This is a genomic window from Nocardia sp. NBC_01377 (assembly GCF_045040005.1).
GTDB classification, from domain to species: Bacteria; Actinomycetota; Actinomycetes; order Mycobacteriales; family Mycobacteriaceae; genus Nocardia; species Nocardia noduli.
Genome location: NZ_CP109566.1, coordinates 5,010,796 through 5,241,481, shown reverse-complemented (window position 1 = coordinate 5,241,481; position 230,686 = coordinate 5,010,796). Strand labels below are relative to the sequence as shown.

At 68.0% G+C, this 230,686-nt stretch carries 215 protein-coding genes, 6 tRNA genes and 1 pseudogene (1 of these 222 cut by a window edge); 139 read left to right on the top strand and 83 right to left on the bottom strand.

Annotated elements, in window-relative coordinates; genetic code table 11:
• Together OG225_RS24070 and OG225_RS24065 are read left to right on the top strand one after the other, a co-directional pair.
• Positions 1–614, top strand: the end of a protein-coding gene (locus tag OG225_RS24070; RefSeq protein WP_405177376.1) for a proline--tRNA ligase. 1,135 nt of this gene lie to the left of the window's left edge; only the last 614 of its 1,749 coding nucleotides appear in the window; its start codon lies beyond the left edge, outside the window; the stop codon is at positions 612–614.
• Between the two features lie 216 nt (positions 615–830).
• Positions 831–2,582: an acyl-CoA dehydrogenase family protein gene (locus OG225_RS24065; protein ID WP_405177375.1), complete on the top strand. Its 1,752-nt coding sequence runs from the start codon at positions 831–833 to the stop codon at positions 2,580–2,582.
• Positions 2,583–2,651: 69 nt separating this feature from the next.
• On the opposite strand, the gene OG225_RS24060 is transcribed toward OG225_RS24065, so the two are convergent.
• The 3 genes from OG225_RS24060 to OG225_RS24050 all read right to left on the bottom strand — a co-directional run bounded on the left by OG225_RS24060 (position 2,652) and on the right by OG225_RS24050 (position 4,270).
• Positions 2,652–2,852 (bottom strand): hypothetical protein, encoded by a 201-nt coding sequence (locus OG225_RS24060; RefSeq protein WP_405177374.1) that lies wholly within the window; start codon positions 2,850–2,852, stop codon positions 2,652–2,654.
• A 324-nt stretch (positions 2,853–3,176) separates the two neighbouring features.
• The gene (locus OG225_RS24055) at positions 3,177–3,611 is read right to left on the bottom strand and encodes a ferritin-like domain-containing protein (RefSeq protein WP_405177373.1); all 435 of its coding nucleotides are present in this window, start codon (positions 3,609–3,611) and stop codon (positions 3,177–3,179) included.
• Positions 3,608–4,270, bottom strand: a complete 663-nt coding sequence (locus tag OG225_RS24050; RefSeq protein WP_405177372.1) for a hypothetical protein — start codon at positions 4,268–4,270, stop codon at positions 3,608–3,610. The genes OG225_RS24055 and OG225_RS24050 overlap by 4 nt, the downstream gene beginning before the upstream one ends.
• Positions 4,271–4,518: 248 nt before the next feature.
• On the opposite strand from OG225_RS24050, the gene rimP reads away from it, so the two are divergent.
• The 10 genes from rimP to OG225_RS24000 all read left to right on the top strand — a co-directional run bounded on the left by rimP (position 4,519) and on the right by OG225_RS24000 (position 15,038).
• A complete protein-coding gene (gene rimP, locus OG225_RS24045; protein WP_405177371.1) occupies positions 4,519–5,166 on the top strand; it encodes a ribosome maturation factor RimP in 648 nt (215 codons plus the stop codon).
• Entirely contained in the window at positions 5,163–6,191 is a 1,029-nt protein-coding gene (nusA, locus tag OG225_RS24040; RefSeq protein WP_405177370.1) for a transcription termination factor NusA, read from the top strand. Before rimP ends, nusA begins: the two co-directional genes overlap by 4 nt.
• 194 nt (positions 6,192–6,385) lie before the next feature.
• Complete coding sequence (locus OG225_RS24035; protein ID WP_232840028.1) at positions 6,386–6,703, top strand: YlxR family protein; 318 nt, start codon at positions 6,386–6,388, stop codon at positions 6,701–6,703.
• A 109-nt stretch (positions 6,704–6,812) separates the two neighbouring features.
• Positions 6,813–9,881, top strand: a complete 3,069-nt coding sequence (gene infB, locus OG225_RS24030) for a translation initiation factor IF-2 (RefSeq protein ID WP_405177369.1) — start codon at positions 6,813–6,815, stop codon at positions 9,879–9,881.
• A 141-nt stretch (positions 9,882–10,022) separates the two neighbouring features.
• Positions 10,023–10,313, top strand: a complete 291-nt coding sequence (locus OG225_RS24025; RefSeq protein ID WP_109527532.1) for a DUF503 domain-containing protein — start codon at positions 10,023–10,025, stop codon at positions 10,311–10,313.
• Positions 10,314–10,346: 33 nt separating this feature from the next.
• Positions 10,347–10,790, top strand: coding sequence for a 30S ribosome-binding factor RbfA (rbfA, locus tag OG225_RS24020; RefSeq protein ID WP_216916209.1), 444 nt, complete (start codon positions 10,347–10,349; stop codon positions 10,788–10,790).
• 30 nt (positions 10,791–10,820) lie between these two features.
• Positions 10,821–11,822, top strand: a complete 1,002-nt coding sequence (locus tag OG225_RS24015; protein ID WP_405177368.1) for a bifunctional oligoribonuclease/PAP phosphatase NrnA — start codon at positions 10,821–10,823, stop codon at positions 11,820–11,822.
• Positions 11,819–13,195 (top strand): MATE family efflux transporter, encoded by a 1,377-nt coding sequence (locus tag OG225_RS24010; protein WP_405177367.1) that lies wholly within the window; start codon positions 11,819–11,821, stop codon positions 13,193–13,195. The genes OG225_RS24015 and OG225_RS24010 overlap by 4 nt, the downstream gene beginning before the upstream one ends.
• 131 nt (positions 13,196–13,326) lie before the next feature.
• The gene (locus OG225_RS24005) at positions 13,327–14,328 is read left to right on the top strand and encodes a permease (RefSeq protein WP_405177366.1); all 1,002 of its coding nucleotides are present in this window, start codon (positions 13,327–13,329) and stop codon (positions 14,326–14,328) included.
• Positions 14,325–15,038, top strand: a complete 714-nt coding sequence (locus OG225_RS24000; RefSeq protein WP_405177365.1) for a TIGR03943 family putative permease subunit — start codon at positions 14,325–14,327, stop codon at positions 15,036–15,038. The genes OG225_RS24005 and OG225_RS24000 overlap by 4 nt, the downstream gene beginning before the upstream one ends.
• Here the strand turns inward: OG225_RS24000 and grpE are convergent.
• Positions 15,020–15,577, bottom strand: a complete 558-nt coding sequence (gene grpE / locus OG225_RS23995) for a nucleotide exchange factor GrpE (protein WP_405177364.1) — start codon at positions 15,575–15,577, stop codon at positions 15,020–15,022. The two genes, OG225_RS24000 and grpE, sit on opposite strands and share 19 nt — an antisense overlap.
• A gap of 104 nt (positions 15,578–15,681) precedes the next feature.
• Between grpE and OG225_RS23990 the strand changes: the two genes are divergently transcribed.
• The 6 genes from OG225_RS23990 to OG225_RS23965 all read left to right on the top strand — a co-directional run bounded on the left by OG225_RS23990 (position 15,682) and on the right by OG225_RS23965 (position 23,257).
• Positions 15,682–17,364 (top strand): Hsp70 family protein, encoded by a 1,683-nt coding sequence (locus tag OG225_RS23990; protein ID WP_405177363.1) that lies wholly within the window; start codon positions 15,682–15,684, stop codon positions 17,362–17,364.
• A complete protein-coding gene (locus OG225_RS23985) occupies positions 17,312–20,032 on the top strand; it encodes an Ig-like domain repeat protein (protein WP_405177362.1) in 2,721 nt (906 codons plus the stop codon). Before OG225_RS23990 ends, OG225_RS23985 begins: the two co-directional genes overlap by 53 nt.
• Before the next feature lie 99 nt (positions 20,033–20,131).
• Positions 20,132–21,088 (top strand): metallophosphoesterase family protein, encoded by a 957-nt coding sequence (locus OG225_RS23980; protein ID WP_405177361.1) that lies wholly within the window; start codon positions 20,132–20,134, stop codon positions 21,086–21,088.
• A gap of 23 nt (positions 21,089–21,111) precedes the next feature.
• Complete coding sequence (gene npt / locus OG225_RS23975; RefSeq protein ID WP_405177360.1) at positions 21,112–21,780, top strand: 4'-phosphopantetheinyl transferase Npt; 669 nt, start codon at positions 21,112–21,114, stop codon at positions 21,778–21,780.
• On the top strand, positions 21,780–22,700 hold the full coding sequence (truB, locus tag OG225_RS23970; protein ID WP_405177359.1) for a tRNA pseudouridine(55) synthase TruB: 921 nt from the start codon (positions 21,780–21,782) through the stop codon (positions 22,698–22,700). The genes npt and truB overlap by 1 nt, the downstream gene beginning before the upstream one ends.
• A gap of 134 nt (positions 22,701–22,834) precedes the next feature.
• The gene (locus OG225_RS23965; protein WP_405177358.1) at positions 22,835–23,257 is read left to right on the top strand and encodes an EF-hand domain-containing protein; all 423 of its coding nucleotides are present in this window, start codon (positions 22,835–22,837) and stop codon (positions 23,255–23,257) included.
• A 24-nt stretch (positions 23,258–23,281) separates the two neighbouring features.
• Here OG225_RS23965 and OG225_RS23960 read toward each other — a convergent pair whose 3' ends face one another.
• A complete protein-coding gene (locus OG225_RS23960) occupies positions 23,282–23,950 on the bottom strand; it encodes a metal-dependent transcriptional regulator (protein WP_405183354.1) in 669 nt (222 codons plus the stop codon).
• A 316-nt stretch (positions 23,951–24,266) separates the two neighbouring features.
• On the opposite strand from OG225_RS23960, the gene OG225_RS23955 reads away from it, so the two are divergent.
• From OG225_RS23955 to OG225_RS23935, 5 genes are all read left to right on the top strand, one after another.
• On the top strand, positions 24,267–25,220 hold the full coding sequence (locus OG225_RS23955) for a bifunctional riboflavin kinase/FAD synthetase (protein WP_405177357.1): 954 nt from the start codon (positions 24,267–24,269) through the stop codon (positions 25,218–25,220).
• A 143-nt stretch (positions 25,221–25,363) separates the two neighbouring features.
• On the top strand, positions 25,364–25,633 hold the full coding sequence (gene rpsO, locus OG225_RS23950) for a 30S ribosomal protein S15 (protein WP_216916250.1): 270 nt from the start codon (positions 25,364–25,366) through the stop codon (positions 25,631–25,633).
• A 583-nt stretch (positions 25,634–26,216) separates the two neighbouring features.
• Positions 26,217–28,532 (top strand): polyribonucleotide nucleotidyltransferase, encoded by a 2,316-nt coding sequence (locus OG225_RS23945; protein ID WP_405177356.1) that lies wholly within the window; start codon positions 26,217–26,219, stop codon positions 28,530–28,532.
• 74 nt (positions 28,533–28,606) lie between these two features.
• A complete protein-coding gene (locus OG225_RS23940; RefSeq protein WP_405183353.1) occupies positions 28,607–29,932 on the top strand; it encodes a M16 family metallopeptidase in 1,326 nt (441 codons plus the stop codon).
• Positions 29,933–30,164: 232 nt separating this feature from the next.
• Positions 30,165–31,643: a hypothetical protein gene (locus OG225_RS23935; RefSeq protein ID WP_405177355.1), complete on the top strand. Its 1,479-nt coding sequence runs from the start codon at positions 30,165–30,167 to the stop codon at positions 31,641–31,643.
• A gap of 21 nt (positions 31,644–31,664) precedes the next feature.
• Here OG225_RS23935 and OG225_RS23930 read toward each other — a convergent pair whose 3' ends face one another.
• Complete coding sequence (locus tag OG225_RS23930) at positions 31,665–32,033, bottom strand: ArsR/SmtB family transcription factor (protein ID WP_405177354.1); 369 nt, start codon at positions 32,031–32,033, stop codon at positions 31,665–31,667.
• 94 nt (positions 32,034–32,127) lie between these two features.
• Here OG225_RS23930 and OG225_RS23925 point away from each other — a divergent pair, with 94 nt between their 5' ends.
• Entirely contained in the window at positions 32,128–33,363 is a 1,236-nt protein-coding gene (locus OG225_RS23925; protein WP_405177353.1) for an MFS transporter, read from the top strand.
• Here the strand turns inward: OG225_RS23925 and OG225_RS23920 are convergent.
• Positions 33,339–33,746 (bottom strand): hypothetical protein, encoded by a 408-nt coding sequence (locus OG225_RS23920; RefSeq protein ID WP_216916265.1) that lies wholly within the window; start codon positions 33,744–33,746, stop codon positions 33,339–33,341. The two genes, OG225_RS23925 and OG225_RS23920, sit on opposite strands and share 25 nt — an antisense overlap.
• A gap of 192 nt (positions 33,747–33,938) precedes the next feature.
• Between OG225_RS23920 and OG225_RS23915 the strand changes: the two genes are divergently transcribed.
• A complete protein-coding gene (locus OG225_RS23915; protein WP_405177352.1) occupies positions 33,939–35,318 on the top strand; it encodes a pentapeptide repeat-containing protein in 1,380 nt (459 codons plus the stop codon).
• 51 nt (positions 35,319–35,369) lie between these two features.
• Here OG225_RS23915 and OG225_RS23910 read toward each other — a convergent pair whose 3' ends face one another.
• Entirely contained in the window at positions 35,370–35,762 is a 393-nt protein-coding gene (locus tag OG225_RS23910; RefSeq protein WP_405177351.1) for a VOC family protein, read from the bottom strand.
• Between the two features lie 202 nt (positions 35,763–35,964).
• On the opposite strand from OG225_RS23910, the gene OG225_RS23905 reads away from it, so the two are divergent.
• The 8 genes from OG225_RS23905 (at position 35,965) to OG225_RS23870 (ending at position 43,465) form a co-directional block, all read left to right on the top strand.
• The gene (locus OG225_RS23905; protein ID WP_405177350.1) at positions 35,965–37,068 is read left to right on the top strand and encodes an alcohol dehydrogenase catalytic domain-containing protein; all 1,104 of its coding nucleotides are present in this window, start codon (positions 35,965–35,967) and stop codon (positions 37,066–37,068) included.
• A 164-nt stretch (positions 37,069–37,232) separates the two neighbouring features.
• Positions 37,233–37,979, top strand: coding sequence for a 4-hydroxy-tetrahydrodipicolinate reductase (gene dapB, locus OG225_RS23900; RefSeq protein ID WP_405177349.1), 747 nt, complete (start codon positions 37,233–37,235; stop codon positions 37,977–37,979).
• 183 nt (positions 37,980–38,162) lie between these two features.
• Positions 38,163–38,597 (top strand): hypothetical protein, encoded by a 435-nt coding sequence (locus OG225_RS23895; protein WP_216916294.1) that lies wholly within the window; start codon positions 38,163–38,165, stop codon positions 38,595–38,597.
• Between the two features lie 3 nt (positions 38,598–38,600).
• Entirely contained in the window at positions 38,601–39,053 is a 453-nt protein-coding gene (locus OG225_RS23890) for a flavodoxin family protein (protein WP_405177348.1), read from the top strand.
• A gap of 153 nt (positions 39,054–39,206) precedes the next feature.
• The gene (locus OG225_RS23885) at positions 39,207–39,899 is read left to right on the top strand and encodes a response regulator (RefSeq protein ID WP_405183352.1); all 693 of its coding nucleotides are present in this window, start codon (positions 39,207–39,209) and stop codon (positions 39,897–39,899) included.
• A complete protein-coding gene (locus tag OG225_RS23880; RefSeq protein ID WP_405177347.1) occupies positions 39,896–41,185 on the top strand; it encodes an ATP-binding protein in 1,290 nt (429 codons plus the stop codon). Before OG225_RS23885 ends, OG225_RS23880 begins: the two co-directional genes overlap by 4 nt.
• The gene (locus tag OG225_RS23875) at positions 41,178–42,197 is read left to right on the top strand and encodes a hypothetical protein (RefSeq protein WP_405177346.1); all 1,020 of its coding nucleotides are present in this window, start codon (positions 41,178–41,180) and stop codon (positions 42,195–42,197) included. Before OG225_RS23880 ends, OG225_RS23875 begins: the two co-directional genes overlap by 8 nt.
• Before the next feature lie 68 nt (positions 42,198–42,265).
• Positions 42,266–43,465, top strand: a complete 1,200-nt coding sequence (locus tag OG225_RS23870) for a winged helix-turn-helix domain-containing protein (RefSeq protein WP_405177345.1) — start codon at positions 42,266–42,268, stop codon at positions 43,463–43,465.
• 18 nt (positions 43,466–43,483) lie between these two features.
• On the opposite strand, the gene OG225_RS23865 is transcribed toward OG225_RS23870, so the two are convergent.
• Entirely contained in the window at positions 43,484–43,927 is a 444-nt protein-coding gene (locus tag OG225_RS23865) for a toxin-antitoxin system HicB family antitoxin (RefSeq protein WP_405177344.1), read from the bottom strand.
• Between the two features lie 147 nt (positions 43,928–44,074).
• Here OG225_RS23865 and dapA point away from each other — a divergent pair, with 147 nt between their 5' ends.
• Together dapA and OG225_RS23855 are read left to right on the top strand one after the other, a co-directional pair.
• Positions 44,075–44,983 carry a 4-hydroxy-tetrahydrodipicolinate synthase gene (gene dapA, locus OG225_RS23860; protein ID WP_405177343.1) on the top strand — a complete coding sequence of 303 codons (909 nt, stop codon included), beginning with the start codon at positions 44,075–44,077 and terminating at the stop codon, positions 44,981–44,983.
• A 79-nt stretch (positions 44,984–45,062) separates the two neighbouring features.
• Positions 45,063–47,081: an RNase J family beta-CASP ribonuclease gene (locus OG225_RS23855; RefSeq protein WP_405177342.1), complete on the top strand. Its 2,019-nt coding sequence runs from the start codon at positions 45,063–45,065 to the stop codon at positions 47,079–47,081.
• A 58-nt stretch (positions 47,082–47,139) separates the two neighbouring features.
• Here OG225_RS23855 and OG225_RS23850 read toward each other — a convergent pair whose 3' ends face one another.
• Both OG225_RS23850 and OG225_RS23845 read right to left on the bottom strand, forming a co-directional pair.
• Positions 47,140–47,697: a hypothetical protein gene (locus tag OG225_RS23850; RefSeq protein WP_405177341.1), complete on the bottom strand. Its 558-nt coding sequence runs from the start codon at positions 47,695–47,697 to the stop codon at positions 47,140–47,142.
• Positions 47,698–47,756: 59 nt separating this feature from the next.
• Positions 47,757–48,125, bottom strand: coding sequence for a DUF4189 domain-containing protein (locus tag OG225_RS23845; RefSeq protein ID WP_405177340.1), 369 nt, complete (start codon positions 48,123–48,125; stop codon positions 47,757–47,759).
• Between the two features lie 152 nt (positions 48,126–48,277).
• On the opposite strand from OG225_RS23845, the gene OG225_RS23840 reads away from it, so the two are divergent.
• Both OG225_RS23840 and OG225_RS23835 read left to right on the top strand, forming a co-directional pair.
• Positions 48,278–48,901: a TIGR03085 family metal-binding protein gene (locus OG225_RS23840; RefSeq protein ID WP_405177339.1), complete on the top strand. Its 624-nt coding sequence runs from the start codon at positions 48,278–48,280 to the stop codon at positions 48,899–48,901.
• Positions 48,902–48,991: 90 nt separating this feature from the next.
• Positions 48,992–51,613 (top strand): DNA translocase FtsK, encoded by a 2,622-nt coding sequence (locus OG225_RS23835; protein ID WP_405177338.1) that lies wholly within the window; start codon positions 48,992–48,994, stop codon positions 51,611–51,613.
• Positions 51,614–51,699: 86 nt separating this feature from the next.
• On the opposite strand, the gene OG225_RS23830 is transcribed toward OG225_RS23835, so the two are convergent.
• Positions 51,700–51,773: transfer RNA gene (locus tag OG225_RS23830), tRNA-Gln, on the bottom strand.
• A 66-nt stretch (positions 51,774–51,839) separates the two neighbouring features.
• A tRNA-OTHER gene (locus OG225_RS23825) sits at positions 51,840–51,913 on the bottom strand.
• 478 nt (positions 51,914–52,391) lie between these two features.
• On the opposite strand from OG225_RS23825, the gene OG225_RS23820 reads away from it, so the two are divergent.
• Entirely contained in the window at positions 52,392–53,384 is a 993-nt protein-coding gene (locus tag OG225_RS23820; RefSeq protein ID WP_405177337.1) for a TerC family protein, read from the top strand.
• A gap of 61 nt (positions 53,385–53,445) precedes the next feature.
• Here the strand turns inward: OG225_RS23820 and OG225_RS23815 are convergent, their stop codons facing one another.
• Together OG225_RS23815 and OG225_RS23810 are read right to left on the bottom strand one after the other, a co-directional pair.
• On the bottom strand, positions 53,446–53,730 hold the full coding sequence (locus OG225_RS23815; protein WP_405177336.1) for a YciI family protein: 285 nt from the start codon (positions 53,728–53,730) through the stop codon (positions 53,446–53,448).
• A gap of 18 nt (positions 53,731–53,748) precedes the next feature.
• The gene (locus OG225_RS23810) at positions 53,749–54,315 is read right to left on the bottom strand and encodes an amino-acid N-acetyltransferase (protein WP_405177335.1); all 567 of its coding nucleotides are present in this window, start codon (positions 54,313–54,315) and stop codon (positions 53,749–53,751) included.
• Between the two features lie 203 nt (positions 54,316–54,518).
• Between OG225_RS23810 and pgsA the strand changes: the two genes are divergently transcribed.
• From pgsA to recX, 12 genes are all read left to right on the top strand, one after another.
• On the top strand, positions 54,519–55,175 hold the full coding sequence (gene pgsA, locus OG225_RS23805; RefSeq protein ID WP_405177334.1) for a CDP-diacylglycerol--glycerol-3-phosphate 3-phosphatidyltransferase: 657 nt from the start codon (positions 54,519–54,521) through the stop codon (positions 55,173–55,175).
• Positions 55,172–55,660 carry a CinA family protein gene (locus OG225_RS23800; RefSeq protein WP_405177333.1) on the top strand — a complete coding sequence of 163 codons (489 nt, stop codon included), beginning with the start codon at positions 55,172–55,174 and terminating at the stop codon, positions 55,658–55,660. The genes pgsA and OG225_RS23800 overlap by 4 nt, the downstream gene beginning before the upstream one ends.
• A 150-nt stretch (positions 55,661–55,810) precedes the next feature.
• Positions 55,811–56,326, top strand: coding sequence for a helix-turn-helix domain-containing protein (locus OG225_RS23795; protein WP_405177332.1), 516 nt, complete (start codon positions 55,811–55,813; stop codon positions 56,324–56,326).
• 184 nt (positions 56,327–56,510) lie between these two features.
• The gene (locus OG225_RS23790; RefSeq protein WP_405177331.1) at positions 56,511–57,338 is read left to right on the top strand and encodes a PspA/IM30 family protein; all 828 of its coding nucleotides are present in this window, start codon (positions 56,511–56,513) and stop codon (positions 57,336–57,338) included.
• A gap of 166 nt (positions 57,339–57,504) precedes the next feature.
• Complete coding sequence (locus OG225_RS23785; protein WP_405177330.1) at positions 57,505–58,377, top strand: hypothetical protein; 873 nt, start codon at positions 57,505–57,507, stop codon at positions 58,375–58,377.
• 936 nt (positions 58,378–59,313) lie between these two features.
• The gene (locus OG225_RS23780) at positions 59,314–59,487 is read left to right on the top strand and encodes a hypothetical protein (RefSeq protein ID WP_405177329.1); all 174 of its coding nucleotides are present in this window, start codon (positions 59,314–59,316) and stop codon (positions 59,485–59,487) included.
• 204 nt (positions 59,488–59,691) lie between these two features.
• On the top strand, positions 59,692–60,402 hold the full coding sequence (locus OG225_RS23775) for a PIG-L deacetylase family protein (protein WP_405177328.1): 711 nt from the start codon (positions 59,692–59,694) through the stop codon (positions 60,400–60,402).
• A gap of 78 nt (positions 60,403–60,480) precedes the next feature.
• Positions 60,481–61,644, top strand: coding sequence for a glycosyltransferase (locus tag OG225_RS23770; RefSeq protein WP_405177327.1), 1,164 nt, complete (start codon positions 60,481–60,483; stop codon positions 61,642–61,644).
• Between the two features lie 165 nt (positions 61,645–61,809).
• Positions 61,810–62,001 (top strand): DUF3046 domain-containing protein, encoded by a 192-nt coding sequence (locus OG225_RS23765; RefSeq protein ID WP_109527568.1) that lies wholly within the window; start codon positions 61,810–61,812, stop codon positions 61,999–62,001.
• 60 nt (positions 62,002–62,061) lie between these two features.
• A complete protein-coding gene (locus OG225_RS23760; protein WP_405177326.1) occupies positions 62,062–63,330 on the top strand; it encodes a phosphotransferase in 1,269 nt (422 codons plus the stop codon).
• 161 nt (positions 63,331–63,491) lie between these two features.
• The gene (gene recA, locus OG225_RS23755; RefSeq protein ID WP_216907282.1) at positions 63,492–64,535 is read left to right on the top strand and encodes a recombinase RecA; all 1,044 of its coding nucleotides are present in this window, start codon (positions 63,492–63,494) and stop codon (positions 64,533–64,535) included.
• Positions 64,536–64,911: 376 nt separating this feature from the next.
• Positions 64,912–65,442, top strand: coding sequence for a recombination regulator RecX (gene recX / locus OG225_RS23750; protein WP_405183351.1), 531 nt, complete (start codon positions 64,912–64,914; stop codon positions 65,440–65,442).
• 12 nt (positions 65,443–65,454) lie between these two features.
• Here the strand turns inward: recX and OG225_RS23745 are convergent, their stop codons facing one another.
• Complete coding sequence (locus OG225_RS23745) at positions 65,455–66,216, bottom strand: hypothetical protein (RefSeq protein ID WP_405177325.1); 762 nt, start codon at positions 66,214–66,216, stop codon at positions 65,455–65,457.
• A 496-nt stretch (positions 66,217–66,712) separates the two neighbouring features.
• Here OG225_RS23745 and OG225_RS23740 point away from each other — a divergent pair, with 496 nt between their 5' ends.
• The 5 genes from OG225_RS23740 to OG225_RS23720 are packed head-to-tail and all read left to right on the top strand — an operon-like array spanning position 66,713 to position 72,606.
• Complete coding sequence (locus OG225_RS23740) at positions 66,713–67,723, top strand: TauD/TfdA family dioxygenase (protein ID WP_405177324.1); 1,011 nt, start codon at positions 66,713–66,715, stop codon at positions 67,721–67,723.
• Complete coding sequence (locus OG225_RS23735) at positions 67,720–68,697, top strand: ornithine cyclodeaminase family protein (RefSeq protein WP_405177323.1); 978 nt, start codon at positions 67,720–67,722, stop codon at positions 68,695–68,697. Before OG225_RS23740 ends, OG225_RS23735 begins: the two co-directional genes overlap by 4 nt.
• On the top strand, positions 68,688–70,049 hold the full coding sequence (locus OG225_RS23730) for a Y4yA family PLP-dependent enzyme (RefSeq protein WP_405177322.1): 1,362 nt from the start codon (positions 68,688–68,690) through the stop codon (positions 70,047–70,049). Before OG225_RS23735 ends, OG225_RS23730 begins: the two co-directional genes overlap by 10 nt.
• A 2-nt stretch (positions 70,050–70,051) precedes the next feature.
• The gene (locus OG225_RS23725) at positions 70,052–71,182 is read left to right on the top strand and encodes a PLP-dependent cysteine synthase family protein (RefSeq protein ID WP_405177321.1); all 1,131 of its coding nucleotides are present in this window, start codon (positions 70,052–70,054) and stop codon (positions 71,180–71,182) included.
• Positions 71,179–72,606 carry an MATE family efflux transporter gene (locus OG225_RS23720; protein WP_405177320.1) on the top strand — a complete coding sequence of 476 codons (1,428 nt, stop codon included), beginning with the start codon at positions 71,179–71,181 and terminating at the stop codon, positions 72,604–72,606. Before OG225_RS23725 ends, OG225_RS23720 begins: the two co-directional genes overlap by 4 nt.
• On the opposite strand, the gene OG225_RS23715 is transcribed toward OG225_RS23720, so the two are convergent.
• The 6 genes from OG225_RS23715 to OG225_RS23690 form a co-directional block, all read right to left on the bottom strand.
• The gene (locus tag OG225_RS23715) at positions 72,588–73,025 is read right to left on the bottom strand and encodes a DUF1801 domain-containing protein (protein ID WP_405177319.1); all 438 of its coding nucleotides are present in this window, start codon (positions 73,023–73,025) and stop codon (positions 72,588–72,590) included. The genes OG225_RS23720 and OG225_RS23715 overlap by 19 nt on opposite strands.
• 10 nt (positions 73,026–73,035) lie before the next feature.
• A complete protein-coding gene (locus OG225_RS23710; RefSeq protein ID WP_405177318.1) occupies positions 73,036–73,935 on the bottom strand; it encodes an amino acid ABC transporter permease in 900 nt (299 codons plus the stop codon).
• Positions 73,932–74,603: an amino acid ABC transporter permease gene (locus OG225_RS23705; protein ID WP_405177317.1), complete on the bottom strand. Its 672-nt coding sequence runs from the start codon at positions 74,601–74,603 to the stop codon at positions 73,932–73,934. Before OG225_RS23705 ends, OG225_RS23710 begins: the two co-directional genes overlap by 4 nt.
• A gap of 85 nt (positions 74,604–74,688) precedes the next feature.
• The gene (locus tag OG225_RS23700) at positions 74,689–75,522 is read right to left on the bottom strand and encodes a glutamate ABC transporter substrate-binding protein (RefSeq protein WP_405177316.1); all 834 of its coding nucleotides are present in this window, start codon (positions 75,520–75,522) and stop codon (positions 74,689–74,691) included.
• A 48-nt stretch (positions 75,523–75,570) separates the two neighbouring features.
• Positions 75,571–76,299, bottom strand: coding sequence for a glutamate ABC transporter ATP-binding protein GluA (gene gluA / locus OG225_RS23695; protein WP_109527742.1), 729 nt, complete (start codon positions 76,297–76,299; stop codon positions 75,571–75,573).
• A gap of 908 nt (positions 76,300–77,207) precedes the next feature.
• Positions 77,208–77,528 carry a hypothetical protein gene (locus tag OG225_RS23690; RefSeq protein WP_405177315.1) on the bottom strand — a complete coding sequence of 107 codons (321 nt, stop codon included), beginning with the start codon at positions 77,526–77,528 and terminating at the stop codon, positions 77,208–77,210.
• A 94-nt stretch (positions 77,529–77,622) separates the two neighbouring features.
• Between OG225_RS23690 and OG225_RS23685 the strand changes: the two genes are divergently transcribed.
• From OG225_RS23685 to OG225_RS23665, 5 genes are all read left to right on the top strand, one after another.
• Positions 77,623–78,423, top strand: a complete 801-nt coding sequence (locus OG225_RS23685; protein WP_405177314.1) for a Scr1 family TA system antitoxin-like transcriptional regulator — start codon at positions 77,623–77,625, stop codon at positions 78,421–78,423.
• The gene (locus OG225_RS23680; RefSeq protein ID WP_405177313.1) at positions 78,416–78,616 is read left to right on the top strand and encodes a DUF397 domain-containing protein; all 201 of its coding nucleotides are present in this window, start codon (positions 78,416–78,418) and stop codon (positions 78,614–78,616) included. Before OG225_RS23685 ends, OG225_RS23680 begins: the two co-directional genes overlap by 8 nt.
• A gap of 707 nt (positions 78,617–79,323) precedes the next feature.
• On the top strand, positions 79,324–79,446 hold the full coding sequence (locus tag OG225_RS23675) for a hypothetical protein (RefSeq protein WP_405177312.1): 123 nt from the start codon (positions 79,324–79,326) through the stop codon (positions 79,444–79,446).
• Between the two features lie 86 nt (positions 79,447–79,532).
• Complete coding sequence (gene miaB / locus OG225_RS23670; RefSeq protein WP_405177311.1) at positions 79,533–81,140, top strand: tRNA (N6-isopentenyl adenosine(37)-C2)-methylthiotransferase MiaB; 1,608 nt, start codon at positions 79,533–79,535, stop codon at positions 81,138–81,140.
• 312 nt (positions 81,141–81,452) lie between these two features.
• On the top strand, positions 81,453–82,031 hold the full coding sequence (locus OG225_RS23665; RefSeq protein ID WP_216907262.1) for a hypothetical protein: 579 nt from the start codon (positions 81,453–81,455) through the stop codon (positions 82,029–82,031).
• Positions 82,032–82,070: 39 nt separating this feature from the next.
• On the opposite strand, the gene OG225_RS23660 is transcribed toward OG225_RS23665, so the two are convergent.
• Positions 82,071–83,447 (bottom strand): DUF349 domain-containing protein, encoded by a 1,377-nt coding sequence (locus OG225_RS23660; RefSeq protein WP_405177310.1) that lies wholly within the window; start codon positions 83,445–83,447, stop codon positions 82,071–82,073.
• A 265-nt stretch (positions 83,448–83,712) separates the two neighbouring features.
• Between OG225_RS23660 and OG225_RS23655 the strand changes: the two genes are divergently transcribed.
• The 5 genes from OG225_RS23655 to hflX all read left to right on the top strand — a co-directional run bounded on the left by OG225_RS23655 (position 83,713) and on the right by hflX (position 89,043).
• The gene (locus tag OG225_RS23655) at positions 83,713–84,483 is read left to right on the top strand and encodes a hypothetical protein (protein WP_405177309.1); all 771 of its coding nucleotides are present in this window, start codon (positions 83,713–83,715) and stop codon (positions 84,481–84,483) included.
• 37 nt (positions 84,484–84,520) lie between these two features.
• Positions 84,521–85,462, top strand: a complete 942-nt coding sequence (miaA, locus tag OG225_RS23650) for a tRNA (adenosine(37)-N6)-dimethylallyltransferase MiaA (RefSeq protein ID WP_405177308.1) — start codon at positions 84,521–84,523, stop codon at positions 85,460–85,462.
• A 175-nt stretch (positions 85,463–85,637) separates the two neighbouring features.
• The gene (locus OG225_RS23645; protein ID WP_405183350.1) at positions 85,638–86,441 is read left to right on the top strand and encodes a TrmH family RNA methyltransferase; all 804 of its coding nucleotides are present in this window, start codon (positions 85,638–85,640) and stop codon (positions 86,439–86,441) included.
• An 87-nt stretch (positions 86,442–86,528) separates the two neighbouring features.
• On the top strand, positions 86,529–87,410 hold the full coding sequence (dapF, locus tag OG225_RS23640; RefSeq protein ID WP_405183349.1) for a diaminopimelate epimerase: 882 nt from the start codon (positions 86,529–86,531) through the stop codon (positions 87,408–87,410).
• 172 nt (positions 87,411–87,582) lie between these two features.
• A complete protein-coding gene (hflX, locus tag OG225_RS23635) occupies positions 87,583–89,043 on the top strand; it encodes a GTPase HflX (RefSeq protein ID WP_405183348.1) in 1,461 nt (486 codons plus the stop codon).
• Between the two features lie 124 nt (positions 89,044–89,167).
• Here hflX and OG225_RS23630 read toward each other — a convergent pair whose 3' ends face one another.
• Together OG225_RS23630 and OG225_RS23625 are read right to left on the bottom strand one after the other, a co-directional pair.
• Positions 89,168–90,526, bottom strand: coding sequence for an ABC transporter substrate-binding protein (locus tag OG225_RS23630; protein WP_405177307.1), 1,359 nt, complete (start codon positions 90,524–90,526; stop codon positions 89,168–89,170).
• Between the two features lie 182 nt (positions 90,527–90,708).
• Positions 90,709–91,728 (bottom strand): LacI family DNA-binding transcriptional regulator, encoded by a 1,020-nt coding sequence (locus OG225_RS23625; RefSeq protein WP_405177306.1) that lies wholly within the window; start codon positions 91,726–91,728, stop codon positions 90,709–90,711.
• A gap of 223 nt (positions 91,729–91,951) precedes the next feature.
• Between OG225_RS23625 and OG225_RS23620 the strand changes: the two genes are divergently transcribed.
• Entirely contained in the window at positions 91,952–92,812 is an 861-nt protein-coding gene (locus tag OG225_RS23620) for a lysophospholipid acyltransferase family protein (protein ID WP_405177305.1), read from the top strand.
• 16 nt (positions 92,813–92,828) lie between these two features.
• Here the strand turns inward: OG225_RS23620 and OG225_RS23615 are convergent, their stop codons facing one another.
• A complete protein-coding gene (locus OG225_RS23615; protein WP_405177304.1) occupies positions 92,829–94,031 on the bottom strand; it encodes a fatty acid desaturase family protein in 1,203 nt (400 codons plus the stop codon).
• 664 nt (positions 94,032–94,695) lie between these two features.
• The gene (locus tag OG225_RS23610; RefSeq protein WP_405177303.1) at positions 94,696–95,427 is read right to left on the bottom strand and encodes a TetR/AcrR family transcriptional regulator C-terminal domain-containing protein; all 732 of its coding nucleotides are present in this window, start codon (positions 95,425–95,427) and stop codon (positions 94,696–94,698) included.
• A gap of 182 nt (positions 95,428–95,609) precedes the next feature.
• Between OG225_RS23610 and OG225_RS23605 the strand changes: the two genes are divergently transcribed.
• The 5 genes from OG225_RS23605 (at position 95,610) to OG225_RS23585 (ending at position 99,906) form a co-directional block, all read left to right on the top strand.
• Entirely contained in the window at positions 95,610–95,903 is a 294-nt protein-coding gene (locus OG225_RS23605; RefSeq protein ID WP_405177302.1) for a DUF5994 family protein, read from the top strand.
• 6 nt (positions 95,904–95,909) lie between these two features.
• A complete protein-coding gene (locus tag OG225_RS23600; protein ID WP_405177301.1) occupies positions 95,910–96,041 on the top strand; it encodes a hypothetical protein in 132 nt (43 codons plus the stop codon).
• A 414-nt stretch (positions 96,042–96,455) separates the two neighbouring features.
• The gene (locus OG225_RS23595; protein WP_405177300.1) at positions 96,456–97,457 is read left to right on the top strand and encodes a glycosyltransferase; all 1,002 of its coding nucleotides are present in this window, start codon (positions 96,456–96,458) and stop codon (positions 97,455–97,457) included.
• An 85-nt stretch (positions 97,458–97,542) separates the two neighbouring features.
• Positions 97,543–98,601: an alpha/beta hydrolase gene (locus OG225_RS23590; protein WP_405177299.1), complete on the top strand. Its 1,059-nt coding sequence runs from the start codon at positions 97,543–97,545 to the stop codon at positions 98,599–98,601.
• 159 nt (positions 98,602–98,760) lie between these two features.
• The gene (locus OG225_RS23585; RefSeq protein ID WP_405177298.1) at positions 98,761–99,906 is read left to right on the top strand and encodes an acyl-CoA dehydrogenase family protein; all 1,146 of its coding nucleotides are present in this window, start codon (positions 98,761–98,763) and stop codon (positions 99,904–99,906) included.
• 62 nt (positions 99,907–99,968) lie between these two features.
• Here OG225_RS23585 and OG225_RS23580 read toward each other — a convergent pair whose 3' ends face one another.
• From OG225_RS23580 to lexA, 3 genes are all read right to left on the bottom strand, one after another.
• A complete protein-coding gene (locus tag OG225_RS23580) occupies positions 99,969–100,598 on the bottom strand; it encodes a histone deacetylase (protein WP_405177297.1) in 630 nt (209 codons plus the stop codon).
• A 137-nt stretch (positions 100,599–100,735) separates the two neighbouring features.
• Complete coding sequence (locus OG225_RS23575; RefSeq protein WP_405177296.1) at positions 100,736–101,914, bottom strand: lipase family protein; 1,179 nt, start codon at positions 101,912–101,914, stop codon at positions 100,736–100,738.
• A gap of 292 nt (positions 101,915–102,206) precedes the next feature.
• Positions 102,207–102,938, bottom strand: coding sequence for a transcriptional repressor LexA (gene lexA / locus OG225_RS23570; protein ID WP_254189289.1), 732 nt, complete (start codon positions 102,936–102,938; stop codon positions 102,207–102,209).
• Between the two features lie 202 nt (positions 102,939–103,140).
• On the opposite strand from lexA, the gene OG225_RS23565 reads away from it, so the two are divergent.
• The 4 genes from OG225_RS23565 to nrdR all read left to right on the top strand — a co-directional run bounded on the left by OG225_RS23565 (position 103,141) and on the right by nrdR (position 105,655).
• Entirely contained in the window at positions 103,141–103,602 is a 462-nt protein-coding gene (locus tag OG225_RS23565) for a hypothetical protein (protein ID WP_405177295.1), read from the top strand.
• Positions 103,603–103,739: 137 nt separating this feature from the next.
• On the top strand, positions 103,740–104,837 hold the full coding sequence (locus tag OG225_RS23560) for a hypothetical protein (protein WP_405177294.1): 1,098 nt from the start codon (positions 103,740–103,742) through the stop codon (positions 104,835–104,837).
• Positions 104,830–104,994 carry a hypothetical protein gene (locus OG225_RS23555; RefSeq protein ID WP_405177293.1) on the top strand — a complete coding sequence of 55 codons (165 nt, stop codon included), beginning with the start codon at positions 104,830–104,832 and terminating at the stop codon, positions 104,992–104,994. The genes OG225_RS23560 and OG225_RS23555 overlap by 8 nt, the downstream gene beginning before the upstream one ends.
• Before the next feature lie 190 nt (positions 104,995–105,184).
• Entirely contained in the window at positions 105,185–105,655 is a 471-nt protein-coding gene (nrdR, locus tag OG225_RS23550) for a transcriptional regulator NrdR (RefSeq protein WP_109527593.1), read from the top strand.
• A gap of 40 nt (positions 105,656–105,695) precedes the next feature.
• Here the strand turns inward: nrdR and hrpA are convergent, their stop codons facing one another.
• Complete coding sequence (gene hrpA, locus OG225_RS23545; protein WP_405177292.1) at positions 105,696–109,814, bottom strand: ATP-dependent RNA helicase HrpA; 4,119 nt, start codon at positions 109,812–109,814, stop codon at positions 105,696–105,698.
• Positions 109,815–109,997: 183 nt separating this feature from the next.
• On the opposite strand from hrpA, the gene OG225_RS23540 reads away from it, so the two are divergent.
• Both OG225_RS23540 and OG225_RS23535 read left to right on the top strand, forming a co-directional pair.
• A complete protein-coding gene (locus tag OG225_RS23540; protein WP_405177291.1) occupies positions 109,998–110,633 on the top strand; it encodes a Pr6Pr family membrane protein in 636 nt (211 codons plus the stop codon).
• Positions 110,634–110,712: 79 nt separating this feature from the next.
• Positions 110,713–111,936 carry an aspartate aminotransferase family protein gene (locus tag OG225_RS23535; RefSeq protein ID WP_405183347.1) on the top strand — a complete coding sequence of 408 codons (1,224 nt, stop codon included), beginning with the start codon at positions 110,713–110,715 and terminating at the stop codon, positions 111,934–111,936.
• 6 nt (positions 111,937–111,942) lie between these two features.
• On the opposite strand, the gene OG225_RS23530 is transcribed toward OG225_RS23535, so the two are convergent.
• Positions 111,943–112,422: a GNAT family N-acetyltransferase gene (locus OG225_RS23530; protein ID WP_405177290.1), complete on the bottom strand. Its 480-nt coding sequence runs from the start codon at positions 112,420–112,422 to the stop codon at positions 111,943–111,945.
• A gap of 78 nt (positions 112,423–112,500) precedes the next feature.
• Here OG225_RS23530 and OG225_RS23525 point away from each other — a divergent pair, with 78 nt between their 5' ends.
• Positions 112,501–114,162 (top strand): acyl-CoA synthetase, encoded by a 1,662-nt coding sequence (locus OG225_RS23525; RefSeq protein WP_405177289.1) that lies wholly within the window; start codon positions 112,501–112,503, stop codon positions 114,160–114,162.
• 182 nt (positions 114,163–114,344) lie between these two features.
• Here OG225_RS23525 and OG225_RS23520 read toward each other — a convergent pair whose 3' ends face one another.
• Entirely contained in the window at positions 114,345–115,193 is an 849-nt protein-coding gene (locus OG225_RS23520) for an IS5 family transposase (RefSeq protein WP_331758169.1), read from the bottom strand.
• Between the two features lie 250 nt (positions 115,194–115,443).
• Here OG225_RS23520 and OG225_RS23515 point away from each other — a divergent pair, with 250 nt between their 5' ends.
• From OG225_RS23515 to OG225_RS23485, 7 genes are all read left to right on the top strand, one after another.
• Positions 115,444–115,698: a hypothetical protein gene (locus OG225_RS23515; protein ID WP_405177288.1), complete on the top strand. Its 255-nt coding sequence runs from the start codon at positions 115,444–115,446 to the stop codon at positions 115,696–115,698.
• Entirely contained in the window at positions 115,695–116,864 is a 1,170-nt protein-coding gene (locus OG225_RS23510; RefSeq protein WP_405177287.1) for an NF041680 family putative transposase, read from the top strand. The genes OG225_RS23515 and OG225_RS23510 overlap by 4 nt, the downstream gene beginning before the upstream one ends.
• Positions 116,830–117,831: an AAA family ATPase gene (locus OG225_RS23505; protein WP_405177286.1), complete on the top strand. Its 1,002-nt coding sequence runs from the start codon at positions 116,830–116,832 to the stop codon at positions 117,829–117,831. Before OG225_RS23510 ends, OG225_RS23505 begins: the two co-directional genes overlap by 35 nt.
• Before the next feature lie 9 nt (positions 117,832–117,840).
• The gene (locus OG225_RS23500; RefSeq protein WP_405177285.1) at positions 117,841–119,445 is read left to right on the top strand and encodes a DUF2201 family putative metallopeptidase; all 1,605 of its coding nucleotides are present in this window, start codon (positions 117,841–117,843) and stop codon (positions 119,443–119,445) included.
• Positions 119,446–119,454: 9 nt separating this feature from the next.
• Positions 119,455–119,637: a hypothetical protein gene (locus tag OG225_RS23495; RefSeq protein WP_405177284.1), complete on the top strand. Its 183-nt coding sequence runs from the start codon at positions 119,455–119,457 to the stop codon at positions 119,635–119,637.
• A 141-nt stretch (positions 119,638–119,778) separates the two neighbouring features.
• Positions 119,779–119,919 carry a hypothetical protein gene (locus OG225_RS23490; RefSeq protein ID WP_405177283.1) on the top strand — a complete coding sequence of 47 codons (141 nt, stop codon included), beginning with the start codon at positions 119,779–119,781 and terminating at the stop codon, positions 119,917–119,919.
• Between the two features lie 275 nt (positions 119,920–120,194).
• Entirely contained in the window at positions 120,195–120,872 is a 678-nt protein-coding gene (locus tag OG225_RS23485) for a DUF5134 domain-containing protein (RefSeq protein WP_405177282.1), read from the top strand.
• 41 nt (positions 120,873–120,913) lie between these two features.
• Here the strand turns inward: OG225_RS23485 and OG225_RS23480 are convergent, their stop codons facing one another.
• The 3 genes from OG225_RS23480 to OG225_RS23470 form a co-directional block, all read right to left on the bottom strand.
• Positions 120,914–121,588, bottom strand: coding sequence for a PhzF family phenazine biosynthesis protein (locus OG225_RS23480; RefSeq protein WP_405183346.1), 675 nt, complete (start codon positions 121,586–121,588; stop codon positions 120,914–120,916).
• Between the two features lie 319 nt (positions 121,589–121,907).
• Positions 121,908–122,447 (bottom strand): carboxymuconolactone decarboxylase family protein, encoded by a 540-nt coding sequence (locus tag OG225_RS23475; protein WP_405177281.1) that lies wholly within the window; start codon positions 122,445–122,447, stop codon positions 121,908–121,910.
• A gap of 96 nt (positions 122,448–122,543) precedes the next feature.
• Positions 122,544–123,131 carry a peroxiredoxin gene (locus tag OG225_RS23470; RefSeq protein ID WP_109527601.1) on the bottom strand — a complete coding sequence of 196 codons (588 nt, stop codon included), beginning with the start codon at positions 123,129–123,131 and terminating at the stop codon, positions 122,544–122,546.
• Between the two features lie 116 nt (positions 123,132–123,247).
• Here OG225_RS23470 and OG225_RS23465 point away from each other — a divergent pair, with 116 nt between their 5' ends.
• The 6 genes from OG225_RS23465 to OG225_RS23440 all read left to right on the top strand — a co-directional run bounded on the left by OG225_RS23465 (position 123,248) and on the right by OG225_RS23440 (position 128,504).
• On the top strand, positions 123,248–124,156 hold the full coding sequence (locus OG225_RS23465) for a hydrogen peroxide-inducible genes activator (RefSeq protein ID WP_405177280.1): 909 nt from the start codon (positions 123,248–123,250) through the stop codon (positions 124,154–124,156).
• Between the two features lie 152 nt (positions 124,157–124,308).
• The gene (locus OG225_RS23460) at positions 124,309–125,742 is read left to right on the top strand and encodes an FAD-binding oxidoreductase (RefSeq protein ID WP_405177279.1); all 1,434 of its coding nucleotides are present in this window, start codon (positions 124,309–124,311) and stop codon (positions 125,740–125,742) included.
• Positions 125,743–125,854: 112 nt separating this feature from the next.
• Positions 125,855–126,841: a gamma-glutamylcyclotransferase family protein gene (locus OG225_RS23455; protein WP_405177278.1), complete on the top strand. Its 987-nt coding sequence runs from the start codon at positions 125,855–125,857 to the stop codon at positions 126,839–126,841.
• A gap of 51 nt (positions 126,842–126,892) precedes the next feature.
• On the top strand, positions 126,893–127,483 hold the full coding sequence (locus OG225_RS23450; RefSeq protein WP_405177277.1) for a TetR family transcriptional regulator C-terminal domain-containing protein: 591 nt from the start codon (positions 126,893–126,895) through the stop codon (positions 127,481–127,483).
• Positions 127,484–127,563: 80 nt separating this feature from the next.
• Positions 127,564–128,301 carry an SDR family NAD(P)-dependent oxidoreductase gene (locus OG225_RS23445; RefSeq protein WP_405177276.1) on the top strand — a complete coding sequence of 246 codons (738 nt, stop codon included), beginning with the start codon at positions 127,564–127,566 and terminating at the stop codon, positions 128,299–128,301.
• Complete coding sequence (locus OG225_RS23440) at positions 128,301–128,504, top strand: 4-oxalocrotonate tautomerase family protein (protein ID WP_216907202.1); 204 nt, start codon at positions 128,301–128,303, stop codon at positions 128,502–128,504. Before OG225_RS23445 ends, OG225_RS23440 begins: the two co-directional genes overlap by 1 nt.
• 67 nt (positions 128,505–128,571) lie before the next feature.
• On the opposite strand, the gene speD is transcribed toward OG225_RS23440, so the two are convergent.
• The 4 genes from speD to OG225_RS23420 all read right to left on the bottom strand — a co-directional run bounded on the left by speD (position 128,572) and on the right by OG225_RS23420 (position 134,560).
• Positions 128,572–129,780, bottom strand: coding sequence for an adenosylmethionine decarboxylase (speD, locus tag OG225_RS23435; protein ID WP_405177275.1), 1,209 nt, complete (start codon positions 129,778–129,780; stop codon positions 128,572–128,574).
• A gap of 7 nt (positions 129,781–129,787) precedes the next feature.
• Positions 129,788–130,888, bottom strand: coding sequence for a type III PLP-dependent enzyme (locus tag OG225_RS23430; protein ID WP_405177274.1), 1,101 nt, complete (start codon positions 130,886–130,888; stop codon positions 129,788–129,790).
• A 167-nt stretch (positions 130,889–131,055) separates the two neighbouring features.
• The gene (locus tag OG225_RS23425) at positions 131,056–133,530 is read right to left on the bottom strand and encodes a DEAD/DEAH box helicase (RefSeq protein WP_405183345.1); all 2,475 of its coding nucleotides are present in this window, start codon (positions 133,528–133,530) and stop codon (positions 131,056–131,058) included.
• 88 nt (positions 133,531–133,618) lie between these two features.
• Positions 133,619–134,560 (bottom strand): proteasome assembly chaperone family protein, encoded by a 942-nt coding sequence (locus OG225_RS23420; protein ID WP_405177273.1) that lies wholly within the window; start codon positions 134,558–134,560, stop codon positions 133,619–133,621.
• Positions 134,561–134,842: 282 nt separating this feature from the next.
• Here OG225_RS23420 and OG225_RS23415 point away from each other — a divergent pair, with 282 nt between their 5' ends.
• A complete protein-coding gene (locus OG225_RS23415) occupies positions 134,843–135,553 on the top strand; it encodes a sensor domain-containing protein (protein WP_405177272.1) in 711 nt (236 codons plus the stop codon).
• 94 nt (positions 135,554–135,647) lie between these two features.
• The gene (locus OG225_RS23410) at positions 135,648–137,096 is read left to right on the top strand and encodes a DUF4192 domain-containing protein (protein WP_405177271.1); all 1,449 of its coding nucleotides are present in this window, start codon (positions 135,648–135,650) and stop codon (positions 137,094–137,096) included.
• A 62-nt stretch (positions 137,097–137,158) separates the two neighbouring features.
• Here OG225_RS23410 and OG225_RS23405 read toward each other — a convergent pair whose 3' ends face one another.
• On the bottom strand, positions 137,159–139,741 hold the full coding sequence (locus OG225_RS23405; protein WP_405177270.1) for a cytochrome P450: 2,583 nt from the start codon (positions 139,739–139,741) through the stop codon (positions 137,159–137,161).
• 128 nt (positions 139,742–139,869) lie between these two features.
• Here OG225_RS23405 and OG225_RS23400 point away from each other — a divergent pair, with 128 nt between their 5' ends.
• On the top strand, positions 139,870–141,147 hold the full coding sequence (locus OG225_RS23400) for a glycosyltransferase (RefSeq protein ID WP_405177269.1): 1,278 nt from the start codon (positions 139,870–139,872) through the stop codon (positions 141,145–141,147).
• Entirely contained in the window at positions 141,144–141,905 is a 762-nt protein-coding gene (locus OG225_RS23395; RefSeq protein ID WP_405177268.1) for an ABC transporter permease, read from the top strand. Before OG225_RS23400 ends, OG225_RS23395 begins: the two co-directional genes overlap by 4 nt.
• A gap of 1 nt (position 141,906) precedes the next feature.
• Here OG225_RS23395 and galE read toward each other — a convergent pair whose 3' ends face one another.
• Complete coding sequence (galE, locus tag OG225_RS23390) at positions 141,907–142,887, bottom strand: UDP-glucose 4-epimerase GalE (protein WP_405177267.1); 981 nt, start codon at positions 142,885–142,887, stop codon at positions 141,907–141,909.
• 3 nt (positions 142,888–142,890) lie between these two features.
• The gene (locus OG225_RS23385; protein WP_216907184.1) at positions 142,891–143,577 is read right to left on the bottom strand and encodes a metal-dependent transcriptional regulator; all 687 of its coding nucleotides are present in this window, start codon (positions 143,575–143,577) and stop codon (positions 142,891–142,893) included.
• 230 nt (positions 143,578–143,807) lie between these two features.
• Between OG225_RS23385 and OG225_RS23380 the strand changes: the two genes are divergently transcribed.
• The 3 genes from OG225_RS23380 (at position 143,808) to OG225_RS23370 (ending at position 148,173) form a co-directional block, all read left to right on the top strand.
• Positions 143,808–145,097 carry an acetoin utilization protein AcuC gene (locus OG225_RS23380; protein WP_405177266.1) on the top strand — a complete coding sequence of 430 codons (1,290 nt, stop codon included), beginning with the start codon at positions 143,808–143,810 and terminating at the stop codon, positions 145,095–145,097.
• Complete coding sequence (locus tag OG225_RS23375) at positions 145,090–147,777, top strand: GNAT family N-acetyltransferase (protein ID WP_405177265.1); 2,688 nt, start codon at positions 145,090–145,092, stop codon at positions 147,775–147,777. Before OG225_RS23380 ends, OG225_RS23375 begins: the two co-directional genes overlap by 8 nt.
• Positions 147,778–147,867: 90 nt before the next feature.
• Positions 147,868–148,173, top strand: coding sequence for a DUF4333 domain-containing protein (locus OG225_RS23370; RefSeq protein WP_216907178.1), 306 nt, complete (start codon positions 147,868–147,870; stop codon positions 148,171–148,173).
• 168 nt (positions 148,174–148,341) lie between these two features.
• Here OG225_RS23370 and OG225_RS23365 read toward each other — a convergent pair whose 3' ends face one another.
• The 4 genes from OG225_RS23365 to OG225_RS23350 form a co-directional block, all read right to left on the bottom strand.
• Positions 148,342–149,310: a sigma-70 family RNA polymerase sigma factor gene (locus tag OG225_RS23365; protein ID WP_405177264.1), complete on the bottom strand. Its 969-nt coding sequence runs from the start codon at positions 149,308–149,310 to the stop codon at positions 148,342–148,344.
• A gap of 179 nt (positions 149,311–149,489) precedes the next feature.
• Positions 149,490–151,007 (bottom strand): methyltransferase, encoded by a 1,518-nt coding sequence (locus OG225_RS23360; RefSeq protein ID WP_405177263.1) that lies wholly within the window; start codon positions 151,005–151,007, stop codon positions 149,490–149,492.
• Between the two features lie 92 nt (positions 151,008–151,099).
• Positions 151,100–151,843 (bottom strand): VOC family protein, encoded by a 744-nt coding sequence (locus OG225_RS23355; protein ID WP_405177262.1) that lies wholly within the window; start codon positions 151,841–151,843, stop codon positions 151,100–151,102.
• 86 nt (positions 151,844–151,929) lie between these two features.
• Positions 151,930–152,913, bottom strand: coding sequence for a GlxA family transcriptional regulator (locus OG225_RS23350; RefSeq protein ID WP_405177261.1), 984 nt, complete (start codon positions 152,911–152,913; stop codon positions 151,930–151,932).
• Between the two features lie 126 nt (positions 152,914–153,039).
• Between OG225_RS23350 and OG225_RS23345 the strand changes: the two genes are divergently transcribed.
• Positions 153,040–154,329: an MFS transporter gene (locus OG225_RS23345; protein ID WP_405183344.1), complete on the top strand. Its 1,290-nt coding sequence runs from the start codon at positions 153,040–153,042 to the stop codon at positions 154,327–154,329.
• 6 nt (positions 154,330–154,335) lie between these two features.
• Here the strand turns inward: OG225_RS23345 and OG225_RS23340 are convergent, their stop codons facing one another.
• On the bottom strand, positions 154,336–154,791 hold the full coding sequence (locus OG225_RS23340) for a DUF3099 domain-containing protein (protein ID WP_216907166.1): 456 nt from the start codon (positions 154,789–154,791) through the stop codon (positions 154,336–154,338).
• 120 nt (positions 154,792–154,911) lie between these two features.
• Here OG225_RS23340 and OG225_RS23335 point away from each other — a divergent pair, with 120 nt between their 5' ends.
• The gene (locus OG225_RS23335; protein WP_198654443.1) at positions 154,912–155,148 is read left to right on the top strand and encodes a DUF3039 domain-containing protein; all 237 of its coding nucleotides are present in this window, start codon (positions 154,912–154,914) and stop codon (positions 155,146–155,148) included.
• Between the two features lie 19 nt (positions 155,149–155,167).
• Here the strand turns inward: OG225_RS23335 and OG225_RS23330 are convergent, their stop codons facing one another.
• On the bottom strand, positions 155,168–156,406 hold the full coding sequence (locus OG225_RS23330; RefSeq protein ID WP_405177260.1) for a YihY/virulence factor BrkB family protein: 1,239 nt from the start codon (positions 156,404–156,406) through the stop codon (positions 155,168–155,170).
• 229 nt (positions 156,407–156,635) lie between these two features.
• Here OG225_RS23330 and OG225_RS23325 point away from each other — a divergent pair, with 229 nt between their 5' ends.
• A complete protein-coding gene (locus tag OG225_RS23325) occupies positions 156,636–158,339 on the top strand; it encodes a DEAD/DEAH box helicase (RefSeq protein ID WP_405177259.1) in 1,704 nt (567 codons plus the stop codon).
• Between the two features lie 10 nt (positions 158,340–158,349).
• Here the strand turns inward: OG225_RS23325 and OG225_RS23320 are convergent, their stop codons facing one another.
• Positions 158,350–158,946: a TetR/AcrR family transcriptional regulator gene (locus OG225_RS23320; RefSeq protein ID WP_405177258.1), complete on the bottom strand. Its 597-nt coding sequence runs from the start codon at positions 158,944–158,946 to the stop codon at positions 158,350–158,352.
• A 104-nt stretch (positions 158,947–159,050) separates the two neighbouring features.
• Here OG225_RS23320 and OG225_RS23315 point away from each other — a divergent pair.
• Together OG225_RS23315 and OG225_RS23310 are read left to right on the top strand one after the other, a co-directional pair.
• Positions 159,051–159,167, top strand: a pseudogene (locus OG225_RS23315) (SDR family NAD(P)-dependent oxidoreductase); the annotation flags it as partial.
• Positions 159,168–159,282: 115 nt separating this feature from the next.
• Positions 159,283–159,801 carry an SDR family NAD(P)-dependent oxidoreductase gene (locus OG225_RS23310; protein WP_405177257.1) on the top strand — a complete coding sequence of 173 codons (519 nt, stop codon included), beginning with the start codon at positions 159,283–159,285 and terminating at the stop codon, positions 159,799–159,801.
• A gap of 57 nt (positions 159,802–159,858) precedes the next feature.
• Here OG225_RS23310 and OG225_RS23305 read toward each other — a convergent pair whose 3' ends face one another.
• A complete protein-coding gene (locus tag OG225_RS23305; RefSeq protein ID WP_405177256.1) occupies positions 159,859–160,755 on the bottom strand; it encodes an AraC family transcriptional regulator in 897 nt (298 codons plus the stop codon).
• Positions 160,756–160,810: 55 nt separating this feature from the next.
• Here OG225_RS23305 and OG225_RS23300 point away from each other — a divergent pair, with 55 nt between their 5' ends.
• Positions 160,811–161,380: a class I SAM-dependent methyltransferase gene (locus OG225_RS23300; RefSeq protein ID WP_405177255.1), complete on the top strand. Its 570-nt coding sequence runs from the start codon at positions 160,811–160,813 to the stop codon at positions 161,378–161,380.
• A 7-nt stretch (positions 161,381–161,387) separates the two neighbouring features.
• Here OG225_RS23300 and OG225_RS23295 read toward each other — a convergent pair whose 3' ends face one another.
• On the bottom strand, positions 161,388–161,939 hold the full coding sequence (locus tag OG225_RS23295) for a hypothetical protein (protein ID WP_405177254.1): 552 nt from the start codon (positions 161,937–161,939) through the stop codon (positions 161,388–161,390).
• Positions 161,939–163,750: a DEAD/DEAH box helicase gene (locus tag OG225_RS23290; protein ID WP_405177253.1), complete on the bottom strand. Its 1,812-nt coding sequence runs from the start codon at positions 163,748–163,750 to the stop codon at positions 161,939–161,941. Before OG225_RS23290 ends, OG225_RS23295 begins: the two co-directional genes overlap by 1 nt.
• Positions 163,751–163,901: 151 nt before the next feature.
• On the opposite strand from OG225_RS23290, the gene OG225_RS23285 reads away from it, so the two are divergent.
• Positions 163,902–164,639: a TetR/AcrR family transcriptional regulator C-terminal domain-containing protein gene (locus OG225_RS23285; RefSeq protein ID WP_405183343.1), complete on the top strand. Its 738-nt coding sequence runs from the start codon at positions 163,902–163,904 to the stop codon at positions 164,637–164,639.
• Between the two features lie 113 nt (positions 164,640–164,752).
• Here the strand turns inward: OG225_RS23285 and OG225_RS23280 are convergent, their stop codons facing one another.
• Complete coding sequence (locus OG225_RS23280) at positions 164,753–164,947, bottom strand: hypothetical protein (protein ID WP_109527629.1); 195 nt, start codon at positions 164,945–164,947, stop codon at positions 164,753–164,755.
• Positions 164,948–165,224: 277 nt separating this feature from the next.
• Here OG225_RS23280 and OG225_RS23275 point away from each other — a divergent pair, with 277 nt between their 5' ends.
• From OG225_RS23275 to OG225_RS23265, 3 genes are all read left to right on the top strand, one after another.
• Positions 165,225–165,593, top strand: coding sequence for a DUF952 domain-containing protein (locus OG225_RS23275; protein ID WP_405177252.1), 369 nt, complete (start codon positions 165,225–165,227; stop codon positions 165,591–165,593).
• 134 nt (positions 165,594–165,727) lie between these two features.
• Positions 165,728–166,210: a cation:proton antiporter regulatory subunit gene (locus tag OG225_RS23270; protein ID WP_109527760.1), complete on the top strand. Its 483-nt coding sequence runs from the start codon at positions 165,728–165,730 to the stop codon at positions 166,208–166,210.
• Between the two features lie 3 nt (positions 166,211–166,213).
• Entirely contained in the window at positions 166,214–167,392 is a 1,179-nt protein-coding gene (locus OG225_RS23265; RefSeq protein WP_405177251.1) for a cation:proton antiporter, read from the top strand.
• A gap of 11 nt (positions 167,393–167,403) precedes the next feature.
• Here the strand turns inward: OG225_RS23265 and OG225_RS23260 are convergent, their stop codons facing one another.
• Complete coding sequence (locus tag OG225_RS23260) at positions 167,404–168,297, bottom strand: rhomboid-like protein (protein ID WP_405177250.1); 894 nt, start codon at positions 168,295–168,297, stop codon at positions 167,404–167,406.
• Positions 168,298–168,352: 55 nt separating this feature from the next.
• On the opposite strand from OG225_RS23260, the gene eat reads away from it, so the two are divergent.
• From eat to eutC, 3 genes are read left to right on the top strand one after another with little or no spacing between them, the layout of a single operon-like run.
• Positions 168,353–169,777 carry an ethanolamine permease gene (gene eat, locus OG225_RS23255; protein WP_405177249.1) on the top strand — a complete coding sequence of 475 codons (1,425 nt, stop codon included), beginning with the start codon at positions 168,353–168,355 and terminating at the stop codon, positions 169,775–169,777.
• Positions 169,778–169,802: 25 nt separating this feature from the next.
• On the top strand, positions 169,803–171,221 hold the full coding sequence (locus OG225_RS23250; protein ID WP_405177248.1) for an ethanolamine ammonia-lyase subunit EutB: 1,419 nt from the start codon (positions 169,803–169,805) through the stop codon (positions 171,219–171,221).
• Positions 171,221–172,042, top strand: a complete 822-nt coding sequence (gene eutC / locus OG225_RS23245) for an ethanolamine ammonia-lyase subunit EutC (protein ID WP_405177247.1) — start codon at positions 171,221–171,223, stop codon at positions 172,040–172,042. Before OG225_RS23250 ends, eutC begins: the two co-directional genes overlap by 1 nt.
• A 22-nt stretch (positions 172,043–172,064) precedes the next feature.
• On the opposite strand, the gene OG225_RS23240 is transcribed toward eutC, so the two are convergent.
• The 4 genes from OG225_RS23240 to ppgK all read right to left on the bottom strand — a co-directional run bounded on the left by OG225_RS23240 (position 172,065) and on the right by ppgK (position 176,051).
• Positions 172,065–172,985, bottom strand: a complete 921-nt coding sequence (locus tag OG225_RS23240) for an MHYT domain-containing protein (protein ID WP_405177246.1) — start codon at positions 172,983–172,985, stop codon at positions 172,065–172,067.
• A 163-nt stretch (positions 172,986–173,148) separates the two neighbouring features.
• Complete coding sequence (locus tag OG225_RS23235) at positions 173,149–173,493, bottom strand: hypothetical protein (RefSeq protein WP_405177245.1); 345 nt, start codon at positions 173,491–173,493, stop codon at positions 173,149–173,151.
• Positions 173,494–173,647: 154 nt separating this feature from the next.
• Positions 173,648–175,006, bottom strand: a complete 1,359-nt coding sequence (locus tag OG225_RS23230) for an RNA polymerase sigma factor (protein ID WP_216907134.1) — start codon at positions 175,004–175,006, stop codon at positions 173,648–173,650.
• A 286-nt stretch (positions 175,007–175,292) separates the two neighbouring features.
• Positions 175,293–176,051: a polyphosphate--glucose phosphotransferase gene (gene ppgK / locus OG225_RS23225; RefSeq protein ID WP_216907132.1), complete on the bottom strand. Its 759-nt coding sequence runs from the start codon at positions 176,049–176,051 to the stop codon at positions 175,293–175,295.
• 203 nt (positions 176,052–176,254) lie between these two features.
• Between ppgK and OG225_RS23220 the strand changes: the two genes are divergently transcribed.
• Complete coding sequence (locus tag OG225_RS23220) at positions 176,255–177,169, top strand: inositol monophosphatase family protein (RefSeq protein ID WP_405177244.1); 915 nt, start codon at positions 176,255–176,257, stop codon at positions 177,167–177,169.
• Positions 177,170–177,236: 67 nt separating this feature from the next.
• Here the strand turns inward: OG225_RS23220 and cei are convergent, their stop codons facing one another.
• Complete coding sequence (gene cei / locus OG225_RS23215; protein WP_216907128.1) at positions 177,237–177,908, bottom strand: envelope integrity protein Cei; 672 nt, start codon at positions 177,906–177,908, stop codon at positions 177,237–177,239.
• A 378-nt stretch (positions 177,909–178,286) separates the two neighbouring features.
• Here cei and OG225_RS23210 point away from each other — a divergent pair, with 378 nt between their 5' ends.
• Positions 178,287–178,589, top strand: coding sequence for a DUF4193 domain-containing protein (locus OG225_RS23210; protein ID WP_109527639.1), 303 nt, complete (start codon positions 178,287–178,289; stop codon positions 178,587–178,589).
• A 67-nt stretch (positions 178,590–178,656) separates the two neighbouring features.
• On the opposite strand, the gene OG225_RS23205 is transcribed toward OG225_RS23210, so the two are convergent.
• Positions 178,657–179,142 carry a DUF3093 domain-containing protein gene (locus OG225_RS23205; RefSeq protein ID WP_216907326.1) on the bottom strand — a complete coding sequence of 162 codons (486 nt, stop codon included), beginning with the start codon at positions 179,140–179,142 and terminating at the stop codon, positions 178,657–178,659.
• Between the two features lie 130 nt (positions 179,143–179,272).
• Between OG225_RS23205 and dut the strand changes: the two genes are divergently transcribed.
• Together dut and OG225_RS23195 are read left to right on the top strand one after the other, a co-directional pair.
• Positions 179,273–179,698, top strand: a complete 426-nt coding sequence (gene dut / locus OG225_RS23200; RefSeq protein ID WP_405183342.1) for a dUTP diphosphatase — start codon at positions 179,273–179,275, stop codon at positions 179,696–179,698.
• Positions 179,699–179,703: 5 nt separating this feature from the next.
• Positions 179,704–180,564, top strand: coding sequence for a DUF3710 domain-containing protein (locus tag OG225_RS23195; protein ID WP_405177243.1), 861 nt, complete (start codon positions 179,704–179,706; stop codon positions 180,562–180,564).
• A gap of 53 nt (positions 180,565–180,617) precedes the next feature.
• Here OG225_RS23195 and OG225_RS23190 read toward each other — a convergent pair whose 3' ends face one another.
• A complete protein-coding gene (locus tag OG225_RS23190; protein ID WP_405183341.1) occupies positions 180,618–181,343 on the bottom strand; it encodes an alpha/beta fold hydrolase in 726 nt (241 codons plus the stop codon).
• Positions 181,344–181,511: 168 nt separating this feature from the next.
• Between OG225_RS23190 and OG225_RS23185 the strand changes: the two genes are divergently transcribed.
• From OG225_RS23185 to OG225_RS23175, 3 genes are all read left to right on the top strand, one after another.
• On the top strand, positions 181,512–181,889 hold the full coding sequence (locus OG225_RS23185) for an OB-fold nucleic acid binding domain-containing protein (protein WP_109527644.1): 378 nt from the start codon (positions 181,512–181,514) through the stop codon (positions 181,887–181,889).
• Positions 181,890–181,894: 5 nt separating this feature from the next.
• Complete coding sequence (locus OG225_RS23180) at positions 181,895–182,668, top strand: DUF3159 domain-containing protein (RefSeq protein ID WP_405177242.1); 774 nt, start codon at positions 181,895–181,897, stop codon at positions 182,666–182,668.
• Positions 182,669–182,868: 200 nt separating this feature from the next.
• Positions 182,869–183,501 carry a sigma-70 family RNA polymerase sigma factor gene (locus tag OG225_RS23175; protein ID WP_109527646.1) on the top strand — a complete coding sequence of 211 codons (633 nt, stop codon included), beginning with the start codon at positions 182,869–182,871 and terminating at the stop codon, positions 183,499–183,501.
• Positions 183,502–183,537: 36 nt separating this feature from the next.
• Here OG225_RS23175 and OG225_RS23170 read toward each other — a convergent pair whose 3' ends face one another.
• Together OG225_RS23170 and OG225_RS23165 are read right to left on the bottom strand one after the other, a co-directional pair.
• Positions 183,538–184,209 carry a TrkA family potassium uptake protein gene (locus OG225_RS23170; RefSeq protein WP_109527647.1) on the bottom strand — a complete coding sequence of 224 codons (672 nt, stop codon included), beginning with the start codon at positions 184,207–184,209 and terminating at the stop codon, positions 183,538–183,540.
• A 2-nt stretch (positions 184,210–184,211) separates the two neighbouring features.
• Positions 184,212–184,877: a potassium channel family protein gene (locus tag OG225_RS23165; protein ID WP_405177241.1), complete on the bottom strand. Its 666-nt coding sequence runs from the start codon at positions 184,875–184,877 to the stop codon at positions 184,212–184,214.
• A 177-nt stretch (positions 184,878–185,054) separates the two neighbouring features.
• Between OG225_RS23165 and OG225_RS23160 the strand changes: the two genes are divergently transcribed.
• Both OG225_RS23160 and OG225_RS23155 read left to right on the top strand, forming a co-directional pair.
• Positions 185,055–187,043, top strand: coding sequence for an APC family permease (locus OG225_RS23160; RefSeq protein ID WP_405177240.1), 1,989 nt, complete (start codon positions 185,055–185,057; stop codon positions 187,041–187,043).
• Positions 187,044–187,091: 48 nt separating this feature from the next.
• Complete coding sequence (locus tag OG225_RS23155) at positions 187,092–188,561, top strand: class I SAM-dependent RNA methyltransferase (protein WP_405177239.1); 1,470 nt, start codon at positions 187,092–187,094, stop codon at positions 188,559–188,561.
• 9 nt (positions 188,562–188,570) lie between these two features.
• On the opposite strand, the gene OG225_RS23150 is transcribed toward OG225_RS23155, so the two are convergent.
• Together OG225_RS23150 and OG225_RS23145 are read right to left on the bottom strand one after the other, a co-directional pair.
• On the bottom strand, positions 188,571–190,142 hold the full coding sequence (locus OG225_RS23150; protein ID WP_405177238.1) for a CocE/NonD family hydrolase: 1,572 nt from the start codon (positions 190,140–190,142) through the stop codon (positions 188,571–188,573).
• Between the two features lie 11 nt (positions 190,143–190,153).
• The gene (locus OG225_RS23145) at positions 190,154–191,785 is read right to left on the bottom strand and encodes a DUF3237 family protein (RefSeq protein WP_405177237.1); all 1,632 of its coding nucleotides are present in this window, start codon (positions 191,783–191,785) and stop codon (positions 190,154–190,156) included.
• An 84-nt stretch (positions 191,786–191,869) separates the two neighbouring features.
• Between OG225_RS23145 and OG225_RS23140 the strand changes: the two genes are divergently transcribed.
• Positions 191,870–192,340: a MarR family winged helix-turn-helix transcriptional regulator gene (locus tag OG225_RS23140; RefSeq protein ID WP_405177236.1), complete on the top strand. Its 471-nt coding sequence runs from the start codon at positions 191,870–191,872 to the stop codon at positions 192,338–192,340.
• Between the two features lie 34 nt (positions 192,341–192,374).
• Here the strand turns inward: OG225_RS23140 and OG225_RS23135 are convergent, their stop codons facing one another.
• The gene (locus OG225_RS23135; protein WP_405177235.1) at positions 192,375–193,046 is read right to left on the bottom strand and encodes an SIMPL domain-containing protein; all 672 of its coding nucleotides are present in this window, start codon (positions 193,044–193,046) and stop codon (positions 192,375–192,377) included.
• 17 nt (positions 193,047–193,063) lie between these two features.
• A complete protein-coding gene (gene glsA / locus OG225_RS23130) occupies positions 193,064–194,929 on the bottom strand; it encodes a glutaminase A (RefSeq protein WP_405177234.1) in 1,866 nt (621 codons plus the stop codon).
• A 191-nt stretch (positions 194,930–195,120) separates the two neighbouring features.
• Between glsA and dxs the strand changes: the two genes are divergently transcribed.
• The gene (gene dxs, locus OG225_RS23125) at positions 195,121–197,061 is read left to right on the top strand and encodes a 1-deoxy-D-xylulose-5-phosphate synthase (RefSeq protein ID WP_405177233.1); all 1,941 of its coding nucleotides are present in this window, start codon (positions 195,121–195,123) and stop codon (positions 197,059–197,061) included.
• Between the two features lie 18 nt (positions 197,062–197,079).
• Here the strand turns inward: dxs and OG225_RS23120 are convergent, their stop codons facing one another.
• Entirely contained in the window at positions 197,080–198,354 is a 1,275-nt protein-coding gene (locus OG225_RS23120; protein WP_405177232.1) for an HRDC domain-containing protein, read from the bottom strand.
• Between the two features lie 22 nt (positions 198,355–198,376).
• On the bottom strand, positions 198,377–199,015 hold the full coding sequence (locus OG225_RS23115; RefSeq protein WP_308165143.1) for a DUF3000 domain-containing protein: 639 nt from the start codon (positions 199,013–199,015) through the stop codon (positions 198,377–198,379).
• 171 nt (positions 199,016–199,186) lie between these two features.
• Between OG225_RS23115 and hemE the strand changes: the two genes are divergently transcribed.
• From hemE to hemQ, 5 genes are all read left to right on the top strand, one after another.
• Entirely contained in the window at positions 199,187–200,242 is a 1,056-nt protein-coding gene (gene hemE / locus OG225_RS23110; protein ID WP_216907107.1) for a uroporphyrinogen decarboxylase, read from the top strand.
• Between the two features lie 19 nt (positions 200,243–200,261).
• Positions 200,262–201,617, top strand: coding sequence for a protoporphyrinogen oxidase (locus OG225_RS23105; protein WP_405177231.1), 1,356 nt, complete (start codon positions 200,262–200,264; stop codon positions 201,615–201,617).
• Between the two features lie 423 nt (positions 201,618–202,040).
• Positions 202,041–202,514 (top strand): RrF2 family transcriptional regulator, encoded by a 474-nt coding sequence (locus tag OG225_RS23100; RefSeq protein WP_405177230.1) that lies wholly within the window; start codon positions 202,041–202,043, stop codon positions 202,512–202,514.
• Positions 202,511–203,746, top strand: coding sequence for a globin domain-containing protein (locus OG225_RS23095; protein ID WP_405177229.1), 1,236 nt, complete (start codon positions 202,511–202,513; stop codon positions 203,744–203,746). The genes OG225_RS23100 and OG225_RS23095 overlap by 4 nt, the downstream gene beginning before the upstream one ends.
• Positions 203,747–203,813: 67 nt before the next feature.
• Entirely contained in the window at positions 203,814–204,509 is a 696-nt protein-coding gene (gene hemQ, locus OG225_RS23090; protein WP_405177228.1) for a hydrogen peroxide-dependent heme synthase, read from the top strand.
• Positions 204,510–204,598: 89 nt separating this feature from the next.
• Here the strand turns inward: hemQ and msrB are convergent, their stop codons facing one another.
• The 4 genes from msrB to OG225_RS23070 all read right to left on the bottom strand — a co-directional run bounded on the left by msrB (position 204,599) and on the right by OG225_RS23070 (position 208,865).
• Positions 204,599–205,042 (bottom strand): peptide-methionine (R)-S-oxide reductase MsrB, encoded by a 444-nt coding sequence (gene msrB, locus OG225_RS23085; protein WP_216907101.1) that lies wholly within the window; start codon positions 205,040–205,042, stop codon positions 204,599–204,601.
• Positions 205,039–206,409, bottom strand: a complete 1,371-nt coding sequence (locus tag OG225_RS23080) for a glycosyltransferase family 87 protein (RefSeq protein ID WP_405177227.1) — start codon at positions 206,407–206,409, stop codon at positions 205,039–205,041. Before OG225_RS23080 ends, msrB begins: the two co-directional genes overlap by 4 nt.
• A gap of 60 nt (positions 206,410–206,469) precedes the next feature.
• A complete protein-coding gene (locus tag OG225_RS23075; RefSeq protein WP_405177226.1) occupies positions 206,470–208,023 on the bottom strand; it encodes an alpha/beta hydrolase in 1,554 nt (517 codons plus the stop codon).
• Between the two features lie 80 nt (positions 208,024–208,103).
• Positions 208,104–208,865 (bottom strand): pyrimidine reductase family protein, encoded by a 762-nt coding sequence (locus OG225_RS23070; RefSeq protein ID WP_405177225.1) that lies wholly within the window; start codon positions 208,863–208,865, stop codon positions 208,104–208,106.
• A 35-nt stretch (positions 208,866–208,900) separates the two neighbouring features.
• Here OG225_RS23070 and zapE point away from each other — a divergent pair, with 35 nt between their 5' ends.
• Both zapE and OG225_RS23060 read left to right on the top strand, forming a co-directional pair.
• A complete protein-coding gene (zapE, locus tag OG225_RS23065; protein WP_405177224.1) occupies positions 208,901–209,920 on the top strand; it encodes a cell division protein ZapE in 1,020 nt (339 codons plus the stop codon).
• Between the two features lie 58 nt (positions 209,921–209,978).
• Positions 209,979–210,779, top strand: coding sequence for a tyrosine-protein phosphatase (locus tag OG225_RS23060; protein ID WP_405177223.1), 801 nt, complete (start codon positions 209,979–209,981; stop codon positions 210,777–210,779).
• 27 nt (positions 210,780–210,806) lie between these two features.
• On the opposite strand, the gene OG225_RS23055 is transcribed toward OG225_RS23060, so the two are convergent.
• Both OG225_RS23055 and OG225_RS23050 read right to left on the bottom strand, forming a co-directional pair.
• The gene (locus OG225_RS23055) at positions 210,807–211,346 is read right to left on the bottom strand and encodes a GNAT family N-acetyltransferase (protein WP_405177222.1); all 540 of its coding nucleotides are present in this window, start codon (positions 211,344–211,346) and stop codon (positions 210,807–210,809) included.
• Positions 211,343–212,575 carry an MFS transporter gene (locus OG225_RS23050; protein WP_405177221.1) on the bottom strand — a complete coding sequence of 411 codons (1,233 nt, stop codon included), beginning with the start codon at positions 212,573–212,575 and terminating at the stop codon, positions 211,343–211,345. Before OG225_RS23050 ends, OG225_RS23055 begins: the two co-directional genes overlap by 4 nt.
• A 45-nt stretch (positions 212,576–212,620) precedes the next feature.
• Between OG225_RS23050 and OG225_RS23045 the strand changes: the two genes are divergently transcribed.
• Both OG225_RS23045 and OG225_RS23040 read left to right on the top strand, forming a co-directional pair.
• Complete coding sequence (locus tag OG225_RS23045) at positions 212,621–214,312, top strand: flavin-containing monooxygenase (RefSeq protein WP_405177220.1); 1,692 nt, start codon at positions 212,621–212,623, stop codon at positions 214,310–214,312.
• Between the two features lie 250 nt (positions 214,313–214,562).
• Positions 214,563–215,489 (top strand): LysR family transcriptional regulator, encoded by a 927-nt coding sequence (locus OG225_RS23040; RefSeq protein WP_405177219.1) that lies wholly within the window; start codon positions 214,563–214,565, stop codon positions 215,487–215,489.
• Between the two features lie 10 nt (positions 215,490–215,499).
• On the opposite strand, the gene OG225_RS23035 is transcribed toward OG225_RS23040, so the two are convergent.
• On the bottom strand, positions 215,500–216,624 hold the full coding sequence (locus OG225_RS23035; RefSeq protein ID WP_405177218.1) for a hypothetical protein: 1,125 nt from the start codon (positions 216,622–216,624) through the stop codon (positions 215,500–215,502).
• A gap of 552 nt (positions 216,625–217,176) precedes the next feature.
• Here OG225_RS23035 and OG225_RS23030 point away from each other — a divergent pair.
• Positions 217,177–218,088, top strand: coding sequence for a hypothetical protein (locus tag OG225_RS23030; protein ID WP_405177217.1), 912 nt, complete (start codon positions 217,177–217,179; stop codon positions 218,086–218,088).
• 53 nt (positions 218,089–218,141) lie between these two features.
• Here OG225_RS23030 and OG225_RS23025 read toward each other — a convergent pair whose 3' ends face one another.
• Both OG225_RS23025 and OG225_RS23020 read right to left on the bottom strand, forming a co-directional pair.
• A complete protein-coding gene (locus tag OG225_RS23025) occupies positions 218,142–219,341 on the bottom strand; it encodes a sigma factor-like helix-turn-helix DNA-binding protein (protein WP_405177216.1) in 1,200 nt (399 codons plus the stop codon).
• Between the two features lie 297 nt (positions 219,342–219,638).
• Positions 219,639–219,710 (bottom strand) — tRNA-Val (locus OG225_RS23020).
• A 332-nt stretch (positions 219,711–220,042) separates the two neighbouring features.
• Here OG225_RS23020 and OG225_RS23015 point away from each other — a divergent pair.
• The 4 genes from OG225_RS23015 to OG225_RS23000 all read left to right on the top strand — a co-directional run bounded on the left by OG225_RS23015 (position 220,043) and on the right by OG225_RS23000 (position 221,822).
• Positions 220,043–220,115: transfer RNA gene (locus tag OG225_RS23015), tRNA-Gly, on the top strand.
• Positions 220,116–220,162: 47 nt separating this feature from the next.
• Positions 220,163–220,233: transfer RNA gene (locus tag OG225_RS23010), tRNA-Cys, on the top strand.
• 1 nt (position 220,234) lies between these two features.
• Positions 220,235–220,309, top strand: a tRNA-Val gene (locus tag OG225_RS23005).
• A gap of 535 nt (positions 220,310–220,844) precedes the next feature.
• Positions 220,845–221,822, top strand: coding sequence for a WD40/YVTN/BNR-like repeat-containing protein (locus OG225_RS23000; RefSeq protein ID WP_405177215.1), 978 nt, complete (start codon positions 220,845–220,847; stop codon positions 221,820–221,822).
• A gap of 1,131 nt (positions 221,823–222,953) precedes the next feature.
• On the opposite strand, the gene OG225_RS22995 is transcribed toward OG225_RS23000, so the two are convergent.
• Positions 222,954–223,121: a hypothetical protein gene (locus OG225_RS22995; RefSeq protein WP_405177214.1), complete on the bottom strand. Its 168-nt coding sequence runs from the start codon at positions 223,119–223,121 to the stop codon at positions 222,954–222,956.
• A gap of 329 nt (positions 223,122–223,450) precedes the next feature.
• The gene (locus tag OG225_RS22990) at positions 223,451–223,888 is read right to left on the bottom strand and encodes an ATP-binding protein (RefSeq protein ID WP_405177213.1); all 438 of its coding nucleotides are present in this window, start codon (positions 223,886–223,888) and stop codon (positions 223,451–223,453) included.
• A gap of 513 nt (positions 223,889–224,401) precedes the next feature.
• Here OG225_RS22990 and OG225_RS22985 point away from each other — a divergent pair.
• Positions 224,402–224,752 (top strand): STAS domain-containing protein, encoded by a 351-nt coding sequence (locus tag OG225_RS22985; RefSeq protein WP_405177212.1) that lies wholly within the window; start codon positions 224,402–224,404, stop codon positions 224,750–224,752.
• Positions 224,753–224,771: 19 nt separating this feature from the next.
• Here OG225_RS22985 and OG225_RS22980 read toward each other — a convergent pair whose 3' ends face one another.
• The gene (locus OG225_RS22980; RefSeq protein WP_405183340.1) at positions 224,772–228,467 is read right to left on the bottom strand and encodes a SpoIIE family protein phosphatase; all 3,696 of its coding nucleotides are present in this window, start codon (positions 228,465–228,467) and stop codon (positions 224,772–224,774) included.
• Positions 228,468–228,671: 204 nt separating this feature from the next.
• Between OG225_RS22980 and OG225_RS22975 the strand changes: the two genes are divergently transcribed.
• Positions 228,672–228,971, top strand: coding sequence for an ANTAR domain-containing protein (locus tag OG225_RS22975; protein ID WP_405177211.1), 300 nt, complete (start codon positions 228,672–228,674; stop codon positions 228,969–228,971).
• Positions 228,972–229,020: 49 nt separating this feature from the next.
• On the opposite strand, the gene OG225_RS22970 is transcribed toward OG225_RS22975, so the two are convergent.
• Positions 229,021–229,461 carry a response regulator gene (locus tag OG225_RS22970; RefSeq protein WP_405177210.1) on the bottom strand — a complete coding sequence of 147 codons (441 nt, stop codon included), beginning with the start codon at positions 229,459–229,461 and terminating at the stop codon, positions 229,021–229,023.
• Positions 229,462–229,855: 394 nt separating this feature from the next.
• Here OG225_RS22970 and OG225_RS22965 point away from each other — a divergent pair, with 394 nt between their 5' ends.
• Positions 229,856–230,554: a hypothetical protein gene (locus OG225_RS22965; protein ID WP_405177209.1), complete on the top strand. Its 699-nt coding sequence runs from the start codon at positions 229,856–229,858 to the stop codon at positions 230,552–230,554.
• Positions 230,555–230,686 lie beyond the last annotated feature (132 nt).

Here is a 230,686-nt window from a genome sequence, read left to right as displayed (position 1 = left end):
CGGGTAAACATGCCGTCGGTCTGGTCGCCGGACGCGATTTCACCCCCGACGGCACCATCGAGGCCGCCGAGGTCCGCGACGGCGACCCGTCGCCGGACGGGCAAGGCACCCTCGTGTCCGCGCGCGGCATCGAGATCGGGCACATCTTCCAACTCGGCAACAAGTACACCGACGCCTTCGAGGTCGACGTACTCGGCGAGAACGGTAAGCCGGTACGTCTGACCATGGGTTCCTACGGCATCGGTGTCTCGCGCATGGTCGCGGTGATCGCCGAACAGCAGCACGACGACAAGGGCCTGCGCTGGCCGTCCGAGGTCGCCCCGTTCGACGTGCACGTCGTCATCGCCAACAAGGACGACGCGGCGCGCACGGGCGCGGAACAGGTCGTCGCGGGTCTGCACGCCCGCGGGCTCGACGTGCTCTTCGACGACCGAACGGCCTCGCCCGGTGTGAAATTCAAGGACGCCGAACTCCTCGGCATGCCGTGGATTCTCGTCATCGGCCGGGGCTGGGCCGAGGGCAAGGTCGAATTGCGCGACCGCTTCACCGGAGAGGTCACCGAGATCGCGGCCGATTCCGCCGTGGACGCGGTCGTCGCGAAGATTCGCGCCTGATCGTCGGCGGACCGTCGCGGCCCCCGGTCCACCACGACCGGGGGCCGCGTCGTGCCGTCCGGACCTGTGTGGTGACTTCGCACAGCGTCGGGCGTCCACGGTGGTGAGAAGGTGCGGCGATCGGCTTCTACCTACGGCTGCGTAAGGTGAAAGCGCAGGTCACGCATCCGGCAGACCGTGGGCGGGCACCTGTTACCCGCTGGTAAGTTGACCGGTATGACGAGTACCGACGACCTGCTGTTCAACCCGTCCACCTACGACCCCCAGCAGTTCGACGCCGAGACCACGCGACTGCTGAAGGCCACCATCGAGTGGTTCGAGTCGAAGGGCAAGGCGCGGTTGCTGGCCGATGACCAGGACGCGCTGTGGGTGTCGGAATTCCTGGATTTCGTCAGGAAGGAGAAGTTGTTCGCGACCTTCCTGACACCGGCCGCTTACGCCGACGGCGATCCGAATCGGCGCTGGGACGCCGCGCGCAACGCCGCGCTGTCGGAGATCTTCGGCTTCTACGGGCTCGCGTATTGGTACGCGGAGCAAGTGACCATCCTCGGACTCGGCCCGATCTGGCAGAGCGACAACGAAACCGCCAAGAAACGGGCGGCGGCGGATCTGGCCGAGGGGCAGGTGATGGCCTTCGGCCTGTCCGAGCAGACCCACGGCGCCGATATCTACAACACCGACCTGGTGCTCACCCCGACCGAACCGGGTAGCGACGACGCCGAGGCGGGAATCCTGTTCCGCGCCAACGGTGAGAAGTACTACATCGGCAACGGCAATGTGGCGAGCATGGTCTCGGTGTTCTCGCGCCGGGCCGATATCGACGGCGCGGACGGGTACGTCTGGTTCGCCGCCGACAGCAGGCACGAGGACTACGAACTCATCGGCAATGTCGTGCACGGCCAGATGTATGTCAGCAATTTCCGCCTCACCGACTACCCGGTGCGCGCCGAGGATGTGCTGCACACCGGCCCCGAGGCGTTCTCCGCGGCCCTGAACACGGTCAACGTCGGCAAGTTCAACCTCTGCCACGGTGGCATCGGCATGGTCGAGCACTCGTTCTACGAGGCCATCACCCACGCCAACAACCGCATCCTGTACGGCAATCCGGTCACCCGGTTCCCGCACGTGCGCGGTAATTTCGTCGACGCCTACAGCCGGATCGTCGCGATGAAACTGTTCAGCGATCGGGCCGTCGACTACTTCCGCGGTGCGAGTCTCGAAGACCGGCGCTACCTGCTGTTCAACCCGATGACCAAATCCAAGGTGACCTCCGAGGGCGAGGTCGTGATGACCCTGCTGCTGGATGTGCTCGCCGCCAAGGGCTTCGAGAAGAACACCTACTTCGCCGAGGTCGCCCGGCTGATCAACACGCTGCCCCGACTGGAGGGCACCGTGCACGTGAACGTCGGTCAGATCCTCAAGTTCATGCCCAACTACCTGTTCGATCCGGCGGACTATCCCGAGATCGGCACCAGGCGGGAAGCGGGCGACGAGGAATTCTTCTGGCGGCAGGGTCCGGCCCGAGGTGCGGGCAAGGTCCGGTTCGCCGACTGGACCCCGGTGTACGAGAAGCACGCCGACGTGCCGAACGTCGCCCGGTTCTACGAGCAGGCGCAGGCGCTGCGCACCCTGCTGCTCACGGCCGCGCCGGACGAGTTGCAGCGCGAGGATCTCGATTTCATGCTGACCATCGGCCACCTGTTCTCACTGGTCGTCTACGGTCAGCTGATTCTCGAGCAGGCCGCGATCATCGGACTGGATCGCGATGTGCTCGACCAGATCTTCGACTTCCAGGTCCGCGACTTCAACGGATGCGCCACCACGCTCTACGGGAAGCCGTCGGCGGGCGCGGCGCAGCGGGAATGGGCCGTCGGCGCCCTGCGCACCCCGGTCGCGAACCGGGAACGTTTCGACCGGGTGTGGGACCGGGTGGTCGCCAACGACGGCGCGTACGAGATGCGGCCCTGACGAATCCGCGGCGGCACGGCCGGTGAGCGAACCCGGCCCTACCGCCACGGCGCATCCGTCGCCCTCGCGTCAGACCAGGTACAGATCCACCACCAGATCGGTGGAATCGGGCGTCTCACAGGTGGACGCGCTCGGATTCGCCTCGGCGTCACCGGACTCCCGCTCGGCGTCGCCTCTGTCGGCCGCGGTCGATCCGGCCGTCAGGACGGCGGCGACGGCGGCCGCGACGATGACGAGAAGAACGCAGACGAGTCGTGCGGAACGGGTCATGAACCCTGTCCTCCGGCAATCCCTTTGGGTGGTTGCGGCACGATAACGAAGAACTATTCGGTGCGGCCCGCGCTCGGGATGGCCGCGTGATCCGGCGCATCGGCAGTCCGCGCTGGAGACTTGCGCGCCGGGGTGTCGGAAAGAGTAGTCCGGGAGGACCGGGGCCGACCGTGGGGGTCGGAACCGTCGTGCGGAACGCTCGAATTCGAGGCTCGGCGTCTGCCACCGAGCGGCGTCTCGGGGTCCGCGTGGTCGGATGCGGTCCGAGAAAGGCGACGGTCGCAGGATCGGCGCCGGTCGGACCGGCGCCTGGTATCTCATCGGTCAGGCGCGACCGGGGAAGGCGTCGGTCGGAGGGTTGGTACCGAGGATCGCCTGCCAGGTCGCCAGTCTCAGCGCGCTCTCGGTGAGAGCATCGATCCCGGTGCGCCGGACCGATTCGGTCGCGGCGTGCTCGACGACCGCGCGCCAGGCGACAGCGGTGTCGTTCTCCACGGTGACGGCGAGCCGGGCGGCGGGTATCGGGTCGTCCACCGGGAACGGCGTGGTGTACGCGGCGTCGGCGGCGGGCGCGGTGACACCCGCCGCTTCCAGCGCCTGCACGGTCGCGTCGCGGCGGGCGCGATGCGCGGCGGTGTTATCGGCTACCAGGCGGGTCCGCTCGGGCGAGGCGTACGCGGCGATCACCCCGTAGGCGTACACCGCCGCGTACTCGGCGGCGAGAGCGTCGAGGACGGCACGGCGTTCGGCGTCGGTCATGCCAGCAGGACTCCCGTCTGGGCCGCGCAGGCCGCGCTGATGGAGGCGAGCAGGCCCGCGCGGTATCCCGATTGGGTGCGAGCCAGGTCCGCGCTCGATCGCTGCGATCGGGTCAGTTGTTCACGCAACTGCTCGACGGTGGGTGGAACGGTGGGCGGTACGGCGCTGCCGGGGACGGCGGGAGCCGGACTCGCCCCCGCGGCGGGCGAATTCGGTTCGCGGGTGCGGTGCACGGGGGTGGTTCCGTCGCCGTAGACGCCGATGACCCGGTCGATCTCGGTGCGCAGGGCATCCGCGTGTTCGGTGCGCTGCGCAGAGATCGTGTTCAGCGCCGCCTGCCGTTGCGGCGCGAGCGCGATGGCGGCGCTCGCGGCGGCGGCGTCGGCCCTGGCCGCGGCTTCCTGCGCGGCAAGCGGATCGGGGAGATAGACCGGTTCGTCCGAACATCCCGTCGCCGCGCCGAGTGTCAGGACTCCCGCCGTCGCGCCGCCCGCGAGCCGCAACGCGGTGCGACGATCGACCGTCGCGCCGCTGCCCGCGCTCGGGCCGCCGAACATGTTCGCACCGAACATGTTCCGGCCCGCGCGGGCGTCGGGCCGATCGGCGGGCGAGCCGGGTACGCGCTCGTCGCGCGTCGAGGCGGGGTGGCGGATGGGCACGGCACCATCGTGCCAGATTCGCGGGGTGACTCCGACCGGGGCGCGGCCGGAGTTTCGGCCCGGCTCCGAAGCGGCATACCCGGCAAACTTGCCACAGGCCGCTGGTCCTTTACACTCTCGGGGCGCGTTACGCTAGACCTTCGGTAGACGAGATTTGCTGTCGGGGACCGTCCGCACTTCGTTACCGGTACACAGCGCTCGAAGAAATCCGAAGCTCGCGTCACAACTGAACCAGGAGCCGCCCCACCATGCCGATGCCGACCGACGAAAGGGTGAGCCAGCTGATAGCTGGACTCGTCGAGCGCCGAGGATTCGATCTCGAGGGCGTCGATCTCTCGACGGTGGGCAAGCACGCGGACGCGCAGGCTCGGGTGACGGTCGTCGTGGACAGCGACGCGGCCTCGGATCTGGACACCATCGCCACCCTGAGCCGCGATCTGTCGGAGCTGCTCGACGAGGCGGGCGATTTCGGCGAGATGCCCTATCTGCTCGAGGTCACCTCACCGGGGATCGACCGTCCGCTCACGGCGGACCGGCACTGGCGACGTGCGCGCGGCCGCAAAGTACGGATAACCTTGCGTCCCGGCGCGGAACCTCCGGATCCGGGGGGACACGCCCGGTTCGACGCGAGGGTCGGCGCGCTGGACGGCGATTCGGTGGCGCTCGTGTTGGGCGGTAGACATAAACCGCACCGGGTGACGGTGCCACTGGCCGATATCGCCGAAGCGGTCGTTCAAGTGGAATTCAATCCGCCCGGCGCGAGGGAACTCGAACTCGCGGGCGGCGTAGCGCCCGGCAGACCGACGCCGGGCCAGGATGCCGAAGACATCTCGGGAAGTACCGATGCAGTACCTGTAACAGCGTCTGATTCGCCGACCGAAGGGATCGTGGAATGAACATCGAAATCGAAGCCCTGCGCGCGATTGTCGCCGACAAGGGGATCTCGATCGAGACGGTGATCTCCGCGATCGAGTCGGCACTGCTCACCGCGTATCGCCACACCGAGGGCCACCAGCCCAACGCCTACATCGACATCAACCAGAAGACCGGCGTCGTCAGGGTGATGGCGCGCGAGGTGGACGCCGACGGCAACGTCGTCTCCGAATGGGACGACACCCCAGAGGGATTCGGCCGCATCGCGGCGACCACGGCACGCCAGGTGGTGCTCCAGCGGTTGCGGGACGCGGAGAACGAGAAATCCTTCGGCGAGTTCTCGACCCACGAGGGCGATATCGTCGGCGGTGTCATCCAGCGCGACGCCCGCGCCAACGCCCGCGGCACGGTGGTGGTGCGCATCGGCAGCGAGTTGCACGGCACGGAAGGGTTGATCCCGCCCGCCGAGCAGGTGCCGGGGGAGACCTACGAGCACGGCGACCGGATCAAGTGCTACGTCGTCGGCGTCACCCGTGGACCGCGCGGGCCGCAGATCACGCTGTCGCGCACACATCCGAATCTGGTTCGCCGATTGTTCGCCCTCGAGGTGCCCGAGATCGCCGACGGCTCGGTGGAGATCGTCGCGGTGGCCCGTGAGGCCGGACATCGCTCCAAGATCGCGGTGCGCTCGACGGTGTCGGGCGTCAACGCCAAGGGTGCCTGCATCGGCCCGATGGGGCAGCGCGTGCGCAATGTGATGAGCGAACTGGCGGGCGAGAAGATCGACATCATCGATTACGCCGAGGATCCAGCGGCCTTCGTCGGCAACGCCTTGTCGCCGTCGAAAGTGGTGTCCGTCACTATCGTCGACCCGGACGCCCGCGCGGCACGGGTGGTCGTCCCCGACTTCCAGCTCTCGCTCGCCATCGGCAAGGAGGGGCAGAACGCCCGCCTGGCCGCCCGGCTCACCGGCTGGCGGATCGATATCCGCAGCGACGCCGCCCCTGACATGGGCGGCAACGTGCGGACGGAGGCGCACCGAAGTTGACCGAGGGTGGCGCGCCACGGCGCGCGGCGGTCGATCCGGCGAGTCCCGCGCCGGATCGGGTGGATCGGGAATCGAACACCCGGGATGACATGTTGGTAACTTCCGCGGGGGCGGGGTTCGGTGTTCCGAGCGGGACAGCGGTACAGTGGTCTCAGGTTCAGCGCGAGCCTTCGGTTTCCGTACCGGACCGCACCATCGAGATCGACCCGGCGCCCCAGCGTCGATCGGCTCCGGTGCGTACGTGTATCGGATGCCGGGAGCGCGAGTTGGCCGTCGATCTGTTGCGGATCGTGGCGCAGGATCGGGATGCCGGTGACGGTTCCCGTATCGTCGCGATCGTTCCCGATTCGCGGCGCAGACTGCCCGGGAGGGGTGCCTGGTTGCACCCCCTTTCGTCTTGTCTGCGCGCAGCAGAGCGACGCCGAGCATTCGGCAGAGCACTACGAGTGTCCGGAAATCTGGATATCTCAGCCCTGGAGCATTACCTCGAGAACAGGCACGAGCACTCATGAGCACACCGTGAAGTACCAACGATGAACGTCCATCGGAGATAACCCGAGGTCGTGCGGGCCGCCGTCCCCTGAAACGGCGGAGCTGCTCGACCTCTCAGTGAGGAGAGCAGTGGCAGGCAAGGCCCGCGTGCACGAGTTGGCCAAAGAACTCGGTGTCACAAGTAAGGAACTACTCGCGAAGCTCAAGGAGCAGGGCGAGTTCGTGAAGTCGGCGTCCTCGACGGTGGAAGCGCCCGTCGCCCGTCGCCTCCGTGAGTCGCTGTCGGCGAAATCCGCCACGGCGTCCGATGCCAAGTCCGGGGCTCGTCCCGGACCCGCTTCGTCGGCCCGTCCGGGCCAGAAGCCGACCGGTCCCGGCCCGCGTCCCGGCCCGCGTCCCCCCGCACCGTCGCAGCCCGCCCCCGCGGCGGCCGCCCCGGCAACTCCGCAGGTCGCCTCGGCCCCTGCCGCCTCGGCTCCCGCTCCGGCGGCGAACCGTCCCGGCGAAGGCGCGCGTCCAGGACCCGCGGTCAGGCCGGGTCCCGCGACCCCGCCTCCCGTCGCTCCCACTCCCGCCCAGCAGGCGCCCGCAGCCAAGGCTGCGCCCGCACCCGCTCAGTCGGGTCCGCGTCCCGCTCCGGCGGAGCCGCGTCCCGCTCAGCAGCAGCGCCCCGGCGCTCCGGCACAGGGTGGCCAGGGCGGTCCCCGTCCCGGTGGTCCCAAGCCCGGCCCCAAGACCCCGCGGGTCGGCAACAATCCCTATTCGTCGGCGCCCACTCCCGAGCGTGAGCGTGCCCCACGTCCGGCCCCCGGTCAGGGTGGAGCTCGTCCGGCTCCCGGTCAGGGCGGTCCCCGTCCCGGCCCCGCGCAGGGCGGTCCCCGTCCCGGCCCCGCGCAGGGCGGTCAGCGTCCCGCGCCCGGTCAGGGTGGACCTCGTCCGGCCGCTGCCCAGGGTGGCGGTTCGCGTCCCGGCGGTCCGCGTCCGAGCCCCGGCTCGATGCCTCCGCGTCCGAATCCCGGTGCCATGCCGCAACGTTCGGCACGTCCCGCTCCCGGCGGCGCCGGTGCGGGTCGTCCCGGTGGCGGTCGTCCCGGCGGCGGTGCCGGTGGCGCCGGTCGTCCCGGTGGCGGCGGTGGCGGTGGCTATCGCGGCGGCGGTGCCGGTGGCGGTACCGGTGCTCCCGGTGCGGGCGCAGGCGCTCCCGCGGCGGGTGGTTTCCGTGGTCGTCCCGGCGGCGGTGGCGGCGGTGGTCGTCCGGGTGGTCCCGGTGGCCGCGGTGGCGCAGCAGGCGCGTTCGGTCGTCCCGGTGGCGCACCGCGTCGCGGACGCAAGTCGAAGCGGGCGAAGCGCGCCGAGTACGAGAGCATGCAAGCGCCCTCGATCGGTGGCGTGCGTCTGCCCCGCGGCAACGGCGAGATCATCCGTCTCGCCCGCGGCGCCTCGCTGTCGGATTTCGCGGAGAAGATCGACGCGAACCCGGCCGCATTGGTACAGGCCCTGTTCAACCTCGGCGAGATGGTCACCGCGACCCAGTCGGTGAACGACGAGACCCTCGAGTTGCTCGGCGGCGAGATGAACTACGTCGTCCACGTCGTCAGCCCCGAGGACGAGGACCGCGAGCTGCTCGAATCGTTCGACCTGACCTACGGCGAGGACGCGGGCGGCGAGGACGACCTCGAACAGCGTCCGCCGGTCGTGACCGTCATGGGTCACGTCGACCACGGTAAGACCCGACTGCTCGACACGATCCGTAAGGCCAACGTCCGTGAGGGCGAGGCCGGTGGCATCACCCAGCACATCGGCGCCTACCAGGTGCTGACCCATCTGGGCGAGAACGACCGACTCATCACCTTCATCGACACCCCGGGTCACGAGGCGTTCACCGCCATGCGTGCCCGTGGCGCGAAGGCCACCGATATCGCGATCCTCGTGGTCGCGGCCGACGACGGCGTCATGCCGCAGACGGTGGAGGCCATCAACCACGCGCAGGCGGCCGACGTGCCGATCGTGGTGGCGGTCAACAAGATCGACAAGGAAGGCGCGAACCCGGACAAGATCCGGCAGCAGCTGACCGAATACAACCTGGTGGCCGAGGAATACGGTGGCGACACCATGTTCGTCGACATCTCCGCCAAGCAGGGCACCAATATCGAGCAGCTGCTCGAAGCGGTGCTGCTGACCGCGGACGCCGCACTCGACCTGCGGGCCAACCCGGATATGGACGCCCAGGGTGTCGCCATCGAGGCGCACCTCGACCGCGGCCGTGGTCCGGTGGCGACCGTGCTCGTCCAGCGCGGCACGCTGCGCGTCGGCGACTCGATCGTGGCGGGCGACGCCTACGGCCGCGTGCGCCGCATGGTCGACGAGCACGGCGACGACGTCGTGGCGGCGCTGCCGTCGCGGCCGGTCCAGGTCATCGGCTTCACGTCGGTGCCCGGCGCGGGTGACAACCTGCTCGTGGTCGACGAGGACCGGATCGCTCGCCAGATCGCCGACCGGCGCAACGCGCGTAAGCGCAATGCCCTGGCCGCGCGTAGCCGCAAGCGGATCAGCCTGGAAGATCTGGATGCCGCCCTGAAGGAGACTTCGGAGCTCAACCTGATCCTCAAGGGCGACAACTCCGGCACCGTCGAGGCCCTCGAAGAGGCCCTCATGGGTATCCAGATCGACGACGAGGTACGGCTGCGGGTCATCGACCGCGGTGTCGGTGGCGTCACCGAGACCAACGTCAACCTGGCGTCGGCGTCGAACGCGATCATCATCGGGTTCAACGTCAGGGCCGAGGGCAAGGCGACCGAGCTGGCCAACCGCGAAGGCGTGGACATCCGGTACTACTCGGTGATCTACCAGGCCATCGATGAGATCGAGAAGGCCCTCAAGGGCATGCTCAAGCCGATCTACGAAGAGGTCGAGCTGGGTCGCGCCGAGATCCGGGCCATCTTCCGTTCATCGAAGATCGGCAATATCGCCGGTTGCATGGTCACCTCGGGCAGCGTCAAGCGCAACGCCAAGGCCCGTCTGCTGCGTGACAACGTGGTGGTCGCCGAGACGGTGACGATCTCGTCGCTCAAGCGGGAGAAGGACGACGCACCCGAGGTCCGCGAGGGCTTCGAATGCGGTATGACGTTGACCTACAACGACATCAAGGAAGGCGACATCATCGAGGCGTACGAGTTGCGCGAGAAGCCGCGCGACTGATCACCACGAGCATCGCCGCACCCGCTTCGTACGGAGCGGGTGCGGCGATGTGATGACGTTCGGCATACCGGGGGGCGTGCCGAGTTCGGCAGTGCCCGCCGGTGCGAGCTCCCCTCCACGATTCGACATGAAGAGGTGAGCGTGTACCTGGGTGCACTGGAGTTCGACATTCTGCTCGGCGACGTCCATTCGCTCAAGGAGAAGCGTTCGGTGATCCGGCCGGTCCTGGCCGAATTACAGCGCTTCGGTGTGAGCGCGGCCGAAGGCGGGGAACACGATCTACATCGCCGCGCGTTGCTCGGAGTCGCCATGGTCAGTCCGGAAACGGGCCATCTGACCGAGGTGCTCGACAAATGCGAACGCCACGTCGCGGCGCGTCCGGAGTTACAGTTGCTGGCAGTGCGCCGTCGGATCTTCGGACCCGAGGACTGAACTTTTCATAGTGAGAGTGAGGAGGAAACGGCCATGGTGGATCAAGCCAGGGCACGCCGACTCGCCAAGCGGATTTCCTCGATCGTGGCGACCGCGATCGAATACGAGATCAAGGATCCGCGGCTGCGTTTCGTGACGGTCACCGACGCCAAGGTCAGCGGTGACCTACGCGAGGCGACGGTGTACTACACGGTGATGGGGGAAACCCTCGACGTCGAACCCGATTACGCGGCCGCGGCCGCCGGTCTGGAGAAGGCCAAGGGCGTTCTGCGCTCCAAGGTCGGCGCGGGCACCGGGGTGAAGTTCACCCCGACGCTGGCGTTCATCCTGGACAAGGTGCCCGACGTCGCTCGTGAGATGGAGGAGCTGCTGGCGCGTGCCAGAGCTTCCGACGACGAGGTGGCGAAGGCCGCGGCCAACGCGACCCACGCCGGCGAGGCCGATCCGTACAAGGTCGAACGCGACGACGAGTCCTGAACAGTACGAGACCAAGAGACTGCGGCACGAATGACAACCAATGGTGATCAGGTCGATTTCGATGCCGCCGTCACGGCGCTCACGACCGCTCGATCGGTGACCGTCGTATGCCACGTGCAGCCCGATGCCGATACCGTCGGCAGCGGGCTGGCGTTGGCGCTGGTTCTGCATCGGCGCGGGGTGCCCGTCCGGGTGTCCTTCGCCGAACCCGCCGAATTACCGGTATCGATGCGGTCGCTGCCCGGCGTGCGACATCTCGTCGCGCCCGCCGATGTGCCGCGCGAGGTGGATGTCCTCGTCGCCGTGGATTGCGGTAGCGCGGGCAGGCTCGGAACTCTCGCCGATCGGCTGGACGGCGCGGCGACCACCATCGTGGTCGACCATCATCGTTCCAACACCGGATTCGGCTCGATCAACCTGGTCGACCCGGACGCGGAATCGACGACGAGTGTGCTGGCCCGGCTGTTCGAGGTGTGGGGCGAACCCGTCGATCGCGATATCGCGCACTGTCTCTACGCCGGACTCGTGACCGACACCGGCTCGTTCCGCTGGGTCAGGCCAGGTACGCACCAGTTGGCGGAGCGCCTGCTGAGCACCGGAATCGACGGCGCCGAGATCACCCGCACACTCATGGACACCCATCCGTTCGGTTGGCTCCCCATGCTTTCGCGGGTGCTCGGCACGGCGCGCCTCGAACCGAGGGCGCACGGCGGCATCGGTGTGGTCTACGCCCTGGTCCGCCGCGAGGACGTGGAGGGACTGCGCTCGGAGGAGATCGAAAGCGTCATCGATATCGTGCGCACCACCTCGGAGGCGGGGGTGGCGGCCGTATTCAAACAATCCCGCGTGGTCGACGACCGCTGGACGGTGTCGCTGCGTTCCCGCGACAGCGTTCCAGGCGCGGCGGATGGTGTCGATGTGTCCGCGGTCGCGACCTCGCTCGGCGGCGGCGGGCACCGATTCGCCGCGGGGTACACCACCCACGGCCGCGCCGAGGATGTCGTCGCCGCGCTGCTGACCGCGCTGGGATGACCGCGGTGCCGCATGAGGCCGGTGCGGAAGGCGTCGTGTCGGAGGACGCCGTGTCCGCGGGCCCGCGTCGAGTTCTCGGACTGGCGCTGCCGACGCTGGGCGTTCTGGTCGCCGAACCGATCTACCTGCTGTTCGATATGGCGGTCGTCGGACGGCTCGGCGCGCTCGCGTTGGCCGGGCTGGCGGTGGGCGGGTTGATCCTGGCGCAGGTCAGCTCACAGCTGACGTTCCTGTCCTACGGCACCACGGCCCGGTCCTCGCGTCGGCACGGAGCCGGTGACCGGCGCGGCGCGGTGGCCGAAGGCGTGCAGGCGACGTGGATCGCGCTGGCGGTCGGCGCGGCGATCGTGACGGTCGTGCAGGTCGCGGCGGTGCCGTTGACGAATGCCATCGCGGGCGGCGGTGAGATCGCGGGGGAGGCGCTCGGGTGGGCGCGGATCGCGCTGTTCGGTGTTCCGCTGATCCTGATCTCCATGGCGGGCAACGGCTGGATGCGCGGGGTGCAGCAGACCCGACGGCCGCTGGTCTACGTCGTCGCCGGACTCGCGGTGTCGGCGGTGCTGTGCCCGTTGCTCGTGCACGGCCTACTGGGCGCGCCGCATATGGGACTTCCCGGTTCGGCGGTCGCCAATGTGGTCGGCCAGTCGGTGACCGCCGCGATGTTCCTCTATGCCCTGGTGCGCCAAGAGGTTCCGCTGACGCCGCACTGGTCGGTGATCCGCGCCCAGTTGGTGCTCGGCCGGGATCTGATCGTCCGGAGTCTGGCCTTCCAGGCATGTTTCGTCTCCGCGGCCGCGGTGGCGGCCCGATTCGGCGCGGCATCGGTCGCGGCCCATCAACTGGTTCTGCAACTGTGGAATTTCCTCGCGATGACGCTGGATTCGTTGGCGATCGCCGCGCAGACCCTGGTCGGGGCCGCCCTCGGCGCGGGGAACGCGAAGGGCGCGCGCGGTCTCGCCCGCCGGATAACCCTGTGGTCGGAGCTGTTCTCGCTGGGGCTCGCGGCCTGTTTCGCGGCGGGTGTCAGCGTGATCCCGACACTGTTCACCGACGATCCCGCCGTCTTGGACCGCACCCATGTCGCGTGGTGGTTCTTCGTCGGCATCATTCCCGTCGCCGGAATCGTCTTCGCACTCGACGGGGTGCTGCTGGGGGCGGGCGACGCCGCGTTCCTACGCACCGCGACCCTCGGCTGCGCACTGGTCGGCTTCCTGCCCGCCATCTGGCTGTCCCTCGTCTTCGACTGGGGTATCGCCGGAATCTGGTCCGGGCTGGCCGTTTTCATGGTTCTCCGCATGTCGGCGGTGGTGTGGCGGGCGCTGTCGGGGCGGTGGGCGCGTGTGGGTTCGGAGGTGCCCGCCGGTATCGCCTAGCCGTCCGGCCGGAACGGACATTCCCGCGACGATCGGGCGGACATCGTGCGTTCGGGTAGTGGAATGTCCGCGTGGACCGAGCAACGGCCCCCCTTGTCGATAATGACATTCGTTGCTGGCACGATGGGGCGATGCTGGATCAGCGCTCGGGGTGGGGTCCGCGTAGCAGGGTGTCGTCGACGCATGTGCTTGTCGCGTTGGTCGTCGTCGGTCTGGTGACGCGGTCGTGGCTGAGTTCGCTGGTGGGAGCGACGGATCGACTACAGACCGCGGTCACCGTCTTCGCGGGCGTTTTCGTGCAGGCGGTGCCGTTTCTCGTATTCGGAGTCCTGGTCAGCGGGGCGATCGCGGCCTTGGTCTCGCCTGCGGTGTTGCGGAAGGTGTTGCCGCGCAACGAACCCGCCGCGATCGGGGTCGCGGGGCTGGCCGGGATGGCGCTGCCGGGATGCGAATGCGGTGCGGTGCCGGTCGCGCGCAGGCTGATCGAACAGGGCGCGCCGAGTTCGGTCGCGCTCGCCTTCCTGCTGTCCGCCCCCGCGGCCAATCCGGTCGTGTTGGTGTCGACGGCCGTCGCCTTTCCCGGTGAGCCGGGGATGGTCGCGGCGCGACTGGCCGGATCGCTGGCGACGGCGGTGGTGATGGGTCTGCTGTGGTCGCGCTTCGGGAGTCCGAGCTGGATGCTGCCGGGCGGGGGTGATCGTGCCCGCGTGGTCGGGCGTACCCGCTGGGAGACCTTCACCGAGGCGGCCCGTCACGATTTCCTCCAGGCCGGGGCGTTCCTCGTACTCGGCGCAGCGGCAGCGGCAGCCCTGCACGTGCTCGTCCCGCCGTCCTGGTACGAACGGCTTGCTGGGCAGGTGCTGCTGGCGATCCTGGTACTCGCCGTGCTGGCCGTCGTACTCGCGCTGTGCTCGGAGGCCGATGCCTTCGTCGCGGCGAGTATGTCCTCGTTACCGCTGCTACCGCGCGTGGTATTCCTCGTGGTCGGGCCCGCGGTGGATGTGAAACTGTTCGCCATGCAGGCGGGCAGTTTCGGGCGCGGGTTCGCGATCCGTTTCGCGCCGTCGACCTTCGCCGCGGCGGTGGTCTGCGGCACCGTGGCCGGTTACGTCTTTCTCGGGGGAGTGCGATGAGACGCGAGACCCAGAATCTGCTGTTGCTGCTGATCGGCGGTGTGGTGCTGCGGGTGACGTTCGACGGCACCTATCTGCGCTACGTGAAGCCGGGGTTGGCCCCGTTTCTACTGGTCAGCGGATTCGGCATCGTCGTACTCGCCGTCGTCGCCATCGTCTGCGACATCAGGGGTCGGCCTGCGGGGGAGCACGCGCACGGCACCGGTCGAGCCCTGTGGCTGCTGCTCGCGCCCGTGGCCGTGTTGCTGCTCGTGGTGCCGCCCGCCCTCGGCGCGGGCGCGGCGGGGACGACCGCTCCCGTGCGGGTGCGGATCGCGGAGGAACCCGAGACCTGGCCCTTCCCGCCGCTGCCACCGGGCGAGGCGCCCGCCCTGCCGCTGACCGGTCTCGTCGACCGCGCGCTCTTCGATTCCGCACGCTCCCTGGACGATCGGGAGGTGACGGTCAGCGGGTTCGTGCTCGCCGCCGACCACGGTGACGGTATCGACCTGGCGCGAGTGGTCATCACCTGCTGCGTCGCCGATGCCCGCTACATCCGCGTGCACCTGGCGGGAATCACCGAACCGCTCGCCGAGGACAGCTGGCTGGAGGTGCGCGGCGTGGTCGCCACCGAGAGCGTCCACGGTGATCCGGAGCCGACCCCGACCATGACCGTCGTCGATTACCGGCGGATCGAACGTCCCGAGAATTCCTACGAACGCGGGCGCTGAGCGGTGTCGGTCGAGGGCGACGATTCCGCCGGTTTCCGGTGCTGCCGGACGACCACCCGTGCCGGGCGGATCGAACGACCGGGAATACTGAGGCCCGGCTGGACGAGGGAGTCGACGGTGCGGTCCTCGTCGGGGCTATCGGTGCGGACGACGTCGGCCGCCTCCATGGAGAGCGAATCGAACGCCTCACCCGCACCGGGAGCGACGACGATACCGCCGCGTCCGACCAGCAGACGTTCGATCCGCCCGGCCACCGCGTCGAATGCCTCGCGCTCCCTGGCGGATTCGGCGGTACTCGCGCAGGCCACGGCATCCCCGAGCAGCGCGAACAGTTCGGTGACCAGGGGCAGATCGGCGCCGTGGCGCTCGCGCTGCGCTTTGGCCTTCGCGTCGTCGGCGAGACGTTCGATGGTGGCGGCCTGGCGCGCGACCACACGGGTGAGATCGTCGATGCGTTCGAGGATTTCGTCGTGCGCGGCGCCTTCGCGGCGCGGCGCGACGGGGACGGGTCCGGCGGCGAGCGCGTCGGGTTCGGTCATGTTCGCACCATAACGCGTGCTCGGATCCGTCGGTCCCGGCCTCGGCGCGATCGGCCGGTCGGTGACCGGGCCGGTGTCGGAAGTGGCTGCTACCATCGCGTGCCATGGGGGTCTACGGAATCGACCTGGGCACGACGAACTCGGCAATCGCGCAGATAGACGCCGACGGTCGGCCCGAAGTCATGATCGGAATGAACGGTGAGCCGACGATTCCGTCGGTGGTGCTCTTCGCCTCGGCGTTCGACCATCTGGTCGGCGAGGGCGCGCGGCGGCAGGCCCGCCTCGATCCGGAGCACGTCTGCGCGTTGGTGAAACGCCGGATGGGTGACGCGGAGTGGCGTTTCGCCGCCCACGGCACCACCTGGTCCGCGCCCGCGGTGTCGGCGCTCATCCTCAAGAGCCTGGCCGCCGATGTCGAATTCGGCGGTGGCGAACCGGTGGGCCGCGCGGTGATCACCGTGCCCGCGTATTTCGGTGACGAGGAACGGCGCGCGACGATCCAGGCGGGCACCTACGCCGGATTCGACGTGGCCGGTGTGCTTTCCGAGCCGATCGCCGCCGCGCTGTCCTACGGATTCGGCAGGCTCGACGGCAGCGTGGATGTCGGCAAGTCCGGCGCGCGCGAGACGGTACTCGTCTACGACCTCGGCGGCGGAACCTTCGACGCCACCGTCATCGAACTGGCCGACCGGCGGATCTCGGTCCTCGCGGTCGAAGGCGATCACCAGCTCGGCGGCGCCGACTGGGACGAGCGCGTCGCCCTGTATCTGTCGCAGCAGTTCTGCGCCGCCAATCCGGACGCCGAGGACCCGCTCGACGATTCGGCGGGTTCGCAGATGCTCGTGCTGGCCGCCGAACAGGCCAAACGAGAGCTGAGCGAGGCCGAGCGCACCGAGGTGGTGATCGCGCACGACGGCGCCCGCGCGGTCGTCCCGCTGACCCGCGCCGAAGTGGAATCGATGACGGCGTCGCTGATGCGGCGGACCGTCGACCTCACGCGCGACTGCCTCGCCGCGGCGGCCAAACGCGGCGTCGCCTCGGTGGATCGGCTGCTGCTCGTCGGCGGTTCCTCGCGCATGCCGATGGTGGAACGCGAACTGCGCAAGGAATTCGGCCTCGACGGCGAATTGCGCGATCCCGATCTGTCGGTGGCGCGCGGCGCGGCCCTCTACGGCGAGAAGCTGGAGATGGAGCGGCTGATCCTCGCCGATCTGATGACCCGCGGCCGTCTGCGGGACGGTTCGCCGTTGCGCGAAGCCGCGCCCGCCGATCTGGAACAGTCCGTCGCGCGGGTCGCCGCGTCCTTCGGGCAACCGGTCGGCCTGGTCCGGCGCATGGTCGAGATCCAGGTCGATACCGTGGTGTCGCGCGGCTTCGGTGTGCTCGCACTGAACTCGCAGTACGGACTCGCGGCGGCGTGGCTGGTCCACCGCAACCAGACACTGCCCGTGCGGGTGCGCCGTTCCTTCGGCACCGTGCGCGAGGACCAGGATCAGATCGAACTGACCATCGTCGAACAGCAGGGCCAAGCGGCGTCGATGCGGCCGGAGGATACGAAGGTCCTGATCGAAGGGCGTATTCGCGGAATCCCGCCGGGCTATCCCGCCGACAGCGAAGTGCGGGTCACCTTCGAGATGGGTTTCGACGGAGTCCTGCACGTCACGGCGCATCACGTCGACGCGGATATGCCGCTGACCCTGTCCGCCCAGACCGGCGCCACCCTGTCCCAGGCGGATGTCGCGCGGGAACTCGATCAGGTTCAGCGCACCCGCCGACGCACCGGGTAGCGACGTGATGGATGCCTTCAACCCCAACGACTACCGCAAACGGGTACTCGCCGCGGTCGAGCGCCGCGGCGGACCCGAGCAGTCGGATTCGTTCGAGCTCTACGACATTCCGCTCGACGACGCCGAGACACTCGGTGACGCCGAGGTCGCCGCGCGCGTCGCGGAGGTCTGGGGTTTCTGGCAGCGCCAGCGTGACCACCCGAAATACCGTGTGCTGGTCGGACTTCTGGTGGACGATCACGACCGCCGCAGCGAATTGCTGCTGAACGCGAGTTCCCGCCGCGCCGAGGCGATGCGGGTGCGGCAGGTCCGCGAGCAGCGCGACGCCGGACGCTACGAGATGCTCGACATCGCCGTCTCGCGGCTGGTCCAGCGACACGGCGGGGTGCCCGCGAGCAAGGTCGCGGGTCTCGAGGAGATCGGCGCGATGGGCGGGCTCGACGCGGCCGATGTCGCCGCGCGCCTGCGCAGGCACAAGATCCTGGCCGATCAGCCGCCGGTCGCGCCCGCGGCGAGTACGACACTGACCGAACAGCGGCGCAAGCAGATCCGGCAATTGCTCAGCGAATGGGATCGGCTGCTCGAAGGGCAACCGGCCCCCACTCTTTTCGCACTGCTCGGCCTCGATCCGACCGATGCCGCGCACACCGAGGAGATCCGCCTGCGCGCCGAGGCGTTGCGGGCGCGTTCACGGGAGTTGCCGCCGGGCCGGATCCGGGTCGTGCTCGACGAACTACTCGTGCACGTGCGGGATCTGCTCGAGGGCGGCGGCCCCGAGGTCAGGGAGTACGTCCGCTCGATCGTCGACGACGTCACCACCGAGTTGCGGCCGAAGGTCCGCGCCGCGGTGCTCATCGAGGATCAACTGGTCGGCGAGGACTACCAATTCCTGCTCGAAGAGGCGATGGAACTCGGACTCGATCGCGCCGAGGCGATCCGGGTGCTCACCGATCTCACCACCGCGCTCGGCGCGCGCATCGAGACCTCGCCCGCCGTCCCGCCGCGGCCCGAGACCCCGGCGTACTCGCCGCCACGGGAGACGCGGAACACGTCGGCTCGGGCACCGGGCAGACAGTGGGAGCAACCACTCAAAGCGGCGCGCGGGTCGCTGCGGCACGGGCGTCCCCAGGAGGCGGCCAGGCAGGTCGCCCAGGCACGTCAACTCGACAACGGCGCGGGCACGACGCCGATCCGGTCGGTCGCCGACGAGGTCGAACGGGTACTCGCCGAGGCCGGGGTGCGCTGGCGCAACGTCACCTCCGCGCTGGCGGCCAAACGCTACGTCGAAGCCGTCGAACATCTGGAATACCTGCGGCGCACGGCCTCCGATGTGCCCCCACCGACCGGTCGCACGGCGGGCCTGGAGGAATCGCTGGCCGAGGCGCGACGCGCTATCGCCGAAGCCGACCGGCTGGTCGCCGCCGCCGTGGCCGGGCCGCCCGCCGACCGCACCCGCGGACTGCTCGCCGCCCGCGATATCTGCGCGGACCACCGCGGCGTGGCCGAAGCGCTCGCCGCCACCGTCGTCGAACCCCCGGGCAATGTCCGGGTGTCCCGCGTGCGCAACGGCTCGGCGCAGGTCACCTGGTCAGCCTCGCCCGCGGGAAACGTCGACTACCGGGTGACCCGCCTACAACCCGACGGCTCGTGGCGCGTCGTCGGCCGGACCCGGGTCACCGAACTCGAAGACGGCGGAATCCCCTCCACCGGAACACTTCCGGTCTACGCGGTCGCCGCGGCGCTCGCCGGACAGTACTCGGAGATCGCTCGCTCCGACGCGCCACCTCCCGCGGCGCACGGATCCGCCGCCGCGCAGGCGGGAACCGGCGTCGGGGAGACACGGTCGAGTCCCACGCTCGGATCGAGCGAGGTATCCCCGGACCGAACGTCCACGGCGGTCGACGCTTCGGCTGCCCGCCGAACGTTGTCGGGGCATTCGTCCACCACTACGCCCGCGACCTCGCCGACAGACCCCGTGATTGCGTCGGGTGCTGCCGCGGCTTCGTCACCTGCTATCGGCGCTTCGCCGACCTCTCCCACGGCTTCGCAGGCTGGGGCTTCGTCGACGGCCCCCGGTATTTCGTCGTCCGCTCCTGCGGCTTCGTCGTCCGCCACTGCGGCCCCATCGGCCACCACCGCGCCGTCGTCACCCATGAGCGCGAGCGATCCGCCTGCCGCAGCCGCGGATTCGCCCACATCCGGAGCGGGGCATCCACCGGCGACCACGGGGCAATTCACCGCTGGGCGGCCCGGCACCGTCCCGGGGGATTCACCAACTGCCGCAGTGGATTCGGCAGCGTCGACCACCGATGTCGAGCACACCGCCGACCGGGGAACACCGCGCGACGAGTCGAATCCCAGCGGAATCCCCACGGTGAGCGGGTTGGCCGAGTACGGCGGTCTGCTGGTGTTCACCTGGCCGGTCGGCGTCACCGAGGTTTTCGTGGTGGCCCGCGCCGATGCGCCGGCCGCGACACCGGACGACCCGGGGGCGCGCGCCTGGAAGGTCACCAATATGCGGTACGAGATCGACGGCGGGGTGAAGATCCCGCCGGATCTGCCTCGGCCCTGCCATATCGCCGTCGCCTCGTGCCGCCGCGAGGCCGACGGGTCGCTCACGATCGCCGCCGGATTCGCCGCGACCGCCCGACTCCACTGGGCCGGCTGAGCGCGGACGGTCCGGTCCAGCGCGTGGAGCGTGGACCCGGACCTCGTGCGACGAGTGCTGGACAGGCTCACTGCGCGGCGATGTGACAAGGTAGGTGTGGTGATACCCAAGTTGATGGCGGTGAGCGACGTGCACGTCGGCCACCAAGGGAATCGGCCGGTCGTGGAGCAGATCCGGGCGGATTCGCCCGAGGATTGGCTGATCGTCGCGGGTGACGTGGGCGAGAAGGCCGAGGATATCCGCTGGGCGCTCGAACTGCTGCGCAGCCGGTTCGCGAAGGTCATCTGGGTGCCCGGCAACCACGAACTGTGGACGACGCCGAAGGATCCGGTGCAGTTGCACGGGGCCGCCCGCTACGACTACCTCGTCGCGATGTGCCGGGATCTGGATGTGGTGACCCCGGAGGACCCGTTCCCGGTGTGGTCGGGCGCGGGCGCGGAGGAATTCGGCTCGCCGGTGACCCTGGTGCCGATGTTCCTGCTCTACGACTACTCGTTCCTGCCCGAAGGCGCCCTCACCAAGGCCCAGGGTTTGGCGATCGCCCGCGAACGCAATGTGGTCGCGACCGATGAATTCCTGCTGTCGCCCGATCCGTATCTGACCCGCGATGCCTGGTGCCACGCCCGGGTCCAGGCGACCCAGCGCAAACTCGACGCCTTGCCCGCGGACACCCCGATCATCATGATCAATCACTTCCCGATGGTCCGCCAGCCCACCGACGTCCTGTGGTACCCGGAATTCGCGCTGTGGTGCGGCACCACGCTGACCGCGGACTGGCATACCAGCTACAACGTGGTCTGCTCGGTCTACGGCCACCTGCACATTCCGCGCACCTCCTACTACGACGGTGTCCGCTTCGAAGAGGTCTCCCTCGGCTATCCGCGCGAATGGCAACGTCGCGGACTGCCCGATCAGCTCCTGCGTCAGATCCTGCCCACCCCGGACTACCCGCCGGGTTCGCTGAACGCGTGGGGCGGCCATTTCAAGGTCACCCCGGAGATGGAGGCCGCGGCCTCGCAGATGCGCGAACGCGCCCAGCGCCGCCGCGGCGTCTGAGCTCTGCATTATGCTCGGGAGCGATGATCGAGAACATTCTGCCCAACGGGGTCGCCTCGGCCGAACTGTTGGCGTACCCGGAGGATCTGAAACCGCATCCTGCGGAAGAACATCTCATCGCCAAGTCGGTGGACAAACGCCGCCGGGATTTCATCGGCGCCAGGTATTGCGCGCGACAGGCGCTCGAGCAGTTGGGCGAGCCCGCCGTGGCGATCGGCAAAGGGGAGCGGGGGATGCCGCTGTTTCCGCGCGGCATCGTGGGCAGCCTGACCCACTGCGACGGATACCGGGCGGCGGCGCTGGCGCACAAACTGCGCTTCCGTTCCGTCGGCATCGACGCCGAGCCGCACGGGGCACTGCCCGAGGGCGTCCTGGATTCGGTGAGCCTGCCGCAGGAACGGGAATGGCTGGGAGCCACCTCCACCGGGCTGCACCTGGATCGGCTGCTGTTCTGCGCGAAGGAAGCCACCTACAAGGCGTGGTTCCCGCTGACGTTGCGCTGGCTCGGTTTCGAGGACGCGCACATCACCTTCACCGTCGACGACCTGTCCGACGACGGGGGCTCGGGCACCTTCCACAGCGCGTTGCTGATTCCGGGCCAGACCACCGACGGCGGGGTGCCGCTCACCTCGTTCGACGGGCGCTGGGTGATCGGCGACGGGCTGATCCTGACCGCGATCGTGCACGGCTGATGGCGCAGACCGCGCGCGACATCCTCGGCGGCCTGCTGATCGTCGACAAGGACGGCGGCTGGACCAGCCACGATGTCGTCGCGAAATCTCGAAGACTGTTGCACACCAAGAAGGTCGGGCACGCGGGCACACTCGATCCGATGGCCACCGGCGTGCTCGTCCTCGGCGTCGAGCGCGCGACCAAACTGCTCGGCCTGCTCACCCTGACGGCCAAGGCCTACACCGCCACCGTCCGTCTCGGGCAGGCCACCACCACCGACGACGCCGAGGGCGAGATCCTCGCCACCACCCCCGCCACGCACCTCGACGACACCGAGATCGCCGCGCGCACCGCCGAACTCACCGGTGACATCGAGCAGGTGCCCGCCACCGTCAGCGCGATCAAGGTCGACGGCGAACGCGCCTACGCGCGCCACCGCGCGGGCGAGGACGTGCGACTGGCCGCCCGCCCGGTCACCGTCTCCCGCTTCGACATCCTGGCCCGCCGCGACACCGGGGATTTCATCGACCTCGAAGTCGAGGTCGAATGCTCCTCCGGCACCTATGTGCGCGCGCTCGCCCGCGATCTCGGCGCCGCGCTCGGCGTGGGCGGTCACCTGACCGCATTGCGGCGCACCCGCGTCGGACCCTTCACCCTCGAACACGCCCGCACCCTGGACGAGCTGGCCGTGGCCGCCGAATCCGGCGCTCCGCTACTGAGTCTCGGCATCGATGACGCCGTCCGCACCGCCTTCCCGCATCGTTCGATCTCCGCCGCCGAGGCCGAATCCCTGCGTGACGGACGCTGGCTGGAACCCCTCGGCGTCAAGGGCGTGCACGCGGCACTCACCGAGGACGGCACCGCCATCGCGCTGCTCGAGGAGAAGGGTAAACGCGCGTCCTCGGTCATGGTCATCCGCCCCAGAGGGCTCATCGACTGACGACGTGGCTCTCGTTGCCGCATCGCGCGTTTCCGCGTTCGCGCGGCGCGTCCGCACCCGGTCGGATTCCGTACAGTGGTGCGTGGTCGGCCGCACGCACCGGGATATCGCGGCGACTGTGGGAGGCAGTGGCAATGAGCGAACATCCCGTCGACACGTTCGACCTGTGGGACCGCGACAACGACGGTCTGGTCTCCGTCGACGACATCGTCGCCGGTATCAGGACACTCGGCCGCGAGGTCGACGTCGACGCGGTCGAGCGCATGGTCGCCGCCGCCGACACCAACGGCGACTACCTGGTCTCCCGAGCGGAATTCGACGCCGCCGTCCTCGGTGGCCGCATCGAGGTGACCGACGCCGACGCCGCGTTCGAGGTATTCGACGTCAACGGCGACGGCAGGATCTCCGTCGACGAACTCGAATCCATGATCCGCCACGTCGGCGCGGGACTCATCGACGAACCGGCGCACGCGCTGCTCGCCGCCGCCGACCACGACGGTGACGGCTATCTCTCCCCGTCGGAATTCCGCGCGCTGCTCGACTTCCTCTCGCGCTGAACGGATTCCGGCGCGTCGACGCGCTCAGTCGGTCAGCCAGATGGCCTCGGCGGCGGGCCTGCCGAGATCGGTCGTGACTTCGGTGTTGCCGATGCGAATCGCGATGGTGCCCGCGAAATCTCGGCGTTCCACCACCGTGATGGCGGTGTCCAGGGCGATACCGACCGCGTCGAAATAGCGCAGCATGTCCGGATCGGAATCGGAGATGCGCGCGACCCGACCGGACTGGCCCGCCCGGAAATCGCTGAGCTGCTGGGCGGGCGGAGTCGGCACGGCGCCGTCGGCCGACGGAATCGGATCACCGTGCGGATCACGATCCGGATAGCCGAGTTTGGCGTCGATACGGGCCATCATCAGATCCGAGACCGCGTGTTCGAGCACCTCGGCCTCGTCGTGCACCTCGTCCCAGCGGTAACCGAGCTCGTTCACCAGGAAGGTCTCGAGCAGCCGGTGCCTGCGCACCATCGCGATCGCGGCATTGCGGCCCAGCTCGGTCAGCGTGATCGAGCCGTAGCGAGCGTGTTCGACCAAACCCTGATCCGCGAGTTTGCGCACGGCCTCCGACACCGTCGACGCCGAGACGCCGATCCGCTCGGCGAGCAACTTCGTCGACACCTTCTCCTGCGACCACTCCTGGGCGGTCCAGATCACCTTCAGATAGTCCTGGGCGACCGAGGTCAGCTCCTTGGCCACCGTCGCGGTGCCGCCGACGGGTTCCTCCCGCGCGGAGCTGTCCGTCAGCTCGCGGCGAGTGGCGATGTCTCGTTTACCGGGCACATATTCGAGCTTATGCACTGAACGGCGGTTTGACACACTACGACGCTCCCGCTCCCATCCTGAGCGAACCCCCGTTCACCAGCCGGAAACGGGAACGGGAACGTTCTGTGACATCCCGTACGCCCGAATGTCGTTCGCCCCGCGATCTCCGCAGGCTCTCACGCCCTGCGCGCACGGCACGGCGTGGGCTTCGGTCGGACCGCCCTCGGTGCTGTCTATTAGGCTGCGGACTGTGCAGAGATGGCGAAGTCTCGACGACGTGCCCGCGGACTGGGGCCGGTGTGTGCTCACGATCGGCGTATTCGACGGAGTGCATCGCGGCCACGCGCAGTTGATCAGCCGCGCGGTGAAGTCCGCGGCCGCGCGCGAGGTCCCCGTGGTGCTCATGACCTTCGATCCGCACCCCATGGAGGTGGTGCGCCCCGGTTCACATCCCGCGCAGCTGACCACACTCACCCGGCGGGCCGAACTGGCCCAGGAACTCGGCGTCGACGTGTTCTGCGTGATGCCGTTCACCCAGGACTTCATGAAACTGACCCCCGCCCGCTACGTCCACGACCTGCTGGTCGAACGACTGCACGTCACCGAAGTGGTGGTCGGCGACAACTTCACCTTCGGCAAGAAGGCCACGGGCACGGTCGAGACGATGCGTGAACTCGGCGAACGATTCGGCTTCGAGGTCGACGGTGTGAAACTGGTCGGCGAACACGCGGTGACGTTCTCCTCCACCTACATTCGCGCCTGCGTCGACGCGGGCGACATGTCCGCCGCCGCCGAAGCGCTCGGACGCCCGCACCGCGTCGAAGGCGTCGTCGTGCACGGCGACGGCCGCGGCAGACTGCTCGGCTTCCCTACCGCGAACGTGGCACCGCCCATGCACGCCGCCATCCCGGCCGACGGGGTCTACGCGGGATGGTTCACCGTCCTCGGGCCCGGACCGACCATCGGCACCGTCACGCCCGGCGAACGGGCGATGGCGGCCATCTCGGTCGGCACCAACCCCACCTTCTCCGGCCGGGCGCGCACCGTCGAGGCCTACGTCCTCGACGGCGAAGCCGACCTGTACGGCCAGCACGTCGCGGTGGATTTCGTGGAACACCTGCGCGGGATGCGCAAATTCGACTCGATGGAAGAACTCATCGAGGCGATGGGCCGCGACGTCCGGAACGCGCGCAAAGTCCTGTGACTGCCGCGCCACGGGCGACCCGATTCGGTCCCCCGATATCGCTCGGGTAGGCTGGCTCCTCGGGTTTGCTGCGGTCCGCGGTGGCGCCCTCCCGGAATTCCGGATATTCGAGCGCGGGACTGAAAAATAGGAGTGGATGCCGCATGGCGCTGACCACCGAGCAGAAATCGGCCATTCTCAAGGAATACGGCCTGCACGAGACGGACACCGGCTCTCCCGAGGCGCAGATCGCGATGCTGTCCAAGCGGATCTCGGACCTGACCGAGCACCTCAAGATCCACAAGCACGACCACCACACCCGCCACGGGCTGCTCGCGCTGATCGGCCGTCGCCGTCGGCTCTCGAAGTACCTGCAGGCCAAGGACATCGAGCGCTACCGCTCGCTGATCGAGCGCCTCGGGCTGAGGCGATAGGCGGCCGGGGCCGCGAACGGGGCGCTCGTAAGACTCGCGCCGTTCAGGGTCGCGTTTCGTAAGGATTTGCGCCGTTCGGAGGCGCTCGCAGGACTCGCGCCATTCGAGGGCGTTCGTAGGATTTGCGCCTGTGGGGAGGCGCTCGCTTCGGGGCGCGGGTTTGTTCTCGGGGGTTTTGCGGGGGTGGCGTCGAAATGATGATCAACACGCGATCGTCCGGGCGCTGGTAACACTGCCGACGGGGAGACGTACAATCTCCCCGTTGGCTTTTTCGTGTGTCGGGGTTGGATCGTCGTGGCGTTCGCGTGAACGCATGAGTGCCATGGCACGCCCCGGGCGCACGAACAACACAGCCGTACGCATCCGCCGCGTGGCGTCGGTCTTCGGTAGTGGCCCCTCGGTTGTCCCGACGGGCTTCGATCGATGACCGCCTCCGCGTCGCTAATTCCAAGGGGAATCGGCCGGGTGCGCGCGCCGCAGCCAGGTGGTTGCCGCGTGTCCGTATCCGGTACGGCTGACGACAGCCGGGTCGCATCCACGAGGGTGCGCTGTACCCGGCGAGACGAGAGGTTGAGAGCAGAGAATGACCGAAACAACTGAACGCAAGTCCACGGCCGTAGAGGTCGAGCCGGGTGTGTTCGAATCCGTCGCGCTGATCGACAACGGCAGCTACGGCACCCGCACCGTTCGTTTCGAGACCGGCCGTCTGGCCCGTCAGGCCGCTGGTTCGGTCGTCGCCTACCTGGACGACGAGACCATGCTGCTGTCCGCCACCACGGCGGGCAAACATCCCAAAGAGCAGTTCGACTTCTTCCCGCTGACCGTCGACGTCGAAGAGCGCATGTACGCCGCTGGCCGCATCCCGGGCTCGTTCTTCCGCCGCGAGGGCCGCCCCTCCACCGACGCGATCCTGACCTGCCGTCTGATCGACCGTCCGCTGCGCCCGTCCTTCGTCGACGGCCTGCGCAACGAGATCCAGGTCGTCGTCACGGTCATGAGCCTGGACCCCAACGACCTGTACGACGTGGTCGCGATCAACGCCGCGTCCGCCTCCACCCAGTTCGCGGGTCTGCCGTTCTCCGGTCCGGTCGGCGGCGTCCGCGTCGCGCTGATCCCCGACCAGAATGCGCACTCCGCAGGCTCCGCGCGCGGCGGCCAGTGGGTCGCGTTCCCGACCGTCGAGCAGCTCGACGGCGCGGTCTTCGACATGGTCGTCGCCGGTCGTGTAACCGAAACCGGTGATGTCGCGATCATGATGGTCGAGGCCGAGGCCACCGACAAGGTCATCGCGCTGATCGAGGACGGCGCGCAGGCGCCGACCGAGGCCGTCGTCGCCGAGGGACTCGAGGCGGCCAAGCCGTTCATCGCTCGGCTGTGCCGCGCGCAGGCCGACCTCGCCGAACTGGCCGCCAAGCCGACCGGTGAGTTCCCGCTGTTCCCGCCCTACGGCGCCGACGTGTTCGAAGCCGTGGAGGGCACCGCCAAGCGTGAGCTCAACGAAGCGCTGAGCATCGCCGACAAGCAGGCCCGCGAGGCGAAGACCGACGAGATCAAGCTCGACGTGCTCTCGCGTCTGGGCGACGATTTCGCCGGCCGCGAGAAGGAACTGGGCGCGGCGTTCCGCTCGGTCACCAAGAAGCTCGTGCGGCAGCGCATCCTCACCGACGGCTTCCGCATCGACGGCCGCGGACTGGCCGATATCCGCGCCCTGTCCGCCGAGGTCGCGGTGGTTCCACGGGCCCACGGTTCGGCGCTGTTCGAGCGTGGCGAGACCCAGATCCTCGGCGTCACCACCCTCGACATGGTGAAGATGGCGCAGCAGGTCGACTCGCTCGGCCCGGAGACCTCCAAGCGCTACATGCACCACTACAACTTCCCGCCGTACTCGACCGGTGAGACCGGCCGCGTCGGTTCGCCCAAGCGCCGCGAGATCGGCCACGGCGCGCTGGCCGAGCGTGCCCTGATGCCGGTGCTGCCGAGCCAGGAAGAATTCCCGTACGCCATCCGTCAGGTCTCGGAAGCGTTGAGCTCCAACGGTTCCACCTCGATGGGTTCGGTCTGCGCGTCGACCCTGTCGCTGCTGAACGCCGGTGTGCCGCTCAAGGCCCCGGTCGCCGGTATCGCGATGGGTCTGGTCTCCGACACCATCACCAACGAGAAGGGCGAGGACGAGGTCCGCTACGTGGCGCTGACCGACATACTCGGCGCCGAGGACGCCTTCGGTGACATGGACTTCAAGGTCGCGGGCACCCGTGACTTCGTCACCGCGTTGCAGCTCGACACCAAGCTGGACGGCATCCCCTCGCAGGTGCTGGCAGGCGCGCTGAGCCAGGCGCACGACGCGCGCACCACCATCCTGGACGTGATGGCCGAGGCCATCGCCACCCCGGACGAGATGAGCCCGTACGCGCCGCGCGTCACCGCGATCAAGATCCCGGTCGACAAGATCGGCGAGGTCATCGGCCCCAAGGGCAAGGTGATCAACCAGATCACCGAGGAGACCGGCGCCAACATCTCCATCGAGGACGACGGCACGGTCTTCGTCGGCGCGACCGACGGACTGAAGGCGCAGGCCGCGATCGACGCGATCAACGCCATCGCCAACCCGCAGCTGCCGAAGGTCGGCGAGCGTTTCCTGGGCACGGTCGTCAAGACCACCGCCTTCGGCGCGTTCGTCTCGCTGCTGCCGGGCCGCGACGGTCTGGTCCACATCTCCAAGCTCGGCAACGGCAAGCGCGTCGCCAAGGTCGAGGATGTGGTCAACGTCGGCGACAAGCTGCGCGTCGAGATCGCCGATATCGACAATCGCGGCAAGATCTCGCTGGTGCCGGTCGACGACAGCGCCGAAGAGCCCGCTTCCGCCGACACGGTTGATGCGGGCGTGGCGGGGACCGAGTAGTACTTGTCTCTGTGACGAAGAAGAAGACGGCAACCCCCCTGCTCCGCGACGAGCAGGGGGGTTCGTCACTCCAGTTGCACTCCGACGATTCCCTGCGCCCCGACGGCGCCGACACCGGCGTCCGTCGCACGGTGCTACCCGGTGGCCTGCGTGTGGTCACCGAACATGTGCCCGGTGTGCGTTCGGCCTCCATCGGGGTATGGGTCGGCGTCGGTTCGCGCGACGAGGGTCCCACCGTCGCGGGTGCCGCGCATTTCCTGGAACACCTGCTGTTCAAGGCGACCCCGACCCGATCGGCGCTCGATATAGCCGAAGCGATGGACGCGGTCGGCGGTGAACTCAACGCGTTCACCGCGAAGGAACAGACCTGCTACTACGCCCATGTCCTCGACGAGGATCTGCCGCTCGCGGTCGATCTGGTCTCCGACGTGGTGCTCAACGGACTGTGCCGCGCCTCCGATGTCGACGTGGAACGTCAGGTGGTGCTCGAGGAGATCGCCATGCGTGACGACGATCCGGAGGATCTGGTCGGCGACGCGTTCCTGTCGGCGCTGTTCGGCGATCATCCGATCGGGCGTCCGGTGATCGGCTCGGTCGAATCCATCGAATCGATGCACGCCGCGCAGTTGCGCTCCTTCCATCTGCGGCGCTACCGGCCGGACCGGATGGTCGTCGCGGTGGCGGGCAATGTCGAACACGACCACACCGTCGAACTGGTGCACCGGGCGTTCGAGAATCGGCTCGATCCGTCGGCCGAACCCGCGCGACGGCGTGAGGGCCGGTTCCGGCCGAACCGCGCACCGGAACTCGAGCGGAGCCATCGCGACAGCGAACAGGCGCACCTCGCCTTCGGCGTCCGGGCCTTCGGCAGGCACGAAGGGGAGCGGCGCTGGCCGTTGTCGGTACTGAACACCGTGGTCGGTGGCGGACTGAGTTCCCGTCTGTTCCAACGCATCCGGGAGGAGCGGGGGCTGGCGTACTCGGTGTATTCCAGCGTCGACACCTTCGCCGACACCGGGGCGTTCTCCGTCTACATCGGATGTCAGCCGGAGAACCTCGGCCAGGTCGCCTCGCTCGCTCGCGGTGTGCTGGAAGAGGTCGCCGCCGACGGCATCACCGATGCCGAATGCGCCCGTGCCAAGGGTTCGTTGCGCGGCGGATTGGTACTCGGCCTGGAGGATTCCGCCTCCAGGATGAACCGCATCGGCCGCAGTGAACTGAGCTACGGCAACCACCGCAGCGTCTCCGACACCCTGGCCCGTATCGACGCGGTGACGACCGACGAAGTGAGCGCGATCGCGAAAACCCTGCTCTCCCGGCCCTACGCGGCCTCGGTCGCCGGACCCTACCGGCGGACCCGCGAATTGCCCGCCTCGGTCAGGCGTCTGGTCGTCAGCTGATCCGCGACCGGACGCGGTGATCCGCGTCCGCGAACCCCGCTGGTCGACACCTCGACCGGCGGCGGGCCCGGGTTCGGCCTCGTCGGCGTCGATGACCACGTTGTGCGTTCGCCCGCTGCTGCGCGGACACGATGCCGGAGGCCGCACCGTTGCGTATCGCGGCGCGGTGCCCGCTTCCGCCCGGTGCGGTAGCGTTCCCGCAGGGGGTATGCAGCGAGATTCGACCGGGGGGATGACCATTCGGCAGACCGAGACCGTCGTGGCGCGGGCGCGGGCCGCCAGGGAGTTGGGGCGGCCCGAGCACGCGCGTGAATTGCTCGGAGCCGCGCTGGTGGAATCGCCGGACGATCCGATCCTGCTGGAGGAGATCGCCGATATCAGCTTCTCGCTGGATCGCTTCGAGGACGCGCTGCGCTACGCGGGTAGGGCGATCACGATGGCACCGCAGCGGTCGGGTCCGCACGTGACCGCCGCCCTGGCCTACGAGATCTTCGATCGCCACGACGACGCGCTACGGCATGCCAGGCTGGCCGCGCGACTCGAACTGGAGGATCCGAGCGCACTACTCGCGCTGGCCTTCGTGATCGTGACGGGGCCGTGGCGTCGGCGCACACGCGGCAAGTCCGAGGTGACGGCCGTGTTGGAGCGGGTGAGCGCACTCGCCCCCGACGACGCGGACACGCACGCGGCGGTCGCCGAGATCTACCAGCGTATGGCCCACGTGACCGCCACCCGCGAACACATCGACGCCGGACTGCGCGCCGATCCCACGCATGCCGATCTGCTGACCATGCGGGCCGAATTCGAACCGGGCAGGCGCGAGGCCGTCGCGACCCTGCGTGGGCTGCTCGCCACGCGCCCCGGGCACACCACCGCACGTCTGCGACTCGCCGCGATCACCTGGAAGGCCATGATGCGGTTGGCGTCGTGGCTGTGGTTCTTCACCGCCGCGGTGACCGTGGCGTCGCTGTGGATCGGGCCGGGTGGTCTGCGCTATGTGAGTGCACCCGCGTTCGCCGTCATCCCGATCGCCTGGTTCGGGGTCTTTCGCACACTGCGTAAACAGTTGCCACCCGGCTATCTGACGCGTCGACTGCGCCGGCCCGCGTCGGTTGCCGCGCTTCTGGTTCTCGTGTTCTCGGGTTCGCTCGCCGAAGTGGGCGTCGCCCTGCTGCGCCTGGATCGGACCGCCGCCGCCGTGCGCGGCGGTTACGTACTGCTCCTCGCGGCGGCATGCGGCGCGGGATTCGCGCACCTGCTGTTCTTCCTCACCTGGCTCGGTCGTCGCGGGGGTGATCGCGACGCCGCCGAAGCATCCGGCCACGCGGTCGTGAGTCTGGTCTTCGTGACGGGCGGCGCGATCGTCCTGCTCGGCGTGATCGCCGCCCTGCGGCACTGGTCGCGCCAGCCGACGGCGTTCTGGGTGCTGGTCGTCCTGGCGTGCGGTATCGCTCTCACGTTGCTGCTGGAGTCGGCGTTCGCCCTCTACCCGGATCTCCGTCCCGGCGCGCGGTGGATTCCGGTGCTCGTGGCCGCCGTCGCGGTGGCGGGAATGTGGTGGGGCGCGCATGAACTGGGGTCGGAGCCTTTCCGCAGTACGGAACGTCTGCCGCGGCCGACCGTTCCGCGATTCACCCCGAAGCCGCTGCCGACGATGCCCTCGTTCCGCGTCACCGTGCCGCCCGCGCCGCGGCCCACCGGTGACCGCTGACGCAGGTCGGGTCGGCTGCTGTCAGCGGCGAGGGGTGCCAGCGGGATAACCGTTCGACCCGGCATCGATCCGGTCGGCGTCGGCGCGGTTGGCCGCGTCCACGATGGGGGCGAGTACACCGGGGAGCGCTCGGTCGAGGTCTTCGGTGCGCAGCCGCTGGCAGGTCTGGCCGTCGATGAGCAGTCGTTCGATGACGCCCGCTTCGCGCAGGATCTTGAAATGGTGGGTCGCGGTCGATTTGTTGATGACCTCGTAGAGCGCGGCGCAGCGTACGGCGTCGCCCGCGTTGCTGAGTCGCCGCACCATCTCGAGCCGGACGGGATCCTGCAACGCGGCGAGAACGGTGGGGAGCGGCGCGACCGACGGAGCCTGTTCGTTAGCATCGCTCATGATCTACCTCACTCCGGGGTTTGATGAACTTCGAACCGGAGGTATGGTCGAATCCGGTTCGATCATCATCAAACCTACCTGATCGGAGTGGTCCATGACAGCGAGTGTTGCGGTCCCCGCGGACGAACAGACCACCCAGCGCTGGGCGTACACGCTGGTTCTCGTCGCGAGCGGCGTCGCCCTCGGCGTCTCGGGGGTACCCGCGCCGCTCTACAGCCTCTACGAGACGCAATGGCATCTCTCACCGCTGACCACGACCGTCGTGTTCGCCGTCTACGCGTTCGCCGCGCTCGCCGCGGTGCTGGTGTCGGGCAAGATCTCCGACGTCGTCGGACGCAAGCCGGTCCTGGTCGGCGCGTTCGGCACGATGATCGCCGGACTCGTCGTCTTCGTGTTCGCCGATTCGGTGCCGATGCTGATCCTGGCCAGGGCGCTGCACGGGTTGGCGGTCGGCGCGACCGTGGTCTCCGGGGCGGCGGCCCTGCTGGATCTGCGCCCGCACCGGGGCGCGCGATCCGGGCAGCTCAGCGGGGTCGCCTTCAATGTCGGTATGGCCGTGGCGATTCTGGGTTCCGCGCTGCTCGCGCAGTACGCCCCCTACCCCCTGCGCACGCCGTACGTGGTGATCACGGTGATCTGCCTGATCATCGGGGTCGGTGTGATCGCCCTGCGCGAACCACACGCGTCGCGCGTGGCGGGTCGGATCAGGATCGCGAGACCCGCTGTCCCACAGGAGATCCGCGCCGATTTCTGGTTCTCCGCGATCGGGGTCATGGCGGCCTGGTCGGTGCTCGGTGTGCTGCTGTCGCTGTATCCGTCGCTGGCCGCCCAGCAGACCGGGATCCACAATCTGGTCTTCGGCGGCGCTGTCGTGGCCTCCACCGCGATCGCGGGCGCGACGGTCCAGCTCATCGCGACGCGGGTGCCCGCTCGCTTCGCCGCCATCGCGGGCGACACCGGCATGGCCGCCGCGTTGCTGCTCACGATTCCCGCGCTGGCCACCCACAACGGGGTCGTGGTGCTGGCCGCGGGCGTCGTGCTCGGCGCGACGTTCGGCCTGGGATTCGGCGGATCCCTGCGTCACCTGTCGGAGGTGGTGCCGCACCACAAGCGCGGCGAGACCATGTCGGCCTACTACCTGCTCGCCTATACGGCGATGGCACTGCCGACCATCCTCGCCGGGTGGGCCGCGACCACCTGGGGGCTGGGGTCGGTGTTCCCGTGGTTCGTCGGCGTGGTCGCCGTCGCGTGCCTCGTCGCGGCCGGACTCGGGCTGCGGCGCGACAAGGGGGTCGTGCCCGCGGTTCAGTCCGCCACCGCGGTCTCCTGAAGTGCCCGCCAGCTGAAACCCCGAACCTCGTCGACGCTGAGGACCGCGGTGACCGAACGGTCGGTGTGAGCATCCGCGAGGCGATGGCGCTCGAGGAATCGGACGACGACCAGTTCCGCGGTGCCGACGAGAATCCGCGCCTGCGAGATCTCGATCACCAGGCCGGGCCGGGAGTTCCGCGCGGCCGGCAGGCCCTCCAGCAACTCGGCGCGATCGACGGTGGTTCCGTCGATCGTCACCATGGTGAACGCGACGTGCAGGGTGCGGGCGAACTCGTCGAAGATCTGGCGCGGCGCCTCGGACCCGAGCCAGGTGGCCAGCAGAGCGTGCGCCTTCTCGATCTCGGTCACCGGATCGAGCGGATCGGACCACGTATCGGGCATGGTTCGCACACTACCGCCGCACCGCCCGACTACTCGGCGCTCACACGACGAGGTGGCCGCGACAGCTACTCTCTGGCACATCGGGCGAACCCTCACGCGGCGTTTCCCGCCGACCGATTTCGATTGCGGCGCATACGGTCCGCGCGACCGGCGCGGTGGTCGGACAGTGACATTCCGGCTACCATTCGGCTCATGCGATGGGGGCGGTCTGCCGACCGGCTGCACCGGGCGGCGTTACTGCTCGCGGTGTCAGCGGTGGTCCTGGGTGGGTTGGGTTTCGCGGCCCTGACCTGGTGGTTGTTGTGGCTCGGGTTCGGCGCGCGTGCGGAGCCGCCGAATCAGGTGGATCTGACCAAGATCGCGCTGTCGGTGACGGCGGGCGTCGGCGGCGCGGTCGCGCTGGTCGTGGCATACCGCAGGCAGCGCGATCAGGAGCGGGGGAGGTTCGCCGAACTGTTCGGGGCGGCGGCGCGGCAACTCGGGGATCCCGATCCGGCGATACGACTGGCCGGGGTCTACGCCATGGCGGGGGTGGCCGACGAATTCTCGGCCCCCGGCAGGCGTCAGCAGTGCGTCGATGTGCTCTGCGGCTATCTGCGACTGCCCTACGATCCCGACAGCGGGGCGAATCACCTTGTCTCCCGGTCGGAGACGGTGGACGAGGCCGGGACGAAGGTCGAACGGACCTATCGGCACCGGCAGAACGATCGCGAGGTGCGCTCGGCCGTCGTCCGGGTGATCGCCCAGCATCTGCGCCGTTATTCCGAGGTGTCGTGGTCGGGGTGCGATATCGATCTCACCGGCGCGGTCTTCGAGAACGTGAATTTCGAGGCGGTCGAATTCGGTGGCCGTCGCACGACCTTCACCGGCGCGCAATTCCTCGGCGACAGCGATTTCCGTCGAGTGCGATTCACCGGCGCGCACCTCACCTTCCGCGACGCCGCGTTCGAGGGCGGGGAGGCGAAATTCGTCGACGCCGAATTCCATGCGGCGCGAACCACCTTCGACGGCGCGAAGTTCTCGACCGCCGCGACATCCTTCGCCGACGCCCGATTCCTCGGCGCGCGGACGACCTTCGACGGGACGGCCTTCTCGGGCGCTCACACCTCCTTCCAGGCCGCGCGCTTCGGCGGCGACCTGACCTCCTTCGAGCGCGCCACCTTCGACGGTGAACACCTCCGGTTCGACCGCGCCGAATTCACGGGTCGGCGCATCGTGTTCGCTGCCGCCCGGTTCTTCACCGCGACCACCGATTTCGGTCGGACACGGTTCGGTACGGCGGGCAGGATCCGGAATCGCGGAACCCACGAGATCGATTTCATCGCCGCCGAGTTGCACGGCGCCGTCTCCTTCGCGGACGCGGCCTTCGCCGGCCGCGCCGCCACTTTCGTCGGCGCCGACTTCTTCGGCGACATCTCCTTCCTCGGCACCCGTTTCTCCTCGGGCGAGACCGATTTCGACCGCCCGAAGGCATGGGTAGGGGTCCGTTTCGACTGGGACGACAATCCGTCGCGCAAACCGGTCACCGTCACGCCGAATCCCTGGCCGCCGACGCCCGCGCCGACGACCTGAATCCGCGGGCGGTCCGGGCCACGGATTCGGGCAGCCGGATCCGGTCGGCGACTACGCCGGGCCGCCGCCGTAGGGCACCGTGATGATCTCCAGGAAGTGACCGCTCGGGTCGAGGAAATACACGCCGCGACCGCCGTCGTTGTGGTTGATCTCGCCGACACCGCGCTGATGTGGATCGGCCCAATGGTCGAGCCGGTAGCGCTGGATCTTGGCGTACGCCGCGTCGAATTCGGCTTCGGATATCAGGAAGGCGTAGTGCTGGGGTGGGATCTCCGCATCCGCGGCGACATTCGCGAAATCGAAGGTCACGCCGTTCGCGGTGGGAACCGCGATGAACGGGCCCCATTCGCTCGCGATATCCAAACCCAGTATGTCCGACCAGAATTCCGCGGACACCCGGTGGTCGCGGCATCCGACAATCGTGTGGTTGAACTGTACCGACAAGGGATTTCTCCTCGTGTCGTGACGGCCCCGACCCTGGGCTCGGTACAAGGCGGCCGACAGGAGCACCGTCACGGCCGACGATGGTAGTCGGCCACCCCGGAGTTCGCCAGCTGTCGATGCCCGACAGCGGCTTCCGGCGGTACGCGAGGGTACTTCGGCGGTGTGTGTTCGCACGTCGCGGGCGCGCGGTAGCGTCGCAGGAATGAGGATTCACGGTGCTGTTCTGGAGCGGATCGCGGCGCCCGCGCCGTTCGCCGATTCGACGCCGATCACGGTGTGCGATCTGGAACTCGGCGATCCGGGACCGGGTGAGTTGTTGGTTCGTATCGAAGCGGCCGGGTTGTGCCATTCGGATCTGTCCGTGGTCGACGGGAACCGGGTGCGGCCGGTGCCGATGCTGCTCGGACACGAGGCGGCGGGCCGTGTCGAGGCCATCGGGCCGGGCGACAGCGATATCGCCGTGGGACAGCGGGTCGTGATGACCTTCCTGCCGCGCTGCGGCGAATGCGCGGGCTGCGCGAGCAACGGCCGCACGCCGTGCGGTCCAGGCAGTGTCGCCAACAATGCCGGTGAGCTGCTGAACGGCGGCAGTAGGCTGCGCCGCGACGGCACGGAGGTCCATCACCACCTCGGAGTCTCCGCGTTCGCGACGCACGCGGTGGTCGACCGCCGTTCGGTGGTTCCCGTCGACGACGACGTCCCGCCGGAGGTGGCCGCGGTTCTCGGCTGCGCGGTGCTCACCGGGGGCGGGGCGCTGCTGAATTCCGCACCGCCCGGTCCGGGCGACCGGGTCATGGTGGTCGGACTCGGCGGCGTCGGAATGGCCGCGGTCCTGGTCGGCGTCTCGCTCGGCGGTGAGCTGATCGCCGTCGACACGGTGCCGGAGAAACTCGCGCTGGCGAAGGAACTCGGCGCGACGGCCGCCTACACCCCGGCCGAACTGACCGAACACGGCGTGCAGGCGGAGATCGTCATCGAGGCGGCGGGCAATATCCGCGCCTTCGAGACCGCGGTCGCCGCCACAGCAGCGGGCGGCACGACCGTCACCGTCGGCCTGCCCGCGCCCGACGCGAAGGCGAGTATTTCGCCGTTGGCGCTGGTCGCCCAGGGGCGTTCGATCGTCGGCAGTTACCTGGGGTCCGCGGTGCCCGCGCGTGACATCCCCGAATATGTCCGCATGTGGCGCGAGGGCGGGCTGCCGGTCGAGCGGCTGGTGTCGTCGCATATCGGGCTCGGACAGATCAATCACGCGATGGACGAACTCGCGGCCGGGCACGCGTTGCGCCAGGTGATCGTCTTCGAGTGAAGGCCGCGCCTTGTTCGTCCCGTGCGAGGTAGGGCCGAGCATGGTCCGCCCCGTGCGAGGCACGGCCGAGCGCTGTTCCGCGTCGCGGATCACAGAAGGGCGGCGACCGTTCGCGGTGCGTACCCAATTAGGCTGAGGCAACGTCAGCGAAACGAGGAGGTGCGGTGACCATTCGGGTCGGAGTGCTGGGAGCACAGGGCAAAGTCGGTCAGGCGATCTGTGCGGCGGTGCGGGCGGCCGCGGATCTGGAACTGGTCGCCACCGTCGACAAGGACGATTCGCTCGAGGCGTTCACCGAATCCGGCACCCAGGTGGTCGTCGACTTCACCCACCCGGACGTCGTCATGGGGAATCTCGAATTCCTGGTCGAACACGGCATCCACGCGGTGGTCGGTACCACCGGATTCGACGCCGCCCGGCTGGATCGGGTGCGCGGCTGGCTGGCCGATCGCCCGGAGACCGGTGTGCTCATCGCGCCGAATTTCGCGATCGGCGCGGTGCTGTCCATGCGTTTCGCCGAACAGGCCGCCCGTTTCTTCGAATCGGTCGAGATCATCGAACTGCATCACCCGAACAAGGCCGACGCGCCGTCGGGGACCGCCTACCGCACCGCCGGACTCGTCGCCGAGGCGCGTAAACGCGCGGGCGTCGGGCTCAGTCCCGATGCGACGAGCACCGAACTCGAAGGCGCCCGTGGCGCGGACGCGGACGGCGTGCGCGTGCATTCGGTGCGCCTGGCCGGACTCGTCGCCCACCAGGAGGTGCTCTTCGGCACCCAGGGCGAGACGCTCACCATCCGCCACGATTCCATCGACCGCTCGTCCTTCGCCCCCGGCGTCCTGCTCGGTGTGCGCGAGATCGCGAAACGTCCCGGCCTGACCGTCGGCCTCGACCCGTTCCTGGACCTGTGATCGGATCGACCGGCACGTCGTCGGCGCCGATCGGATCACGCGACCGTGCGCTCATCGGTGTCGTCGACATCCGCCGAGCCCGCGCCGGGTGTGATCGTGGCTGATCAGCCGGAAGAGGAGACGCCGGTCCCCGCACCGGGCGAATCCGGACGCAAGGACGACGTCCGTGTCGTCGTCGGACTCATCACGGTGCTGGTCCTGATCCTGGGCTTCTACTTCCTGCTGCTCGGCCGCATCGCCGTGAGCCTGATCGGTTCCGGTGAGTTCGCCGCCGTCGCCATCGGCATCGGTGTGCTGATCCTGCCCCTGGTCGGGGTCTGGATCGTCTGGGCAACGGTGCGCGCGGCGCTCGACCATCAGCGATTGGCCCGCAAGGCCGTCGCCGAAGGTCTGGAGGTCGACGTCTCGCAGTTGCCGGTCCGCCCGTCCGGACGGATCGAACGGGCGGCGGCCGACGAACTGTTCGACCGGGTCAAACGCGAATGGGAAGCGGACCCCGACAACTGGCGCAGTTCCTACCGCCTGGCCCGCGCCTACGACTACGCCGGTGACCGCCGCCGCGCCCGCGACACCATGCGTCGCGCGGTCGCCCTGGAACGGCTCGAACGCGAGGGATAGGCGATGGCCCGGCTGCTGATCGTCCACCACACCCCGTCTCCGTTCACGCAGGAGATGTTCGAGTCGGTGATCTCCGGCGCGACCGACCCGGAGATCGAGGGCGTGCAGGTCGTGCGCCGAGCCGCGCTGGCGGTGACGCCGACCGACGTACTCGAGGCCGACGGTTACCTGCTCGGCACACCCGCCAACCTCGGGTACATGAGCGGTGCGCTCAAGCACGCCTTCGACGTCGTCTACTACCCGTGCCTCGACTCTACGCGGGGGCGCCCGTTCGGCCTCTACCTGCACGGCAACGAGGGCACCGAGGGCGCCGAGAAGGGCGTCACGTCCATCACGACCGGATTGGGATGGGTGCGGGCCGCCGACTACGTGGTGGTGTCGGGTAAGCCCACCAGGGCCGATCTCGAGGCGTGCTGGAATCTGGGCGCGACCATCGCCGCGCAGTTGATGGACTGAGTGACCGCGGGCCCGGAATGGTCCCGGGCCTCGGTGACCGGGGCGTACCCCCCGATTTCTGGTGTCTGACCGTGGACCGCGTCCGCCCGTCATACTGCGTGGTGACGTTGGAGCGGTGGGCGCCGGATGCGCTCGGGATGGAGTGTCGAGGTGATGTGGGCCGAAGGGGGCGAGAGCGCACCGCGACGGATCGGGCTTGTCGAAGACCACGAATCCGTCGCGATCGGACTGGCCGCGATGCTGTCGCCGGAACCGGATCTGGATCTGGTGTTGACAGCGGGGACGGTGCCGGAACTGCTCACCGTGGCCGAAAGTGATTCGGCCACGGTGGATCTGGATCTGGTGGTGCTGGATCTGCGGCTGGCCGACGGCTCGTCGCCGGAGGACAACGTGCGCGCGCTGCGCGAACGCGGCGTCGAAGTGCTGGTGTTCACCGGCGCCGACAACGCCTTCCTGGTGCGCGCCGCCGCCAGCGCCGGTGTGCTCGGTGTGGTGCGCAAATCCGAGGATGTCCCGACGGTGGTCGCGGCGGTGCGGCGTGCCGCGTCCGGCGAACAGGTGATCACCACCGACTGGGCCGCGGCCATCGACGGCGACCCGCAGTTGTCGAATGTCGGGCTGAGCCCGCGTCAGGAGGAAGTGCTGACGCTGTACGCCTCCGGTGAGAAGGCGTCGAGGGTGGCGCGGCTGACCGGGCTGTCCGAGCAGACCGTCAACGATTACCTGGGACGTATCAGGCAGAAGTACGCCGACGCGGGCAGGCCCGCGCCCACCAAGACCGACCTGTACAAGAGGGCCGTCGAGGACGGTTGGTTACCGGTTCCCGAGCGGCATCCGCGCGGATGACCGCGTTCGGCACACTGGACGACGTGCCGGCGGCGAGTGTGGCCTCGGTCGATCCGGTGCGCACGGCACGGTGGTGGCGGGGTTTCACCGCGCTGTCGGAACGCACGAAGAACGAGGCCGCCGCCGACCGCATCCTGCGCAGACTCGGCTCGATCTTCGGGCTGGCCGGGGTGATCGCCTGCCTGGTCGAGGTTCCCGAGATCATCGATCAGAGCCGGTTCGCGCCGATCGGATGGACCGTCGTGGTGGCGGTGCTGGCCTTCGGCCTGTTCCCGGTACTGGCCGTGGTCTCGATCGGGTTGGGCAGGGCGACGATCCAGGCCGTGGCGATGGGCGCGGCGATCAGTTACCTGCTCGCCCTTGCCCTCGCCCCCGCGGTGTACGAGCGGATGCCCGACCACACCACGTCGCTGTACCTGTACCGGGTGTTCGCGCTCGGTGTGCTGGCCGCGGCGCTGGCCTGGCGTCCGTCACCAGCGATCGGATATCTGGTCGTCGGTTCGATACTGGCGGCCCTGGCCAACGGAGCGGTTTTCCCGCAGGAGGACTTCTGGTCGCTCGCGGGCGATTTCGCCCGGGCGGCCGGACTGTGCGCGCTGTTCCTGTGGTGTGCGATCTACGCCAGGGCCGCCGCCGCGCGCGTCGACCGGGAGTCGGCGATCGCGAGCAGCCGGGCCGCCGCCGCCGCGGGGGCCGCGGCCAGGGACCGCGAGCGCGCGCGCTTCGCCGCCCTCATCCACGACGCGGTGCTCTCGACCCTGCTCGACGCCTCGCGTGCCGGGACCGAATCCCCGGTGCTGCGCGGACAGGCCGAACGCACGCTGACCCAACTGGAGGCGGCGCGCGGCAGCGATATCGAACCGGATCTGCTCAACGCGCAGTCCGCCGTGCATTTCCTGCGCGCCGCGGTGCACGAGGTCAACTCCGGCATCGAATTCACCGCCAGGCGCTGGGCGGGTTTCGACGATCTGCGACTGCCGGTGCACGCGGCGGGCACCATCGCCGCCGCACTGGCCGAGGCGGTGCGCAACAGCCTGCGTCACGCCACCGTGCCGGGCCGGGCGTTGCGACGCACCGTGACGGTGACGGTGAGCGCGGGCGGTATCCGCGTGGTGTTCCGCGACGACGGCGCGGGTTTCGACCTGGGCAAGGTGCCCGCCGATCGGCTCGGCGTCTCGGTCAGCATTCTGGGCCGGATGCGGCAACTGGCGGGTGGCGCGGGTTTCGTGGAATCGAGTCCGGGTGAGGGAACGACGGTGACCCTGGTCTGGGGTGGCGATGGCTGACACCGACACCGAGTTCGGGCTTCGCGATCTGCTCGGCCTGCGCGATCGGGCGGCGTGGCTGTTCCTGCTGGTGCTCGAGGTGACGATCGTGTTGTACATGGTCCGCAACTTCGAGACCGCGCCGTTGCCCGCCGTCGTGGTCGCGATCGGGCTGCTCACCTCGGCGGGGGCGCTCGTGCTGGTGATTCCGGTGGATCCGCTGCCGGTTCCCGCGACGGTGTTCGTCGCCGCGTCCGGTCCGATCGCGACGGTGCTGACCACGCTCGAGATCGAGACGGGGTGGGCGGAACCGGTGTGGACCGCCTTCGCCTCCTCCTATGTGCTCGCCGTGCTGGTGCTGCGCGGTCGCGTCGGCGCCGCCTGGATCGGTGTCGCCGGTATCGCGCTCGTGGTCGCGATGGTCGGACTCGTCGCCGGTCTGCGGGTCGGGGTGATCGCCGGATCGGTGGTCCCGGTGGCGACCGTGGCCGGGGTGTCGGTGTGCGCGGCGATCATGCGGCCGACACAACGTTCGCTGCGGCTGTTGCGCGAGGAGGCCACCCTGCGGGCCGCCGCGGAGGCGACCATGGCCGCGGAGAACGGTGAACGCGCCCGGCAACTCGCCCGACTGGACAAGGTGGCGCGGCCGATCCTGGAACGTATCGCCGACGGCGTCGAACTCACCGCGTCCGAACGTGAGCAGTGCCGCCTGCTGGAGGCCGAACTACGCGACGGCCTGCGTGCGCCGCAGCTGGTCACCGACGAATTGAGCAGCGCGGCGCGGGGGGCGCGCTCGCGCGGGGTCGAGGTGGTACTGCTCGACGACGGTGGTTTCGCCGGTGTTCCGCTGTGGGTGCGTCAGCGGGTGATCGACGCGGCGACGCGCGAACTCGACGCGGCGAACACCGGTTCGGTGACGGTACGGGTGCTGCCGATGGGGCGCCGGATTCTCGCGACCGTACTGGCGAATGCCTCCGACGCCGATCGACGGACCGAAATCGACGCCGCGGGTGAGGTATCGGTCACCACGTGATCGCCGGGTGATCGACCGATCCGGTTCTCGCCGCCGAACGTGTCGGACCCTCGTGGCATCCTTCCCGGATGCGGAAGATGACGGCGGCGGCGGCGCGCCGGACTGCGGTGGCGGCACAGGGCTTCGGCAGGCGCAGGCCCGCGGTCAACACGCGCAGGACGGTCCTGGATGTGCTGGCCAGAACCCAGGTGCTGCAACTGGATTCGGTCTCGGCCGTGGTGCGCGCGCACTACGCGCCGATCTTCGCCAGAATCGGTGCCTACGACCGCGCGCTGCTCGACGAGGCGGCCTGGTCGGATTCCGCGCGGCGGCCCAGGCAACTCGTGGAGTACTGGGCCCACGAGGCTGCGCTGCTTCCGGTCGAGGATTGGCCGCTGTTCCGGTGGCGCATGGCGCAGTACCGCAACGGTCGCTGGGGGTCGGCGCGCACCGTGGTCGAACGCAATCCCACCCTGGGCAAGGACATTCTGGACGTCATCGGCGACGTGGGGCCCTCGACGGCGAACGAGGTGGAACGTCATCTCGAGCTGGACAAACCGAAACGCAAGGGCTCGTGGTGGAATCTCAGCGATACCAAGCTGATCTGCGAACAGCTCTTCGCCTCGGGTGAGCTCTCGGTGCCCAAGCGGGTCGGCTTCGCCCGTCACTACGACCTGACAGAACGTGTCGTACCCCCGGAGATCGCGGCGCGCGAGATTCCCGAGCCGGACGCGGTCCGCGAACTCGTGCTGCGCGCGGCCACCGCGCACGGCATCGGCACCGAATCGGATCTGCGTGATTACTACCGTCTCCAGCGATCCCAGACCCTGCCCGCGATCGCCGAACTGGTGGCCGACGGCGAACTGGAACCGGTGGAAGTCGCGGGCTGGGACAAACCCGCCTACCTACGCGCCGGCGCCGCGACACCGCGTCGGATCGAGGGCGCCGCCCTGCTGTGCCCTTTCGATCCGCTCGTCTTCTGCCGTCCCCGCATCGAGCGGATCTTCGACTTCCACTACCGCATCGAGATCTACACCCCCGAACACAAGCGGGTGCACGGGTACTACGTCTTCCCGTTCCTGCTCGACGGCGAACTCGTCGGCCGGGTCGACCTGCGCGCCGAACGCGCCAAGGGCCGCCTGCTGGTGCCGGGCGCTTTCGCCGAACCCGGGCACGGCACCGCGGAAACCGCCGCGGCGTTGCGGAATTCGCTGCGTGAGATGGCGGGCTGGCTCGAACTCGACGACATCGTGTTCGGTGAGCGCGGCGATCTCGCGCCGCTGCTCTGATCGCGGGCGAACCGAGCCTCAGATATCGCGTTTGGGTCCGTAGCCGCGCATCTGGTCCTTGAGCGCTCCGGAGACCGCGGTGGACAGCCAGGAGTTCAGTGAGACCCCGCTCTGGGCGGCGGCCTCCTCGGCCTTGGCCTTGAGCTGCTCGACCATGCGGAGCGTGACGCGACTGATGTCGCCGGTCATCTCCTCGAAGGTCTGATGCTCCTCACCGCCCGGATTCTTGCGGACATCGACCGTCGCGTCCGTGCCGTTCACCGAGACGTGCACGGTGCGGTCGCCGAGCGCCGCGCTGACCTCGGTGGCCAGATCGGACAGTGCGGCCAGCAGGGCGAGCCGCGCCGAACTTTCCGTCGCCGCTGCCAGCGCCGCGGCCGTGGCCTGCGTTTTCTCGTCGCCGAGTGCCGCCGCGGCGATGAGATCCTCGCGGAGGCGGGCGGTGTATTTGGTCAGATCCATGACACCATTGTGGTGTCATGTCTGATGTCACGCAAGGTCGGAATTGATGTCATCGGGGCAAATGGGAGGCGAATCACGTCCGCCCGCCGACCCGTCGGCGGACTTGGATGTCGAGCGTGCCCATCAGAGCGGGTAACCTTTCTGACCATGACGAACGGTGAATCGACGCCAACGGAGCTGTGCGCGTCCGGCACGGTAGGTGTCGCGATGGTGACTCCCTTCAGTGCCGACGGCAAGCTCGATGTCGATGCCGGGGTGGCCTTGGCCGCTCGCCTGGTCGATCGCGGTGTCGATCTGCTCGCGATCTCCGGGACCACGGGCGAATCGCCGACGACCACCGAATCGGAGAAAGCCGACCTGTTGCGCGCCGTCGTCGACGCCGTCGGTGCGCGCGCCACCGTCATCGCGGGCGCGGGCACCTACGACACCGCGCATTCCATCGAACTCGCGCGCAACGCGCAGCGGGCGGGCGCGCACGGCCTGCTCGTGGTCACGCCGTACTACTCGCGGCCGACCCAGGCCGGTCTGATCGCGCATTTCACCGCGGTCGCCGACGCCACCGATCTGCCGGTCACGCTCTACGACATTCCACCGAGATCGATGGTGCCCATCGCACCGGACACCATTCGCGTCCTCGCCGAACATCCGCGCATCGTCGCGGTCAAGGACGCCAAGGGTGATCTGAACATGGGCGCCGACCTGATCGCGAGCACCGGCCTGGCCTTCTACTCCGGTGACGACTGCCTCAATCTGCCCTGGCTCTCGGTGGGCGCGGTCGGATTCATCAGCGTCATCGGACATCTGGTGCCCGAGCGGTTGCGTGAACTCCTCGACGCCTATCACACCGGCGATGTCGAGCGGGCCCGCCGCATCAACGCGAGCCTGATTCCGCTGAACGCGGCGATGGCCGGTCTGGGCGGTGTCGCCATGAGCAAGGGCGGCCTGCGTATGCTCGGCGTCGACGTGGGCGAGCCGCGCCTGCCGCAGCTGATGCCCAATGCCGAACAACTCGACATCCTCGCCGCCGACCTGCGTTTGGCGGGGGTGCTGGCGTGAGCGATTCGAGTAGTGACAGTCCGAGCAGTGACACTACGAGCGTGACCGATATCCGACCGAGCGCCGTGGAGGTCCGCGCATGAGTGAGCCCCTGGCCCGTCGTCCCCGTCGTACCGCGAGCCGTGCCGCGGGCGCGCCGCCGCCCGCCGCCCCTACCCCGGCCCCCGCGGCCGCTCCGGCTCCCGCCGAACAAGCGCAGGAGCCCGCCGCCGCGGTGACCGAGCCGTCGACCGAATCCGCTCCCGCCGAGAAGTCCGGGCGCAGGAGGCAGTCCGAATCGAAGGGCGCGAAGAAGTCCGGCCAGGACGGTGATCGCAACGCCCCCGCGCAGAGTGCGCCGCCCGCGCGTCGACCGGCCCGCGGCCGTCAGCAATCCGGTCGCGGACGGGCCGAACAACCGGCCCCACCGCCGGTCGCCGCGCAGGACCGGCTCGGCACCCCGCCGAAGCTGACCAAGAATGGGCTGCGCGTGTTCGCCCTCGGCGGTATCGGCGAGATCGGCCGCAATATGACGGTCTTCGAATACGGCGGCAAACTGCTCATCGTCGACTGCGGCGTGCTCTTCCCCGAGGACCAGCAGCCCGGTGTCGACCTGATCCTGCCCGACTTCCGGCCGATCGAGAACCGGATGGACGACATCGTCGCCATCGTGCTCACCCACGGCCACGAGGATCACATCGGAGCGGTGCCGTTCCTGCTGCGCATGCGTTCGGACATCCCGGTGCTCGGCGCCAAGTTCACCCTCGCCCTCGTCGCCGCGAAATGCCGTGAACATCGGCTGCATCCCAAGCTCACCGAGGTCGTGGAGGGTGAGACCACCATCCACGGGCCGTTCGAATGCGAGTACTTCGCGGTCAACCACTCGATCCCGGACGCGCTCGCCGTCGCCATCCGCACGCCCGCCGGTGTCGTGCTGCACACCGGCGACATCAAACTCGATCAGCTGCCGCTCGACGGCCGCCTGACCGACCTGGCCGGATTCTCCCGGCTCGGTGACGAGGGTGTCGACCTGTTCCTGGTCGACTCGACCAATGCCGAGGTCCCGGGTTTCGTCACCCCGGAGCGCGAGATCGGCGGTGTGCTCGACACCGTGATCGGCAAGGCCAAGCATCGCGTCATCGTCGCTTCCTTCGCCAGTCACGTGCACCGCATCCAGCAGGTCGTCGACGTGGCCCAGAAGTACGGGCGCCGAGTGTGTTTCATCGGCCGCTCGATGGTGCGCAATATGCAGATCGCGCAGGATCTCGGCTACCTGACGGTGCCCGACAACGTGGTGGTCGACCTCGATGTGGCCGCCACGCTGCCCGGCGACCGGCTGGTCCTGATCTCCACCGGTTCGCAGGGCGAACCGCTGTCGGCGCTGTCGCGGATGGCGCGCGGCGATCACCGTCAGATCCACATCCGCCCCGACGATCTGGTCGTGCTGGCCTCCTCGCTGATCCCCGGCAACGAGAATTCGGTATTCGCCGTCGTCAACGGTCTGGCCCGGCTCGGCGCGACGGTCATCACCCAGCAGAACGCGAAGGTGCACGTCTCCGGTCACGCGTCCGCCGGTGAACTGCTCTACCTCTACAACGCGGTGCGCCCGACCAATGCCATGCCCGTGCACGGCGAATGGCGTCATCTGCGCGCCAACGCCGCGCTCGCGATCGCGACCGGCGTGCCTGAGGAACGGGTCGTGCTCGCCGAGGACGGCGTCGTGGTCGACCTGGTCGACGGGATCGCCTCGATCGTCGGCCGGGTCCCGGTCGGTCACGTCTACGTCGACGGCCTTTCGGTCGGCGATGTCGGCGAATCGACATTGTCGGATCGCCTCGTGCTCGGCGAGGGCGGATTCATCTCGATCACCGTCGCGATCGACTCGACCACCGGGAAGGCGGTCAGCACACCGGAAGTCAGCGGACGCGGTTTCTCCGACGATCCGACGGCGCTGACCGCGGCGGCCGAACTCGTCGAGGCCGAACTGCTGCGCCTGGCGAGCGAGGGCGTCACCGAGACCCACCGCATCGCCCAGGGCGTGCGCCGGGTGGTCGGGCGCTGGGTCGCCGACACCTACCGCCGTCGTCCGATGATCGTGCCCACCGTCATCGGAGTCTGAGTACCCGAACCGCGAAAAGGCGCCGGAGCCACAGGCTTCCGGCGCCTTTTCGCGTGCACTACCTTGCTTGGCAGGCCGCCGAATCGAGTTTTGCCGCTCGCACGATATTGCAGGTGAACAGGTTCGACACCTTCCACTGATCGTCCTGCGCGACGAATTCGACGAAGGCGTCCCGCACCGGTTTACCGTCGATCGTGACGTCGGCGTCGGCTTTCAATTTCCCGTCGACGGGATTCTGCACGCCGGTGATCGTCACCTTCACATTGTTGCGTTTCGCGGCGTCGACGAGTTTGTCGACCAGTTGCGGATCCCGTTCGGCATCCTGCACCCACGCGGTCTTCTCCTCGGCGCCGACCGCCGGATCGAATGCCCGGTTGATACGAGTATTGAGTTCCTCGGCCGTCGGTTTCGCCAGATTCGGCGGCGTGGTCGAGGTCGGCGCCTCGCCCTCGATGAGCGCGTCCTGGCTCTTACCCGATTCGAAGTTGTTCGCGACCGAGGTGGTGGCGGGCGACGCGCCGGAGTCCCCGCCGTCGGAGGAGGAACACGCGGCGAGGCCGACGGCCGCGCCGATGGTGAGCACGGCCACGACGGCGCGCACAGAGCGAAGTTTCACGAAATTCCCCTGGTGTGAAAGTAATTCGCCGCACCCGGAACGGGCGGCGATCGGCGGTGTCAGCTCGAGTAGCCCTGTGTGCAGCGCCAGTTCACGACGTAGCCGCCGTAGACGCGCGAGAGAGCGGTATCGCGTGCCGCCGGGTAATTGCTGCTCGACGCACTGCTCCAGTGCGTCCTGGACCTGGCGAGTACCCCGCACCCGTTACGCCAGGAGATGCTCACCGAGCAGCCGGGACCGCAGGAGTTCACCGCGTTGATCTCGGCGGCGTTGTAGCTGCCGTAATTGTTGCTGATGCTGTATCGGCCGTTGCTGCCGACGGCGATCGCGCCGTAGAACCCGGCCTGGGCTTGCGCGGCGGGCGCGGCGGTCGCCAGCGCCACGCCGGCCGCCGCTACCGCGACAGCCGTCGTGAGAAAATTCTTCACGGAATCGAATGCCCCTTCTCATCGAATGTCCATTCCCCGATGGACCACGTGACAACGTACAGTTCCCGCGTCCGGCCTGACAACCGAGTGAATTCTCACCGTGAGCGTGTTCGGGGCTGCCTTTACCGTGGGCCATCCGATATGTTCGGCAGGTGAATATGGCACAGCGAGAACGTCGGGATCTGGTCGAGACGATGTCCGCGGTCGGCCCCGACGCGCCGACCCTGTGCGGCACGTGGACGGTGCGAGACCTGGCCGCGCACTTGATCGTTCGCGAGCGCCGCCCGGACGCCTCGCTCGGCATCATGCTGAAACCGTTCGCCGGACATCTCGAATCCGTGCAGAACAAGGCCGCCGCGAAACCGTTCGACGACCTGCTGGAACTCGTTCGCACCGGCCCGCCGCTGTGGTCGCCGCTGAAGCCGATCGACGCCGTGGCCAATCTCGGTGAGATGTTCGTCCACCACGAGGACGTGCGTCGGGCCGCGCCCGGCTGGGAGCCGCGTCGACTCGACGCGGACGACGAGACCACCCTGTGGAACATGGTCCGGCGGATGGGCCGCGCGGCCTACCGCAAATCGCCGGTCGCGGTGGTCCTGGAGACCCAGGACGGTCGGCAGGCGCAGGTGAAGAAGGTCCAGGGGCCCGTCGTGACGCTGGTCGGCGCGCCGTCGGAACTGGTGCTGCACGCCTTCGGTCGTGATCAGGTGCGCATCGAGACGCGCGGTGAGCCCGACGCGGTACGCGCGGTACTCGAGCTCGATCGGTCCATCTAGCCGCCGATAGGGCCCTCTTCCGGGGCTCGAGGCGCGTGATACCTGTGTTGCGGATGGTCGCAGCGGTGCGTTTGCGGCTAGCCTGAGTCCATGGCAGGTAAGCCCCGCAGCACCACGTCGTCCAGTGCGCGGGCGGGAGCGGCCCGGGGGAGGGCGGGCGCGGCTCGGCCACGCACGGCCGCACCGCGCCGCGGGACCGCACCGAACGGTCGTGCCACCCCGGCGCGACGCCCCGCCCCGAGGGCGGCGACCCGCGCGTCCGATCGCGCGTCGAACACCGCCCCGCTGGCCGTGGTCAGCCGTGCCATCGGCAGCGGCTGGACCATGATCGCGCGCGGGGTCGGCGCGGCGACGCGAACGTTGAGCAAGGCCGGGGAGATCGAACACGGTCACCGGCGCGACGGGATCGCGCTCGCGTTGATCGCGCTCAGCGCCGTCATCGCGGCCGCGGTCTGGCTGTCGGCGGGCGGTCCGGTCGGACACTGGGTCGACGAGGGCATCCGTGCCGTCTCCGGGTCCGCCTCGGCCGCACTGCCGTTCGTCGCCTGCGGTATCGCCGTGATCCTGATGCGTACCGAGCCGCGCCCGGAGATCAGGCCGCGCCTGGTACTTGGCGGGTTGCTCGTCGGTCTGCCGCTGCTGGGCATCTGGCATCTCGCGGCGGACGCCCCCGGTGACGCGCACGGTCGTTCGCGCGCCGCCGGTTTCGTCGGTTTCGTGGTCGGCGGCCCGCTGGCGGGTGGACTCACCGCGTGGCTGGCCGTGCCGATTCTGTTGCTGGCCGTCGTCTTCGGCGTGCTGCTTCTCACCGGCACCACCGTCCGCGAGGTGCCGCAGCGGTTGCGCGAGTATTTCGGCACCGCGAGCGGTGGCGACGAATACGGCGAATACCAGGGTGAACAACTCGAATTCGATCCGGCGAACTACGACGCCGAAGGATTCCCGGTCGGCCGCGGCCGTACACGCAAGCGCGGCCGGACCCCCACCGAGAACTATCCGGCCGACGAGTTCGGTGATCCGAACGCGGTCACCGAGGCGCTCGGCGAACCGCCGTTGCGCGACGCCAAGACCATCGCCACCGCGGCCGAATTCGGCGCCGAGATCGATGCCACGCCACCGAAGCCGACGCCGAGGAAGCGGGCCGCGCCGAAGGTCGCCGACCAGACCCCGCCCCCGCCGAAAGAACCCGAATTCGTCGCCGATCGGGTCACCGAGGGCGATTACACGCTGCCGCCGGTTTCGCTGCTCACCGACGGCGATCCGCCGAAGAAGCGCAGTGCCGCCAACGAATCGATGATCGAGGCGATCACCGAGGTGTTGGTGCAGTTCAAGATCGACGCGGCGGTCACCGGATTCGTGCGCGGCCCGACCGTCACCAGGTACGAGGTGGAACTCGGTCCGGGCGTGAAGGTCGAGAAGATCACCGCGCTGGCCCGCAATATCGCCTACGCCGTCGCCACCGAGAACGTCCGGCTGCTCGCGCCGATCCCCGGCAAATCCGCCGTCGGCATCGAGGTCCCGAATTCCGATCGCGAGCTGGTGCGCCTGGCCGACGTCCTCAAGGCGCCGTCCACCCGCAACGATCACCATCCGTTGGTGATCGGGCTCGGCAAGAACATCGAAGGCGAATTCGTCTCGGCCAATCTCGCCAAGATGCCGCATCTGCTCGTCGCGGGCTCCACCGGTTCCGGTAAGTCCAGCTTCGTGAACTCGATGTTGGTATCGCTGTTGCAGCGGGCCACCCCGGAAGAGGTCAGGATGATCCTGATCGATCCCAAGATGGTGGAACTGACCCCCTACGAGGGGATTCCGCACCTGATCACGCCGATCATCACCCAGCCGAAGAAAGCCGCGGCCGCGTTGACCTGGCTGGTCGAGGAGATGGAACAGCGCTATCAGGACATGCAGGCCAACAAGGTTCGCCATATCGATGACTTCAACAAGAAGGTGAAGTCGGGGGCGATCACCGCGCCGCTGGGCAGCGAACGGGTGTACCGCCCCTACCCGTACATCCTCGCCATCGTCGACGAACTCGCCGACCTCATGATGACGGCCCCGCGCGACGTCGAGGAAGCCATCGTCCGCATCACCCAGAAGGCCCGCGCCGCGGGTATCCACCTGGTCCTCGCCACCCAGCGCCCGTCGGTCGACGTGGTGACCGGCCTGATCAAGACCAACGTCCCGTCGCGCCTGGCCTTCGCCACCTCGTCGCTGACCGACTCCCGCGTCATCCTGGATCAACCGGGCGCGGAGAAGCTGATCGGCATGGGCGACGCGCTGTTCCTGCCGATGGGCGCGGGTAAACCGACCCGCCTCCAGGGCGCGTTCATCAGCGACGAGGAGATCCACGGCGTCGTCGAATTCAGCAAGAACCAGGCCGAACCCGAATATCAGGAGGGCGTGACCGCGGCGAAGGCGGGTGAGAAGAAAGACGTCGATCCCGATATCGGCGACGATCTCGATGTCTTCCTCCAGGCCGTGGAACTGGTCGTCACCTCGCAATTCGGGTCGACGTCGATGCTGCAACGGAAACTACGCGTCGGATTCGCCAAGGCGGGCCGTCTGATGGATCTGATGGAGACCAGGGGGGTCGTCGGGCCGAGCGAGGGGTCGAAGGCTCGCGATGTGCTCATCAAACCCGACGAGCTCGACGGTCTGCTGTGGAGTATTCGCGGCGGCGACGCACCGGACGCCGACGGCGAGGAGGAGTAGCTCGTCGTGGAGTCGAACCACGCGACCGGGCCTTATGAGAGCCCGGCGGCGAACCTGCGTGAGCCGTGCGCGTCATCGGTGACGCGTGGCTGGAGTGCCAGGATTCGAACCTGAACCGACTGAACCAAAATCAGCCGTGCTGCCCTTACACCACACTCCAGTGGTGCGCCCGGGGCGCTCTCTCCATCGAGCTACGGGCGCTCGCCCCGCGTTCGGCGCGGGATCGTTCCCTCGGCGAGATTCGAACTCGCATCTACCGGTTCCTAGGGCCGGTGCCTCTGCCAGTTGGGCCACGAGGGATTGTCTGTGTGTGCTCGACGAGCCACATCCGCGTGCCAGGGCGCCCCGTACACAGAAAAGGGGTCACTCCCGGCGCTTGCCGCGAAGTGACCCCTGTCTCAGGTCTGCTCGATATCGAGACCTCAGAGGCCGCTCCCGGAGCGTGCGAAGCACATGGCCGATAGCGCGGCACGGCTGCGCCGGACACCACGCGGCGACGACTGTCGCTCTCGCACGGTTTGCCCGATCATGTGCCTGGTCCCTTCGGTTTCCGCCTGTGCGGCGGTCGATTTCGTCGGGTTCGACGCTAACACCCGAAATCGGTACGCGAAACCCATTTTCACGTGGTGTCGCGACGTTTCTGCCGAGGCCGGCGCCGGGACACCGCGGCGGCGACGATCCGCCGCGTGTGAAATCATGGTCAGCAACTCGACCGCAACGTTGCCGGAACGGACAAATCGGGCATGATGGCAGTCATGAACTTCGATCGGACCACCGCATGCAGGTAACCGCACTGATCTGGGTGATCACTATCGTGGTGATCCTCGGCCTGTTCGTCTTCGATTTCTTCGCCCATGTGCGCACCCCGCACGACCCGACCTTCAGGGAATCGGGATTCTGGTCGGCCGTCTATATCGGCATCGCGCTGCTGTTCGGCGGATTCGTCGCCTGGAAATGGGGCAGCACCTACGCGGGGGAGTACTACGCGGGTTTCGTCACCGAGAAAGCACTCTCGGTGGACAACCTGTTCGTCTTCCTCATCATCATGACCACCTTCGCGGTGCCGAGGATCTACCAGCAGAAAGTGCTGCTGATCGGCATCGTGCTCGCGCTGGTCATGCGCGGCGCCTTCATCGCCGTCGGCGCGGCCGCCATCAACGCCTTCAGCTGGGTCTTCTATCTGTTCGGGGCCTTCCTCATCTTCACCGCGGTCAAATTGCTCAAGGACAGCGGTCACGAGGTCGAGGTCGAAGAGAAACGCGACAGCAGAATCGTCGCGTTGGCGAAGAGGATTCTGCCCACCACCGACGAATACGACGGCGACAAACTCGTCACCCGTATCGACGGCAAGCGGGCGGTCACACCGCTGCTGCTGGCGCTGCTCGCGATCGGATTCGCGGATCTGCTGTTCGCGCTCGATTCCATTCCGGCGATCTACGGCCTGACCGAACAGCCGTATCTGGTGTTCACGGCGAACGCCTTCGCGCTGATGGGTCTGCGTCAGCTGTACTTCCTGATCGGCGGATTGCTCGACCGGTTGGTGTACCTGTCCTACGGCCTCTCCGCGATCCTCGCGTTCATCGGCGCCAAACTGGTGCTGCACGCGCTGCACGAGAACACGCTGCCGTTCATCAACGGCGGTGAACACATCTCGGTACCGGAGATCTCGACCCCGGTCTCGCTCGGGGTGATCCTCGGCATCCTCGTCGTCGCCACCGTCGCGAGCCTGATCAAAACGCGCGGTGGTGTGAGCGCACCCCCGCAGGCCTGACCTCCGGGAAACGAACAGCCCCTCGATCGTCGCGATCGAGGGGCTGTGTTCGTCTGTCGGATCAGGAGGCGAACGCGCCCATCACCGGGAGCCACTCGACCGTGCGCACCGCGTCGACGAGGCCCGCACGGGCGAACGGATCCTGGGTCAGCAGATCCTTCAGCGCGGCCTCGTCCTCGGCCCGGAAGATCAGCAGCGCGCCCGAGCCGTCCGGGTACGGGCCGCTGCTGAGCAACGTGCCCGCGTCCACCAGGCCGAACAGCCAGCCACGATGGTCGCCGCGATGGATGTCCCGGTTCGCGAGGGTGGCCTCGGAATATGTGTAGTGAACGGCGAAGATCGGCACGGGTGATCGCTTCCTGTCTCAGAGGTTCAGCAGCATTCGAGTATTGCCGAGGGTGTTCGGCTTCACATAACTGAGGTCGAGGAATTCCGCGACGCCGGTGTCGTAGGACCGGCACATCTCGGCGTAGACCTCGGCGGTGACCGGGGTGCCGTCGATTTCGGCGAAGCCGTGCCTGCTGAAGAAATCCACCTCGAAGGTCAGCACGAACAGCCTGCTCAGCTCCAATTCCCTGGCCACGGTGATCAGGCGTTCCACGATGAGTCTGCCCACACCGTGGCCCTTCACATCGGGGTGCACCGCGACCGTGCGGACCTCACCGAGATCGGCCCACAGCACGTGCAGCGCGCCACAGCCGACGATCCGGCCCGCCAGTTCGGCGATCCAGAACTCCTGCACCGCCTCGTACAGTGTGACCAGGCTCTTCTCCAACAGGATCCGGCCCGCGTAGACGTCGACGAGGCGCTTGATATCGGGGATGTCGGAGGTTCGCGCGCGTCGCACTACCGGGATGACAGGCTGCGCGGCGGGTGTCGCGCCCGGATATGCGTCGCTGGTCGAACCACCCTGTGGTCCCCGAGAGGTCATGGGGTGCACAGTAGTCGGCCCGGTTACCGATAGTCTGATCGTGTGCCGCACATCCTGTCGTTCCGCTCACCGCATCGCGCCGGGCATGACGACCGGGCGCGAAACGGCGCGGGACACGTGGTCGAAGGGGGGCTTGTCGGCGCGAGAGCGGGGGCGCCCGTGTGCGTCGCCGTGCCGGAGCCGAGCTTCGGCGAGGCGAGGGCATGAGCGTGCAGCCGGAAGAAATCGACCGTCAGCGGTACGCGGTCCCGGTGCGTCCGGCACTCGCGCCGGGGCAGGCCGAACCGGCGGCGGTCCCGCTGATGAATATCGCGAACATCCTCACGATGGCGCGGATCGCGATCGTTCCGCTGTTCGTACTGGCCCTGTTCGCCGGCGACGGCCACGAGACCGGCTGGCGGATCACCGCGGCGGCGCTGTTCGGTATCGCCGCCATCACCGATCGTTTCGACGGGCAACTCGCGCGCAAATACGGTCTGGTCACCGATTTCGGCAAACTCGCCGACCCCATCGCCGACAAGGCGCTGATCGGGTCGGCGCTGATCGGGCTCTCGGCGCTCGGTGACGTCCCCTGGTGGATCACCCTGGTGATCTGCGGGCGCGAGATCGGTATCACCCTGCTGCGATTGGCCGTGGTTCGCCGCGGTGTCATCCCGGCCGGGCGCGGGGGCAAATTGAAGACACTGGTGCAATCGCTCGCGATCGCGATGGTGCTGCTGCCGCTGTCGGGCGCCGCCGCCACCGCGGGAACCGTCCTGATGTACGCGGCGCTGGTCCTGACCGTCGTGACGGGCCTGGACTACATCGGGCAGGCCGCGCGCGTGTGGTTCGCGGGCGCGTCGCACTCGCGCGGGCGATGACCGATCCGCTCACCGCCGCGGCGCCCGCCGCCGAACTGGTGCGCGCGCTCATCGACGCCGACGAGACCGTCGCCACCGCCGAATCGTTGACCGCGGGCCTGGTGGCGGCGACCATCGCCGGGGTTCCCGGCGCGAGTGCGGTGCTGCGGGGCGGGCTCGTGGTCTACGCCACCGATCTCAAACACAGCCTCGGCGGCGTCGACGCGGATCAGTTGGCGGCCGAGGGTCCGGTGTCGGCGGGCACGGCGCGACAGTTGGCGGCCGGGGCGCGTACCGCGTGCGAATCGGACTGGGGGATCGGTCTGACCGGCGTCGCCGGACCGGATTCACAGGACGGTCATCCGGTCGGCACCGTCTTCCTCGGGCTGTCCGGTCCGCGGAATGCCGAGGTGATTCGGTTGCGCCTGTCCGGTGACAGGTGGACGATCAGACTCACCGCGACACAGATCGCGGTACGGGAACTGCTCCGGTGCGTCCGGGGTTGACTCGTCGTCGCCGAGTTCATCGTGACGGGAACCAACCGACCCTCGTCCGACGTTGTGCCAGAAAGAACGGTGCGCGCCGCGCGTTGGCCCGGTGACTGCCCCAGTGGTGATCGCCCGAAGCGGTGATCGCCCGAGGTAAAGGAGAACGAGATGACGCTGCTGCGAGAGGCAATCGGGGACAGTCTGCGGCGTGCGCGTCTCGCCCAGCATCGAACCCTGCGCGAGGTGTCCACCTCGGCGCGGGTCAGCCTCGGCTACCTGTCCGAGGTCGAGCGCGGCCGCAAGGAGGCGTCGAGCGAACTGCTCGCCGCGATCTGCTCGGCCCTGGACGTGCCGCTGTCGCGCGTGCTCTGGGATGTGAGCACGATCATGGCCGGAGCCGACGGTCTGCCCGCCGACGAGGCCGCCGCGGTGCCGGTGGACGCCGAGCAGTCGGTCGGCGCGGGGGCCGCGCAGGGACCCGCCGTCGAACCGGCTCCCGCCGCCGAGCCTGAACCCGCGCTCGCCCCCGCGAGCGCGAGCATGTCGGTCGATTCGGGTCTCCCCGCCGAATCCGCGCCGGTGGAGCCGGGGCGTTCCTCGGGGCCGTCGCGTATCGCGGAGAAGACCAGGATCGTTATCCCGGCGCCGAAGTCGGACATGCTGGTCCTGGTGAAGAGCAACTGACGCCCGATCGACGTGCCAACGCTGCGGTCCGATGCGAAAAACGGATAGATTCTCCAGTAGGCGTCCGTCGGGTCGGTTCGTCCGCTCGACGGGCCACATGGTGGAGGATAGGCACAACTGGTGCGTGACGGTCGCGCACCGGAGCCGCTAGAAGCGGTGCATCAGATGGAGGCGGGATCAATCGATGGCTAATCCGTTCGTCAAGGCCTGGAAGTACCTGATGGCCCTCTTCGACTCGAAGATCGAGGAGCACGCGGATCCGAAGGTGCAGATTCAGCAGGCTATCGAGGAAGCTCAGCGCCAGCATCAGGCCCTTTCGCAGCAGGCCGCGTCGGTCATCGGCAACCAGCGTCAGCTGGAGATGAAGCTGAACCGGCAGCTCGACGAGGTCGAGAAACTCAACGCCAACACGCGCCAGGCGGTCCTGCTCGCCGATCAGGCGTCCACGGCGGGAGATACCGAGAAGGCGATCCAGTACACCAACGCGGCCGAGGCGTTCGCCGCGCAGCTGGTCACCGCCGAACAGTCGGTCGAGGACCTGAAGGTGCTGCACGACCAGTCGCTGCAAGCCGCCGCTCAGGCCAAGAAGGCGGTCGAGCAGAACGCGATGCTGTTGCAGCAGAAGGTCGCCGAGCGCACCAAACTGCTGAGCCAGCTCGAGCAGGCCAAGATGCAGGAGCAGGTCTCGGCCTCGTTGCAGCAGATGGATTCCACGCTCTCGGCTCCTGGCACCACCCCGAGCCTGGACGCGGTCCGCGAGAAGATCGAGCGCAGGTACGCGAACGCGCTCGGCTCGGCCGAGCTGGCCCAGAATTCGGTGCAGGGCCGCATGATGGAAGTCCAGCAGGCCAGCGTCCAGATGGCGGGCCATAGCAAACTGGAGCAGATCCGCGCCTCCATGCGCGGTGATTCGCTGCCCGCCGGCGACGGCCAATCCGCCATCAATCCCGCGCAGCCGCAGGCGAACCCGGCGCAGCCGCAGATGAACAAGGGCCAGACCGCTCAGCAGTAGGCGGCAGGTACGGCGGTAGAGGACGGTTCGGCATGCGACCTGACACGAGTCGGCAGCCCGGACCGTCGACGCCCTCGTCGGATCGCCCGCCCGATCCGATGGGGTCTCCCCACCGCGGCACCGGAAAATCGGTCATGATGGAACCGGGTGTCAGCGAGGTGCAGGGATGAGTCGCAGAAAATCACAGCACATGCCCGTGGTGGCGTACCCGGGCGTCAACTCCGTGTCGTCGTCCGGATTACCGGACACGTTGCGTGGTATGGGTGAACACGCGCTGGTCGCGGTGCGCCGCTGGGCCGATCCGCGGGAACGCGAATTGCGCAAGCGCCGCCGGGCCCGCCGCCGCAGTTTCCAGCTGGGCACCGTATCCGGTCTGACCACCGCGGGAGCCGTTGGCCTCGTGGTCATTTCGGCGCCCGCCTGGGCGGTGGTGTTCTTGAGCGGCGGCGCCGTCGCGCTGGTCACCGGCACCGCGCTGAGCGCTCGGCGCTATCTGCGCTTGCGGGGGACACCGCTGCCGCATCCGGTGTTCGTGCCGCGCAAACAGCCGCCCCCGCGTTCCGCGGCGCGGGCCCCGATCGCCCGCTTGGTCGGCGCGGAGCGCGCGCTGCACGGTTTGATCGCGCATCTGGGCGCGTCGAATCGACTGCCCCGTGAAGAACTCGTCGACATGGTCGAGACCGCGAATTCCGGCGCGGCCGCCCTGCACGCGCTCGGCGTCGATATCGCCCAGATGGAGAGCGCCCTCGGCGTGGTCGGCCGGAACAATCCGCAGGCGGCCGAGGCGTTGACGGCGAACGTCCGCTTCGCGCTGACGCGGCTGGAATCGGGCATCGTCGAATACGAGCAGGTCGTCACGGCCGCGGGTGCGATTCTCGCGGTACCCGAGAGCACCGTTGTCGCCTACAGATTCGACGGCATCGTCGCGGATCTGCGGCACGCGGCCGATCGCCTGGACGGCTGGGCGCAGGCATTGGCCGAGGTCGCCGATCGGCCTGTCATCGCGACCGCCGAACCGCCGCGAGGGTACTCGGGATAGTCGTCCGGCGTACTACGGGCATACGAGCCGAATTCTTCGCGGGGGCTCACGAAACTATTTCGCGGAATGCCGTGCGGGAGAAATCCGAATTGTTCTCGGAAAAGTGCAGGCCATCGTTCGTATGGCGTCAGGGCTGACCGGAATTACGGCTGCCAGAATTCGTGGACGAATGGCGCCGGATATCCGAGGTCATCGATCGCTCGCGAAGAGGTAGGTCCCTCTCTGGGCGAGGAGTCGGTCGGAACTATCGAATGGTGTATCGGAATTGTGCCGCGAGCGTACTTCCGCCCCCGGCGGTACATATGCACCGCCGGGGGCGCGTTCGCGGCGGTTCGACCGGTCGACTGGCGCGGCGCTGCGGGAACCGTGACAGATATTTCGGTGAACCGGTGGAGACGGGGCCGCCGGTATCTCTACCGGCGCAGGGTAATAGGTGGGCGTATATCAACGGAAGTGTTGCCGCGGCGCGAATTCGTACCCACGCGTCGATCGAGGTATTACTCGACCGCGATTCGTGGTACCGCCCGGCACACTCCGTTCCGGTGTGATGCGGATATGTCAAAAGGGGTTCCTGAAGTAGTCGATAAAGCGATTGATTCACACCCTGCGGCCGTGGATCTCGGCCGTTGGGGAACATTCTGACAGTCGCCGAGTTTTGTAGCAACGGTTTCCGGGAATTCGCTCGCTTCGATCTTGGAACCGACCGGATGGTAGCTGCGCCCGCCCTGGTGAACGCCCCGCTACCGTTCGGTAACCCCGATTCGGGGCCGTAAAGCCCCTTTGACGCTCGCTCGGGCGGGGAACCTGCGAGTAGGGGTGAACCCTGATTTGCACCCGGATATCGGTGGTGAGCTGGTGATTTACGTACCCGACGCTGCCAGCATGGAGGTGACGGACCACCGAACGGCGGATCGTCGGAGACTTCAGGAGGCTGAAATGCTGTGGAAGATAATCGGTGTCGTCGCGGTCGTCTGGATCGTGCTCACCCTCGTCGGTGCGCTGATCAAGGGACTGTTCCCGATCCTGGTGATCAGCGTCGTGGTGTTCGGCCTGTACCTGCTGTACAAGGCGATCTCGGGGTCGGACAACTCGAGCGTCTCGAAGCTGTAGTGCGCGAATACACTGCGGGATAGGCGCTTTCCGGCCGGGTGCGGGCCACCGGCTAACGGCTCCGTCCAGGTTGCTGCCCGCCGTCGGATCGGCTCCGGCGAGTTCGCTGGGCGGAGAAGGCCGCCGCGAGTGGCGGTCTCGCCGCGTCGGTCCGGTCCGTTGATTACGCCGGAAGTCCATTCGTCACTGCTTGAATGGGGAACCGTGGACCAAGTACCCGAGGACTGGCAGCGCGGGCTCGTGATCGTCGCGCATCCCGACGATATCGAATACGGAGCCGCGGCCGCGGTCGCCCGCTGGACGGGCATGGGAAAAGATATTCGCTACGTACTCGTGACGAGCGGTGAGGCCGGAATGGCCGGAGTGCCGCCCGCCGAGGCGGGTCCCCTGCGCGAGGCCGAGGAGATCGCCGCGGCCGAGGTGGTCGGCGTGCGCGAGGTCGAATTCCTCGGCTACCCCGACGGACGCGTACAGGAGACGTTGGCTCTGCGCCGTGATCTCGCCGCCGCGATCCGTCGCCATCGCCCGGAGATGGTGGTGCTGTTCCACTTCGGTGACATCTGGGCTCCCGGATACGTCAACAGCGCCGATCACCGCGCCGTCGGCCGGGCCGGACTGGACGCGATCTCCGACGCGGGCAACGAATGGATATTCCCGGAGTTGTCCGATCCGACGCCGTGGTCGGCCCGGTACGCCGCGGTGGTCGGCCCGAACGCCACCCACGCGGTCGACGTCACCTCGACGATCGACCTGGCGGCGGCCTCGCTGGCCGCGCATCGCAGGTACCTGGAGATCCTGAGCGAGGAACCCGTCGAATCCCAGGTGGGCGCGATCATCGAGATGGCGACGAGCCCGAAGGAGGGATTCCCCGCGGCGCGTGCGGTCGGTTTCGAGCTGTACCACTTCGGCGGCTGAGTTGCCCTCCGAGTTCGCGCTCCGATGCCCGGAGGGCGGGTGCCGTCACCGCCGGGACCGGTGTGGCAGGCTGGGCGAATGCGTGTTGCCGTAGTCGCCGGGCCTGACCCCGGGCATGCGTTTCCGGCGTTGGCGCTGTGCGAGCGGTTCCTGGCTGCCGGGGACGATCCGGTGCTGTTCACCGGACCGCGATGGTTCGACACCGCCAAGAACGCGGGGATCGCGGTACGCAGACTCAAAGGTCTGGCTCCGCGCGCGACCGATGACGACGCCGATGCCGGGCAGCGCATCCACGAACGCGCCGCGCATATCTCGACCGAGATCTTGCCCGATCTGAGCGCGATGCTGCCCGAGTTGGTGGTGTCGGACGTGCTGACCGCGGGCGGTGGCCTCGCCGCCGAACGGCTCGGGGTGCCGTGGGTGGAACTGTCCCCGCATCCGCTCTATCTGCCGTCGAAGGCGCTGCCGCCCATCGGCAGCGGGCTCGCCGTCGGCGAGGGAATGCGCGGACGGATGCGCGACGGTGTGCTGCGCACCATGACCGCCCGCGCGATCCGCAACGGGCAACGCCAGCGCGAGGAGGCCAGGCGGACGGTGGGTCTGCCCGCTACCGACCCCGGTCCCGCCGCACGGCTCATCGCCACCATTTCCGCCATCGAGCTGCCACGTCCGGACTGGCCCGACAACGCCCACCTGATCGGCCCGCTGTTCTGGGAGCCCACCGAGGAGATCCTCGCGCTGCCGCCCGGTGACGGTCCGGTCGTCATGGTCGCCCCGTCCACCGCGCACACCGGCGTCGCGGGAATGGTCGAGACGGTGCTGGAGGCCCTCGACGGCACCGGCGTCCGTCTCGCGATCTCCATGCTCGACACGCCACCGGCCGATCTGCCCTCGTGGGCCACCGCGGGCCTGGGTCGTCAGGACGAACTGTTGATCCACGCCGCCCTCACCATCGGTGGCGGCGGCCACGGACTCCTCACGAAATCCCTGATCGCCGGGGTTCCGATCATCACCGTCCCCGGTGGCGGGGACCAGTGGGAATTGGCCAACAGGGCGGTCCGCCAGGGCAGTTCGATCCTGATCAGGCCGTTGACCGCCGACGCGGTGCGGGCGGCCGTGCTCGCGATACTCGACGACCCGCGATACACGGCGGCGGCCCAGCGAGCGGCACAGAGCGCGGGCGAGGTCTCCGACCCGATCGCCCTCTGCCACGGCGTCGTCACCACGGCCGACCACCGCTGACCGGGTTCCCGCGCGTGGCCGGTAGTTCCTGTCGCGACCGCCGGAGGACGAACCGGATCTCTGTCGGCGGCGGATACCCCGCGGCCGCCGAGTTCGAGTGCCACGGTGGTCCAGCGACGCGGTGCGGGTCGGAGGCCGAAGGCGGACGCGAGTATCTTGAAAACGGTGCGGTTGACCGAATTCCAGGAACTGTTGCATACCGAGTTCGGGGTGGCGCGCGGCGACGCCCTGCTCAACGACCATTCGATTCTGTCTCTCGGGCGTACCGGGGCGGACGCGATCGAGGCCGGTGTCGACCCGCGTGAGGTCTGGCGGGCGCTGTGCGCCGAATTCGATGTGCCGCGGGTGCGGTGGTGACGAGACGGAGCGCGGAGGCAGGAGCCGACGAGCGATGACGAGAATCCCCGGGCGAACGCGATGACGGCGGACCCGCGCGCGTACGCCTTCGATGAACGACAGCGGATGATCCCCGCCGATCCCCAGGCGCTGGCGGCGCGGGTGGCGGCCGCCGTGCCCGGTGATTTCGCGGACTACCGGCGCACCGGTATCGAGTTGATGCTGCTCGGTCGGTACGAGGAGGCGCTCGACCATCTCGATCGGGCGCTGGAGACCGTCGACACCGAGACCCGCGCCATCACGGTGTGGATCAACCTCGCCGATGTCTATCGGTACCGGGGCGACGCCGTCACCGCGATCGCGCTGTACTGCCGCGCGGTGGACGCGGCGCGGGATCGCGCGCCCGAGGTGCTCTCGACCGCGGTGCAGCATCTGGGCAAGGCCCTGGCCGAACAGGGCGACACCGAGGCCGCGCGGGCGCTGCTGCGAGAGGCGCTGGGCCTGCGGGTCGCCGAGGGCGATCCGGAATCGATCGAATCGGCCAGGATCGCGTGGGAAACCGTCGAGAACGCGCGGATACCGCTGCCGCCGATGATCGCGGCACTGTTCGGTGCGAACCCGGAGTTCTCCGACGACCACGAGGGAATGAGCGGCGGGGTGGTGCGCGTGAACGGCACCTTCTGGATGAAGCGCGGTCCACGCGCCGTCGCGGAGTACGCCCGTCTGAACTGGTTGCGCGACAGTGGAATTCGGGTACCGGATATCGCCGCGTTCGAATCGGACGTTCTCGTTCTCGCCGACGCGGGAGTGCCGAGCCTGGCGGCGGGCTCGGCGCGTCGAGTCGATGACATGGCGGAGCTGTCCGAAGAGGGAGGAGCCGTGTCGCGGCGGGCCGAATCGGTCGGCGCGACCCTCGGCACGCTGTTGCGTGACCTGCACGCCCTCCCGACGGAGGGGTGCCCGTTCGACGGCGGGCTGGACGCGACGCTCGCGTCCGCGCGCCGCAATGTGCTCGAGGGACTGGTCGATTCCGGCGATTTCGATGACGACCACGCGGGGAGCACGCCGGAGGATCTGCTGCGCCGACTGGTCGCCGAACGCCCCGACGAGTCGGATCTCGTTGTCACGCACGGTGATTTCACCCCGGCCAATGTGCTGGAGGGCGGAATCCTGATCGATGTGGACCGTCTCGGCGTCGCGGACCGGTACCGCGACCTGGCATTGGCCGAACGCGACCTGCGCGAGGATTTCGGCGCCGCGGCGGTGGACGCGTTCTTCGCCGCCTACGGACTCGCCGACCCTGACCGGCGGCGATCGGACTACTACCGCCTGGTGGACGAATTGTTCTGATCCCTCCTGCCCCGCCGTGACGCCGCGACATGATCTCGGCCGCGTCACTTGACTCGAACATCTGTTCGTTTAAGCTGGGCGCCGGAACTTGTCGGTGCCGCCCTCTAATGTGGGCGCCAACCAAAGAACGAGACTTCACCCGGCGAAAAGGGGATCAGGACATGGCACCACAGGCGTACGACCGCGACAAGGCGCTCGAACTGGCGCTGGCCCAGGTCGAGAAGAGTTTCGGCAAGGGCGCGGTCATGCGGCTGGGCGAGGAAGCCCACCAGCCGATCTCGGTGATCCCGACCGGTTCCATCGCCCTCGACGTCGCCCTCGGCATCGGCGGCCTGCCCCGTGGCCGCATCGTCGAGATCTACGGTCCGGAATCCTCGGGTAAGACCACCGTCGCCCTGCACGCCGTCGCCAATGCCCAGACCGCGGGCGGTGTCGCCGCCTTCATCGACGCCGAGCACGCGCTCGATCCCGACTACGCGCGCAAACTCGGTGTCGATACCGACGCGCTGCTCGTCTCCCAGCCCGATACCGGTGAGCAGGCCCTCGAGATCGCGGACATGCTGATCCGTTCCGGCGCCATCGACATCATCGTCATCGACTCCGTCGCCGCCCTGGTGCCGCGCGCCGAGATCGAGGGCGAGATGGGCGACAGTCACGTCGGCCTGCAGGCCCGCCTGATGAGCCAGGCCCTGCGCAAGATGACCAGCGCCATCAACAATTCCGGCACCACCGCCATCTTCATCAACCAGTTGCGCGAGAAGATCGGCGTCATGTTCGGCTCGCCGGAGACCACGACCGGTGGTAAGGCGCTGAAGTTCTACGCCTCGGTGCGCCTGGACGTGCGCCGTATCGAAACCCTCAAGGACGGCACCGACGCGGTCGGCAACCGTACCCGCGTCAAGGTCGTGAAGAACAAGGTGTCGCCGCCGTTCAAGCAGGCCGAATTCGACATCCTCTACGGCCACGGCATCTCCAAGGAGGGCTCGCTCATCGATATGGGCGTCGAGCACGGCTTCATCCGCAAGTCCGGCTCCTGGTACACCTACGAGGGCGACCAGCTGGGCCAAGGCAAGGAGAACGCCCGCAAATTCCTGCTCGAGAACATCGATATCCGCGACGAGGTCGAGAAGAAGATCAAGGAGAAGCTGGGTATCGGCGCCGTGGTGACGGCGGAGGCCGGCGCCGAGGTCCCCGCGGAATTCTGATCCGGGGCCGACCATGAGCACAGCGTCCTCGGAGACCGGTCCGGGTGCGGGGCGGTCGAACGGACCTGGCTCACGCCCGGCGGCGACCGATCCCATCTCGGAGATGCGCAGGCGTCTGGCCGAACTCGGTGTCGCCGAGGAGACGATCCCTTCCCGTACGGGCGGGTGGGAACAACGACCAGTCCGGTCGGCCGAAGGTGGTTCGGGCGATCAGGACTTCGCGGGCGCCCGGTCGAGCGAACCCGATCCGCAGCGGGGACGCTCGACCGGGGCCACCGCTCGCGCGGGTCGCTCACGGGGTCGCCGAGCGCGATTCACGACAGAGGACTCCCGGACGGCCGCCGAGGGAGGAACCGGCGGCCGACGGGGGGATCCGGTGGCGGCCGGATCCGAGCGCGGTGCCGAGCGCACCCCGCAGGGCGGGACGGTCGAGCAGGCGAAGGACGCGTGTCTTCGCCTGCTCGCTGTCCGTGCTCGCAGCCGCGCCGAACTCGCACGGCGTCTGGCGGAGAAGGGCTACACCGAAGAGATCGCCGATCTGGCACTGGCACGTCTCGCCGAGGTGGGGCTGATCGACGACGCGGCCTTCGCCGAACAATGGGTGCAGTCCCGCCACACGTTCTCAGGTAAGGGCAGGCAGGCCCTCGCCCAGGAACTGCGCCGCAAGGGCGTCGCGCGGTCCGATGCCGAACCTGCCCTCGAGGCGATCTCCTCCGACGACGAGACGGCCCGTGCCACCGAGTTGGTCCGGCGCAAACTCCGCACCATGCCCCGGGATCTCGACGCCGACAAGACGGTGCGCCGCCTGGTCGGCATGCTGGCCCGCCGCGGGTACAGCAGCGCCACCGCCTTCACCGTCGTGAAAGCCGAACTCGCCGGGATCGAATCGGCCGACGAGTTCGACTGATCGACAGCGGGCTCAGGGGTGGGCCGATGCTTGACGGAGTACTTCCAGTCCCTGATGCAGACGCTCGAACAGCAACCGGTGGTCCATGCGCGGCTCGTTGTCGGGCTCGTGGACGAAGACCTCGGGCGCCAGGAGTTCGCGCAGTCTGTCCTGCACGCCTTCTCCATACCCCTGCCGGAAGGTGTCCATGTCGAAATGGTGCTCGGCCCGCACGGTGGCGATGACGCAGTGGTCGTCCTCGATGACCAGCCCGGCCTCGATCGCCTTCGCCTCGAGGGTGTGGTCGTTGTAGTAGCAGTAGACGATCTCGGCCGAGATCGTGTCGCTCACATACATCTCGCCGTCGGTGTAGACGGCGCGGGCCCGCAGGCCGTCTCCGATCATCACCGACGAGTCCGGGCCCGAATCCGTGAACACGTTCCGCACCGTCACCGATCCGGTGACGAGGAACGGGGCCACCACCCGCAGGTCGCCCGCGACGACCAGATCCCCGTGGTGGAAGAACGGCTTCCCGACGCGGGTGTCCTTGTCGAGTTCGAGCCGGGAACCGGGCGCGGTCAGTGTGCGCCTGCACAATTCCATGACGATCCATCGATCGTCCGGGGGCACGGTCCTGTGCACCAGTGCGGCGAATTCCGGCCAGGAACCGGTCTCGGCCCCCACCAGATTCGCCAGCCATCGGGGGTCGAGATCCTCCGCGCGCAGCGCTGTCGCCGCCGCCCGCAACGCGTCGAGATCCGGCGCTTCCTGCGCGGCCTTCGCCATGTCCGTCATGCCCGACACCATAGAGCAGTGCGACGACGATTCCGCACGGTACGGCAGTATCCGCCCCCGCTGCCGGGGCGCTCGAAATGGGTTGTGGCTGTATCGAACTCTCGGGCCGCGCGAATCCCGTACGCGCGGCCCGAGGGAATTGTGAGGGGGCCGATGGAGGGGGCGGCGCCGCTTGCTTTACTGATCGGGATCGCGGCGCGGCGCCCCTATCGATCGCTGTCCGGCTCTCGCGCATCCTGTGAACGACCGCGCGTGCTACGCACGCGTCCATATCATGGATGAACATCGTTGGGAGAGAGGCGATTCGGATGATCATGAGAGATCGAACTCCAGTTAGGGATGCCTTGCCTAACCATCCGGCCCTCGGATAGTCTCGTGACCGTTCTCGATGTGCAGGTGGAGTCCTATGTCACGACCCGCCACCGGTTTTCCGCGCACAGCCGAAAGACCACACGGACCGCGGCCTGCGGCGCGCCTCGCGAAGGGAGATTTCAGGATGTCGTCTGCGGTGGACAGCACTGTGCGTCCGCTCGAGATCCGGACGCTCGGCCCGAGATCGCGGACCCTTCTGCACGAGCTCGGGACGACGCTGGCCGCGGCATACGGATCGCTGTCCAATCCTCGCTGTAGGCAAGCGATCTCGGCGTTCGCCGCGAATATGGACGGCGAGTTGCGCGAGAAGATCCGCCCACCGGCGACCGACAGCGGCATCTGCGTGGTCCGCGGCCTGTTCGTCGACGAGCGCTCGCTGGGCCGCACCCCGCCCATCTGGTCGGCCGTCGACGAGGCCGCGAGCTTGCCGACGGACCTACAGATGCTGTTGCTCGGCAGTATGATCGGCCGTCCCTTCGGCTGGCGCGGTCAGCAGGAAGGGCGGCTGGTGAACAATGTCATGCCCGCGCGCGGCTACGAGAACGTGCAGACCGGGGCGAGCAGTTCGCTGCTGCTGAGTCCGCACACCGAGGACGCCTTCCATCCGCATCGCTCGCATGTATTCCTGCTCAGCTGTATTCGCAATGTGGACGCGGTGGCGACGACCATCTCCTCGGTGCGCGATGTCGAACTCTCAACCGCCGATCGCGCGACACTCCTGCGCCCGACCATTCCGATCATGCCCGATCTCACCTACGGGGATATGGAACGGTGGGGCCCCGCCGGACCGATTCCGACACTGTGGGAACGGTCGGACGGGCTGTGTCTGCGCTACGACCCGGACTTCACGCCGTGGACCGAGGCCGACCCGGAATATCAAGCGGCATACCGGCGATTGAGCCAGGAACTCGAGCGTGTCGGCAGGCGTGTCGTGCTCGAACCCGGTGATGTCGCCATCGTCGACAACGACGTGGTTGTGCACGGACGAGTTCCGTTCACGGCGCGTTTCGACGGCACCGATCGGTGGCTGAAGCGGGTGAATATCGCCATGCCGGATAGGCCCCGTCCGGTCACGGAACTCGACGAGAACGGATACGGTCAGCAGGTCGAATATCTCTGTTTGGAGTCGAAATGACTGACATGCCGCTGCGCGTGCTCTCGCGTAATGATCTGGTAGATATCGCCATAACCCCCGCCGAAGTGATCGCCTCCGTGCGCGATGTTTATGTGACCCTCGCACAAGGGCACTCGCGCAATCCGGCCAAGATCGCGCTACCGGTTCCGGATCGGGATTCGATCTCGTATTCGATGCTCGGCTACGACGGTTCGAGGAAGGTCGTCGCCTTCAAGACCTCGTACAAACAGGAGAAGGGGCGTGGTGAGAAGAACTACTACACGACCATCACGCTCTACGACGACGAGACCGGCGCTCCCATCGCGCTGATGGACTGCGCCAGGATCGGCGCGTTGCGCACACCGGCGGCCACCGCGCTGCTCGCCGAGGCGAGCGCCGCGCCGACCGCGCGGTCGGCGCTGCTGATCGGAACCGGCACCCAGGGACGCCAGGCGCTGCCGTATCTGCTGTCGGTATTGCCCGATCTGGACCACCTGATGCTGTACGGAACCCACGAGGCCGGGATCGCCGCGGTACTGGAGGTATTCGCCGGGCATCACCCGGACCGCACGATCGAGATCGTCACCGATCCGTACGGCGCGGCCGGCGAGGCCGATATCGTGCTGGCCGCCTCGGGTCCGGCCACCGAGGTCAAGATTCGGACGAATTCGCTCAAACCCGGCGCGGTGCTGGTCGACGTGGGATACGGCGTCGCCGATTCGGCCCTGCTCGACTCCGACTACGCCATCGCCACCAGCGCGAGCCAGTTGGCCGTCACCGGAAAGTATCTGGCGGATTCGGACGGATCACTGCGACCGGTGGACGCCGAACTGCCGTACATACTTGCGGGCACCGGGTTCGGCCGTAAAACACCCGAGGATCGGGTATTCGCCTACAACAGCGGTCTCGTCGTCACCGATATCGCCGTGGGACACGCATTGGCCACCCGCGCCATCGAAGCGGGCCGTGGACAGGAGCTACGACTGTGGAAGTGACACAGGCCGCCCACCCGCTACCGGCGCGTGAGCCGGAGTGGGTGCGGCGCGTCTACGCCGACCCCACCGCACTCGGCGATATCGCCGAAGCGGTGGGCGGCGGCCCTTTTCATGTGCTGCATCCCGACCAGTTCACCGCGAACCTGGCGGGATTCGTCGACGCCATGGTCACCGCGGGCGTGGACGGCAAGGTCTACTTCGGCAAGAAGGCCAACAAGGCCGCGTGCTGGCCGCGTGCCTGCGCGGGTGCCAACGCCGGGGTGGATGTCGCGAGCGCGCCGGAATTGGTGCACGCCTTGGCGAATGGGGTTCGCGGCGAGGATCTGGTGGTGACCGGGCCCGCGAAGACCGATGATCTGCTGTGGCTGGCGGCCCGCCATCGCGGTCTGATCGCGGTCGATGCGCTCGACGAACTGGAGCGGCTCGTCGCGATCGCCGACGCGGCCGACCCCGTCCGCATTCTGCTGCGCGTGCTCCCGGCCTCGAATCCCCACAGCCGCTTCGGATTCGACGACGCCGAGCTGGCGCTCGCGCTGGATCGGTGCGTGGAACATCGCGCCCGAATCACGATGGAGGGATTCTCCTTCCATCTCACCGGCTACGCCGTCGCGCCGCGCGCCTGGCAGGCGTCGGACGTGATCGACCGGTGCCTGGCGGCACGGGCGCGGGGCCTGGCGGCCACGTCGGTCTCGATCGGCGGCGGATTCGCGGTGGATTACGTCGACGAGACCGCGTGGCAGGAATTCCTGCGCGACTACCGCGACGATTGGTTCCATACCGGGAAGAAGTTCAGCGGGTTCTATCCGTATCACGCCGATCCCGCGGGCGGCGAGATGCTTTCGGCGATTCTGGCCAGTTCGGTGGCATCGCAGCACGCCGATCTCGCGGCCAAGTTCGTGCAGACCGAGACGCGATTACTGATCGAGCCCGGCCGCGCGATGCTCGACGGCTGCGGTTTCACGGTATTTCCCGTTCTCGGATACAAACAACGCGAGGAATACGGTTTCATCACCGCGTCGGGGCTGAGTCTGAGCCTGTCCGAACAATGGTTCGCCAGCGAATACCTGCCGGACCCGTTCCTGTGGCCGCAGCGCGGTACAGGTGTGCCGACCAGTGCCTGTGTCGGCGGATCCAGTTGTCTGGAAACCGATATGTTGTCCTGGCGCAAGATTCGGTTCGATCGCGTTCCGCACCGGGGCGATCTGCTGATCTATCCGAATACCGCCGGATACCAGATGGATTCGAACGAATCGGAATTCCATCAGCTGGAATTGCCGCCGAAGATCGTCGTGACGACCACGTCGGACCGCATCGGCTGGCGATGGGAATCCGCGCGGCGCGGAGGAATGTGATCATGACCGTTGACGACGTGGCGCGTACGACCGACGACAGCACCGATCGCGGTGATCGGGCCGTCGGCACGCGGTCGGAGAACATCGTCGGCAGCGTCTCCGACCTGGTCGGGCGCACGCCGCTGATCGAACTGTGCCGGACGGGGTCGGGCTCGCGCCTGTTGCTCAAACTCGAGCAGTTCAACCCGACGGGTTCGGCGAAGATCCGCATGGCCAGGCAGATGGTGCTCGACGCCGAACGCGACGGCCGGTTACCACCCGGCGGACACATCATCGAATCCACCTCGGGAAATACCGGCCTGGGGCTCGCGGTGATGGCGGCCGAGCGCGGCTACCGTTTCACCGCCGTGGTGGACAACCACGCCGCCAAGGACAAATTGCGCGCGATGGCGGCCATGGGCACCCGCCTGGTGTACGTGGCCGATACCAGCGACGACGGTCCGAGCGCGACCGCGCGCGAAGAACACGCCGCCGAACTCGCCGAGGCCGAGGACGGCGCCTACTTCTTCGACCAGCACAACAACCCGAGCAACGCGCGGGGGTACCACGCGCTCGCCCACGAACTGCGCACCGATCTGAACTCCGACGTCGACTATCTGGTCAGCTCGGTGGGGACGGGCGGTTCGCTGTTCGGTACCGCGCGCGAACTACGTCGTCTCGGGTCGTCGGTGACGGTGATCGGTGTCGAACCCGTGGGTTCCATCGTCTTCGGCGGTCCCGGCGGACCGTACTGGCAATCGGGAACGGGCACGCCGCCCGGTGGGGAGATCGGCAGCACGATCGACTACGAACTCCTCGACGAGGGGGTTAAGGTATCCGATGTCCACGCGTTTGCTACGGCACGTGTGGTGGCGCGGCGCAACGGACTCATGCTCGGCGGTTCGGTCGGTGGCGCGGTCTATATTGCGATGCGACTGCTCCGCGAAATACCTTCCGGTAGCACGGTGGTCACGATCGCGTGCGACGGAGGCGAGAAGTATCTCGATACGATCTTCAACGACGAGTGGATGCGTGACAAGGATTTGCTGAGTCCGGCCGCAGAGGGAGAGGTTCGACAATTGCTGGATGAATACGCCCGCGAGGTCTCGTCGGCCTCGGATCCGCGGCAACCGGGTAGGCCGACGCAGGCATGACCATCGCCCTCGGTGTGCGTGAGAGTCGGCCGCTGATCGCCCTCGCCGCGCCCATTGCCGGTATCCAACTCGCCCAGGTCGCCCTGACCACCACCGACCTGGCGATGATGGGTCTGCTCGGGGTCCAGGCCATCGCCGCGGGCGGGCTCGCACTGACCCTCTACAACCAGATCCGCACCATGTGCGTTGGCGTCGTCACCGCCGTCGGCAATCTCGTCGCCGCCGCGGTGGGGCGTTCGGAGGCGCGCGCGGGTACCGATCACCTCGACCAGCGCGCCCATACCGAGATCCGCCAGATCGTGCGCGCGGCCTTCCTGGTCGCCACCGTCGTCGGTCTGCTCGCGGGCGGTGTTCTCACCGCGTTGAGCTACGCCCTCGTATGGTTCGGCCAGGACCAGGTCATCCTCGAACTGGCCCGCCCGATGATGATCGCGCTCGCGTTCGGTCTCGTGCCCATGCTGTGGCTCAACGTGCTGCGCCAATTCGCCGTCGGCATGCGGAGACCGGGTTCGCTGCTGTGGGTCACCATCGCCTCGATCGGTATCAACGCCGCCCTCAACGGCGCGTTCATCTACGGTTGGCTCGGCCTGCCGGTCCTCGGGCTCACCGGCATCGGTGCGGCCACGTCGTTCGTCAATCTGCTGACCTTCGGCGCGTTCTTCCTCATCGTCCGCCGCGACCAACATCTCGCGCCCCTGCTGTCGATCCAGGCCTGGCATGCCGATATGGGCACGGTCCGCGAAATTCTGCGCCTCGGGATCCCGATCAGTCTCACCTACGGCTCCGAGGCCGGGATCTTCTCCGTCGCGGTCCTCATCATGGGCAGTTTCGGTGCGGCCGCGCTGGCCGCCCACAATGTCGTCATCCAACTGACCTATATCGTCTTCCAGGTCACCATCGGACTGTCCCACGGTTCATCGATCCTGGTCAGCCGGGTGGTCAGCAAGGGAGATCTCGACGAGGCCAAGCGCATCTCGCGCACCGCCCTCACCCTCGGCGGGATCGTCATGGGCGTGGTAGGCGCGGTGTACCTGGTGGCGCCGGAACTGGTCCTGCGACCGTTCCTGGACAGCGACGAGGCCGCCGAGGTGATGCCGCTGGCGCGGGCGCTGCTGCTGGTCGCGGTCGTCCAGCAGTTCATGGACTGCGCGCAGAACATCGGCGTCGGACTGTTGCGCGGTCTCGGTAACACCAAGAGCGGGTTCCGCATCACGCTCATCGGCTACTGGGCCGTGGGGCTGCCGGTCCTGCTGGTCTTCGCCTACGGATTCGGGCTCCGCGGGCCGGGGGTATGGCTCGGCCTGTGCGCGGGCCTCGCGGTTACCGCGGTGCTGCTGCTGCGGCGGTTCGACCACGACCTGCGCGCGTTACGGCCGGAACCGGAGCGACGGGGAACCGTCACCGCTCAGCCGGGCTCGCCGTAGAGTTTCTCGCCCGCCAGAAAACGTCGCTCCAGATCGCCGAGGATTTCGCGGACCGTATCCAGATCCAGATCCGACAGACGCTTGAACCGGATACACGATTTGCCGCACGAGACCTTCCCCAACCGGTCCGCGTACACCTCGGCGATGTAGCGCCCGTCCTGGAGCGCCGAAATATACAGCGATACATAGTTCTTCCGAGCCGCCAGCGATACCACCGGCCAGTCGGAGGGCTTCTTCATACTCTTGCTCTGATAGGGGATCAGGCCGTAACCGAGCATGCTCGCGCCCATGGATCCGATCAGCACCGGCTCGAAGGCGGGCGCGCTCGCCCGGATGATCGCGTCGAGCTCGCGCAATTCCTCGGCCTTCGGCCCGGCCGCCGCCAGGAATTCCTCCAAGGCGGCCGCGTCGATGCTCATCGGTCGACGCTCATCGTTTGGTCACGATGTCCACGCCGGGGGCGGCGTCGGTGAGCACCGAATCGGCGGCGAGCACGGCGCCGCCCCTGATCCGCCGCCTGGCACGCAACCGTTGCTCCAGCTTCGTCGCGGTGAAGGACAGCGAACTGTTGAGGATGATCATGATGACCGCGACGACGATCAGCGCCGGGATGATGTTCTGCTCCGACGCGCCGAGTTGCTTGCCCTCGCGGACGATCTCGCCGTAGGTGATCTGATAGCCGAGCGCCGTATCCTTCAGCGCGACAACCATTTGCGAGATCAGCGCGGGCAGCATCGCGGTGACCGCCTGCGGCAGCAGGATCAGACGCATCAGCTGGTTCTTGCGCAGGCCGAGTGCGACGGCGGCCTCGCTCTGTCCCTTGGGCAGCGAGCGGATGCCCGCACGGACGATCTCGGCGATGACCGACCCGTTGTAGATGGTCAGCGCGACGACCACCGCGGCCAGCGCCAGATCGTCGGATTTGAAGACTTTGTACTCGGAGAAGATGGCGAACAGGAAGATCATCAGGATCAGCACCGGGATGGCCCGGGAGAATTCGACGATCGCCCCGGCCACGATGCGCACCCACCGATGTTCGGAGAGCCGCAGGATGCCGAAGATCATGCCCAGTACCAGCGCGAAGACGATGGAGAGCACCGCGGCGACGATGGTGCCCTTCAGGCCGGGCAGCAGGTAGGTCTCCCAGACGTCGGAGTCCAGGAAGGGCTTCCACTTCTCGGCGGCGAACTGTCCCTGCTCGTCGAACGCCCGGTACAGCACGAATCCGACCGCGATGATCACCGCGGCCACCAGCGCCGAGATGATGTTGTTGCGCAGCCGCGCGCGGGGCCCCGGCGCGTCGAAAAGTACGGATGCGCCTGAGCTCATCGGGCCACCTCGAATCGCTTGGCGAGCCAGCCGAACAACAGGCCGGCGGGGAGGGTCAGACAGACGAAGCCGAGGGCGAAGATGGCGCCGATCGCGATGATGGCGGCCTCGTTCTCGTTCATCTCGGCCATGAGGTAGGCCGCCTCGGCGACGCCGATGGCCGAGGCGATCGTCGAATTCTTGGTGAGCGCGATGAACACGCTGCCCAACGGGGCGATCACCGATCGGAAGGCCTGCGGCAGCACCACGTAGCGCAGATTCTGAGCGAAGCTGAAACCGAGCGAGCGGCCCGCCTCGGACTGGCCGAGCGCCACGGTGTTGATACCCGAGCGCAGCGATTCGCAGACGAACGCGCCGGTGTAGACGCTGAGCCCGACGATGGCCCAGCGGTAGTTGTTGTCGGTGATCGAATCGCCCGCGAGCTCCCAGCCCAGCGTGAGGTAGAGACCGAGCGAGCAGAACAGGATGATCAGCGTCAGCGGGGTGTTGCGGAAGACGGTGACGTAGGCGGTGCCGAGCGCGCGAGCGACCGGAACCGGGGATACGCGCATCGCGGCGACCAGGGTTCCCAGGATCAGTGCGCCGACGGCGGAGAAGACGGTCAGCTGGATGGTCACCCAGAAGGCTTCCAGAATCCTGGTGTCGTATTCCGAGATCAGGTCGAACACGGTGGGCGTATCCCTCCGATCGGTATGGGGTCGGCAGTTCGGCGAAACGGGTGGCCGGCGCGATCGCCGACCACCCGCGCCGGGATCAGTAGCGGTTCACCGTGGGCGGCTGCGGCGCCGGGTAGCCCGAACTGCCGACCGTCGTGGCGAAGGCCTTGGACCAGGAACCGTCGGCGATCATGGCCTCGATGGCGTCGTTGATCTGGCCGCGGATCTCGGTATCGCCCTTCTTGACGCCGATGCCGTAGTTCTCCGTGGTGAACGGTTTGCCGACGACCTTGAGCTGGCCGGGGGACTGGGCGGCGAAACCGGCGAGGATGATGTCGTCGGTGGTCACGGCGTCGACCGAGCCGTTGCGCAGCGCCTCGACACACAGCGAGTAGGTGTCGAACTCCTGCAACTGGACGTCTTTGGCGTACTTGTCCTTGACGTTCTGCGCGGGTGTCGAACCCTTCACCGAGCACAGCTTCTTGTTGCCGGTCAGCGATTCGGCGCCGGTGATATCGGTGTTGTCGGCCTTCACCAGCAGCGACTGGCCCGCCACGAAATACGGACCGGCGAAATCGACCTTCTCCTTGCGCTTGTCGGTGATCGAGTAGGTGGCGACGACGAAGTCCACCTGACCGTTCTCGATCAACGTCTCACGCTGGGCCGACGGTGATTCCTTGAATTCGATGTTCTCGGGTTTCACGCCGAGCTTCCCGGCGACGTACTTGGCGACCTCGACGTCGAAACCGCTGAACGAGCCGTCCTTGTTGCGCAGGCCGAGGCCGGGCTGATCGAATTTGATGCCGACGGTCAGCTTGCCGTCCTTGGCGTTTTCGAGGCCGGATTTGTCGTCGCCGCCGCCACAGGCGGAGACGGCGAGCGCCAGGGCGAGCGCCCCGACACCGAAGCGCAGTGCACGGTTGATCCTCATCGAGTTCCTAACTCCTCTTATGGTTTTCGTTGCCGTGTTCCAGTGCGGTCAGTGGCTCAGGATCTTGCCGAGGAAATCCTTGGCACGGTCGGATTTCGGTGCGGTGAAGAAGGATTCGGGCTCGGTGTCCTCGACGATCGATCCGTCGGCCATGAACAGCACGCGATTGCCCGCCCGGCGGGCGAAACCCATCTCGTGGGTGACCACGAGCATGGTCATCCCCTCTTTGGCCAGCGAGACCATGACGTCGAGCACCTCGTTGACCATCTCCGGGTCCAGGGCCGAGGTCGGTTCGTCGAAGAGCATCACCTTCGGGCTCATCGCCAGCGCGCGGGCGATCGCCACGCGCTGCTGCTGGCCGCCCGAGAGTTGCGCGGGATACTTGTCGGCCTGGTTCGCGATACCGACCCGCTCGAGCAGTTCCATCGCGCGTGCGCGGGCGGCGTCCTTCTTGACCTTGCGGACCTTGATCGGCGCGAGCATCACGTTCTCGACGATGGTCTTGTGCGCGAAGAGATTGAAGGACTGGAACACCATGCCGACGTCGGCGCGCAACGCCGCCAGCGCCTTTCCCTCGGCGGGCAGCGGTACCCCGTCGATGGCGATATCGCCGGAATCGATCGGCTCCAGCCGATTGATGGTGCGGCACAGCGTCGACTTACCCGAGCCGGACGGGCCGAGCACGATGACGACCTGACCCCTGGGCACCTCGAGATTGATGTCGCGCAGGACGTGGAGTTCGCCGAAATGCTTGTCCACCTTGCTCATCGCGATCATGGGCGGTCCGGCGGCGGGGGCCTGCGCGGGGGCGTCCTTGCTCAGCGACTGCGGCACGTCCGCGGCGGCTTCGTTCCCGGTCGTGGCGTCCCCGGCGGAATCGGGCGCGGCATCGGCGTCGGTCATGGTCCTTGACCTTAGGCGGAAAAACGAGTTTTGCCCTGCTTTCTGTGACACGCCGCACCGCCACGCCGAGTAGTCATGCCGCCGTAACCTCCGTGTTCCTGTCGCGAACGATCTCTTGCACGCCCCCGAGCCTGCGCCGATGCATGTGAACGGCCGCGGCGCGTCCGCATCCTGGACGGGTGGATCCGGATCGGAAACGCCGCGCTGCACTCCCGCCGGCTCCCAGTCCGAAGAAGACGCTCGCAGTTACGAGGGTCCGCACCTTCGGTTGCAAGATGAACGTGCACGATCCGAACCTTTGTCCAGCTTGTAGGTCCATGTAGTTCGTTCCGCGATCATGGCAGACGTATGGAGATCGGAGAAATTTGCCAGAAGATGGGTAAAGACAATCTCAGACAATGCACCATATTCAACTATAGAAGATTGCTTCTAATGATCGACATACAGCATGATTGTGTGACAAGAGCGACTTCAAAGGACAATCGAAGACGATAGGTTCAACTACCGAAATTTTCGTGGACTGCTTGATGTGATCTCATGGGATTGCGTGGAGTGGCGAGAAGATTCATCATCCGCCTTCGTGATATGCAAAGATTGTCGTGATGTCGGTTGCGGATTCGTTAACGACTCGGGTTTGTCTACCATGGAATACCGGCACCGCGTGCGAGACTACTGGCGGAATATCTAGATGCGTTTCACCAATAGGCACAGGCCAGCGTGAACATAATCAGGCCAACGGCCAACGCAATCAAAACGATGTCGGAAGACACTGCCGCACCTATCTATTCGTAGTCATGCGCATCGGGATTGGACAGGTACGCCAGCGCGGCCAGTTGCGGTAGACATGGTTGCCAAGTCGAGTGCTTATGGAAGCTCAGAATCAGCTTTGCCGACTGATCGGTGAGTTGATCAGGATCATGTGAGCAATCAAGCCAGTGCTCATCTATCGCGACCATCGGCACCCCGGACTGTTGCGAATCGTTGGCTGCCCACTTGGTGAGCGCATCAACTGTGCGCACTAACAGCTCAAGCGGTGGACGCTCTACCTTGCTGTTCGGGTACGCATGTGAACCCGGAATACGTTGCGGTAGAGCGTGCATCATTGTTCCCCTCAGTGAGTTTCCCCTGTTGAGGTTCAATGCTGCGCGTCTAGGTCGAACCGAACCACGGCGCACAAGAGGCACCTACGATGCGTTTATGCGCAGACAGCGACTGATCGATGCTCGCAAGGCCACCGGCAAGACTCAGGAACAGATTGCCGTGGAGGTCGAGGTAGATCGGACGACGCTAGGCCGATGGGAACGTAACGAAGGAACCCCGCATCCGGCTCAGCGTGCCAAATATGCTGAATCGCTTGGGATTACGATGGACGAACTATCGGCGATGCTCAGCAGTGTCCCGACTGTCGAGGGCGAAGTACCGGAGTGGCTATCGACGTATCTCGGTATGGAGCAATCGGCTACGTCCATCCGTACGCACGAACCGCGAGCGGTATATGGACTGCTTCAAGTTCCGGCCTATGTCGAAGCGCTCGTGAGCAAGGTCGGTATCTCAGGAGTCTCGGATACCTACATCCAGCAAGCCGTCGATCAGCGATTGCACCGACAGAAGCGAGTTCGATCCGGTGAGCTTGAACTTGATGTGATCATGCCGGAATCGGCGTTGAGACTGAGGGTTGGCACTCCGGGCGTCATGGCTGAGCAATTGAGGACTCTGGCTGAGCTGTCAGAGCTGGGCAACGTCACCGTTCGTATCACCACCTATGACGCAGGCCAGTACGAAGCGAGGCGATTGCATGCGTTCTCGATCATGGCTCATCCTTGGGGATCGCCACGGGTTCACATCGAGTCCTACGGCGGCGGTCGGTTCATAACCGACGCTGAGGAAGTGGGATACTTCTCCAGTGCGTACGGCCACGGCGCGAAGGTAGCTCTGAGCCCGGTGGAGTCGCGCAAGTTCGTTCTAGAGCTGGCGAAGGAGTGGGAGATCCATGGATAACCTCGATGCGCTCGAATGGCGAGTGTCGAGCTTTACCGACAACGGGACATGTGTCGAGGTTGCCGGAACCGCTGACACCATCTATGTCCGCAACTCCAACGCTCGGGCAGCTGGAACCGTTGCGTTCACTCGTGGGGAGTGGAGTGCGTTCCTCAAGGGTGCTCAGGCCGGAGAGTTCAACGACTTGACCTGAAGTCTTCCGGTATCAACGACGCCCCCGGTTGAACTTCAACCTGGGGCGTTGATTTACCTCAACTAGTTTTACTTGTCAAATCTGATGATCTTGGTCTGCATCGGCAACTGACCGGCGAACCTCTGTGATGATTTGGCGAAAATGCAGTACGGGTATGTAATGGCGACGCTAAGCGACTAGATGCCCATTTGGGAAGGTTCGCTGAAGGTGGTAAACCACCGCTTGGTGGGCCATATGGCACGGTTTACGTGCGTTTTCCCAGGAGAAGCAGCGCGTGTGTCATAGATCACATTAATAATTTCAGCTAAGTAGAACGTATGTTTGACCAGCGGATTTGTGATCTTTGGCAGTGGCTGACAAATCCCAAACGTGTGATTACTACCTGTAGTGGTTGGACATGGTTGGGGATACCAGGGGTAGTGTCATCGGCAAGTCAGAAATGGTCTTGAAACACCAAACCCCGCCGATGCGGGGCACCTGGCGGGGTCGGGTTGGATTGCACACTTGTCTAGGGCATGCAGTTCCGACACTACCTCAAGGTTCGTTCCGTAGCATGTCGGGGCGTTCTGCTAGGTGTCTGACACCTAATAGGAGGGAAGTCGCATGACTTCGTCTCGGATGCGTGTGCGGCGCACTACCCGCACTATTCGCCCTATCCGGATCGTTCGTCGTATCCGGATCACTGTCTACCCGGTGCGGTGATCGGGATGGCTACGGCTCAGCCTCCGCAGGTGCCCGCGCCGGGCGGCGGAAAGCAGGAACGCGACCGTCGCGATGATGGTGGCTGGCGGCGCAAGCGCAGCGACGCGGGCAAGCCCCGTAAAAAGTAGTTCCTTCTAGTACCAGAGCCCCGACCTTTATTGGTCGGGGCTCTGGTCGCTTCATGATCATGTAGCTACCCTTCTGAACAGGCAAAATGCAGACCCTGTGGCTGCGCCTGGAAGCCGATGAGCTACGATGCGGCGTGTCATTGTTGGCGGATGAAACTACATCACAGCAGGTCAGGTCATACGAGGTCCGCACCTTCGGTTGCCAGATGAACGTGCACGATTCCGAACGCTTGTCCGGGCTGCTGGAGGATGCGGGATATGTGAAGGCCGCGCCCGGCGCGACGGCCGACCTCGTCGTCTTCAACACCTGTGCGGTGCGCGAGAACGCCGACAACAAGCTGTACGGCACCCTCGGCCATCTCGCGCCGATCAAGGCCGGACGCCCCGGGATGCAGATCGCCGTCGGCGGCTGCCTGGCGCAGAAGGACCGCGACGTGGTCGTGCGCAAGGCGCCCTGGGTGGACGTGGTGTTCGGCACCCACAACATCGGTTCGCTGCCTGTGCTGCTGGAGCGGGCCCGCCACAACGCCGAGGCGCAGGTCGAGATTCTCGAATCGCTGGAAGCCTTCCCGTCCACGCTGCCCGCCAAACGCGAGTCGGCCTACGCGGGGTGGGTCTCGATCTCGGTGGGCTGCAACAACACCTGCACCTTCTGCATCGTGCCCGCGCTGCGCGGCAAGGAGGTCGACCGGCGTCCCGGCGATGTGCTCGCCGAGGTACGGGCACTGGTCGAGCAGGGCGTCCTCGAGGTGACGCTGCTCGGTCAGAACGTGAATTCCTACGGCGTCAATTTCGTCGATCCGGCCGACTCGAGTGATTCCTCGGGATCGCGCGACCGCAGCGCGTTCGCGAAACTGCTGCGCGCGTGCGGCGATATCGAAGGCCTGGAGCGGGTGCGTTTCACCTCGCCGCATCCGGCCGAATTCACCGACGACGTCATCGAGGCCATGGCCGAGACGCCGAATATCTGCCCGCAATTGCATATGCCGCTGCAATCCGGCTCGGACCGCGTCCTCAAGGCCATGCGCCGCTCCTACCGCAAGGAGCGCTACCTCGGCATCATCGAGAAGGTCCGTGCCGCCATGCCGCACGCGGCCGTCACCACCGACATCATCGTCGGCTTCCCCGGCGAGACCGAAGAGGATTTCCAGGAGACCCTGGACGTGGTGCGCCGGGCCCGTTTCACCAGCGCCTACACCTTCCAGTACTCGAAGCGTCCGGGAACTCCGGCCGCCGAGATGGCCGACCAACTGCCCAAAGCGGTGGTGCAGGAACGCTACATGCGGCTCATCGCGTTGCAGGACGAGATCTCCCTCGAGGCCAATCGCGCGTTGATCGGCACCGAGGTGGAACTGCTCGTCGCCGAGGGGGCGGGCAAGAAGAACGCGGCGACCGCGCGCATGAGCGGGCGCGCGCGGGACGGCAGACTCGTGCATTTCCGCCCCGTCGACACCGCCGAACCGATCCGTCCCGGCGATATCGTCACCGTCGACATCACCGAGGCGGCCCCGCACCACCTGATCGCCGATTCACCGATCAGGACGCATCGGCGCACCACCGCGGGCGACGCGCACGAGCGCGGCATCACCCCGAAGACCGAGCCGATCGGCGTCGGTCTCGGTCTGCCGAGGATCGGCGCCCCGGCCCAGGAACCGGTCGCGGCCTCGGGGTGCGCCACCGGATGCGGTGTCTGATCGCGGTGACGATGTGACCGAAGACAGGTGTTACCCGAGCCGACCGCACGATCGACGCGAGGCGCGCGTTTCAGCAGCGGCGGGCAGGTTTCCGGCACGGGAGAATTCGTGAAAGACGAATCGGACCAGGTAGACCCCGACGACGGACCGGAGACCTCCGACTCCCGTTCCGGTGCCGCATCGGGCGGCGGCGCGGCGGATCAGCCACCTACTACCGGCCGTAGTGGGTCGGATGCCGGGCCCGGCCCCTCGAATGGCACAGTGGACCGGTCCGGAGCAGTCGGCGAACCAGGCGAAGGAGACGAAGGCGCAGTGAACTCGGTCGAGAACGGCAAGGATTTCGAGCAGTTCCGCGACGAACTCGATGCCGTGGAACGTCGCATCGCGGGCGAGATCGACCCCGGTGCGCGCGCCATGGTGGTCGCGGGCGCGGTCTTCCTGCTTCTGCTGTCGCTGGTGCTGCCGCATACCGGCGATGCCAGGGGGTTCGACGTCCTGCTCGACACCGAAGCGGGCCGGATCGAACACATCGGCCTGCCTTCGCGCGTATTCGTCTGGTTCGTCGTGGTGTTCGGCGTCGGTTTCTCACTGCTCGCCCTGATGACCCGCCGGTGGGTGCTGGCGTGGATCGCGGTCGCGGGTTCGGCCATCGCCAGCGTCTTCGGCGTGCTGTCGATCTGGCACCGCCAGACACCGGGCATCGGCAATCATGTGGTCTCGGGCCCCGGCATCGGACTCGTGCTCGGCACCCTGGCGATCGTGGTGCTGACCTTCCACTGGATCCGCGTCGTGTGGAGTCGCACCGCGTTGCAGTTGGAAGCCGAGGAACAGCGACGTATCGCCGCCGCCAGGGCCGAAGCCGACGACCACCGCCGACTCACCGGCGAATAGGAATTCAGCTCGGAGTTCGCCTACTCGGAGGCCGCTGCCTCAGAGGTTGCTGACAGCGCCTTCGGCGGCCTCGGCCCACTCGCGCCACTGTTTGGCCTGGTCGAGCGCCTTCTGCGCGTCGCGCACCTTACCCGCGGCCTCGGCCTTGGCGGCCTGCTCCTCGTAGTGGGCGACCTTCTCGCGGAACTGCGCCGCGCGGGCCATCGCCTCCGGATCGCTGCGCCGCCACTGCGCGTCCACCGCGTCGCGCACCCGCTTCTCGATGGCGCGCAACTTTCCTTCCAGCTCCTGGATACGTTCGCGCGGCACCTTGCCGAGGGCGTCCCAGCGGTCCTGCAATTCGCGCAGGGCGGAGCGAGCTGCCTCGAGACCGTTGGCCGGGTCGATGTTCTCGTAGGTGTGCAGCAGTTCTTCCTTGGCGGTGGCGTTGTGCTCGAATTCCGCGTCGCGTTCGGAGACCGCGGCATTGCGCGCCGAGAAGAAGACGTCCTGCGCGCTCTTGAAGCGCCGCCACAGCGTCTCGTCGGCTTCGCGCGGTGCACGGCCCGCGGCCTTCCACTCGGTCAGCAGGTCACGGAAGACCGACGCCGTGCCGACCCAGTCGGTCGAACTCGACAGTTCCTCGGCCTGCTCGCACAATTCTTCCTTGCGTGACTTCGCGGCGGCGCGTTCGCGATCGAGTTCGGCGAAATGCGCGCCCCGGCGACGGTTGAAAGCCTCGCGCGCCTTCGAGTACCGCTTCCACAGCGCGTCGTCCACCTTGCGATCGACCCCGCGGATGGATTTCCACTCGTCCAGGATTTCGCGCAGCCGATCGCCCGCGGCCTTCCACTGCGTGGACTCGGCGGCGATCTTCTCGGCCTCCGCGCACAGCGTTTCCTTGCGCTCGGTGTGTTCGTGCCGCGCGCGGTCCTTCTCCTCCTTGGCGTGGGCGGCAGCCTCTTCGGAATGTTCGGTGATCGCCTGCAAGCGGCGGGCCAAACCGTCGATATCACCGATGACGGCGGCGGTCGGCAGCGATTCGGCCAGCGTCAACGCCGCGGCCTTGGTCTTTCGGGCATCCGCGCCCGCGGCCAGTCGCGCCTCGAGCAGCGCCACTTCGGTGGCGAGATCGTCGAAGCGTCTGCCGAAATGCGCGAGCCCCTCGGCGGCGTCACCGGCCTGCCACGATCCGACGACGTGTTCGCCCTCGGAGGTTTTCACCCAGGCGGTGCCGTCCTCGTCGACGCGGCCCCACGCACTGGGGTCGGTGACGGTCGGTACGACGACCGGATGGGGATGCTGGGCGCTCTGGCCGGGCGCGGGCTTGATCGCGTGCGGCTTCGGATGGGGGGTCGAACCACCGGGTTTCGGGGCGCCGGACGGTCGCGGTGCACTGCCGGGGGTGGCTTTCGCGGTTCCGTTGCTGTCGCTCATTGCTCTCCGTCCCTGCCGCGCGTCACGGCTGCCTGGTTACGCCCTAGCTCATCCCATTCAACCCGGTCCGAGCCGTCGAGACCATTGATCCGCGCCTCTCACGGGTTGTTCCCGGGGATGCGAACCCGTGATGACCTGGGTTGTAGCAACCTCGACACTATCAATCTCGGCGAGGATTGACGCAGAGACACTCGAAGCCGCCCACCGTCGCGGCCGGTGCCGACGGGTGCGAAGCGCTGTCGGGACGAACGGCTACCGTTACGTGGTGCTCTCCATTGCGGCCCTGGTCCCGTCGCCGCCGATCCTGGTTCCCGAGCTCGTCGGCGCCGCCTCACGCGCCCCCGGAGCCGATCCGGACGACCCGCCCGCCGTGCTGCGGGCGGCCGTCTCCGCCGCGGGCGCGACTCTGGCCGGGGCGGCTCGGCACTGGACGGTGCTCGGTTCCGGTGACGCCGACCAGGTCTTCGGGCCGGACGCGATGGGCACCTTTCGTGGATACGGGCTCGACGTCCGCGTCGGGCTGTCCGCCGACGCTGCCGCCGATTCCGGGGTGGGGCCCGATCCCGAGCTTCCGCTGTCCGTGCTGATCGCCGGATGGTTGCGCGGGCAGGTCGGCCCCGATATCAGCGTGCGGGCCCGCGTTCTCGCCGCCGACACTTCCGTCGAGCGGTGCGCCCGGGCCGGGGCCGATCTGCGCGCCGAACTCGACGCGGCGGACGAACCGCACGCGGTGCTCGTCGTCGCGGACGGCGCGGCGACCCTGTCGCTGAAGGCGCCCGGATATCTCGATGATCGTGCGGCGGGCAGCCAGCAGGCGCTGGACCTGGCGCTCGACGCGGGTGATCGCGCGGCCCTGCTCGCACTCGACCCAGCCCTGTGCGCCGAATTGTCCATCGCTGGACGTCCCGCGTACCAGGCGCTGGCAGGCTTGTTCGCGGCCGATTCCGTCGACCCGAGCGTCGACACGCTCTACCGTGACGCGCCCTACGGCGTCGGCTACCACGTCAGCCTGTGGCGACCGGGCGGCGCCGGATGAGCAGGCGAGCCACGCCCCGTGCGGTAGGGCAGCGGGTATGACCGAGGTAGCGTCCGCCGGGATCACCCCGATCGCGGTCGTCGGGCCGACCGCGTCCGGAAAATCCGATCTCGGACTCGATCTGGCCGAACGCCTCCACGGCGAGATCGTGAACATCGACGCCATGCAGCTGTATCGGGGCATGGATATCGGCACGGCCAAATTGCCGCCGACCGAACGCCGAGGCATCGCGCACCACCAGCTCGATGTCCTCGACGTGACCGAATACGCCACCGTCGCCGCGTATCAGAGCGCGGCGGGCGCGGACGTCGAGGCCATCATGGCGCGCGGTCGGACCCCCGTCATCGTCGGCGGTTCGATGATGTATGTCCAAGCGCTGCTGGATCAATGGGATTTCCCGGCCACCGATCCCGTCGTGCGCGGGCGGTGGGAGCGGGTACTCGCCGAACGCGGTGTGGTCGCGCTGCACGAGGCGTTGCGCCAGGCCGATCCGGCGGCCGCGGCGACCATCCTGCCCACCGACGGACGGCGCATGGTGCGCGCGCTCGAGGTCGTCGAACTGACCGGACGCCCCTTCGCGGCCTCGGCCCCCGTGATCGGTGAACCACGGTGGGGGACGATCATCATCGGCGTGGACCGCGACACCGCGGAACTCGACGCCCGAATCGAAGCGCGCACCGCGCTGATGTTCGACAGCGGATTGGTCGACGAGGTGCGCGGGCTGATAGATCTGGGCCTACGCGAGGGTGTCACCGCGCGCCGGGCCATCGGCTACGCGCAAGTCCTCGCCCATCTCGACAACGAATACGACCTGAACGACGCGCGGGAACGCACCCTCATCGGCACCCGGCGTTATGTGCGAAGGCAGCGTTCGTGGTTTCGCCGGGACACCCGGGTGCGCTGGGTGAACGGCGCCGACCCGGATCCGGCCGCGACGGCGCTGTCTGTGCTCGAATCGACGGAACGGACCAGTAGGTGATCGGACAGAACAATCGGGTGGTGTCCGCCCGGACGGCACACACAGCACCGGCGGCACGGACGGCGGGGCCGCGGTGATGAACAGCGAATCTCCCCGCGCCAGGCAGGGCCGCGGCGGATCCGGCCGCACCTCGGGCGACGTCGCGAACCGCAGGGTGAGCACCCGCAACGCCTCGATGCAGGTGTGGGAGGCCTACCTGAACAATAGGGCCACCCGCAATCGCGACGGGCGTTTCCTCGTGCAGGGCGTGCGTCCCATCACCCAGGCCGTGGCCAACGACTGGCCCATCGAGACGCTGCTCTACCGGCTCGGCACCCCCGAACTGTCCGGCTGGGCCAGGGAACTGCTCGATTCCGCCGAGGTCCCGTGCATCGGACTCGTCCCCGAGTTGATGGCCGAACTCGGTGAGAAGGCAGGCGGCATACCGGAAGTCGTGGCCGTCGCGGAATCGCGGACGACCGAACTCGACGATTTCGCACCGGGTGAACCCGGCGAGGACGCGCCCGTCGTGGTGGTGTTCGACCGGCCCAATTCGCCCGGCAATCTCGGCACCCTGATCCGTTCCGCGGACGCGTTCGGCGCGGACGCGGTGATCGTCACCGGACACGGCGCCGATCACTACGATCCGCAGGCGGTGCGCGCGTCGACCGGATCGCTGTTCGCGGTGCCGGTGCTGCGGGCCGCGGGCGCGGCCCAGGTGCTGGCCTTCCGGGATCGCCAGATCGGGCGCGGCATTCCCACCCGCGTCGTCGGCACCGACGAGAACGGCACGCACGCGGTCTTCGACCACGATTTCGCCGACGCGACCATCCTGCTGGTCGGCAACGAGTCGAGCGGTATGAGCGCGGCGTGGCAGCAGGCGTGCGACGACCTGGTCTCCATTCCGATGGGAGGTTCGGCGAGTTCGCTCGGCGCGCCGTCGGCAGGTGCGGTGGCGCTGTACGAAATTTCCCGACAGCGCAGGACGTTCGTCGGATAGGGGAGCAACCCCGCCCGGATACCGGGGCGGCGCCGACCCGGATAATCGAGGAAAAGCACCCGAGGATCAGGAGCGCACGTGGCGGATATCGAGTTCAGCAAAGGGCACGGCACCGAGAACGATTTCGTGGTGCTGCCCGATCTCGACGTCCGCCTCGAATTGACCGAGGAGCGCGTCGCCGCCCTCTGCGATCGTCAGCGTGGACTCGGCGCCGACGGTGTGCTGCGCGTCGCCCGCGCGGGCGCGCTGCGCGAGGCGGGGGTGCTGGCGACGATTCCGGACGGCATCGTCGAAACGGACTGGTTCATGGACTACCGCAACGCGGACGGCTCCGTCGCCGAGATGTGCGGTAACGGGGTGCGGGTCTTCGCCCACTACCTCGCGGTCGCCGGTCTGGAAGCCGCCGCCGAATTCGTCGTCGGCAGCCGCGCGGGTGCGCGCCCGGTCACGGTCCACGCCGCGGACCACGCGTACGGCGATGTCACCGTCGGAATGGGCCGGATCACCGAACTGGGCTCCTCGACCGCGACCATCGCGGGCTGGGGCTACCCGGGAATCGGCATCGATGTCGGGAATCCGCATCTGGCCTGTGTCGACGCCAATCTGTCCGCCGAGGCGTTGGCCAAACTGGATCTGACGGTCTCGCCCGGCTACGACCCGGACCTCTTCCCACTCGGAGTCAATATCGAGATCCTCACCCCGCTCGGCGCCGACCGGGCCGCCGATATGCGCGTCTACGAACGCGGTGTCGGCGAAACCCGTTCCTGCGGAACGGGAACCGTCGCGGCGGCCGCCGCGGTCCTGGCTGCGGAAGGGTTCGCCATCGGCACCGACACCGACGAGGTGACGATCCGGGTGCCCGGCGGTTCGGTGCGCGTCGGGCTCGACGGCGGCGACGCGTGGCTGCGCGGCCCGTCGGTCCTCGTCGCCTCCGGACGCCTCGCCGAACAGTGGTGGACCGGGCTCTGACGGCGGATTCGCGAATATCGAAGTGCGCTGACCCGCACGAACGTGGCAAGCTGGATGGCGTATGAGGAATTCAGAGACTTTCGATATCAATCCGGCCGCCGACGACGATCTCGTCGAGACGGCCGATGACACCGTGAACGCCGAGGACGTGGTGGCCGAACATGCCGCCCGTATGCGCGCTCGCGACGAGCAACTGAAGGGCACCCGCCACGCGGGCTGGGCGAGCGAACCGACCACCGGTGAACTCCAGCTCGACGACCGCGCCTCCCTGCGCCGTGTCGCCGGTCTGTCCACCGAACTCGCCGACATCACCGAGGTCGAGTACCGGCAGCTGCGCCTGGAACGGGTCGTGCTGGTCGGGGTCTGGACCGCCGGTTCCTCGGCCCAGGCCGACGCCAGTATGGCCGAGTTGGCGCTGCTGGCCGAAACCGCCGGTTCCGAGGTGCTCGAAGCGCTGATCCAACGTCGCGATCGGCCCGATCCCGCCACCTACATCGGCTCGGGCAAGGCCGAGGAACTGCGCGCGGTGGTGCTCGAGTCCGGCGCGGACACGGTGATCTGCGACGGTGAACTCACCCCGGCCCAGCTGACGGCGCTGGAGAAGGTCGTCAAGGTCAAGGTCATCGACCGGACGGCGCTGATCCTGGACATCTTCGCCCAGCACGCCACCTCGAGCGAGGGCAAGGCGCAGGTCGCGCTCGCGCAGATGGAGTACATGCTGCCGCGGCTGCGCGGCTGGGGTGAATCCATGTCACGGCAGGCCGGTGGTCGCGCGGGCAGCAACGGCGGTGTGGGTCTGCGCGGTCCCGGTGAGACCAAGATCGAGACCGACCGCAGGCGCATCCGTGAGCGGATGGCCAAACTGCGCCGCGAGATCCGCGAGATGAAGACCGCGCGCGACACCAAGCGGGCCCGTCGCACCTCCAGCGGCGTGCCGTCTGTGGCCATCGTCGGCTACACCAACGCGGGCAAGTCGAGTCTGATGAACACCCTGACCGGCGCGGGGCTGCTGGTTCAGGACGCGCTGTTCGCCACCCTCGATCCGACCACCCGCAGGGCCGCCCTCGATGACGGCCGCGAGGTGGTCTTCACCGACACGGTCGGATTCGTCCGCCACCTGCCGACCCAGCTGATCGAGGCGTTCCGTTCGACGCTGGAAGAGGTCACCGGCGCGGATCTGCTGCTGCACGTCGTCGACGGTTCCGATCCGATGCCGTCGGGCCAGATCAAGGCGGTCCGCGAGGTGATCACCGACGTGATCAAGGAGCAGGGCGCCGCAGCGCCACCGGAATTGCTGGTGGTCAACAAGATCGACGCCGTCGATCCGAACGAACTCACCCGCTTGCGCGGTGTGATGCCGGACGCCGCCTTCGTCTCGGCCCACACCGGTACCGGCATCGCCGAACTGCGCGACCGGCTCGCCGAGGTGCTCGGCGGACTCGACGTCGAGATCAGCGTGCTGCTGCCCTACACGCGCGGTGATCTGCTGGCACGCATCCACGCCGACGGCCGCATCATCGCCTCCACGCACGAGGAGGGCGGAACCCGGGTGCGAGCCCGCGTTCCGCACGCGCTGGCGGCGGCACTGTCGGAATACGCCCACGCGGGCGGCTCCGCGCGCAGCGAGGTTTGATCCGAGCTCTCGGCATTCGCGGCTACCGTCTCGCTCGCGTGTGACGAGTCGAGGGCGTCCAGTGCGGCCGGGGTGTCGAGGTCGACGTCGGCCGCCGAACAGCGTTGGGGCGCGTCGTCGGTGGTTATTCCAGTTCGCTCAAGGATCTGCCGACGTCGGCGAGGGTTATCGGCCTGCCGAAATCCTGGGTGTACCGGTGCGGGGTGAATCCGCACCGGAAGACCCCGGTGTTCGGGCCGAATTCCGCGGCTTTCCACCCCTCGGGCGTCGCCTGCTGGACGTTGAAACATCGCGTCTGCGCGGCCATCGGCCGTGACAGGTCCAGCGGCGCCTGCAAGCCCCCGGCGGTCCAGGCGGTCTCCTTGCGCGCGGCGTGATAGACGCAGGCCCGCGTCAATTCGTCGCCGCAGGTCGCGGCGGATTTCGCGAACAGTACCCACGCCTGAAAAGCCCGGAGCACCTGGAAGGTGATGTCGCTGCTGGGCGCGTACTGATCGAACATATCCTTCAACTGCCGCACGGCGGGCACCCGCGCGGCGGCATCGAGCGGGGCGATGCCGCTCAGGTCGACGTAGTAGTTCCTGTTCTCCAGCGAATCCCGCATCGCGTCGAGGAATTCGGAGTTGTAGGAGGTGGCGTTGGCATCGATCCAGTCCGGCTGGTACCCGATATCGGTGAGCGCTTCCTGGAGACGGCCCAGATGACGGAATTCGCCGAGGAAGATCAGCCCGCGCACCCCTTCGGCCCTGAGCGCACGGGCATACGATGTCCAGTCCGAAATCCCCGCGGGCGGATACTTCTCGTTGTAGACGACCGTCGCTCCCGACGCGGTCAGTGATTCGGTGACCTTCTCGCTCATGACCTCGGTGATCGGGGAATCGCCGACCAGCACACCGATCGAGCTCGCCGACCTGGGATGTTCGTCATTGATCAGCCAATCGTGGAAGCCGGTGTACGGATCGACACCTTCCGAGACCGTGGCGCCACTGCTCAGTTGCAGGTCCGATCCGGTGTTCTCGCTCGTCGTGACGTGCGCCGGAAATTCCGGGAGCAGGCAGGACAGCCGGTCTTTCACGCCGAGACCGTCGAGCGCGGCCCCGCCGCCGACGAGAAAGAAATCCTCGCGGCACGATTCGACCATCCGCTGGTGTACTTCGGTCAGATTGGTGTCGCGGATATTGGCGACGAGCGTGCGGCCGTTGATTCCGCCCGCGGCATTGCACCAGGACGTGAACACCTTCGCCGCGTCGATGAAATCCCGGTATCGCGTGAAGCCGACGTCGGAGAAGGTGCCGACCTCGATCTCGTCGGCCGTCACGCCCGGCGCCGACGCGCTGCTCGCGTCGCCGGGACGGCAGATGTCGGTCAGGTTGCCGAAGGAACCCGACGCCGCGTTCTTCGCGTCCTGCGCACCCCCGCCGCCGCACCCCGTCGCGATCAGACAGGCCGCCACGACGGCGACGCCGATTCTGTTCGGTCTCAACGCATTCCTCCCGTGCGACGCCCCGCATGACACCGGGTCGTCACCGATTCCCACCCCGTGCCGGAGCCGACGATCTCGAGGCACGATCGGCGAATCCTGTTGCAGGCAAACGCATCGCGACCGTGCGCGCGTGAAGTCGACGTTACCGCAACGAGATCCGGGATCGGGAACCGCGTACCCGATCAGGTCGAGTCGCGCGGCACCAGGTGCGCGAAATCGCCGTCCGGCGTGACCGATTTGCTCGGATATCCCAGCGTCGTCATCATGGCGGACACCGCGACGTCCACGATTTCCGTGGCGTGGAAGGCGATCGAGGTCAACGGCGGATCGCTCACCGCGGCGAGCGCGATGGTGTCGACACCCACCACCGCCAGATCCTCCGGGCAGCGCAGGCCGGCCCGGCGGATCCCGTGCAGGACGACGAAGGCGACCTCGTCGCTCTGCGCGCAGACGGCCGTCACGCCCTCGTCGACCCAGCGGGACACCGTCTCGGCCGCGCCGGAACCGTCCGTGGCGAACGTCGCGACTTCCACGTCGGGCAGATTCCGCGCTCGCGCGGCGGCCCGCATTCCCCGCAACCAGTACTCGCCGAGCGGTCGCAATTTCGTGTCGTCGGAGTACGCGAACGCCAGGCGCCGGTGTCCGCGCTCCTGAAGATGCGCGACCCGCAGTTCGCCGACGGTCAGGTCCAACGCGGCCAGGGCGCGCAGATTGTTGCTGCCGAGGTGGATCTGCGGGATGCCCGCGGCCTCGACGGCCGCCAGCGCCGCACCGCGCAGGGGAAAGGTGCCCGCGACCGCGATCGGATTCAGATTCGAGATCGCGTCGACCACATTGCTCGCGTCCTCGGTCTCGAATTGCAGCGACAGCACGATGCCCTGCTGGGCCAGTGCGGTGGTCAGGCGGCTGCCGACCTCCATCGCCAGCTCGCCCATCGCGATGCGCGGGACGATGTAGAGCACGATGCCGCTGCCTCCGATGGCGAGGTTGCGTGCCGCGAGGTTGGGCCGGTATCCCAACTGCCTGGCGGCCTCGCGGACCACGGCCTGGGTCTGCGCCGAGATGGTCTGACCGGCGACGTTGTTCAGCACGTAGCTGACCGTCGCCGTCGACACATTGGCGAGGCGGGCGACATCGGCCTTCGTCGGCCGCGCCGATCGCCGCGCACGTACCTCCGCCCGGGTCTCCGAATCGCTCGTCACCAGCGCATCATCGCACGCGACGCTGTCAGGTCGGTCGTCCAGATCCCCCCCGAAGGCGCTCGCGGGCCCGGCGTCGGTCGGCCCCCGCGGTGCAACCTGTTCCAATCTCATACGGTACGGTGTCTGGGGAGGCCGTACCTCTACACGGCGCAGGGGCTGTGCATTCCGCTGGGAAATTCCACTACGACGAAGTGCTGGGATCCGACATTCGATGGGGACACCGATGCTTGAATCCTCGCCCGCCGAGGCGTATCTGTCCGATGGCGCGAAGCTCGACGTGACGTTGGACGACACCGATATCCGATTGCTGGAGGCGCTGCTGGCGCCGTTGCGCGCGTGGACGAGTCCGCGCTTCTTCGGCCTGGAGAACGTTCCGGCCGAGGGACCGGTGCTACTCGTCGGCAATCACAATCTGATGGGCGTCATCGACGCGCCGCTGCTCTTTCCGGAAGTGCTGCGCAAACGGGGACGGGTGATTCGCGGTCTCGCCGAGAACGTGTTGATCGCGGTGCCGGGACTGCGCCATTTCCTGCACTACTACGGCACGGTGCGCGGCACACGCGAGAACTGCATGGCGATGTTGCGACGAGGGGACGCCGTGATCGTGTTCCCCGGCGGCGGACGCGAGGCGATTCGCCGCAAGAACGAGAAATACCTTCTCAAGTGGGAGGGTCGCACCGGATTCGCGCGGATGGCGATCGAGGCGGGCGCGCCGATCGTGCCGGTCGCGATGATCGGTGTCGACGACGCCTACGACATCGTCTTCGACGGCGATCATCCGGTGATGCGTCCGGTGCGCTGGACAGTCGAGGCGCTGGGATTGAAGGCGAATCTGACTCCGCCGCTGTTGCGCGGTGTCGCGGCCACGATGTTGCCCCGCCCGGAACGGTTCTATTTCTCGGTGGGCGCGCCGATCGATCCGGCGCCGTGGCGCGATGCCGCCGACCTCGACGTCGCGGCCGCGGATCTGTGCGATGTGGTCCGCAAAGGACTCGAAGAGGAGATGAACTACCTGTTCGAGGCCAGGGACCGTGACACGGGACGGACCCTCGCGGGACGTCTTCGCGCGATGCTGCCGATCTGAGTTCGGCTCCCCGCGCCTACGACGCTCGTCGCAACGCGGTGCGCAATCCACTGTGGCCGGAACGATTGCCGCGACCCCCGGGAAATGGTCTGAGCACGTCGAACTTTCGTTCCGACGCCGTCTCCGGGGCGTCATCGGAGGTCGCGAGCAGCAGACTGTCCGGGAGCGCCAGTTTGTGAATGGTGCGCAGCGTCAGCAGGTACTGGCGCGGCAGCGGTCCGGTCGTATAGGGCAGGTCGTATCGGTCGCAGAGATCGCGCACCCGATGTGCGATCTCCGCGTAGCGATTACTCGGTAGATCCGGGAACAGGTGATGCTCGATCTGGTAGCAGAGATTGCCGCTGAGGAACGCGAGAACACGTCCGGCGTCGAAATTCGCGGAGCCGAGCATCTGACGGAGATACCACTCGGACTTGGTTTCATTGTCCAGCACGTTGGGTTCGAACTTCTCGGCTCCGTCCGGGAAATGTCCGCAGAAGATCACCAGGTATGCCCAGATATTTCGCAGCACGTTTGCGCTCGCCGTCGCGGACAATGTCCGCCGCCAGCGTCGGCCGTTGAACGCGGGGAAGAGGAGATAGTCCTTGCCGATCTGCCGCGTGATCTTGCGAAGCAGGGCCCGGGTGTGTTTGGTCTTCTCCACCGGATCTCCGGAGCGTTCCTGCGCGGAATAGAGGCCGTGCAGGGCGATACCCCATTCGAAGGTGACGGCCAGCAGGAGATTCCGAACCGGTTGCAGCAGATGTTCCGGTCGCCACGACTCGTCGCGGGTCACACGCATCACGCCGAAGCCGATGTCCTCGTCCATGCCGAGCACGTTCGTGAAGACGTGATGGCGATAGTTGTGCGAATATCGCCACTGCTCGGACACGCCGGCCATATCCCATTCCCAGGTGCTGGAATGAATTTCCGGATCGTTCATCCAGTCCCACTGGCCGTGGCCGACGTTGTGCCCGATCTCCATGTTCTCGATACTCTTGGCCACCGCGAGCCCGACGGTACCGAGTACCCAGCCGGGTCTGTTCCCGGTGAGTGCGATGGTCAGCCGGGAGGCCACGTCGAGTGCTCGTTGGAACGCGATCGTACGGCGGATGTACGCCGCGTCTCGCTCACCGCGCTGCTCGATGATGCTGCGGCGTATCGCGTCGAGTTCGGACCCGAGTGCTTCGATGTCGCAGGTGTTCAGATGCGCGTAGGCGGCGATCCGCGATATAGCCATTGTTCTCCCCGAGTTCCTGAGTTGTTGCCGCGCTCGGTCGGTGAACACGATGTGGGTGTGAGATTAAACCCGTGGGCGGCTCACCGTTCGAACGCGCGCCGGAGTGCTCGTGCCGCCCGGCCGATCGCGCCGCGCGGGGGTTTGCTACCGATATCCGTCCGACGTCGGCTGGCCTCATCCGTTCCGGCAAGCGCAGACCGCACCCTTGCCGCGAACACCCGAACCTTTTGCGCGATCCTGCCTTCGATCGTCATCGGACTGTTCCTGCCTCCGGCAGCGCCACAGCTTTCGATCTGAACTGAATGGCCCTGGCCGGTCGTCGCACGAACCGGTATAACCACAGCGTACGCTGAGAATACGCCGTATGTCTACAGTGTAGGATTACGTTGTAGACATGGCCCGGTGGGATGCCGACTTCGATCAGCGGGATCTCGCGGTCCGACGGACGGGAGCTTCGATATGACGCGGCGGATGACCAAGGTCGATGCGATCGGCCGATCATCGACCTATAGGTGGTCGCGGCGCGGCTCCGACCCGGCCCGGACGGATCGGGTACCGGAGAGCGACGTAGTCCAGATTTCCGTGGCGGAGGGGGAAACTGTTGCCGCCCAACAACGCTGGGACTCGGAAGGTGGGGCCGGGGGACGTTGAGCGACGCCTTCGATCAGCCGTCTCTCGGGATCGTCGTGGCCAATCCGGTCAGCAGGATATCCAGGCCTCTTTCGAGTTCGGACGCGCCGTCATAGGAGGCGAGTACCGGGGCCAATTCCCGGATCAGCGGGAATTGGCCGATCGGCAGTCGGTGCAATCCGAGCCGAAGCACCTCGTCTGTCTCCTCGGCGCGTTCCACCATCTCCTGGAGTTCGTTGAGGACGTGGCCGTAGAGGAATCCGAACACCATGCGGTAGATATGCAGCGCGTCGGCTCCGGCGAATCCGGCTCCGGTGAGCAGGGCGAGGATGTCCTCCAGTGGCCGGATCACCGCTTGGGAACGCAGTCCCAACGGGGTTGCCAACGGCCTGGTCACCAGAAGTGGCACCACTCGCGGATGAGCCAGCGCCAGTCGGCGGAAATCACTTGCGACGGAACGCAACTCGGCGGCCCAGTCCGGGGCGGTCGGGTCCACCGCCAACTGCGCGAAGATGATCTCGGCTATTCCGTCGAGGACCGCGGCTTTGTTCGCGACATGGCGATAGATGACCATGGGATCCCGCCCCACCGCCTCGGCCAGGCGGCGCATCGACAAACTTTCGACGCCGTCCCGGTCGACGATCTCCAACGCCGCTTTCAGCACCGTCTCCCTGGTGACCGGGCTCTCGCCCCGGCTGTTACGTGCCTGAGGGGTCCGCCGGTTCCCCGATCGAGAATTCGAGTGGTCGGCTGGCGAGTCGGTCATATCGGAAACCCTCTCCCTTTCCCAGTGGATCTTCCTTGTAGGTCATGAGCGTAGACCTACAGCGTTGACATCGACAGTGAGAGCGCGTCTACTGGAGTGATCGGCTCCTACGATGATCCGGTCGGCCGCTGTGGAGTGACCGGGATCGCGAACGCCCCGCCACCCCGAACAGGAGCGCCATCATGACAACGAACCAGATCCACCGGCCGTCGGCTCGTCATCGCACGCCGCCGGAGTTCACACCCCGATTGAGGCTGAAACCGAAGACCGAACGCAACGGTTACGTCGACGGTGCCTGGTGGCCCAGATCCAGCGAACTCGTCGGCGAGTTACCGGACCTGCTCGCGGTGCTCTCGGTCAGCCTCGGCCCGGTCTGGCGGGTGGTCTACGACCCCGCGGGTTGGGCGTCGGCACCGGCGCGCATGATCGCGGGCGGACGCAGTGTGCGCCTGGACGCGTATCACTTCGAGCGATAGAACACGATGTACGTCTTCGGCCTCGACACCGGCCTGATCGTCTTGCGCGTGATCCCATCGGCCACCGAGAACGACATCGCGCACTCGGCCCTGATGGCCGCGGTGCTGCCCGATCCGACGGCGCTGGCCGCCGGTTGAATCACACAGCGCCTGCTGCCGCGAGAAGGCGACGGCGTCGCGGGGCAGGTCGACGGCGCATGGTGGCCGTGGACGGATAACCTCGTCCGCCGAATTATCCACCGTCCGTGGAATTTCGCCGAATATCTGATCCATTTCGCCGCCCCGGGACGAATGACGCCCGAGTGCTAGACTCGGAAGTCTAGTGGTCGATCCGCCCTGTCCTTTTACTTGCGGATTCTCGAGCGCTCCGGCGCAACACGTTCAGCCAATCGAGTGGTTGCAGGCAGTGGCACCGTCGGCGCTGCCTAGAAGCAGAAGGGCTGTCCCCGTGTCGAATCGAGAGTTCTCCCGGGTATGCGAGGTATCCGCGCGTACGCGATATCTCGAAAGGAAAAGTCGATGGAAATCGGAGTCGGTGTCTGTATGAATACCATGACAATTTCCTACGCACATCTGTTCCGGCTCAGCGACGAATGTGGAATCTTCGAGCACGCGAATTTGACAGCGCCCCGCGTCGACAATGGTTACTGCGTCGATGATGTCGCCCGTGCCCTCGTGGTGGCGGTCCGGGAACCGGAACCCGACGGTCGTTTGCTCGAACTCGTCCGGGTGTATCTGGACTTCGTGATCGCGGCGTTGAGCGAGGACGGACGTTGCCACAATCGCCGGGGCTCGGACCGAGCGTGGCAGGACGACCCGGGCGTCGAAGACCACTGGGGGCGTGCGCTGTGGGCGCTCGGCTCCGTCGTCGCTCGTGTCCCCGATCTGGCGGATATCGCGATGACGCATTTCGCCGTCGCGGCTCGTCGACGGTCGGAATTCCCGCGCGCGATGGCGTTCGCCGCGCTGGGCGCCTCCGAAGTGTTACGGGTGCACCCGGGAAACGCGCAGGCCGGCGCGTTGATGGCCGACGCCGCCGATTCGATCGGCGCGCCCACCCGTCGCCTGGACTGGCGCTGGCCGGAACCTCGATTGCACTACGCCAACGCGGTACTGGCCGAGGCGCTGCTCGCGGTCGGCGCGCAGCTGCCGGGACAGGGCCGCATCCAGGCCGACGGACTCGCGATGCTGCGCTGGCTGCTCGATATCGAGACCTCCGACGGTCATCTGTCGGTCACGCCCATGGACGGGTGGACGACCGGGGAGGCGCGTCCCGGATTCGATCAGCAGCCCATCGAGGTCGCGACGCTCGCCGACGCCTGTGCCCGCGCCTACGACGACACCGGTGACGAGCGTTGGAAGGATTCGGTCCTGCTGTGCCAGGCGTGGTTCCACGGCGCGAACGATATGGCGACCCCGCTGATCGATCCGATCAGCGGCGGTTGTTCCGACGGCCTCGAACACACCGGCCGCAACGACAACCAGAGTGCCGAGTCGACCCTCGCGATGATCTCCACCCAGCAGCAAGCCCGCAGGTTGACCTCCACATCGTGACGGGCGTGGACATCTCACGCCCGTCCTGATGAGAGACTGAGAATCACATAGCAAATTCTCAGTTATCGCACCGTATGTTGGGGTGATGGTCTGGACACGAGCTCGAACCGCGGTGGTGGTGACCGCGGTCGCGATGGTATGCGGAATGTCGGTGGGTGGCGCTTCGGCCGACAGTCGCCCGCCGGATCCCGTCATCGCGACGGGGTCGATGCTCGCCTCGCCGAATGCCGCCGACGGCTCCCGCGTGGGCGCGGTCACCGTCGACGGCGACCGCGCGATTCGGCTCGCGGTGTACTCCGCCGCGATGGGCAGGGATATCCGGGTCGACGTCCAGCGTCCCGCCGACACCTCGGCCCCGCGCCCCACCCTCTACCTGCTCAACGGCGCGGGCGGCGGGGAGGACTCCGCGACGTGGAAGGCGCGTTCGGATGTCATGGACTTCCTGGCGGACAAGGATGTCAATGTCGTCACCCCGGTCGGCGGGGCGTGGAGTTACTACACCGACTGGATCGCGGACGACCCGGTCCTCGGGCGCAACAAATGGCAGACCTTCTTGACCCGTGAACTGCCGCCGCTGATCGACGCGGGTCTCGGTACGAATTCGGTCAACGCGATCGCGGGCATCTCCATGGCGGGCACCTCGGTGCTGCAATTGCCGATCGCGGCCCCCGGACTGTATCGCTCGGCCGCCGCCTACAGCGGATGCGCGCGGATCAGTGATCCGGTCGGCTACAACTTCGCCAATACCGTCGTCGCGGCGGGCGGCGGCAACTCCGCGAACATGTACGGGCCCGCCGGTGACCCCGGGTGGGCGGCGAACGATCCCTACGTCCACGCCGAAGGGCTGCGCGGGGTGAACCTGTACCTGTCCGACGGCAGCGGGATGCCGGGGAAGTACGACACGCTGGACGGCCCGAACGCGCTGCCCGGTGTGGGCGGACTGGTCAACCAGGTCGCGGTCGGCGGCGCGCTGGAAGCGGCGACCGACTACTGCTCGCGCAATATGCGGGCCGAACTCGATCGGCTCGGCATCCCCGCCACCTACCATTTCGCGTCGACCGGCACCCATTCGTGGGGCTACTGGCAGGACGAACTGAAGCGATCCTGGCCGGTGCTCGCCCACGGACTCGGCTTGCCCGCGTAATCATTCGGTTTGCGGGGAATTGCGCTGAACCGAATGTTTCAGCACCAGGTGAGACAACGATTCTGCCACCAGAAGTGAACAACGGTTCTCGTTCCGGGTACCGTGTGTGACAACGACAGGTCGGTGTGGACCGGCCGGTGTGGTCACTAGGAGGTTGGTGTGGAGCGCACACTGTTCGAACCCGAACACGACTTGTTCCGCGAGTCGTTCCGCAAGTTTCTCGATCAGCACGTCGCGCCGAACCACGCGAAGTGGGAAGAAGCGGGCATCGTCGACCGGGATGTGTGGCTGGAGGCGGGTAAGCAGGGCTTCCTCGGCATGGCCGTTCCGGAGGAGTTCGGCGGCGGTGGCGTCATCGACTTCCGCTACAACGCCGTGCTGACCGAGGAAGTGACTCGGGGCCAATTCTCCGGGCTCGGCTTCACGCTGCACAACGATGTGATCGCCCCGTACCTTGTCGATCTGACCAACGACGAGCAGAAGCAGCGCTGGCTGCCCGGATTCTGTTCCGGCGAGATCATCACCGCCATCGCCATGACCGAACCCGGCACCGGCTCCGACCTTCAGGGCATCAAGACCCGCGCTGTCCGCGACGGCGACGACTGGATCATCAACGGCGCCAAGACCTTCATCACCAACGGCATCAACGCCGATATCGTCATCGTGGTCGCCCAGACCGACCCGGACAAGGGCGCGATGGGTTTCAGCCTGTTCGTCGTCGAACGCGGGATGCCGGGCTTCGAACGCGGCCGCAACCTCGACAAACTCGGCCTCAAGGCGCAGGACACCGCCGAGCTCAGCTTCGCCGACGTGCGCGTCCCCGGGAAGAACCTGCTGGGCACCGAGGGCATGGGCTTCATCCACCTCATGCAGAACCTGCCGCAGGAACGTCTGTCGATCGCGGTCATGGCCGCTGGCGCGATGGAGGGCTGCCTGGACACGACCATCCAGTACGTCCGCGATCGCAAGGCCTTCGGCAAACCCATCGGCGCACTGCAGAACACCCGTTTCGTGCTGGCCGAACTCGCCACCAAGACGACCGCGGTCCGCATCATGGTCGATCGTTTCATCGAGGATCTCAACGCGGGCAAACTCTCCGCCGAGGACGCAGCCAAGGCGAAATGGTGGAGCACCGAGGAACAGCTCGACCTGATCAACCGCTGCCTGCAACTGCACGGCGGATACGGATACATGAAGGAATACCCGATCGCCAAGGCGTACATGGACGCCAGGATCCAGACGATCTACGGCGGAACCACCGAGATCATGAAGGAGATCATCGGACGGTCGCTGAAACTCTCCTGATCGCAAGGCTTTTCGCGGTCGGCCCGGACGCGGGTGTCCGCGACGGGCCGGGCGCGCCCGGATCAGGCGTCGCTGTCCGGATCGAGCACGGCGGCAACGGAATCGGGCGTCCAGCTCAGATCCGCTCCGGGCCGGGTCGCCAGGTATTCGGCGATCTCGGGCAGCGCCCAGCCGTGGGATTCGGCCAGTCCGGCGGCGAGATGACGCAGGTACGCGGGGGCGGGCGGGTTGCCGGGAATATCGGTGTGCCGCCACGGGGCGGTGCAGGTCAGCACGGGGTGGCCGTCGAGAGTGCCGGTGCGGACGAGGGTTTCGTAACGTCCCGGTCCGAGGGCGGTGCGCCCCGACTCGATGACCTCGGTGAGGTCGAGATCGATTCCGGGCGGGCGATACATCTCCTGGGCGACGATATCGGAGAACTGTCCGACGCCGATCAGGTACGCGCCCGCCGCTGTCTCGCCGGGCGCGTCGGGAGCGTAGAAGGCCCTGCCCCCGGTCCAGGTCAGCGATTCGGTGGCGAAGTACAGCAGTCCGGGCAGCAGCAGCGGCGCCGAGCGGCGCGGGGCGGTGTGATCGCGACACCCGGGCAGGTCGATCGCGCCGCCGACCGGTGTGCCGCCCGAGAGATAGCACGCGAAACGGCTGCGGTGCAGATTGGATCCGTACGCCGCGTACCACACGAGATCGGTCACCCGGCCATTGTGCCGCGTGTGGACACCGCGGCGATGTCGCGTCCGTGCCCGCCGCCTCGGACAGCAGAAGGGCGAGCGCGGTACACGCTCGCCCTTCTGCTGTCCGTCTTATCGGCGCTGTCGACTCCCGGTGCGGGTCAGCACCGCACGGGGACCGGATCGTTGCGGAACCGGGCTTCGACGTAGTTCCACGCGTCGGCGAACCCCGCCACCGCGGTCGTCATGTGCTCGGAGATGTCGTACGGGGTGAACGTCAGCGGAGCACCGGCGCGACAGTACCGGTCGGCGACCTCCTTGACCGAATCGAACGGGGTGAGTTCGTCGTAGATGCCCTGCCAGATGAGCATCGGGGCCGTCGGCACGCCGTCGTGGTAGCGAAGGCTGTTCTCGCGCAGTACTTCCTTGGCCGCGGGACTGTCCATCAGGCTCTTGGACGCCGCGAGTTGATCCGCGCTGCGCAACGCGCCGTGGAACAGCAGGAAGCGACGGCATTCGTCGTGGGTGATATCGCGGAACCACAGCCCCGTGTTGTTCAACTGCTCCGAGACCGGCAGCCGGTTCGGGTATTCCCGCTCGAGGCCCATCGCCGCGGCGAAGGCCAGGCCGAAACCGGGGTGCGGTGCGAAGCCGAGCCCGAGTGCCATCTGTTCGAGGTCGGCCGGGATGCCGCCCGCGACGATCGCGGCGAGTTTCAGTTCGGGCGCGTAGGTCGGCTGGAGGGCTCCCGCCCACGCGGAGGCCATACCGCCGCCGGAGTAGCCCGCGATCGCGACGGGCGAGGTGGACAGCCCGATCTCGGTGGCGCGCTGCACGGCTCGCACGCCGTCCAGGGTCACCATGCCGCTCAACTTCGCCGCACCGTAGGCGACGTTCGGACCGAGGTAGTCCGGCAGGGATACCGCCCAGCCCCGGCCGATCGGCAACATCGCGCCGACCGCGTCCTGGAGTTCGCCGTTGAACAGCGAGCGCGACGGATTGCATTTGGTGCCGAGCGAATTGATCAGCGCCTGGTAGGACACCAGCGGGGGATTCTTCACGCCGATCGGCAGCAGCACCGTGGTGGCGGCCATGATGGCGTCACCGCTGGAATTGGTCGAGCGGAACGCCACCTGCCAGGCGTCGGTGCCGACGTAGGGGCCGGAATCGATACGCCGGGTGCGCACGACGTCGCCGGGCGCCTTGGCGGCGAGGTCGCCGGGAGCGGTGAAGAACGGATCGGGGTCGGGCGAGGGGTAGAGCGGATCGGCGGTAGCGGTCGTCATCAGCGAACCCGCCGAGAACAGGGTGATCAGGACCGCCAGGATCCTGGTCAGCATCCGAGACAAGGGTGTGATTCCTTTTGTTCCAGGGAAATGCGGCGTCTGCGCGAGCAGCGGTGATACCGCCGGCCCCGACGCCGGATGCCACGTTGCAGGCATCATCCGGAGTCTGAGGTTAGTCGAATCACATTGGTGCGTAACACTTCCTGCATGCGTGAAAGATCACAACAAATGGGCCGTGACGGTTGGGTGATCGTGACGTCGTGTGCCTTCACATGAATCCGCGCCGACGGAAAAACGAAGCGGGGCAGCGACTGTGAGTCGCCGCCCCGCTTTCGGATCCTCGTGCTCAGATCTTGCGGATCACCGTGACGACCTTGCCGAGAATACGTGCGTCGTTACCGGGAATCGGTTCGAACAGCGGGTTGTGCGGCATCAGCCACACGTCGTTGCCGGTGCGTTTGAACGTTTTCACGGTGGCGTCACCGTCGATCATCGCGGCCACGATATCCCCGTTGTCCGCGACGTTCTGCTGGCGCACCACCACCCAGTCGCCGTCGCAGATGGCGGCGTCCACCATCGATTGACCGACGACCTTCAGCAGGAACAGCGAACCGTCGCCGACCAGTTCGCGTGGCAGTGGGAAGACGTCCTCCACCGCCTGCTCGGCCAGAATCGGGCCACCGGCGGCGATCCGGCCCAGGACCGGCACGTAGGTCGGGATCGGGTGGTTCGCGTCCGGGGTGTCGCTGTCCTCGACCGCCGCGCCGGGCAGGGTCGTCACCGAGCGCACCGCCTCGTCCAGCCCGCGTACGTCCACCGCGCGTGGACGATTCGGATCGCGCCGCAGATAGCCCTTACGTTCGAGGGCTCGCAATTGATGGGCGACCGAGGAGGTGGAGGTGAGGCCGACGGCGTCGCCGATCTCCCTGATGCTCGGCGGGTAGCCGCGCTCGCTCACCGAGGTGCGGATGACCTCCAGTACCTTGCGCTGACGCACGGTGAGATCTACCCCGGTCCGGGACGGGTGGGCCCCGGCTCCGCCCTCGTCACCCGTGTCGTCTGTGTGGCTCACCGGCAACCGCCTTCCTGTTGATGATGTCGCTCACTGAATTTAGTCCGGTCAGGCCGATGTATCAAACATCTGTTCGACGTATGTCCAGTGTTGCTGCTGACATTGTCGGTGGACCGTGGTAGAAATCGAACACAAGTTCTTCGAACACATGATCGAATAGCGACTCCCTTCGAGCGACAACACAGCACCCCTCACGGAGGTTTGTCCGATGCGCACCGCGATCAGCGATCCCACTGCGAACACCACCGTTCCGGCTCCCATCGATGACGTCGTCGACGGCCCCGACCAGGTCTTCGATTCCTTTCCGTCGCCGATGCGGCACCGACGTCGAGGCGGGGCGCGGGAGCTCGAGGCGGTGTCGCGGACCTCGTCGGATCGCCGGCCGCGCGGCAGTCGCCCGGGCGGCGCGGTGGAGCTGTATCGCCGCGGCTCGGCGCGTATGGCACCCACCTCGGCTCCGCACGCTGTGTATCCGATGGAGGCCAGGGTCGCCCGGGCGGAACTGGGTTTCGCGACGCTCGCGATCGCGGCGCTGCTGAGCGCGCTGGTCGTCATCGCGCTTATCGGGCTCGCGCACTGGCGGGCGGGCACATTCCAGGGGGAGACACCCGCGTCGACGCCGGGCGTGGTCGAACCGCAGACCGCCACGTGGGATCTGCCCCCGCGTTGACGCCGATGCGGGCCCGACGTGTCGGTTCGCTCGCCGGTCTGGCCGAATTTCTCGATCAATAACTAGAACACGTTGCTACCGTGGCGTCGACGTGACTCAGACGGCATCAGCCTCGATCGATACGGGATTCCTTCGCGATGACGCCACACCCCGTCGGACGCGCCGTCCGCGCCATCGCCCGGATCGCCGGGTTGCTCGCCTGTCTGCTGTTGGGGCCGAGCATGATTCCCGCCGCGCACGCGGCCCCCGCCTCCGTCGAATACCTCGACATCGCGGCCGTCGACGATGACGGATCCACGGGCGGTGGACTGAATCCCGCACTGCCGCTGGAGGAATCGACACTGCGCGAGGCATTGGACGACGCGCGGTCCGCGGGCGTCGCGCCGCACCGTTACGGCACACTGCTGCACCAGTATCGGCTCGTGGTCGCGGCCCGCAACGCCGGGATCGATCTGGCCGCGTGGGATCCGTCGCGCGGTGTGCGCGCCAACGAGCACACCTTCAACCTGGTGTACGTCAACTACCTGCGGTTGGCGACGCGGCATCCGGAGTTCTACTGGGCGGGCCTCGCCGGTATCGCGGGCGGGTCGTTCGCCTCGGGGTTCTTCGACATCGGCGATGTCGGGACCGTGCTCGACCTGCCGGGTATCCATCGACTCGGCAGCACGGTGGCCGATCTGCTGGCCGGCGTACCGCCCGAACCGGTGGCGGGACTGCCGTCCGACATCCGGTTGTTCTCGACCGAGGGCCCGCGCCTGACCGTCGAGGATCTCGACTGGTACCGGGCCCGGCTGATGATCATGCAGCGCCACATCTTCCTCGACCTGGTGCCGATGCACGAGGTCTACGCGGCCCTGGGTATGGCGGGAATCGACGAGATGTACGCGGCGGGCGTGATCGACGCCGATATCCGGGCCGGATGGCGGTCCCTGGCCACGGGCACCACGGCGGGATACGTGGACGCGCTGCTGCGGATGACCGATCGCGAACAGAACCACATCGTGGCCGATCAGTGGGACGAGACCACCGCGGGCCGCGGGGGGATGGGCAGGGTGCTGACCTACCTCAGCACCGTGGCGGGCAAACCGGCGGTACCGGGCGTCCGCGCACCCGGGGTCTTCGCGCCCGCGACCGTCCGGGCCGAGGTCGGCGGGCGGATGCTCGCCCCGCGCACTCCGCTGCCCGATTTCAACTGGGCCGACCGTGGCACCCGTTGGGCCCTACATCATGGGTGATCTGGTATCCCGCCATATCGATATGGAATCCGACCCGGCACTGGCGGCGACCGTGCTCGGCGAGTCCTTCTGGGACAAACTCGCCCGGGGCAGGCTCGTGCCGCGACTGCCCGACCTGATCGCGGATATGACCCAGCAGTGGCAACTGGCCGGGTGACGTGCGCGCCTCGTTGCGAAAGACCCGGTGGAGACCGAGTATTCTCGAATTGCTATGGAGGTATACCAAGCGTCAACGGGGATATACCTCGTAAGGGGCTCACGCCCCCGTATACGCGCTCGCCGGACCGGTCGCTCCGATCGGACACAGGTTCGGACGCGGGCGCGCGCATCGACGAAGGATCTCTCGGATGCATTGCCCGTACTGCCGACACCCTGACTCCCGGGTTGTCGACTCGCGCGAGGCCGAGGAAGGCGCGGCCATCCGCCGTCGACGATCCTGTCCGAACTGTGCACGACGTTTCACCACGGTCGAGACCGCGATCCTGTCCGTGGTCAAACGCAGCGGCGTCACCGAACCGTTCAGCCGCGAGAAGGTGATCCGCGGTGTGCGGCGCGCGTGCCAGGGCCGCGAAGTCGACGACGATGCCCTGAACCTGCTGGCCCAGCAGGTCGAGGACGCCGTGCGGGCGAAGGGTTCGCCCGAGGTGCCCAGTCACGAGGTCGGTCTCGCCATCCTCGGTCCGCTGCGCGATCTCGACGAAGTGGCCTACCTGCGCTTCGCCTCGGTCTACCGTTCCTTCACCTCGGCCGAGGATTTCGAACGCGAGATACAGCACATGCGGGCCGCGCGCGCCGCGGCGACGGTCAGCGCCGATTGAGCGGATCCGCCGCCGGGCACGTACCGGCGGCGGTCGCCCGTCATCGTCGGACGGCGGAGATCGCCTTCTCGATGCGTTTGGCCGAGATCGGGTAGGGCGTACCGAGTTTCTGCGCGAACAGGCTCACCCGGAATTCCTCGATCATCCACCAGATCTCACCGATATCGGGTGCGTGGCGACGATTTTCCGGCAGGGCCGCGAGCAGCCGATCGTAGGCCGCCAGCGCCCGGTCGACTTCGACGATGCCCTGCCGGTCGCGGGTCGCCGAAGCGGGAAGGGCTTCCAAACGGGTGACCGCCGCGCGCAGGTAGCGGGGTAGCTCCGTCAGGCGTGCGCTGCCCCATTCGGCGACGAAGCCCCGGAACACCAGATCATCGAGCTGGTGACGGACATCCTCGGCGATATCGTGCTCGGCGGTCTCGGCCAGGGCTGCGTCGACCCGGTGCGCCTCGGCCAGAACGGGGACGACCAGGCGCACGATCCGCGCCACCGCGGCGGTGAAATCCGGGCGGATAGTGGCGATCAGGGCCTCGAATCGTTCCGGACTGCGCACCGGCCCACCGGCCGCGGCGATCAACTCGTCCGCGGCGGCGGCACGGCAATCCTCGACCAGGTCGTCGATACCCCCGTACGGATTGCGGCTCAGCGCGAGCCGCTCTCGCGGCGGCAGACTCGCGGTGACCGCGCGCACCGAGGTGGGCAGTGCGGCCAGCACCAGGGCGCGGGTACCGCTGCGCATGGCGGCGGCCTGCTCGGCGGGTGAGCTGAGCACGCGGACCGCGACGCCCTCGCCCTCGGCGACCAGCGCCGGATAACCCGTGACCGTCTGGCCCGCGACCTCGCGGCGCACGGTCGGTGCGACGGTGCCGAGTGATTCCGAGGTCCAGACCGCCGCGGGCGCGCGTTCTGCGCCCGCCGTGGCGCGGGCCACCGACGCGGAAACCTGTGCGGCCAACTGTGTTTTGAGCGCGGCGAGGCTTTTGCCCTTGCCGAGTACCTTGCCGTCGGTGTCGAGCGCGGCGAAGGTCATCCGCAGGTGGTCCGGCAGCGCGGCAGCGTCGAGATCGGCCGGTGCGATGGTGACCGAGCCCAGGCGCGACAGTTCACGGGCCAGGCCGGTGCGCAGCGGTTCGGCGCGCGGCGTCAGCGCGGCCAGGGCCGCGGAGGCGAAATCCGGTGCGGGAACGACACTGCGGCGCAAGGATTTCGGCAACGTCTTGATGAAGGCGGCCGCGAGTTCCTCGCGCATCCCCGGCACCAGCCAGTCGAAGCCGACCGGGCGCACGTGCGCGAGTTGTTCGACCGGGATGCGCACGGTGACACCGTCGTCGTCGCGGCCCGGTTCGAACTGGTAGGTCAGCGGGAAACTCAATTCGCCCTGACGCCACGCGTCGGGGAAATCGGTGGGATCGAGTCCGGCCGCGGTGTCGTTGACCACGGTGGATTTCGAGAAGTCCAGCAGCGCGGGATCTTTGCGTTTCGCGTTGCGCCACCAGCTGTCGAAATGGCGCACCGACACGATATCGGACGGGACGCGCCGATCGTAGAACTCGAACAGCACCTCGTCGTCGACCAGGATGTCGCGACGGCGGGCCCGATGCTCCAGATCTGCGACGTCGTCGAGCAGTTCCCGATTGCGGTGGAAGAACCCGTGGTTGGTCTGCCATTCGCCCTGGACCAACGCGTGGCGCAGGAACAGTTCCCGCGACAGCTCCGGGTCGATACGCCCGTAGTCGACCGGTCGCCCGGTTACCAGCGGCACACCGTAGAGGGTGACGCGTTCGTAGGCGCGGGCCGCGCCGCGCTTGCTGGACCAGTGCGGCTCGGAGTAGACCCGTTTGACCAGATCCCCGGCGAGGCGCTCAGCCCATTCCGGTTCCACCCTGGCCGCCATCCGCCCCCACAGCCGCGAGGTCTCGACCAGTTCGGCGGCCATGACCCAGCGCGGAGGCTTCTTCGCCAGCGACGAGCCGGGGAAGATCACGAACTTGGCTCCGCGCGCACCGAGGAATTCGCGCGATTCCGCTTCCCTGACACCGATATGGGACAGCATGCCCGCCAGCAGCGACTGATGGATCGCGGTGGAATCCCATGGCATGTCGTCGGATCTCGCGCGTCGGCCCGGCTGTTCACCGTGGTTTCCGCGCCCGGCTCCGTCCTCGCCGGAAGGTGTACCGCCCGGTGCGCCCGCTGTCGACCAACCGAGGCCTCGGGTGATCGTGCGCAATTGCCCGTGCAGATCCTGCCATTCGCGAATCCGCAGGTAGTGCAGGAACTCGTCGCGGCACATACGGCGGAACTGACTGGACGACAACGATGTCCGCTGTTCGTTCAGGTAGGTCCACAGTCGCGCGTAGGCGAGGAAATCCGAGCCGTCCACGACGAAACGCTGATGTTTGGTGTCGGCGGCCTGCTGATGTTCGGCCGGGCGTTCGCGCACATCCTGGATCGACAGGGCGGCGACGATGATCAGGACGTCGGCCAGACAGCCGTTGCGGTGCGCTTCGACCAGCATCCGCGCCATCCGTGGGTCGACGGGGATCTGTGCCATCTCCCGCCCGATCGGGGTCAGCGACAGGGTGGCGTCCGAGTCGGCTCGACCCTCCGATGCGGCCGCGTCGCTCTGTCCGTCGCCGTCCGGTGTGGCGGGGCCGCGACGTTTCCCGTCGGGTCGCCGTGCCAGCGCGCCGAGTTCTTCCAGCAGCGCGACGCCGTCGCGGATCGCCCGCTTGTCCGGCGCCTCCACGAACGGGAGCTTCTCGATATCCCCGAGTCCGAGCGCGGTCATCTGCAAGATCACGGCCGCGAGATTGGTGCGCAGGATCTCCGGTTCGGTGAACGCGGGCCTGGCGTCGAAATCCTGTTCGGAATACAGCCGGATGGCGATGCCGTCGGCGACGCGGCCGCAGCGTCCGGAGCGCTGCCGTGCCGACGCCTGCGACACCTCCTCGATGGGCAGCCGCTGCACCTTGGTGCGCATGGAGTAGCGGGAGATACGCGCGGTGCCCGGGTCGACCACGTAGCGGATGCCGGGCACGGTCAGCGAGGTCTCGGCCACATTGGTCGCCAGCACGACGCGGCGGCCGGTATGCGGTTGGAACACCCGGTGCTGTTCGGCGGCCGACAACCGCGCGTAGAGCGGCACGATCTCGGTGCGCGGAAGTTTCAGGTCGCGCAGCGCGTCGGCGGTGTCGCGGATCTCGCGTTCACCGGAGAGGAACACGAGCACGTCGCCGTCGCCCTCGGCGAACAGTTCCCGCACCGCGTCGCCGATGGCGTCGACCGGATCGCGGTCGACGACGCGGGTGTCCTCCCGGTCCTTCTCCTCGTCGGTGGCGGCAGCGGCGGTCGATAGCTCCAGCGACAGCGGCCGGTACCGGATCTCCACCGGATAGGAACGACCCGACACCTCGACGATCGGCGCGGGCACACCGTTCTCGTCGGCGAAATGGCGCGCGAACAGTTCCGGGTCGATGGTGGCTGAGGTGATGATCACCTTGAGATCGGGACGGCGGGGCAGCAACTGCGCGAGGTAGCCGAGCAGGAAATCGATATTGAGGCTGCGTTCGTGCGCCTCGTCGATGATGATCGTGTCGTAGCGGCGCAGCATCCGATCGCGCTGGATCTCGGCGAGCAGGATGCCGTCGGTCATCAATTTGACCAGGGTGCGGTCGGAGGCCTGATCGGTGAAGCGGACGGTGTAGCCGACCACGTCGCCCAGTTCGGTCCCCAGTTCCTCGGCGATCCGTTCGGCGACCGTGCGGGCGGCGAGTCTGCGCGGCTGGGTGTGGCCGATGGTGCCTCGGATACCCCGGCCGAGTTCGAGGCAGATCTTGGGTATCTGGGTGGTCTTGCCCGACCCGGTCTCGCCCGCCACGATCACCACCTGGTGCGCGGCGATCGCCGCGGCGATGTCCTCGCGACGCTGGGTGACCGGCAATTGCTCCGGAAACCGGATCGCCGGAACCGCCGCGCGTCGCGCGTCGACACGCAGCTCCGCCGCCGTGATCTCGGCGGTGATGGCGGCGAGGTCGGTCGAGTCGGCGTCCTTCCCGCGGGCCCGGTCCAGCCGTCGCTTCAGCCGGTATTCGTCGCGGAGGGAGAGGTTCGCCAGGCGGGTGCGGAGTTCACGTATTCCGTTGTCAGCTGTCCTGGTCATCGCGTACTCCAGCGTAATGGGCGCGTTCGGGCGCCGTCAGCCCGGAGCCGTCGCACTACCCGTCGCCGGGATCCGGTCCGCCGCGACGGGTCGTGCGCCGGCGTCCGTCGACCGATGTTGCCGCCGGGATGCCCGATGTCGCAAATCGGCTGCCGACCGGCGCGGATGTGCGACGATTCCGCTATGGACACGAGGTCGGGCACGGCGTGGTGGATCAGGGTTCTGCGGGTGGCCTTCGCGGTGCTGGCCATCGTGGCGCTGGTATCGCTTCCGCTGCGCAACAGCGATGTCGCGACCTTCTCCATCGCGAACTTCTTCAGCTATTTCACCATCCAGTCCAATGTGATCGCGATGATCGTATTGCTGGTCGGTGGCCTGCGCGACCCGGCCGGTCATCGGTGGCGGCTCGTGCGCGGCGCGGCCACCCTGTACCTGGTCATCACCGGGGTCGTCTACGCCGTACTGCTGGCCGACGTGGACGTGGCGCTCACCGACCGCTGGATCAACGACATACTGCACCGGATCATGCCGATCGTCATGGTGCTCGACTGGGTCCTCGTGCCGGTCGCGCTCGGCATCGGCGCCAGGCTGATCGGCGCGTGGCTGATCTACCCCTTCGTCTACGGCGTCTACACGCTCGTGCGCGGACCCGTCGTCGACTGGTATCCGTATCCCTTCCTCGACCCGCGGCACCAGGGTTATGTGTCGTTGATCATCGGTCTGGTCGTCCTGACCGGTGTCTTCGCGCTGCTCGCCCTCGCCGTGGTCTCCGTCGGTGCGCTGGCCACCCGTTGGCGTCATCCGGCCCCTGCCGGATGATCGAGCGAGCGGCGGGTCACGGTGTGCGCGACCCGCGCGGGTGACGACCCGAACGAATGATGAGGTATACGTGGTTGGCATGAACGCGTTGTGGCATGGATTCGCCGATATGGGTGCCGTCGAACGAGACGGGGCGTTCGTCGTGGCGCGCGGGGAGGGCGCCTACATCTACGACACGGCGGGCACTCGCTACCTGGACGCGACCGCCGGGCTCTGGTTCACCAATATCGGCCACGGCCGCGGCGAGGTCGCCGACGCGGTGGCCGCCCAACTCCGCGAGATCGCGCACTACTCGAATTTCGGTGACATCACCGAACCGGTCACCCAGGAATTGGCCCGGAAACTGTCGGAGATCGCGCCGGTGCCCGGCAGCAAGATCTTCTTCACCTCGGGTGGCTCGGATTCGGTGGACACCGCGGCCAAACTGGCCCGCCGGTACTGGCACGAGGTGGGGAGACCGGACAAGACGATCGTGGTCGGTCGCACACGCGCCTACCACGGCATGCACGTCGCCGGGACCGCGCTGGCCGGTATTCCGGTCAACCGCGAGGGGTACGGCGAACTCATGGCCGACGCGCGCACCGTCGAATGGGACGACGCCAAGGACCTGCTTGCCCTGATCGAGGATGTCGGCGCGGAACGGATCGCCGCGTTCTTCTGCGAGCCGATCATCGGCGCGGGCGGGGTCTACCTGCCGCCGGACGGCTACCTGCCCGAGGTGCGCCGGATCTGCCGCGATCACGACATCCTCTTCGTCGCCGACGAGGTGGTGACCGGATTCGGCCGCATCGGCGGGTCCTGGTTCGCGTCGTCGCGGTTCGGGCTCGAACCCGACATCATGACCACCGCCAAAGGGCTGACCTCGGGCTATATGCCGATGGGCGCGGTTTTCATCGCGCCGCGCATCGCGGAACCCTTCTTCGCGGGCGGCGTCTGGTGGCGTCACGGCTACACCTACGGAGGCCACGCGGGCGCGGCCGCGGCGGGACTGGCCACCCTCGCCATCATGGAGCGCGAGAACCTGCTGGACGAGGCGACCCGGATCGAGTCGTCGCTGCACGAACAGTTCGCGCCGCTGGCCGATCACCCGCGCGTCGCCGAGGTGCGCAGCGGGATCGGCGCGGTGGCCGCCGTGCAGCTCGCCGACCCGGCCGAAGCGCTGCCGTTCGTGAAAACGCTTCGTGCCCACGGTATCTCCGGGCGCGCCACCGGGCAGGGCGCGTTGCAGATCTCCCCGTCGTTCGTGATGACCGATGACCAGATCGGCGCACTGGTCCAGGGATTCGCCCGGGCGCTGGGGTAACCGCGCTCAGAGCGTCCGTGTCATGAAGACGCTGTGCGGGCTCGGCTCGTAGTCGCCGAACGGCGGGCAGCGGGCGAATCCGTGACGCCGATAGAGATCGATCGCGCGCAGATAGAACTCCGACGCACCGGTTTCCAGGCTGAGCCTGCGGTAGCCGCGCGTGCGGGCGACCTCGACGATGTGGGTGAGCAGTGCCGTCGCGATCCCGCGCCCGGCGTGGGTCGCGACGGTGCGCATGGATTTGATCTCACCGTGTTCGGGGGCGAGTTCCTTCAGCGCGCCGCAGCCGACCAGTTCGCGCCGGTCCCACACGCTCCAGAACGTGACGGCGGGATCGCGTAGCGCCGCGATATCGAGCGCGTGACTGCTGTCGTCGGGGGAGTGCACGTGCATCTGCGCGAGATGCGCGTCGAGCAGCGCGGCGATCTCGGGGCCGGTGAGGTCGTCGACGATGATCCGCAATCGGTGCTCGGCGTCGCTGGACATCGCTCCATGATGGGCCGGTCGGACGGGGCGCGGCGAGTCGGCGTGTCAGCATGGACGCTGACAGTGAGGGCCCGGAACATGCGAATCACCGACAGCATCGGATCGGCGGCCGTCGGTGCGTTGCGCCGTGCCGCCGACGAAACCTATTACGCCGGATTGGCCGTGCGCGCCGGGCTCATCACCCCGGAGCGCCCCGACCGCCTCGCCCGCATGGGGGTCGCGGTGCTGCGCTCGGGCATGCTCGGCGGGCTCACGGCGGTGGCGGCGCTGCGCTACCGCGACCGGGTCGCGATCCTGGACGAACGTGGCCCCGTCACGTTCCGTGAACTCGACGACCGCAGCACCGCGCTCGCGAATGCCTGGCGGGTGCGCGGCCTGCGCGACGGCGAGGGTGTGGCGATCCTGGTCCGTAACCATCGAGGCTTCCACTACGCGGTCTTCGCCGCCGCCAAATGCGGCGCGAGGATCATCCTGTTGAACACCGATTTCGCCGGTTCCGCGCTGCGCGAGGTGCTGACGCGCGAAGGCGCGGATCTGCTGGTGTACGACGAGGAATACGCCGGTCGGCTCGCCGGGTACACGGCGGTGCGCGGCAGTTACCGCGCCTGGGTCGATACCCCCGCTGTCGACACCATCGACAACCTCGTCGCCTCCGGTGCGCGGACCCCGCCGCGCAAACCCGCGACCGCGGCCGCGATCGTGCTGCTCACCAGCGGCACCACCGGAACACCGAAGGGGGCGCGCCGCGCCGCGCCCACCTCGCTGGCCCCGCTCGGCGCGATCCTGGCCCGGGTGCCGTTGCGGGCCAGGGGCGTCGTCGAATGTCCGGCCCCGCTGTTCCACACCCTCGGATTCGCGCACGCGACGCTGGCACTGGGTTTCGGATCCACCCTGGTGATCCGCCGCCGCTTCGATCCGCAGGCGGTGCTCGACAGCCTGTGCCGCCGTCGCGCGACCGCGCTGATCGTGGTGCCGGTGATGCTGCGGCGGATGGTCGACCTCGGGCCGAAATCGCGGGCGGCACAGGACTTCTCCCGACTACGTGTCGTCTTCGTCGCGGGCTCGCCGCTCGGGGCGGATCTGTGCGTACGGGCGACCGAGGAATTCGGGCCGGTGCTCTACAACGTCTACGGCTCCACCGAAGTGGCCTACGCGACCATCGCGACCCCCGCCGATCTCGGGGTCGAACCGGGCTGCGTGGGCACCGTGGTGCCGAGCGCGACGGTGCGGATACTCGGCGACGACGACCGCGAAGTGCCGAACGGGCGTACCGGACGTATCTTCGTCGGCAACAACTATCAGTTCGACGGCTACACCGGCGGTGGTGCCAAGGCGCGTGTCGACGGTCTGATGTCGACCGGTGACGTCGGGCATTTCGACAGCGCCGGAAGGCTTTTCATCGACGGCCGCGACGACGACATGATCATCTCCGGCGGCGAGAACGTCTTCCCCGCCGAGGTCGAGGAGTTGCTGGCCGCCCATCCGGCGGTGGTCGAGGCCGCCGTGTTCGGCGTCGACGACGATCGGCACGGTCAGCGGCTGCGCGCCGTGGTCGTGGTTCGTGGCGGGCATACCCTGACCGCCGAGGATGTGCGTGACCACGTGAGAACCCGTCTGGCCCGCTTCAAGGTGCCCCGCGACGTGGTCTTCGTCGACGAACTGCCGCGCACTCCCACCGGCAAGGTCCTCGTGCGAGTGCTGCGCGGACTCGGCGACGCGGGATCGGTCGGCGAAAAATGAATGGCCCACCACGACGGCCGTCGGTATCTTCGACACCTGCGCCATCGTGAGGGGGAAGAGGTATGGAGGCGACCGTCACGGTTACCCCGGATCAGTTGCCGGAGCTACTGCTGCACGTCGCCGTCGTCCGGCCGGTATTCCTCTGGGGCGCACCGGGAATCGGTAAGAGGGCGTCTGGGATCTCATGTGGCTGGTGTGCTGGCGTGAGCCAGTCGTCGGGTGAGGGTGTGGATGGCAGCGATGTAGACCATGGCTTCGTGGTGGTCGGGGCGGGTTTCGTAGTCGCGGACGCATCGGCGGTGTTTGACGAGCCAGCCGAATGTGCGTTCGACTACCCAGCGGCGTGGCAGGACTTCGAACCCGGTGGCGGTGTCGCTGCGTTTGACGATCTGAATAGTTTGGGCGAGAACAGATTTCGTCCAGATGACCAGTCGCCCGGCGTAGCCGCCGTCGGCGAATACGTGCGTGATGGTGGCGAAGCGGGCCGCGACAGCGGCCAGCAGCCGGTGCGCGGCGTCGCGGTCCTGGATCGAGGCGGCGGTGACCACGACGGCCAGCAGTAGCCCGCTGGTATCGGTGGCGATGTGGCGTTTGCGGCCTTTGATCTTCTTGCCCGCGTCGTATCCGGCCGTACCCGCTGCGACGGTGTCGGCACCGCGCACGGTCTGCGAGTCGATCACCGCCGCGGTCGGCTGCGGCGCCCGACCGGCGGCGACTCGGGCACGATCACGCAGTGCATCGTGGATACGTTGCCATGCACCGGCTTTCGTCCATCGCCGGTAGATGTCGTACACGGTTTTCGCAGGTGGGAAATCGTGCGGCAGCTGCGCCCACGCGATCCCGCCGCGCGACAGGTAGAAGATCGCGTCGCACACCAGCCGCCGCGACCACTTTTCGTGTCGGCCGCCCTTACCGGCGGTGTTGCCTGGTGGCGGAAGCAGCGGCTCCAGGATCGCCCACTGCGGGTCGGTCAGCGACGAAGACGGATAGAACGGGCACTTCGGCGACTCGCCGTGGGCTGGGCACGACAAGCACAAGCAGGTAAGCGACACTGGCACAGGGACTCTCGGTGTGACGTCTTGGTGTGGAAACCTCAGTCGTACCGGGAGTCCCTCTACATATCCGGCGTCACACGCCAGCCGGTGACCGAGATCTCAGACGCGCTCTGAGCTTGAGATTTAACCTCTGAGCTGGGGTAGGTCGCCCCGGTTGATCATGGGTGAAGCCCTTGGTTGATGATTCATCTTGCTACAGAACGAATCTCATGAACCAAGGGCTTCGATGAACAGTGTGCACGATCCTGGTCGCGAGGGTGCGGCCGGGGAGTTGTCGGCGTTTCGGCAGGAGTTGTACCGGTGTGCGAGCGCGCGAGCGGATGCGTTGTTCGAGCTGTGTGAGGCGGTGTTGTGCGCGGACGGGCCGGTGACCACGCTGGTCGGGTTGTCTCTGGTGGCCGAGCATCGCCGTGGTCATGGCGGTATGTACGACGCGCTGGCGGCGGGCGGCTCGATGTCACCAGGCTGCGGCGGGCGGTGACCGGATTGCCGGTCCCGTGTGAGCGCGGCGGCCGGATCAGGCTGGCGGTGGATGTGTCACCGTGGCTGCGGCCCGACGCTATGACCAGTGCCGACCGTTGTTTCTGTCATACCTATGGGCGCGGCAAGGGCAACGCGCAGCTGATCCCGGGCTGGCCGTACTCGTTCGTCGCCGCGCTCGAGTCCGGGGCGTCGAGCTGGTGCGCGCTGCTGGACGCGCAGCGTATCGGCCGTGACGAGGACCTCACCGCGGTGACCGCCGCCCAGGTCCGCGACGTGGTTGCCCGGCTGCGCGCGGCCGGGCATCATCGGCCCGGGGATCGCGACATCGTGATCGTGTTCGACGCCGGCTACGATATCTGCCGCTTGGCGTGGCTGTTGGCGGATCTGCCGGTTGAGCTGGTAGGTAGGGTGCGGTCGGATCGGGTGTTCTGCTTCCCCGCCGCCGCGCGGGCCCGCACGGGCCGCCCGCCGCGCCACGGCCCGGTGTTCACCCTCGCCGACCCGGCGACCCATCCCGAGCCCGCGGTCACGACCAGCACCGACACCCTTCGCTACGGCACCGCCCGCACCACTGCCTGGCACCGGTTGCATCCCCGGCTCACCCACCGCGGCCCCTGGGCCGACCTCGACGGTCCGCCACCGATCATCGAGGGCGCCCTGATCCGGTTGACCGTGGATCGGCTACCCGGCGACCGAAACCCGAAACCGGTGTGGCTGTGGACATCCCGTGCCGAAAGCGCCGCAGCGGACGTGGACCGCTACTGGCAGGCGTTCCTGCGCCGCTTCGACATCGAGCACACCTTCCGGTTCCTGAAACAAACCCTCGGCTGGACCCGGCCCCGGGTCCGTACCGCCGCCCAGGGCGACCGCTGGACCTGGCTGATCCTCACCGCCCACACCCAGCTGCGGCTCGCACGCGGCCTCACCACCGACCTGCGCCGCCCCTGGGAGAAACCCGTCACCGACCCGCACCGGCTCACCCCCGCCCGCGTCCGTCGCGGGTTTCGCCACCTCCGCCGGAAAACCCCCAATCCGGCCAGCGCGCCGAAACCCTCACGCCCCGGCCCCGGCCGCCCGAAAGGCAGCAAGAACCGGCACATCGCGCCACATCCAGAGGTCGGCAAAACCCGTGTGGCCCCGGCTACGCCGGGGCCACAACCTTAAATCTCAAGCTAAGAGTTCGCTGGTGCGGACCTTCGCCGAATCCTTGGGGCTCGAATGTGTGACTCTGCTCGGCACCCAGCTCGCACCGGAGGATCTGATCGGTGTTCCGCAGATCGTCGATGATCGCAGCCGGTTCGCGCCGCCGGAATCGATCGCACGGCCCGAGCCGTACTGCCTTTTCCTGGACGAACTGAACGCGGCCTCGCCGGAAGTGCAGAAATCGTTCTACTCGCTCATCCTCGACCGCAGGATCGGCAACTACGAACTGCCCGCGGGATCGGTGGTCATCGGGGCGGGCAACCGTGCCACTGACAACGCGCTGGCGCGACCGATGGCCTCGGCGCTGGTCAACCGCATGGTGCACCTGCATCTGCGCGCCGACGTGGACGATTGGCTGAAATGGGCCGCGCTCGACGATATCCACCCGTGGATCGTGCGCTACCTCGTCCAACGTCCCGATCATCTGTGGTCGCCGCCGCCCAAGACCGAGGCGCCGTTCTCGACCCCGCGCGGCTGGCACATGCTCTCCGACGCCATGCACTCCTGCGGTGACGATATCGATGACACGGTTCTGCACGTGCTGACAGCGGGAATCCTGACCCCGGGCCACGCCTCGGCCTTCCGCGCCTACGTCAAGACCCTGCGGCACGCCCACGACCTCGAAGCCGTGCTGAAGGGCGAGCTGGGCTGGCCGCGCGATCCCGGTGATCGCGACCTGCTGTACTTCCTGTCGGAGACATTCCGGGCCCGGCTGATCAAGGATCTGCCCGGCGCGCGCGAACACCTCTCGCCGTCACTGGGCCGCTTCGTGATCCGGGTCAAGGCGATGCTGATCGAACTCGCCGAGATCTCGGTCGAATGCGCGCAACTGGTGATCGCGGCGGACGACGACGGCGCGCCCGCGCTGCCCGCCTGGTTCCTCATCGAGGTCAGCCGCGACCTGCCGCGCCTTGCCGCACGGCGCTAGGGGCCGGGCGTGCGGAAGAAGGCGAAGGTCGATCCGTGGTCGGAGGCGATCGATCACGGCTGGCGAGAAGCACGATCGCACGCGGCTTTCCGTCATCTGCGGTGCGGGCCCCGTCCGCTCGATGCCGGTGCGCCGAGTGACATCCGGGCCTACATCGGCGGTGAGGTGATCTACTACCACCCCCGTCACCGGGCCGAAGCATCGGAATGGGCCTGGGTTTTCGCGCACTGTCTGCTGCACGCCGGATTCGGTCACCTGGATCCGCGCACCACGCGGGCCGGAAATATCGAGCAGGCGGGCAGACATCAGCACCAGCGGCAACCGCACCCCGCCTATCGCGCGGCCTGCTGCGCGGTCGTCGACCAGTACCTGGTGACGATGAAGATCGGGCGTCGTCCGCTCGAATTCCCGCTTCCCCCTGGAATTTCCGACGAGCACGAGACCGCCGCGCGCTGGCGGGAGACCACGGTGCCGGAGGGCTGTCGCCGTGACGACCCGCCCGATTTCCTCATCGTCGACGTCGAGGCGGCGCAACGCTTCGACCATCCCCGCCATTTCGCCGCCGGACTGGCCGCGGCGGCCCGCGACGCGCTGGCCACCGCGGGAGGTGAGCACGCCGAGCACGGACGGCGTCCGAAACGGCCGTGGGACGCCGCGCTCGGCTGGTTCGTCTCCTCCTACCCACTGCTCGGCGCGCTCGCGGCCGGGATGACCCTGGTCGCCGACGTGGACCTCGCCCGGACGTGGGATATCTCGATCGCCGCCGTGAACGCGGAAGCGGGGGAGATCTACATCAACCCGCTGGCGGGCCTGAACGACGAACAATGGCGATTCGTCCTGGCCCACGAAATGCTGCACGCCGCGCTGCGCCACGGTGAACGGACCGGCGCGCGCGATCCTCATCTGTTCAATATCGCCTGTGACTACGTGGTCAACGGCTGGCTGGTCGAGATGGACGTCGGGCAGATGCCGGAAGGTCTGCTCCACGACCCCGACCTGAAAGGCTGTTCGGCCGAGGAGGTCTACGACCGGATCGCGACGGATCTGCGCAGGCAACGCAAACTCGCCACCCTGCGCGGTCGCGGGCTCGGCGACGTCCTGGGTGAACCGCTGCCGCGTCCGGGGACGCCGGGCCGGTACGTCGATCTGGACGAGTACTACCGCAACGCGCTGGTCACCGGACTGGCCTACCACCTCGGCGGCGGTCGCGGAACCGTACCCGCCGCCTTGGAACAGGCGATCAGGGCGCTGGACCAACCACCGCTGCCGTGGGACGCCCAGCTGGCTCGCTGGTTCGACGAACATGTGCCGACGGTGGACAAGCGCCGCAGCTATGCCCGCGCGTCGCGTCGCCAGGCATCGACGCCCGATATTCCGCGACCGGCGTGGACGCGCCCCGAGGAGAACGTGCGCCTGCCCACCTTCGGCGTCGTGCTCGACACGTCGGGGTCGATGGACGTGACACTGCTCGGCAAGGCACTGGGCGCCATCGCGTCCTACGCCACGGCCCGCGACGTGCCGCGCGCCCGTGTCGTCTACTGCGACGCGGCCGCTTACGACGCGGGCTATCTGCCGGTCGAGGAGATCACGCGCGGGGTGCGGGTTCGCGGCTGAGGTGGCACGGTGCTGCAACCCGGCATCCGGATGCTCGAACGCGCCGAGGACTTCCCGGCCGACGGACCGATCCTCGTCATCACCGACGGGCAGTGCGAGGCCCTGCGCGTTCGCCGCGAACACGCGTTCCTGGTGCCCGCCGGTGCGAGCCTGCCGTTCCGTCCGCGTGGGCCGGTGTTCCGGGTGCGCTGAGCCGCGCGTGCCGCGAGCCGAATTGGCAGTGCGGGAAGCTGTTTCACGTGCCACGGTGGCGCGGGACGGTTATGCTGCGTGGCGAGCCGATGAAGGGGGACGATCGTGTTCGGTGGGAACAGGCGCGGTCCTGTTGTTCGAGTGCTGGCGGTATCGGCCGTGGTGGCGCTGTCGTATCTCCTGGTGGAGGCGCTGGTCGCGGCGGCGATCACTCCGCCGGGGTCGCGGGTGCTGGCGGAGTGGTCGCAACGGCGGCGGCGAGATCGGTTGTCGGCCGGATAGCGGTGGGGTCGGCCGGGCGATGGCTCCGCGCACAGGCATCCAACGCCGAAATGGGCATCCCGCTTGGGTGTTCGGCGGTGATCGTTTCGCGGTGAGCCCGCAGCCGTGCCATTCGGACTCGGTCCACGCGTCATCGTTTCGAGGCCTCGTCGGTGTGTCCGAGTCGCGTCGGTGTGTCGTCGGCCGGGCTCGCGATTCTTCTCCGCGAGATCGGACCGGATGCGAGCATGGGAACCGGTGGCCGCGATCGTCGTGACGAAAGGCGGTGGGGTGCTGTGCAGTTCGTGCAGGAATACGCGGCGTTGCGATGGGTGGTGGCTGCGGCGTTCCTCGTCGCCGCGGCGATGGTGACCGCGCGGATGACCGCCCCGTCGGGCGTGCGCGGGAGCGAGGGATCGACGCTGTCCCCATCGGTACCGCGCGGAGCCGACAGCGGTGACCATGCGTGGCCGCACGACATCTCGGTCGAGTCGGGCATCGGTGCGGTCCACCACGAATCCGACGCCGCCCATCTCGTCATGTGCCTGGTGATGCTGACCATGCTGGTCTTCCCCCGCGGCGCGAATCCCCACGCGCTCCACGGTGTCCTCGTCGCCGCCACGGTGGTTTTCACCGCACTGCTGGCAACCCGTCTCGTCCAGTGGCGCGCCGGCACCCCGGCGATCGCGACGCACCGGATCCTTGCCCTCGGCTATCACGTAATCGCCGCATTATCAATGCTTTACGCCATGTCGGGCCATTCCGGCTCCGGCCCCGCCCCGCTCCCGGCCCTCGCGCTCGCCACACTCTTCTGCATCGACGCGGTCGCCGTGATCGCCGCCCCGCACACCGGCCGTCACCACTTCGGACACGCGACCGGTCCCGCGGAAACCACCCCGCCCTCCGCGGCGATCCCGCATGTGGTGATGGATCTCGGCACGGTATACATGCTCGTCGCCGCGGCACTGAGCTGAGTTCCGTCTCCCGATTCAGTGGGCGGTACGCGAAATCGGTCCTACAGGTCGATGACCGAGTCGGCAGTCACCCGGCCGCCGAGGTGGACCCAGCCGTCGGAATCCCATTGGGTGAAGATCTGGCTGCCCTTGCCCTGGGTGATGTTGAGGCCCTTGCGCAACAGGGCGGTGAGGGCCACGGCGGCGGCGCCGGTCGCCTCGTCCTCGGCGATACCCATGGTCGGTGCGAACATGCGCGAGCGCAGGGCTGCGCGATGTTCGTCGGTCCAGGTCCACAGGTAGTGCGGTCCGCCGGTGAAATCGTCCGGGCGCAGGGCGAGGAGTTCCTCGACGCTGTCGAGCTGGTGGAACGTGAAATCGGGAGCCCACTCGCCGCGTGCCTTGATCCAGGTGAGACCGTCGGTCAGTTCGACCGTCACCGGTCCCGCCGGAACCTCCAGCACGCGCACCGGGACGCCCTGCTCGGCGAACCACCACGCGGTGCCGACGGTGGGATGCCCGGCGAAGGGGAGTTCGACCGCGGGTGTGTAGATGCGCACCCGAGCGATCTCGTCCACGGGATCGGCGACGACAACGGTTTCGCTGTATCCGGCGCGTGCCGCCAGCAGCTGCGGGTCGGCGGCCACGACATCACCCGCCCTCGCGATTCCGAGTTCGTTGCCCAGTCGCCCGGCCGCGTCGGTGAACACGCGCACTACCTCGAGCCGCGTTCCCATGGCCTCCGGTTCACCCTGTGTGCCCATATCCGTGAGCCTACCGACCGTTCGCCGACCCTCGAAAGCGCGTGCGGCCGATGTCGAGTATCCGCATCCGGTGTTTGCCACAAAGCGCACGGTCATCCATACCTCGGGGAAGACCTGTGATCTTTGCGATAGCCGAATGGTTGCGAATCGAACCGGTGCGTCGCCGCGAGAGTTCGGCCGGTCCGCGATCGAGCGACGTACCCCACATTTTCCCGAGCACGATCCGGGCCTCGGAGGCGACTTCGGCCCCGTCCCTGCGAGGGACGGGGCCGAACTCGGGAAACCCCGGCTGTCAGACCTGCGCGGCGGCGAGTGTCTCGGTGGACTGCACCGCCTGGCCGACTCCGGCGACGATCGCCGCCACCCGCAGCGATTCGAAGATCACCTCGCGCGACACACCGGCGTCGCGCAGGGTCTTCTCGTGCGCTTCCAGGCAGTGCGCGCACCCGTTGATCGAGGAGACCGCGAACGACCACAGCTCGAAATCGGTCTTGTCGACGCCCGGGTTGCCGATGATGTTCATCCGCAGACCGGCACGCAGATCGTCGTACCGTCCGTCGAGGAACGCCTTGCCCCGGTAGAACACATTGTTCATGCCCATGATCGAGGCCGCGCCGAGCGCGCCGTTGTAGGCCTCTTCCGACAGGGTGTCGGCGGCTTCCTCGGCGATCTCACGCAGCGTCGTCGCCGACCGGGTCGCGGCCGCCGAGGCGAGCAGGGTGCCCCACAGCTGCTGCTCGTTCAACACGGTGGTGCGTGCGATCGATGACAGATTGAGCTTGAGGTCCTTGGCGTACTCGGGTAGGGAGTTCTTCAGGTTCTCGATGCTCATTCGACATTTCCTCGGATCATCCCCGCGCGTGCGGGCAACTTGTGGCGGATTTCGTTCACGTGCCGGATATTTCGGGAACGCTGATCGCGTGCGACGTCAGACGCTCGCGGAGAGCAGCTCGCCCGCGTTGATGGTCGGGTCGCCCTTCTTCCAGTTGCAGGCGCACAGCTCGTCGGACTGCAGGGCGTCGAGCACGCGCAGCACCTCGTCGACATTGCGGCCCACCGAACCCGCGGTCAGCGAGACGAACTGGATCTCGTTGTTCGGGTCGACGATGAAGGTCGCGCGATCGGCGACACCGTCGGCGTTGAGAACGCCGGTGGCGGAAGCCAGTTCACGCTTGAGGTCGGAAAGGATCGGGAAGGGCAGGGTCTTCAGGTCCTCGTGCTGGGCACGCCACTGGAAGTGCACGAACTCGTTGTCCACCGAGGCGCCGAGCACCTGCGCGTCACGATCGGCGAATTCCTCGTTCAGCTTGCCGAACGCGGCGATCTCGGTCGGGCACACGAAGGTGAAGTCCTTGGGCCAGAAGAAGACGATCCGCCACTTGCCCGCGTGGTCGTCGCTGGTGATCTGGGTGAAGTAGTCGTCGGGCTGCTGAGCGTCGACCTTGGACAGGTCACCGCCGATGACTGCGGTGAGGTTGTACGCCGGGAATTGGTCGCCGATGGTCAGCAGGGCCATTGCTATCTCCTCGTCCTTGTAAGGGTGGGTGTGCGAAGCATGCGAAACGTTCGATTGTGATCTTGCCTAAAGACCGGTGAAAGGTAAAGGTGATCAGTCGCACTACACTGATAGGCGTGGCTGATCAGACTTATCAACCGACACTGTCACAGCTGCGTGCGTTCGTGGCGATCGCGGAGTACCGGCATTTCGGCACCGCCGCAGCCAGGCTCAACGTGAGCCAGCCCACGTTATCGCAGGCATTGGCCGCCCTCGAAAACGGCCTCGGGTTGCAACTCATCGAGCGCAGCACGCGCCGGGTGCTGGTGACCGCGGCCGGAACGCGGTTGCTGCCCAAGGCGATGGCGACCCTGGAGGCGGCCGACCGCTTCGTCGCGTCGGCGGCCGGTGACGATCTCGGCGGCACACTGCGGATGGGCATCATCCCCACCGTCGCCCCGTATGTCCTTCCCTCGTTGCTGCCCGAACTGCGCAAGCGACTACCCGAGCTGCATCCGCAGGTGATCGAGGATCAGACCGCGCGGCTGCTGGACGGTCTGCGCACCGGAGTGCTCGACGTCGCGCTGCTCGCGCTGCCGACACAGGCTCCCGGACTGGTCGAACTCCCGCTCTACGACGAGGAATTCGTCCTGGTGACCCCGCCGGGGCACGAGCTGGCCGGGCGCACCGATATCGGTCCGGCGGTACTGGACACCCTGCCGCTGCTGCTCCTGGACGAAGGCCACTGTCTGCGTGACCAGGCACTCGATCTGTGCCGGTCGGTGGACGCGCGCCCCGGCGGTGTCGGTGACACCAGGGCCGCGTCGTTGTCCACGGTCGTGCAATGCGTCGCGGGCGGATTGGGCGTCACGCTGATCCCGAGTATGGCCGTCGCCGCCGAAACCGCGCGTGCCGAACTCGATACCGCCCATTTCGCGGCACCGGCCCCCGGCCGGACCATCGGACTCGTCTACCGCGCCTCCACCGCGCGTGCCGAGGACTACGAATACCTGGCGGCGATCGTCCGGGCCAATCGTCCGCACTGACCGATCCGACGGTGGGTCCGCGGTCTGTCCACCGAGATCGCCGCGGTCCGGCGATTCGGAACCGCCGCGCGAGGACGGGCGACGATAATGGGGACCGGGGCTCGGGACGTCTCTCTCAGTGGGTCGATGCTCATTCGTGGAAGGGAAGTCCGATGACCCGAACCTCGGTAGACCTGGAGGCGCTGCGGGCGCGGCTCGACGGTGCGCTCATGGTGCCAGGGGACAGCGGATACGACGACGCCCGCGCGGTGGCGAACGGCGCGATAGACCGGCGTCCGGCCGCGATCGCGCGGTGCGCGGGCCCCGCCGACGTCGCCGAAGTCCTCGCTTTCGCCCGCGCGAGCGGTATCGACGTCACGGTGCGCGGCGGCGCGCACAATCCGGCGGGCACCGCCGTCGCCGACGGTGCCCTGATGATCGATCTGCGTGAGATGAACACCGTCCACGTCGACCCGCGGGCGCGACGCGCACGCGTCGGGGGCGGAGCGCTGCTCGCCGACGCGGACCGCGCGACCCAGGAATACGGTCTGGCGATTCCCGCCGGGCTGATCAGCCACACCGGCGTCGGCGGACTCACGCTCGGAGGCGGAATGGGCTGGTTGACGGGCCGTTCCGGGCTGACGATAGACCACCTCGTGGCCGCGCGGGTCGTCCTCGCCGACGGCCGGATCGTGCGAGCCGCCGCGGACGAACATGCCGACCTGTGGTGGGCGCTGCGCGGTGGCGGCGGAAATTTCGGCGTCGTCACCGAATTCGAGTTCACGCTCGATCCGGCGGGCCCGGTGGTCGAATTCGCCATCCTGTTCTGCGAACTCGATCAGCTGAGGGAATTACTGCGCGCCGCACGCGATATCGTGCCGGACCTGCCGAGGGATGTGTCGGTGATCTTCGGCGCGCTCAACGCGCCGCCGGAACCCTTCGTGCCCGAACCGGTGCGTTTGCGGCCGGGGTGCGCGGTCATCGTCGCGGGCTTCGGGGACGCCGAACAGCACGCCCGGGTACTCGACCTGTTCAGGGCACGGTTGACCCCGGTGTTCGAGATGGTGACCCCGATGCCGTACGTCGCGTTGCAACAGATGATGGACGAGGCCAATGCCTTCGGGATCAGCAGCTACGAAAAGGGCACGCGCATAGCGGAATTCACCGACGAGGTGATCGAGGCCTGCGCCGCGCACATCCCGCGCAAGAAGTCGCCGATGTCCTTGGCGCTGGTCTACCGACTCGATGGGGCATATACCGAGGTCGCCGACGACGCCACCGCCTACGGTGGTCCCCGGGTGCCGCACTACCAGTTGTTCATCGTCGGCGGCAGTCCCGACCAGACCGGGATTGACGCGGAAAGGGAATGGGTACGCGACTTCTGGGCGGCACTACAGCCGCACACCGGACTCGCGGGAGGATATGTCAACGGGCTCACCGAATTCGACGACGCGAAGTTGCGATCGGTCTACGGAACCAAACTCGACCGTCTGGCCGCGATAAAAGCCGCCTACGATCCCGACAACGTTTTCCACCACAACGCGAATATCGTTCCGTCCGACCGAGGGCGAGCGTTGCCCGAAAGTTCCGGGCAAGGGTCCAGTTAACCGTTCGCCCATTGACCTCGCATCGATCGCCCGAGTGGAGGACACTGGCTATGGGCGTCCGGGGGCCGTGTCACCGGACCGACAGCTGAGCGGTGGCACGGAGGCACAGAACATGTTTGCGCGCATCATCCTGATCCTGTTGTTCCCGATCGCCTGGCCCGTCTACTTCGTCATCTGGTGCCACAAGCACCCGGAGGAAGTGCGACATTCGATCAGCTCGGTGCGAGACCTGATCCGCCGTCACCCCAAACGCGCCGCCTGGCTCGGCGTCGTCTTCGGCGGAATCGGCGTGATCGGGCATGTGGTCGACGGCGAATTCCTGGCGATGACGGTCGGAGTGGCTGTCGTCGGATGGTGCGGCTGGCTGCTGCTCAAATGGAACAGGCAGGAAGCGGGGGCCTCGGGACGCGCCGCCGAGGAAGCGAAACGCGAAGCGGCTGCAGCCGAACGTGGCGGTGAGGCGGATACGGGCGGTGGCACGGCAGTGTCGGGCCACGATGGCCCGGGGCCGGTCGTACCGCCGGTCGGTGAGGCGGCCGCGCCACGTGATCGGACGGTGCGGGGTGGAGGTGCCACGGTGGAGCGGAGCTCTCGGGCGTCGAGCGGGGCCGATGATCGGCCGACCGGTGAGGGAGAGGCGGGGTCGGGCGATGCGCGGCACGGCGGAGCGGCGAGGGTGGGTGTGCTGCCCGTCCGTGGGTCCCGGGCCGAGGGCGACCTGTTCGTGTACGGCACCCTGCAATTCCCCGAGGTTCTGGTCGAACTGATCGGGCGCAGTCCCGCCGCCGAACCGGCCGAGATTCCCGGCTGGCGGGTGGCCGCGTTGCCGGGGCGGGTGTATCCGGGGCTCGTTCCCGATCCGGAGGCGGTGGCCCGCGGGGTGATCCTGTCCGGACTCGACGCGGGGGAGTGGGAAGTCCTCGACGCCTTCGAGGACGACGAATACGAATTGCGCAGTGTTCGTTCCGGGAGCGGGCAGGCGCTGGCCTACGTCTGGACCGCCGACGTGGCCGCCCAGGACTGGCAGGCGACCGAATTCGCCGCCACTCACCTCGCGGCCTTCGTCACCCGATGCGGCCAATGGCGTACCGCGTCGTAAGCCGTCGAGGCGGGGTTGCCATTAGTAGACGACCGGTCGTATATTCATCGCATGGCCAGACCGCGGCGCAGTGGCGACACCAGGCAGATGCTGGTGGAGGAGGGGTCGGCCGGATTCCTGGCGAACGGCTACCACGGCACCGGGATCAAGCAGGTGCTGGACGCGGTCGGGGTGCCGAAGGGGTCGTTCTACAACTATTTCGACAGCAAGGAGAGTTTCGCGCAGGCGGTCATCGACCACTATTCGCTCTGCATCCAGCGCAATCTCGCCGACGCGCTCGGCCCGGCATCCGATCCGATCGAGGGACTGCGGGTCTTCTTCGACCGCCTCATCGACGATTTCGTGGTCGCCGACTACACGGGCGGCTGCCTGATCGCCAATCTCGGCGGCGAACTCGAGGGCAGTGAGACGCTGCGGGAATCGTTGTCCGGGGCGTTCACGGCCTGGCGCGACGGTGTCGCGGTCGCGCTGCGGGAGGCGCAGGAGCAGAAGTTGGTTCGCGACGATATCGCCGCCGCCGAGCTGGCCGACCTGCTCGTCGAGTCCTGGGAGGGCGCGGTGATCCGTATGAAGATCGAGCGTTCGATCCGACCGTTGCGCAACTGTCTGCATCGACTGCTCGACGACTATTTTCTTCCCTGAATCGCGGTCCGAGGCTCGCGTCGTCGACGCGTATCCATTCCAAGACGACCGGTCGTATCACCTCGAATACAAGGAGTCTCATGTCAGCGAAGACGGTCATCGTGACCGGATCATCGAGCGGGATCGGTCGCGATATCGCGCGAGCGTTCGTCGAACGCGGTGACGCCGTTGTGCTCAACGGCCGTGATCCGGACAAACTCGACGCGGTGGTCGCCGAACTCGACGCGCCGGACCGGGTCGCCTCGGTCGCGGGTGATATCGGCGCGCCCGCAACGGGTTCGGAGTTGGTCCGGATCGCGGTGGAACGGTTCGGCGGGGTCGATGTCCTGGTCAACAATGCCGGGATCTTCGGCGCGAAACCGTTCGTCGATGTCACGGCGGAGGACCTGGGCCGGTATATCGACGCCAACCTCAAGGGCACCTACTTCACCACCCAGGAGGTGGTGCGGCAGCTGTTGCGACAAGGCGAGGGCGGCAGCATCGTGAATATCGGCACCGTGCTGATCGATCACGCGCTCGCCGGACTGCCCGCTTCGGCGCCGCTCGTCGCCAAGGGCGGCATCCACGCCCTGACCACCAGTCTGGCCGCCGAACTCGCGGCCGACGGCATCCGCGTCAACGCCGTCGCACCCGGTTTCATCCGGACACCGATCTTCGGCGACACCGACGTCGACGCCTCCGGGCGGCTCGCGCTGCTCGACCGCGTCGGGGAAGTCGCCGAAACCACCGCCGCGGTACTCTATCTGGCCGACGCCGAATTCACCACCGGCCACATCCTTCCCGTCGACGGCGGGTTCATCTCCGGAAGGGCAGCGTAGTGCCGTACGTCAATATCAAAGTCACCGACGAGGGTGTCACCCGCGAGCAGAAATCCCGGTTGATCCGAGGTGTCACCGACCTGCTGCACGAGGTGCTCGGCAAAGCGCCCGACAGCACCTACGTCGTGATCGACGAGGTAGCGCTCACCGACTGGGGCGTGGGTGGCGTGAATGTCGAGGAGTGGCGGGCGCGCGGGTCCTGATCGAGGGCGTGAACCGGCGAAACGCGTCGGCGCCCACGGCGGAGGGCCGTGGGCGCCGACGCGTCGGTTACTGCTGCGCGCGCAGCGCGTACGGCTCGATCGAACCGCGGACGAGGGCGCGCGCGTCGATCGTCTCGGGCCGGTAGGGCAGGGTGACCAAACGGTCGGTCATGCCCGGTACCGGATCGGCGACCTTCTCGTTGAGTCCGAACAGGAACGACCACTCGTGCTCGTCGCTGGTGTAGAGCACGACGGTGCCGAACTGTTCGTGGAACCGCTGCCACGACCGCTTCAGGGTCTCGTTGCGCCACATGGTCGCGCATCCGGCCTGTGCGCTCAGCACGCCACCCGGTGCGAGCAGCTCCCGACATCGCGACAGGAATTCCGACTCGTAGAGACGGTTGTGCTGCGCGTCCTCGACCCGCTCGTCGGGCAGGTCGATCACGATGACGTCGTAGCGGGTGCCCGACTGCCGCGCGTTCGCCAGGAAATCCCACCCGTCGGCGTAGTGCACCGTGATCGGCCCCTCGCCCTTGACGGCGTCGGCCAACTCGTTGCTGGAATAGCCGTAGGGCAGGTGCTCGGCGCACAGTTCGACCTCGAGCTGATCGATGTCGACGTGATCGACACGGATCGCGCCCGCCGCGACCGACATCTGACTCGCCACACCCTCACCGGAGCCGATGATCAGCACCCGATCCAGTTTCTCGGCCAGCACGAAGGCGGGAACCATCATCGCCTCGTGGTAGGTCAGCTGGGAGAACTCGGTGGACTGACGGTCGTCGTCGGAGAACAGGCTGATGCCCTGCTCCGTTCGCGCGATCACCATGTGCTGGTACGGGGTGTGCGTGTCGACGATGACCTCGCGCAGATCCCAGGTGCGGGTGAGTCCGTCGCCCACGGGTTCCCGGATCTTCTCCGCTCCGTGGCCGCGCTGCACGACCTGCATGCGAACTTGCCTGGGAGACAACTTGTCTCGCAGTTCGTCGACGGCCTTCGTCGCGCCCGCGCCGATGCTGCCGCAGGTGAAGACGTCGACGAAGATATCGCCGGACTCCGGATAGGTGTGAATCGAGGCGTGGGACTCCGACAACAGCGCGAGGACGGTCACCCCCTGCGGATCGAACTGTTTGTGCACGACATCGCAGATGGTGACGCCCGCCGCGATCAGAGACTCACGCAACGCCGATTCGAGTCGTTCGAGGTCGTTGCACAGGGTCGCGTCGACACCACCGAACTCGGCCAGCACATGCCAGCCTGTGAATTCCGCCGTCATGGCAAACTCACTCTCGCTCAGCGCCCGAGACATGAACGGTCAAGGGCGGAAAACCATTGAAGGACACCGACGAGTAACTCGCGGTATAGGCGCCGGTATGCAGGATCCTGATGGGATCGCCGGCTCGCAACGTGGTCGGTAGAAGGACTCGCGTGCGTTGATACAGTACATCGTCGCCGTCACAGGTCGGTCCGGCGACCACCGCCTCGTCGACGGGATCGCCGTCGCGGTCGGTGGCGAATCGATAGGCGATGTACTCGTTCTCGGTCTCGGCCATGCCGTTGTAGCGGCCGACGTCGAGATAGACCCAGCGCCGCCCGTCCGGCGCGATACGGATGCCGACGACCTCGGCGTGGATCGTGCCCGCGTTCCCGACCAGGGCGCGGCCCGGTTCGACCACGAGTTCGGTTGCGGTGGGCAGGAATTCGGTCGCGGCGGTATCGATCATCGAGGCGATGTCGGTGAGGTCGGGGGCGGCGTCGGCGTAGGAGATCGGCAGGCCGCCACCGATATTCACCGAGCGCACGACGATCCCCTTGGCAGCGAGCGCGTCGGTGATCTCGGCGGCCTGTGCGATGCCGATCCGCCAGGCTTCGGGGTCGAGCTGCTGGGAGCCGACGTGGAAATACGGTCCGGCGACGATCAATCCCAGATCGCGGGCGCGCACCAGCAGCCGGAAAGCCTCGGCGGGGGCGCAGCCGAATTTGGCGCCGAAAGGGGTCCGTGATTCGGGCGCGGAGGACAGGAAGCGGCATTCGACCTCCGAACCCGGCGCGTGTTCGGCGATGCGCAGCAGGTCGTCCTCGGTGTCGAAGGCGTAGCGGCGCACGCCGAGGGCGTGGGCGCGGGCGATATCGGCGGCCTTCTTGATGGGATTGCCGTAGCAGAGGGTGGCGGGATCGACGCCCAGATCCAGGCACTGGACGATTTCGCCGATACTGGCGACATCGAATTCGGCGCCCTCGGCGGCGAGCAGGGTGATGAGCTCGTCCACCGGACTTGCTTTGACTGCGTAGCGGATGCGTGCCGCGGGCATGGCGGCGGCGAGTGCGCGGTAATTCTCGCGAACTCTTCCAGGGTCGATGACAAGATATGGCGATTCGGGCATAGTTGATCTTTCGCGTCGGCAGCGGGGGAGAGAGTATCAGCGGCCGTTACCCGGAAACGAATCCGACGAAACCACGATTCGCGACAGGGCCGCCTGCGGCGTCGCCCACCGTGGGCGAACGCCGCTGAACAGGCACTACGGCGGGGAGTCGGCAGGTTGCGGGAGCCTCAGCCCGCAGTGACGGTGATCTCGTCGAAGACGACCTCACCGGCCGCGTCGGATTCGGCGAGATCGACGGTGGCGTCGACCGACCACCCGTGATCGCCCGCCGGATCGTCGAGCACTTGGCGCACCTGCCAGAAACCGGGTCTTCGTTCGATCTGGAACAGCTGCGGTCCGCGTGCGTCCGGGCCGATGCCGATGCGCTCGTACTCGGCGAAATAGGGCGCGAGCGCCGTCTCCCAATCCGGGCCGGTGCCGAGTTCGTCGAGGGTGTGCCAGTGCCGCAGCGACGCGAGTTCGACGCGGCGGAACATGGCATTGCGCACCATCACGCGGAAGGCACGCTCGTTGGCGGTGATCGGACGCACGGATTCCGCGCCGAAGGCCACCTGGTCGGTGTCGGTCTCCGCGCCGGGGTTGGTGAGCTGTTCCCATTCGTCGAGCAGACTGGAATCGACCTGACGGATGAGTTCACCGAGCCATTCGGTGATGTCCTCGAGTTCCTCGGTCCGCGCGGATTCGGGAACGGTGCGCCGCAGCGCACGGTAGGCGTCGGCCAGGTAGCGCAGCACCACACCCTCCGAACGCGCCAATTCGTAGAACGAGATCAACTCGGCGAAGGTCATCGAGCGTTCGATCATGTCGCGCACGACCGATTTGGGGGAAGGCGCGAATTCCGACACCCAGGGATGCCCGCCCCGGTAGGTCTCGAAGGCGGGTTCGATCAGCTCGGCCAGCGGTTTGGGCCAGGTGACGTCCTCGAGCAGTTCCATGCGCTCGTCGTATTCGATGCCGTCGGCCTTCATCTCCTGGATCGCCACACCGCGCGCCTTGTGCTGCTGGGCCATCAGCAGCTGACGCGGATCCTCCAGGGTGGATTCGATGAGCGACACCACATCGAGGGTATAGCTCGTCGACTCTTTGTCGAGTAGGTCGAACGCGGCCAGCGCGAAGGGCGACAGCGGCTGATCGAGGGCGAAATCGCGTTGCAGGTCCACCGTCAGCCGAGCGCGCCTGCCCTGGGCATCCGGCTCCGGGAGTTGTTGCACCACACCGGCATCGCGCAGGGCCCGGTACAGGCGCAGCGCGCGCAGGATATGTTTGCGCTGGGCCGGTCGCGGTTCGTGATTGTCCTCGAGCAGATGGCGCATCGCGTCGAAACAGTTTCCGGGCCGGGCGATCACGTTGAGCAGCATGGCGTTGGTGACCGAGAAACGGGACACCATCGGCTCCGGCTGGGCGTGCACGAGCCGGTCGAAGGTCTCCTCGCTCCACGAGACGAAACCCTCGGGCGGTTTGCGCCGCTGCACCTTGCGCTGTTTCTTGGGATCGTCGCCCGCCTTGGCGATCAGGCGGGTGTTCTCCACCTCGTGGTCGGGCGCCTGCACCACCACGGTGCCCATGGTGTCGAATCCCGCGCGACCCGCGCGCCCGGCGATCTGGTGGAATTCGCGGGCCTTGAGCCTGCGGGTGCGCACCCCGTCGTATTTGGTGAGTCCGGTGAGCAGCACCGTCCGGATCGGCACGTTGATGCCGACGCCGAGGGTGTCGGTACCGCAGACCACTTTCAGCAGCCCCTCCTGGGCCAGCCGCTCGACCAGCCGCCGGTATTTGGGCAGCATGCCCGCGTGGTGCACGCCGATGCCGTGCCTGATCAGCCTGGACAGGGTTTTCCCGAATCCGGCCGCGAAACGGAATTCGCCGATGGCCGTGGCGATGGCGTCCTTCTCCGCACGGCTCGCGAAGTTGACGCTGGTCAGCGCCTGGGCCCGCTCCAGCGCGGCGGCCTGGGTGAAATGCACGACGTAGACGGGGGCCTGATGGGTGGTGACCAGTTCTTCGAGCGTTTCGGTGATGGGCGTGCGCGCGTAGGAAAAGGTCAGTGGCACAGGACGTTCGGTGCCCGAGACGATCGCGGTGGGATTGCCGGTGCGCCGTTCGATATCGGAGGCGAAGAAGTCGACCTCGCCCAGAGTCGCCGACATCAACAGGAATTGGGCGCGCGGGAGCTCCAGCAGCGGGACCTGCCACGCCCAGCCGCGATCGGGATCGGCGTAGAAGTGGAATTCGTCCATCACGACCTGGCCGACATCGGCGGCCGAACCCTCGCGCAGCGCCATGTTCGCCAGGATCTCGGCGGTGGCGCAGATGATCGGGGCGTCGGCGTTGACCGCGGCGTCACCGGTGACCATCCCCACCTTGTCCGCGCCGAACACCTCGCACAGGGCGAAGAACTTCTCGCTGACAAGGGCTTTGATCGGGGCGGTGTAGTAGCTGCGTTGACCGCGGGTCAGCGCGAACAGATGCGCGCCGACGGCGACCAAGGATTTCCCCGACCCCGTCGGGGTCGCCAGAATGACGTTGGATCCGGACGCCAGCTCGAGCAACGCCTCGTCCTGCGCGGGATATAGCGAGGTGCCACGCTCCGCGGCCCAGGCACCGAAGGATTCGTAGAGTGCGTCGGCGTCGGTCCCCGGTATCTCGAGCAGTTCGGTCAGATCCACTCCGACCACCCTACGTGCTCGCGGGCGGTGATCCGAGCTGGGCGTTCCCCCTGTCGGGGCGCGATCAGGCCTGCGGACTCGCGTCGCCGTCCCAGCCGCCCTGTTCGGCGAGGAAACGTTCGAATTCGGCGCCGAGCTCGTCACCGCTGGGGAGTTCGCCGTCACTGGCGAGCAGACTCGACTGCTGTTCCTGGGCCGTGACGAAGCTGTCGTACTGGCGTTCCAGCGCGTTCACCACGGTCTCGACCTCGGAGTTGCCCGCGATGTGCTCGTTGACCTGCTCGCGCACCCGCGTGGCCGATTCACCCAACGCGGCGAGCGGAATCTCCAAACCGGCGTTGTCGGCGACATTTTCGAGCAATGTCTGCGCGGCCTCCGGGTAGGCGGTCTGTGCCAGGTAGTGCGGCACGTGCACCGAGAAACCGACCGATTCGTGTCCGTGCTGGGCCATCCGGTACTCCAGCAGCGACGACGCGCTGCCCGGCACCTGCAATTCGCCCGGCCAACGCTGGTGGTCGGCGATCAGATCGCGATTCGACGAATGCGCGGTGACGCCGAGGGGCCGGGTGTGCGGGATGGCCATCGGGATGGCGCTGAGCCCTATGGTGCGGCGCACGCCGAGCTGTTCGGACAGCAGTCGCACCGCGGTGGTGAATTTCTCCCACCGTAGGTCCGGCTCGATACCCGCCAGCAGCAGGAACGGGGTGCCACCGGTGTCGCGTAGCGCCCAGAGGTTGAGTTCCGGCTCGGCGTAGTCGGAGAAATGGTCGGTCTTGAACGTCATGAGGGGACGCCGCGAGCGGTAGTCGAGCAGTTCGTCGACCGCGAACGAGGCGACCAGTTCGCTTTCGAGGCTCTCGCGCAGGTGCGTGGTGGCCAACCGCACCGCGTGACCGGCGTCGGTGAACCCTTCCAGTCCGTGCACAAGGACCGGACCCGAGCCGTCGGCGGACGACAGCTGCGGAGCGGGGAACTCCAGTTCGTACATTCGCGACTCGTAGTCCATCGCGTACTCCTTCCTGCGCGGTCCGCACCTGCGAGCCGGATGCGGTCCGGGAACTCCGTGCCCCGGCACCCGATGTGCGCCGCGCGCGGGGGGAACCCTGTCCATTGTCCCCCATGCCGGTGACACGCGCCGCGCACGGTGCTACACCGACCCATATGTCCAGGCAACAGCCATCGGGTCGTCAGCATTCCCGCGCTGTGCAATTCGCACCGTGCAAGCCTCGAGGACGGCCGTCGGCGTGGCATCGCGGGCGACCCCGGCGAGTTTGGCACAGTGGGCGCTGTGACCGGGCCGGTTTCGACCAAGGGGGCAGTACTCGCGGTGGTGTCGGCGGTCGCGGTGCTCGCCTCGACGACGACCGGTTGCGGATCGGAAACGCCGGGTCGCCCCGTCGCCGCCCAGCAGAGCACGATCACCGAATACGTGAGCGCGGTCCTCGCGACACTGCTGCCCGAGCCGTCACAATTTCCCGCCCGCTATCCGGCGGTCGTACTGCCGCAGGAGGCCGCGGCGCAGGCGGTGGGCGATCTGACCGGTGTCCCGCGCGGTGCGACGGTGCTGCCACGGGATTGTGCCCCGCCACCGCAGGATTTCGGGCCCGATCGGACCGCGGTCGCCGTCGGCACCGACAACGACTCCCGCGCCACGCTGACAGTGGAGTTGACCCGCACCATGGTGCCGCTGTCGGTGCTGCGCGAACAACTGGCGCGCTGCGGACAGATGCGGGTCAGCGCGACCGGCACGACGACCAGCGTGCGCACCGAACTCCAGGATCCGCCCCGGACCGACGCCGAGGAGGCCCTGGCCCTGCGCCGCACCGTTGTTCCCGACGCGGGCCGCACGGGGTTGACCGAGTCCATGTACACCCTGGTCGGTCAGGTCGGCGATGTGCGAATCACCGTGACGTACATGACATTCAGCGATGCCGAACCCGATACGGCGGCCGTGCGCGAGGTCTTCGCCACCACCGTCGAGAAGGTGCGCGCGGCGTAACGGTTCATCCACAGCCGAAGAGTTATCCCCAGGTTTTCCGAAAGCCCTGGTCGTCGGTCGGTCCGGCGCAGGTGCGCGGGGCAGGCTCCGACCCATGACCACATCCGATTCTGCCGCCGATCACGCCGCCGGTTCCGTCGCGCCGCCCGGGCTCGCCCCGGTGACATCACCGCGTGCCTGCCGCCACATCGCTCGGCGGGTTTCCGGTCAACGCGGGGCCGCCCACGCCACGACGTCCGAATCCCGGACCACCGAGATTCCCGACGGTCGGGATCTCGACACGGGTGCGTTCGACGTCGAGCCGCGCGCGGGCGCGTTCGACTCGCGCACGGTGTGCGGCGAGCGCGGGCCGCGATATCGCGGGAGCGATCCGCCGCGCTCGGCGCACGTCGGAGATCCGGGTGAGCTGATCGCGGCGTTACCCGCCCTGGTGGGGTTCGCGCCGCAGCGATCATTGGTGGTCGCCGTGCTGCGCGCCGGTATGCCCCACGGAGAGCGGTCCGTGATCGAGGCGTTGGCGCGCTTCGATCTCGCTCCGGAGACGAGGCGGCGCGCACGGGTCAGCATGTTCACGGCCTGTATCGCGCAGATCTGCGCGGTGGAGCAGGCGCGCGAGGTGCTCGTGATCGTCGTCGACGACCGACTGTCAGGTCCGGCGGTGGCCTCGGTGGCGGGCGAGGAGGGTGCGGATACGGACGCTGCGGGTACGGATGCTGACGGTGCTGGTGCGGGAGGCTCTAGGCGCACATCCTTCGATGCCGATGCCGATGCACTCATCGCATCGCTCGAGAAGCGGCTGGGGCGGCGCGGTATCGAGATCGGCGGTGGCTGGGCGGTCAGGGGGATCGCGGCGGGTGCGCGCTGGTGGAGTCTGTTCGATCGGGAACAGCGGGGTGAGGTCCCCGATCCGACGGCTTCGCCGGTGTCGCTCGCCCATGTCCTGGAGGGGCGGCCGATCCACCGGTCACGTGCGGAACTGACCGCGCTCGTCGAGGCGGACACGGTGCGACAAGGGGAGGTCGCCGTGCTGCTTCCCACCGCCCTGGCCATGGCGCGGGACCGTTTCACCGGGGCTGTGACGCACGGTGATCTCGACGGCTACCGGCGCAACGCGCTCGAGTTCGTGCTCTGGCAGATCGCCCACGTCGAATCCGGTGCCGTTCCCACCGTTCCCGAAATCGCCGAACTCGTTGCCGCGCTGCGGGATCGAGCGGTACGCGACACGATGTTCGCCCTCGCCGTCGGTGATCACGCGGCGGCGGCGGAAAGTCTGTGGCTCACCCTGGTGCGTGCCCTGTCCGGTTCCGATCGCGCCGAGGTCGCCGCGCTGCTCGGCTACAGCGCCTATATCCGCGGAGACGGGCCGTTCGCGGGGATCGCCCTGGACGCGGCGCTGCTGGCCGACCCGTTCCACCCCATGGCGATCCTGCTGGAAACGTCGCTGCGAGCCGGTATGCGTCCCGAAGCGCTGCGCCGACTGGCTCGCAGCGGATACGACACCGCGGCCTGCCTCGGCATCGAACTCGGTCCGGCGGTCCGATGACCGCGACGCGAGGCGGTGGCGTCACGTCAGCGGAGCGCCGCCGCCGGAATACCCGTGGGTCGTCAGCGTGGACGCAGGGTCACCGGCAGGCCGGATGGCGACAGGACGAAATCGCGGTTGGACGCGCGAACCACGTAGTCCGGATCGGGGGTCGGCCGCCAACGGGCGAGCAGTGCCGCGGAGGCGAGGGCGATCTCGAGCGTGGCGAAATGGTCTCCGAGGCAACGGCGGCGTCCGACACCGAAGGAGAGACTGGCCTTCTTGTCGATCTCACCCGCACGTTGCGGCGACCAGCGATCGGGATCGAAGACGTCCGGATGCGCGAAATAGCGTCGATCGTGCTGAACCATGTAGGGGCTGAACATGACCGCAGAGCCGGGGGGAATGACGAGCCCGCCGATGGTGACCTCGCCGTCGGCGTTACTCGCGCTGATCCACGGTCCCCAGAAGCGCAGCGTCTCCGCCACCACCTGTTTCAGGTACGGCAGGGCGGGCAGGTGCGCGGGGCGCACCGGTTCGGATCCGACGACGGCGTCGAGTTCGGCGTAGAGCCGCTCGGCGACGGCGGGGCGAAGCATGACCTCGTGCCACAACCATCCCGCCAGCGACGCCATGGAGCCGACGCCTCCGGCCAGCATCAGGATCGCCTCGTCGATGATGTGCTCGTCGGACAGGCGTGCGCCGGTCTCGGGATCGGTGTGCCGGATCAACGCCGAGACCACATCGTTGAAATCCTCGTCGCGACGCCGGTATTCGGCGATGACCTCGCCGATGACACCGCGCAGATGACGTGCCTTCCGGCGCCAGCGCAGATTGGCGATCACCCGAAGTCGGCGCAGCTGCGGCGGCAGCGCCGTGCGCAGGATCACCTGACCGAGCAGCCACGGCACATTGTCGCGGATGGCGCGGCGGGCCTCGGCGCTGAAATCGGCCGTGAACAGCGTCGAGGAGACGGTGTCGAGGATCAGCCCGTGGGCTTCGTCCATCAGATTCACGCGGGTGTCGCCGGGCAGCCCCGCCGACCAGGTCTCGGCGATATCGGCCGCCGCCGCGGTGTACTCGGACAGACGGCTCTGCCGCAGCGCGGGCGCGATCATCCGCCTGCGCAGTTTGTGTTCCGCGCCGCGCAGCACGTTCACCGAACCGCCCGCGACGTCCTCGATCGCCTCGCGCAGATCGTCTCGGTTGAATTCCGCGTCGCCGAGACCGATTTCGCGGACGAGATCGGGGGTGGTGAGCAGATAGCCGGTCTTGCGCCCGAAATAGATACGAACGATGGGACCGAGTTCGGACAGCGAGGTGACGAACGCGGGAGCGTCGCGCAACGCGCGCAGGCTGTGCCCGACCAGCGGCAGCGCACCGGGCGCGGTCGGCACCTCCTCCAGGGTGCGCGGCACGGCGGGCGGATCGACGGTCGGCGGCGCGGTGGCTTCCCGGTAGAGGTCGAGTACCGCGGCGACCTGGCGCGACTGCCGCACCGTGTCACCGCACCCGTCGAGCGCAGCGCGCATCTTCGTCAGCGCGGCGGGCTCGGCTACCAGGTCGGCGAGCGTTTCCGATATCGAGACCGCCGACGGTCCGTCGGTGAGCCGCCCCGCGCCCTCCGGCACCGATTCGCGCAGGACGGGATCGCAGTGCACGATCGGCAGCCCGACCGCCACCGCCTCCAGCAGCACCATCCCCTGGGTGTCGAAACCGTACGAGGTGAAAAGCAACGCGTCGGCCGTGGCGGCGGCCGCGAGCCATTCGCGCCGGGTGACGCTGCCGTGCAGGGTGATCCGATCGGCCAGGCCGTTCTCGGCGATCAGAGCGGCGGCGTCGGAACGCAGGTCACCGTCACCGTAGATGTCCAACGTGCACCGCGGCACGCCGCGGACGGCCTCCATGGCCTCGAGCAGTCGCTTCTCCCGGGAGAGCCTGCCGCACCAGACCAGGCGCAGCGAGTCGTGCTCGCCGCGTTCGGAATACGCGGCGGCGCTGTCGCTTTCGACGAGTTCGTCGTCGACGCCGTTGGACACCACATCCAGTGGCTTCGTGAGTCCGTGTGCGAGCAGTTCCGCCGCGAAATGCCGGGTCGGCGCGATCACCCGATCCGAGGCCTGCGCCTGTCCCGCGATGGTCCACCAGGCGTGGCGCGCGGCGCGGCTCTCGGCGCGATGGGGCATGTGGAGGGTGTGCGGCACGAAACGGCCGTGCAGCGCGCGCAGGGCGAGTGCCGAGGCGTAGGGCGCGGGGGAGGTGTGCTCGATGAAGGAGTCGTCACGGCTCTGCGCGGTGTGCACGAGCGGGATCCGGTGCCGCCGAGCGGCTTTCATCCCGGCGATGGCGACGCCGTAGGTGGTGTGGGTGTGCACCAGATCGACCGGTCCGCGCGCGGCGAACACCGCGTCGATCAGGGCGTTGTCGCGCGCGGTGGGAACCACCATCGCGAAGCCGTTCACCACGATTCCGGCGAACGGGCGCAGTTCCACGATCTCCCGCGCGGCGAGGTCGTCGCGCACCGGGGCGTCCGCACCCGGCATCGGCGCGACGAACAGGGTGACACGGTGCCCCGCGCCTTCGAGTCCACGGCACAGCGAGGCGACGGCGGTCTGGACTCCGCCGAGCGTGTCCGGGTGGTAGTCCATGAACATCGCTATGTGCACACTGTCGAACTGTACTGACACTCGATGTCGGGTGCGGGCGCATTCTGCGACGGATCGGCGCGCGGGCCCGTTCACGTGCGAGAGTGCCAGGGGACACCGAGGAGAACGACAGCACCGAAAGAGGCGCCGTGCGAATTTCGATACCCCTCACCGGAACCAGGGGGGACGTGCAACCGATCGTCGCGCTCGGCCTCGAGCTGCGCAGACGGGGGCACGACGTTCTCGTCGGGGCTCCGCCCAACCTGGTCGACTTCGTCGCGGCGACCGGTCTGACCGCGCGGGCCTGCGGACCCGACATCCAACAGCTCTACAGCTCGGACGAGGGTCAGCGGGCCTTGGCGGCGGGCAACACCCTGCGGCTGATGCGGATGGTCGGGCATCAGATGGCGGGATACGCCGAACAGATGAACCGCGAGGTCATCGACGTCTGCGCGGGCGCCGATCTCGTCGTCGCCACCACGGTGACCGAGGACAGAGCGAGTTCGGTCGCCGAGGCGCTGCGGATTCCGCTGGTGAGCCTGCACTACTTCCCGTGCCGCGACAACGCGGCCTACCCGTTTCCCGGTGCGTTGCCGCCGCGATGGAATCCGCCCGCCCCGGTCAACCGGGCTACCTGGCTGATCGCCGAGAACCTGCGTCGCGTCGTGTTCATGCGCTACCTGAACGCCCTGCGCGACACCCTCGGGTTGCCGAAATCGCGAGCGAGCACCGCCGCGGTACTGGCCCGCGCCGGTGTGCCGGAAGTGCAGATCTACGATCCGGCACTGGTGCCGGGCCTACCCGAACAGTGGGATGCGCGTAGACCGTTCACCGGATTCATGACCCTCGACCGAGCCGCGCGCGAAGCGGTCGGCGAGCTGGCGGGAGATCACGAGGCCATCCTGTCCTGGATCGGCGACGGCCCGGCGCCGGTGTTCTTCGGCTTCGGCAGCATGCCGATCCGCGACACCTCGGCGGTGCTGGCCATGGTGCGCGAAGTGTCGGCGCGGCTCGGGGTGCGCGCGCTGGTGAGTGCGGGCTGGAGTGATCTGGACCCGGCCGATACGCGGTGGCGACCGGATCTGGCGGTGGTCGGCCCCTTCGCGCACGACGCGGTATTCCCCCGGTGCGCCGCGGCGGTCCATCACGGCGGGATCGGGACGCTGTTCGAGAGTCTGCGGGCCGGATTGCCGACGCTGGTGTGCTCGGTGTCGTTCGAACAGCCGATGTGGGGCGGGCAGGTCGAACGTCTCGGCGTCGGCGCGCATCTACCGTTCACACATCTGAACACGGCCGCGCTCACCGAGGCGGTGTCCGCGCTGCTGACACCCGAACGTCGCGCCGCGGCCGCGGCATTCGCCCCGACCCTGATCACCGAAGGCGCGTGCGCTCACACCGCCGATATCGTCGAGGCGCGAGTCGGGTGAGCGCCCATATCGTCGCCGATTCGCTGGTCATGCTGCGTCGCTGCGCCAGGCATACCCTGCGCAGTCGCGACACCCTGATCATCTCCCTGCTCATGCCGGTCCTGGTCATGCTGCTGTTCACCTACGTCTTCGGCGGCGCGATCGACGTGGGCGGACCGTACCTCGATTACGTGGTACCGGGAATCATGCTGCTGTGCACCGGTTTCGGCTCCTCGATCACCGCCACTGCGGTATCCACCGATATGACGCGGGGCAGTATCGATCGGTTCCGGACATTGCCGATGTACCGCCAGGCGGTGCTGGCCGGACATGTGGCAGAGGGAGTACTGCGCAATCTGGCGGCCATCGCCATCGCGGTGGGCGTCGCGGTGGCTCTCGGCTATCGACCGCGGGCGAACCCATGGGAATGGTCGGCGGCCATCGCGGTGATCACGCTGTTCGTGACGGCGATCTCCTGGATCGCCGTCACGCTCGGGCTGGTGGCCAAGAATCCGGAAGCGGCGGGCGGACTGACCTACGCGATCATGTTCATCCCGTACATCAGCAGCGCGTTCGTCCAGACCACCACCATGCCGGGCTGGTTACGCGGCTTCGCCGACTACCAGCCCGCCACCCCCGTCATCGATACGGTGCGCAGCCTGCTCGGCGCCTCGGGATCGGGGGGTGTGGCCGCGCTCGCGGTCGCGTGGTGCCTGGCACTCGGGTTACTCGGATTCGGCGGTGCGAGCGTCGTGTTCGGCAGACTCTCGCACCGCTGAGTCATCGGGCGCTGTGCGCGCGGGAACCGAGCGACCGCAGGAAGCTCCACGCGTCGGCGACGATCTCGTCCAGATCGTTGTGGACGGGCTTCCAGCCCAGTTCGGCGACCGCCCGCGCGCTCGACGCGATCAGCACCGCGGGATCGCCCGGACGGCGAGGCGCGTCTTGGGCGGCGATGGGCAGGCCGGTGACCCGCTCGCAGGCCGAGATGACCTGCCGCACCGAGAACCCGGTACCGCTGCCGAGGTTGTAGATGCGATGGACGCCGGGCTCCGCGGCACCGAGCGCCAGCAGATGCGCCTGCGCCAGATCGCGGATGTGGATGTAGTCACGGACCGCGGTGCCGTCCTCGGTCGGCCAGTCGGTGCCGAAGACCGAGATGGCCTTGCGGTGACCGAGCGCGACCTGGAGCACCAGCGGAATGAGATGGGTTTCCACGACGCGGTTCTCACCGAGACCGCCGTAGGCGCCCGCGACGTTGAAGTAGCGCAGACTCGTCGCGGCCAGGCCGTGCGCGAGCGCGTAGGAGGTGATGGCGTGGTCGATCGCGAGTTTCGACGCGCCGTAGGGGTTGGTCGGACGCGGCGCCGCGTCCTCGGTGATCGGCACCTGTTCCGGTTCGCCGTAGACGGCCGCGGTGGAGGAGAACACGAGCCGGGGTGTGCCCGCGTGCCGAATCGCCTCCAGGAGTTCGAACGTTTTCACGACGTTGCCGTGCCAGTACTTCTCCGGCTGCTGCACCGATTCGCCGACCAGCGACTGCGCCGCGAAATGTAGGACGCCGTCGAAGGTCTCGGCCCGTAGTAGTGCGGGCGCGGCGTCGGCGATATCGCCCTCGACGAATCGCGCGCCCGAGGGAACGCCCTCGGCGTTACCCGTGCTGAGATCGTCGATGACGACGACCTCGTGACCGTCCTCCAGCAGTACCTGCGCGCAGACACCGCCGACGTATCCGGCACCACCCGTGACCAGAAGTTTCACGTCTCAGACCAGCTTCACCTGGATGGCATGCGCCATTTCTTCGGACAATTCGAAATCGTTGTGACCCGGCACGGTGATGATCACCGAACCCGGCTTGTTCTCGACCGTGACGCGCGCGTCGGGCACCACACCCGCCTCACGCAGTCGCCCGATGACCTCGGGATCGGTCTGGATGTGTTCGGCGAGCCTGCGCACCACCACCGCGTGGACCCGGCCCTGCGGCAGTTCCGACAGTCGCATCAGACCCTCGCTAGCCGCCGACGGTGCGGCGATCCCGAGTTCATCCAGGCCGGGGATCGGGTTGCCGTAGGGGGACGTGGTGGGGTGGTTGAGCACCTCGACGAGACGGCGTTCGACATCCTCGCTCATCACGTGTTCCCAGCGGCAGGCCTCGGCGTGCACGTTCTGCCAATCGAGCCCGATGATGTCGACGAGCAACCGTTCGGCCAGGCGATGCTTGCGCATCACCGCGACCGCCATACTTCTGCCCTTGTCGGTGAGCTCCAAGTGACGATCGCCCGCGACCAGCAGAAGTCCGTCGCGCTCCATTCGCGCGACCGTCTGGCTCACTGTCGGACCGCTCTGTTCGAGGCGTTCGGCGATGCGGGCGCGCAGAGGCACCACGCCCTCCTCCTCGAGGTCGTAGATGGTACGGAGGTACATCTCCGTAGTGTCGACCAGATCCTTCACCTGTTACCCCTTCGTTGGCACGAATTCTACCTACGCACCACAGCACTTCCGTTCGGCGCGATCGTCAGGCGCCGGCGCGGTCGCCGTGCTCGTCGACGACGTCCGCGCTGACGCACCCGCCGTGGGAATTCCGTCGGGGCACAGCAGGCCGGGCGTGTACGTTATTGCTCTATTTCTACTGCATACGAACGTTCTACGGGGCCGCCAGCTTCCCGCGTACCGTTGCGATCATGGCCACTACACCTCGCGACGAACATGAGACGCCGCTCCGGGCCGCGCCGACGCCGCGCCCGGAAACATCCGGCCGAGGAAAAGTCGTCTGGACGGACCGTTTCCTGGAGTATGCATGGACCCCGCAGCACCCGATGAAACCGGCGCGGTTGAAGTTCACCATGGCGCTCGCCGAAAGTCTCGGTTTGCTGGAAGGAATCGAGCGACTGAGCCCGGAACCCGCGGGTGTGAGCGATCTGTTACGTGTGCACACGGCCGAATACGTCGAGGCGGTCCGGCATGCCGTCCAGCCGCCCGGTCAACCGCAGGCGCCGCCGTTCGGACTCGGGTCGGCCGATAATCCGGTCTTCCCGCAGATGCACGCGGCGGCCTCGGTGATCGTGGGCGGGACGCTGGCTGCGGCGCGCGAGATCGCCGAGGGCCGCACTCGGCGCGCGATCAGCATCGGCGGCGGTATGCATCACGCGATGCCGAATTCGGCGGCCGGGTTCTGCGTCTACAACGACGCCGCGGTGTCGATCTCCTGGCTGCTCGATCACGGTTTCGACCGCGTCGCCTACCTCGACGTCGACGTCCACCACGGTGACGGGGTGCAGCGGGCGTTCTACAGCGATCCCCGGGTGCTCACCGTGTCCATCCACCAGCATCCGGCCACGTTGTGGCCGAATACGGGCTGGCCGGAGGAAACCGGGATGGGCGCGGCCGAGGGCACCGCGATCAATCTGGCGGTGCTCCCCGGCACCCGGGATGCGCAGTGGTTGCGTGGATTCCACGCCGTGGTTCCCGGTGCGCTCGAAGCCTTCCGGCCGCAGATCGTGGTGAGCCAGTGCGGGGTCGACACCCACCGCGAGGATCCGCTCGCCGATCTCGAACTGACCGTGGACGGTCAGCGCGCGGCATTTCTGGCCATGCGCGAGCTGGCGGATCGCCACGCCGAGGGTCGCTGGCTCGCGGTCGGCGGTGGCGGATACGGCCTGTACCGGGTGGTCCCGCGGGCCTGGACGCATCTGCTCGCCGCCGCGCTCGACCGTGATATCGCTCCCGAGACCCCGGTGCCGCAGGAGTGGATCGAGATGATCCGTGCCGAGGCGCCGATGCTGGAACCGCCGCGCACGATGGGTGACGGCGGTGATATCTCCTATCGCCGGTGGGACGGTCCCGGCGGAACCGGTGAGACCGGTGACGCACACTACGACCGTGCCCAACGCGCCGTCGACACGGCCGTTCTCGCCACGCGCAGAGCGAGCTTCGGACTGCTCGGCCTGGACCCGGAGGATCCCCGTGACTGATTCACTGCCCGTTCCGGATTCGCCGGACACCCCGGCGGTGCCGCCACCGCCGCCGGTGCACTGGTTCGCCGACGTGCTCGCCTCCGACGGCAGGGTGGTCCGGCTGCGCCCCATCATCGCCGAGGACGCGCAGCGGCTCCAGCAATTCCACGCGGCACTGTCCGACCGCACCAGATACCTGCGCTACTTCGGTCCGTATCCGCGCATTTCGGTCAAGGATCTGTACCGGACCACCCACGTCGACTATCACGATCGGGTCGGACTCGTCGTCGAACTCGGCGAGCAGATCATCGCGGTCGGCCGCTACGAACTGCTCGATCGGCCCGGTCGGTGTGCCGCCGAGGTCGCTTTCGTGGTCGCCGACGAACATCAGGGCCGTGGTCTCGGCTCGATCCTGCTCGAGCATCTGGCCGGTTCGGCGGCCGAGAACAAGATCGAGACCTTCGTCGCCGAGGTGCTCGCGGAGAACATCACCATGGTGACGGTGTTCCGGGAGGCCGGCTACCAGGTGGAACGTAGCCGCGACGGTTCGGTGCTGCATCTGGAATTCGCGATCGACCCCACCGAAGCCCTTGTTTCCGTGCGCGATGCGCGTGAGCGCGCCTCCGAGGCGCGCAGTGTGGGCAATCTGCTCGCGCCGGGCTCGGTCGCGGTGATCGGGGCCACCCCGACGCCGGGCCGGGTCGGCGGGGTGGTGCTGGCCAATCTGCTGTCGGGTGTTTTCCAGGGGCCGGTATATCCGGTGAACCCGAACCGGCGTTCGGTGCGCGGGGTGCGGGCCTATCCGACGGTGCGCGATATTCCCGACGAGGTGGATCTCGCCCTGGTCGCGGTGCCCGCCGCCGCCATCGGTTCGGTACTCGACGACTGTATGGCCAAAGGGGTGAAAGGTCTGGTCGTACTGACAGCGGGTTTCGCCGAGACCGGTCCCGAAGGGCTGGCCGCCGAACGTGATCTCGTCGCGGCCGCGCGGGGACACGGTATGCGGGTGGTAGGTCCGAGCGCGCTCGGCATCGCCAATACCGATCCCGAGGTGTCGTTGAACGCGACGCTGGCCACCATCCTGCCCGCGCGCGGGCGTATCGGATTCTTCTGCCAGTCCGGCCCGCTCGGCGCGGCCATCCTCGGGGAGGCCGCAGCGCGCAATCTGGGGCTGTCGACCTTCGTCTCGGCCGGCAACCGCGCCGACGTCTCCGGTAACGACCTGCTCCAGTACTGGGACACCGCGCCCGATACCGACGTGATCCTGCTCTACCTGGAGAGTTTCGGTAATCCACGAAAGTTCTCGCGGATCGCGCGCCGGGTCGCCCGCACCAAACCGATCGTGGCGGTGAGCAGTGGCCGTCTGGCCGCACGCGCGCAGCCGACCGGTGACATGGATCGCTCGATCGTGCGAGATCTGTTCGCGCAGGCCGGAATCGTGCAGGTCGATTCGATCTCCGAACTCTTCGACTGCGCGGCACTGCTGGGCTACCAGCCACTTCCCGCCGGCGGCAGACTCGCGGTGATCAGCAACAGCACGGCGCTGAGCTGGCTGGCGGTCGCCGCGGCGCGCGGCGAGGGACTCGCGGTCGGCGACCCGATGAACCTGGGCCCGCAGGCGACGCCCGGCGCGTTCCTCGACGCTCTGGTGGCCGCCCTCCGCAGTGACGAGACCGATTCCGTCATCGTGGTTTTCGCGCCACCGGTGCCGCTGCCGATGGCCGGTTTCGCCGACGCGATTCGCGCCGCGATCTCGGCGGTTCCCGACGCGGGCAAACCCGTGCTCACCACGTTCGTGGCCGAGGAGGGGATTCCGAATCTGCTGGCCGAGCGCGGCCCCGGCGGCGCCGCGGTGCGCGGTTCCATCCCGTCGTATCCGGATCCCGAACGTGCCGCGCGGGCACTGGCCAGGGTGCGCCGATACGCCGAATGGCGCACCAAACCGGTGTCGGCGGTGGTGCGGCCCGAGGGGATGGACACCGAAGCTGCCCGCGTCCTGGTGAACGAGTGGATGGGGGAGGCGGGCGAGCGCTGGCTGACCGATCTGGAGACCGTGCGGTTGCTCGACTGCTACGGCATCGACGTCGTCACCTTCCGCGAGGTGCGCACCGCGGAGGAGGCGGTCGAGGCCGCCGAGGCGCTCGGTTACCCGGTCGCGGCCAAGGCCACCGGCGAAATCTGGCGGCGTCGCCCCGATCTCAGCGGGGTCCGATTGGATCTGTGGCGACCGGAGGCGGTGCGCCAGGCCTACCGCGATCTGGTCGAGATCTGCGGCGATCCGGTCCTGCACGTCCAGCAGATGGCGCCGACCGGAGTCGGTTGCATCCTGCGGGTCCAGGACGATCCGTCGTTCGGCTCGGTCATCGAATTCGGGCTGTCCGGGCTGATCATCGAACTGCTCGGGGACCGCGCCTATCGGGCGCTGCCGCTCACCGAGGACGAATCGGTAGCCCTCATCGACGCACCGCGCGCGGCCGCCCTGCTGTCGGGCACCCCCGCGAGCCCCCGGGTGGACAAGGCGGCCCTGGTCGAACTCGCCCAGCGTATTTCCGCGCTGTTCGACGATCTGCCCGAATTGCGCGAACTGTCGTGCGAACCGGTATTGGCGTCACCGACTTCGGCGGCGATCCTGTACGCCCGTGTTCGTATAGGCCCCGAGCCCAGCCGATTCGACGTCGGGCCACGCCGACTCGCGTGACACGCCGAGAGTTTGCGCGATTCGTTAACACCCCATGACGCTTTTCCGATCTTGGGGGACCATCGATGTCCCCCACGAAAGGCGTCCCCCATGAAGAAGTTCGGCCTGATCGCGTTGCCCCTGCTCGCCTGTGCACTCGCGGCGTGTTCGGTCTCCATAGGTTCCGACCCGAAGATCGAGGAAACCGCGCTGGAGAAATCGGTCAAGCAGACCCTGACCGAGAAGGTCGGCCAGGAGCCGGACTCGATCGACTGCCCGGGAGATCTGGAGGGCACCGTCGGCACCACCATGCGCTGCACCCTGTCCGCGGGCGGCGAGCAGATCGGCCTGACGGTCACGGTCACGACCGTGGAGGACGACACGGTCAACTACAACGTCGAGGTCGATCAGAGCTGATCCACCCCGGCGAACCCCGCGTCGATCGCGGGGCGCATCGCTGGAGAACAGAGTTCGCCGACCGGTTCGCGCGGGCCCGGAGGGGACGGGACGCGCGTGGGCCGGTCGGCGCTCGACGGTGCCCCGACGGACCACCGAGTCGAAAAGGGGGACCGAATCCCCCGGGGATCAGCTGGCGTAGGCCCGCAGGCGGTCGGCCCGCTCACCCTTGCGCAGTTTGGACATGACCTCGCGCTCGATCTGGCGAACCCGTTCGCGCGAGAGCCCGAACAGTTTGCCGATCTGGTCCAGAGTGCGCGGCTGGCCGTCGTCCAGGCCGAAGCGCAGCCGGATGACCTGCTGTTCGCGCTCGTCCAGTGTGGCGAGCACGCTGCGCACGTCGTGGTGCAGCAGCCCCGCGATGACCGCGGATTCGGCCGAGGTGGCCTCGGAATCCTCGATGAAATCGCCGAGCGGCGCCTCTTCGTCGTTGCCGACGGGCATGTCCAGGCTCACCGGGTCGCGGCTGTGGTCGAGCAGATCGGAGATCTTCTCGACCGGAATACCGGATTCGTTGGCCAATTCGTCGTCGGTGGCCTCGCGACCGAGTTGCTGGTGCAACTCGCGCTTGATTCTGGCGAGTTTGTTCACCTGTTCCACGAGATGGACGGGAAGCCGGATGGTGCGGCTCTGATCGGCCATGCCGCGGGTGATGGCCTGACGGATCCACCAGGTGGCGTAGGTCGAGAACTTGAAGCCCTTGGCGTAGTCGAACTTCTCCATCGCGCGGATCAGTCCGAGGTTGCCCTCCTGGATGAGGTCGAGCAGCGGCATACCGCGACCGGTGTACCGCTTGGCGAGGGAGACGACGAGGCGCAGGTTGGCTTCGAGCAGATGCGAGCGAGCGGCCTGGCCCTCACGGACGACGACGGCCAGATCGCGCTTGCGGGTGGCCGACAGCCGTTTGCCGGTTTCCAGCAGGTTCTGCGCGTAGAGGCCCGCCTCGATGCGCTTGGCCAGCTCGACCTCGTCGGCGGCCGTGAGCAGCGCTGTGCGACCTATACCATTGAGGTATACGCGGACAAGGTCGGCGGCGGGGCTCTGGGCGTCGAGGTCCGAATCGCTGGGTCGCACACGAGTGGTGGCGGGGCTTGTCATGACTTGCCTCCTGTCGGTGGTGTCTCACTCCGAATAACGGACCCGACGTAGAGAAAGTTCCCGCTCGAGCCTGTGATAAACCGCTCTGAACTGCGGGTTTCACGGTCATCGTCTGAGAAGTTCCTGAGAACACCACCGCTCGGAACACCCAGTGTTCCCGGCTCCGTCCGTGCTCGCGGTTACACCGGGCGGATCAGACCGTGCCGGACCAGTCCCGCGACCACCGACAGCGCATCGGCGGCGAACTCGGCGCTCACCCCGTCGGATCCGTGGGCGAGTGCCAGTAATTCGATCAATTCGTCCAACGGCAGACCGTCCGGTCGCATTCCCGCGACCAGTGAGATGGTCGACTCGTCCACCTCGTGCTGCCAGCGCGGGCCGTCCCCGCGGTGCAGCCGCGCCACCTGCTGGTTCCACCCCTGGTCACCGGGGAGGTAGACCCGTTCCAGCGCGGTGGCCGAATCGACCGTGAAACGCGCTGACCAGGCCAGATCATTGTCCGCGGCGACCGAACGCAGCCACTCCGAGCGTTCGAAATACGCGTCGGCCTCCGGGCCGAGCGGGTCATCGAAGCCGTGCGTGAGGTCCTCGGCGAGCAACTCGGTGGGCCCGTCGACCGCGCGCAGATACACGAATCCGAAGCCGATTCCCTCGACCCGCGCCGTCGCGAACGCGTCGAGCCACTGGTCGGCGCGCGCCTGGGCCGCCGGATCGCGTGGATCGAGTCCGGCGTCGCGCAGCCAGGTGCCGACGTAGAGCCCCGGATCGGCGACGTCGCGCTGCACGATCCAGGCGTCGACGCCGTGGTCGGGCAACCACGCCGACACCCGCTGCCGCCAGTCCTGGTCTTCGGTGTGCACCCACGCGGCCAGCATCGCGGCCGTGCCGCCGGGGGCGAGCAGATCCGCGGCCCGCGAGATCACCAGTTCGCTCGCGCCGTCCATGGCGAGCCCGGAATCGCGGTAGGTGTGCTCGATCCGCGCGGGTCCGACCACGAACGGCGGATTGGCCACCACCTGATCGAAACGCCGCCCCTCGACCGGCTCGAACCACGAGCCCTCCAGCAGGTCGATCTCGAGGTCGTTGAGCGCGGCGGTCGCCTCGGCCAGCCACAGCGCCCGCGGATTCACGTCGGTCGCGGTGACCGAACGCGCGTAGGACGCGGCATGGACCGCCTGCACGCCGCAGCCGGTGCCCAGGTCGAGTACCGAGCCGACGGGCCGGGTCGGGGTGGCGCGCAGCAGCGAGAGCGAGGCGTGCCCGACACCGAGCACGTGATCCTCGGTCAGCGTCCGCCTGCGCATCGAATCGTCGAGATCGGACAGGATCCACCGATTGCCCGCGCCGATATCCAACGGGCGCAGGTCCAGCGCGGCGCGCAACCGATCGCCGTCGCGCGCCAGCAGTCCGGCCGCGACGGCACGGTCGAGATCGAGCGGCGCGAGCGCGGCCGCGACCTCGCGTTCGCCGAGTTCGTCGCCGAGCAGCAGCAACCTGATCAGCGTGCCGAGCTCACCCGCGGTGCGGGCGACCCGCCGCACCGGAACCGGTTCCTGTCGCCCGAGCGCCGCGTGCACGTCCGGCCCGAGCGCCTCGAGCAGGGTGTCGGCGTCGTAGCCGACGCGGGTGAGCGCGTTGCGCAGATCCGGGCACAGTGCGGTGAGCAGGGATCCGGTGGTGGTTCGGTGCGAAGACACACCGGTACTCTGCCATCGCGACCGATCCGGGACGCTCACTTGTCCGCCGTGTCACAGCGACGCGGCGGCGGCCCGGCGTGGACCGGCCGGGCTCAGACGCCGTTCGGGTCGCGGGCGGTCGCGCAGTACAGCGCGTCGGCGGGATCGGCGAGCACGATCCAGTGCGAGTGGCGCTCCACGATCGTCGCGCCGAGGGATTCGTGCCAGGTCGCGGTGGCCTCGATATCGGAGCACGACAGATCGATGTGCGCGGTGGTGGGGCGATCCTCACCCAGTCGTTGCAGCAGGATCTGCACGGGCAGTTTCTCTTTCGCGCGCAGACGGGCGAATTCCGGCAGCCGACCGGTCCGGTACTCCCAGGTGGTCAGCGATTGCCAGAACAGTGTCTCGCGGTCGTAGTCGCCCGGGCCGATGTCCAGGCAGACCTGGTCGACGCGGCTGAGGGCGCCGTCCGGGGCGCGGTAGGCAGGCGCGGGCTCGCCGACGGCGCGACCACTCGGTGTGAGACAGAAGATCTGGCCCGACGGCGAGCGCAGCACCGCGTAGTCGGGGTGGTTGGCGACGAGGTCGGCGCCGAGATCGAGGGCGACGCGGACCGTGGCGGCGATATCATCGACATCGAAGTCCAGATGCACACCCCCGAGGCCGGTCACCGACTGCATCTTGACCGAGGCGGCGGCGAAGAGCGCGGGATCGGGCAGCAGCGTGAGGAATTCGTTGTCGGCGCCGCGCCGCTCGGAGGTTTCGGTCCCGGTGACGGTCGACCAGAATTTCGCGCACTCGTCGAAACGTTGTGCGGGACGGTCGAGGAATGCCCAAACCCACCGAATCATCATGTCTCCCGAATACTGTCGAACCGGCCTCGATCCTCGGACACAGTAGGTGTCGTGGCCCCGGCCTGTCGAGCGAATACCGGTCCGCGTCAACCCGCCCGGAACGTCTTGCGGTAGGCCAGCGGTGGGACGCCGAGTTCACCGCGCATGTGGTGGCGCAACGACGCCGCTGTCCCCATGCCCGAGGCGTGCGCCACCGCGTCCACCGACAGATCCGTGGTCTCGAGCAGACGCTTCGCGTGCCGAAGCCGTTGCCGCAGCAGCCACGCGCCGGGAGCCAGTCCCGTCTCGGCCTTGAACCGGCGGGTGAAGGTGCGCACGCTCATCCGCGCGTGCGCGGCCATGGTGTTCAGGTCGAGTTCCCGATCGAGATGGCGCAGCGCCCACGCGCGGGTGGGCGCCGTGCCGTCGGAACCTGGGTCGGGGACCTGACGTTCGATGAACTGCGACTGACCGCCCTCGCGCCACGGCGGCACCACGCAGTAACGCGCGGCCCTGTTGGCGATCTCGCTGCCGTGGTCGGCCCTGATGATGTGCAGGCAGACATCTATTCCGGCCGCGAGGCCCGCCGCGGTGCAGATATTCCCGTCTTCGACGAACAGCAGGTTCTCGTCGAGGTGGACCGCGGGGAACATCGCGCGGAAGGTGTCGGCGAAGGCCCAGTGCGTCGTCGCGCGTCTGCCGTCGAGCAGTCCGGCCGCGCCGAGGACGAACGCGCCGGTGCAGATGGACATGATCCTGGCGTCCGGCCGAATGGTGGCCAGGGCGGCGCCCAGTTCCGGCGAGACGATGCCGTCGACCCGCGGACCCGGCGCCCTGGTGCCGGGCACGATCACCGTATCGGCGGTCGCCAGCAGTTCCGGCCCGTGGTCGGTCACGATCGTGTACCCGGCGGTGGAGCGGATCCCGGCGGGATCGAGCCCGCAGACATCCACCCGGTAGCGCGGTGTGCCGTCCTCGGTCAGTGCCGCGCCGAGCACCATCGACGGAATGGTCATGTCGAAGCCGACCACCGGCTCGAGCGCGAGGACGGCGACGCGGTGCACCGCCGGTATGTCCGCCGTCGCTGTCATCGCGTCCTCCGGAATCGTCGGCGAGGTATGGCTAGATCTTGACGCATTGTGGCATTCAGGCCACTCGTCCGCGCGCCCGGGATCGGGCACGCTCAGCGGGTGACCGAACTGCACACCCCGCCCGAGATGCCGGAAACGGTGTCCGACACGGTGACTCACCCCGCGCGCGGCCGCTGGCATCCCGCCTGGTCGGTGGCCGCCGCCGGCTTCGTCGCGCTCCTCGGCGCCGCCGCTTTCCGTTCCGTGCCCGGCGTCCTGATGGATCCGCTGCACGAGGAATTCGGCTGGTCGCACGGCACCATCGGCGCGGCTGTCTCACTCAACCTGCTGCTGTACGGACTGATCTCGCCGTTCGCCGCGGCGCTGATGGATCGGTTCGGCATCCGCCGGGTCGTGGCCTGCGCGCTGCTGCTCGTCGCGACCGGCAGCGGGCTCACCGTCTTCATGACCCAGGCGTGGCAACTGGTGCTCACCTGGGGATTGCTGGTCGGCGTCGGCGTCGGGTCGATGTCGATGCCGTTCGTCGCGACTATCACCGGACGTTGGTTCGTGCGTCAGCGCGGGCTCGTCACCGGCGTGCTGACCGCCGCCGGTGCCACCGGACAGCTGATCTTCCTGCCCCTGGTCTCGGCGCTCGCGCACGATCACGGCTGGCGGCTGCCCTCGCTCATCGTGGCCGGTGCGGCACTCGCCGTGGTGCCGCTGGTGCTGCTGTTCATCCGCGACTACCCCAGCGACGTCGGTGTTCTCGCCTACGGCGCGCAACCTGGGAGTTCGGTCGGGGTGCGGACCGCGCCGCTCAGCGGGGCGGGACGGGCCGTCACGGTGTTGGCGCGGGTGGCGCGCACCCCCGGATTCTGGCTGCTCGCCGGAGGTTTCGCGGTCTGCGGAGCGTCGACCAACGGCCTGGTCGGCACCCATTTCGTGAGTGCGGCCCACGATCACGCCATGCCGTCGACCACCGCGGCGGGACTGCTCGCGGTCGTCGGCGTCTTCGACGTCGCGGGCACCATCTTCTCCGGCTGGCTGACCGACCGGGTCGATCCGCGCTATCTGCTGCTGGCCTACTACACGCTGCGCGGCCTGTCGCTGCTGATCCTGCCGTCGCTGTTCGCGCCGGGAACCGAGCCGAGTATGTGGGTGTTCATCATCTTCTACGGCCTGGACTGGATCGCGACCGTGCCACCGACGGTCGTGCTCTGCCGGGAACTGTTCGGCGACGACGGCCCGGTCGCCTTCGGCTGGGTTTTCGCCTCGCACCAGATCGGTTCGGCGGTCGCGGCCACCGGGGCGGGGGTGATTCGCGATGTGCAGGGCAGTTACGACCTGGCCTGGTACATGGCGGGCGCACTGTGCGGTGTGGCCGCGCTGATGTCGATCCTGGTCCGCAGACCGCGCGCGGTCGCGACCGCGTGAACCGGCTCAGCCGTCGATCGTCTTGTGCCTGCGTGCTTCGAGGGCGATCTGCTCGCGACGCCCGTCCCAGCGGCTCGGTTCGTCCTTGCGCCGCGGCGGGCGATCGTTGGCGATGAGCACCGCGATCCACGGCAGCGGAATCGAGACGCCGATGATCAGCAGCGAGATCAGCGCGTTGCTCCACATGCTGTAGGCGACCGCGGCCAGCACCAGGCACGGAATACGGAACGCCATGATGATGGTGTAGCGGCGCACCCGCGCGCGGTGCTGATCCTCGAGCGACGGCGCGGCCTCGGTGATGAGAACGGGTTGGTCGTCGTCGTTGCCGGGGAAGTAGCCCCGTGATCGCGTGGGGCGATCGGGCCGGTCGACCTCGGGGCCGTCACCACCGGGACGATCACCACCGGGACGATCACCACTGCCGGTGTCGTCGGCGTCGGAGGTGTCGCCGGGTTGCTGCATACCGTCGAGTCTTCCACGGTGGCGTGTTCGCCGCACGTGCCCTGGTCAGCGGGAGATCGAGGCCGTGCGGGCGACGGTGCGGGTGAGCGTCGGCGCGGCGGATGCGGCATCATGGGAATCGTGAGTACCGAAACTCTGGTTCGCCCCGAAACGACGACCGACGAGTCGACGGGCGACGACACCCCGAAATTCTTCCACTACGTGAAGAAGAACAAGATCGCCGAGAGTGCCGTCATGGGAACCCATGTGGTGGCCCTGTGCGGCGAGGTGTTCCCGGTGACGCGTTCGGCCAAGCCCGGTTCGCCGGTGTGCCCGGAATGCAAGAAGGTCTACGACGGGCTGAAGAAGGGCGACTGACCGCCCGCTGACCCGCGATCTACGTCGAGCTGCGCAGCGGTGACGAGGTCGCGGGCGGTTCCGTGTCCGCGGACTTGTCGAATCTCACCGGTTCGCGCGGAGTGGTTCCGTTCTCCCGCGTGGTGCGGGCACTCGGCATCGCCGGATCCTCCGATCCGGCGTCGTCGTCACAGTCGTCTTCCTCGCCGTCGCCGCGTACCTGGTTGGACAGCCATTCCTTCATCTGTTCGAGGCGTGTCGCGCGCGCGGGCCAGAACTCCTGGACGGCGGCGTTGAATTCCGCCCCGAGGATGACCGCGAAGGCCAGGAAGTACGTGAACAGCAGGAACGCGATCGGTGTCGCCAGCGCCCCGTAGCTGACGCCGGTCGCGGTGACCCACGACAGATAGCGGCGCAATCCCTCGCTGGCCGCCATGAAGAACACTCCGGCCACCAGCGCCCCGCCGAAGAGTCGATGCCACGGCAGCGTGCGGTGCAACGCGAGTTTGTACAGGGTGGTGAGTCCGATGATGAGCAGCAGGCCGACGCCCGGATAGTAGAAGTTGTCGACCAGCCGCAGTCCCGGCTCGCGCCAGGAATTGGGCAGGATCCAGCCGATGATGGCGGGGCCGAGCGCGACGAGCGGCAGGATGAAAACCGCCGCGACCAGGAACAATACGTACAGCAGCAACGCGAAGATGCGTTGCCAGACCGGATGTCGGGCGTCCTGTTGATCGTGTGCTTCCACGATGGCGTCGACGAAGGTCGCCATGGCCGAGGATCCGGCCCACAGCGAGAGCACGAAACCGACGGAGACGACGGCGCCGCGCCCCCGGCCGAGTACATCGCCGACGGTGGGTTCGATGAGATCGGAGACCACCGAGGGGCTGAACAGGTCCCGGCTGAAGGTGATGATCTTGGACTGGACGATCTCCACGGTATCCGGCCCGAACCAGCCCCCGACGTAACCGAGGCTGCCGAGCACGCCGAGCAGCAGCGGCGCCAGCGACAGCGTCTGCCAGAACGCCGCCGCCGCCGATTTGGCGAAGATCGAGTCGTCCCATGCCTTGATCGCGACCCGCGACGTCAGCCGCCAGACCTGCCTTCGCGCCCGCCGCCCCCAGCGCCGCACGGCGTCCGACCGTCGCGGAGGCGCGCCGCCGCCACCGCCGTGGATCGGCTCATCGCCACCGCCGTGGATCGGCTCATCGCCACCGCCGTGGATCGGCTCGTCGCCGCCGCGCGGTGTGGCATCGGATAGGGGGCTTTCCTCGCTCATCGTGACTACAGCATCTCGCAAGTGTGCTCACGGCACCGGATTGTCGGGTTGTCGTGTCGGTGCGCGGCACGTGAACAGGGCGTTGCCTCCCGTGCGACTGTGATGCCTATCGCGCCGGACGCGTCGGTTTGGCGACACACCGGCGGCGGCAAGTAGGGTCGTCTGCGTGACTGGGTCGGGTGCCGCTGCGGCAGGAGATGGGGCGACACCGGGTCATTCGGGATCGTCGGTGGCCGGAGGCGGCGCGCTGCGTGCCTGGCAGCGGCGCGCGCTGACGAAATACCTCGCGACCAAACCCCGCGATTTCCTCGCGGTGGCGACACCCGGGGCCGGTAAGACGACCTTCGCGCTGCGCGTGGCCGCCGAACTGCTCGCCGACCGCACCGTCGACCAGATCACCGTGGTCGCCCCGACCGAACACCTCAAACACCAGTGGGCCGAGGCCGCGGCCCGCAGCGGGATCGCGCTCGACTCGAGGTTCTCCAACGCCACCGGCGGTACCTCCGGTGACTATCACGGTGTCGTGGTCACCTACGCCCAGGTCGCCTCGCATCCCACCCGACACCGGGTCCGCACCGAGAACCGCAGGACGCTGGTCGTACTCGACGAGATCCATCACGCGGGCGACGCGAAGACCTGGGGTGACGCGACGGCCGAGGCGTTCGGCGACGCCACGCGGCGGCTCGCGCTGACCGGAACACCCTTCCGCAGCGACGACAGCCAGATCCCCTTCGTCACCTACGAGCCGGGCGAGGGCGGTCTGCCGCAGTCGCGCGCCGATCACACCTACGGTTACGCCGAAGCCCTCGCCGACGGCGTCGTGCGACCCGTCGTCTTCCTCGCCTACTCCGGTGAGGCGCATTGGCGCGACAGCGCGGGCGAGGAGCACACCGCGCGTCTGGGCGAACCGCTCAACGCCGAACAGACCGCCCGCGCCTGGCGGACCGCGCTGGATCCGGCGGGTGACTGGATCTCCGCGGTGCTGCGCGCCGCCGACACCAGACTCGCGCAGTTGCGCACGTCCGGGATGCCGGACGCGGGCGGTCTGGTCATCGCCACCGATCAGGAACGCGCCCGCGATTACGCCGAACTGCTGGAACACATCTCGGGGCAGCGGCCCGCCGTGGTCCTCTCCGACGATCCGGATTCCTCCGGTCGGATCGCCGAGTTCGGCAAGAGCACCCAGCCGTGGATGGTCGCGGTGCGCATGGTGTCCGAAGGTGTCGACGTGCCGCGTCTGGCCGTCGGCGTCTACGCGACCAGCGCCTCGACCCCGCTGTATTTCGCCCAGGCCATCGGACGTTTCGTGCGTGCCCGCAGGCCGGGGGAGACCGCGAGCGTCTTCCTGCCGTCGGTGCCGGTGCTGTTGGATCTGGCCGCGCAGCTGGAATTGCAGCGCGACCACATCATCGGCAAACCGCACCGGGAGAAGGACGGACTCGACGACGAGCTGCTGACCGACGCGAACAAGCAGAAGGACGAGCCGGGCGAGGAGGAGAAATCCTTCGTCGCACTCGCCGCCGACGCCGAACTGGACCAGGTCATCTACGACGGATCGTCCTTCGGCACCGCGACCTTCTCCGGCAGCGACGAGGAAGCCGACTACCTCGGCATCCCCGGTCTGCTCGACGCCGACCAGATGCGGGCGCTGCTGCGTGAACGCCAGACCAAACAGGTCGCCGAGCGGAGCGAGGCGCGGGTGCCGGAACCGGCCGGTCAGGTCGCCACCGCGTCGGAACGGGTCGCGACCGCGGGCAAACTCGGCGAACTGCGCCGGGAATTGAACAGTCTCGTCGCCATGCACCATCACCGCACCGGCAAACCGCACGGTGTCATCCACGGTGAGTTGCGCCGCGAATGCGGCGGCCCACCCACCGCGTTGGCCAGCGCCGATCAGCTCGGCGAACGGATCGCCGCGCTGCGCCGAAGATAACGCCGCCGCCTCAGCCCGAGGGCCACGCCCGCATCGCGGTATCGACGGACGCGGTCAGGTCGGTGAGCGTCGCCCCGTCGCGGGCCTGGATCGACAGTCCGTACAGCACGGTCGCGTAGAAGAACGCGAGCGCGGCGGTGTCGGTATCCGAGGGCAGGTCGCCCTCGACGACGCCGCGGTCGAGTCGACGGCGGATGTCGTCGGTGGTCTCGCGTCGGCATCCGACGAGGAAATCACGAACGGCGGCGCTGCGCGTCGTGTAGGTGGATCCGGCGAGCACCACCATGCAGCCGTGCGGTGTGTTCTCCTCGGTGTAGGCCTGCGCGTTGTCGCGCAGCATGGCCTCGATGCCCGCGCGCGCGGTCGGTTCCTCGCGCAGGGCGCGTTCGGTGTGGCCGCCCTCGGTCTGTCCGTACAGTTCGACGGCCGCGCGGAACAGTGCCTCCTTGTCGCCGAACGCGGCATACAGGCTCGGTGAGTTGATCCCCATGGCGGCCGTCAGGTCGCTCATGGACGTGCCCTCGTAGCCGTGTTCCCAGAACACCTCCATGGCACGACGCAGTGCGACGGACCGATCGAAGGCCCGTGGGCGCCCGCGTCCCGCCATCGCACTTCCTTTCTGTGTCGATCGCTAAATATAACGCTTGACGGCCGCTCGTCCATCGGCTCAGGTATTTATGTACTGATCGACACGGAATTAGAGGAGTGACGATGCCGGAGCTCGAAGGCAAGGTGGCGCTGGTGACCGGCGGCAGTCGGGGGATCGGCGCCGCCATCGCGACGCGGTTGGCGACCGCGGGAGCCGATGTCGCGGTGACCAACCGCGAGGCCGAGGCGCGCGCGGCCACCGTGATCGCCGAGATCGGGGCGCTGGGCCGTCGTGCCGTCGTGCCGTCGCGCTGCGCGCCGACAGCGCCGACGCGAGCGAGGGGTCACCGGCGCGGTGGACAGGACCGCCCGGGAATTGGGCGGCCTCGACATCCTGGTCAACAACGCGGGCATCTTCCCGGCGAAACCGTTCGAGGAGTTCACCGTCGACGAGATCGACTATGCCCTCGCCGTGCACGCGCGTGCGGCGTTCCTCGCGGCCCAGGCGGCGGTGGCCCATATGACCGGCGGCGGCCGCATCGTCGATATCGGGACGAATCTGTCCGAGCACGCGTCCTTCGGCGGGCTCACCCTCTACAACCTGAGCAAATCCGCGCTCAACGGTTTCACCAAAGCCCTTGCGCGCGAACTGGGTCCGCGCGACATCACGGTCAACCTCGTGCAGCCCGGTTCCACCGACACCGAGATGAATCCCGCCGATGGCGACCACGCCCGCGACCAGGAGCGGTTGACCGCCCTCGGTCGCTTCGGCAGGGCGGACGATATCGCGACGGCCGTCGCCTTCCTGGCCGGTGAATCCGGTCGAAGTATCACCGGCGCGTTCCTCACCGTCGACGGCGGCACCAACGCGTGAGTGCTCGGCCACGGTGGCTGTCGATCGGTCACCGCGAGGTGAGGCAGGCCGCGGCCGTCAGCCCGTGAAGTATCTACCGGGTGAGACGCCGACGGTGCGCCGGAACGCCGCGACGTAGGCGCTCGGGGTGGCGTAACCGACGCGGGCGGCGATCCGGGAGATCGGCATTCCCTCGGCGAGATGGGGCAGGGACGCCGCGAGGCGGATCTGCGTGCGCCAGTCGCCGAATCCGATTCCCGTCTCCGCCCGGAACAGGCGGGCCAGCGTCCGGGCGCTGGTCGCGGCGGCGGCGGCGAATTCGGCGAGGGTGCGCGGGTCGGCGGGATCGCGCAGCAGCGCCGCGGCCACCTGCCGGGCGCGGGGGTCCGAGGGGGGATGCGCGCCGATCGGGATCACCTCGACCGGCTCCAGCAGATCGAAGATGGCCGCCTCCGCCCGCGCCGTGGCCGGAGTGGACGCGCTCTGTCGCGCCGGCACGTACGACGAGTGCGCGGAGGTATCGTGTACCGGGTCCGGGCGCTCGTCGACGCCCGGGGCAGAGGGATTCGCCTCGCTCGCAGCGGTGTGCGCCGATGTCGGCATCGCGGGCATGCCGCTGGTCAGATGGTCGAAGAGTTCGTGCAGCAGGCGGGTGACCCGCAGCATCGTCGGCGCGGAGAACGCGATCGGGGTGCGTTCGGGATCGAGGAAGATGCCGCGCATACCGGCCCCGTCGGCGCTGCCCGTGCGATGCGCGAGGCCGCCCGGAATCCACAGTGCCCTGGTCGGTGGAAGCACCCAGTGACCGTGCGCGGTCTCCACGGCGATGACTCCCCGTGCGGCCCAGGCGATCTGGTGTTGCGGATGACGGTGGGTGTCGAACCAGTGCCCGGCGGGCAGTGTGCCCGCGCCGAAGATCATCGCGGTGGGTCCCCGGGGGGGCGACAGCATCGGGATGTGGCCGTTCTGCGACACAATCTGTCACCGTAGCCTGTCGTGGCGGCGGCGTCGGCTTCCTACCGTTGAGTTCATGCCGATGAACATCCTGCACCGCGTCCTCTGCCGTTCCGCCGTCTGGGAGCGGATCAGCGCGACCAAGATCGTGCCGTGGGCGTTGACCGATATCGATCTCGGCGGCCGTGCCCTCGAGATCGGACCGGGGTACGGCGCCAATATTCGCAGTCTGCTCGACCGGGCGGGCTCGCTGACCGGGCTCGAGATCGAACCCGCGCTCGCCGAGCGGTTACGGACCCGGCACGGGGCCGAAATGACCGTGATCGAGGGCGACGGCGCTCGAATGCCGTTGCCCGCGAAGGACTTCGATTCCGTGGTCTGCTTCACCATGTTGCATCACGTGCCGTCGGTCTCCGAACAGGACGCGCTGTTCGCCGAGGCGCTGCGCGTGCTGCGCCCCGGCGGGGTCTTCGCGGGCAGCGACGGACTCGACAGCAGGGGCTTTCGGCTCCTGCATCTCGGCGACACCTGCCTGCCGGTGCCGCCGGAGACCGCCGTCGACCGATTGACCCGCGCGGGATTCGTCGACGTCGAGATCGACGCGGGCGGCGGCGGTTTTCGTTTCCGGGCGCACAGGCCGGAGTGAATCCCGCTCACGCGAGGTCGAAATAGTCCGCCGGGTCGAGCGCGTCGATCGGCGTCCAGCGTGGCGCCTCGACGTCGATCGGATCGCGCGCGGCGTCCGATACGGCGAAGTAGCCCTGGATTTCGAGGGCGAGCCGGGGATTCTCGTCGACGCGGCGGGCCGTGTCGTAGATCGTCGACAACACGTGAACACAGCGCGCGGTGCGCGCCGAGCAGGAGCAGTCCGCCGCGGCGAGCACCGGGACGGGTGGGATACCCGCGGCCACGAGCGCCCGGTGCATGTCGTCGGTGAGAACGGTGGGATCCGGGATGACGGCGGTGATGGCCGTGATCGACGCACGGCCGAGCGGCGCGACCTCGAGATGGGTCACCGAGGCCTGCCCGCCGCGATGGATCGCGGCGCGGATGCCCCGGCCCTCGACGGTAGTCGCCACACCGCCGTTGCGGGCGATGCTGCGCGCCCGGGGCAACAGCGGGTCGGGCCTGGTCTGGCGTAGCGGCTCGGCCAGCCGGACCCAGTCCATCCCCCACGGGGTGTAACCGAATTCGTTGTCCGCCATCAGTTCTCCCTCTTGCGACGCAGGATCTGCACGAGTTGCTCGTCATCGAGGCGGGCCAGTGCCGCGATTCCGGTGGTATCGGACAGGTCGGTCAGCGCGGATTTGCGATCGTGCATACCCGCGATGTGCTCCTCCACCGTCGTGGCGGAGGTGAGGGTGGTGATCGTGACGGTGCGGGTCTGGCCGATGCGGTGCGCCCGATCCGAAGCCTGGGCCTCCACCGCCGGATTCCACCAGCGGTCGAAGTGGATGACGTCGGCCGCCCTGGTGAGGGTGAGGCCGGTACCCGCCGCGCGCAGGCTGAGTACGAGTACCGGTGGGCCGTCCGGTGCTTGGAAATCGGTGACGATCGAGGCGCGCCGCGCCCGGTCGAGTCCGCCGTGGAAGAACGGCGCGGTGATGCCGAACTGTTCGGACAGGTGGCGGACCAGCAGTTCTCCGGTCTGCCGGTACTGGGTGAACACCAGGGTGGGGGCGCCGTTGTCGAGGTTGGTCGCCACGATATCGGTACACAGGTCGAGTTTTCCCGACCGCCCGGACAGTTCGTCCAGCTCGCCGGTGACCAGGCCGGGATGGTTGCAGACCTGTTTGAGGGCGGTCAGCGCGGCGAGTACCAGGCTCCGTCGTCGCGCGCCCACGCCGAATCCGTCGTCGATCGCGCGATCGAGCAGCCGATCGTAGAGCTTCTCCTGTTCCGCGCTGAGGTCGCAGAGCAGATCGCTGTGGATCTTCGCCGGAAGCGACGCCGCGACTTCGGATTTCCGCCGGGCCAGCAGCACCGGTTCGATGGTGTCGCGCAGGCGGGTGGCCGCCGTGGTCGACCCCTCGGCGATCGGCCGGACGAACCGGCGACGGAATTGGGTGCGGTGCGCGAACAGTCGCGGCGTGACCAGGTTCAGCAGCGCCCACAGTTCCTCGAGATGGTTCTCCACCGGGGTACCGGTCAGCGCGACCGTCGCCGACGCGCGCAGGGCGCGTGCGGCCTTGGAGACCTGGGTGCGCGGATTCTTCAACGCTTGCGCCTCGTCGAAGATCGCCGTCGCCCAGTGCTGTTCGGCGAGCAGGTGACCGTGCGGGCGCAGCGTCGGATAACCCGTGATCACCACCGCGCCCTCGATGTCCGCGACGGCGGGTGCGTCCCCGCCGCGCCAGATCACCGGCCGTAGCCCCGGGGCGAACCGAGTGATCTCGTGCGCCCAGTTGCCGACCAGTGAGGTCGGGCAGACGACGAGCTGCGGCCCCTCCCCGGCCCGCCCGAGCAGAAATCCGATGGTCTGCACGGTCTTTCCCAGACCCATCTCGTCGGCCAGCACCGCGCCGCCGAAGGCGTCGGTGGTCTCGCGCAGCCATCCGACCCCGCGCACCTGGTAGGGCCGCAGCTCCGCGCGCAGCGCCGTCGCCAATTCGACTTCCACCGATCGGGTCTCGCGCACGATCCGCAGCGCGCGATCGGCGGCGACGACCGAGGCGCCGACAGCGTCGGGCACCGCGTGCGCCGCGATCGGCAACCGGGAGATCCGCTCGTCCCCGGCCAGCACCTCTCGCCAGAGGAGTATCGATGATCCCGGTTCGACGACCGTGCCCGGGTTCTCGAGTATGTCCCCGGCGTCGGTCACACCCGTCGTGCTCGCGGCGGGGGCCACGTCGAGTTTCACGAACTCGTCGGGTTCGACCAGCGCGCAGTCGACTTCGGCGACCTCGATGACGCCGTGCGGGCCCGTCGGGATCGCGAGCGCGAGGGTTTCGCGGGCGCCGATGCCCGCGGGGGCTCGGCCCGCGATGTGGCCGGTCCAAGTCCAGAGGGCGAACATGTGTCGGTCGGGCAGATAGGTGGCGTGTGTTGTTGGCAGGGCCGACCCCGATCGTCGTATAGTGTACGGAGTATCAACATACACCGTACCGAAGTCATTCCCGAGGGGTTCCGTGGTCGAGGAAACCGGCGCGCACGAGGCCGAACAGCTGATGCGGCTGCTGTGGCGCCATGCCGTACCCGCCCGCGCGGGCGGTCGCGGGCCCAAACAGAAGGTCAGCGTCGACGCGGTGGTGGCCGCGGCGGTCACCCTCGCGGACCGGGACGGATACGACCGGGTCTCCATCCGGTCGGTGGCCGCGGAACTGGGCCTGCGGCCGATGAGCCTGTACACCTACGTGCCGAGCAAGGAGGCGCTGGCCGTGCTCATGGTCGACGCCGTCGCCGACCGGGACGTGCCCATCCCCGGCACCGACCCGCCGCGCCGCCGCATGGGCGCGATCGCCGGGCAGATCCGCGACGAACTGCTCGCCCACCCCTGGCTGCTCGAGGTCTCACCGTGGCGGCTGGTGCTCGGTCCGGGCCGAATGCGTCGATACGAGCGGCAGCTCGCCGCGATCGACGGCATCGGGCTGTCGGATCTGGATATGGATCGGGTGATCGCGGCGCTGTCGGAATTCGCGACCGGTAACGCCAGGATGGCGATCGCGGCGCGGCGCAGTGCCGCGGTGCTCAGTGACGAGCGATGGTGGGCCGAACACGGGCCGCTGCTGGATCGGCTGATGCCCGCCGCGGAATTTCCGCTGGCCTCGCGGGTGGGCGCCGCGGTCGGCGAGCACTATCAGGCGCCTGCGGATCCGGACGACGCGTTCGAATTCGGCCTGGAGCGCTTGCTCGACGGGATATTCGCCGAGGTGCAAGCGCCGCGAACCCGGCCTCCGGCGTCATAGCCGATGACTCTGGGGCCGTGAACGCCGACAGCGGGCGACATAGTCGCCCGCTGTCGGGGAATACGATGTTCTGTTTTTCGATGCTGTTGTGTCGGGACGCGAATACCACCGGTTCAGACTGTGGGAGCAGACTCCGTGTCGATTACGGCTTCGAGCTCACGCAATCGATCCATGTGTTCGTTCGCGTGGTGCTGGCAGAAGAGCAACTCTCCACCTGCGGGCAGCGTGGCACGCACGCGTGCCGCCGCACCGCAACGGTCGCAACGATCGACCGCGGTCAGTGGGGTGCTTGTCAGGGTTCCTGGCATGACTCCTCCGTCCTGGCTCCCGGCACTACAGTCCGTTCACCTGGTGTGGGGCCCCGTGGTCACTCCGCGGGGCTCGCAACCGCTACTTCCCAGCAGTGGTATGACTACTCTGTCAGACGTTCGGGACGGGGGCTTTGTTCCCGCGAATGATTCAGTGTGTTTTGCCTAACATGACCTGCGATTTTCGCTACCGGCGAACATCTCACGTCGACTGCGACCACACATCCTCGTTCACGCCTCGATCCGGCCGATCCAGTTGTCTACCGGGAGATTACCCGTGATCTATGACACTCACACGCTCGTTCACATTTGTACCCGTGACGAATGGCTGGCCGCAGGCCCGATCGGGCAGTACCGGCCGTCGTCGTTCGACGAGATCGGCTTCGTCCACCTGTCGGCTCCCGCGCAGGCGCATCTGCCTGCCAACAGGCTCTTCGCCGGACGTCGCGACCTGGTCCTGCTGCGCATCGATCCCGCCAGGGTCGGCTCGCCCGTCGTGTGGGAACCCGGGGTGCCGACCGATCCGGAGTCGATGCTGTTCCCGCACCTCTACGGTCCGCTGCCGGTGGACGCCGTCACCGACGTGGTCGAGTTCCTTCCCGAACCGGACGGAACATTCGCCCCGCTCGCCGTCGCCCACGAGTGAGCCGCCGCGAACCTCGGGGCGTACCAGCCGAAATGCCGATCCTCGGGGCGATCCCGACGGGCTGTCGAAGGCCCCTGGCGCGCGCCTGGAGGGCAGTTCGGCACAAGGGGCATAGTGAGAGTTAGGGTGGAGTGGTGAACGTCGATGTCACCGCACTGCCCGGTATCGGGGTACGCAAGGATTTCCAGGCGCGCTCCGGTCGCCGCATCGGCGTGGTCGACCACCGCGACGGCGGAATAGATCTGATCGTCTCCAAACTGGACGATCCCGATGCCTGCGCGGCCCAGATTCCGCTCAGTACCGACGAGGCCGCCGTGCTCGCCAATCTGCTCGGCGCGCCCCAATTGGTGGCGAAGCTGAACGAGGATCATCGGGACATGCCCGGGATCACCACGCGTCAGATGCCGATCGGCGAGGATTCCCCCTACGAGGGGCGCACCCTCGGCGAGACCGGAATGCGTACCCGTACCAAGGCATCCATCGTCGCGGTGATGCGCGCGGGTCAGCTGCATCCGTCCCCGGGTCCGGACTTCACCTTCACGCGCGACGATGTGCTCGTTGTCGTCGGCACTCCCGACGGACTCGACGCCGCCGGGAAGATCCTGTCGCACGGGTGAGCCATGACCGCCACCGCGCTCGCGTTGCTCGAGCTCGGGGCGGTTCTGTTCGTCCTCGGCATGCTCGGCCGGGTCGCGGATCGATTCGGTATGTCGCCGATCCCGCTCTACCTGCTGGGCGGGTTGGCCTTCGGTCAGGGTGGGTTCGTCGCGCTCGGCGCCGCAGGCGAATTCAGTCATCTGGCAAGCGAAATCGGCGTCGTACTGCTGCTCCTGCTGCTCGGGCTGGAATACACCGCCGCCGAACTGGTCACGGGTCTGCGCCGATCCTGGGCGGCGGGTCTGCTCGACATCGTCGCCAACGCGACCCCGGGCGCCGTGGTCGCGCTGCTGCTGGGCTGGGGTTTCGTCGGTGCGCTCACCATGGCCGGGGTCACCTACATCTCGTCTTCGGGGATCGTCGCCAAGGTGCTCGACGACCTCGGCAGGCTCGGTAACCGCGAAACCCCGGTCATCCTGTCCATTCTCGTATTCGAGGATCTCGCGATGGCGGTCTACCTGCCGATCCTCACCACCGTGCTGGCCGGGCTGAGCCTGTTCGCCGGAATGAAGGCGCTCGGGCTCGCGCTGCTGACGGTGACCGTGGTGCTGGTCGTGGCCCTGCGCTACGGACGTTTCGTCTCGGCGCTGGTCGACAGTTCCGACAACGAGGTCTTCCTGCTGAAACTCCTCGGCGCCGCACTGCTCGTCGCGGGCGCGGCCTCGGCGCTGAACATCTCGGCGGCGGTCGGCGCGTTCCTGCTCGGCATCGCGATCTCCGGATCCACCGCGCAGGAGGCGGTGAAACTGCTGGAACCGCTGCGGGATCTGTTCGCCGCCATCTTCTTCGTCGCCTTCGGGCTGGCGACCGATCTCCAGGCGATACCGCCGGTTCTCGGCTGGGCGATCATCCTCGCGGTCGTCACCCTGCTCACCAAGGTCGGCACCGGCTGGTGGGCGGCGAGCCGTCAGGGCATCAAGGCGATGGGCCGGGCACGCACCGGCGCCGCGCTGGTTGCGCGCGGTGAATTCTCCATCGTCATCGCGGGTCTCGCCGTGGCGACGGGCGCGGTCGACGGTGAACTGGCCGCCTTCGCGTCGGCCTACGTGCTGCTGATGGCGATCCTCGGACCGACCGCCGCCCGACTCGTCGAACCCGTCGTCACGCTGTTCCGGCGCGCCGATCCCGCGCCGAGCGGCTGACCGCGCACCGGTCAGCTCCCCGCCTCTGTCGAGATGTCGGCGTCACCGGTGGTGTCGCGCGCCCGAACCCGTTCGACCCGCCGCCAGAACGTCGAGGCGACGAGACCGACCACCACGCCGATCACGGCGGCGCACAGGTGGCCGTAATCGGTGAAGGTCGGACCCACCCACAGGGCCGCGGCCGCGGCGGCGACCACGACACACGCCCATGTCCAGCGCACCGCGCCGCGGAATCGGAACGCCATCGCCGCGAGTACGGCGGTGAAGCCGTAACTGGTGCCGACGTCGGCGGCCATCGCGACGCGCCCCGGTATGAGGCCGCGGTCGATGGCGTGGTCGATGCCGGTGACGGTGAGCAGTGTCGCCCCGATATGGCCCGTTGCGAACAGCGCGATCCAGCGGGCGGTGCCGAGCCAGCGTTCCGCCGCCGCCATCACGATCAGGAATCCGGCGATGGTGAGCCAGGGAAAACCGCCCTCGGTCCAGAACGCCGAGGCGACGAGTACCTGAACCGGATTGTGCTGCATGTTGTACAGATTCGTCGACGCCGACAGGATCAGCCTGCGCTCCACCGTCTCGCCGACCCCGCGCAGGGTCCACCAGGTGACGAAGAGGGTGAAGGCGTAGGCGGTACTGGCGGGAGCGGCCGCCAGATGCGCGCGCAGCGCGGGCAGCACACGGCGGACGGCGTGCGGCGCGCGCACCGACATCGAGGCCGCCCGCAGCACCGTCCGCAGTTCGACGGTGTCGGTCCAGGGCGAACCGGTCCGCCGCGCCGCCGAAGTATCCACGCTGACGAGTGTGCCGTGGGCGCCGAGGCGTCGCCGTCCGACGCGCCTGCCCGCGGTGCGCGAGGTGTCACCGACCCGGGCCGGTGACCGTAACCTCGTTTCACCTGCGGGCAATATTCGCTCCCAACAATTGGTCCATTGTCCGAATCGGCCAGGAGTGCGGATCACCATGACGATCGACGACGCGACATCGACCCCGGAAGCCGCCGGGGACGACTATCTGGCCAAACGCACGCTGCGCTCGGGGACCGCGGGCTGGGTACTGCTTGCCGGACTCGGCATCAGTTACGTCATCTCCGGCGACTTCTCCGGCTGGAACTTCGGGATCGCCGAAGGCGGATTCGGCGGTCTGCTCATCGCTTTCGTGGTGATCGCCGCGATGTACCTGGCGATGGTTCTCGGAATGGCCGAACTGTCGGCCGCGCTGCCCGCGGCCGGTGGCGGTTACACCTTCGCCAGACGCGCGCTCGGCCCGTGGGGCGGTTTCGCGACCGGCACCGCCGTCCTGCTGGAATACGCGATCGCGCCCGCGGCGATCGCGACCTTCATCGGCGCCTACGTCGAATCGCTGAACCTGTTCGGCATCACCGACGGCTGGTGGGTCTACCTCGCCGCGTACGCGCTGTTCATCGGCGTGCACCTGGCGGGCGCGGGCGAGGCGCTCAAGGCCATGTTCGTGATCACCGCCATCGCGCTGGTCGGCCTGCTGATCTTCGTCGTCGCCGCCGTGGGCCTGTTCGACTCGGCCAATCTCACCGATATCGCCGCCGACCCCGACGCGCTCGGCAGTTCGGATTTCCTGCCCTTCGGCCTGGTCGGGATCTGGTCCGCGGTGCCGTTCGCCATCTGGTTCTTCCTGGCGGTGGAAGGGGTGCCGCTGGCCGCGGAGGAAGCGCGCGAACCGGAGAAGAATGTGCCCAAGGGCATCATCATCAGCATGCTGGTGCTGATCGTCACCGGTGCCGCGGTACTCGTGCTCGCGACGGGAGCGCTGGGCGCACAGGGTATTTCGGCGTCGGGCAATCCGCTCGTCGAAGCACTCGGCGACGGGGCGGCGGCCAAGACCGTCAACTACATCGGTCTGGCGGGCCTGGTCGCCAGCTTCTTCTCCATCGTCTACGCCTACTCGCGCCAGACCTTCGCGCTGTCGCGTGCGGGCTATCTGCCCACACGTCTTTCGGTGACCAACGCGCGCAAGGCGCCGGTGCTGGCGCTGATCGTGCCGGGCGTGATCGGATTCGTGCTCTCGCTCACCGGGAAGGGCGCGATGCTGCTGAACATGGCGGTTTTCGGAGCCGCCGTGAGCTATGTGCTGATGATGATCAGCCATATCGTGCTGCGGGTGCGCGAACCGGGCATGCCGCGGCCCTACCGCACCCCGGGCGGTATCGTCACGACCTCGTTCGCGCTGGTCATCGCATGCGCGGCGGTGATAGCGACCTTCCTGGTCGACCCCGTCGCCGCAGGCTGGACGCTCGCGGTGTTCTGCGCCTTCATGCTGTATTTCGCGCTCTACAGCAGGCATCGACTCGTCGCCTCCTCCCCGGACGAGGAATTCGCGGTACTCGCGCGCGCCGAGGAGGAATTGGAATGAGGCCGGTCGACGGGAGGTTTTCCCGATGACCCGCCACACCCAACATTTGGGCGGTGTCACCTACACCTTCGACGGACTGGTCGAACTGCTCGCCAAGGCCACCCCGCTGCGCAGCGGCGACGAACTCGCCGGGTGCGCGGCCGAGACCGACGCCGAACGCGCCGCCGCCCAGTGGGCGCTGGCCGAGGTGTCGCTGACCGAATTCCTCCGCGACCCGGTGGTGCCCTACGAAACCGACGAGATCACCCGGCTCATCGTCGACACCCATGATCACGTTGCCTTCCAACCGATTTCGCATCTGACCGTGGGCGGGCTGCGGGATTGGCTGCTGGCCGTCGCGGCGGGCGAACACGGCACGAGCCCCGCGCACACGCTGCGCGCCGTCGCACCGGGACTCACGCCGGAGATGGTCGCCGCGGTCAGCAAGATCATGCGCAATCAGGACCTGATCGCCGTCGCCCGCGCGGCCGAGGTGCGCGCGGCGTTCCGCAGCACCATCGGCCTGCCGGGCAGATTGGGCACCAGGCTGCAACCCAACCATCCCACCGACGACCCGCGCGGAATCGCCGCCGCCGTACTGGACGGGCTGTTGCTCGGCTGCGGCGACGCCGTGATCGGCATCAATCCGGCGACCGATTCGCCCCGGGCGACGGCGGAACTGCTGCGGCTACTCGACGAGGTCCGCGTGCGCTTCGACATTCCGACCCAATCGTGCGTGCTGTCGCATGTCACCACCACGATCGGTTTGATCGAGTCGGGTGCGCCGGTGGATCTGGTCTTCCAGTCCGTCGCGGGCACCGAGGGCGCGAATTCCGGTTTCGGGGTGAATCTCTCGCTGCTGCGCGAGGGGAACGAGGCGGGCCGCTCGCTGCGCCGGGGCACCGTGGGCGACAACGTGATGTACCTGGAGACCGGGCAGGGTTCGGCGCTCTCGGCGGGCGCGCATCTCGGCACCGGCGCGCGGCCGGTCGACCAGCAGACGCTGGAGGCGCGCGCCTACGCGGTCTGTCGCGAACTCGACCCGCTGCTGGTCAACACGGTCGTCGGATTCATCGGGCCCGAATACCTCTACGACGGCAAACAGATCATCCGCGCCGGGCTAGAGGACCATTTCTGCGGCAAACTGCTCGGCCTGCCGATGGGTGTCGATGTCTGCTACACCAATCACGCCGAAGCGGACCAGGACGATATGGACACCCTGCTCACGCTACTCGGCACGGCGGGAGTCGCCTTCGTCATCGCGGTTCCCGGCGCGGACGACGTCATGCTCGGCTATCAGAGCCTGAGCTTCCACGACGCGCTCTACGCCCGCCGCGTGCTCGGTCTGCGGCCCGCCCCCGAATTCGAGTCCTGGCTGGCGGGACTGGGCATGCTCGACGCCTCGGGCCGCGTCCTGCCGGTGCGCCCGACGGCGTCCCCGCTGCGCGCCCTGGCCGGTGCCTGATGGACGCCTCGCACGAGTCCGTCTCGGCGCTCACCGCACCGGAGGATCTCGCCGAATACGGTTTCTGGCGGGAACTGCGCCGCACGACACAGGCGCGTATCGGGCTCGGCCGCAGCGGCGACGCGCTGCCGACGGCGCGGGTACTGGAATTGCGCGCGGCCCACGCCGCGGCGCGCGACGCCGTGCACAGCCCGCTCGACTCCGCGGATCTCGCACGCCGCGTGGACGAATTCGGGCTCGGAGTCGCGGTCGAGGTGCCCAGCCGGGCCGCCGATCGCGCCGAATATCTGCGCCGACCGGATCTCGGGCGACTACCGGCGCCCGGCTCGCTGGCTGAGATCCAGCGCGGCGCGGCCGATATCGGATTCGTCCTCGCCGACGGACTGTCCCCTCGCGCGCTGACCGATCATGGACCGTCGATGCTCGCCGCCCTCCTCCGCGAACTGGCACAGCGCTATTCGATCGCCGCGCCGGTGATCGCCACCCAGGCCAGGGTCGCGCTCGGCGACCATATCGCCGAGGCCATGGGGGTGAGCACCGTCGTAGTGCTGATCGGGGAGCGCCCCGGCCTGTCGGTGGCCGACTCCCTCGGTATCTACCTCACCCATCTACCGCGACCCGGCCGCACCGACGCCGATCGCAACTGCGTCTCCAATATCCATCCGCCCGAAGGCCTCGACTACGTCAGGGCCGCGCGGGTGGTGGCGGCCCTGATCTCCGGCGCGCGGACGCTCGGACGGTCGGGCGTCGATCTCAAGGACACCTCGGGCACCGACCTTCCCGCCGCGATGGCGGGGGTGGACGCCGAACCACTCGGGTGAGCGGCCCGACGCTCTGATCGGCTCAGTGGTTGCGCGGCACCGGGCGGCTCGGCCAGTACTGGGTCACGGGCTCGTCGACGACCGGCACGTGCTCCGGGCGGCGAGGGGTGTTCCACGGATCGTCGTCCACATACTCTTGCGCCAGTGGGTATCTCACCGGCGGCGGGGCGACGTCGTCACCGGCGGGACGCACCGTCGCCGGGCGCACCGGCGGCAGCTCGAGATCGCGTTCGATCGAGGTGAGGCTGACGCTGATGAGCAGCAGCATGGTGACGATGGCGATGCCGACGATCAGCGGGGCGAGCAGTTGCAGCGCGTCGGTGCCCTCCGGAGTGCCGTGCTCGTGGCCGCCGTGCGCCCGCATCGCCGCCATGCCGGTGTAGTGCATCCCGCAGACCGCGACGGCCATGATCAACGACGCGCCGACCGCGGCGAGCTGTCCGCGCACGTTCACGGTGAACCACAGCGCGGCCGTCGCCGCGACCACGGCGATCACCAACGAGAGCACGACCAGGGTTGTGTCGTAACTGATGTCGGCGCTCGAATTCATCGCGTGCATGCCGGTGTAGTGCATACCCGCGACGCCGAGACCGGTGATGAGTCCACCGGTCAGCAGGGCCCACATCCTCGGATGCGGAGTGACGACGAGAACCAATCCGATGCCGACCACCACGATCGCGGTGGCGGCGCTGAACAGCGTCAGCGGCACATCGAAGCGGATCGGCGAGCCCTGGATCGAGAAGCCGAGCATCGCGATGAAATGCATGACCCAGATGCCCGTACCGCCGATCGACACGGCGGCCAGCGACAGCCACAGCAGCCGCTTCTCGCCCGCTCTCGCGCGGGCGGCGCACTGTAGTCCCAGGAACGATCCGGTGAAGGACAGAACATAGGCGAGGATGGGCGTCAACCATCCGTAGCTGAAGTGGTAAATGTCTAGCACCGCGAACCCCACTGCCGGCGGAGTCCATCCGGCTGACCAAGAAATGATGTGGCGGCTCAGACGATACGCAAGATCATGCGTGCCCGAGCGGGTAAGAGGCTACCAGAACGGTGGCGTCGGTCACTTTCCGTTTGAACCGGCAACCGAATGGTCACCGGGGCGGTCACCCGCGGTCGCGGGTGACCGTGAAAGTCGTACACCCCTGGCCGGTCACCCTGCCGGCGAGACGGACGGGAGAAACCTCGACGGCGACGAGATCGACCATCGAATAGGTGGTCGGCCGGGTGATCCAGCGACGCTGGGTGAAGGTGAGGACGTCGTCGACATAGCCGACGCCCATTGCGAAGGAGCCGTGCGGCACCGCGGGATTGACGGGGGACGGCCCGAAGTCGAAGACCGCGGACGCGATGGTGCCCTCGGGCGGGTCGATGGTCAACGTCAGCGCCGTCTCGCCCTGACCGCAGCGGTAGGAGCCCGTCCAGCGACCGGCCAGCACCCGCAACGACACCTGGTCGGACCTCGGTCCGGTGGTAGGCGGCGCGGTCGTACCGACCGTATCCGCCGGAGCGGGGGTGTCCCGAAACCACCTGCCCGCATCCGCCGAGCAACGCCGAGACGGCGAACAGCGCGACGAACGCGGGCCCCCGAGACATATCGCGAAATCAGTCCAGGTAGTCGCGCAGGACCTGCGAGCGGCTGGGGTGGCGCAGCTTGCTCATGGTCTTGGACTCGATCTGCCGGATGCGCTCACGGGTGACCCCGTACACCTGGCCGATCTCGTCGAGGGTGCGCGGTTGACCGTCGGTGAGACCGAAACGCAGCCGGACCACACCCGCCTCACGCTCGGACAGCGTCTCCAGCACCGACTGCAACTGGTCCTGCAACAGCGTGAAGCTCACCGCGTCCACCGCGACGACGGCTTCGGAATCCTCGATGAAATCGCCGAGCTGGCTGTCGCCCTCGTCGCCGATGGTCTGGTCGAGCGAGATCGGCTCACGCGCGTACTGCTGGATCTCCAGCACCTTCTCCGGCGTGATGTCCATTTCCTTGGCGAGTTCCTCCGGGGTGGGCTCGCGGCCCAGATCCTGGAGCAGTTCACGTTGGATTCGGCCGAGCTTGTTGATGACCTCGACCATGTGCACCGGGATACGGATGGTGCGGGCCTGGTCGGCCATGGCGCGGGTGATGGCCTGACGGATCCACCAGGTGGCGTACGTGGAGAACTTGTAGCCCTTGGTGTAGTCGAATTTCTCGACGGCGCGGATCAGACCGAGGTTGCCCTCCTGGATCAGATCCAGGAACGCCATGCCGCGGCCGGTGTAGCGCTTGGCCAGCGACACCACCAGTCGCAGGTTGGCCTCGAGCAGGTGGTTCTTGGCCCGGTTGCCGTCGCGCACGATCCAGTTGAAGTCACGGCGTGTCGCCACGGGCAGCTTCTCGCCCGCCTCGGCCCATTCCCGCACCTTCTCCGCCGCGTAGAGGCCCGCCTCGATCCGCTTGGCGAGTTCGACCTCCTCCTCGGCGTTCAGCAGCGCGACCTTGCCGATCTGCTTGAGGTAGGCGCGCACCGAGTCGGCGGAGGCGGTGAGTTCGGCATCCTTGCGCGCCTGACGCAGCGCCTCGGATTCCTCTTCGTCCCAGACGAAATCACCGGACGCCTTGTCGGCGGCGGTCGGCTCGGGGGTCTCCTCGTCGGCCGCCTCGGCCGTGTCCTCGACGACCTCCTCGGTGAGCTCGTCCTCGGAGATCTCGAGATCTTCCAGATCCTCGATCTCCTCGATCGACTCGTCCTCGACCGCCTCGCCCGATTCCGGCGCGCCGTCGGGACCCACCTTCTTGGTGGCAGCCTTCTTCGCCGGCGCCTTCTTGGCGGCGGCTTTCTTGGCCGGGGCCGCCTTCTTGGCGACCGCCTTCTTCGCGGGGGCCTTCTTGGCGGCAGCCTTGCGGACCGGCCGTGCTTCGGTTACATCTGCGGAGTCGGCGTCGGCCGATTCGGCGGTCTGACGGGTCGTGGCTACCACGTACGCCCTTTCGTGACGGTCTCGTGCGGCGTCACGCCAGAGTGGTGATCCGGCGGAGCGGTCTGTCGGGTTTCACCGGCGGAGGGCCGGTCGGGTTTCTCCGGCTCACCGCCGGGCATGCTCCATTGTAACGATCCAACCAGCCTACTCATGGCCACCTCGGGTATTGCGGTGCTTCGCGGTCCGCATATCCGGTGCGTACGGGGCTCGGCGGGTCCCCGGTGTGTCGGGGGTGTCCGGCCTGCGCGGTGACGTTCGAGCGGGCCCGCGACACCGCGCGGTGGCCTCACGGAAGCAGGCCGGACGCGATCGCCATCGCCGCGCCGACGATCCCCGCGGTATTGCGCAGATGCGCGGGCAATACCGGAGTTCGGTTGGTGAGCAACGGGATCCACTGATCCGCGTCGCGGCTGATCCCGCCGCCCGCGACGATGATGTCGGGCCAGAACAGATTCTCCAGACCGATCAGCACGGTGCTGACCTCCGCCGCCCACTGGGGATAGCTGAGTCCGTCCCTGTCCTTGATCGACGCGGCGGCGCGGTGTTCGGTCTCGATTCCGCCGATTTCCAGATGGCCGAGTTCGGTGTTGGGCACCAGCGTGCCGTGGTACAGCAGTGCCGAGCCGATTCCGGTGCCGAAGGTCAGCAGCAGCACCAGTCCGTCGAAATCCTTTGCCGCGCCATACCGGTCCTCGGCGAGCCCGGCCGCGTCCGCGTCGTTGAGGACGGTGACCGCACGGCCGCCGAGTGCCTCGGAGAACAGCGCCCTGGTGTCGGTGCCGATCCAGTCCTTGTCGATATTGGCGGCGGTGCGCGCGACGCCGCCGAGCACGACGGCGGGCAGTGTGACGCCGACCGGACCGTCCCACGCGGCCTCGGCGACGAGTTCGGCGACCGCGGCGGCGACAGCGGCCGGTGTGGACGGCTGCGGTGTCGCGATCTTGACCCGCTCGTGGACGAGTTCACCGGTGGCCAGGTCGACCGCGGCGCCCTTGACGCCGCTACCACCGATATCGATTCCGAATGCTTGCCCCCGAGCGGACATGGCTAACCCCTCGTTCCGTGTGCGTGGTGCGGACCTGCTGTCCGTCCGAGCGCCCTGCTGGCCGGTGTGATGACGGCGCCGTCGCACCGGCTCCCACGCGCCCGCTTGGCGGGATGCGACGGATGCCCGACGACGGCGCTGTGTCGTGCACGACAAGAGTAATGCGAGTTCGGTACTGCGCCCGCCCGAGGATGTGTGATGCGATGGGGGGCGTGCCCGAATCCTCCTCGTCAGTCGCTGCCGCCTCCGTCGATCTGCCACCGGAAGAGGTGGCCGAACTCCGTCGTCTCGCCGTCGATCTCGCCGAATCCGCCGCCGCCCACGTACGCACCCGCCGTCCGGAGGTCTTCGGCCCCACCGGCGCTCGCGCCGACGACGCCGTCCGGAGCAAGGCCCACCCGACCGATCCGGTCACCGTGGTCGACACCGAGGCCGAGGAGTTGATCCGCGCGCGCCTGGCCGACCTGCGCCCCGGTGATCCGATCCTCGGCGAGGAAGGCGGGGGAAGCCTCGTCGGCACCGACGACGCGGTGCACTGGGTGCTCGACCCGATCGACGGCACCGTCAACTTCCTCTACGGCATCCCCGGCTACGCGGTATCGGTGGCGGCGATGCGCGGTGGCCGCTCGATCGCGGGCGCGGTGGTCGACGTCGAGCGCGCGGTGACCTACAGCGCCGGCCTCGGACTCGGCGCGATCAGCGTCGACGCGGACGGCGTCGTCGACCACCTGCGCTGCGCCACGGTCGACTCGGTGTCGATGTCACTGGTCGCCACCGGCTTCGCCTACGGCCAGTACCGGCGTACCAGGCAGGCGGCGCTGATCGCGCAGGTGCTGCCGCAGGTGCGCGATATCCGCCGCTTCGGCGCCGCCGCCCTCGATCTGTGCCACGTCGCGGCGGGTCGGGTCGACGCGTATTTCGAGCACGGGCTCAACGCGTGGGACTGGGGCGCGGGCGCGCTGATCGCCGCCGAGGCGGGCGCGGTGCTGACGCTGCCGTCCGCGGACGCCCCCGGCACCGACGGCGATCTCGTCATCGCCGCCGCCCCCGGTGTCGCCGCCGAACTCGCGGCGCTGCTCGAGAGTGTCGGCGCGACCGAACCGATCCCGGACCGCTAGGGACGGCGAACGCCGGAACCACGATGTGGTTCCGGCGTCCGATGGACCGGTCGCGGTGGCGGCGCGCTCAGCAGCGTGCCTCGCGGGCGGCCTCGAGCAGGTCGAGATCGATCGACCCACCGGGGGCCGGATTCTTGAGCGACCGCAGCACTTCCTCGGCGTCGTTGGTCGGCCGCAGTTCGCGGGACAGGCTGCCGAGCACCAGATCGACCGAATCGTCCTCGCGCTGATCCTCGATCAGTTCCGCGCACGGCGCGACCAACTGGACCGAGGCGGCGGCTGTGCGACCGCTCACACCGAACCGGATCTGGCCCGCGCAGACCAGGTCGCCGTTGACGTATATCGAATCGTTGCCGTACTGCGCTCCCGGCACGCTCGCGAAACCGAGGTCCCCGAGTTGGGCGGCGATCTGGGCCGCCTGCCCACGCTCGTTGTTGGCGTTCAGCACCTTGACCTTGCTGTTCGCCAGCGGAGCCGGTTCCAGATCCTGCAATCTCGACGAGCCGACGCGCTGCCCGAGCTGCGGCTGTGGTTCCGCGCCGGGATCGGTCGCCGGGCTCGGCGCGTTGCAGGTCATCGCGGCCGTGTCGGTGCCCTCGGTCGTCAAGGCCTTGAACCACACGATCGTGCAGATCAGCAGCATGATGCCGAGGAAGATGAGCCATGGCCGAGGCCGCCGACGGATGTGGGGTCGCCCCTGGGGATCCGTCGCGCTGCCTTCGGTGATCAGTGAAACCACGTGCACACTCTACGAAAAGGTTCGGCCTTCGGTGCGCAAGGTCTCGGTGAGTTCGACGTCGGGTGTCGATTACCCGTCGGTTTCGACTCGTCTGTGTTTTGATTGCGACTTTTGTCGCGGGGTCCGCTATTGTCTGGCGGCCCAGATCGAATCACCAGCGGCGAAATCGGTGGTCGGTCGCGGGAACAAGTAGGGCATGTCCTGCGTTTACCGAGCGCTGTCCGGAGTGGATTCATCTGACCACGCCTGATAGGAGAGCGGTACACGTGTGATGTGTGCCACCGGCGGGGCGGAGCGGGGCACCCCGATTCCTCGAAGGAGTCGGGCGTGGCGCGAGCCGGTCCGGGATATACGGAGTAAGGACGAGGGGAAGACGACATGGCAACCGACTATGACGCACCGAGGCGTACAGAAACCGACGATGTGTCGGAAGATTCGCTCGAGGAGCTGAAGGCTCGTCGCAACGAGGCACAGTCCGCCGTCGTGGATATCGACGAATCCGATACCGCGGAGTCGTTCGAGCTTCCCGGCGCGGATCTGTCCGACGAAGTGCTGAGCGTTCGGGTGATTCCGAAGCAGGCCGACGAGTTCACCTGTTCGAGCTGCTTCCTGGTACATCACCGGAGCAGGCTGGCCAGTGAGGCCGGCGGGCAGCTGATCTGCATGGATTGCGGCGCCTGAGCTCGCACGAGATCGACGAAACCGCGACCGTCGGGTTTGGCACCCCGATTCGGCCGCACGCGTTCTGTCAGCCCGCGCTCGGCAGCCCGAGCGCGGCGAGAACCCTCTCCGGATGGCGAGTACTGATCAGCCAGTAGGGCGTCGGGTCATCCGGGTCATCGAGGACGAGTAGCACCATGGGCCCGATCCAGGGACGGTGCTGGACATAAGCGGCCGGGTCGAGCTGTCTGCCCATGGCCGCGCTCTTGGCCGTCGGCGCGACGACGGCCGCGCGTGACACGAAGTTCACCGGCAGGTGAGCTCGGTCGGCGTGCAGTTCGGGCGTTCCCGACGCGTCGCCGTGGACCCGGACACGGTGACGGCTCAGCCACAGCAGCACCCAGACCGGCACCGGGAACAGCAGCGCGTAGGGCAGCCACGCGCGCACTCCCGGCGCGCCCATGTGGATCTCGGCGGCCAGCAGACCCGCGATGGCGAAGGCGATGGGCCACCACCACAGTGGTACCCAGAGGCGCTCGCTGTAGGGATCGGCGGCGCGCTTCTCGTTGTCCATCACGGAGTGGTTGGGCTGGTCCGACACGACTCAACACTAAGTCACGGGGCCTGCGGCCGTACGCGTAGGCTCGTCATCCGTGAGCGCACTTTCACCCATACCTCTGCTGCGGCTGGATCCCGGCATCCCGATGCCCGCGCGCGCCCATGACGGCGACGCGGGTGTCGACCTGTGCACCACGGAAGATGTCATCCTGGAGCCGGGGGAGCGGGTGCTCGTCGGCACGGGAGTCGCCGTCGCGCTACCGGTCGGCACGGTCGGTCTGATCCATCCGCGCTCGGGTCTCGCGGCGAAGACGGGGCTGTCCGTGGTGAACACGCCGGGAACCGTCGACGCGGGGTATCGCGGTGAGATCAAGGTGTGCTTGATCAATCACGATCCGCGCACCCCGATCGAATTGCGCCGGGGCGACCGGATCGCGCAGCTGCTCGTGCAGCGGGTGGAACTGGTGGATTTCGTGGAGGTCGACCGGCTCGACGAGACGACCCGCGGCGCCGGGGGCTACGGCTCCAGCGGTGGGCACGCGAGTCTGGCCGAGACCGTCGAGAAGGGCTGATCGCGATGTTCGGTAGAAAGAAGCGGTCCGACGACTACGACGATCGTTACGAAGAATCCGACGACTACGACGCCGACTACGACGAGGCCGCCTACACCGACGACGCGGCCTTCGACGACGATGTCGACACCGCCGACATCCCCGTCATCGATCCCGCCGACGCGACGAAGGCGGGTCCGTACGACTACGAGGACGTGGCCGAACTGCTGACCGCCGTGGCCGAGCAGCGACTCGACCTCGGGTCGGTGATCATCCCGGTGCCGCCGGGCGGGCAGTTGCAGGTCGAGATGACCCCGGACGGGACCCCGCAGGCGGTGCATCTGGCCACCGATCACGGCAGGCTCACCGTGGCCGCCTACGCCGCCCCCAAATCGCCGGGCCAGTGGCGGACCGTCGCCGCCGATCTGGCCGATTCCCTGCGCAAGGACGGGGCGAAGGTCGCCGTCGAATCCGGGCCGTGGGGCCGGGAACTGCTCGCCATCACCGAGGGCGCCGACCTGCGCTTCATCGGCGTCGACGGCTACCGCTGGATGGTGCGACTCGTCGCGGCGGGCCCGTCGGGAGCCGCGGACGCGGGCACCCCGCTGGTCGCCGCCGCGCGCGCGATGCTGCGCGAGACGGTCGTGCGGCGCGGCACCGACCCGCTGCCGGTGCGTGACCCGCTGCCGGTGGTACTGCCGCCCCAGCTGACCGATCAGCTGACCGCGGCGCACCAGGCCCAGGTCGATGCCCAGCAGGAGCAGTTGGCCGCCCAGGCGGCGGTCGCGGCGCAGCAGAGCGCGGGCAGCGTCATCCCGCCGAGGATGCCGCAGGAGCCCAGGCGCGGCGCCGACGGGTCGGCGATGCAGCAGCTCGGCCTGAACTGAGTCACTCCCGAAACCTCTCTCCCCGCGCACCGCGGGCAGAGAGGTTTCGTGTCTCAGTCGAAGGCCGCGAACCCGATGCGGCCGAGGACCGCCGGATCGGCGCCGAGTTCGTCCAGGGTGATCCGGTACAGCGCGGCCTCGGGGATCGTCTCGGCCCACTGTTCGGCGACGGCGAGCGGGTGCACGGGATCGTCGATCGCGGCGACGAGCGCGACCGGGACGCCGACCGATCCGAGCCGTTCGACGTCCGGCCACGCATATCCCGCCGCTTCGCGCAGCGCCCGCGGCAGTTGCGGCCACTGGGCCCGCCACGATTGCGTCAGGGCGTCGGCGAGCCAGGCCGGACTGGTGGCCCGCATCCCTTCGATCACCGGTTCCAGGCCGTCGGCGGCGAGCCGATCGGCGGTGAAGGCGGCACTGAGCGCCGCCGGGCAGTCGGTGGTGTCGGCACCGGTCCACGCGGGCAGCGCGGCGATGACACCTGTCACATTCCCCGGATGCTCGGCGGCCCACTCCAAGGCGATCGCGGCGCCGAGCGAGATACCCGCGGCGAGGATCGGACCTCGTGCCGCCGCGGCGTCGAGCGCGGCCCGGTAACCGGCGATCAATCCGCGCGGATCGGGTTCGGCCGCGACGAATTCCAGCCCCGAGGCCGCTGCGGCCGCGCCGAAGGCGCGGCGTGCGAAATCGGCGTCGGAACCGGTGCCTGGCAACGCGACAGCTACCCTGGGGCGGCCCGAAGGTTTCAACCTGATCGTTTCGGGGGATTTCAAGGCCATGGATCGACGATCGTTGCCCGCCGAATGTGGGGAGTCGAACACCGGGCCGAGCGTAGCGGGGCAGTCCCGCTGCGCCTACAGTGGCGGTGTACGGCCGATCGCCGGTCGTTCATCGAAAATGACGATGGTGTGCGACCCATGCCATCTGCTCTAGCAGGAGAGCGTGCAATGCCATCCGCTGCCTCAGGATATTTTCGCCGACTGGGCCGCAGACTGACCGAGGACATCGATCAGCTGGACGCCGAGGAGTTGGCCGAGACGGCGGACGCGTCGGGAGCCTGTCGCGCTTCCGAGTGTCGTCGTGGAGACGAAGCCACCATGCTGGGCCGACTACGTAGTGTCGAAGCGTGTCCGAAATCTGTCGGCGCCAGTGTGCAGGCAGAATTCTTCGACGGCACCGACGCCATCACCCTGGTGTGGATCGGGCGTCGCCGCATCCCCGGCATCGAACCGGGCAGGCGAATCCTGGTCCGCGGTCGTGTCGGTGATCGCGACGGCCGCAAGGTGATCTACAACCCCTACTACGAATTGCGCGGGAACAGCTGACACGTATGCCATCGAGCAACGACAACGGCGCCGAGACGGGCGCGCCGACCGAGACCGGACTGCGCCAGCCGACCGGCACCTTCCGTGTCCACCCCGCTGCCGGGAGCGGTGCTCCCGCGACCGGTGCGACCGCCACGTCCGAGGACGTGCGTGAGCCGATCCCCGACCCGGCCGAGAAAACGCTGCTCGAACAACTCGGCGGCTTGGCGGGCCTGATCTATTCGACCCTTCCGGTCCTCGTCTTCGTCCCGGTGAACACCCTGGCCGGTCTCACCGCCGCCGTCTGGTCCGCGCTCGGCGTCGCCGCGGCGATCCTGGTGTGGCGGCTGGCGCGGCGCACTCCGATCCAGCCCGCGATCTCCGGATTCATCGGCGTCGGCATCTGCGCGTTCATCGCCTGGCGGATGGGAGAGGCCAAGGGGTTCTTCCTCTTCGGGATCTACACCAGTCTCGTGTACGCGGGCATCTTCCTGGTCTCGGTACTCGCGCGCAGACCGCTGGTCGGCGTGATCTGGGGGTATCTGAACGGGCACGGCACCGACTGGCGCGCCGACCGCGCGGTCGTGCGCCTCTACGACATCGCCACCGCCGCCTGGGTACTGGTGTTCGGCGCCCGCTATCTCGTCCAGTCCTCGCTCTACGACACCGACCACACCGGCTGGCTCGCCTTCGCGCGCATCGCGATGGGGTGGCCGCTGACCGCCGTGGCGTTGACCGTCACCGTGTGGGCGGTCCGCAGGGCCGGGCACATGCCCGCGCGCAAACCCGCCGCGACCTGATCACCCGGACGGCGTGGTCACCCGCCGTCCGTTCCACGCCGCCGTTCGGCGGAATTCCCGCACCGTGAACAAGGGTGGGTAGTGCCCACCGCCGAGGTGGGTTCATACCCACCCTGGGGTATCTGGTCGGTCGGGCGAGTTCATCAGACGATCGTTGTCGACACGAAAAACGCAACGACGGCTGGAAAGGACTCGGAAAGTTGGCTACCGAGCACAAGATCGCGGCATCGAAGACCCACGCCCATTCCAACCCGGCGCTGTCGGAGAGCAGGCGGGTATCCGCCGAATTGGAGAAACTGATCGGACCGGCCGCGGCAGGTGACAAACGCGCCGTCTCCGAGATCGTGCGGATCGTGCACCCGCTGGTTCGGCGCTACTGCGGTGCGCGCCTCGGCAATACGGCCCACCTGCACGTCACCGCCGACGACGTGGTGCAGGAGATCCTGATCGCCACCGTGAACGCGATCCCGCGCTACCGCGATCAGGGCAAGTCGTTCCTGGCCTTCGTCTACGGGATCGCGGCCAACAAGGTGGCCGACGCGTTCCGCCGTTCGCAGATGCATCCGACCTACCCCGTGGCCGATCTGCCCGATCAGCCGTGCGGCTCGGCGGGGCCGGAGGAGTGGGCGCTGGCGTCCGAGCGGCGCGCCGCCACACGGGAATTGATGAAGATCCTGGCGCCCGCGCACCGCGAGGTGCTGGTGATGCGCATCGTGCTCGGCTGGAGTGCCGCGCAGACCGCGGAGGCTATCGGCACCAGCCCCGGCGTGGTCAGGGTGATGCAGCATCGCGCGCTCAACAAACTGCGCGCGGAACTGAAGATCGCCTCGTGAGGCCCGGCGCGCCGCGGCGCCGGTCCTATCGGGGAGTTAGGGCTTGATGCCGTGGGGGGCCAATGCCACCCGCAGATCGTCCTCGGCTTCGGCGGCGGTCACGAACAGCAGCTCGTCGTCGCCCTCGAACGGGTCGTCGGGCTGCGGAACGATCACCCGGCCGCCGCGCAGAATCGTCACGAGGGCGGTATCGCGCGGCAGGGTCAGCGTGCGAACGGGTTTGCCCGCCAGCGCGGTGTCGGCGGGCAGGGTGATCTCCACCAGATTGGCCTGACCCTGGCGCAGCGTCATCAGCCGCACCAGATCGCCGACCGAAACGGCCTCCTCGACCAGGGAGGCGAGCAGTCGCGGTGTCGAGACAGCGACGTCGACACCCCAGGAACTGTCGAAAAGCCATTCGTTGCGCGGGTCGTTGACCCGGGCCACGACACGGCGCATCCCGAATTCGGTCTTGGCGAGCAGGCTGTACACCAGATTCGCCTTATCGTCGCCGGTCGCGGCGATGACGACTTCGTAGGTCTCGAGCCCGGCCTCTTCCAGCAGTGCCAGTTCGCAGGCGTCCGCGTGCACCCAGACGGCCTCCGGGATGGCGGCGGGTTCGATGTGGTCGAGCTGGCGTTCGAGCAACATCACCTGATGACCGCCGCGCAACAGTTCGCGGGCGATCGATCGGCCGACGGCTCCGGCCCCGGAGATGGCCACCTTCATGATCAGTCCTCGCTCGCGGGGGGCTTGGTCGCCAGCGCGACGGATTCGCCGACGCGTCCCGCGGTCGCGGCCACGTAGACGATGTCGTCGGCCTGGACGATGGTCTTGTTGTCGGGCAGCAGACCCTGACCGAAACGGATGATGAACGCCACCCGCGCACCGACCGCCTGCTCCAGATCACGCACGGTGCGCCCGTACCACTCCTCGTGCAGGTTGAGCTGGGTCACCGCCACCGTGCCGGTCGGGTCGCGCCAGGTGGTGGTGCTGGTGTCGCCGATGAGCGAGCGCAGGAAACGGTCGGTGGTCCACGGGACGGTGGCGATGGTGGGGATGCCGAGCCGTTCGTAGACCGCGGCGCGTTTGGCGTCGTAGATTCGCGCCACCACCCGCTCGACCCCGAAATTCTCGCGGGCGACCCGGGCGGAGATGATGTTGGAGTTGTCGCCGGAGGAGACCGCGGCGAACGCGTCGGCGCGCTCGATTCCCGCGCGTGTCAACACATCTCGGTCGAATCCGACACCGACGAGCTGTTCGCCGGGGAAGTTGTCGCCGAGCCGCAGGAAGGCGCTGGGATCCCGGTCGATCACCGTGACGTCGTGCCCGATCCTGACCAGGGCGCGGGCCAGCGACGAGCCGACGCGTCCGCACCCCATGATCACTACGTACACGGCGTAACCTCGTTCCTGGAACCGTGGCGTTCGTCTGCTGTCTTCTGGGCAGAACCGTACCCGGCCGGGCTGGACCCGGCCCAGTTTCCCCCGCCGCCGGCCCGGCCGAGCGGGCGGTGGCACGCCATGACGGCACCGCGCGGGCGATCCACCCCGGGGGGATCTATGCTCGCTCCAGTGTCCAAGTTGACGACGGCAGCCAAGCGCATGCTGCTGGGAAAGCCCTTTCGAAGTGATTCGCTGGGCCACACCCTGCTGCCGAAGCGAATCGCGCTTCCCGTGTTCGCCTCCGATGCCATGTCATCGGTCGCGTACGCGCCGGAGGAAATCTTCCTGGTTCTCTCCGTAGCGGGTATCTCGGCCTACATGTACGCCCCGTGGGTGGGGTTGGCCGTCGCGTTCGTGATGGCCGTCGTCGTGGCCAGTTACCGCCAGAACGTGCACGCCTACCCGTCCGGCGGCGGTGACTACGAGGTCGCCACCACCAACCTCGGACCCACCGCGGGTCTGACCGTCGGCAGCGCGCTGCTGGTGGACTACGTCCTCACCGTCGCGGTGTCGATATCCTCGGCCGCGTCCAATATCGGCTCGGCGATCCCGTTCGTGGCCACCCACAAGGTGCTGTTCGCCGTGGTCGCCATCGCGGTGCTCACCGCGATCAACCTGCGCGGCGTGCGAGAGTCCGGCACCGCGTTCGCGATTCCGACCTACGCGTTCATCGTCGGCATGTTCGTCATGCTCGGCTGGGGCATGTTCCGGATATTCGTCCTCGGCGACGATCTGCGCGCCGAATCGGCGGGTTTCTCGCTGGACGCCGAGGACGAGCACCTGTACGGACTGGCCTTCGTCTTCCTGATCGCGCGCTCGTTCTCCTCCGGCTGCGCCGCGCTCACCGGTGTCGAGGCCATCAGCAACGGTGTGCCCGCGTTCCGGAAACCCAAGTCGCGCAACGCCGCCACCACCCTGTTGCTGCTCGGCACGATCGCGATCGTGCTGCTCATGGGGATCATCATCCTGGCCCAGAAGATCGGCGTCGTCTACGCCCACGACACCGACCATCTGGTCGGCGCGCCCGCCGACTACCACCAGAAGACCCTGATCGCGCAACTCGCGGAGACGGTCTTCCACGGCTTCCCGATCGGCTTCTACTTCCTCACCGTGGTGACCGCGCTGATCCTCGTGCTCGCGGCGAACACGGCGTTCAACGGTTTCCCCGTGCTCGGCTCGATCCTGGCGCAGGACCGCTACCTGCCCCGTCAGCTGCACACCCGGGGCGACCGGCTGGCCTTCAGCAACGGCATCCTGTTCCTGTCCGGCGCGGCCATCGCCTTCGTCGTGTTCTTCGGGGCCGAGGTCACCAAACTGATCCAGCTCTACATCGTCGGCGTGTTCGTCTCGTTCGTGCTCAGCCAGACCGGCATGCTGCGGCACTGGACCCGGCTGCTGCGCACCGAGACCGATCCCTCCCATCGCAACCGGATGCGCCGTTCGCGGGTGATCAACGCGGTCGGTCTGACCGCGACCGGCGCGGTGCTGGTCATCGTGCTGATCACGAAATTCTTCGCGGGCGCGTGGATCGCGATCCTGACCATGGTGGCCATCTTCGTGGTGATGAAGATGATCAGGAAGCACTACGACTCCGTCTCGCGTGAACTCGACGAACAGGACTGGGACGGTGTACTGCCGAGCCGGTCGCATTCCATCGTGCTGGTGTCCAAACTGCATCTGCCGACCCGCCGCGCGCTGGCCTACGCCCGCGCGACCAGGCCGGACACGCTGGAGGCGATCACCGTGAACGTCGACGAGATCGATACCCGCAAGCTGGTGCGCGAATGGGAGAACAGCGATATCACGGTGCCGCTCAAGGTGATCGAGTCGCCGTACCGCGAAATCACCAAGCCCGTGCTGGATTACGTCAAACGGGTGCGCAAGGACGCCCCGCGCGACGTGGTGACGGTGTTCATCCCGGAATATGTCGTCGGTCACTGGTGGGAGCAGGTATTGCACAACCAGAGCGCGCTGCGGCTCAAGGGCAAACTGCTGTTCGAGCCCGGCGTCATGGTCACCAGCGTGCCGTGGCAGTTGAGTTCCTCGACGCGGGCCCGGCTGGCGGGCGAGACCAACGCCCCCGGCGCGGTGCGGCGCGGCTACGAGGATCGGGTGTGAGCGCGGGCGGTCACGTATTCGGGTTTCTGTCGAACGGGATGAGTGGCGATGAGTGATCTGCGTGGCGAGATCTTCGAGGTCGAACTCGGTACGCCGGGACACGGCGGATTCTGCGTCGGCAGGCACGAGGGCCGCGTCGTGTTCGTGCGGCACGGTCTGCCCGGCGAACTGGTGCGGGTCCGGGTCACCGAGGATCGCGGCGGGTCGTTCTGTCGCGGCGACGCCGTCGAGATCCTGCGCGCCTCCCCCGATCGCGTCGCCGCGACCTGTCCGGTCTCGGGGCCGGGCGGAGCGGGATGCTGCGATTTCTCCTTCGCGACCCCGGCGGCGCAACGGGCGTTGAAGGCGTCGGTGGTCACCGAGCAGTTGCGCCGGATCGCGGGTGTCGAACGCGAGGTGACGGTGGAACCGCTGGTGGGTTCGGCGCCCGAGGTGACCGGCGGTTGGCGCACCAGGGTGCGGCTCGCCGTGGACGAACAGGGCAGGGCCGGGGTGCACGCGTATCGCGGCACCGGCGTCATCACGGATCTGCGCTGCCCGCAACCGGTTCCCGACGCCATGGCCGATATCGCCGATCGACCGTGGACGCCCGGCGCTGATCTGGTGGTCGCGGTGGACGGTGACGGCGTGCGCCATATCGTCGAACTCGCCCCCGCGGTCGTGCCCGGTGCCGGCCGCGGTGACGACACCGCGCGCACGGGGCCGGGCGGGCGCGGGTCCGGCGGCGACCGTGCGGCGCGGGGTGAGTTCGATCGGCGCGCGAAACGCGGCGCGGGCCGGTCCGATCGTGCGAGCCGCCCGCGCGACGAGGGCGCACGGCGAGTCGGCGAATACGCCGCGACGTCGGGCCGGGCGGATTCCGATCGCGCGGGTGCGCAGGAACGGCGCGGCGCGACCGCGCGGCGTGCCGCGACCCACGCCCCGCGTGACGAGTGGGTGGTCGTGGGCAGCGGCCGGGCGGTCGAATACGTCGCCGGTCGACGCTGGGAACTGTCGGCCACCGGCTTCTGGCAGGCGCATCACGGTGCGGCGCAATGCTATTCGGATCTGATCGCCGAGTGGTCCGGATTGCGCCCCGGTGACCTCGCGTGGGATCTGTACAGCGGAGTCGGGGTTTTCGCGGCCAGGCTGGCCGAGCAGGTCGGACCGACCGGATCGGTGCTCGCGGTGGAATCGTCGCGTTCCTCGGTCGCCGACGGCCGGGCCGCGTTGAGCGATCTGCCCTGGCTGGAGCTGCGGGCGGACCGGGTCGAGCGCTGGATCACCGACCATGCGAGCGGGCCCGCGCCCGAAGTCGTCGTCCTCGATCCGCCCCGTGCGGGGGCGGGCAAGGACGTCATCGCCGCGCTGAGCGAGGCGGGACCCGCCCGCATCGTCCACATCGGTTGCGATCCGGCGTCTTTCGCGCGCGATCTCGGTCTCTACCTGGCGGCCGGATACCGCCTCGCCGAGTTGCGCGCGTTCGACGCCTTCCCCGCGACGCATCACGTGGAATGCGTCGCGCTGCTGCGAGCCTGACCGGCAGCCCTACGGCATCACCGGCAGTGTGATGAACGACGGACGCCCGGCATCGTGGAACAGCGTCTGCTCGCCCTCCTTCAGCGACGGGTGCAGATCGAAACGCGGATAGTTGGAGCCCGCGATCTCGACGCGGATGCGATGGCCCGCCGCGAAGACCTGGCTGGTGGCGACGAGATCGACCTCGTGGACGACATCGTCGGACGACGACCGCCGGATACTGTCGAGCACGTTCATCTCCCGGCCGTCGGGCCAGACATCGACGAGTTTGACCGTCCAGTCCGCGCCGGGCGCGGTGGTCGTGCCGTACAGCGTCGCGGCGACCGCCCCGGTGACCTCCATATCGTGTTCCAGCGGCGGCGTCGTGAACCGCACGATGCCCGGGTGCTCGGCGTTGACGCGCTGATCGCGCGGGCCGATATTGCGCGGGTCGGGCAGCAACAGCCCGCCGCCGTGGGTCGGGACGGGGGCGGCCGGATCGTGGGGGAACCGGGTTGGTTCGGCGTCCGCCGCGGGTGGGCGCGGTGACAGCAGACCGTCGGGATGCAGATAGAACGGCACCCCGACGGCACGGGCGGGCGGCCATTCCTGCTCGTCGCGCCAGACGTTCGCGCCCATCACGAAGATCCGGACGGGCGCGCCCCCGGCCGGGAACCCCGCCAGATGGGCGATCTGCTGGATCTCCAGTCCGGCCATCTGCGCGCTCGCCGCGGTGCCGAAGGTGAGTTCGCCCGCGGCGGCGTCCTGGGACAGGTGGGTCCACGGGCCGATCACCAGCGGCCCGCCCAGACGGCGATGGTTCTCCAGCGTGCCCATCAGGAACGCGTCGAACCAGCCCGCCGTGTGCAGGACGGGCACCTCGATCCGATCGTGGCGCAGCGAGGAGGCGAGTTCCTCCCAGTAGGCGTCGCGTTCGGGATGGTCGACCCACTCGGTCCAGAACGGGAATTCCCGCGCCACCGGATCCTCGCGCAGCGGCCCGTCCTCCGAGGGCGGCGTGCCGAGCAGCGCCATCTGCGCGCCGAGCCGTTCGTAGGCGGTCGTGTCGCCCGTCGCCGCCGCCTGGAGCAGACCGAGCAGACCCTGCAACGTGCTCCAGTGATGGGCCGATCCGAGGGCGAGCGCGCCGCCGACATAGGTGAGACCCTCGTAGAAATCGTGCGGGGTCACCGACGCGACCACCGCCTTCAGCGCGGGCGGACGCCGTGAGGCGAGTTGTAGGGCGCAGCCCGCGATATACGAGCCGCCGGTGGCGACGACCTCGCCGTTCGACCACGGTTGCGCGGTGATCCAGTCGACGGTGTCGACTCCGTCGTCGCCCTCGTCCACCCAGGGCGTGAAGGTGCCGTCGCTGTCGCCACGCCCTCGGCAATGCTGGAACAACACGGCCATGCCCGCTTCCAGCAGCGGCATGATCGGCATCATGCGCGCGGTGCGTTCCCCGTACGGCGAACGCATCAGGACGGTCCGGTGCCGGGCGTCCTCGTCGGGGCGGTACAGGTCGCCGCGCAGGATCGTGCCGTCGCGCATCGCGATCGGCTGGCCGTGAACGACCGAGACGGGCATGGCATGGCGGGGCATTCCGACTCTCCTCAGGAAAGGGCGTACGCGTCGTAGACGACGGCCGACGCCTCGCGACGGCCGGTGGCGACCGCCACCGTGCGGCCGAGCCAGGCGTAGTCGGGGTGGGCGGTCTCGAATGTCAGTACGAGCCGGAAGTAGTAGGTGTCGGGATCGACGTCCTCGCCCCGGGCCAGGCGCCGCATGACCTCGTCCGGACCGTGCCGGTGGCCGCGGGTCTGGAGATAGATGAGCGCCCCGTCGTTGGTGCGCAGGGTGTAGCGGGTGTCGACGGTGGCCGTGCCGTCGTCGTGCACGATCTGCCAGTCGGCCCCGCCCGCGAGGACGGTTCCCGACAGCCTCGGCCCGTCGAAGGAGCCGCCGGTGATGCCGATGACCCGGCGTTCGCCCCATGGCGTGCGTCCGATCGGCAGGATCGGATCGAGGGTGACGCGGAAGGTGGCGAGGCGTTCCAGGGCGGGGGTCGGCCGGACCGTCCAGGACGGACGCTCGTTGAGTGAGGACGGGTCGAATCCGGCGAGCCGCTTGTAGCGCAGCGAGATCTCGGCGAGTTCCTCGGGCGGCAGCACCGCGTCGATGTCGTCGAACCCGTGCGGGGCGCGTTCGGCCGCCAGGCTCAGCACCATCTCGGGGCCGAGGCCGCGATTGGCGTGCACGATCGCGGCGGTGGCCTCGCGGCGGTGCTGTTCGTAGTGTTCGGGACCGCGCCCGGTCGCCAGCGCGTTCGCCAGCACCCTGGCGTCGATGATCGCCTGCGACGCGCCGTTGGAGCCGACCGGGTACATCGGGTGCGCGGCGTCACCGAGCAGGGTGACCCGGTCGTGGGTCCATCGGGGCAGCGGATCGCGATCGACCATCGGGTATTCGAAGACCGATTCGGCCGCGGCGATCAGCGTCGGCGCGTCGAGCCAGCCGAGTTTCCAGTCGGCGAATTCGGCGGCGACCGCCTCGGGATCGGCGGGACGGTTCCAGTCGCCGGTCACCGCGGCGCCCTCGGTCGGCCGTTCGGCGATCCAGTTGACCAGCACCCGGCCGTCGGCGTCGGGTTCGGCGATCGGGTAGGCGACGAATTTGCGGGTGCCGTCGCCCGACATCACCATGCTGCGGCCGGTCAGGAACGGTTCGGTCAGGGTGGTGCCGCGCCAGAGGGTCAGGCCGTTCCAGATCGGCGCCCCCTCGTCGGGATAGAGCGCGGCGCGCACGGTGGAACGGATGCCGTCCGCGCCGATGAGCAGGTCGGCGTCGTGATCGAGACTCGTCACCGGACGTCCGCAGCGGATCGTGTCGGGGCCGAGCCGTTCGCGCACCGCTTCCAGCAGCAGCATCTGGAGTTCGCCCCGGTGCACCGCGTATTGCGGCCACCGGTAGCCGGCCGCCCTGCCGCGCTCCTCTGCGGAGATGACCTGGCCTAGCGGGTTGGCGTAGACGAGCTCCTCGATCGGCACGCCGATGCGGGCGATCCGATCGGCCAGGCCCAGTTCGGTGAGTTCTCGCACGGCATGGGGCAGCAGGTTGATCCCGACTCCGAGCGGGCGCAGTTCTCCGACCGACTCGTCGACGGTGACCTCGGTGATCCCGGCCGCGTGCAGGCTCAGCGCGGTCGTGAGACCGCCGATCCCGGCGCCTGCGATGATGATCCGCACTTCTGCTCCAACAGTTCGATAGTTATGGCCATAACAATATGAAACAGGAACTACCGGGGGCGCAAAATGGAGAAATATGAGGAAATGGCGCGGCGGAAGCTGCCGCAACGGGCTCCCGGAGCCGACGTCGCGACGTTCTCGCTGGCCTACAACCTGCTGCACGCCGCGTACCTGATGATCAACGACCTGGAGTCGGCCATCCATCGCCCGCGCGGGCTGACCCTGCCCGGCTTCCGGCTGATGTTCAAACTGTGGCTACTCGGCCCGACCATGCCCGCGCGCCTGGCGGAACTGTCGGTGATGAGTCGCTCCGCCGTCACCAACGCCGTCAACACCCTGGAGCGAACGGGTTTCGTCGAACGCCGCCGCTCGGCCACCGACGGCAGAGCCATCACCATCGCCCTCACCTCCAAGGGCGAGGAGTCGGTGCGTGAGGCGTTCGAACTCCAGACCTCGCGCGAACACCTGTGGTTCGCGGGACTGTCCGCCGCCGACCGCGATGCCCTCACCGCCCTGCTGCGGGGCATCGTCGCGTCCAGGCCGCCGACGCCCTAGGGCCGAACGAGACTGTGGCGGAGTCGGTTCGGATTCAGTCCAATTGCCAGGTGGCGCGCAGATTCGCCGAGATCTCGGTCTCGCCCGCTTCGATCGGGACCGGCACACCGCCCGCGGGCGCCGACACCGCCATGAGGCGCGGCGCGACGGGCACCGGCGACGCGGTGTTCTCGGTGATCTCGATGACCGGACCGAGGACACGCGACGCGCGGACGGCGTATTGCGCGGCCTTGGCGAGGGCATCGTCCCAGGCGGCGTCGCGGGCCTGGGCCAGCAGTCCGGCCTGGTCGGCGACGCTCAGCGCGAGGCCGCCGAGTCGCACATCGTCACCGCCCGCCGCCACGCAAGCGGCGATGACGGTGGCCGGTCCAGGATCGGCGTCGGCCCCGATCTCGCGCAGCACCACCGTCAGGTCGGTGGTGGCGAGATAACCGGTGATCCGGTTGCCCTGCCCTTCGGTCCAGACCGTCTCGGTGCGCACCGACAACCCGCCGGTGGCGATATCGGAGCCGGGAATGCCCTGGCCGCGCAGCGCTTCGGTCACGGCGCCGACCCGCGCACCCGCCTGCCCGTAGGCGAGCGCGACCTGCTCCGCCCGCGACTCGATCGAGACGGTGACCCGCATCAGATCCGGGGTGGCGCGCACCGAGCCGCGCCCGAAGGTCGTGACCGTGCCCGTCGCGGATTTCCTCTGGTTCTTGCCCACCGTGTTCTCCTGCTCCGTCAGTAGTCCCCGCCGCGGACGGCGATGGACCGCACCGCCGCGTCCATCTGCGAATACGCTCCCGCGGCGAGCCTTTCCAGCAGCGCCAACTTCAGATGCGGCGCCTCCTCGGCGAGTGTGTCGAATCGCCGCGGCCCGAGTACCGCCAGTCGCACGTTCTTCTCGGCGCGCGCCTCGTTGACGAACGGCGACCCGACCAGCATCGGGATCTCGCCGAACGACATCCCGGCGGTGAGGGTGACGAGCCGATGATCGCGCCGGTCGGCCCCTTCGAATCCCAGCCGCACCCGGCCCTCCAGGATCAGGTACAGCCCCGAGCGCGCGCTGCCACGCGCCACGATGACCTCCCCGCGCGTGAAGGTGCGCACCTCGAACTCCTCGGCCAGCCGCGCCCTGTCCTCGTGTCCGAGTGCCGCCAGCGCCGGATGCTCGACGATCGGGATGACGGCGGGCAGTCGGTCGCCCGGCGGACGGTAGCGCCGCAGCAGGACGTCCTCGCACCACTCGGTCGCGGTGTCGCGGTCCAGGAAGACCCGGCCGCACGGATCGTCCGGATCCAGGCCGGAGACCGTACGCCCCAGCCGCGCGTCCGGGTCGACGAGCGCGACCAGACATCCGGACGCGGCGAGTTCGGTCTGCAATTCGCCGAGCATGTCGCCCGCGATCCCGCTGACCTCGCCGACCCTGCGCACATCGATCACGAGCGCGTCCAACTCGCCCGCCTGCGCCTCGATGGTCCTGACCGCGCGTTCGGCGCCGGCGAACAGCAGATCGCCGTCGAGTTGGTACAGCCTGGCGCGGTGCCCGTACGCGGTCAGCAGTTCCATGTCCTCGGTGTCGCGACGCAGCCGCGACGGCACCTCCGCCACCGTGTAATCGCCGCGCACCGCGGTGCGCGCCGCCCGGGTGACGTGCAGGAAGTGCAGTTCCAGCCGCCGCGACAACGCGCGACAGGCCGCCACACCGCGCACGCTGTTGCCGTGCGCGTCCAGGCGCGGGGAGTAGACCGCGATGCCGATCTGGCCGGGCAGTACGGCCAGGATGCCGCCGCCGACCCCACTCTTGGCGGGCAGTCCGACGGTGGTCACCCAATCGCCGGCCGCGTTGTACATGCCGCAGGTGGTCATGACACTGAGCACCTGTTCGGTCAGCGCGGGCGTGAGCGCGCGCTCCCGGGTCAGCGGGTTGAGGCCGTTGTTGGCCAGAGTGGCCGCCATGACGGCCAGGTCACGGCAGGTGATATCGACCGAGCACTGCCGGAAGTAGCGGTCGACGGCGTCGTCGGGATCGGATTCGATGATCCCGAAGGAGCGCAGCATGTAACCGATGGCGCGATTGCGGAAGCCGGTGCGTGCTTCGGAGGCGTACACCGGCTCGTTCATGGTCAGTTCGCGTCCGGCGAAGCGTGAATAACAGCGGCGAATCCGCTCGAACTTGTCCTCCGCGTCACGTCCGGCGATCAGCGAGGCGGCGGTGATGGCGCCCGCGTTGATCATCGGATTGCGTGGGCGTTCGGTCACCGGATCCAGGCTGATCTCGTTGAACGCGTCACCGGAGGGCTCCACGTCGATGTGTCGGCCGACCGCCTCCGGCCCCCGATCGGCCAGTGCGAGCGCGTAGGTGAACGGTTTGGAGATCGACTGGATGGTGAACACGGTCTCGGCGTCGCCCGCCGTGTACAACCTGCCGTCGGCAGTGGCCAGGCACAGGGCGAACGAATCGGGCTCCACCGCAGCCAGTTCGGGGATGTAGTCGGCCAGTTCGCCCGACCGGTCGGCGCGGCAGGACTCGTAGATGTCGGCGACGATACGTGCCACCACACCCGGATCGTCGGCTCGCGGACGCACATGCTCGGGCTCGGCCACACGACCACTGTAGGGCGGGTAACGTGGGTCGCGCCGTCGCGCCGGGCCGTGAGTCCGGAGGCGGCAGGTCGTGTGGAGCCTCACATTCGGCGCCGGAGTTGCCTGGTGACAGGCAGACGTCGAGCGAGAGCACTGGTTCGGCTCCGTAGACTGATCGGATCAGACGCAAAATCCGGAGGGAGCGAGTTCAGGTGGGAGTGCTTTCCCGGGTCGATACACCCGAAGATCTGCGTGGGCTTACCGTGGCGCAACTGCGCGAACTGGCGGAGGAGATCCGCGAGTTCCTGGTGCTGAAGGTCGCCGCCTCGGGCGGGCACCTCGGCCCCAACCTCGGAGTGGTCGAGTTGACCATCGCCCTGCACCGGATCTTCGATTCGCCCGCCGACCCGCTCATCTTCGACACCGGTCACCAGTCCTACGTGCACAAGATCCTGACCGGTCGCAAGGACCGATTCGACTCGCTGCGTCAGCAGGGCGGTCTGTCGGGCTACCCGAGCCGCGCCGAGAGCGCGCACGACTGGGTGGAGTCCTCGCACGCGTCGGCCTCGCTGTCCTACGCCGACGGACTGGCGAAGGCGTTCGCGTTGAGCGGGCAGGACAGGCACGTGGTCGCGGTAGTCGGTGACGGCGCGCTGACCGGTGGCATGTGCTGGGAGGCGTTGAACAACATCGCCGCCGCGCCGGACCGTCCCGTCGTCGTGGTCGTCAACGACAACGGTCGTTCCTACGCGCCCACCATCGGCGGTCTCGCCGATCGGCTGACCGCGCTGCGCACCCAGCCCGCCTACGAACACGCCCTCGACGCGGGCAAGCGCATCCTCAAGAGCATTCCGCGTGTCGGCGAATCGGCGTATTCGATGGTGCACGCGGTGAAGGCGGGCATCAAGGACGCGGTGAGCCCGCAGGAACTGTTCAGCGATCTCGGACTCAAATACGTCGGTCCGGTGGACGGCCACGACATCGTCGCGGTGGAGGCCGCGCTGCGCCGGGCCAAGGATTTCGGCGGCCCGGTCGTCGTGCACGTGGTCACCCAGAAGGGGCGCGGTTACGAGCACGCCGAGAACCACGTGGCCGATCAGATGCACGCCTGCGATCCGATCGACCCGCTCACCGGCCGTCCGCTGGCCGGGAAGAAGGCGCTCGGCTGGACCTCGGTCTTCTCCGAGGAACTCATCGCCCACGCCGAACGCCGCGACGACATCGTCGCGATCACGGCCGCCATGCCCGGCCCGACCGGACTCGCGCCCTTCGGTGAACGTTTCCCCGAGCGGATGTTCGACGTCGGCATCGCCGAACAGCACGCGATGGCCTCGGCGGCCGGACTGGCGCTGGGCGGGATGCATCCCGTGGTCGCCATCTACTCGACCTTCCTCAATCGCGCCTTCGACCAGTTGCTGATGGATGTGGCCCTGCTCAAGCAACCGGTGACGGTCGTGCTCGACCGGGCCGGTATCACCGGACCCGACGGCGCCAGCCACAACGGCATGTGGGATCTGTCGCTGCTCGGCATCATTCCCGGCATCAGGGTCGCCGCCCCGCGCGACGCCGCCACGCTGCGTGAGGAATTGGGCGAGGCGCTGGCCGTCAACGACGGGCCGACCGTGCTCCGCTTCCCCAAGGGTGGTGTGGGCGAGGACATCTCGGCGATCGAACGGCTCGACGGAGTAGATGTGTTGCGCTTGGCCGCCTCCGACGGCGGCGCGCGGACCGGACGCGGTGACGTGCTGCTCGTCGCGGTCGGCGCCTTCGCCGAGACCGCCATCCGGGTCGCGGAACTGCTCGAGCCCCAGGGAATTTCGGTCACCGTCATCGATCCGCGCTGGGTGCTTCCGGTATCGGACACCATCGTCAAACTCGCCGAGAACTACCACCTGGTCGTCACCCTGGAAGACGGCGGCCTGCACGGCGGTATCGGATCGACGGTGTCGGCGCGGCTGCGTGCCGCCGGACTCGACGTCGCCACCAGGGATCTCGGCGTGCCGCAGGAATTCCTCGATCACGCCACCCGCGGTGACGTGCACGAGGAACTCGGACTCACCGCCCCCGACATCTCCCGTCGTATCGCGGGCTGGCTGGACGCGCGCTCGGTCCGGGTCGACGCGGGTACCGAGCCGGGCGAGGCCGCCGTCTGATCGGTCCGGGGACCGGCCTCACGGCTCCCGTGGCGTCAGCGCGTCGGTCAGGGCGGATACCGCCAGTTCGCGCTGCCACGGTCGCGCTCCGCCGGATTTGAGGAACCCGTCGATCGCGGACGACAGTTCCGACTCGTCGCCGACCTTGTCGTAATCGGGTAGGCCGTCCCAGCACAGCCGCCGCACGAGATCGGGGGAGAGCAGATTCTCGACCGGGATCGCGTGCGTGGTGCTCAGTTCTCCCATCGCGGCGCGGGCCCGGACCAGCCTGGCGGCCGCGGTCGGGTCGCGCCGTTCCCAGCGATTCACCGGGGGCGGGCCGTCGAACGGCTGGGTCAGCGGCGGGAGGTCGCTGTCGGGCATGGTGCGCGCCCGTTCGACCGCGGCGAGCCAGTCGCGGGAGTACCGGCGCTGGCGCGGGCCGCCGAAGACCGGCAAAGTCCGCAACTGCGCGATGGTCTTGGGGTCGGCGGTGGCGGCGGAGACGATCGCCGCGTCGGGCAGAATGCGGGCGGGCGCCACATCCCTCGCCCGCGCCAGCGTGTCGCGCGTGGTCCACAACTCGCGCACGACGGCCAGCTGTCTGGCGCGGCGCAGCGTGTGGATTCCGGAGGTCCGCCGCCAGCGATCGGGTTTGGGAGCCGACGGTTCGGTGATCCGCACATGCTCGAATTCCTGCGCGGCCCAATCGGATTTACCCTGTTCCTCCAGGGCGGCGGCGACCTCGTCGCGTAGTTCGAGCAGTAGTTCGACATCGAGTGCCGCGTAGTTGAGCCATTCGTCGGGTAGCGGTCTGGTCGACCAGTCGGCCGCCCCGTGTCCCTTGCGCAGCGCGCGTCCGAGCAGACGTTCTACCATAGCCGCCAGCCCGACCCGTTCGAAGCCCGCCAGTCGGCCGCCGAGTTCGGTGTCGAACAGCCGCGCCGGGCGCAGCCCGAGTTCGGCCAGTCCGGGCAGATCCTGGTCCGCGGAGTGCAGCACCCATTCCAGGTCGTTGATCGCCTCGGCCAGCGGGCCGAGCGCGTCGGTGACCGGAATCGGGTCGACCAGGAAGGTGCCCGCACCGGCCCGGCGTAACTGGATCAGGTACGCACGCGCCGAGTAGCGGAAACCGGACGCCCGCTCGGCGTCGACCGCGAGTGGTCCGCTACCCGAGGCTATCTTCGCGGCGGCGGCGGCGACCGCGGCCGCCGTGACCAGGACCGGTGGCACACCATCGGCGGGCGCGAGCAGGGGTTCTGCTGTGCTTTCCTCCACGATGTGCCCTTTTTCGGGCTCGTCTGCTACCGGCATAGACCTGCACTTTACGTTGCTGTCAACTGAGGTCGTTGCCCGTGTACGAGTCCGGCCGCAGATGTGTGATACCGGCGGGCGGCAAACCGGCCGAATAGGCGAGCACCTCGCAGAAGGCTTCGACGTGCGGGCGCATATCCGTGGTCACCGCCGTCCACGAGGCCCGTAGCTCCAATTGGTGCGCGCGCGGCGGCCCCGCGATATCGCCGTAGCGCACCGAACTGGTCGAGGTGACGGTGCCGCCGAGCGCGGTGTACGGCTCGGGTCGCGAGTCCAGCGCCTCGACCAGCCAACTCCACGCCACCTCGGGCAGCAACGGGTCGGTGGCGAGCGAGGCGTCGATATCGGCCTGGATATAGGCGACCAGCCGGAACACCCCGTGCCAGGCGTCGTCACCGTCGGGGTCGTGTAGGAGGATCAGCCTGCCGAAGGCATCGCCCTCGGAATCGACCGGAACCACGGGGGTTTCGGGGTGTTTGACCTCGGCGCCGACCGCATAGGAGTACGGGGCGAGGCGTTGCGGCGGCCGGATGGGCGCAAGCTCGATCCGGGGGTGCACAGTTGCGGAGCCCATCGCCTCGACCGCAGCGCGAAACGGAGCTGGTTCGCCATCGGATCCCTCGGTCGGTGCGGCGCCGTCGCGGATGTCGAGCGGTGTCACGGATGCGACGGTAGACCTTGTGCACCCGGCGGGGTCGGAGGCGCGCCGCACGCGGGGCTCTTGCGGCGGCGAGGGGGTTTCGGCGGGCTCCGGTGAGATCGACTCGGATCGTCTCCGCGCGGCGGTGGGCCGACGCCTGTCGGTCCGGTGGCCCGCATACGATGAGCGGTGATGAGCACTCAAACCCGCCGCCGGTTGACCGATGCCCCGTTCCTGGCCGCCGCCACCGGTGGCGAGCCGAGCAGGCGTCCGGTCTGGTTCATGCGGCAAGCCGGACGATCGCTGCCCGAGTATCGCGAGTTGCGCAAGGGCATAGGCATGCTCGAGTCGTGTTTCGATCCGGAGCTGGTGTGTGAGATCACCATGCAGCCGATCCGCAGGCACGGCGTGGACGCGGCGATCCTGTTCTCCGACATCGTGGTTCCGCTCAAGGCCGCCGGGATCGACCTGGACATCGTGCCCGGTGTCGGCCCCGTCATCGCCTCGCCGGTCCGTACCGTCGCCGATGTGAAGGCGTTGCCGCGCCTGCGTCCGGAGGAGGTCGGTGCTGTCACCGACGGGGTGCGGCTGCTCACCGACGCGCTGGGCGACACCCCGCTGATCGGCTTCGCGGGCGCGCCGTTCACCTTGGCGTCCTACCTGGTCGAAGGCGGGCCGAGCAAGAATCACGAGCGCACCAAGGCGATGATGTACGCCGACCCGCAGACCTGGCACGCGCTGCTCGGCGCCCTCACCGACATCACCATCGCCTTCCTCCAGGCCCAGCTCGCCGCGGGCGTCGACGCGGTGCAACTGTTCGACTCGTGGGCCGGCGCGCTCTCGCTGGCCGATTACCGCAATTTCGTCCTTCCGCATTCGGAGCGGGTCTTCGCCGAGATCGCGGACGCGGGTGTGCCGAGGATCCACTTCGGCGTCGGCACCGGCGAACTGCTCGGAGCCATGGGCGAGGCGGGCGCCGACGTCGTCGGTGTCGACTGGCGGGTGCCGCTGACCGATGCCGTGCGCCGCGTCGGCCCGGGAAAGGCGTTGCAGGGCAACCTCGATCCCGCGGTGCTGTTCGCGGGCACCGCCGCGGTCGAGACCGAGGCGAGGCGTATCGCGGCCGAAGCCGACGAGGCGATCACCCTCGGCGCCGCGGGTCACATCTTCAACCTCGGCCACGGCGTGCTGCCCGACACCGACCCCGGGGTGCTCACCGCGCTGGTACAGCTCATCCACGAACTCTGACAGGGGTTACGGTCGTCGTATGAGGATCGCGGTGGTCGGTGGCGGGATCAGCGGATTGGTCGCGGCGTATCGGTTGCGCACGACGGTCGGCGACGATGCCGATATCGTCGTCGTCGAGCGCGGTCGGCGGGTCGGCGGCATCCTGTACACCGGTGAATTGGCCGGGGAGCCCGTCGATCTGGGAGCCGAGGCGTTCGTCGGGCGCAGACCCGAGGTGCCCGCCCTGCTGCGCGAACTCGGACTGGCCGAGCAACTGGTTGTGCCCGCCGGACGCAGGCCGCTGATCTGGTCCGGCGGGTCGGCGCATCCGATGCCGGACGCCACGCTGATGGGCATTCCGTCGACCGCCGAATCCGTGCGCGGACTGGTCGACGACGAGACCGTCGCCATGATCGCCGAGGAACCGCATCGCCCGTTCGCCTGGTATCCCGACGCCGACATCGACGTCTACAGCCTGATCGCGAGCCGTTTCGGCGCGCAGGTGGCCGAACGCAGCGTCGATCCGCTCCTCGGCGGCGTGTACGCGGGGACCTCGCGATCCATCGGCGTCCGCGCGGCCGTGCCGACCCTGGCCGCCGCGCTCGACGCGGGCGCGCCCGACCTGACCGCCGCCGTGGCCGCCGCCATGCCGCCGCCGTCGGACGCCCCGGTGTTCGGCGGTATTCGTGACGGCTACCGCGTACTGCTGCAAGCGCTTTCGGAGCGCTCGCGTGCCCGGATACTCACCGAGACCGCGGTGACGCGACTGGCGAGGTCGACGCGCGGCTGGGTGGTCGACCCGATCGGCGCGGTGGACGCCGTGGTCCTGGCCACCCCCGCGCCCGTCACCGCCCGCCTGCTGCGCACCGTCGCACCCGACGCGGCGGCCGCCGCCGCCGGAATCGAGCTGTCGTCGTCGGTCGTGGTCGCACTGTCACTGCCTGGCGACACAGCCCTGCCCGACAACTCCGGCGTCCTGGTGGCGACCGGAGAACCACTGCGCGCCAAGGCCTTCACCCTGTCCAGCCGCAAATGGCCGCATCTGGGCGCCCGCGAGACCGCCCTGGTCCGCGCGTCGTTCGCCAAATTCGGTGACCCCGCGCCACTGTCGTGGTCCGACGACGAGTTGATCGCCGCCGCCGCCGAGGATCTGGCGACCGTCACCGGGATTCGGATCGACCCACTGGAGGCCGTCGTACAGCGCTGGCCGGGAGGTCTGGCCCAATACGCCCCCGGTCATCTCGACCGCGTCGCCGAGATCGAATCGGGTACAGCCGATCTTGACGGCCTCGCCCTGGCCGGCGCGTACCTGCGCGGAGTCGGCGTCCCCGCCTGCGTCGCCTCGGGCGAACGCGCCGCGCGACGGTTGGCGGCCCGCTTCGCGCCGCAGCGGTAAGCGCCCGCTTCATACCCGGAGAGCGGCGGCGGGGGACTGCGACATCAGGCGGAAGAGTCGCAGAGAGTGTCCCTCGCGGATCGCGTAGTTGTGCCCGAGGAAGGTCGCGCCACCGACCCGACCTGGATCGGACCGAATGCGGCCAAGACGTCGGCGGTGGGGTGGTTCGGGTGTCACCGCATCCGATATCGGCGAGATGTTCGGTACCGTCCGGGTGAGCGAGTCGGGCCACCGCCCGTCCTCCGTCGCTGTCCTCGCCCGGGCTGCCGTGCGGTCCATCGGCCCAGGAGATTGTGGCGCACATCATATCGGGGTCGGCCGAGCGATCATCTCCGCAGCCTGAAAATCCGCACGCGTCGGAGTAATTGAGCACACGGCCGCGCGACAGTGTCCGCGCTGATCAGTGCCGGTACCGTCGGCTTCATGCAGCTCTCCCGGTTCACCGATATCGGCCTCAGGGCCATCATGCGGTTGGCGGTGAGCGACGAGTCCGACGGCAGGGTGACGACGAGACTGATCGCCAGACAGGTCGCCGTCTCCGAACATCATGTGGCGAAAGCGGTGGCCAGGCTGGTCGATCTCGGACTCGTCGAGGCGCAGCGGGGACGCAACGGCGGGCTGTTCATCACCCCCGCCGGTCGTACGGTCTCGGTCGGCGCGCTCATCCGGGAATTGGAGAACGACCGGCCGGTGGTGGTCTGCGAAGGCGATCATCCGTGCCCGCTGGTCGGGGCGTGCCGATTGCGCCGGGTGCTGGCCGACGCCGAGGAAGCGTTCTATCGCGAACTCGACCGGTACACCCTCGCCGATCTCGTCAACGCGCCGACGGCCGGATTGCTGCGTCTGCTCGCCACCCCGTCGTCGCGCGATTCCGCGCCAGGAGAGGACCCACGATGACCATCGCGATCCCCCGCGAAACCGAACCGACAGCCGACGACCTCGACGTCGTACGCGCCACGCTGCCGCTGGTCGCCGCGCATATCGACGAGATCACCGAGGTCTTCTATCGCACGCTCTTCGACAACCATCCGGAATTGATCCGCGAGTTGTTCAACCGGGGCAACCAGGCCGAAGGCACCCAGCCCCGCGCGCTGGCCGCCTCGATCGCGCAGTTCGCGACCCACCTGGTCGATCCGCAGGCACCGCGTCCGTCCGGGATGCTCGGGCGGATCGCGCACAAGCACGCGTCCCTCGGCATCACCGCGGACCAGTACGTCGTCGTCCACGACAATCTCTTCGCCGCCATCGTCGCCGTGCTCGGCGCCGAGGTGGTGACCGAGCGGGTCGCCGCCGCCTGGGACGCCGTGTACTGGTCGATGGCGCACACGCTGATCGCGTTGGAGCGGGGCCTCTACGCGCGATCCGGCGTCGAACCCGGTGCGGTCTTCCGCGAGGTGACGGTCATCTCGCGTGCCGACGACGTCCCGGGCGTCGTGGTATTCACCGTCGAGGCCACCGATGGCTCCATACTGCCGGAATTCCTTCCCGGACAATACTTGTCGGTCGCGGTCCGACTACCCGACGGCGCCCGCCAACTACGCCAGTACAGCCTGGTCGGCACTCCGGGCGACGGTCGTTTCGTCTTCGCGGTGAAACGGGTCGCCGCCTCGGCCGATCGCCCGGCGGGTGAGGTCTCCTCGTGGTTGCACGAGAGGGTCGAGGTAGGCGACACCCTGGAGATCAGCCTGCCCTTCGGCGACCTGACCGTCGACCCCGACGCGACGACACCGCTGGTCCTGGTATCCGCCGGTATCGGTATCACCCCGATGATCGGCATCCTCGAACACCTCGCCGCGCGCACGCCGCGACGGCGGGTGCTCGTCGTCCACGCGGACCGGAACCCGCGGACACATCCGCTCGGTGCGCGGCTGCGCGAACTCTGCGCCCTGATCCCGGACGCGACCCTCGACCTCCGGTACCGCGACGACCACGGTGGCATCGCGCCGCTGGACCTGTCGGTACTCGACCTGCCCGCCGACGCCGATATCTACCTCTGCGGCGCACCGGATTTCCTCGCGACCCTGCGCGCGCAGTTGCATGCCGCCGCGATCCCGGAACACCGGGTGCACATCGAACAGTTCACCCCGACCGATCTGCGCGCGAGCGCCTGCCCGGCCTCGGTCGGGTGATCGGGGTGCGCACGCGTGAACGGCCCGCCCCGACACCGGTTCCACGCCCAGTGGCACGATAGGAATCATGGCGCGACTCGATTACCAGGCACTCAACTCCACCATCCGATACCTGATGTTCTCGGTGTTCCGAGTCAACCCCGGTGTACTCGGCGAGGATCGGGCCAAAGCCGTCGCGGACGCGCGGGCGTTCTTCGACGGCCTCGCCGACGGTGACGTGGTCGTCCGCGGCGTCTACGACATCGCCGGTATGCGCGCCGACGCCGATTTCATGATCTGGACCCACGCCGAGCGCGTGGAGGATCTCCAGGCCGCCTACGCCGATTTCCGTCGCACGACCGAACTCGGCCGCGCCAGCACTCCCGTGTGGAGCAATGTGGCGCTGCACCGTCCCGCCGAATTCAACAAGAGCCACGTCCCGGCCTTCCTCGCGGGCGAGGAGGCGGGCAACTACATCTGCGTGTACCCGTTCGTGCGGTCCTACGAGTGGTACCTGCTGCCCGACGAGCAGCGGCGCAAGATGCTCGCCGATCACGGGAAAGCGGCACGGGGCTACCCGGACGTGCGCGCCAATACGGTGAGTTCGTTCGCGCTCGGCGACTACGAGTGGATCCTCGCCTTCGAAGCGCCGGAACTGCATCGCATCGTCGACCTCATGCGCGATCTGCGCGCCACCGAGGCCCGCTTGCACGTGCGGGAGGAGATCCCCTTCTACACCGGCCCCCGGGTGGAACTGGACAAGCTCATCGCCGCACTGCCCTGATCGCGGCCCGGCGAGCGCATGCCCCGGCAAATCGGGGCATGCGTGCGATTTCGGTGACCAATACGCTGCGCTGAGCGCGCAGCCCGTTCTCACCGCGCTGCGGTGTCCGCGGGGTGCAGCCGCAGTGCGATCGAGTTGATGCAGTAGCGCTTGTCGGTGGGCGTGTTGTACCCCTCGCCCTCGAACACGTGGCCGAGGTGGCTGTGGCAGTCGGCGCACAGCACCTCGACCCGGTGCGTGCCGAGACTGTCGTCGGGGCGCAGGATCACCGCCTCCGATTTCGCCGGGTCGAAGAACGACGGCCAGCCGCAATGCGAATCGAATTTCTCGGTGCTGCGGAACAGTTCGGCCCCGCAGGCGCGACATTCGTACACGCCCTCGGTCTTGGTGTCGGTGTACTCACCGATGAAGGGACGTTCGGTCGCGGCCTGTCGCAGAACCGCGAACTCCTCGGGGTTGAGCTTGACCTTCCACTCCTGGGGCGTCAGCTGGATTCTGGGGGCGGGCAGTGACGTATCGGCGTCGGCACTCATGGCTCCACGCTAATACGTTTCTCCGCAGCGGGTGCCGCCCCGTTGCGCGGCCTCGGCGTCTCCGCCACGGCCGGTTCGGGCGCGGAATCGGGGGTGAGCGCGGTCGCGGCGGACTCCTGATCGCGGGAATCCGGCGCGTCGCGCATCCACGCCGGATCGAGGATCCCGGTGGACAGGCGTCCCTCCCGGCGTGCGGCGAGATAGCGGTCGCCCAGTACGCAGAAGATCACCAGCAGCAGCAGCGTCCAGCCGAAGGTGATGCGCAGGTACTCCAGGTTGCGACCGATGCCCTGCCAGCGATCCGACAGCCATTTGTCGTAGGACATGAATCCGAACACCGCGAGCCAGGCGGGCCAGTTGCGCACCAGCGAATTGCGCAGCACCACCGTCATCAGCAGCGGGAACAGCATCATCGAGTAGTACATCTGGCCCAGTCCGGGCAGGAGGAACCACGCGGTCAGCAGCACGCCCGACGAGGTCGTCACGAAGAACACCTCGTCGTGGCGGTAGTAGCGGTACAGCAGCCACAGCGAGAGGGCGACCAGTACCGCCATGGTCAGACGGATACTCCAGGTCAGCCAGTCGGGCAGCCCGTAGTAGGCCGCATTGCCCGCGATGGCGCTGTTGAAGTAGTCCCTGGTCTCCAGGAGGTAGGGCACGGTCCTGGTGAAGAAATGATCGGTGTCCTTGATCAGCGGCCAGGCGATCGCCGTCGTCACCACGGGCACGCCGATCGCGCCGATGAACACCTTCCACTGCCCCCTCGCGGCGGCGATCAAGATCAACGGGGCGAGTGTGGGTTTCACCGTGATACTCAGACCGAGTACCGCGCCCGCCCACAGATCACGGCGTTTGAGCATCAGGTGGATGAACAGCAGTTCGGCCAGCAGGATGCAGCCGTTGACATTCGCGAAGACCAGCGTGTTGGTGACGGTTTCCGACATGAACATCGCCAGCAGCAGCGCGGGGGCCGCTACCGAATTCACCGTGTACTTGAACAGTCGCAGCAACAGATACCAGGCGAGCAGGATCGCCAGCACGTTGAGCAGGATGAAACACCACCGCGACTTCTCCGGATCGATGATCGCGATCGGCGCGATCAGCAGGGTTCCGCCCGGTGGGTACAGGTAGTGCGGATCGACAGAGTCGAAATTCGCCGTGTACACCGGGAGGCCGTTGAGAAAGGCCTTCGACGCGTTGTACACGGGTGCGTAGTCATCGGTGACGAATCCGTTGACAGCCTTGATGAAGACCCGGTTCAGCACGGTCATGACCGCGATCGGCCACAATGCGAACTTGATCACCTCGGCGGTGGTACGAGCGGTGCGCGGCTCGATCTGTCGAAGTAACACTGGGGCACGGTACACCGGAACCGTGGCGGATAGGTTGCCGGGACCGCTTCGAGCGTGCGAAACGGGGTGATCGGGTCAGGCCGGACACGCCGTCGCGTCGGCGGGCAGCTTCGCGGTTTTCAGATAGTCGAGCAGTGCGCGCTGGGCGCAGCCGGAATGGGTGAAGACCGGATGGCCCCAGCCCTGCCAGGTCACGGTCGCGTGCTGAGCGCCCGCCGCGCCCAGCGCGCCGGTCACCGACGCGGTGCCGCCGTTGCCGACCACCGGATCGGCGATACCGGCCATGACCAGCACGGGGATATTCAGTTTCGTCGGCAGGGGCGGCGCGGCCGAGACCGGCCAGGCCGAGCAGTCCATGAGCGCGACGGCGGCCGCCGCGCCGAAGACCGGATACTTCTGTCCCCAGGTGGTGCGCAGTTCCGTGGCCTTGGACGGGGTCGGGGGTTGCTGGGTGTCGGTACACCGGTTGACGAATTGGCCGTCGCTGGCGGTGGCGGCCGATTCCCGCAGCATCAGCGTCGACAGTGCGCCGCGGTCGCCGCGCCCGGCCGCCGAGAGCGCGTCGGCCAGTTCGGTGACCCGGCTCGCCTGGTCGGCCCGCGGTGCGCCGAGGAATCCGGTGATCGTGGTGAGGAGGGCGTTCGCCGAAATGTCGCCGAGCCCGCCGTTACCCGCTCGCACGACCAGATCGGCGACGGCGGCACGCGGATCGGCGCCGAGCGAACAGCTGAGCCCGACGCACCGCTGCGCGAAACCGCTCAGGGCCGCCTCGGCGCCCTGGAGTCGCTGTTCTTCCTTGGTGACGGCGTCGGTGCCGACGGGTTCGGGGGAGTCGAGGACCAGTTTGGCGAGGTGGTCACCGAATTTGCGGGCATAGCTGAGCGCGACCTTCGCCCCGTTCCCGGAGCCGAGCAGGTCGATGCGCTCCACCTGCCACTGTTTGCGCAACTGTTCGATGTCGTCGGCGGCGTGGGTCGCGTCGAAGGTGCCCTCGTAGGGTTGCAGGAAGTCCCGGCACGCGATGGTGCCGTCCTGGCTGAACTCCGACACCGCCCCCACCTGATCGGCCGCTCCCGGCCCGAACTGTCCGTTGTCGGCCAGCCCGCGCCGGATTTCGGCGGGCAGGCAGTCGATCGGCTGCGAGCTGCCGAGGCCGCGTCGGTCCACCGCGACGATCGGACGGTCGCTCAACAGCGCCGGACCGCCCACCGCGAGACCCGCCAGCGTCGCGGTGGAGGAGCGGTCGGTGCCCGAGGTCAACACGAGCGGCGGCACGTCGGTCGGCGTCTGCGCCAGCCGCGCGCGCATCGCGCCGGTGCGGAAACTGCCGAGGACGCTGCCCGAGGCGTCGATCGGGGTCGAGTATTCGGCGCAATCGAGGACCAGACCCGAGGGCGCGGGACCGAGTCCGAGCAGATTCAGGGTGGGCGCGGTGCAGTCGCGCCAGCTCAGATCGGTTTTGGGGACCTCGGCCATCGGTGGCGGCGCGGCGGCGGCGGACGTCGTCGGGTTACTCGCGACCCCGGGGCGCTCGACCGCGACGTCGGGACGGTCGGACGGGCCAGCACCGCAACCGGCGATCATGATCGAGAGTGCCGATGCCATGACGGCGGCTCGAGTCCAGCGCATGCGCTACAGCCTGCCAGGTTCGGCCCGCTGTTTCACACAGCGGTCGCCGATGTGCCGCCCGGAGACCGCCCGCGTGGTCGTCAGCGCCTGACCCAGCGGGTCAGAATGGTGCCGTCGTCGTCGACCAGTGTGTGCCGGAGTTCCACGGGGCGTCGGAACTCGTGCGCGGACAGTGAGATTCGCCGAGCCGCGCCGCCGACCAACAGGGGAGCGGTGGTGTGGCACAACTCGTCGACCGCGTCGGCCTCCAGCAATTCGCCGAACAGATGCGGACCGCCCTCGCACAACACCCGGTACAGGCCCCGTTCGGCCAGCGCGGCGAGCAGAGCCCGTGGCGTCACCGCGACACCCCCCGCTTCCACCACGTCCGCACCCGCGTCCACCAGTCGTCGCTTACTCTCCGCGGGCGCGGTCGCGGTCGTGATGATCAGCGGTGCGACGGTGGTATCGGTGAACAGACGGCATTCCGGATCGAGGGACGCGCTCGCGGTGACGACGGCGATCGGCGGCGGCGTGCCGTCGCCATGACCGCCGAGACCCTTCGCGCGTAGCGCGCGCCTGCGATCGGCATTGGTCTTGGCGCCGCCGTAGTTCTCGGCCCGCGCCGTGCCCGCGCCGACCAGGACCACGTCGGCGAGGTCGCGCAACAACATGAAGACGGTCTTGTCAGCAGGCGTGCCCAGTCCCGCGGACAGGTCGCCGCTGGTAGCGGCCCCGTCGATGCTGGAGACGAAATTCGCTCGGACCCAGGGGGCGTCGAGTGCGGACGGGTAGGCGTACAGCTCAGCCAGATCGTCGGCGTTCGAGGCTGTGAGCTGGGTCGCATTGTGGATACGCTGCATGAAACAACATCACACCACGTCACTAGGCTTCGTCCATGCAAGAACGTCTCGTCGATCGCCACCCCGAGGTTCCGGCGGATCAACTCGTCGCCCAGATGGTGCCGCCTCCCATGTTCGACGAGGTCAGTTTCGCCTCCTACATTCCGGATCCCGGCGAACCGAGCCAGGCCGCGGCCGTGGGCAAAGCCGAGGAGTTCGCGAAACAGGTCGCCAAAATCCATCACGCGGCGAACAAGAAGAACCTCTTCGGCAAGAAGAAGCAGATCGACGGCGCCGGGCTGTACCTGGACGGCGGCTTCGGCGTCGGCAAGACCCATCTGCTCGCCTCGATCTTCCACAGCGCACCCGCGCCCAGATCCTTCGGCACCTTCGGCGAACTCACCAACCTGGTCGGCGCGCTCGGCTTCAACAACGCCGTCGATCGGCTGGCCGCCAACAGCGTGCTGTGCATCGACGAATTCGAACTCGACGATCCGGGCGACACCATGCTGGTGTCGCGGTTGCTGACCGAACTGTCCGCGCGCGGGGTCTCGATCGCGGCCACCTCCAACACCCTGCCCGGCCAGCTGGGCGAAGGCCGTTTCGCCGCACAGGACTTCATGCGCGAGATCAAGAAACTCGGCGCGATCTTCGCCGCCGTGCGCGTCGACGGCCCCGACTACCGCCACCGCGATCTGCCGCCCGCCCCCGAGCCGACCTCGTTCGAACTGCTGGCCGAACGGGCCTCGGCCACACCGGGGTCCACCCTCGACGATTTCGACGCGCTGCTCAAACATCTGAGCACCCTGCACCCGTCGAAGTTCGGCGCGCTGATCTCCGGGGTGTCGGCGGTGTACATCGACGGGGTGCATCCGGTCGATGATCAGGCCGTCGCGTTGCGCGTCGTCGTGCTGGCGGACCGGCTCTACGACGCCAGCGTCCCGGTCACCGTGTCCGGCGCCAAACTGGATCAGATCTTCTCCCAGGAGATGCTCGACGGCGGATACCGCAAGAAGTACCTGCGCGCCATCTCACGCCTGCTCGCGCTCTCGCGCTTCGAGGCCGCCACCGCGTGACCTCGGGGCCGATGTCATGATCGGAAGTACCGGGGGACGACGAAGGGAGCCAACCACCGTGGCCGAACATCACCTCATCCGCGCGTCCGTCGCCGCTGCCGCCGGACTCGCGCTCGCATTCGGTCCCGTGGTCGCCATCGCCCCCGCCGCGACGGCCGCGCCTGCCTCCGACACGGCCTTCGACCGGGCCCTCGGCCTCACCGGCGTGCAGAACGCGCGTGACGCGGGCGGTTACCGCACCACCGACGGCAAATGGGTGCGCACCGGCCTGGTCTATCGCACCGGCCAGCTGAACAACGCCACCCCCGCCGACCTCGCGGTGCTCTCCGACCGCGACCTGCGGGTCGTCGCCGATCTGCGCACCGGATTCGAGCGCGCCGCCGGACCGGATCGCGTGCCCGCGGGCGTCACCGAACACTGGGACGACGTCATCGGCCAGGCCCCGCCGCAGACCTTGATCACCACCCTGACCGGCGGCGGCGACCTGTACGGCGCCTTCATCACCGCGCCGGGCGCCAACGCGGCGTTCGCCTCGGTGCTGCGCGACATCATCGACACCCGCGACGGCGCCGTGCTCTACCACTGCACCGCGGGCAAGGATCGCACCGGCTGGACCTCGGCGGTATTGCTGACCATCCTCGGCGTCGACCGCGACACCGTGCGCCAGGACTACCTGCTGTCCAACGAGTACCGCGGCGCCGACGAATCCGATCCGCTCAACGGTGTGCAGCCCGCCTGGCTCGACGCGGCCTTCGAGCAGGTGAACCAGACCTACGGCGGTTTCGACAGCTACGTCCGCGACGGCCTGAAACTCACCGATGCCGACGTCGCCGCTCTGAAAGCCAAGATGCTGGCCTGATCCGGATACCGGACACGGTCGCGGGCCTCAGAAGATCAGGCGCATCACGTAATCGTCGTGGAATTGATTGCCGACCGGGAAGGTCTTGGTCGCGATACGTTCGAATCCGTGCTTGGCGTAGAAACGCTGGGCACGGACGTTCTCCTGGTTGACGCCCAGCCACACGCCTTTCGCGCCGTCCTCGCGGGCCCGATCGAGGGCGGCCTCGATCAGAGCCGTGGCGACACCGCTGCCGTGGTGGCCGGGGAGCACGTACAGCTTCGAGATCTCGACCGTCGGGCGCAGATCCACCGCCTTCGCGACATCGGGGTCCTCCGGATCGTCCGCGTGCAGCATCGCGTAGCCGACGATGACACCGTCCGCGACGGCCTTGAGCACGGTCCGCGTCGGGTCGGTCAGGTATTCGCCGAAACGTTCCCCCGACAGCACCTCATCGAGGAAGATCTCGATGTCGTCCGGTGTGGTTCCGGGTGGGCACGCGAGCGGAAAAGTCGCGGCGGCAACGTCACTGAGGGCTTCGGCGTCCCACAGTCCGGCCCGGTCGACGGTGACGGAGGTCTTGCTCATGTGTCCAGTACAGCATGTCCGCGCGTCGATCCGGGACAGCTGCCCGGTTCGGCTCGGGACTGGAAGGTCTTGGTCAGCAAGAGCAACGCCGCCGCGCAGATCAGCGGTACCACGAAGCCGACCCGGTAGGTCAGCGCCGCGGTGATACCGCCGGCGACCAGCCCGGCGACCAGGGTTCCCGCGTAGTTGAACAGATTGAGCCGCGCGACGATCGCGTCGAGCGCCGTGCCGCTCGCGAGCCGTCCCGCCTCGCTGAAACACAGCGGGGCGACGACGCCGATACCGAATCCGGCGACCAGGAATCCCGCGATCGCGAGCACCGGGCCGGGCGCGGCCACCACCACCGCCATACCGCTCACCCCGAGGACGGCCACCCAGCGCACCACGCGCCGAGGCCCGAGACGGCGCACCCAGATATCGCCGGTGAGCCTGGCCAGCAGCGACGCGCCCTGATACGCGGCCAGCGCCAACGCCGCGGTGGCCGAACTCGCGAGCAGTTCGTCGGTCAGATACAGCGCGGACCAACTGCCGACGGTGAGGTCGATCGCGAACACCAGCGCGACGGCGAGTCCGAGCGTGAGAAACGTGCGCGAGGAGACAGTTCCCGCGTCGGCGGCCTGCCCTGCGGCCGCGCGCGTTTCGGCGGGCGCGGCCTCGGCCGCGGCGCGTCCGAGCAGACGCGGCCCGACGACCAGCCCGACCACCAGCACCAGCGCCGCCGCGAGGAGCAGCGACACCCGCAGCGTGACCTCCAGTGCCTCGGTCGCGGCGACGAACAGCGCGCCGCCGATCGATCCGGCGCTCCACGCGGCGTAGAACGACGCGAGGATGAAGGTGCCGTAACCGTGCTGGATGAATACCGCCTGCATATTCGTGCTCGCGTCGGCGACGCCGAGCGCGATGCCGTAGCAACCGAGCGTCGCGAGCAGTGCCGCGGTATTCGGCGCGAACGCGATGGCGCAGCCGGTCACCGTGATCAGCGCCAGCCCGAGGCGCAGCGCGGTCCGGCTCGACCAACGTGCCGCGAATTTCTCGGCGGCCAGGCTGCCGCCGCCCGCGAGCTGCGAGGCCAACAGCACGCCCGCGGCGATGGTCCCGTCCGACAGCCCGAACTTCTCCTGCTGCTGGGGCAGGTGGCTGAGCACCACGGCGAAGAAGAACCCCTGCATCCCGAAGGCGAAGGAGTCCGCGATCCGGGCTCGGCGCAGGTCGGGTGCGATCGAACTCATCAAAGGAGGGTAGCGGCGGGCCTACCGCCACGCGATCGGACGCGGGTGCGCAACATCACGATGGTCCTCGCGGGCCGGGCTCGCTCGGTGGTCACACCGCCCGATCGGCGGCTGTTCACCGGGCTCGACGCCGCCGGATTCGAGCAAATCAGGCACGCGGGCTTTGCCGTCGCCTGCGGGCGGGTAATCTCGGTGCCCATGACGAGCGGGAACCGCATCGCGATCGTAGGTGCGGGTATTGCGGGCCTGGCCTACGCGAAGGTCTTGAGTCGGGAAGGTTTTCCGATCGAGGTGTTCGACAAGGCACCCGATGTAGGCGGCGTGTGGAGTGCCACACGCCGCTATCCGGGTCTGCGGGCCCAGAACACCAAGCGCACCTACCGTTACTCGGATTTCCCGATGCCCGAGGACTATCCGGACGTACCCGACGGCGCGCAGATGCAGGCCTACCTGGAGGGCTACGTCCACCACTTCGGTCTCGGTGACAGCCTCCGCCTCGGCACCGAGGTCGTCGCCGCCGATCCGGTGGACAGCGGCTGGTTGCTCGAGATCCGCGACCACACCGGTATCCATCGCGCGTCCTGCGACCACCTGGTCGTCGCCAACGGCGTGTTCAGTGAGCCATCGATCCCCGATTTCCGGGGCGACGACCTGTACCAGGTCGGTGGCGGTCAACTGTTGCACACCTCGCAGTTCCACGATCTCGAATCCGTGCGAGGCAAGACCGTGCTGGTCGTCGGCTACGGCAAATCCGCCTGCGACGTGGCCGAGGCCGTGAGCCACGTGGCGGCATCGACCAGGGTCGTGGCCCGCCGGTTGATGTGGAAGATGCCGCGCAAACCCGGACTCGGCCTGGATTACGAGCGTCTGTCGCTGACCAGGTTGGGGGAGGCGCACTTCCGCTACCACCGCCTGAACCGTTTCGAACGCTTCCTACACGGCAAAGGCCGTTCGTTCCGCGACAGCAATTTCGACGTCATGCGTGAACTGGCGACGAAGAAGATGCTGCTGCGCGAACTCGACCTGGTCCCGTCGGGGCGGTTCGAGGAGATCGCGCAGAGCACCGTCGGCCTCACCACCGAGGGGTTCTACGAACAGGTCCGCGACGGGCGGATCATCGTGCACCGCGACACCACCGTCACCGAGATGCTCAGCACCAAGGCCGGGCCCGCGGTCGACCTGTCCGACGGACAGCGCGTGCAGGCCGATGTCGTGCTGTGCGCGACGGGTTTCCAGCAGCGCGTGCCCTTCCTCACCCCCTACGTGCAGCGCAGGCTCACCGACGAGGACGGCAATTTCCGTCTCCATCGCCACATCCTGCCGGTGGAGGTGCCGAATCTGAGTTTCGCGGGCTACAACTCCTCGGTCCTGAGCCAGCTGAACGCCGAGGTCGCGGCGCACTGGACCGCCGCACTGTTGCAGGGGCGACTGACGCTGCCCACGCACGAGGACATGATCGCCGAGGTCGACGAGCGACTGCGGTGGATGGACGCGGGCACCGGCGGCCATCACGCCCACGGCACCGCGATCACCCCGTTCGCCCTGCACGACATCGACGAACTGCTGCGCGACCTGAAGTACCGACTACCGCTGCGAACGCGGCTGGCGCAGTGGGTCCGTCCCGTCAAGCCCGCGTCCTACCGCGGTCTCGGCGCGAAGAGCCACGCCGCGCCGTCGGGGCCGGCGACGGTCGAACCGCAGCGGGAACCACAGCGGAGCCGCGCCGACCTGAGCTGACCGACGCCGTGGTGCGTCGGGATCGAGCGTCGGAATGCTGGTCGGCGATTCGGACTCGCGGGATTGCCGACAATTAACCCGGCCGTCGAATCCGGTGTATGCGCGGTCGCCGTCCGCGACCGCCGCGCGGTCGGTCTCCATACGGTGATCAGCGGTTTCGCATCGGCCCGGCCCTGACCGCGCACTCTACGCGCGGATTATCGGCGTTGCGATTTTGGTCGCCGATCATTCCATTGGTGATAATCCAGCAATGGACACGTTGGACATGAACCTGCTGGTGGCACTGGATGCGCTGCTGGAGACGAACAGCGTGACCAAGGCGGCGGAACGGCTGAACACTTCCGCTCCCGCCATGAGTCGGACTCTCGCGCGACTGCGCAGGGTGCTCGACGATCCGCTGCTCGTCCGCGCCGGACGCAGCCTCGTGCCGACCCCGCGCGCCCTCGAATTGCGGTACGAGGTCAACACCCTCGTCGGCCAGGGCCGGGATTTGCTGCGTCCCCGCGGCGGTCTCGATCCGGCGGGGTTGAAGCGATCCTTCGCGATCCGCGCGGGCGACACCGTCGGCACCGAACTCATCGCACCGCTGCTGTCCGCCGTCCGGGCCCAAGCCCCCGGCGTCACCCTGCATTTCCGCCCCGACGCCCCCGAGGACACCGCCGCGCTGCGCGACGGCCGCGTCGACATCGAAGTCGGGACCATCGACCGCACCGACCCGGAGACCACCGTGCAGAGGCTCTTCGGCGATCGAGTGGTCGGCGTCGCCGCGCCCGGTCATCCGCTCGTCTCCGAGCGGGTCACGGTCGCCCGCTACGCCGCCGCCGCCCATCTCGCGATCTCGCGCCTCGGTCGCGCCAACGGCCCCATCGACGACCGGCTGGCCCTGCACGGACGCACCAGACGCGTGGTCGCCACGGTTCCAGACCTCGCGTCGGCGCTGCTGGCCGTCCGCTCCGGAGTATCGGTCTGTCCCGCCCCCGCCCACCTCGGCGCGTCCGCCGTGGCGGCCCTGGACCTGCGCACATTCGAAATACCGCTGCCGCTACCGGAAGTCACGGTGTCGCTGGCCTGGCATCCGCGCAATACCGCCGACAGCGGGCACCGCTGGCTGCGTGAACTGATCCGCACGGTTCTCGCCCCGCCCGCGGATCGGGGCGGGCGACGTCGGCGTCGGTGAACCAGGCCCGCTACGCGGGCATTTCGCCGGGGCTGCCGATCGGCTTGCCGAAGGGGCCGTGCGGATTACGTTTGAGTTCGTCGAGCATCGCCTGCAATTTGTCGACGTGACCGGTTTCCTCGATGATCGAGCGGTGCGACCCGTTGGTCTCGCTGTCCGCGTGGGCCACCGTCATCGAGGAACTCGCGTGCCCGTTGAGCGTCGGCGGCTCGAGTCGGCCGTTACTGCTGGTGGCGATCTCGAGGCGGTCGCTGTGCACGGTGTAGTCCGCCACGTGCTGACCGTTGGACGCCGAGGCGTCGACCGGAACGGGTTCGTAGCGCGGGGTGAACGAATCGGTACGTTCGGCGGCCGGTGTGACGCTCGGTGCCTGAGTCGTGCTGTGCGGGGTCGTGCTGCGCGGGGTCGGCTCGGTCGGCGTGACCGGCGCGGGGATCGGATCGACCCAGTCGTGCAATTCGGCGGGCACCGGCGGGATGCGCCGCTCACCGTTCACCTCGATCGACGCCGACCGCGCCGGCGCCGGATCCGGAATATCGGTGTGGGAATTCACCGTCGCCTCGGTGCGTTCGCCGCGGCTCGCCGCAGCGCGGGGTAGGAGACGTTCACGCGCGGCCGGTTTATCCCTGGTCGGCAGGTCGTGCTCGACGCGGACCGACGGTTGGCTCTCACCGCGCACCGGGAGTTGTTGGTCGCCGCGGACCGGGAGCTGGCCCTCACCGCGTACGGGGAGCTGCCCTTCGGCGCGCGCGGGACGTTCGATCGCGGGTTCCTGCTCGGCGCGGGCCGCCAGCTCACGCCGTTCGGCCCGACTGCCGGGCTGCGGACGAGGCGAGCTGTCGGCGCGTGCGGCGGCGGGCTGCGGCCGGGGAACGTTGCCGACGGGGGCGTCGGCGGCGACCGTCCCCGATTCGATGGTCTCGACCCGGGTTCCGAGGCCGGCGACGTCCTGCTCGGTACGGAAGGCCCACGCTTCCAGCTTCGCCAGCCGGGTGGCCAGCGCGCCGTCGTCGGGACGGTCTTCTTCCACCTTGGCCGCCACAGCATCCAGCTTGTCGCTGACCTCGCGCAGAATCTCCGCGATGCCGGACAAGATCGCGCCGATCGACTCGGCGCCACGCTGGCCGTGCTCCATCCGTACCTTCTTCCCCGTCGATGCCAGGAACTCCGCCGTGGCCGGCCGATTCTATCCGTCGGTAGGTCGATGCGCGGGGTGAGAGTTCCGCGACGGCCCCGGTCCCCGATGCTCGGATCCGTCGGCTGTCGCACAGGCTTTCGCGTATCCCCGCGCGAGTGCGTACCCGCGCGAGGTACACACCAGGGTAAGCGGGCTCGTGTCGGGTTCGAAGATCGGGGTTGGGTACGCGCTGGTGAGGCGGATCGGTCGCGCGGACAGCGGAGCCGTGTCCTCGGGATTGGCCGCAAAGGTCAATACACCGGAAAATCTGTGGTGATCCTCTCGCATGTCGCTGCGAAACCCCCTGTGATGCAGGGCGCACCACCTGGTGGAGGGTGGTCGTGGCCGATGTGGCGCGCGCGAACGCGGGGTAAAGGGGGCTGGCGGCAGTGCGAAGATGAGCGCACTCTTGATCTATGGAGTAGGTCGCGAGACCGGCGGTGGTATGGGCTAGGGGTGTGACGCGTGAGTACGCAACAGCGAGCGGTCGAAGCTTGTGGTCGTCGTACGATGCTCGCCGAACTGGGGATGGGGGAGGTCGACGCCGAGCAGCCCGGCGCCACCGGCGCGCGCTCGCGCTACAGCTGCCACTGCTCCGGATGCGCCGCCGCGCAATGGGATATCCAACGGCTCAAATATTGGTTGTGCGGCAGGCTCGTGGCCTTCGGAGCCGATACCGCCGAAGTCGACCAGCGTGTCGGCATCCACCGGGTCGACATCCTCTGGCGCGTCGGCGACCGGAAGTACGCGATCGAAGTGCGCGGCGGCCCACTCGATCGCGCTCTCGCACAAGAACATACGGCCCGACTGCGGGAAGCGGGCTGCGACGGCGTGCTGTGGCTGTGTCAGCCCGGATACTGGGTGGCACACGTACCCGCCTTGGGCATCGCCGATTTCGCGCCGCCCGCCTGCGACTACCTCGCCGAGATCGGCATGCTCGACGCGGCGAATACCGCCCTGGCGGTGCCGCGCCGCACGCCGTTCGAACTGCGCGAGTTCATCAGGGGCTGGGTGACGGGCGATATCGCCTGGGGCTATCGCGACGAGATGACGGGAGGTTGGGCGACAGTGGCGGACTGGGAGCATCACACGAGGACACAGGCGGCGGTCATCGCCCGGCAGCGCCAGGAACTCGTCAACCAGCGCACCGCGCTCGCGCTGTCCCGTAAATCCGTGCGGGACAAGCAGAAACAGGTCATGAAACTGACCACCCGGCTCGAGCGCGCCGAAATAGACATGCAGACCAGGGCCGATTCACTGGCCGAGGTCAACCGCAAACTCGCCGACCACAATCGAATCGACACCAGTTTGCGCGCCACCATCGCCAATTTGCAGCAAACCATCAGTCACTGGCAGCTCATCACCTGTTGTTCGATGCTGTTGATCGTCACCTTCGTCGCGGGGGCGATGGTGGTGAAATGAGCCGGCGACGGCTCCGGTGACCGCCGCGCGGTATCGACTCGGTCGGGGATGGTCTATACCGCGCGCGGCTCGCCCGCGGCCCGCAGCCGGAACGGCGCCCGATCCCACCGCCAGTCGTTGCGCAGCACGAGCGCGATGAAATCGGTGAGCTCCATACCGGTTTCGGCCAGCACCGGCCGCACCGTCGACCAGAACACCGGTCCGCTGTCCAGCAGCTCGCGCACCCGATTCTCGACGCCCGCGTCGACCTTCCGGCCGAGCAGGTCCGCGATCCCCGTGCGACTACCCGTCCAGATCAGCCATCCCCAGCCGTTCGCGTGCGCGTACTGCCGCGCCGCCGCGGACCTGACCCGGTGGACGTGGAAACCGACATGCCCGAGCGGCTGCACGTCGACCAGGACGACCCGCCCGTCACGCAACCGGACCACCACACTCGGATAGCCCACCCGGCGCACGCCGTCGATCTCGTACTCGACCGCGCCCGGCTCCTCCTGGAAGGTCTCGACCACCTCACTCGCGGTCAGCTCCTGGAACAGCCTGGCCTCGAGCGCGGAATCGAAGGCCACCTCCCGGCCGACCTTGCCCAGATAGAAACGCCCCCGTGCGTCGTCGTCACCGTCCACGGTGCGCGCCGAACGAGTCGGAAGCACCGCGGCCACCCCCGAGGCGGGCCATTCCACCTGCGACAACCACGAACCCAGCGCCCCCGTGGATTCGGTCTCGTGCAATTTGGCCAGCCGCCGCCCGGTCTTCTTCTGCCACGCCATTATTCGCTGCATGACATACCCCGCGACACGTTTCGCGTCCTCGGGAGCGTGCCCCGCCAACCGCAATTTCAGATACGACAATTCGTTCGCCGCCAGATCGGTATCGGTGGCATACGTTTCGATCAACAGCGCGCGCACCAACCCCTGATCCCGCGCGTCCAACGGATACCGCGCCGCGAAAACCCCCGCCGCGCGATGCCCCGTCGCCTGCGCGTCACGCAGCAACTGCCCCACGGCCCGCGTATGCAACTGCCTGACCCGATCCCGCGCCAGATCGAACCGCGCCCCGATCCGCGCCAACGTCTCCGGCCGCTCCCCGGAAACCCCCAACCGCAACGCGACGATCTCGGCATCCCTGCGCCGCCGCTCACCCTGCCACTCGATCAACTCCGCCAACAGCTCGTTGATCTCCTCGAGCTCGAACGAGATATCCCCCGCGACGTCGTCGAGCAGTTCCGGCTCCACCGCGTCCCGACTCGCCGTCACACCACACCCCTGTCTCGCCCACGACAACCACCTGCGCGGGTCAGACTAACCCCGGCCACCGACAAGGACCGGGAGGTCGAAGGGTGAACCACGGTCGCGCAACAGCCTGTGGACACGGCGGAGTGCACTTCCGCAGCGAACGGCAGGTGGGAAAGCAACCTGGTGGCTGGACGGTGACACCGGTTTTCGGCCGCTGATCATCGCGCACCGCGCCCATCTGCTTCCCCGAGCTCCGGCAGCAAGCCAGGCCGACACATGAAAAAGGCCTCCGATCTGCAAGACCGAAGGCTTTCGAAGTGGTCCCAGCTGGTTTCGAACCAGCGACCTTCCGCGTGTGAGGCGGACGCTCTCCCGCTGAGCTATGGGACCGTACCGTTGTAGTTCCGGTGCGCCCGAGGCGCTCCGAACGAGTTGGAACATTAGCACGCACTACCGGTCAGGCACCAAATCGCCACCCTGGGCGGCGTTCGCGGTGAGGCACGCGCGTCGACCGGACACTCGGCGGAGGAGTTCTCGCGTGGCGATATCACCGCCTCGGAACTCGGATTGGACCGCATCGGCCGCAGCCGTCACTGCGACCTCACCCGTAACACGCTGGTTTCCACCCGTTCTACCAGCAGATTTGTACCTTTCACCGAGCGTCCGCTAATGTTCTGTCTCGCACCACGGAGGCCGAAATGAGCCCCCGGGGATCGCGAAATGCGGATGTAGCGCAGCTGGTAGCGCATCACCTTGCCAAGGTGAGGGTCGCGGGTTCGAATCCCGTCATCCGCTCGAGAGGTAGGGCTTTTAGCAGTTGGAACAGCCTTTCCCCTTCGCACGGTGGAGTGGCCGAGTGGTGAGGCAACGGCCTGCAAAGCCGTGCACACGGGTTCGATTCCCGTCTCCACCTCGCGCGATTAGCTCAGCGGGAGAGCGCTTCCCTGACACGGAAGAGGTCACTGGTTCAATCCCAGTATCGCGCACCACCGTAGTAGCAGGTAAGAGGCACTTTTCGAGGAAACTCGAAAGGTGCCTCTTTTGCGTTGAGGCTGTGTGCACGCAAGGGCGGCCCGAGCGCCGACACCGACGAATTCATCATCGACACCGCCGATTGGGTGCGCCCGTCATCGATGCCTACGGCAGTGCGGGATTCATCATGCTCATGGCAGCGAGGCGAAGCCCGTCGACCGGTCGAGTCCGCGCCATGTGCTGCGAATCGAAACCCGCGACTAGTAACGGTTGCGGCTCGGATGCTTGTTGTCAATAGAACATATGTTCGAGTATGGTTGTCGCATCGGAAGGCCCCGACGGTGGCGCTGGCAGCATCTGCCGGACCGACCGAGGCATTGCTGGAAAATCGACCTGGCAGTCGCCTACGCGAACGAGCATCAGCAGTACGGAGCGCCGCGGGTTCGCGCGGAGACGGCCGCCGTCCTGTTCTTCGGCGCCCACATCACATGACCGCCGGAGTCCCGCATCGCGGTCGGCGCGATCTACGCTGGTCGCCTGACATAGCGATGGGTGGGGAAGATGCTGCGCTGGTTGCGGACCGGGATGATCGTGGGTTGCGCGTCCGCGCTGGTGTCGTTCACCGCGGGTTGCGCGCCTTCGATGGATGGGCCGCAAGGTTTCGAACCGCGCTCGGCGACCTTCGCTTCGGCCGAGGAAGGTTGGGTTCTCGGGCAGGTCGAACCGTGTTCCACGGCTTCGTGTCCGGCGATCCGGCATACCGCCGACGGAGGCCGCAGCTGGCAGTCCGTCTCGGTATCCGGATTGCCGGAAGTATCCGGAAGCTGGTGGCCACGAATCTATTTCACCGACAGTCGTAACGGGTGGCTGTTCGCCGCCGACCGGGTGTGGCGGTCACCCGACGGTGGAACGAGCTGGCAAGCGCAACTCCCGCTGTCGGGCACCGGAGTACAGCCGGCGGCAATGGTTTCGGACGGTTCGAGGGTGATGTTGGCGGCCGCCGCGAGTAACAGACTCACGCTGGTCACGGCCGAGGTCGACTCCGATGTCTCGGAAGCCACCTATCCGCTCGGTGCGGGCACGGGAGGACGGTCGCCGTACGTCACGATGACCGGTCACGGTTCTGCCGCCTGGCTGGCCTACTACCGCGACCGGTACCTTCGCCAACCGAGTAGCCCGACCATCCCGTTCGTGGCCGGTGGTGCCCGACTGCTCGACGGTGCCTGGTCGAACTGGTCTCCGCCGTGCCTGGCAGAGGACAACCAGCTCACCGATCTGACGGCGCTGTCGGATCGAACCCTGGTGGCGGTATGCCGTACGAATATCGACGACCCTGCGGGTGAGAGCCGCCTCTACCGATCCGAGGACGCGGGCCTGACCTTCACCGACCACGGTCCGATTCCCGGCAGGCGCGTAGCGTTGCTCGGCGTCGCCCCGAAGGGGCCGACGATGGCGACCGGCCTCTCCCACGAGTGCCCCACCGACGCGGCCAATGCCATCCTCGTCTCCGATGATGACGGCCTGACCTAGCGAACCACCTATACTCCCGCCTGCGTCGGCGAATCCACTGTGACCTACGACGACACCGCGATGACCACGCCGCTCCAAAGGTTCGCCCTGGAGGCCAGGTCGTTCCCCAGCGACCGAGTCACCCCGGCGCGTTTCGAATATCGACTGCTGATGACTCGCGACGCAGGCAGATCCTGGTCCCCGGTCGCGTTCCCGGCCTGACCCACACAGACGCGGCCGCCGTCGGGACTGTCCGCCGTGGGGCTCGTACCCTGTTGGCAGCGAATCAATTTCGTCATCACGTCATCCGAGGCAGGTGCGCCCGGCAGGGGCACAATCAGCGCGATGGCCATACCGACGAGACCTCCGATGGTGGATCCGGCGAGGATGCCCCGCATCAGGAGGGTATCCCGATCAGGATCCCGACGATGATTCCGAGGCTGGTGCGGCGAAGTGCATTGAGGTCGTCGTCTTCAACATGAGTCCGAAGCTCTGAGCGGACAGACGAGCGGAGACGCAACTCGTCAGCTCGGGCCCTGCCTGCTGCAGAAGGGCTGCGAACTTGTGGTCTCTTTCCCTGGATAGGCGATAAGACCGTTGGTCGGTCATCGTGACCTGTGGTTTTGTCGGATTCCGGAAGGTCAGGCCCGAGCCCCGTCTGAGGGAGGCACTTGTAGTCTCGGGAGTTGGGGTATTTGAATCCGGTGTCGCTTTGGTCGCAGAGCGTGGAAAATCGTGTCGGGTGTGCTGTCTCGCGGCTTCGACGGCGGTGGTGTTGTTGCGGATCTATGGTGTGTGCGGGGTGGCATCAGGCAGTCGATGATGGCGACACGCGAGCAGGCGGATGCCCGACTCAAAGAGGTCATGCTCGAGATGCTCCATACCGGGAAGCGGTGAGTGCAGGCCGACCTCGCGCGGCGGACCGGGATGAGCCGAGAGTAATTCCGGCAGTTGGCGAGGGAGAACGGGCTGTGAGCGGTCCTTACATGGCGAAGTGCTCACTTTCTGTCGGTTCTAGCCGCGGGCGCGTCGGCTCGGTGCGCGGAGCCCGATTTCCTCCGCGACAACCTCGGCGGCCGGTAGCGTTTCGGCCATTCGGCGAGGGGATTCATATGCGGACTATTGTCGCGGCGATCGCTGTTGGCGCCGTTCTCACGATCGTGGGTGTGAGAGCGAAACCGAAACCGCGACGACCATCACCGACAGTGCGCCCATCACCAGCGCGAGTAGCGGTGGCTCGGCACTGACGACCATGGCATCGGCCGCTCCACCTGCGAGAATCTCGAATTCGGCGCTGCGAACCCAGACCTGCAACGACATTCTGCCGTTCCTGAACACCCTGCGTGAGGTCAGCGCCGAGTTGACGAAACAGTCTGCCGAGGAAACGATTTCGAATCTGCCCTATACGCCGGAATGGGTCGGGCTCAGCGAGGCCGATCGCACGGCGAGCATCGCGGGTATCCGTGATGCTGCGGCTGGGTCGTGCCCCTGACCTTGGACGGACGAAGAGTGCCCGCCGGGAATGGCAGGGTGCATGGTCGGCCAGATTGACACCGGGCGAACGGAATTGGACATTCAGCCCGGATAAGTGCCCTCAACGAGGAAGCCCCGTCATCGATCCGATGATCGGGCTACGACGGATACCACCTTCAGCTGTCGCGCCGTGGATCCAAGGGAACGGTGAATTCGACAGTGGTACCCGCCTCGGAAACCGTGAGCCGAGTATCGGGAGCCAGCGCACGCATCAGCGCCAGCCCACGCCCCCGCTGCGAATCGGGCAGACCACGCACAGCGTCCGGCCCATCCTCCCGCGGCACCCACCGCCCATGGTCGGTGACGGTGATCCGGATCGCGTCACCTTCGATGGCGGCGCTCAGGCGGATCACGCCGCCGTCCCCGTTGTGACCGTGCTCGACGGCGTTCGCGCACGCCTCGTCGGCGGCGAGCAGCAGGTCGTAGAGGTGCCCGGGGTCGGGTACGTGGGGGGTGAGCCAGTCTCGTAGCCGGTGTCGTGCCGCCGACAACTCCTCGACGGCGGCGGGGAATTCGCTGATCAGGGGTCGTGCCACGTTCTGGGCGTCACCCATGGTGTTCCTTCGGTATCGAGGTCATCTCCTCCACCGGCGACCTACCCCGGATCGGCGCGTGTACACCCGTGATCGAGAAGTGTGAAACAACCGATACCTCGCGCCGTGTCCGGTCGACACCCAGATCCAGCATATGGTCCTTCCTCGCGAGGTCCGTTGTCCAGGACCCGACCCGTGCGGCACCGCGATATCCACATCGCACGATGAGAACCGTACGACAGCCTGCGGTCGATCGAGCAGGTGGACCGACGCTGCGTGGAGGGACTCCCGCCTGGCGGATTGTGCCAGAACTCTTCGCCGGTACCGATACGGCTCGTTTCGCACGGTCGCGATCGGCTCGAACAGCGGGGCTTCGGACGGTATACGATTCTGTCGCTCTGCCCGCTGTGGTGCAGAGGAGAATCGACAACTCAGCGGAGGGGCCACCGGTGTTGAGAGACGTCCCCGGGAGTGCGCGTCGGGTGGGTGGTCCCACCGTGCGGGTACCGCGTTTCGGCGCGGGAGGGGCGCACGGTGAATGAGCCGCGGTCGGCGATATTGCGGGTCGAGAGACGATCGCAGGGGTCGGCGGTGATCGTCGTGGTCGACGGTGAAGTCGATCTGGCTTCGGCGCCGTTGCTGAAAACGGGGCTGGCGCAGGCGCGACAAGAGGATCCCGATGTGCTGGTCGTGGATCTGACGGCGGTCGGGTTCTTCGGTTCGGCCGGACTGAGTCTGCTGGCCGAGGCCTCCGAACTCGACCAGCGGAATTCTTTGCGTGTGGTCGCCACGGGTGGGCCGCTGCGCGCTATCCAGTTGGCCGCGATGGACCAGATTCTCCAGGTGTTCGTCACGGTCGAGGCGGCGCTGGGATTCTCGGAATGAGCGTCGCCGTCGCCGGGTGTCAGGGTCGGCGATAGGCGAGTAGGGCGATGTCGTCGTGGTGGTCCTCGACGAACAGGCGGCGGGCGATATCGTCGACGGTTTGTTCGGGGCTCAGGTGCGCGGCGGCGGCGAGGGCGGAGGCCGCGCGGGCGATTCCGGTGTCGAGGTCTTCGTCGCGGCGCTCGACCAGGCCGTCCGTGTAGAGCAGCAGGGTGGCGGGGTCGGGAATGGTGACCGTGGCTTCGGCGCGATCACGACCCGCGCGCACCGCCATCGGCAAGGACAGCGCCTGATCGAGGCGCCGGACCGGTTTCCCGGGTTCGGCCAGCAGGGCGGGGAGGTGTCCGGCGCTGCTGTAGGTCACGGTCCGGGCGTGCGGGTCGATCTTCGCGCAGAAGACGGTGGCGCAGTAGGCGCCGGGGAGGTGTTCGACGAAACGGTCCAGTGCGGACAGGACTTTCGCCGGGCCGTGGTTTTCCAGCAGGAGTGCTCTGGCGGCACTGCGGAGTTGTCCCATCGCGGTCGCGGCGGGCAGTCCGTGGCCGACGACGTCGCCGACGACCACGCCGTAGCGTTGGCCCGGTAGTTCGATGACGTCGTACCAGTCGCCGCCGATCTCGAGTGCGGTGCCCGCGGGTTCGTAGCGCGCGGCGAAGCCTGCGGGCAGGTCGTTCGGGCCGAGCAGCGCGCGCTGCAAGGTCAGCGCGATCGTGCGTTGTTCGTCGTTGGCTCTGGCGCGTGTCAGCGCCCGTTGCAGGTGGCTGGTCAGTCGCACCATCAGGCCACGGTCGGCGTCGGTGAACGGGCGGGGGTGGGCGAACTCGAGCCAGAGCAGGCCTTGGTCACCGCCGTCATCGATCGGTGCGCCGACCGCGACCGCCGGTCCGGGAGCGTCGGCGAAATCGGTGAGTGTCCCTGCCTCGGAGAGAACGCACAGGTGTCCGGTGCGGACGTATTCGGCGGCGCTCGCGGGCGCGGTGGTGGTGCTCGGATGCCGGTGCGAACTCGCGGGGACGGTCACGACGCCCGGTTGCTCGAAGGTCAGCAGCGACACCCGCTCGGCCTGCCAGCAGTCGCGCAATTCGGCCAGACCGATCTTCAGAACCTGTGCGCCGATATCGATTCCGGCGAGCAGTCCGGCGATGCGCGCGACGGCGGCGTCGCGTTCGGAGGACAGATGCTGATCGGTGACATCGCGGAGCGTGCCGACGAGCAGGGCGGCGCCGCTGCGGTCGTCGCGCAGCGAATCCAGCGATACGTCGACCCACAGTTTGTGGCCGTTTCGGTGGCGCAGCGGGAGGACGAACCGGCCGCGGCCCTCGTTCTCGACGACCTCGATCGCCGCCGTCACGAGCGCGAAACCCTCGGGGTCCTGGTGGGGGGTCGGCCACCAGGGGTGCGGGACCGGCCAGGGCAATTGCGGTGCCCGATAGCCGAGCAACCGGGTGAAGGCGTCGTTGATCTCGATGACCGACAGGTCGGCGGCGGCGACGAAGAAGCCGTCCTGCATCGCGTTGACCAACGCGGTGCGCCACGCGGATTCGTGATTGCGCAAACGGGCCTGGTCGAGATTGGAGCGGACTCGAGCGAGAAGGTCGGCGGAGGAGAACGGTTTGGTCAGGTAGTCGTCGGCACCGGCGGCCAGACCTTCGGCGGCGGCTTCCTCGCCCGCCCTGGCGGACAGGAAGATCACCGGTGTGTGGGCGGTCCACGGGTCGGCACGCAACTCCCGCAACAGAGCCAGTCCGTCGAGGCCGGGCATCATCACATCGGCGAGGACGAGATCGGGCCGCGACGATCGGGCGCGGCGCAGCGCGTCGTGACCGTCGGTGGCGATCACCACCGTGTACTCGGGTCGCAGCAGGCCCGACAGGTAGGTGCGCAGGTCGGCGTTGTCCTCGGCGATCAGCACCACATCGGCCGTCGCGGGGGCGGATTCGGCGTCGGCACTGTCGGCGGATGCGCTCCATTGCAGAGCTTCGGCGACATAGTCGGCGACGACGGTGTGGGTGGGTGCGCGCACGGCCGGATCGTCGGTGTGACGCGCCGGAAAGCGCACCGTGAAGGTCGTGCCTCGGCCCGGATGACTCACCACCTCGGCGTCCCCGCCGTGCAGCGCCGCCAGTTCGCGCACGAGCGCCAGACCGATACCGGAGCCCTCGTGGGATCGACCGGCCGCTCCGCGAACCTGCCGGAACCGTTCGAAGATATGCGGGAGTTCCTCGGCCTCGATGCCGACTCCGGTGTCACGCACCTCGAGGACGACCCGGTCGTCGCGCAGGCGCACGCCGATTGCGATGTCGCCCGCCAGGGTGAACTTCACCGCGTTCGACAGCAGATTGAGCACGATCCGTTCCCAATGACCCGGATCGACCATGACCGCGCGCGCCTGCTCGGGACAGTCGATGGTGAACCCGAGACCGGCGCGGCGCACCGCGGGGGCGAAGGATTCGGCGATCCCGCGCGTCAGCCCGCCCAACTCGACGGCCACCGGCTCGAAGGCGAGGTGACCGTCCTCGACGCGGCTGAAATCGAGCAGTGTGTCGACCATCCGCCGCAGCCGTCCCGCGTTGCGGCGGATGATCTCGACGCGTGCGCGCTGGACGGCCGCCAACGGTGCGTCTCGGTCGGTGAGCGCGTCCTGCGCGGGGCCGGTGATCAGGGTCAGAGGTGTGCGCAGTTCGTGGCTGACGCTGGTGAAGAACCTGGTCTTGGCGCGGTCGAGTTCGGCCAGTTCTTCGGCACGCCGCAGCTGTGCGGCTTGCGCGTGCGCGTCGGTGATGGCGGAACCGAGGTGATCGGCGGCGAGATCGAGAAATCCGCGATAGGCGTCATCGAACATCAGATGCGGACTGACACCGGCCAGCAGCACACCGGTGGGTCGATCCGCGTCGATCGCCAGTGGCATTGCTACCGCGGTGACGGCGGATCCGACCGAATTCGACTGTGCCGTCGCATCGGTCGCGGCCCGCCAGATCCACGCGCCGTCGTCCTCGGGAACGATCCGATCGGGGATGAGGTGGCCCCCCGGGGATTCGGCGCCGAACGACGCGACGGCGTGCGCGCTGTCGTGCTCGGGGTCCACCAGATACGCGGCCGCGAAGGGCACGTCCTCGCGGTATCGGCCGAGCACGTCGATCGCGGCCGCGCAGACGGTCTCGACATCGACCACCTGTACCGAGCGGACCTCACCGAGTTCGCGCAAAGCCTGGAGCCGCCTGGTGCCGAGCACCTGCGCGGTGGTTTCGGTGACGACGGTGAAGACACCGCCCACTTCGCGGGCGGCGGTCGGAATCGCGCTGTAGGCGAAGGTGAAATAGACCGTCTCGTCGAAGCCGTGCCGGTCGATCACCAGCGGCAGATCCTCGTGGTAACTCGACTCCCCGCAGGCCATGACATTGTCGATCATCGCTCCGACCACGGGCCAGGCGTCGGCCCACACCACGGCGCAGGACTGTCCGAGCGCCGGATGCTTGGCACCGAGGATCGGGACGAAGGCGTCGTTGTAGATCATCGCCAGGTCGGCGCCCCACATGATCAACATCGGAAAGGGGGAGTTGAGGCATATGCCGACCGCGGTGCGCAGTTCCGCCGACCACGTCGCGACCGGGCCGAGTCCGCTCGCCGACCAGTCGGTGTCGGCGAGCAGCGCGTTGAGGGCGCTGTCGGGAGCCGACGCGAGTATCTCCGGAGGGAATGACGGCCCCTCGGACATCGCAGCCACGACGGCCCACCTCTCATCCCGCGTTCGGTGTGCCCGAGTTCCATGGCCCTCGGCCACCGGCGCGTCGAAGCGTAACAACCGCGCCACGCCGGTTCGGCGAGCCTGCGTGGAATCATCGACCATGGGTAGTTCAGTACCCGGGTGGCACACCCATCACCAGTCGGTCGCTTCGCGGCGATGAGCAAAGGCGCACCAGTGAACGAGATCGACGATCCGATCTACTCGGACACGACCGAACCCATCCCGGCCGAGTTCGGCCGTCATGTGATCGAACAGGCGGAAGGCGCGATCATGTTCGTCTACGGTCTCGACGAACCGGCGGCGGCGGCGGTGCTGTCCGCCCGCGCCGCCGACACCGGCCGCACACTCGCCGGGCTCGCGGCCCGCGTGCTCGCCGAACTTCCCGATCGCGCGCACCCCGAAGCGATCGAGCACACCCGTGCTCGTCTGGATCGGGTGCTGCTCGTCGCGAGTACGGTCACGCACCGCGAATAGCCGCCCGTGCGACGGGCCCCACTCGGAAGTGCGGGTGGGGCCCATCGGCTCAGTTGGAGGGCAGCTGGACGACCTGGATGTAGAAGCCGTCGATCTGTTTGATCGCGTCCATGAACTGATCGAGATCGACCGGTTTGGTGACGAAGGCGTTGGCGTGCAGCCGGTAGCTGGAGAGGATGTCTTCCTCGGCACTCGAGGTTGTGAGCATGACCACCGGGATCGCGGCCAGGTCCGGATCGGTTTTGATCTGCTCCAGGACCTGGCGGCCGTTGTATTTGGGCAGGTTCAGATCCAGCAGGATCAGGTCCGGGCGCGGCGCCTGGTCCCACGCGCCGCGCCGGTAGAGGAAATCGAGTGCTTCCTCGCCGTCACGGGCCACGTGCAGGGTGTTGCCGAGTGTGTGGGTCTCGAACGCCTCACGGGTGATCAGCTCGTCACCGGGATCGTCTTCGACCAGCAGCACATCGATGATTCGACCTGGGGCACGCATCAGGTGGTGTCCTTCCGGGGTTCACCGCCGAAGCGGAGTGGTACCACCCCGGCCCATGCGGACTTCTTCGAGGTCGACCCCTCCAGTCAACCAGACCGATGTCACAAGTTCGCCGCGTGCGCCGAATAGGTGCTCCCGCCTGCCCCGCGCGATCATCGATGGGGCAACCAGGTCTTGGCGGCGGACACCGACGCGCGCACGCCGTTCGGCAGCCTCGATTCGACGACGGGACCGGGCCGAGCCACCGGGAATCACGTTCACGGCATCGCCAGCGTGTAGGCCCCGGGAGATTTCTCGGACACGGCACGGACCGCTCCGGAGTCCTCGCTTTCGGATCTCGCTGGAGGGTCCGCCTTGCTGAAACCCCTCGAACGCCGACCTGCATGATGGGCGCATGCTTCCCACCGACGACTTGGTCCAGGCCGCCCGCCGCCCAGCCGTGATCGACACGCCGCTCGGCATCGTCGAATTCTCCGTCTCCCTCGGATCGGAAGTTCTGCCCGACGTGCCGAATGCGGTGTGGCGCTTGCCGAATGGCGCGCATCTGCACCGGTGGCAGCATTCGGACGCGGCGGTCGACCTGCTGATCGGAAGTATCGACTCACCGCCGTGGGACGGAAGCGAACCGATTCCGATGTGGGCCGGAATCTGGCAGGTGCGGGCGACCGCGAAGGTGTCGGGGCTGGTCTTCTCCGCCGAGCTGACCGATCTGCCCGCCGACGCGTGCGGCGGGCCCGACCCCGGCGAATGTCTCGCGGCCGTGAGTGTCGAGAACGAGCATTTCATGGTGTCGATCGGCGGCCCGGATTCCGAACTGCTCGCCATGCAGGCCGCCGACGGTCGGCTCGTCCCCTCCGGCTGGGCGCGCCTGCTGCCAAGCGACGTGGACGACACCATCACCGAATACGGTGTGCGATACGCGGATCCGGCGCGCGTGGCCTGGCATCTGCCCGGCCTCGCCGCCGCGGACGTGGCCCGATTGTGCATCGCGACCGCGTGGTGTCCCCGCGACGACGACCGACCGGCGGCCTGGTTCGCGGTCGACATCCCGCTCGATACCGCCTACTACCAGTTGACCGCCGGTCCGACCTGAGAGCGTCCCGGCGGATTCAGCGGCTCGGGCGCTCGCGCGCAGGTGGGGCGGGAACGGCAGGTTCGGTAGTGTCATCGAATACCGTTGTGGGACAATGGCATCCGATCGGACGGCATTCGGTGGAAATGACGG

Coding starts and splice junctions, on each gene's coding strand:
- OG225_RS24065 (WP_405177375.1), top strand. CDS start 831: ATGACGAGTACCGACGACCTGCTGTTCAACCCGTCCACCTACGACCCC.
- OG225_RS24060 (WP_405177374.1), bottom strand. CDS start 2,852: ATGACCCGTTCCGCACGACTCGTCTGCGTTCTTCTCGTCATCGTCGCG.
- OG225_RS24055 (WP_405177373.1), bottom strand. CDS start 3,611: ATGACCGACGCCGAACGCCGTGCCGTCCTCGACGCTCTCGCCGCCGAG.
- rimP (WP_405177371.1), top strand. CDS start 4,519: ATGCCGATGCCGACCGACGAAAGGGTGAGCCAGCTGATAGCTGGACTC.
- nusA (WP_405177370.1), top strand. CDS start 5,163: ATGAACATCGAAATCGAAGCCCTGCGCGCGATTGTCGCCGACAAGGGG.
- rbfA (WP_216916209.1), top strand. CDS start 10,347: ATGGTGGATCAAGCCAGGGCACGCCGACTCGCCAAGCGGATTTCCTCG.
- OG225_RS24015 (WP_405177368.1), top strand. CDS start 10,821: ATGACAACCAATGGTGATCAGGTCGATTTCGATGCCGCCGTCACGGCG.
- OG225_RS24010 (WP_405177367.1), top strand. CDS start 11,819: ATGACCGCGGTGCCGCATGAGGCCGGTGCGGAAGGCGTCGTGTCGGAG.
- OG225_RS24005 (WP_405177366.1), top strand. CDS start 13,327: ATGCTGGATCAGCGCTCGGGGTGGGGTCCGCGTAGCAGGGTGTCGTCG.
- OG225_RS24000 (WP_405177365.1), top strand. CDS start 14,325: ATGAGACGCGAGACCCAGAATCTGCTGTTGCTGCTGATCGGCGGTGTG.
- grpE (WP_405177364.1), bottom strand. CDS start 15,577: ATGACCGAACCCGACGCGCTCGCCGCCGGACCCGTCCCCGTCGCGCCG.
- OG225_RS23990 (WP_405177363.1), top strand. CDS start 15,682: ATGGGGGTCTACGGAATCGACCTGGGCACGACGAACTCGGCAATCGCG.
- OG225_RS23985 (WP_405177362.1), top strand. CDS start 17,312: ATGTCGCGCGGGAACTCGATCAGGTTCAGCGCACCCGCCGACGCACCG.
- npt (WP_405177360.1), top strand. CDS start 21,112: ATGATCGAGAACATTCTGCCCAACGGGGTCGCCTCGGCCGAACTGTTG.
- truB (WP_405177359.1), top strand. CDS start 21,780: ATGGCGCAGACCGCGCGCGACATCCTCGGCGGCCTGCTGATCGTCGAC.
- OG225_RS23965 (WP_405177358.1), top strand. CDS start 22,835: ATGAGCGAACATCCCGTCGACACGTTCGACCTGTGGGACCGCGACAAC.
- rpsO (WP_216916250.1), top strand. CDS start 25,364: ATGGCGCTGACCACCGAGCAGAAATCGGCCATTCTCAAGGAATACGGC.
- OG225_RS23945 (WP_405177356.1), top strand. CDS start 26,217: ATGACCGAAACAACTGAACGCAAGTCCACGGCCGTAGAGGTCGAGCCG.
- OG225_RS23935 (WP_405177355.1), top strand. CDS start 30,165: ATGACCATTCGGCAGACCGAGACCGTCGTGGCGCGGGCGCGGGCCGCC.
- OG225_RS23930 (WP_405177354.1), bottom strand. CDS start 32,033: ATGAGCGATGCTAACGAACAGGCTCCGTCGGTCGCGCCGCTCCCCACC.
- OG225_RS23925 (WP_405177353.1), top strand. CDS start 32,128: ATGACAGCGAGTGTTGCGGTCCCCGCGGACGAACAGACCACCCAGCGC.
- OG225_RS23920 (WP_216916265.1), bottom strand. CDS start 33,746: ATGCCCGATACGTGGTCCGATCCGCTCGATCCGGTGACCGAGATCGAG.
- OG225_RS23915 (WP_405177352.1), top strand. CDS start 33,939: ATGCGATGGGGGCGGTCTGCCGACCGGCTGCACCGGGCGGCGTTACTG.
- OG225_RS23905 (WP_405177350.1), top strand. CDS start 35,965: ATGAGGATTCACGGTGCTGTTCTGGAGCGGATCGCGGCGCCCGCGCCG.
- OG225_RS23890 (WP_405177348.1), top strand. CDS start 38,601: ATGGCCCGGCTGCTGATCGTCCACCACACCCCGTCTCCGTTCACGCAG.
- OG225_RS23885 (WP_405183352.1), top strand. CDS start 39,207: ATGTGGGCCGAAGGGGGCGAGAGCGCACCGCGACGGATCGGGCTTGTC.
- OG225_RS23880 (WP_405177347.1), top strand. CDS start 39,896: ATGACCGCGTTCGGCACACTGGACGACGTGCCGGCGGCGAGTGTGGCC.
- OG225_RS23875 (WP_405177346.1), top strand. CDS start 41,178: ATGGCTGACACCGACACCGAGTTCGGGCTTCGCGATCTGCTCGGCCTG.
- OG225_RS23870 (WP_405177345.1), top strand. CDS start 42,266: ATGCGGAAGATGACGGCGGCGGCGGCGCGCCGGACTGCGGTGGCGGCA.
- OG225_RS23865 (WP_405177344.1), bottom strand. CDS start 43,927: ATGGATCTGACCAAATACACCGCCCGCCTCCGCGAGGATCTCATCGCC.
- dapA (WP_405177343.1), top strand. CDS start 44,075: ATGACGAACGGTGAATCGACGCCAACGGAGCTGTGCGCGTCCGGCACG.
- OG225_RS23855 (WP_405177342.1), top strand. CDS start 45,063: ATGAGTGAGCCCCTGGCCCGTCGTCCCCGTCGTACCGCGAGCCGTGCC.
- OG225_RS23835 (WP_405177338.1), top strand. CDS start 48,992: ATGGCAGGTAAGCCCCGCAGCACCACGTCGTCCAGTGCGCGGGCGGGA.
- OG225_RS23820 (WP_405177337.1), top strand. CDS start 52,392: ATGCAGGTAACCGCACTGATCTGGGTGATCACTATCGTGGTGATCCTC.
- OG225_RS23810 (WP_405177335.1), bottom strand. CDS start 54,315: ATGACCTCTCGGGGACCACAGGGTGGTTCGACCAGCGACGCATATCCG.
- pgsA (WP_405177334.1), top strand. CDS start 54,519: ATGAGCGTGCAGCCGGAAGAAATCGACCGTCAGCGGTACGCGGTCCCG.
- OG225_RS23800 (WP_405177333.1), top strand. CDS start 55,172: ATGACCGATCCGCTCACCGCCGCGGCGCCCGCCGCCGAACTGGTGCGC.
- OG225_RS23795 (WP_405177332.1), top strand. CDS start 55,811: ATGACGCTGCTGCGAGAGGCAATCGGGGACAGTCTGCGGCGTGCGCGT.
- OG225_RS23790 (WP_405177331.1), top strand. CDS start 56,511: ATGGCTAATCCGTTCGTCAAGGCCTGGAAGTACCTGATGGCCCTCTTC.
- OG225_RS23785 (WP_405177330.1), top strand. CDS start 57,505: ATGAGTCGCAGAAAATCACAGCACATGCCCGTGGTGGCGTACCCGGGC.
- OG225_RS23780 (WP_405177329.1), top strand. CDS start 59,314: ATGCTGTGGAAGATAATCGGTGTCGTCGCGGTCGTCTGGATCGTGCTC.
- OG225_RS23770 (WP_405177327.1), top strand. CDS start 60,481: ATGCGTGTTGCCGTAGTCGCCGGGCCTGACCCCGGGCATGCGTTTCCG.
- OG225_RS23760 (WP_405177326.1), top strand. CDS start 62,062: ATGACGGCGGACCCGCGCGCGTACGCCTTCGATGAACGACAGCGGATG.
- recA (WP_216907282.1), top strand. CDS start 63,492: ATGGCACCACAGGCGTACGACCGCGACAAGGCGCTCGAACTGGCGCTG.
- OG225_RS23745 (WP_405177325.1), bottom strand. CDS start 66,216: ATGACGGACATGGCGAAGGCCGCGCAGGAAGCGCCGGATCTCGACGCG.
- OG225_RS23740 (WP_405177324.1), top strand. CDS start 66,713: ATGTCGTCTGCGGTGGACAGCACTGTGCGTCCGCTCGAGATCCGGACG.
- OG225_RS23735 (WP_405177323.1), top strand. CDS start 67,720: ATGACTGACATGCCGCTGCGCGTGCTCTCGCGTAATGATCTGGTAGAT.
- OG225_RS23725 (WP_405177321.1), top strand. CDS start 70,052: ATGACCGTTGACGACGTGGCGCGTACGACCGACGACAGCACCGATCGC.
- OG225_RS23720 (WP_405177320.1), top strand. CDS start 71,179: ATGACCATCGCCCTCGGTGTGCGTGAGAGTCGGCCGCTGATCGCCCTC.
- OG225_RS23715 (WP_405177319.1), bottom strand. CDS start 73,025: ATGAGCATCGACGCGGCCGCCTTGGAGGAATTCCTGGCGGCGGCCGGG.
- OG225_RS23710 (WP_405177318.1), bottom strand. CDS start 73,935: ATGAGCTCAGGCGCATCCGTACTTTTCGACGCGCCGGGGCCCCGCGCG.
- OG225_RS23700 (WP_405177316.1), bottom strand. CDS start 75,522: ATGAGGATCAACCGTGCACTGCGCTTCGGTGTCGGGGCGCTCGCCCTG.
- gluA (WP_109527742.1), bottom strand. CDS start 76,299: ATGATCGCGATGAGCAAGGTGGACAAGCATTTCGGCGAACTCCACGTC.
- OG225_RS23690 (WP_405177315.1), bottom strand. CDS start 77,528: ATGATGCACGCTCTACCGCAACGTATTCCGGGTTCACATGCGTACCCG.
- OG225_RS23685 (WP_405177314.1), top strand. CDS start 77,623: ATGCGCAGACAGCGACTGATCGATGCTCGCAAGGCCACCGGCAAGACT.
- OG225_RS23680 (WP_405177313.1), top strand. CDS start 78,416: ATGGATAACCTCGATGCGCTCGAATGGCGAGTGTCGAGCTTTACCGAC.
- OG225_RS23675 (WP_405177312.1), top strand. CDS start 79,324: ATGGCTACGGCTCAGCCTCCGCAGGTGCCCGCGCCGGGCGGCGGAAAG.
- miaB (WP_405177311.1), top strand. CDS start 79,533: ATGCAGACCCTGTGGCTGCGCCTGGAAGCCGATGAGCTACGATGCGGC.
- OG225_RS23660 (WP_405177310.1), bottom strand. CDS start 83,447: ATGAGCGACAGCAACGGAACCGCGAAAGCCACCCCCGGCAGTGCACCG.
- miaA (WP_405177308.1), top strand. CDS start 84,521: ATGACCGAGGTAGCGTCCGCCGGGATCACCCCGATCGCGGTCGTCGGG.
- OG225_RS23645 (WP_405183350.1), top strand. CDS start 85,638: ATGCAGGTGTGGGAGGCCTACCTGAACAATAGGGCCACCCGCAATCGC.
- hflX (WP_405183348.1), top strand. CDS start 87,583: ATGCGCGCTCGCGACGAGCAACTGAAGGGCACCCGCCACGCGGGCTGG.
- OG225_RS23620 (WP_405177305.1), top strand. CDS start 91,952: ATGCTTGAATCCTCGCCCGCCGAGGCGTATCTGTCCGATGGCGCGAAG.
- OG225_RS23615 (WP_405177304.1), bottom strand. CDS start 94,031: ATGGCTATATCGCGGATCGCCGCCTACGCGCATCTGAACACCTGCGAC.
- OG225_RS23610 (WP_405177303.1), bottom strand. CDS start 95,427: ATGACCGACTCGCCAGCCGACCACTCGAATTCTCGATCGGGGAACCGG.
- OG225_RS23605 (WP_405177302.1), top strand. CDS start 95,610: ATGACAACGAACCAGATCCACCGGCCGTCGGCTCGTCATCGCACGCCG.
- OG225_RS23600 (WP_405177301.1), top strand. CDS start 95,910: ATGTACGTCTTCGGCCTCGACACCGGCCTGATCGTCTTGCGCGTGATC.
- OG225_RS23595 (WP_405177300.1), top strand. CDS start 96,456: ATGACAATTTCCTACGCACATCTGTTCCGGCTCAGCGACGAATGTGGA.
- OG225_RS23590 (WP_405177299.1), top strand. CDS start 97,543: ATGGTCTGGACACGAGCTCGAACCGCGGTGGTGGTGACCGCGGTCGCG.
- OG225_RS23575 (WP_405177296.1), bottom strand. CDS start 101,914: ATGCTGACCAGGATCCTGGCGGTCCTGATCACCCTGTTCTCGGCGGGT.
- OG225_RS23565 (WP_405177295.1), top strand. CDS start 103,141: ATGCGCACCGCGATCAGCGATCCCACTGCGAACACCACCGTTCCGGCT.
- OG225_RS23560 (WP_405177294.1), top strand. CDS start 103,740: ATGACGCCACACCCCGTCGGACGCGCCGTCCGCGCCATCGCCCGGATC.
- OG225_RS23555 (WP_405177293.1), top strand. CDS start 104,830: ATGGGTGATCTGGTATCCCGCCATATCGATATGGAATCCGACCCGGCA.
- nrdR (WP_109527593.1), top strand. CDS start 105,185: ATGCATTGCCCGTACTGCCGACACCCTGACTCCCGGGTTGTCGACTCG.
- hrpA (WP_405177292.1), bottom strand. CDS start 109,814: ATGACCAGGACAGCTGACAACGGAATACGTGAACTCCGCACCCGCCTG.
- OG225_RS23540 (WP_405177291.1), top strand. CDS start 109,998: ATGGACACGAGGTCGGGCACGGCGTGGTGGATCAGGGTTCTGCGGGTG.
- OG225_RS23535 (WP_405183347.1), top strand. CDS start 110,713: ATGAACGCGTTGTGGCATGGATTCGCCGATATGGGTGCCGTCGAACGA.
- OG225_RS23530 (WP_405177290.1), bottom strand. CDS start 112,422: ATGTCCAGCGACGCCGAGCACCGATTGCGGATCATCGTCGACGACCTC.
- OG225_RS23525 (WP_405177289.1), top strand. CDS start 112,501: ATGCGAATCACCGACAGCATCGGATCGGCGGCCGTCGGTGCGTTGCGC.
- OG225_RS23515 (WP_405177288.1), top strand. CDS start 115,444: ATGAACAGTGTGCACGATCCTGGTCGCGAGGGTGCGGCCGGGGAGTTG.
- OG225_RS23480 (WP_405183346.1), bottom strand. CDS start 121,588: ATGGGAACGCGGCTCGAGGTAGTGCGCGTGTTCACCGACGCGGCCGGG.
- OG225_RS23475 (WP_405177281.1), bottom strand. CDS start 122,447: ATGAGCATCGAGAACCTGAAGAACTCCCTACCCGAGTACGCCAAGGAC.
- OG225_RS23470 (WP_109527601.1), bottom strand. CDS start 123,131: ATGGCCCTGCTGACCATCGGCGACCAATTCCCGGCGTACAACCTCACC.
- OG225_RS23460 (WP_405177279.1), top strand. CDS start 124,309: ATGACCCGAACCTCGGTAGACCTGGAGGCGCTGCGGGCGCGGCTCGAC.
- OG225_RS23455 (WP_405177278.1), top strand. CDS start 125,855: ATGTTTGCGCGCATCATCCTGATCCTGTTGTTCCCGATCGCCTGGCCC.
- OG225_RS23450 (WP_405177277.1), top strand. CDS start 126,893: ATGGCCAGACCGCGGCGCAGTGGCGACACCAGGCAGATGCTGGTGGAG.
- OG225_RS23445 (WP_405177276.1), top strand. CDS start 127,564: ATGTCAGCGAAGACGGTCATCGTGACCGGATCATCGAGCGGGATCGGT.
- speD (WP_405177275.1), bottom strand. CDS start 129,780: ATGACGGCGGAATTCACAGGCTGGCATGTGCTGGCCGAGTTCGGTGGT.
- OG225_RS23430 (WP_405177274.1), bottom strand. CDS start 130,888: ATGCCCGAATCGCCATATCTTGTCATCGACCCTGGAAGAGTTCGCGAG.
- OG225_RS23420 (WP_405177273.1), bottom strand. CDS start 134,560: ATGGACTACGAGTCGCGAATGTACGAACTGGAGTTCCCCGCTCCGCAG.
- OG225_RS23410 (WP_405177271.1), top strand. CDS start 135,648: ATGACCACATCCGATTCTGCCGCCGATCACGCCGCCGGTTCCGTCGCG.
- OG225_RS23380 (WP_405177266.1), top strand. CDS start 143,808: ATGGCCACTACACCTCGCGACGAACATGAGACGCCGCTCCGGGCCGCG.
- OG225_RS23370 (WP_216907178.1), top strand. CDS start 147,868: ATGAAGAAGTTCGGCCTGATCGCGTTGCCCCTGCTCGCCTGTGCACTC.
- OG225_RS23365 (WP_405177264.1), bottom strand. CDS start 149,310: ATGACAAGCCCCGCCACCACTCGTGTGCGACCCAGCGATTCGGACCTC.
- OG225_RS23355 (WP_405177262.1), bottom strand. CDS start 151,843: ATGATGATTCGGTGGGTTTGGGCATTCCTCGACCGTCCCGCACAACGT.
- OG225_RS23350 (WP_405177261.1), bottom strand. CDS start 152,913: ATGACAGCGACGGCGGACATACCGGCGGTGCACCGCGTCGCCGTCCTC.
- OG225_RS23345 (WP_405183344.1), top strand. CDS start 153,040: ATGCCGGAAACGGTGTCCGACACGGTGACTCACCCCGCGCGCGGCCGC.
- OG225_RS23340 (WP_216907166.1), bottom strand. CDS start 154,791: ATGCAGCAACCCGGCGACACCTCCGACGCCGACGACACCGGCAGTGGT.
- OG225_RS23330 (WP_405177260.1), bottom strand. CDS start 156,406: ATGAGCGAGGAAAGCCCCCTATCCGATGCCACACCGCGCGGCGGCGAC.
- OG225_RS23320 (WP_405177258.1), bottom strand. CDS start 158,946: ATGGCGGGACGCGGGCGCCCACGGGCCTTCGATCGGTCCGTCGCACTG.
- OG225_RS23300 (WP_405177255.1), top strand. CDS start 160,811: ATGCCGATGAACATCCTGCACCGCGTCCTCTGCCGTTCCGCCGTCTGG.
- OG225_RS23295 (WP_405177254.1), bottom strand. CDS start 161,939: ATGGCGGACAACGAATTCGGTTACACCCCGTGGGGGATGGACTGGGTC.
- OG225_RS23290 (WP_405177253.1), bottom strand. CDS start 163,750: ATGTTCGCCCTCTGGACTTGGACCGGCCACATCGCGGGCCGAGCCCCC.
- OG225_RS23285 (WP_405183343.1), top strand. CDS start 163,902: ATGCGGCTGCTGTGGCGCCATGCCGTACCCGCCCGCGCGGGCGGTCGC.
- OG225_RS23280 (WP_109527629.1), bottom strand. CDS start 164,947: ATGCCAGGAACCCTGACAAGCACCCCACTGACCGCGGTCGATCGTTGC.
- OG225_RS23265 (WP_405177251.1), top strand. CDS start 166,214: ATGACCGCCACCGCGCTCGCGTTGCTCGAGCTCGGGGCGGTTCTGTTC.
- eat (WP_405177249.1), top strand. CDS start 168,353: ATGACGATCGACGACGCGACATCGACCCCGGAAGCCGCCGGGGACGAC.
- OG225_RS23250 (WP_405177248.1), top strand. CDS start 169,803: ATGACCCGCCACACCCAACATTTGGGCGGTGTCACCTACACCTTCGAC.
- eutC (WP_405177247.1), top strand. CDS start 171,221: ATGGACGCCTCGCACGAGTCCGTCTCGGCGCTCACCGCACCGGAGGAT.
- ppgK (WP_216907132.1), bottom strand. CDS start 176,051: ATGTCCGCTCGGGGGCAAGCATTCGGAATCGATATCGGTGGTAGCGGC.
- OG225_RS23220 (WP_405177244.1), top strand. CDS start 176,255: ATGGGGGGCGTGCCCGAATCCTCCTCGTCAGTCGCTGCCGCCTCCGTC.
- OG225_RS23210 (WP_109527639.1), top strand. CDS start 178,287: ATGGCAACCGACTATGACGCACCGAGGCGTACAGAAACCGACGATGTG.
- OG225_RS23205 (WP_216907326.1), bottom strand. CDS start 179,142: ATGGACAACGAGAAGCGCGCCGCCGATCCCTACAGCGAGCGCCTCTGG.
- dut (WP_405183342.1), top strand. CDS start 179,273: ATGCCCGCGCGCGCCCATGACGGCGACGCGGGTGTCGACCTGTGCACC.
- OG225_RS23195 (WP_405177243.1), top strand. CDS start 179,704: ATGTTCGGTAGAAAGAAGCGGTCCGACGACTACGACGATCGTTACGAA.
- OG225_RS23190 (WP_405183341.1), bottom strand. CDS start 181,343: ATGGCCTTGAAATCCCCCGAAACGATCAGGTTGAAACCTTCGGGCCGC.
- OG225_RS23185 (WP_109527644.1), top strand. CDS start 181,512: ATGCCATCCGCTGCCTCAGGATATTTTCGCCGACTGGGCCGCAGACTG.
- OG225_RS23180 (WP_405177242.1), top strand. CDS start 181,895: ATGCCATCGAGCAACGACAACGGCGCCGAGACGGGCGCGCCGACCGAG.
- OG225_RS23170 (WP_109527647.1), bottom strand. CDS start 184,209: ATGAAGGTGGCCATCTCCGGGGCCGGAGCCGTCGGCCGATCGATCGCC.
- OG225_RS23155 (WP_405177239.1), top strand. CDS start 187,092: ATGAGTGATCTGCGTGGCGAGATCTTCGAGGTCGAACTCGGTACGCCG.
- OG225_RS23150 (WP_405177238.1), bottom strand. CDS start 190,142: ATGCCCCGCCATGCCATGCCCGTCTCGGTCGTTCACGGCCAGCCGATC.
- OG225_RS23140 (WP_405177236.1), top strand. CDS start 191,870: ATGGCGCGGCGGAAGCTGCCGCAACGGGCTCCCGGAGCCGACGTCGCG.
- OG225_RS23120 (WP_405177232.1), bottom strand. CDS start 198,354: ATGCCGGTAGCAGACGAGCCCGAAAAAGGGCACATCGTGGAGGAAAGC.
- hemE (WP_216907107.1), top strand. CDS start 199,187: ATGAGCACTCAAACCCGCCGCCGGTTGACCGATGCCCCGTTCCTGGCC.
- OG225_RS23105 (WP_405177231.1), top strand. CDS start 200,262: ATGAGGATCGCGGTGGTCGGTGGCGGGATCAGCGGATTGGTCGCGGCG.
- OG225_RS23100 (WP_405177230.1), top strand. CDS start 202,041: ATGCAGCTCTCCCGGTTCACCGATATCGGCCTCAGGGCCATCATGCGG.
- OG225_RS23095 (WP_405177229.1), top strand. CDS start 202,511: ATGACCATCGCGATCCCCCGCGAAACCGAACCGACAGCCGACGACCTC.
- hemQ (WP_405177228.1), top strand. CDS start 203,814: ATGGCGCGACTCGATTACCAGGCACTCAACTCCACCATCCGATACCTG.
- msrB (WP_216907101.1), bottom strand. CDS start 205,042: ATGAGTGCCGACGCCGATACGTCACTGCCCGCCCCCAGAATCCAGCTG.
- OG225_RS23075 (WP_405177226.1), bottom strand. CDS start 208,023: ATGCGCTGGACTCGAGCCGCCGTCATGGCATCGGCACTCTCGATCATG.
- OG225_RS23070 (WP_405177225.1), bottom strand. CDS start 208,865: ATGCAGCGTATCCACAATGCGACCCAGCTCACAGCCTCGAACGCCGAC.
- zapE (WP_405177224.1), top strand. CDS start 208,901: ATGCAAGAACGTCTCGTCGATCGCCACCCCGAGGTTCCGGCGGATCAA.
- OG225_RS23055 (WP_405177222.1), bottom strand. CDS start 211,346: ATGAGCAAGACCTCCGTCACCGTCGACCGGGCCGGACTGTGGGACGCC.
- OG225_RS23050 (WP_405177221.1), bottom strand. CDS start 212,575: ATGAGTTCGATCGCACCCGACCTGCGCCGAGCCCGGATCGCGGACTCC.
- OG225_RS23040 (WP_405177219.1), top strand. CDS start 214,563: ATGGACACGTTGGACATGAACCTGCTGGTGGCACTGGATGCGCTGCTG.
- OG225_RS23035 (WP_405177218.1), bottom strand. CDS start 216,624: ATGGAGCACGGCCAGCGTGGCGCCGAGTCGATCGGCGCGATCTTGTCC.
- OG225_RS23030 (WP_405177217.1), top strand. CDS start 217,177: ATGCTCGCCGAACTGGGGATGGGGGAGGTCGACGCCGAGCAGCCCGGC.
- OG225_RS22995 (WP_405177214.1), bottom strand. CDS start 223,121: ATGTCGTTGCAGGTCTGGGTTCGCAGCGCCGAATTCGAGATTCTCGCA.
- OG225_RS22990 (WP_405177213.1), bottom strand. CDS start 223,888: ATGGGTGACGCCCAGAACGTGGCACGACCCCTGATCAGCGAATTCCCC.
- OG225_RS22980 (WP_405183340.1), bottom strand. CDS start 228,467: ATGTCCGAGGGGCCGTCATTCCCTCCGGAGATACTCGCGTCGGCTCCC.
- OG225_RS22970 (WP_405177210.1), bottom strand. CDS start 229,461: ATGCGTGCCCCAGGTCGAATCATCGATGTGCTGCTGGTCGAAGACGAT.
- OG225_RS22965 (WP_405177209.1), top strand. CDS start 229,856: ATGCTTCCCACCGACGACTTGGTCCAGGCCGCCCGCCGCCCAGCCGTG.